This is a genomic window from Nocardia sp. NPDC046763, from assembly GCF_040645495.1.
GTDB lineage: Bacteria > Actinomycetota > Actinomycetes > Mycobacteriales > Mycobacteriaceae > Nocardia.
In genome coordinates, this window is sequence record NZ_JBEYYI010000016.1 from 1 (window position 1) to 205,531 (window position 205,531).

At 66.1% G+C, this 205,531-nt stretch carries 196 protein-coding genes, 3 tRNA genes, 6 pseudogenes and 2 riboswitches; of the genes and pseudogenes, 119 read left to right on the forward strand and 86 right to left on the reverse strand.

Annotated elements, in window-relative coordinates; translation table 11 throughout:
* The first annotated feature begins 158 nt into the window (after positions 1 to 158).
* Positions 159 to 958 (forward strand): IS5 family transposase gene (locus tag ABZ909_RS24730; RefSeq protein WP_357003506.1). Its coding sequence is split into 2 segments (ribosomal slippage): positions 159 to 501 and positions 501 to 958, totalling 801 coding nucleotides; the frame shifts between segments, so codons are not numbered across the junction.
* 17 nt (positions 959 to 975) lie between these two features.
* Here ABZ909_RS24730 and ABZ909_RS24735 read toward each other — a convergent pair.
* The 4 genes from ABZ909_RS24735 to ABZ909_RS24750 all read right to left on the reverse strand — a co-directional run bounded on the left by ABZ909_RS24735 (position 976) and on the right by ABZ909_RS24750 (position 7,243).
* Entirely contained in the window at positions 976 to 4,650 is a 3,675-nt protein-coding gene (locus ABZ909_RS24735; RefSeq protein ID WP_357003508.1) for an AAA domain-containing protein, read from the reverse strand.
* A gap of 23 nt (positions 4,651 to 4,673) precedes the next feature.
* Positions 4,674 to 5,123: a hypothetical protein gene (locus tag ABZ909_RS24740; protein ID WP_357003510.1), complete on the reverse strand. Its 450-nt coding sequence runs from the start codon at positions 5,121 to 5,123 to the stop codon at positions 4,674 to 4,676.
* 519 nt (positions 5,124 to 5,642) lie between these two features.
* On the reverse strand, positions 5,643 to 6,662 hold the full coding sequence (locus tag ABZ909_RS24745) for an exonuclease domain-containing protein (protein WP_357003512.1): 1,020 nt from the start codon (positions 6,660 to 6,662) through the stop codon (positions 5,643 to 5,645).
* The gene (locus tag ABZ909_RS24750) at positions 6,662 to 7,243 is read right to left on the reverse strand and encodes a hypothetical protein (RefSeq protein WP_357003514.1); all 582 of its coding nucleotides are present in this window, start codon (positions 7,241 to 7,243) and stop codon (positions 6,662 to 6,664) included. The genes ABZ909_RS24745 and ABZ909_RS24750 overlap by 1 nt, the downstream gene beginning before the upstream one ends.
* Positions 7,244 to 7,837: 594 nt before the next feature.
* Here ABZ909_RS24750 and ABZ909_RS24755 point away from each other — a divergent pair.
* The 7 genes and pseudogenes from ABZ909_RS24755 (at position 7,838) to ABZ909_RS24785 (ending at position 16,243) form a co-directional block, all read left to right on the forward strand.
* Positions 7,838 to 10,147: an AAA family ATPase gene (locus tag ABZ909_RS24755; protein ID WP_357003516.1), complete on the forward strand. Its 2,310-nt coding sequence runs from the start codon at positions 7,838 to 7,840 to the stop codon at positions 10,145 to 10,147.
* Positions 10,148 to 10,338: 191 nt separating this feature from the next.
* Positions 10,339 to 11,114: pseudogene (locus ABZ909_RS24760) on the forward strand (transposase family protein).
* Positions 11,115 to 11,141: 27 nt separating this feature from the next.
* Positions 11,142 to 11,705, forward strand: a complete 564-nt coding sequence (locus ABZ909_RS24765; RefSeq protein ID WP_357003518.1) for a hypothetical protein — start codon at positions 11,142 to 11,144, stop codon at positions 11,703 to 11,705.
* Positions 11,706 to 12,625: 920 nt separating this feature from the next.
* Positions 12,626 to 12,847: a hypothetical protein gene (locus tag ABZ909_RS24770; RefSeq protein ID WP_357003520.1), complete on the forward strand. Its 222-nt coding sequence runs from the start codon at positions 12,626 to 12,628 to the stop codon at positions 12,845 to 12,847.
* A gap of 303 nt (positions 12,848 to 13,150) precedes the next feature.
* Positions 13,151 to 13,966, forward strand: coding sequence for an SDR family NAD(P)-dependent oxidoreductase (locus ABZ909_RS24775; protein WP_357003522.1), 816 nt, complete (start codon positions 13,151 to 13,153; stop codon positions 13,964 to 13,966).
* 14 nt (positions 13,967 to 13,980) lie between these two features.
* Entirely contained in the window at positions 13,981 to 14,997 is a 1,017-nt protein-coding gene (locus ABZ909_RS24780) for a GAF domain-containing protein (RefSeq protein ID WP_357003524.1), read from the forward strand.
* A gap of 310 nt (positions 14,998 to 15,307) precedes the next feature.
* The gene (locus ABZ909_RS24785; RefSeq protein ID WP_357003526.1) at positions 15,308 to 16,243 is read left to right on the forward strand and encodes a ParB/RepB/Spo0J family partition protein; all 936 of its coding nucleotides are present in this window, start codon (positions 15,308 to 15,310) and stop codon (positions 16,241 to 16,243) included.
* 56 nt (positions 16,244 to 16,299) lie between these two features.
* Here ABZ909_RS24785 and ABZ909_RS24790 read toward each other — a convergent pair whose 3' ends face one another.
* The 3 genes from ABZ909_RS24790 to gabT all read right to left on the reverse strand — a co-directional run bounded on the left by ABZ909_RS24790 (position 16,300) and on the right by gabT (position 20,746).
* A complete protein-coding gene (locus ABZ909_RS24790) occupies positions 16,300 to 17,796 on the reverse strand; it encodes a cytochrome P450 (protein WP_357003528.1) in 1,497 nt (498 codons plus the stop codon).
* Positions 17,797 to 17,913: 117 nt separating this feature from the next.
* Positions 17,914 to 19,368: an NAD-dependent succinate-semialdehyde dehydrogenase gene (locus ABZ909_RS24795; protein ID WP_357003530.1), complete on the reverse strand. Its 1,455-nt coding sequence runs from the start codon at positions 19,366 to 19,368 to the stop codon at positions 17,914 to 17,916.
* Positions 19,369 to 19,402: 34 nt separating this feature from the next.
* Positions 19,403 to 20,746, reverse strand: coding sequence for a 4-aminobutyrate--2-oxoglutarate transaminase (gene gabT, locus ABZ909_RS24800; protein WP_357003532.1), 1,344 nt, complete (start codon positions 20,744 to 20,746; stop codon positions 19,403 to 19,405).
* 123 nt (positions 20,747 to 20,869) lie between these two features.
* On the opposite strand from gabT, the gene ABZ909_RS24805 reads away from it, so the two are divergent.
* Positions 20,870 to 22,372: a PucR family transcriptional regulator ligand-binding domain-containing protein gene (locus ABZ909_RS24805; RefSeq protein ID WP_357003534.1), complete on the forward strand. Its 1,503-nt coding sequence runs from the start codon at positions 20,870 to 20,872 to the stop codon at positions 22,370 to 22,372.
* Positions 22,373 to 22,575: 203 nt separating this feature from the next.
* Here the strand turns inward: ABZ909_RS24805 and ABZ909_RS24810 are convergent, their stop codons facing one another.
* The 8 genes from ABZ909_RS24810 to ABZ909_RS24845 all read right to left on the reverse strand — a co-directional run bounded on the left by ABZ909_RS24810 (position 22,576) and on the right by ABZ909_RS24845 (position 29,174).
* The gene (locus ABZ909_RS24810; RefSeq protein ID WP_357003536.1) at positions 22,576 to 22,839 is read right to left on the reverse strand and encodes a GlsB/YeaQ/YmgE family stress response membrane protein; all 264 of its coding nucleotides are present in this window, start codon (positions 22,837 to 22,839) and stop codon (positions 22,576 to 22,578) included.
* Positions 22,840 to 23,051: 212 nt separating this feature from the next.
* On the reverse strand, positions 23,052 to 24,239 hold the full coding sequence (locus ABZ909_RS24815) for a cytochrome P450 (RefSeq protein ID WP_357003538.1): 1,188 nt from the start codon (positions 24,237 to 24,239) through the stop codon (positions 23,052 to 23,054).
* Positions 24,240 to 24,274: 35 nt separating this feature from the next.
* Positions 24,275 to 25,537, reverse strand: coding sequence for a cytochrome P450 (locus ABZ909_RS24820; RefSeq protein WP_357003540.1), 1,263 nt, complete (start codon positions 25,535 to 25,537; stop codon positions 24,275 to 24,277).
* Positions 25,534 to 26,079 (reverse strand): ATP/GTP-binding protein, encoded by a 546-nt coding sequence (locus ABZ909_RS24825; protein ID WP_357003956.1) that lies wholly within the window; start codon positions 26,077 to 26,079, stop codon positions 25,534 to 25,536. The genes ABZ909_RS24820 and ABZ909_RS24825 overlap by 4 nt, the downstream gene beginning before the upstream one ends.
* Positions 26,080 to 26,155: 76 nt before the next feature.
* Positions 26,156 to 26,509 (reverse strand): DUF742 domain-containing protein, encoded by a 354-nt coding sequence (locus ABZ909_RS24830; protein ID WP_357003542.1) that lies wholly within the window; start codon positions 26,507 to 26,509, stop codon positions 26,156 to 26,158.
* Entirely contained in the window at positions 26,506 to 26,919 is a 414-nt protein-coding gene (locus ABZ909_RS24835) for a roadblock/LC7 domain-containing protein (RefSeq protein WP_357003544.1), read from the reverse strand. Before ABZ909_RS24835 ends, ABZ909_RS24830 begins: the two co-directional genes overlap by 4 nt.
* Positions 26,916 to 28,340 carry an ATP-binding protein gene (locus ABZ909_RS24840; RefSeq protein ID WP_357003546.1) on the reverse strand — a complete coding sequence of 475 codons (1,425 nt, stop codon included), beginning with the start codon at positions 28,338 to 28,340 and terminating at the stop codon, positions 26,916 to 26,918. Before ABZ909_RS24840 ends, ABZ909_RS24835 begins: the two co-directional genes overlap by 4 nt.
* A 201-nt stretch (positions 28,341 to 28,541) precedes the next feature.
* The gene (locus ABZ909_RS24845; RefSeq protein WP_357003548.1) at positions 28,542 to 29,174 is read right to left on the reverse strand and encodes a TMEM175 family protein; all 633 of its coding nucleotides are present in this window, start codon (positions 29,172 to 29,174) and stop codon (positions 28,542 to 28,544) included.
* A 196-nt stretch (positions 29,175 to 29,370) separates the two neighbouring features.
* On the opposite strand from ABZ909_RS24845, the gene ABZ909_RS24850 reads away from it, so the two are divergent.
* The 13 genes and pseudogenes from ABZ909_RS24850 (at position 29,371) to ABZ909_RS24910 (ending at position 43,571) form a co-directional block, all read left to right on the forward strand.
* Positions 29,371 to 30,360 carry a zinc-binding dehydrogenase gene (locus ABZ909_RS24850; protein WP_357003550.1) on the forward strand — a complete coding sequence of 330 codons (990 nt, stop codon included), beginning with the start codon at positions 29,371 to 29,373 and terminating at the stop codon, positions 30,358 to 30,360.
* A gap of 80 nt (positions 30,361 to 30,440) precedes the next feature.
* Complete coding sequence (locus tag ABZ909_RS24855; RefSeq protein WP_357003552.1) at positions 30,441 to 31,172, forward strand: hypothetical protein; 732 nt, start codon at positions 30,441 to 30,443, stop codon at positions 31,170 to 31,172.
* A gap of 99 nt (positions 31,173 to 31,271) precedes the next feature.
* Entirely contained in the window at positions 31,272 to 31,856 is a 585-nt protein-coding gene (locus ABZ909_RS24860) for a TetR/AcrR family transcriptional regulator (protein ID WP_357003554.1), read from the forward strand.
* The gene (locus tag ABZ909_RS24865) at positions 31,853 to 33,277 is read left to right on the forward strand and encodes an MFS transporter (protein WP_357003556.1); all 1,425 of its coding nucleotides are present in this window, start codon (positions 31,853 to 31,855) and stop codon (positions 33,275 to 33,277) included. Before ABZ909_RS24860 ends, ABZ909_RS24865 begins: the two co-directional genes overlap by 4 nt.
* 52 nt (positions 33,278 to 33,329) lie before the next feature.
* Positions 33,330 to 33,428: pseudogene (locus tag ABZ909_RS24870) on the forward strand (undecaprenyl-diphosphatase); the annotation flags it as partial.
* Between the two features lie 313 nt (positions 33,429 to 33,741).
* Entirely contained in the window at positions 33,742 to 34,647 is a 906-nt protein-coding gene (locus tag ABZ909_RS24875; RefSeq protein ID WP_357003558.1) for a DMT family transporter, read from the forward strand.
* 250 nt (positions 34,648 to 34,897) lie between these two features.
* Positions 34,898 to 36,274: an MFS transporter gene (locus tag ABZ909_RS24880; RefSeq protein ID WP_357003560.1), complete on the forward strand. Its 1,377-nt coding sequence runs from the start codon at positions 34,898 to 34,900 to the stop codon at positions 36,272 to 36,274.
* On the forward strand, positions 36,264 to 36,683 hold the full coding sequence (locus ABZ909_RS24885; protein WP_357003562.1) for a MarR family transcriptional regulator: 420 nt from the start codon (positions 36,264 to 36,266) through the stop codon (positions 36,681 to 36,683). The genes ABZ909_RS24880 and ABZ909_RS24885 overlap by 11 nt, the downstream gene beginning before the upstream one ends.
* 37 nt (positions 36,684 to 36,720) lie before the next feature.
* Positions 36,721 to 37,512, forward strand: a complete 792-nt coding sequence (locus ABZ909_RS24890; protein ID WP_357003564.1) for an N-acetylmuramoyl-L-alanine amidase — start codon at positions 36,721 to 36,723, stop codon at positions 37,510 to 37,512.
* Positions 37,513 to 37,726: 214 nt separating this feature from the next.
* Entirely contained in the window at positions 37,727 to 39,592 is a 1,866-nt protein-coding gene (locus ABZ909_RS24895; RefSeq protein ID WP_357003958.1) for an amino acid transporter, read from the forward strand.
* Between the two features lie 174 nt (positions 39,593 to 39,766).
* A complete protein-coding gene (locus ABZ909_RS24900) occupies positions 39,767 to 40,672 on the forward strand; it encodes a metal-dependent hydrolase (protein ID WP_357003566.1) in 906 nt (301 codons plus the stop codon).
* Positions 40,669 to 41,778 (forward strand): PDR/VanB family oxidoreductase, encoded by a 1,110-nt coding sequence (locus tag ABZ909_RS24905; RefSeq protein ID WP_357003568.1) that lies wholly within the window; start codon positions 40,669 to 40,671, stop codon positions 41,776 to 41,778. The genes ABZ909_RS24900 and ABZ909_RS24905 overlap by 4 nt, the downstream gene beginning before the upstream one ends.
* Positions 41,779 to 41,804: 26 nt before the next feature.
* Positions 41,805 to 43,571: an SDR family oxidoreductase gene (locus ABZ909_RS24910; RefSeq protein ID WP_357003570.1), complete on the forward strand. Its 1,767-nt coding sequence runs from the start codon at positions 41,805 to 41,807 to the stop codon at positions 43,569 to 43,571.
* Between the two features lie 424 nt (positions 43,572 to 43,995).
* Here the strand turns inward: ABZ909_RS24910 and ABZ909_RS24915 are convergent, their stop codons facing one another.
* Both ABZ909_RS24915 and ABZ909_RS24920 read right to left on the reverse strand, forming a co-directional pair.
* Entirely contained in the window at positions 43,996 to 45,042 is a 1,047-nt protein-coding gene (locus ABZ909_RS24915; RefSeq protein ID WP_357003572.1) for a TerC/Alx family metal homeostasis membrane protein, read from the reverse strand.
* A 191-nt stretch (positions 45,043 to 45,233) separates the two neighbouring features.
* Positions 45,234 to 45,662 carry a nitroreductase family deazaflavin-dependent oxidoreductase gene (locus ABZ909_RS24920; protein WP_357003574.1) on the reverse strand — a complete coding sequence of 143 codons (429 nt, stop codon included), beginning with the start codon at positions 45,660 to 45,662 and terminating at the stop codon, positions 45,234 to 45,236.
* A gap of 132 nt (positions 45,663 to 45,794) precedes the next feature.
* Here ABZ909_RS24920 and ABZ909_RS24925 point away from each other — a divergent pair, with 132 nt between their 5' ends.
* The 4 genes from ABZ909_RS24925 (at position 45,795) to ABZ909_RS24940 (ending at position 47,807) form a co-directional block, all read left to right on the forward strand.
* Positions 45,795 to 46,214 (forward strand): DUF4234 domain-containing protein, encoded by a 420-nt coding sequence (locus tag ABZ909_RS24925; RefSeq protein ID WP_357003576.1) that lies wholly within the window; start codon positions 45,795 to 45,797, stop codon positions 46,212 to 46,214.
* A gap of 35 nt (positions 46,215 to 46,249) precedes the next feature.
* Positions 46,250 to 46,323: transfer RNA gene (locus ABZ909_RS24930), tRNA-Ile, on the forward strand.
* A gap of 99 nt (positions 46,324 to 46,422) precedes the next feature.
* Complete coding sequence (locus ABZ909_RS24935; RefSeq protein ID WP_357003578.1) at positions 46,423 to 47,364, forward strand: tyrosine-type recombinase/integrase; 942 nt, start codon at positions 46,423 to 46,425, stop codon at positions 47,362 to 47,364.
* 8 nt (positions 47,365 to 47,372) lie between these two features.
* A complete protein-coding gene (locus tag ABZ909_RS24940; protein ID WP_357003580.1) occupies positions 47,373 to 47,807 on the forward strand; it encodes a hypothetical protein in 435 nt (144 codons plus the stop codon).
* A 140-nt stretch (positions 47,808 to 47,947) separates the two neighbouring features.
* On the opposite strand, the gene ABZ909_RS24945 is transcribed toward ABZ909_RS24940, so the two are convergent.
* The 4 genes from ABZ909_RS24945 to ABZ909_RS24960 form a co-directional block, all read right to left on the reverse strand.
* The gene (locus ABZ909_RS24945) at positions 47,948 to 48,853 is read right to left on the reverse strand and encodes a helix-turn-helix domain-containing protein (RefSeq protein WP_357003582.1); all 906 of its coding nucleotides are present in this window, start codon (positions 48,851 to 48,853) and stop codon (positions 47,948 to 47,950) included.
* A gap of 1,143 nt (positions 48,854 to 49,996) precedes the next feature.
* The gene (locus ABZ909_RS24950) at positions 49,997 to 50,209 is read right to left on the reverse strand and encodes a hypothetical protein (protein WP_357003584.1); all 213 of its coding nucleotides are present in this window, start codon (positions 50,207 to 50,209) and stop codon (positions 49,997 to 49,999) included.
* A 1,318-nt stretch (positions 50,210 to 51,527) separates the two neighbouring features.
* Positions 51,528 to 51,836, reverse strand: a complete 309-nt coding sequence (locus ABZ909_RS24955) for a hypothetical protein (protein ID WP_357003586.1) — start codon at positions 51,834 to 51,836, stop codon at positions 51,528 to 51,530.
* A gap of 18 nt (positions 51,837 to 51,854) precedes the next feature.
* Positions 51,855 to 51,992, reverse strand: coding sequence for a hypothetical protein (locus tag ABZ909_RS24960; RefSeq protein ID WP_357003588.1), 138 nt, complete (start codon positions 51,990 to 51,992; stop codon positions 51,855 to 51,857).
* Between the two features lie 122 nt (positions 51,993 to 52,114).
* Between ABZ909_RS24960 and ABZ909_RS24965 the strand changes: the two genes are divergently transcribed.
* The 4 genes from ABZ909_RS24965 to ABZ909_RS24980 all read left to right on the forward strand — a co-directional run bounded on the left by ABZ909_RS24965 (position 52,115) and on the right by ABZ909_RS24980 (position 60,889).
* Entirely contained in the window at positions 52,115 to 52,888 is a 774-nt protein-coding gene (locus ABZ909_RS24965) for a murein transglycosylase (protein WP_357003590.1), read from the forward strand.
* A gap of 358 nt (positions 52,889 to 53,246) precedes the next feature.
* Positions 53,247 to 59,705: a PA14 domain-containing protein gene (locus ABZ909_RS24970; protein ID WP_357003592.1), complete on the forward strand. Its 6,459-nt coding sequence runs from the start codon at positions 53,247 to 53,249 to the stop codon at positions 59,703 to 59,705.
* 35 nt (positions 59,706 to 59,740) lie between these two features.
* A complete protein-coding gene (locus ABZ909_RS24975) occupies positions 59,741 to 59,971 on the forward strand; it encodes a hypothetical protein (protein ID WP_357003594.1) in 231 nt (76 codons plus the stop codon).
* A gap of 612 nt (positions 59,972 to 60,583) precedes the next feature.
* The gene (locus ABZ909_RS24980) at positions 60,584 to 60,889 is read left to right on the forward strand and encodes a hypothetical protein (RefSeq protein ID WP_357003595.1); all 306 of its coding nucleotides are present in this window, start codon (positions 60,584 to 60,586) and stop codon (positions 60,887 to 60,889) included.
* A 153-nt stretch (positions 60,890 to 61,042) separates the two neighbouring features.
* Here ABZ909_RS24980 and ABZ909_RS24985 read toward each other — a convergent pair whose 3' ends face one another.
* Entirely contained in the window at positions 61,043 to 61,591 is a 549-nt protein-coding gene (locus ABZ909_RS24985; protein WP_357003597.1) for a CGNR zinc finger domain-containing protein, read from the reverse strand.
* 88 nt (positions 61,592 to 61,679) lie between these two features.
* On the opposite strand from ABZ909_RS24985, the gene ABZ909_RS24990 reads away from it, so the two are divergent.
* Positions 61,680 to 62,180, forward strand: coding sequence for a hypothetical protein (locus tag ABZ909_RS24990; protein WP_357003599.1), 501 nt, complete (start codon positions 61,680 to 61,682; stop codon positions 62,178 to 62,180).
* A gap of 81 nt (positions 62,181 to 62,261) precedes the next feature.
* Here ABZ909_RS24990 and ABZ909_RS24995 read toward each other — a convergent pair whose 3' ends face one another.
* Entirely contained in the window at positions 62,262 to 62,630 is a 369-nt protein-coding gene (locus ABZ909_RS24995; protein ID WP_357003601.1) for a VOC family protein, read from the reverse strand.
* Positions 62,631 to 62,817: 187 nt separating this feature from the next.
* Positions 62,818 to 64,491 carry a MauE/DoxX family redox-associated membrane protein gene (locus ABZ909_RS25000; RefSeq protein WP_357003603.1) on the reverse strand — a complete coding sequence of 558 codons (1,674 nt, stop codon included), beginning with the start codon at positions 64,489 to 64,491 and terminating at the stop codon, positions 62,818 to 62,820.
* Here ABZ909_RS25000 and ABZ909_RS25005 point away from each other — a divergent pair.
* From ABZ909_RS25005 to ABZ909_RS25030, 6 genes are all read left to right on the forward strand, one after another.
* Positions 64,490 to 64,954: an MXAN_6577-like cysteine-rich protein gene (locus ABZ909_RS25005; RefSeq protein ID WP_357003605.1), complete on the forward strand. Its 465-nt coding sequence runs from the start codon at positions 64,490 to 64,492 to the stop codon at positions 64,952 to 64,954. The genes ABZ909_RS25000 and ABZ909_RS25005 overlap by 2 nt on opposite strands.
* A 377-nt stretch (positions 64,955 to 65,331) precedes the next feature.
* Complete coding sequence (locus ABZ909_RS25010) at positions 65,332 to 65,697, forward strand: hypothetical protein (protein WP_357003607.1); 366 nt, start codon at positions 65,332 to 65,334, stop codon at positions 65,695 to 65,697.
* A 39-nt stretch (positions 65,698 to 65,736) separates the two neighbouring features.
* Positions 65,737 to 66,066 (forward strand): DHCW motif cupin fold protein, encoded by a 330-nt coding sequence (locus ABZ909_RS25015; protein ID WP_357003610.1) that lies wholly within the window; start codon positions 65,737 to 65,739, stop codon positions 66,064 to 66,066.
* Between the two features lie 415 nt (positions 66,067 to 66,481).
* Positions 66,482 to 66,769, forward strand: coding sequence for a DUF1330 domain-containing protein (locus tag ABZ909_RS25020; RefSeq protein WP_357003961.1), 288 nt, complete (start codon positions 66,482 to 66,484; stop codon positions 66,767 to 66,769).
* Between the two features lie 16 nt (positions 66,770 to 66,785).
* Positions 66,786 to 67,088 (forward strand): DUF1330 domain-containing protein, encoded by a 303-nt coding sequence (locus ABZ909_RS25025; protein ID WP_357003613.1) that lies wholly within the window; start codon positions 66,786 to 66,788, stop codon positions 67,086 to 67,088.
* Between the two features lie 69 nt (positions 67,089 to 67,157).
* Entirely contained in the window at positions 67,158 to 67,745 is a 588-nt protein-coding gene (locus ABZ909_RS25030) for a class I SAM-dependent methyltransferase (RefSeq protein WP_357003616.1), read from the forward strand.
* Between the two features lie 272 nt (positions 67,746 to 68,017).
* On the opposite strand, the gene ABZ909_RS25035 is transcribed toward ABZ909_RS25030, so the two are convergent.
* Complete coding sequence (locus tag ABZ909_RS25035) at positions 68,018 to 68,677, reverse strand: SDR family NAD(P)-dependent oxidoreductase (RefSeq protein ID WP_357003619.1); 660 nt, start codon at positions 68,675 to 68,677, stop codon at positions 68,018 to 68,020.
* A 91-nt stretch (positions 68,678 to 68,768) separates the two neighbouring features.
* On the opposite strand from ABZ909_RS25035, the gene ABZ909_RS25040 reads away from it, so the two are divergent.
* Positions 68,769 to 69,149 carry a MerR family transcriptional regulator gene (locus ABZ909_RS25040; RefSeq protein ID WP_357003621.1) on the forward strand — a complete coding sequence of 127 codons (381 nt, stop codon included), beginning with the start codon at positions 68,769 to 68,771 and terminating at the stop codon, positions 69,147 to 69,149.
* Between the two features lie 34 nt (positions 69,150 to 69,183).
* Here ABZ909_RS25040 and ABZ909_RS25045 read toward each other — a convergent pair whose 3' ends face one another.
* Together ABZ909_RS25045 and ABZ909_RS25050 are read right to left on the reverse strand one after the other, a co-directional pair.
* Complete coding sequence (locus tag ABZ909_RS25045) at positions 69,184 to 69,327, reverse strand: hypothetical protein (protein WP_357003624.1); 144 nt, start codon at positions 69,325 to 69,327, stop codon at positions 69,184 to 69,186.
* Between the two features lie 148 nt (positions 69,328 to 69,475).
* Positions 69,476 to 69,757, reverse strand: a complete 282-nt coding sequence (locus ABZ909_RS25050) for a trypco2 family protein (protein ID WP_357003625.1) — start codon at positions 69,755 to 69,757, stop codon at positions 69,476 to 69,478.
* Positions 69,758 to 70,547: 790 nt separating this feature from the next.
* Between ABZ909_RS25050 and ABZ909_RS25055 the strand changes: the two genes are divergently transcribed.
* The 3 genes and pseudogenes from ABZ909_RS25055 to ABZ909_RS25065 form a co-directional block, all read left to right on the forward strand.
* On the forward strand, positions 70,548 to 70,997 hold the full coding sequence (locus ABZ909_RS25055; protein ID WP_357003628.1) for an ester cyclase: 450 nt from the start codon (positions 70,548 to 70,550) through the stop codon (positions 70,995 to 70,997).
* A 218-nt stretch (positions 70,998 to 71,215) separates the two neighbouring features.
* A complete protein-coding gene (locus ABZ909_RS25060; protein ID WP_357003631.1) occupies positions 71,216 to 71,599 on the forward strand; it encodes a limonene-1,2-epoxide hydrolase family protein in 384 nt (127 codons plus the stop codon).
* 185 nt (positions 71,600 to 71,784) lie between these two features.
* A pseudogene (locus ABZ909_RS25065) lies at positions 71,785 to 72,051 on the forward strand (thiamine pyrophosphate-binding protein); the annotation flags it as partial.
* On the opposite strand, the gene ABZ909_RS25070 reads toward ABZ909_RS25065, so the two are convergent.
* The 8 genes from ABZ909_RS25070 to ABZ909_RS25105 all read right to left on the reverse strand — a co-directional run bounded on the left by ABZ909_RS25070 (position 72,051) and on the right by ABZ909_RS25105 (position 78,881).
* Positions 72,051 to 72,929, reverse strand: coding sequence for an SDR family oxidoreductase (locus ABZ909_RS25070; protein ID WP_357003634.1), 879 nt, complete (start codon positions 72,927 to 72,929; stop codon positions 72,051 to 72,053). The pseudogene ABZ909_RS25065 and the gene ABZ909_RS25070 overlap by 1 nt on opposite strands.
* Before the next feature lie 157 nt (positions 72,930 to 73,086).
* Positions 73,087 to 73,809, reverse strand: a complete 723-nt coding sequence (locus tag ABZ909_RS25075) for a hypothetical protein (protein ID WP_357003637.1) — start codon at positions 73,807 to 73,809, stop codon at positions 73,087 to 73,089.
* 11 nt (positions 73,810 to 73,820) lie between these two features.
* Positions 73,821 to 74,267, reverse strand: coding sequence for a nuclear transport factor 2 family protein (locus ABZ909_RS25080; protein WP_357003640.1), 447 nt, complete (start codon positions 74,265 to 74,267; stop codon positions 73,821 to 73,823).
* Positions 74,254 to 75,207 (reverse strand): aromatase/cyclase, encoded by a 954-nt coding sequence (locus ABZ909_RS25085; RefSeq protein WP_357003643.1) that lies wholly within the window; start codon positions 75,205 to 75,207, stop codon positions 74,254 to 74,256. The genes ABZ909_RS25080 and ABZ909_RS25085 overlap by 14 nt, the downstream gene beginning before the upstream one ends.
* Positions 75,208 to 75,234: 27 nt before the next feature.
* Entirely contained in the window at positions 75,235 to 76,008 is a 774-nt protein-coding gene (locus ABZ909_RS25090; RefSeq protein WP_357003645.1) for an SDR family NAD(P)-dependent oxidoreductase, read from the reverse strand.
* Entirely contained in the window at positions 76,005 to 76,373 is a 369-nt protein-coding gene (locus ABZ909_RS25095) for an acyl carrier protein (RefSeq protein WP_357003648.1), read from the reverse strand. Before ABZ909_RS25095 ends, ABZ909_RS25090 begins: the two co-directional genes overlap by 4 nt.
* On the reverse strand, positions 76,363 to 77,589 hold the full coding sequence (locus tag ABZ909_RS25100; protein WP_357003650.1) for a beta-ketoacyl synthase N-terminal-like domain-containing protein: 1,227 nt from the start codon (positions 77,587 to 77,589) through the stop codon (positions 76,363 to 76,365). The genes ABZ909_RS25095 and ABZ909_RS25100 overlap by 11 nt, the downstream gene beginning before the upstream one ends.
* Complete coding sequence (locus ABZ909_RS25105) at positions 77,586 to 78,881, reverse strand: beta-ketoacyl-[acyl-carrier-protein] synthase family protein (RefSeq protein ID WP_357003653.1); 1,296 nt, start codon at positions 78,879 to 78,881, stop codon at positions 77,586 to 77,588. Before ABZ909_RS25105 ends, ABZ909_RS25100 begins: the two co-directional genes overlap by 4 nt.
* Before the next feature lie 191 nt (positions 78,882 to 79,072).
* On the opposite strand from ABZ909_RS25105, the gene ABZ909_RS25110 reads away from it, so the two are divergent.
* Positions 79,073 to 79,819 (forward strand): SDR family oxidoreductase, encoded by a 747-nt coding sequence (locus ABZ909_RS25110; protein WP_357003655.1) that lies wholly within the window; start codon positions 79,073 to 79,075, stop codon positions 79,817 to 79,819.
* Positions 79,820 to 79,825: 6 nt separating this feature from the next.
* On the opposite strand, the gene ABZ909_RS25115 is transcribed toward ABZ909_RS25110, so the two are convergent.
* The gene (locus tag ABZ909_RS25115; RefSeq protein WP_357003657.1) at positions 79,826 to 80,728 is read right to left on the reverse strand and encodes a zinc-binding dehydrogenase; all 903 of its coding nucleotides are present in this window, start codon (positions 80,726 to 80,728) and stop codon (positions 79,826 to 79,828) included.
* 144 nt (positions 80,729 to 80,872) lie between these two features.
* On the opposite strand from ABZ909_RS25115, the gene ABZ909_RS25120 reads away from it, so the two are divergent.
* The 4 genes from ABZ909_RS25120 to ABZ909_RS25135 are packed head-to-tail and all read left to right on the forward strand — an operon-like array spanning position 80,873 to position 85,935.
* Complete coding sequence (locus tag ABZ909_RS25120; protein WP_357003660.1) at positions 80,873 to 82,498, forward strand: ABC transporter substrate-binding protein; 1,626 nt, start codon at positions 80,873 to 80,875, stop codon at positions 82,496 to 82,498.
* Positions 82,486 to 83,448: an ABC transporter permease gene (locus tag ABZ909_RS25125; protein WP_357003663.1), complete on the forward strand. Its 963-nt coding sequence runs from the start codon at positions 82,486 to 82,488 to the stop codon at positions 83,446 to 83,448. Before ABZ909_RS25120 ends, ABZ909_RS25125 begins: the two co-directional genes overlap by 13 nt.
* Complete coding sequence (locus ABZ909_RS25130) at positions 83,445 to 84,272, forward strand: ABC transporter permease (protein ID WP_357003666.1); 828 nt, start codon at positions 83,445 to 83,447, stop codon at positions 84,270 to 84,272. Before ABZ909_RS25125 ends, ABZ909_RS25130 begins: the two co-directional genes overlap by 4 nt.
* Positions 84,250 to 85,935, forward strand: a complete 1,686-nt coding sequence (locus ABZ909_RS25135) for an ABC transporter ATP-binding protein (RefSeq protein ID WP_357003669.1) — start codon at positions 84,250 to 84,252, stop codon at positions 85,933 to 85,935. Before ABZ909_RS25130 ends, ABZ909_RS25135 begins: the two co-directional genes overlap by 23 nt.
* Here ABZ909_RS25135 and ABZ909_RS25140 read toward each other — a convergent pair.
* The 4 genes from ABZ909_RS25140 to ABZ909_RS25155 all read right to left on the reverse strand — a co-directional run bounded on the left by ABZ909_RS25140 (position 85,875) and on the right by ABZ909_RS25155 (position 88,853).
* Complete coding sequence (locus ABZ909_RS25140) at positions 85,875 to 86,732, reverse strand: AfsR/SARP family transcriptional regulator (RefSeq protein ID WP_357003671.1); 858 nt, start codon at positions 86,730 to 86,732, stop codon at positions 85,875 to 85,877. The genes ABZ909_RS25135 and ABZ909_RS25140 overlap by 61 nt on opposite strands.
* Before the next feature lie 47 nt (positions 86,733 to 86,779).
* Positions 86,780 to 87,442 carry a TetR/AcrR family transcriptional regulator gene (locus ABZ909_RS25145; RefSeq protein ID WP_357003674.1) on the reverse strand — a complete coding sequence of 221 codons (663 nt, stop codon included), beginning with the start codon at positions 87,440 to 87,442 and terminating at the stop codon, positions 86,780 to 86,782.
* 173 nt (positions 87,443 to 87,615) lie between these two features.
* On the reverse strand, positions 87,616 to 88,518 hold the full coding sequence (locus tag ABZ909_RS25150; protein ID WP_357003677.1) for an MBL fold metallo-hydrolase: 903 nt from the start codon (positions 88,516 to 88,518) through the stop codon (positions 87,616 to 87,618).
* On the reverse strand, positions 88,515 to 88,853 hold the full coding sequence (locus ABZ909_RS25155; protein WP_357003679.1) for an antibiotic biosynthesis monooxygenase family protein: 339 nt from the start codon (positions 88,851 to 88,853) through the stop codon (positions 88,515 to 88,517). The genes ABZ909_RS25150 and ABZ909_RS25155 overlap by 4 nt, the downstream gene beginning before the upstream one ends.
* A gap of 199 nt (positions 88,854 to 89,052) precedes the next feature.
* Between ABZ909_RS25155 and ABZ909_RS25160 the strand changes: the two genes are divergently transcribed.
* On the forward strand, positions 89,053 to 90,567 hold the full coding sequence (locus ABZ909_RS25160) for an MFS transporter (protein ID WP_357003682.1): 1,515 nt from the start codon (positions 89,053 to 89,055) through the stop codon (positions 90,565 to 90,567).
* A 20-nt stretch (positions 90,568 to 90,587) separates the two neighbouring features.
* Here ABZ909_RS25160 and ABZ909_RS25165 read toward each other — a convergent pair whose 3' ends face one another.
* Positions 90,588 to 91,442, reverse strand: coding sequence for an NAD(P)H-binding protein (locus tag ABZ909_RS25165; protein WP_357003684.1), 855 nt, complete (start codon positions 91,440 to 91,442; stop codon positions 90,588 to 90,590).
* 162 nt (positions 91,443 to 91,604) lie between these two features.
* Here ABZ909_RS25165 and ABZ909_RS25170 point away from each other — a divergent pair, with 162 nt between their 5' ends.
* The 5 genes from ABZ909_RS25170 to ABZ909_RS25190 are packed head-to-tail and all read left to right on the forward strand — an operon-like array spanning position 91,605 to position 96,178.
* A complete protein-coding gene (locus ABZ909_RS25170; RefSeq protein ID WP_357003687.1) occupies positions 91,605 to 92,699 on the forward strand; it encodes a methyltransferase in 1,095 nt (364 codons plus the stop codon).
* Entirely contained in the window at positions 92,674 to 93,711 is a 1,038-nt protein-coding gene (locus ABZ909_RS25175) for a phosphotransferase family protein (protein ID WP_357003690.1), read from the forward strand. Before ABZ909_RS25170 ends, ABZ909_RS25175 begins: the two co-directional genes overlap by 26 nt.
* Positions 93,708 to 94,733 carry an MsnO8 family LLM class oxidoreductase gene (locus tag ABZ909_RS25180; protein ID WP_357003693.1) on the forward strand — a complete coding sequence of 342 codons (1,026 nt, stop codon included), beginning with the start codon at positions 93,708 to 93,710 and terminating at the stop codon, positions 94,731 to 94,733. The genes ABZ909_RS25175 and ABZ909_RS25180 overlap by 4 nt, the downstream gene beginning before the upstream one ends.
* Positions 94,730 to 95,848, forward strand: coding sequence for an LLM class flavin-dependent oxidoreductase (locus ABZ909_RS25185; protein WP_357003696.1), 1,119 nt, complete (start codon positions 94,730 to 94,732; stop codon positions 95,846 to 95,848). The genes ABZ909_RS25180 and ABZ909_RS25185 overlap by 4 nt, the downstream gene beginning before the upstream one ends.
* Before the next feature lie 30 nt (positions 95,849 to 95,878).
* Positions 95,879 to 96,178 (forward strand): muconolactone Delta-isomerase family protein, encoded by a 300-nt coding sequence (locus ABZ909_RS25190; protein ID WP_357003699.1) that lies wholly within the window; start codon positions 95,879 to 95,881, stop codon positions 96,176 to 96,178.
* A 58-nt stretch (positions 96,179 to 96,236) separates the two neighbouring features.
* Here the strand turns inward: ABZ909_RS25190 and ABZ909_RS25195 are convergent, their stop codons facing one another.
* From ABZ909_RS25195 to metE, 5 genes are all read right to left on the reverse strand, one after another.
* Complete coding sequence (locus tag ABZ909_RS25195) at positions 96,237 to 97,109, reverse strand: alpha/beta hydrolase (protein WP_357003702.1); 873 nt, start codon at positions 97,107 to 97,109, stop codon at positions 96,237 to 96,239.
* Between the two features lie 78 nt (positions 97,110 to 97,187).
* Complete coding sequence (locus ABZ909_RS25200) at positions 97,188 to 98,339, reverse strand: bifunctional 2-methylcitrate synthase/citrate synthase (RefSeq protein ID WP_357003963.1); 1,152 nt, start codon at positions 98,337 to 98,339, stop codon at positions 97,188 to 97,190.
* 23 nt (positions 98,340 to 98,362) lie between these two features.
* A complete protein-coding gene (gene prpB / locus ABZ909_RS25205; RefSeq protein ID WP_357003705.1) occupies positions 98,363 to 99,277 on the reverse strand; it encodes a methylisocitrate lyase in 915 nt (304 codons plus the stop codon).
* Entirely contained in the window at positions 99,274 to 100,779 is a 1,506-nt protein-coding gene (gene prpD, locus ABZ909_RS25210) for a 2-methylcitrate dehydratase PrpD (RefSeq protein ID WP_357003708.1), read from the reverse strand. The genes prpB and prpD overlap by 4 nt, the downstream gene beginning before the upstream one ends.
* A 213-nt stretch (positions 100,780 to 100,992) precedes the next feature.
* Positions 100,993 to 103,251 (reverse strand): 5-methyltetrahydropteroyltriglutamate--homocysteine S-methyltransferase, encoded by a 2,259-nt coding sequence (metE, locus tag ABZ909_RS25215; protein WP_357003711.1) that lies wholly within the window; start codon positions 103,249 to 103,251, stop codon positions 100,993 to 100,995.
* Between the two features lie 158 nt (positions 103,252 to 103,409).
* Positions 103,410 to 103,585, reverse strand: a riboswitch (cobalamin riboswitch).
* Positions 103,586 to 103,779: 194 nt separating this feature from the next.
* Positions 103,780 to 103,895: riboswitch (cobalamin riboswitch) on the forward strand.
* Positions 103,896 to 103,933: 38 nt separating this feature from the next.
* Between metE and ABZ909_RS25220 the strand changes: the two genes are divergently transcribed.
* Genes ABZ909_RS25220 through ABZ909_RS25230 form a run of 3 tightly spaced genes read left to right on the forward strand, consistent with a single transcriptional unit; the run spans position 103,934 to position 105,580 of the window.
* A complete protein-coding gene (locus ABZ909_RS25220; RefSeq protein ID WP_357003714.1) occupies positions 103,934 to 104,149 on the forward strand; it encodes a CbtB-domain containing protein in 216 nt (71 codons plus the stop codon).
* A 22-nt stretch (positions 104,150 to 104,171) separates the two neighbouring features.
* The gene (locus ABZ909_RS25225; protein WP_357003717.1) at positions 104,172 to 105,011 is read left to right on the forward strand and encodes a CbtA family protein; all 840 of its coding nucleotides are present in this window, start codon (positions 104,172 to 104,174) and stop codon (positions 105,009 to 105,011) included.
* Positions 105,008 to 105,580, forward strand: coding sequence for a histidine phosphatase family protein (locus tag ABZ909_RS25230; RefSeq protein WP_357003720.1), 573 nt, complete (start codon positions 105,008 to 105,010; stop codon positions 105,578 to 105,580). Before ABZ909_RS25225 ends, ABZ909_RS25230 begins: the two co-directional genes overlap by 4 nt.
* A 229-nt stretch (positions 105,581 to 105,809) precedes the next feature.
* On the opposite strand, the gene ABZ909_RS25235 is transcribed toward ABZ909_RS25230, so the two are convergent.
* Both ABZ909_RS25235 and ABZ909_RS25240 read right to left on the reverse strand, forming a co-directional pair.
* Positions 105,810 to 106,079 carry a hypothetical protein gene (locus ABZ909_RS25235; protein ID WP_357003723.1) on the reverse strand — a complete coding sequence of 90 codons (270 nt, stop codon included), beginning with the start codon at positions 106,077 to 106,079 and terminating at the stop codon, positions 105,810 to 105,812.
* 37 nt (positions 106,080 to 106,116) lie between these two features.
* Complete coding sequence (locus ABZ909_RS25240; protein ID WP_357003726.1) at positions 106,117 to 106,500, reverse strand: hypothetical protein; 384 nt, start codon at positions 106,498 to 106,500, stop codon at positions 106,117 to 106,119.
* Positions 106,501 to 106,682: 182 nt separating this feature from the next.
* Here ABZ909_RS25240 and ABZ909_RS25245 point away from each other — a divergent pair, with 182 nt between their 5' ends.
* The 3 genes from ABZ909_RS25245 to asnB all read left to right on the forward strand — a co-directional run bounded on the left by ABZ909_RS25245 (position 106,683) and on the right by asnB (position 110,093).
* Entirely contained in the window at positions 106,683 to 107,600 is a 918-nt protein-coding gene (locus tag ABZ909_RS25245) for a helix-turn-helix transcriptional regulator (protein WP_357003729.1), read from the forward strand.
* Positions 107,587 to 107,799: a DUF397 domain-containing protein gene (locus ABZ909_RS25250; RefSeq protein ID WP_357003732.1), complete on the forward strand. Its 213-nt coding sequence runs from the start codon at positions 107,587 to 107,589 to the stop codon at positions 107,797 to 107,799. Before ABZ909_RS25245 ends, ABZ909_RS25250 begins: the two co-directional genes overlap by 14 nt.
* 449 nt (positions 107,800 to 108,248) lie before the next feature.
* Positions 108,249 to 110,093, forward strand: coding sequence for an asparagine synthase (glutamine-hydrolyzing) (asnB, locus tag ABZ909_RS25255; RefSeq protein WP_357003735.1), 1,845 nt, complete (start codon positions 108,249 to 108,251; stop codon positions 110,091 to 110,093).
* Between the two features lie 16 nt (positions 110,094 to 110,109).
* On the opposite strand, the gene ABZ909_RS25260 is transcribed toward asnB, so the two are convergent.
* The 4 genes from ABZ909_RS25260 to ABZ909_RS25275 are packed head-to-tail and all read right to left on the reverse strand — an operon-like array spanning position 110,110 to position 114,495.
* Positions 110,110 to 111,036, reverse strand: coding sequence for a short-chain dehydrogenase/reductase (locus ABZ909_RS25260; RefSeq protein ID WP_357003738.1), 927 nt, complete (start codon positions 111,034 to 111,036; stop codon positions 110,110 to 110,112).
* Positions 111,036 to 112,511, reverse strand: coding sequence for an NAD(P)/FAD-dependent oxidoreductase (locus ABZ909_RS25265; protein ID WP_357003741.1), 1,476 nt, complete (start codon positions 112,509 to 112,511; stop codon positions 111,036 to 111,038). Before ABZ909_RS25265 ends, ABZ909_RS25260 begins: the two co-directional genes overlap by 1 nt.
* Positions 112,512 to 112,549: 38 nt before the next feature.
* Positions 112,550 to 113,569: a PDR/VanB family oxidoreductase gene (locus ABZ909_RS25270; protein ID WP_357003743.1), complete on the reverse strand. Its 1,020-nt coding sequence runs from the start codon at positions 113,567 to 113,569 to the stop codon at positions 112,550 to 112,552.
* A gap of 32 nt (positions 113,570 to 113,601) precedes the next feature.
* Positions 113,602 to 114,495 carry a metal-dependent hydrolase gene (locus tag ABZ909_RS25275; RefSeq protein ID WP_357003746.1) on the reverse strand — a complete coding sequence of 298 codons (894 nt, stop codon included), beginning with the start codon at positions 114,493 to 114,495 and terminating at the stop codon, positions 113,602 to 113,604.
* A gap of 98 nt (positions 114,496 to 114,593) precedes the next feature.
* Here ABZ909_RS25275 and ABZ909_RS25280 point away from each other — a divergent pair, with 98 nt between their 5' ends.
* Positions 114,594 to 115,208, forward strand: coding sequence for a helix-turn-helix domain-containing protein (locus ABZ909_RS25280; RefSeq protein ID WP_357003749.1), 615 nt, complete (start codon positions 114,594 to 114,596; stop codon positions 115,206 to 115,208).
* A 19-nt stretch (positions 115,209 to 115,227) separates the two neighbouring features.
* Here ABZ909_RS25280 and ABZ909_RS25285 read toward each other — a convergent pair whose 3' ends face one another.
* Positions 115,228 to 115,644 (reverse strand): PaaI family thioesterase, encoded by a 417-nt coding sequence (locus ABZ909_RS25285; protein WP_357003752.1) that lies wholly within the window; start codon positions 115,642 to 115,644, stop codon positions 115,228 to 115,230.
* 218 nt (positions 115,645 to 115,862) lie between these two features.
* On the opposite strand from ABZ909_RS25285, the gene ABZ909_RS25290 reads away from it, so the two are divergent.
* Positions 115,863 to 119,018 (forward strand): BTAD domain-containing putative transcriptional regulator, encoded by a 3,156-nt coding sequence (locus ABZ909_RS25290; protein ID WP_357003755.1) that lies wholly within the window; start codon positions 115,863 to 115,865, stop codon positions 119,016 to 119,018.
* Between the two features lie 25 nt (positions 119,019 to 119,043).
* Here the strand turns inward: ABZ909_RS25290 and ABZ909_RS25295 are convergent, their stop codons facing one another.
* A complete protein-coding gene (locus ABZ909_RS25295) occupies positions 119,044 to 119,475 on the reverse strand; it encodes a CBS domain-containing protein (RefSeq protein ID WP_357003758.1) in 432 nt (143 codons plus the stop codon).
* 282 nt (positions 119,476 to 119,757) lie between these two features.
* Here ABZ909_RS25295 and ABZ909_RS25300 point away from each other — a divergent pair, with 282 nt between their 5' ends.
* Positions 119,758 to 120,651, forward strand: coding sequence for a class I SAM-dependent methyltransferase (locus ABZ909_RS25300; RefSeq protein ID WP_357003761.1), 894 nt, complete (start codon positions 119,758 to 119,760; stop codon positions 120,649 to 120,651).
* A gap of 321 nt (positions 120,652 to 120,972) precedes the next feature.
* The gene (locus tag ABZ909_RS25305; RefSeq protein WP_357003764.1) at positions 120,973 to 123,426 is read left to right on the forward strand and encodes an FHA domain-containing protein; all 2,454 of its coding nucleotides are present in this window, start codon (positions 120,973 to 120,975) and stop codon (positions 123,424 to 123,426) included.
* A gap of 119 nt (positions 123,427 to 123,545) precedes the next feature.
* On the opposite strand, the gene ABZ909_RS25310 is transcribed toward ABZ909_RS25305, so the two are convergent.
* Entirely contained in the window at positions 123,546 to 124,931 is a 1,386-nt protein-coding gene (locus ABZ909_RS25310; RefSeq protein WP_357003766.1) for a serine hydrolase domain-containing protein, read from the reverse strand.
* A gap of 383 nt (positions 124,932 to 125,314) precedes the next feature.
* Between ABZ909_RS25310 and ABZ909_RS25315 the strand changes: the two genes are divergently transcribed.
* Both ABZ909_RS25315 and ABZ909_RS25320 read left to right on the forward strand, forming a co-directional pair.
* On the forward strand, positions 125,315 to 126,289 hold the full coding sequence (locus ABZ909_RS25315) for an alpha/beta hydrolase family protein (RefSeq protein ID WP_357003965.1): 975 nt from the start codon (positions 125,315 to 125,317) through the stop codon (positions 126,287 to 126,289).
* 314 nt (positions 126,290 to 126,603) lie between these two features.
* Positions 126,604 to 126,771, forward strand: coding sequence for a hypothetical protein (locus ABZ909_RS25320; RefSeq protein WP_357003768.1), 168 nt, complete (start codon positions 126,604 to 126,606; stop codon positions 126,769 to 126,771).
* Here the strand turns inward: ABZ909_RS25320 and ABZ909_RS25325 are convergent.
* On the reverse strand, positions 126,768 to 127,259 hold the full coding sequence (locus ABZ909_RS25325; protein WP_357003770.1) for a DUF4334 domain-containing protein: 492 nt from the start codon (positions 127,257 to 127,259) through the stop codon (positions 126,768 to 126,770). The two genes, ABZ909_RS25320 and ABZ909_RS25325, sit on opposite strands and share 4 nt — an antisense overlap.
* Positions 127,260 to 127,677: 418 nt before the next feature.
* Between ABZ909_RS25325 and ABZ909_RS25330 the strand changes: the two genes are divergently transcribed.
* The 3 genes from ABZ909_RS25330 to ABZ909_RS25340 all read left to right on the forward strand — a co-directional run bounded on the left by ABZ909_RS25330 (position 127,678) and on the right by ABZ909_RS25340 (position 132,118).
* The gene (locus ABZ909_RS25330; protein WP_357003773.1) at positions 127,678 to 128,661 is read left to right on the forward strand and encodes a tetratricopeptide repeat protein; all 984 of its coding nucleotides are present in this window, start codon (positions 127,678 to 127,680) and stop codon (positions 128,659 to 128,661) included.
* A 734-nt stretch (positions 128,662 to 129,395) separates the two neighbouring features.
* A complete protein-coding gene (locus ABZ909_RS25335; RefSeq protein WP_357003776.1) occupies positions 129,396 to 130,580 on the forward strand; it encodes a serine hydrolase in 1,185 nt (394 codons plus the stop codon).
* 11 nt (positions 130,581 to 130,591) lie between these two features.
* The gene (locus ABZ909_RS25340; protein ID WP_357003779.1) at positions 130,592 to 132,118 is read left to right on the forward strand and encodes an alpha/beta hydrolase; all 1,527 of its coding nucleotides are present in this window, start codon (positions 130,592 to 130,594) and stop codon (positions 132,116 to 132,118) included.
* Here the strand turns inward: ABZ909_RS25340 and ABZ909_RS25345 are convergent, their stop codons facing one another.
* Together ABZ909_RS25345 and ABZ909_RS25350 are read right to left on the reverse strand one after the other, a co-directional pair.
* Positions 132,119 to 132,766, reverse strand: coding sequence for a response regulator transcription factor (locus ABZ909_RS25345; RefSeq protein ID WP_357003781.1), 648 nt, complete (start codon positions 132,764 to 132,766; stop codon positions 132,119 to 132,121).
* On the reverse strand, positions 132,754 to 134,082 hold the full coding sequence (locus tag ABZ909_RS25350; RefSeq protein WP_357003784.1) for a sensor domain-containing protein: 1,329 nt from the start codon (positions 134,080 to 134,082) through the stop codon (positions 132,754 to 132,756). The genes ABZ909_RS25345 and ABZ909_RS25350 overlap by 13 nt, the downstream gene beginning before the upstream one ends.
* 95 nt (positions 134,083 to 134,177) lie before the next feature.
* Here ABZ909_RS25350 and ABZ909_RS25355 point away from each other — a divergent pair, with 95 nt between their 5' ends.
* Together ABZ909_RS25355 and ABZ909_RS25360 are read left to right on the forward strand one after the other, a co-directional pair.
* Positions 134,178 to 134,330, forward strand: coding sequence for a hypothetical protein (locus ABZ909_RS25355; protein WP_357003787.1), 153 nt, complete (start codon positions 134,178 to 134,180; stop codon positions 134,328 to 134,330).
* 433 nt (positions 134,331 to 134,763) lie between these two features.
* Positions 134,764 to 135,798, forward strand: coding sequence for an alpha/beta hydrolase family protein (locus ABZ909_RS25360; RefSeq protein ID WP_357003789.1), 1,035 nt, complete (start codon positions 134,764 to 134,766; stop codon positions 135,796 to 135,798).
* Positions 135,799 to 135,861: 63 nt separating this feature from the next.
* On the opposite strand, the gene ABZ909_RS25365 is transcribed toward ABZ909_RS25360, so the two are convergent.
* The 3 genes from ABZ909_RS25365 to ABZ909_RS25375 all read right to left on the reverse strand — a co-directional run bounded on the left by ABZ909_RS25365 (position 135,862) and on the right by ABZ909_RS25375 (position 139,193).
* Positions 135,862 to 137,469 (reverse strand): NAD(P)/FAD-dependent oxidoreductase, encoded by a 1,608-nt coding sequence (locus ABZ909_RS25365; protein ID WP_357003791.1) that lies wholly within the window; start codon positions 137,467 to 137,469, stop codon positions 135,862 to 135,864.
* A gap of 118 nt (positions 137,470 to 137,587) precedes the next feature.
* Positions 137,588 to 137,953: a metalloregulator ArsR/SmtB family transcription factor gene (locus tag ABZ909_RS25370; protein ID WP_357003794.1), complete on the reverse strand. Its 366-nt coding sequence runs from the start codon at positions 137,951 to 137,953 to the stop codon at positions 137,588 to 137,590.
* A gap of 4 nt (positions 137,954 to 137,957) precedes the next feature.
* Entirely contained in the window at positions 137,958 to 139,193 is a 1,236-nt protein-coding gene (locus ABZ909_RS25375; RefSeq protein WP_357003797.1) for an MFS transporter, read from the reverse strand.
* 111 nt (positions 139,194 to 139,304) lie between these two features.
* Here ABZ909_RS25375 and ABZ909_RS25380 point away from each other — a divergent pair, with 111 nt between their 5' ends.
* Positions 139,305 to 140,063, forward strand: a complete 759-nt coding sequence (locus tag ABZ909_RS25380; RefSeq protein WP_357003800.1) for a hypothetical protein — start codon at positions 139,305 to 139,307, stop codon at positions 140,061 to 140,063.
* Positions 140,064 to 140,088: 25 nt separating this feature from the next.
* Here the strand turns inward: ABZ909_RS25380 and ABZ909_RS25385 are convergent, their stop codons facing one another.
* On the reverse strand, positions 140,089 to 140,871 hold the full coding sequence (locus tag ABZ909_RS25385; protein WP_357003803.1) for an SDR family oxidoreductase: 783 nt from the start codon (positions 140,869 to 140,871) through the stop codon (positions 140,089 to 140,091).
* Positions 140,872 to 141,015: 144 nt separating this feature from the next.
* Positions 141,016 to 142,626 carry an HNH endonuclease gene (locus tag ABZ909_RS25390; protein ID WP_357003806.1) on the reverse strand — a complete coding sequence of 537 codons (1,611 nt, stop codon included), beginning with the start codon at positions 142,624 to 142,626 and terminating at the stop codon, positions 141,016 to 141,018.
* An 87-nt stretch (positions 142,627 to 142,713) separates the two neighbouring features.
* On the opposite strand from ABZ909_RS25390, the gene ABZ909_RS25395 reads away from it, so the two are divergent.
* Complete coding sequence (locus ABZ909_RS25395) at positions 142,714 to 143,202, forward strand: hypothetical protein (RefSeq protein WP_357003809.1); 489 nt, start codon at positions 142,714 to 142,716, stop codon at positions 143,200 to 143,202.
* A gap of 28 nt (positions 143,203 to 143,230) precedes the next feature.
* Here ABZ909_RS25395 and pabB read toward each other — a convergent pair whose 3' ends face one another.
* Positions 143,231 to 145,363, reverse strand: coding sequence for an aminodeoxychorismate synthase component I (gene pabB, locus ABZ909_RS25400; RefSeq protein ID WP_357003812.1), 2,133 nt, complete (start codon positions 145,361 to 145,363; stop codon positions 143,231 to 143,233).
* 222 nt (positions 145,364 to 145,585) lie between these two features.
* Here pabB and ABZ909_RS25405 point away from each other — a divergent pair, with 222 nt between their 5' ends.
* Positions 145,586 to 146,650, forward strand: a complete 1,065-nt coding sequence (locus tag ABZ909_RS25405; protein WP_357003967.1) for a phosphotransferase family protein — start codon at positions 145,586 to 145,588, stop codon at positions 146,648 to 146,650.
* A gap of 31 nt (positions 146,651 to 146,681) precedes the next feature.
* On the opposite strand, the gene ABZ909_RS25410 is transcribed toward ABZ909_RS25405, so the two are convergent.
* Complete coding sequence (locus ABZ909_RS25410; protein WP_357003969.1) at positions 146,682 to 147,713, reverse strand: agmatine deiminase family protein; 1,032 nt, start codon at positions 147,711 to 147,713, stop codon at positions 146,682 to 146,684.
* Positions 147,704 to 148,894: a serine hydrolase domain-containing protein gene (locus ABZ909_RS25415; RefSeq protein ID WP_357003814.1), complete on the reverse strand. Its 1,191-nt coding sequence runs from the start codon at positions 148,892 to 148,894 to the stop codon at positions 147,704 to 147,706. Before ABZ909_RS25415 ends, ABZ909_RS25410 begins: the two co-directional genes overlap by 10 nt.
* Before the next feature lie 158 nt (positions 148,895 to 149,052).
* On the opposite strand from ABZ909_RS25415, the gene ABZ909_RS25420 reads away from it, so the two are divergent.
* From ABZ909_RS25420 to ABZ909_RS25435, 4 genes and pseudogenes are all read left to right on the forward strand, one after another.
* Entirely contained in the window at positions 149,053 to 149,865 is an 813-nt protein-coding gene (locus tag ABZ909_RS25420; protein WP_357003817.1) for a serine hydrolase domain-containing protein, read from the forward strand.
* Positions 149,866 to 149,986: 121 nt separating this feature from the next.
* The gene (locus ABZ909_RS25425) at positions 149,987 to 150,520 is read left to right on the forward strand and encodes a DUF3145 domain-containing protein (RefSeq protein WP_357003820.1); all 534 of its coding nucleotides are present in this window, start codon (positions 149,987 to 149,989) and stop codon (positions 150,518 to 150,520) included.
* A 97-nt stretch (positions 150,521 to 150,617) separates the two neighbouring features.
* Positions 150,618 to 151,022 carry a hypothetical protein gene (locus ABZ909_RS25430; protein ID WP_357003823.1) on the forward strand — a complete coding sequence of 135 codons (405 nt, stop codon included), beginning with the start codon at positions 150,618 to 150,620 and terminating at the stop codon, positions 151,020 to 151,022.
* A gap of 190 nt (positions 151,023 to 151,212) precedes the next feature.
* Positions 151,213 to 151,317 (forward strand): annotated as a pseudogene (locus ABZ909_RS25435) (BBE domain-containing protein); the annotation flags it as partial.
* A gap of 99 nt (positions 151,318 to 151,416) precedes the next feature.
* Here the strand turns inward: ABZ909_RS25435 and ABZ909_RS25440 are convergent.
* The 6 genes from ABZ909_RS25440 to aceE form a co-directional block, all read right to left on the reverse strand.
* Entirely contained in the window at positions 151,417 to 152,847 is a 1,431-nt protein-coding gene (locus tag ABZ909_RS25440; RefSeq protein WP_357003826.1) for a carboxyl transferase domain-containing protein, read from the reverse strand.
* A gap of 167 nt (positions 152,848 to 153,014) precedes the next feature.
* On the reverse strand, positions 153,015 to 154,265 hold the full coding sequence (locus ABZ909_RS25445) for a KasA/KasB family beta-ketoacyl-ACP synthase (protein ID WP_357003829.1): 1,251 nt from the start codon (positions 154,263 to 154,265) through the stop codon (positions 153,015 to 153,017).
* An 11-nt stretch (positions 154,266 to 154,276) separates the two neighbouring features.
* Complete coding sequence (acpM, locus tag ABZ909_RS25450) at positions 154,277 to 154,582, reverse strand: meromycolate extension acyl carrier protein AcpM (RefSeq protein ID WP_033086997.1); 306 nt, start codon at positions 154,580 to 154,582, stop codon at positions 154,277 to 154,279.
* Positions 154,583 to 154,681: 99 nt separating this feature from the next.
* Positions 154,682 to 155,596 carry an ACP S-malonyltransferase gene (locus tag ABZ909_RS25455; RefSeq protein ID WP_357003833.1) on the reverse strand — a complete coding sequence of 305 codons (915 nt, stop codon included), beginning with the start codon at positions 155,594 to 155,596 and terminating at the stop codon, positions 154,682 to 154,684.
* Positions 155,597 to 155,723: 127 nt separating this feature from the next.
* A complete protein-coding gene (locus tag ABZ909_RS25460) occupies positions 155,724 to 157,055 on the reverse strand; it encodes a helix-turn-helix domain-containing protein (protein ID WP_357003836.1) in 1,332 nt (443 codons plus the stop codon).
* Between the two features lie 15 nt (positions 157,056 to 157,070).
* Entirely contained in the window at positions 157,071 to 159,938 is a 2,868-nt protein-coding gene (gene aceE, locus ABZ909_RS25465; RefSeq protein ID WP_357003971.1) for a pyruvate dehydrogenase (acetyl-transferring), homodimeric type, read from the reverse strand.
* A gap of 366 nt (positions 159,939 to 160,304) precedes the next feature.
* On the opposite strand from aceE, the gene ABZ909_RS25470 reads away from it, so the two are divergent.
* The 4 genes from ABZ909_RS25470 (at position 160,305) to ABZ909_RS25485 (ending at position 162,028) form a co-directional block, all read left to right on the forward strand.
* Positions 160,305 to 160,739, forward strand: a complete 435-nt coding sequence (locus ABZ909_RS25470) for a hypothetical protein (RefSeq protein WP_357003839.1) — start codon at positions 160,305 to 160,307, stop codon at positions 160,737 to 160,739.
* Positions 160,740 to 160,899: 160 nt separating this feature from the next.
* Complete coding sequence (locus ABZ909_RS25475; RefSeq protein WP_357003973.1) at positions 160,900 to 161,322, forward strand: DUF3052 domain-containing protein; 423 nt, start codon at positions 160,900 to 160,902, stop codon at positions 161,320 to 161,322.
* A gap of 108 nt (positions 161,323 to 161,430) precedes the next feature.
* Positions 161,431 to 161,895: a peroxiredoxin gene (locus ABZ909_RS25480; protein ID WP_357003841.1), complete on the forward strand. Its 465-nt coding sequence runs from the start codon at positions 161,431 to 161,433 to the stop codon at positions 161,893 to 161,895.
* A gap of 61 nt (positions 161,896 to 161,956) precedes the next feature.
* A tRNA-Val gene (locus ABZ909_RS25485) sits at positions 161,957 to 162,028 on the forward strand.
* An 88-nt stretch (positions 162,029 to 162,116) separates the two neighbouring features.
* On the opposite strand, the gene ABZ909_RS25490 is transcribed toward ABZ909_RS25485, so the two are convergent.
* Positions 162,117 to 163,217, reverse strand: coding sequence for a tyrosine-type recombinase/integrase (locus ABZ909_RS25490; protein WP_357003843.1), 1,101 nt, complete (start codon positions 163,215 to 163,217; stop codon positions 162,117 to 162,119).
* An 85-nt stretch (positions 163,218 to 163,302) separates the two neighbouring features.
* Here ABZ909_RS25490 and ABZ909_RS25495 point away from each other — a divergent pair, with 85 nt between their 5' ends.
* Positions 163,303 to 163,869, forward strand: a complete 567-nt coding sequence (locus ABZ909_RS25495; protein ID WP_357003845.1) for an HD domain-containing protein — start codon at positions 163,303 to 163,305, stop codon at positions 163,867 to 163,869.
* On the opposite strand, the gene ABZ909_RS25500 is transcribed toward ABZ909_RS25495, so the two are convergent.
* A complete protein-coding gene (locus ABZ909_RS25500; protein ID WP_357003848.1) occupies positions 163,846 to 164,316 on the reverse strand; it encodes an NUDIX domain-containing protein in 471 nt (156 codons plus the stop codon). The genes ABZ909_RS25495 and ABZ909_RS25500 overlap by 24 nt on opposite strands.
* A gap of 12 nt (positions 164,317 to 164,328) precedes the next feature.
* The gene (locus ABZ909_RS25505; protein ID WP_357003850.1) at positions 164,329 to 165,108 is read right to left on the reverse strand and encodes a DUF5919 domain-containing protein; all 780 of its coding nucleotides are present in this window, start codon (positions 165,106 to 165,108) and stop codon (positions 164,329 to 164,331) included.
* 118 nt (positions 165,109 to 165,226) lie between these two features.
* Between ABZ909_RS25505 and ABZ909_RS25510 the strand changes: the two genes are divergently transcribed.
* The 19 genes from ABZ909_RS25510 (at position 165,227) to ABZ909_RS25600 (ending at position 176,519) form a co-directional block, all read left to right on the forward strand.
* On the forward strand, positions 165,227 to 165,448 hold the full coding sequence (locus ABZ909_RS25510; protein WP_357003851.1) for a DNA-binding protein: 222 nt from the start codon (positions 165,227 to 165,229) through the stop codon (positions 165,446 to 165,448).
* A 160-nt stretch (positions 165,449 to 165,608) separates the two neighbouring features.
* Positions 165,609 to 165,854, forward strand: coding sequence for a hypothetical protein (locus ABZ909_RS25515; protein WP_357003854.1), 246 nt, complete (start codon positions 165,609 to 165,611; stop codon positions 165,852 to 165,854).
* Entirely contained in the window at positions 165,847 to 166,602 is a 756-nt protein-coding gene (locus ABZ909_RS25520) for a hypothetical protein (RefSeq protein ID WP_357003856.1), read from the forward strand. Before ABZ909_RS25515 ends, ABZ909_RS25520 begins: the two co-directional genes overlap by 8 nt.
* Positions 166,603 to 166,604: 2 nt before the next feature.
* On the forward strand, positions 166,605 to 166,853 hold the full coding sequence (locus ABZ909_RS25525) for a hypothetical protein (RefSeq protein WP_357003858.1): 249 nt from the start codon (positions 166,605 to 166,607) through the stop codon (positions 166,851 to 166,853).
* Positions 166,850 to 168,928: a hypothetical protein gene (locus tag ABZ909_RS25530; protein WP_357003860.1), complete on the forward strand. Its 2,079-nt coding sequence runs from the start codon at positions 166,850 to 166,852 to the stop codon at positions 168,926 to 168,928. The genes ABZ909_RS25525 and ABZ909_RS25530 overlap by 4 nt, the downstream gene beginning before the upstream one ends.
* A complete protein-coding gene (locus ABZ909_RS25535) occupies positions 168,925 to 169,101 on the forward strand; it encodes a hypothetical protein (protein WP_357003863.1) in 177 nt (58 codons plus the stop codon). Before ABZ909_RS25530 ends, ABZ909_RS25535 begins: the two co-directional genes overlap by 4 nt.
* Entirely contained in the window at positions 169,098 to 169,997 is a 900-nt protein-coding gene (locus tag ABZ909_RS25540) for a hypothetical protein (protein ID WP_357003866.1), read from the forward strand. The genes ABZ909_RS25535 and ABZ909_RS25540 overlap by 4 nt, the downstream gene beginning before the upstream one ends.
* Positions 169,994 to 170,449, forward strand: a complete 456-nt coding sequence (locus ABZ909_RS25545; protein ID WP_357003868.1) for a hypothetical protein — start codon at positions 169,994 to 169,996, stop codon at positions 170,447 to 170,449. Before ABZ909_RS25540 ends, ABZ909_RS25545 begins: the two co-directional genes overlap by 4 nt.
* A gap of 30 nt (positions 170,450 to 170,479) precedes the next feature.
* Positions 170,480 to 170,866 carry a hypothetical protein gene (locus tag ABZ909_RS25550; protein ID WP_357003869.1) on the forward strand — a complete coding sequence of 129 codons (387 nt, stop codon included), beginning with the start codon at positions 170,480 to 170,482 and terminating at the stop codon, positions 170,864 to 170,866.
* Positions 170,856 to 171,785, forward strand: coding sequence for a hypothetical protein (locus ABZ909_RS25555; protein WP_357003871.1), 930 nt, complete (start codon positions 170,856 to 170,858; stop codon positions 171,783 to 171,785). The genes ABZ909_RS25550 and ABZ909_RS25555 overlap by 11 nt, the downstream gene beginning before the upstream one ends.
* A 170-nt stretch (positions 171,786 to 171,955) precedes the next feature.
* Complete coding sequence (gene ssb, locus ABZ909_RS25560) at positions 171,956 to 172,426, forward strand: single-stranded DNA-binding protein (RefSeq protein WP_357003873.1); 471 nt, start codon at positions 171,956 to 171,958, stop codon at positions 172,424 to 172,426.
* 2 nt (positions 172,427 to 172,428) lie between these two features.
* Positions 172,429 to 172,770 (forward strand): hypothetical protein, encoded by a 342-nt coding sequence (locus ABZ909_RS25565; protein WP_357003876.1) that lies wholly within the window; start codon positions 172,429 to 172,431, stop codon positions 172,768 to 172,770.
* A gap of 58 nt (positions 172,771 to 172,828) precedes the next feature.
* Positions 172,829 to 173,434, forward strand: a complete 606-nt coding sequence (locus tag ABZ909_RS25570; protein WP_357003879.1) for a hypothetical protein — start codon at positions 172,829 to 172,831, stop codon at positions 173,432 to 173,434.
* A complete protein-coding gene (locus ABZ909_RS25575; protein WP_357003881.1) occupies positions 173,434 to 173,832 on the forward strand; it encodes a hypothetical protein in 399 nt (132 codons plus the stop codon). The genes ABZ909_RS25570 and ABZ909_RS25575 overlap by 1 nt, the downstream gene beginning before the upstream one ends.
* Positions 173,832 to 174,032, forward strand: a complete 201-nt coding sequence (locus ABZ909_RS25580) for a hypothetical protein (protein WP_357003882.1) — start codon at positions 173,832 to 173,834, stop codon at positions 174,030 to 174,032. Before ABZ909_RS25575 ends, ABZ909_RS25580 begins: the two co-directional genes overlap by 1 nt.
* A complete protein-coding gene (locus tag ABZ909_RS25585) occupies positions 174,032 to 174,577 on the forward strand; it encodes a hypothetical protein (protein WP_357003884.1) in 546 nt (181 codons plus the stop codon). Before ABZ909_RS25580 ends, ABZ909_RS25585 begins: the two co-directional genes overlap by 1 nt.
* Positions 174,574 to 174,873, forward strand: coding sequence for a hypothetical protein (locus tag ABZ909_RS25590; protein ID WP_357003886.1), 300 nt, complete (start codon positions 174,574 to 174,576; stop codon positions 174,871 to 174,873). The genes ABZ909_RS25585 and ABZ909_RS25590 overlap by 4 nt, the downstream gene beginning before the upstream one ends.
* A 228-nt stretch (positions 174,874 to 175,101) precedes the next feature.
* Positions 175,102 to 175,308 (forward strand): hypothetical protein, encoded by a 207-nt coding sequence (locus ABZ909_RS25595; RefSeq protein WP_357003888.1) that lies wholly within the window; start codon positions 175,102 to 175,104, stop codon positions 175,306 to 175,308.
* 260 nt (positions 175,309 to 175,568) lie between these two features.
* Complete coding sequence (locus tag ABZ909_RS25600) at positions 175,569 to 176,519, forward strand: NaeI family type II restriction endonuclease (protein ID WP_357003889.1); 951 nt, start codon at positions 175,569 to 175,571, stop codon at positions 176,517 to 176,519.
* Here the strand turns inward: ABZ909_RS25600 and ABZ909_RS25605 are convergent.
* Positions 176,516 to 177,664 carry a DNA cytosine methyltransferase gene (locus ABZ909_RS25605; protein ID WP_357003891.1) on the reverse strand — a complete coding sequence of 383 codons (1,149 nt, stop codon included), beginning with the start codon at positions 177,662 to 177,664 and terminating at the stop codon, positions 176,516 to 176,518. The two genes, ABZ909_RS25600 and ABZ909_RS25605, sit on opposite strands and share 4 nt — an antisense overlap.
* A gap of 1,835 nt (positions 177,665 to 179,499) precedes the next feature.
* Between ABZ909_RS25605 and ABZ909_RS25610 the strand changes: the two genes are divergently transcribed.
* From ABZ909_RS25610 to ABZ909_RS25630, 5 genes are all read left to right on the forward strand, one after another.
* A complete protein-coding gene (locus ABZ909_RS25610) occupies positions 179,500 to 180,471 on the forward strand; it encodes a hypothetical protein (protein WP_357003893.1) in 972 nt (323 codons plus the stop codon).
* Entirely contained in the window at positions 180,464 to 181,123 is a 660-nt protein-coding gene (locus ABZ909_RS25615; protein ID WP_357003895.1) for a hypothetical protein, read from the forward strand. Before ABZ909_RS25610 ends, ABZ909_RS25615 begins: the two co-directional genes overlap by 8 nt.
* 359 nt (positions 181,124 to 181,482) lie before the next feature.
* On the forward strand, positions 181,483 to 182,853 hold the full coding sequence (locus ABZ909_RS25620; protein ID WP_357003898.1) for an ATP-binding protein: 1,371 nt from the start codon (positions 181,483 to 181,485) through the stop codon (positions 182,851 to 182,853).
* On the forward strand, positions 182,854 to 183,480 hold the full coding sequence (locus ABZ909_RS25625; protein WP_357003901.1) for an RloB family protein: 627 nt from the start codon (positions 182,854 to 182,856) through the stop codon (positions 183,478 to 183,480).
* 255 nt (positions 183,481 to 183,735) lie between these two features.
* Positions 183,736 to 183,810, forward strand: a tRNA-OTHER gene (locus ABZ909_RS25630).
* 77 nt (positions 183,811 to 183,887) lie between these two features.
* Here ABZ909_RS25630 and ABZ909_RS25635 read toward each other — a convergent pair.
* On the reverse strand, positions 183,888 to 184,262 hold the full coding sequence (locus tag ABZ909_RS25635; RefSeq protein ID WP_357003903.1) for a tyrosine-type recombinase/integrase: 375 nt from the start codon (positions 184,260 to 184,262) through the stop codon (positions 183,888 to 183,890).
* Here ABZ909_RS25635 and ABZ909_RS25640 point away from each other — a divergent pair.
* Complete coding sequence (locus tag ABZ909_RS25640) at positions 184,213 to 184,341, forward strand: hypothetical protein (RefSeq protein WP_357003905.1); 129 nt, start codon at positions 184,213 to 184,215, stop codon at positions 184,339 to 184,341. The genes ABZ909_RS25635 and ABZ909_RS25640 overlap by 50 nt on opposite strands.
* A gap of 588 nt (positions 184,342 to 184,929) precedes the next feature.
* Here ABZ909_RS25640 and ABZ909_RS25645 read toward each other — a convergent pair.
* Complete coding sequence (locus tag ABZ909_RS25645; RefSeq protein ID WP_357003907.1) at positions 184,930 to 186,279, reverse strand: serine hydrolase; 1,350 nt, start codon at positions 186,277 to 186,279, stop codon at positions 184,930 to 184,932.
* A gap of 658 nt (positions 186,280 to 186,937) precedes the next feature.
* Entirely contained in the window at positions 186,938 to 187,810 is an 873-nt protein-coding gene (locus ABZ909_RS25650) for an alpha/beta hydrolase (RefSeq protein WP_357003908.1), read from the reverse strand.
* A 315-nt stretch (positions 187,811 to 188,125) separates the two neighbouring features.
* On the opposite strand from ABZ909_RS25650, the gene ABZ909_RS25655 reads away from it, so the two are divergent.
* Positions 188,126 to 188,437 carry a sulfotransferase gene (locus ABZ909_RS25655; RefSeq protein WP_357003910.1) on the forward strand — a complete coding sequence of 104 codons (312 nt, stop codon included), beginning with the start codon at positions 188,126 to 188,128 and terminating at the stop codon, positions 188,435 to 188,437.
* A gap of 275 nt (positions 188,438 to 188,712) precedes the next feature.
* Here ABZ909_RS25655 and ABZ909_RS25660 read toward each other — a convergent pair whose 3' ends face one another.
* On the reverse strand, positions 188,713 to 189,663 hold the full coding sequence (locus tag ABZ909_RS25660; protein WP_357003913.1) for an AsnC family transcriptional regulator: 951 nt from the start codon (positions 189,661 to 189,663) through the stop codon (positions 188,713 to 188,715).
* Between the two features lie 76 nt (positions 189,664 to 189,739).
* Here ABZ909_RS25660 and ABZ909_RS25665 point away from each other — a divergent pair, with 76 nt between their 5' ends.
* The 3 genes and pseudogenes from ABZ909_RS25665 to ABZ909_RS25675 form a co-directional block, all read left to right on the forward strand.
* Complete coding sequence (locus ABZ909_RS25665; RefSeq protein ID WP_357003916.1) at positions 189,740 to 190,612, forward strand: VOC family protein; 873 nt, start codon at positions 189,740 to 189,742, stop codon at positions 190,610 to 190,612.
* 60 nt (positions 190,613 to 190,672) lie between these two features.
* Complete coding sequence (locus ABZ909_RS25670) at positions 190,673 to 191,068, forward strand: hypothetical protein (RefSeq protein ID WP_357003919.1); 396 nt, start codon at positions 190,673 to 190,675, stop codon at positions 191,066 to 191,068.
* A gap of 77 nt (positions 191,069 to 191,145) precedes the next feature.
* Positions 191,146 to 191,490: pseudogene (locus ABZ909_RS25675) on the forward strand (hypothetical protein); the annotation flags it as partial.
* A gap of 16 nt (positions 191,491 to 191,506) precedes the next feature.
* On the opposite strand, the gene ABZ909_RS25680 reads toward ABZ909_RS25675, so the two are convergent.
* Together ABZ909_RS25680 and ABZ909_RS25685 are read right to left on the reverse strand one after the other, a co-directional pair.
* Positions 191,507 to 192,115 (reverse strand): cutinase family protein, encoded by a 609-nt coding sequence (locus ABZ909_RS25680; RefSeq protein WP_357003922.1) that lies wholly within the window; start codon positions 192,113 to 192,115, stop codon positions 191,507 to 191,509.
* Positions 192,116 to 192,564: 449 nt separating this feature from the next.
* Positions 192,565 to 193,341, reverse strand: coding sequence for a GTP-binding protein (locus ABZ909_RS25685; RefSeq protein ID WP_357003924.1), 777 nt, complete (start codon positions 193,339 to 193,341; stop codon positions 192,565 to 192,567).
* 132 nt (positions 193,342 to 193,473) lie between these two features.
* Here ABZ909_RS25685 and ABZ909_RS25690 point away from each other — a divergent pair, with 132 nt between their 5' ends.
* The 3 genes from ABZ909_RS25690 to ABZ909_RS25700 all read left to right on the forward strand — a co-directional run bounded on the left by ABZ909_RS25690 (position 193,474) and on the right by ABZ909_RS25700 (position 195,768).
* Entirely contained in the window at positions 193,474 to 193,920 is a 447-nt protein-coding gene (locus ABZ909_RS25690; RefSeq protein WP_354838229.1) for an OB-fold domain-containing protein, read from the forward strand.
* On the forward strand, positions 193,913 to 195,115 hold the full coding sequence (locus ABZ909_RS25695) for a lipid-transfer protein (RefSeq protein ID WP_357003926.1): 1,203 nt from the start codon (positions 193,913 to 193,915) through the stop codon (positions 195,113 to 195,115). Before ABZ909_RS25690 ends, ABZ909_RS25695 begins: the two co-directional genes overlap by 8 nt.
* Positions 195,116 to 195,333: 218 nt before the next feature.
* Positions 195,334 to 195,768 carry a nuclear transport factor 2 family protein gene (locus tag ABZ909_RS25700; RefSeq protein ID WP_357003929.1) on the forward strand — a complete coding sequence of 145 codons (435 nt, stop codon included), beginning with the start codon at positions 195,334 to 195,336 and terminating at the stop codon, positions 195,766 to 195,768.
* Between the two features lie 48 nt (positions 195,769 to 195,816).
* On the opposite strand, the gene ABZ909_RS25705 is transcribed toward ABZ909_RS25700, so the two are convergent.
* The 3 genes from ABZ909_RS25705 to ABZ909_RS25715 form a co-directional block, all read right to left on the reverse strand.
* A complete protein-coding gene (locus ABZ909_RS25705; RefSeq protein WP_357003931.1) occupies positions 195,817 to 196,218 on the reverse strand; it encodes a hypothetical protein in 402 nt (133 codons plus the stop codon).
* 26 nt (positions 196,219 to 196,244) lie between these two features.
* Positions 196,245 to 196,817, reverse strand: a complete 573-nt coding sequence (locus tag ABZ909_RS25710; protein ID WP_357003934.1) for a GNAT family N-acetyltransferase — start codon at positions 196,815 to 196,817, stop codon at positions 196,245 to 196,247.
* A 538-nt stretch (positions 196,818 to 197,355) separates the two neighbouring features.
* Positions 197,356 to 197,967 (reverse strand): TetR/AcrR family transcriptional regulator, encoded by a 612-nt coding sequence (locus ABZ909_RS25715; protein ID WP_357003937.1) that lies wholly within the window; start codon positions 197,965 to 197,967, stop codon positions 197,356 to 197,358.
* A gap of 88 nt (positions 197,968 to 198,055) precedes the next feature.
* Here ABZ909_RS25715 and ABZ909_RS25720 point away from each other — a divergent pair, with 88 nt between their 5' ends.
* From ABZ909_RS25720 to ABZ909_RS25730, 3 genes are all read left to right on the forward strand, one after another.
* Entirely contained in the window at positions 198,056 to 199,135 is a 1,080-nt protein-coding gene (locus ABZ909_RS25720) for a Gfo/Idh/MocA family oxidoreductase (protein ID WP_357003939.1), read from the forward strand.
* A gap of 225 nt (positions 199,136 to 199,360) precedes the next feature.
* Positions 199,361 to 200,212 carry an alpha/beta fold hydrolase gene (locus ABZ909_RS25725; protein ID WP_357003942.1) on the forward strand — a complete coding sequence of 284 codons (852 nt, stop codon included), beginning with the start codon at positions 199,361 to 199,363 and terminating at the stop codon, positions 200,210 to 200,212.
* A 350-nt stretch (positions 200,213 to 200,562) separates the two neighbouring features.
* The gene (locus tag ABZ909_RS25730) at positions 200,563 to 201,972 is read left to right on the forward strand and encodes an arylsulfotransferase family protein (protein ID WP_357003945.1); all 1,410 of its coding nucleotides are present in this window, start codon (positions 200,563 to 200,565) and stop codon (positions 201,970 to 201,972) included.
* A 230-nt stretch (positions 201,973 to 202,202) separates the two neighbouring features.
* Here ABZ909_RS25730 and ABZ909_RS25735 read toward each other — a convergent pair whose 3' ends face one another.
* Complete coding sequence (locus ABZ909_RS25735; RefSeq protein ID WP_357003948.1) at positions 202,203 to 202,349, reverse strand: hypothetical protein; 147 nt, start codon at positions 202,347 to 202,349, stop codon at positions 202,203 to 202,205.
* Positions 202,350 to 202,721: 372 nt separating this feature from the next.
* Here ABZ909_RS25735 and ABZ909_RS25740 point away from each other — a divergent pair, with 372 nt between their 5' ends.
* From ABZ909_RS25740 to ABZ909_RS25750, 3 genes and pseudogenes are all read left to right on the forward strand, one after another.
* Positions 202,722 to 203,918 carry a lipase family protein gene (locus ABZ909_RS25740; RefSeq protein ID WP_357003951.1) on the forward strand — a complete coding sequence of 399 codons (1,197 nt, stop codon included), beginning with the start codon at positions 202,722 to 202,724 and terminating at the stop codon, positions 203,916 to 203,918.
* Positions 203,915 to 204,183, forward strand: a pseudogene (locus tag ABZ909_RS25745) (DUF4158 domain-containing protein); the annotation flags it as partial. The gene ABZ909_RS25740 and the pseudogene ABZ909_RS25745, both read left to right, overlap by 4 nt.
* Positions 204,184 to 204,287: 104 nt before the next feature.
* Positions 204,288 to 204,701 (forward strand): DUF732 domain-containing protein, encoded by a 414-nt coding sequence (locus tag ABZ909_RS25750; protein WP_357003954.1) that lies wholly within the window; start codon positions 204,288 to 204,290, stop codon positions 204,699 to 204,701.
* Positions 204,702 to 205,531: the final 830 nt, after the last annotated feature.

Genomic DNA, 205,531 nt, shown 5'->3' on the forward strand with positions numbered 1-205,531 from the left:
TGGGCAGACCAGCGGCTACCTCGCGCCCGAAACCCGCTGGCATGCGCGCCTTCGACACACAGACCAACCCGAAACCGGATCGGTGGATCGAGGCTAAGAGCCTCTAACAGGTTCGGTCAGTTGGTGTCGGGTTCGGTTGCAGTGCAGGATGTTTCGATGTGGCAGCACCATGTATCGTGGACGACGAGTTTTGGGCGGTTATCGAACCGCTACTGCCGGTGAAACCGGCCGGAACACCGGGACCGGCGCAGATGGACAGTCGACGGGTACTGCAGGGGATCTTGTTCGTGCTGATCACCGGGATCGGATGGGAGGACCTGCCCCAGGAGCTGGGGTTCGGATCCGGGATGACCTGTTGGCGCAGAGTACGGGACTGGCAAGCCGCCGGAGCGTTCGAGCAGATCCATCAAGTCGCGCTCGCCCGTGCCCATGCCGCCCGGATGATCGACTTCGACCGGGTCATCGTCGACGGCTCGCACGTGCGGGCGAAAAAAGGCGCGCCGCAACAGGTCCGAGCCCGGTCGACCGCGCCAAGACCGGTTCCAAGCACCACATCCTGACCTGCGGGAACGGATTCCCGCTCGCAGTCGCATTGTCAGCGGCCAATGTCAACGATCACCTGCTGTTGCCCACGCTGCTCGACCGGGTCCGCCCTCTGCGCGGGCGTGCGGGCCAACCCCGTCGCCGGATCACCAACCTGATCGCGGACAAAGGATATGACTACCCCAGTGTGTATTCCGAACTGCGGCAACGCCGTATCACCGGCTACATCGCCCGTCGCGGAACACGCGACAAGGTCACCGCCGGCCGCTGGATCGTCGAGCAAACCTTCGCCCTGCTGCACCGGTACCGGCGGCTGGCCATCCGATGGGAACGACGCACCGACATCCACCACGGATTCCTCGACCTCGCCGCAGCACTGATCTGCTGGCGACGACTCAGCAACCGAACCCGATAGGAGCTCTTATGGTGCTCTCAGGCTGAATTCGTGCTGTCGTACAGCTTCCAGGCGGGCACCCGCAACGCGGTCGTCGCACCGGTTGGGTCGGTGCGTAGCTGTGTCCGACGCAGCATCAGCCGAAGATGGCGCGCGGGCTCGGTTTCCGGTGCCGGCCCGCGGTCGAGCACGTAGGCGGTCTTGCGGCCATCGTCACCGTGTACCACAGCGTCGGTGCGGTGACCGCACACTGCCTCTCCCAGTTCTACTTTTGCGGTTGCTCCGCCGAGCCATTCGAACAGCTTGTGTGCCAGTGGGTCCGGGCCGCGGCCAACGGTGCTTGCGTGTCCGTCGCTGTTGTCAGCGGCGTCGAGGAGGGCGCTCGCGATTCGGCGCTGTCGCCACAGATCCTTGTCGCCGACGACGATCAGGTGTGATTTGGCGCGGGTGATGGCGACGTTCCACAGGTTGAGCTGGTTGTCGATTCGGTTGATCGAACGCCTGGGCATGCCGGGCCCAGCGACCAGGGAGAAGATCATCACGTCGCGTTCGCCACCCTGGAAGGTGTGCACGGTGCCGATATCGTCGTCACCGAGAGAATTGCCGACCGCGGCCCGGATAGCCTCCTTCTGCGCGCGGTACGGCGTTACCACACCAATCGAGGCGTCGGCGGGCAGTCCACCGCGACGTAAGACGAACTCAACGCATTCACGGACTTTCGCGACTTCGGTCGGATTGATCCAGGAGAGGCTGGATCGCGGATGCTCGGCATTCCCGGTGGTGGGGACCCACACGACAGCCGGCCGGGGGAGTGTGGGCCGTCCCCGGACATCGGTCATCACCGTCAGTTGCCCGTCATAGAACAGCTCGTTTGCCAGCGCCGCGATGCGTGGGTGGCATCGGAAGTGCTCGTCGAGCAGCAATGTTCGGCCGACGGCTCGCTCCGCGGCACGGAAGCTGGAGTGACGCCGGTAGGACAGGCGATGGTGTTCGAGCCAGGTCAAGGTGACTCCGGCGGCAGTGTGTGCCTTGGCCTCGTCGTCGGCGGTGATGTCGACGATGTGCTCGAGCTGCATCGGATCTCCGATGACCAGTGCTCTGCGGGCACGGAAGAGCAATGGCAATACCTGCGGGATCGCGCACTGGCTGGCTTCGTCGATCACCACCAGATCGAACAGCGCCGGATCGGGCGGGAAGCGGCGTGCGGATAGCGTCGTCACCGCCCACGCGCGGAGGATCGGCAGCGCGGCCCGCGTGGACTTCCACTCATCTTGAGTATTAAGGCTGCGCAGCAGTTCGGTGATGCGGGTATGCCCTTCACGGGCAAGGGTTTTCACAGTCGTTGAAAACAACGATGTCGACCCCTCGTGCACCTCCAACTCATTCGCGGCGTAGCTTGCCCACGCGTCGTCGTCGGTGGGCAGCTGGCTCAGCTCGTCGAGCCGGTTGATCCATCGGTCGTGGGCGTCGGTGAACCCGGCAAGGGAGTTACAGAGTTCGGCTGTCGAGCGCGTACTCACGGCTATATCGCAGCGGTCGAGCAATCGCCGTCGTCGCCACTCACCGAAGAATCGGGCCTTGCTCAGCTTCAGCGCACGGTCGGCCACCGTGCGCGGCGTCAGCGGCGAAACCTTGTCGATGAGCTCGGGTACCGATGAGCCGATCTCGGCGGCGTGTGTTTCACGATCCTGCCCGGCCTGTAGGAGCGCGGCTTCGCAAGTTGCCTTGCGAGCTAATGTATGCCGCGATGTTGACCAGGCGGCGGCCGCACTGTACAGGTGCATAGCGGTGGTTTCGATATTGGCGGCGGGTGCCGGTGCTTTCGTCAGTTGCTCCAGCGTTTTGACTTCCTCGCTGCGGCTTTCGAAGTTGCCGGTGCGGACGACGCTGCCGGGCACGACCTTGCAGCAGCGTTGCCACACTTCGTTCACTGCCTTGTTATTCGTGGAGGCCACCAGCACCGATTGTCCGTCGGCGACCGCGGTCGCGACGAGGTTCGCGACGAGCTGGCTCTTGCCCGTGCCCGGCGGACCGGTGGCAATGGTGAGACGCCGAGTCATTGCCGAGCGGATCACCGCCTCCTGGGCCTCATTACAGAGCAGTGGTGTCACCAGACGCACGGAGTCGGGGTCGCAGTCGGGCGCAGGTTCGGCACGCTGCACCGGGTCGGGCGAGAGCGCTGCGAGCGCCGTTTGGCCGATTACGTCCGACCGGTCGTCGATGTCGTCGAGATCCTTCAGCAGCTTGTTCGTGGCGCCGGGATGGCGACTGACGCGGAACAGCACCGCAGCGTTGCGGCCGCCGGCCTGGGGCGTGTGGACATCGATGTGGTCGAAGAGTAGGTCGGGTTGTGGCTCCTCGACACAGCCCAGCTCGAATTCCTCAGCGAGCTTGCGGACATCGACGGCCATCCGATCGTGCTGACCGGCATGCCAGCCCGGCCGGAACGTCTCGTTGAACAACGCGGCTTCTTCCTCACCCAGGCACTCGGCGGCCAACGCGGGATGCGCGAAAATAGCGCCGGTGGGCTGCAACCGGCGAACTCGGCCGGTCTCCGCCACTTCGACTCGTCGAATCAGCAACGGCGCGAAGCGATGTGGGGTCCTGTCCTGCCGCTTGCCGCGGGGCGGCGCCACCATAGCTGGATATCCGGCCCACAGTTCGTCGTCGGAGTCCACTGCTTGCGCGACGAGACCGATGGCCTCCAGCGGGACCTCGACGCAATGGTCGTCATCGAGCTCGCCACACAGGATGCGCTCAGTGCCTTGAAGGCAGACGTACGAATCGCCGTGGTCATCGACCGACAGCCACGGCACTTCGTATTGATCGGTCCGCAGGCAACGCCGGTAATACTCCAGAATATTCGACCACGATGGAGGCGCTGCACCGGCCGCCTTGGCCGTCGAAGCAGTCGGAACCGGTCGTGCCGACAGTGGCGCCAAGACCGGGGCCGTGCCCTGTGGACACGAAGCGATGAGGATCCGATCGTCCACGCCGGTGGCGTGCAGCACCGGAACCTGGGTGGTGTGGGCGCGCATGTGCTTGTTGACGTGCTCGAACAACTCCTGCACCGACACTTGACCCGTGCCGTCCTTGCCAACCCTGCCGGTGCGCAGCGCCTCGACGACCACGCCGGTGAACACCGAAGGCTCCGGACCGTCCGGTGTGCCCGCACCCGCTCGCGACACCTCACGCGCACGTGACGACGACAGCACGTACACGCCACGGCTTTCCAGCGGAGAACGACCGCTATCGGGTCGCCCTTTCGCCGTAGGCTGAGCTGGTTCAGGCTCGGCGGTACGGAAGCCGAGTGCGAAGCCGCCGCTGAGGCAGCTGTCGATCATGACAACCTTCTGCGGCGCGACACACAGCTCCAGTTGGTCGTTGACGAACCCTGCGCTAACCGCCGTATCCGCGATCCGGTCGTGATCGGTGTCGGTAGCGACGAAGTGGAACTCGCCACTGGCTTGCACCAGCCGATCACCGTGCCCGGAGACATACAGCAGCGCGAGATCGTCCTCCTCGCAGCCGTCGAGGAACTCGGCGATCTCGGCGCACATCTGCTCAGCGGTGAGATCGACCCGGCGAATCACCTGGGAGAATCGCCCTATCTGCCTGTGCGACAGCACCTGTTCCAACTGCCAGACGTCCGCCTGCACCGACGGCAGCGGATTGAAGAATGGGTCGGCGTAGGTTTCCGTGCCGATCAGCAATGCTCGGCGCCGCCGTGATCGAGTCATCGCGCCTCATCCTCCGAGTCATCGGCAGACTCGACCCCGAGTTGCTCGGTGAACAACTCCACCAGCCGAACCTGGCGATCATCCGGCTTTCCGGTCAGCAACAATGACCGACCCTCGAGCTCCAGTTGGACCGTCCGATGACGATCCTGACCACACCATTCCTTGATCGTGGCGATCAGCACACGCGCCGCGGCATTGACCGTCGTCGCACTCACCCCGGCCCACAGCACCAATTCCGGATCCACGGCCCCTTTGTCGCCCTCGGCGTGCCGCCGATCCCCATCGACGAAGCCGGCATCGACACCGACGACCCTGCACAGAGCCTGGCGCAGATCCCGCGTGAGCCGCTCACGCCGCAGGCCATCGCTGGCTACCACAGTAACCCGCCAGCTGATTGCTGCATCGGTCATGTTGCCCCCCTTATCATTTCGACTGATATGCATCATTATGGCGTGCTGCCCAATAGATTTCGTGCTTCCTCAAGCTTCTGGCACTAATCGTCGCTGTTCCGGCGCGGCTCGACCTTGCCTCCGGACTCCGGCTGAGGGAGCTGCCATGTCTTGGCAATTTGGTCCGGCCATCGCTCGCTATCACGCCGAACTGGCCTGGCTGATCGAGCCGTGTCGACACTGCGGATACTGTGCCGGTCGGTCCTCGGGCATGAGCGTCCGTATGGCCGATGGGCTACGGTATCGATCAGGCAGCTAACGCGGACAGTATGTTCCGGGACCGGAATTTCAGACCCGATCGGCGACGGACAGTCCGTGATCACCACGGCCCAAGTCGTTTTCACCGGTTCGAGAGCGACCCGAGAGTGGCGGTTCGATAAGCTCCTCAGCGCCGAGACTGATCCTGACGAGACGACACTGCTGCTTTATGTCGCGAACCGGCAAAAGGTTTCCGTGTTCCAAAGACCGGAAACCACGACGAAATTCATACCGACGGGCCGGCAGCCGAGCCCGGATTCACGTCGAAACCGTGCTGCCGTTCATGCTCGGAGGTGTGGGAGGTTGGCGATCTGCATCGTTCCCACCAGTCATGGCGATATGGTCGAGCGGTTTTCCGTCTAGGCATCTGAGGAAGTCGTCTTCGGTCATTACCTCGATTTCCTGGCCTTTGTCCTGAAGGTCGAATGCTTTGCGGGCCTTGCCGGTGATGTTCGAACCTGGGCGGAGCACGGCAGGGTTGATGTCGCCGACGACGAGGACGTTCGTCTTCTTCGTGACACCTTTCTCGGTCAGCGCTCCGATCCGGGCGCACTCCTGCCAGGCGATCTGTCGGGGCATGGATATCAGTGTGCCGGTGAAAACGACGACCCTGCCGTAGAGATAGCCGTCGGGGTCTGCGTTCGGGTCGAGTTCGGGCTGTACAAGACGGGATCCGGTAGCTCCGGAAATTGCAACGCTGCCTTTGTAAATACCGCCAGCCATCGTGCCGACGCGCACTCCGACCGAACCGGCCAGCTCGTCGAGATCGACAGCGCTTTGCTCTCGGGCGAGCCCGCGAACCACGTCCACCACGGCTCTGGCGTCCGCGAGGGGATCGTGATGGTTGTCGATCGACCCGCCGAGTGTCTCCAGGACGTACGGGAGTCGGTACGAAGGTAGCGACAGGACACGGCGAGACAGCACCATCGTGCACAGGAGTCGGCGGCTTGGCCACTCGATTTGGTCGACTGCGGAGGCATATCGGATGACACCGATATCGAAGCCCGCATTGTGGGCAACAACGACGTCGTCGCCGATGTAGTCGACGATTGCCGGCAGCGTCAACTCCCAGCTTGGCGCATCCGCGACGGTTTCCTCGCTGATGCCGTGCAGCGCAGTGTTGTAACCGTCGAAGTAGTTGACCGCGTCCGGGGGCCGGATCAGCCACTTGCGTTCGTCCACCCCGACTCCGTCGCGGACACGGACGAGCCCGACCGCACAGGGCGATCCGCGGTAGGAGTTCGCAGTCTCGAAATCAATAGCCGTGTAGTCGAACATCAACCCACAGGCTCTGGCTGCACGCGGTCCACGAACTCAGCGGGGAGGACCGCGATGGTCGGGCCATTCAGCTCCACTGGCATGACCCACGGGCTTTCGCCTGTCTTGGGTGCCACCGTCCGGCGGTGCCGTTGCTCGTCAGTGAACAGCCATGCCGCCCACGCTTGGGCGACGTAGTTGGCCACCGCCAGAGCGCGGTACTGCGGTTCGTCCCCTTGCGGTGGGATGAGCACGGGCGCTGGCAAAAAGCTCGGGATTACAAGGTCTTTGCGGTTGCGTGAGTTGTAGTCGCTGATAGCCTCACAGATGCGGTCCTGGTGGATGGCGGTCCGCTTGATCAGGTCGTCGAACGCGTCGACGTGGACGGCGTGCGAGAAGCTGACGGGCGCTATGGTGCCGGTGGTGAGCACGACCGATCGGTCTGCCGTAAGCGCGCGGACCTTCTTGTCGTAATCAAGATCGCCGTGCGAGATGACTACCGCGTTGGTGTTGTTCACGCTGGTGCTTCCGGTTCGGCTGGTCAGCCAGACAGCGGTGGCGTCGGCGGCCGGTTGCCGATCGACGATTGCGAAGCCGAGCATTGCTCTCCCGTGACAGTCGATGGGTATGTGTGGAGGATCGGAGTGCACATACGGCGGTATTACTGCGGCTGGAACATTCCCGAAATGTCCGTTGGTGCATGCTGCCGGTCGGGGGTCGGAATCCTTCCCACCCTGGTCGATGGATCCCCGGGAGGCGCAGCAGCCTTCTGTGGAAGATGCCCTGCGACCAAGCGCCATCATCGGTTACGGAGAAGATATCGACGACCGATGAGGCGAAGACCGGCTGCTCGCCTTCCAAATTGATTCCTGTCCAGCACTTCACGGCATGATGGCACTTGCTGAGATGTATACCGTCGCAATAACTCCATCGAGGTGGAGGGTACGCGTTGCAGTGCACCTCAGGGGTTTTCACGGTTGCTTGACCGATACGGTGACCGATTCAGGCTCGGATTATTCCGACTCGTGGCGGACTATCGTTAGCTTCAGGATCGCCCCTCTGCTCTACTGCCATTGATATCATGACGAAACATACTGACCTGTACGAATATTCGAGCACTATTTGGGTGTAACCGGCGGGCTAGCGGGAGCGATCAAGTCCGCATCAGGTTCCGTGGGAGGAATTGGGGGCATTGATTGGTTGTTGCAGGTACCGCCGGTCTCACGCTTACCGGTGAGTTCAAGGATGCGCTGTCACGTCTGGAGCGGGGCGAGAATCTCTTCCTCACCGGTCGGGCGGGCACCGGCAAGTCCACACTGATTCGCCGGTTCCTCGCGACTACGGGCCGGAATGTGGTCGTGGCAGCACCCACGGGCATCGCTGCACTCAACGTCGAGGGTTACACGATCCATCGGCTGTTCGGATTTCGACCGGCGACCACTCCCGAGAATGTGCAGTCGGGAGACTACTCTCCGGGGCGGTTCACTCCCATCCTGCGAAAGCTCGACACGTTGATCATCGACGAGGCATCGATGGTGCGGGCCGACCTGTTCGACTGCCTGGCCACCGCATTGGAACGGTTCGGGCCCAGGCCCGGAACCCGCTTCGGTGGGGTCCAGTTGGTGCTGGTCGGCGATCTGTTCCAGCTGCCGCCGGTGGTGACCGAGGGCGAGAAGGACTCCTTCCATGCGAGGTACGTCTCCCCGTACTTCTTTTCCGCTGACAGCTACGGTCCCGAGCACTTCCCTACGGTCGAGCTCACCACGGTCTTCCGCCAGATCGGCGACTCGCGACTCGTCGATATCCTCAATGCTGTGCGTGAGGGAGCTCTGCTGGACGGGGCTCGAGCGGAACTGAACTCGCGAACCGATGAAGCATTCCGGCCCCCTGCCGACGAGTTCTGGCTGACTTTGACTACGACCAATCGGATCGCGGGCGCCCGGAACCGGGAGATGCTCGACCGACTCCCAGGACCTGAGTCGCACCATAGAGCCACGGCGACAGGCGATTTGGTCGGATTCGACAGGCCGGCCGATGACGACCTCGCGTACAAGGTCGGCGCGCAGATCATGCTGCTGACCAATGACTCCAGCGATCGATGGGTGAACGGAACCATCGGGCGGATTACCGGATGCCGCGTCGACCGCGGTGATCCGCTGGTCACAGTCGAACTCCCTGACGGTGGTGAGGTTGAGGTGGCCCCGCACGCCTGGGAGGTCACCCGGCCGGTCTTCGAGGGTGGGGCTCTCCGTCATGAGGTGATCGGAACATATACCCAGTTGCCATTCCGTCTGGCGTGGGCGATCACGATCCACAAGAGTCAGGGCCAGACGCTGGACCGTCTCGTAGTCGACCTCAGTGGAGGGACTTTCGCCGACGGACAGCTGTACGTGGCGCTCAGCCGGTGCACATCAATGAACGGCCTGGTACTACGGCGTGCAGTTCAACCGCGAGACCTCAAGGTGGATCAGCGAATTCGCCGGTTTCTTCAGTCAGGTAGACCCGAAACACGGTCGCGGGGCAATGTGTATCTCGGTATCTGCACCGTTGGCGATGAAGGGCGGGCGTGGAAGCCGCGGCCGGTGGAGATCGCGCTGGTTACCGACGACGGCACCGAGATCACTACCTTGATCAACCCGACTCGTGACCTCGGTGACGCCCGCAGTGCCTACGGCATCACCGCGGGTGATGTGCAGTTCGCGCCCTTGCTGACCGAGGCATGGGCCGCGTTGGCTCCTCACCTGGCCGGACGAACCCCAATCGGCCTCGATATCGACCGGCACCTCGGATACCTCGATTACGAACTCAAACGCAACGGCTACGTCGCCCCGATGCCGGTCGGTATCGAGCTCGACAGCTCGAACCTGTTGGAGTCGGACTGGCGGCGGCTCTATGCCTTTCGGGCTCTCGATCGAGCCCACGCCGTGCGAGATATGTCGAGGCGTTCGACGATGGACATGAGTGTCGCCGACGTCTTTCCCCCGGCGGAACACAGAACCGGCTACCTCCTCTCACGAGGTTTCGGTCCGGACTGCTTTCAGGCTGGCGGCCTTGTCCCCTCCTCCTCGACTCCCGAGCAGGTCCTGACGGAGTATTTGCGCACCAAAGCTCAGCAAGTCCATATGGATGACCGAACCCATGGGCTTCTACGTGAACTCGAGGTCCGGCTCGGACACGCCATCGTCCATCCCGACGTTGATGTCATCGAACGGGACATCAACAGCGTTCTCGTCGCGGGCGTTCGGGTCTGCTTCACCGGAACATGCATCGATGAGGAGGGGAACGAGCGAACCCGAAGCGACATGGAAAACCTCGCCGCAGCCCGCGGACTCATACCGGTGAAGACTGTCACAAAGAGCAAATGCGATGCCCTGATCGCCGCAGAGGCAGGATCTCAGTCGGGAAAGGCCAAGACGGCGATCACCTACGGCAAGCCGATCTTCACGGCGAAACAATTCCTCGGGTGGACTCGGACGGCTGAATCGGCACAGCGACAACAAGATTGAAGAACCGGTAGGTGGAGCCGTCTGGTCGCATTGGACGAACTCCATTGCGGCCATTTATTCAGTGAGCCTTTTTCATCCTGTCTGATACATGATCGTGAGATCTGTTGCTCTGCAGTGTAGTTCGACTGGACGCATGGCGAAGCCCCTGGTAGATCGGTGTTTACCACAACCTCCGAACACCAAGGGCTTCGATGCTTTTCTACCGTGCCACGCTGCCGTTGTCACGTCAGACCCTCGACTACGTCGCCGGCGTGATCCGGCGACACCGCGCCGCAATCGGGTCGGTGTGGCGGCGGCTCGATCCGGGCCGGCAAGCCCTGCTCGTCCTGGCCTACCTGCGCAAAGGTGAAACCTTCGGCGACCTGGGCGCGGGCTTCGAGGTCTCCACCACGACCGCGTGGCGCTACGTCGAGGAAACCATCGAGCTGCTGGCCCAACGATCACCAGGTCTACGAAACGCTGCGCGGCGCGCGAAGACTGACGCACATGCCTACCTGATCGGAGACGGCACGCTGATCCCGATCGACCGGGTCGCTGCCGACCGCCCTACTACTCGGGAAAACACCGCCACCACGGAATGAACGTGCAGGTCATTGCGACTCCCGACGGTGACATCGTGTGGGTGTCGGGTGCGCTGCCCGGCAGTGTGCACGATCTGAAGGCGGCCTGGATCTGGCGGATCCTCTACGAACTCGAGCAGAGTGGGTGGATCACCTTGGCCGACAAAGGATATCAAGGCGCAGACACGCTGCTGACCCCGTACAGGGGCAGGAACAAGCCGGAATCGCAGAAGGTCGCCAACCGTGCTCATGCGAAGCTGCGTGGCTGCGGCGAACGAGCGAACGCCCAGCTCAAAACCTGGCGGGTACTGCGGAAACTCCGCTGCTGCCCCGACAAGGCCGGACGACTCGTCAAGGCGATCCACGTGCTACAGAACCGCGAACTTCAAGCCGCCCGACAAGGATGAAAAAGGCTCAGTGATGGAGAGAGCATAGTGGCCAATTGGCGCGATCTGGATATCAGCCGTCGACGAGACATACAGGGCCTGGTAGCAGCCCTGGAAGACCTCAAGAGCGGTATGCACGCCAGTGCGACGTTCAAGTCCGATGAGTACGGAATCTTTCTGATCGAAGGCACCGCGGTGTCGTCTGTCACCGGAAGCTACCTGGTAGGCGGTCAGCCACTCGACAGCGGAACGCGGCCAGGCGCGCCGCGCAAGCCGGTGGGTGCACTGCGTGCACTTACCCTCGGCATCACCGCCCGCGACACTGACAACACCGCTGTGGTGGACGCGAATGATGTAGTGGCTCATGGGGATCTGATCCGCGCAACATTCGAGCAGTCGCCATACGGCATTTTCGACGTTACCGGCATAGCCGTATGGGCTCCGGCGGGCAACGTGTTCGTCGTCGGCGGATGGTTTCTAACCAGCGAGCCCGGTGAGCAGGCCCTGCGGCTGAAAGCGCTGGCGGTACTGGCTCGCCAGGGGAGTCACGGTCTGCATGTTCCCTCCAGGCTCGTCGCTTGGCCAAGCTCGGATGACACGGAGACGAGCTGAGCATCTCACCAGGCGTTCGTGCGGATGCGGTGATGCGTCGGTGAGGGGCTGGGTCGACAGCAGGTCACCCAACGGCCGGGGAGCACGGGGATAACGCGCTTCCGCCAACGCCTCTGCCTGGTCTTGATGTATACGACAGGGATTTCCCAGTCTTCGAGCGGCCGGTCGACCACCGGCCGGGCTGCATGAGGTACAGCGACACGGCATGATCACCGGCGATGCCTGGGATGGTCGCATCACCACTTCGGTCCTGGGTCTGATGCGACAATCGAAGCCATGACAATCCCCGTGCCCACCCTGGTGGGCTTGTGCTCATTCATGCGGGGAATGCCTCTGCAACGGGTCGCTGGGATCCCGAGCACGGGGTCACTCTCACAGTGTTCGATTCGGAACAGGGCTACCCATTCAAGGAATGGTTCGACGATGGAATCCCGTCGGAGGCGGACGATCGGATCGTGATGACCGCCGAGGGAGAGCGGTTCATGCACGCTTTGGGTGGCCCGCAAGGCAAGTGGGCTACCACCGGATTGTGGACGAAAGCGACGGGGCGCGCTAACCACAGAGCCCGTGAACAGCAGGTATGGCCGTTGTTCCCACGGAAGCAACGAGTACGACGTGCGCAGAACGTTCGCATCGGGTACGTCTTGTTGTCTGGGGAGCAAGTGGGCGCAGGTTCAATCCTGTCAGCCCGATCAAGAAAACCCCTCCCGACCATGGGGTTCAGTGTCCGAGGAACATCCTGATGGTTTGGGCGGGTCGAACGTCTCGACGAAGGCCACCATTCGTTCTGCGGAAGGCAAGAGGTAGGGACGATCTCCGCGACTGAGAAGAGGAATGTCCACGCGTTCAGTCGTTCTCGATCGAGCAGTCGATGATGCTCGAGTCGATCAATCCGGCCTCTGGTGGAGACGGGGGCCATCTTGGATCGCGATCCAGAGAGCGGCTTCGGCGTTGATGTCGCCGACCGCGCCGAGGGGCTTGACGGTGTATCAGTGGCCGGGGCCCTGGAGGATGTTCTTCGCCTGAAGATCGGCGTGCAGTACGTGCGGTCGGGCGGAGGTTTCCAGCAGTGCATCGAGCACTTCCTGGGCTTGCCGGAGGCGGTTCTGGGCAGCGAAGCGCCGCATGTCGTCGGTATGTAGAGGGTCGTCGAAACGTTCAGGCGCCCAGTCCATTCGCATGCCCGCGACGTCGGCCAGGTCCTTCAACGTCGGAGAATCCGAAGATGTCGGCCTGTCGAGGGCGGGTGAGCAGTTCGCCGAATTGGTCGGCGTCATCGGCGTCATCGATGGGCCAGGCGATGGGGGAGCTGAAAACGGCCCCTGACCAATCGTTACGGCGCGACGGGATCGCCCCCTCGCCAGCCTCGCAGTCATTGCGCGATCGAATGGATTGGCGCGGAACATGTCTCGCGGGATGCCGGGAGTCTGTGCAGACTCACGGGTATGGATCGTAGTTTCTATGCGGGTCGGGTTGCTGTGGTTACCGGGGCGGGGGCCGGGATCGGGCGGGAGCTGGCGGTGCGGCTGGGACGGGAGGGGGCGTCGGTGGTGCTGTTGGACATGAACGAAGCGGCGCTGGGGGAGACGGCGGGGATGGTCAAGGGTGGGGATGGGGAGGTGGTGGGGCTGGTGGCCGATGTCGCTGATCCGGAGCGGATGGGGGAGGTCGCGGCCGAGGTGGTCGGGCGGCTCGGGGGTGTGGATGTGTTGATCAACAATGCTGGGAAGCTCTTCTATGGTGGGGTGACCGAGTCCGAGCCGGGCGACTTCGAGGCGGTGATGCGGGCGAATTTCGGTTCGACCGTGGTGAGTACGAGAGCCTTCCTGCCGTATGTGGTGAAGTCGTCCGAGGGGCGGATCGCGAATCTCTCGTCTGCGTACGGGTTGATCGGGCTCGGTGGGGCCGCTCCCTATACAGCGGCCAAGTTCGCGATTCGAGGCTTCACCGAATCGCTGCGGTCGGAATTGCGTGGGCAGCCGAATGTTGCTGTCAGCTGTGTGTTTCCGGGTGGGGTGAAGACCGGGATCGCCTGGTCGGCGTTGGCGGCGGCGGGGGTGGATGCGGAGCGGGCGGCGCAGCGGTTCGACCGGTATGTGGCCCGCACCGATCCCGGCGTTGCGGCGCAGGTGATTCTGCGTGGTGTCGCGCGGGGGAAGAGTCGTGTACTGATAGGACCCGACGCGATCCTTGCCGAAGTCGCCGCCAGGGTGGCGGGCGGGCAGTACGAGAAGCTGATTCGGCTCGTGGTCAGGGGATAAGAGGGGAAGACGCAATGGCCGGTACACGATGGCTGCTGATAGAGACGTTCGGCGGCGGGGAGCCGACCGTCATCGGACTGGGCAGTGTGCCAAGGAAGTTCGTGCCGCTGACGCAGATCTTCCGGCAGCGTGAGACGCTGGCGACGATCCGCGGGGCAGTCGCAGCGACCGCGGAGGCGCTGGCGCCGGTGGAGGTCATGAGCGACGGCGGCCGTCGCCGGACTCTCACCGCGCCGCTGCTGATCACCCCGGAGCGCATGCATGCCGTGCTGGTGTGGTCGGGGCCGGCGGAGGAGACGGTGCCGCCGCGAGATCCGGTGGGGGCGTGGTACTTCAATCTGTCCACCTCGAAGTCGACGCGCTCGGATGATCTGCTGGATCTCTACGGGGTCGCGCCGGAGAATCGGGCGCGCGAGCACTCCATCGCGGGCGTGTTCGCGCGCGTCATCACCAATAGCGACGAGTCCGACGCCCTGGCCAAGGTGGTCCGGTCCGCGCCGGGCACCGAGCATCAGGCGGTGTGGACCGTTCGCCGCGACGACGGCGCTCTGCGGGCGGCGCATTTCTCGTGCCGGATCATCGAAGAGACCGATGCCGCCGGGAATTCCGAGGTGTTCATGCGCGGGGTCACCCATGACATCGGTGATGCCACCGATGTCAGCGCCGCACCGCCACCGGTGATCCTCGAGCACCGGGTGCTCGACGCGGCCGCCGCGGAGGGCGATTTCCGGGCCATTGTCGACCTGCGCACCCTGCGGCTGCTGCGCTGGATGGGTCCGGCCATGCCGGGTATCGCGTGGCAGTCGCTGGCCGGCGAACCGGAGCCGGCGATCCACGCGGACGACATCGAGACGGCGAAGACCATGAGCCGCAACCTCGCTCACTCCCGTACCTCCGGGCGGCTGCGGCTTCGGACGCTCGACGGGGGCTGGAAGTCGGTGCGGGCCCGGGCCGTGCTGATGGCGCTGGACCAGCACACGACGGCCGCGCTGGTCACCGTCCGGGATCCGGATATGCCGGACGTGGACTAGGTCACCCGACCGCCAGCAAACAGACCGGCGGCAATGTTTGTTGTGTAGGTAACACCATCCGAATCGGTCCCGCGCCGCAGCTCCAGGTCAGCGTGTTTCGCCGGTAAATACGCAGGCAGGCATGCGATTTGCTCAATTGATCACACCGTGTACGCGTCGATACACTGCCGCATACACGCACCCGCGTGAGCGGGAATCTTGCCGGTGATCCCCTGTGATGCCGCTTGTCGCGTCGTAGGAAAGCCCTGCCCGGGAACCGCTCGTGGAGTGCTCCGGGAATCGGGGCTGCTCGGCGTTGGGAGGCAGCGCAGTGCTCGGACCGACATACGCGTGGTGGGTGCACCCGCGCGGCCGCATCTGGCAGTGGATCATCACCCGGGCGGTCCGGGTGGGGGAGAGTTGCGCGCGGTCGCGGCTGGACGTGAATTTCCCGCTGCTGGAGCCCAATCCCACGGACATCGTGCGAATTCCGCTGGACCGCTTGCATATCGACACCACGATCAGGCAATCCGGTGAGAACTCCAGGCATGTCACGGCGCTGTCGGAGGTCGCCGCGGCCCTGCCGCCGATCGTCGTGCACCGATCGCGGATGACGGTCATCGACGGCGCCCATCGCGTGCGCGCGGCAATATGCAGCGGGTCCCAATGGATCGACGCGGTCTACTTCGACGGTGACGACGGGCAGGCCCTGCTGCTCGCGGTCCGGCTGAACAGCAGGCACGGACTGCCCCTGTCCGCAGCCGACCGCAAAGCCGCTGCCGAACAGGCGCTCTCGTTCTATCCCGACTGGTCCGACCGCAAGCTGGCCGAGGTGATCGGCCTGCCCGAACGGACCATCGCCGCCGTCCGGAAGCGGTCGGCGGCGCGCCCCGGCCGCCACCTCACCCGGCGCGCACTCGCGGCTCCCGCGCCGCAGCCGCGCCAGTGTCACCCCGAGCGTATCCGCGACGAGCATCCCCAGGCCGGGCCGGGTGCCGCCGCAACAGACCTGTCGTATCCCGCTCGCGCACTGTGGAATCTGCGCTCGGACCCGGCGCTGGCCCGCACCGAATCCGGCAGGCAACTACTACGCCTGTTCGACGCGCTGCCCGCGGACCCCGTCGCCTGGGCCGACCTGGCCGATGATCTCCCGCCGTACTGCGCCGCCCTGGTCGCCGAGCTGGCCTCCCAGCAGGCCCGGCACTGGGCCGCACTGGCCCGATCGGCAAGCCGGACTGCCGCGGCCGAGAAGACCACTGCCGCATGACAGCTCGATCCGGCCGCGTGGATCGTGCGGCCGGGGGCGCTGCCCGCACCCGCTGATCAGTCCCGTGTCACCGCCCGCATGAGCAGCGGCTTGTCCGGCGCGCCGATGAACGAAAGCTGCGGCCGGATGGGCTCGTTGGTGGCGATCCGCAGATCCAGCTGCTGGGCGACGGTGGCAATCGACAGCACCACCTCCATGGTCGCGAAGTTCTGCGCGATGCAGATCCGCTTGCCCGCACCGAACGCCAGCGACGCCTCCCGATGCGGCCGGGTCATGTTCTCCGGCAGATAGCGCGTCGGATCGAACTCGCCCGCCCGATCCCAGACCCGCGGGTTGCCGTGCACCCCGTGCATGCTGATCATGATGGTGGTGCCGGGTTTGATGCGGTAGCCCGCCAGCACATCCTCGCCCAGCGCCACCTTGCTGAAGGCCATGATCGGCGGGTACAGCCGCATCGTCTCCAGGAAGACGGCCTTGGTCCACACCAACTTGTCCACGTCGGCGGCGGTGGGGGCGCGCCCGCCGAGCACGGTGTCGAGCTCCTCGTGGAGGCGCTGCCGGGCCTCGGGATGGTCGGCGAGCAGCTTCCACACCCAGGTCAGCGCGGTGGCCGAGGTTTCCATGCCCGCCCCGATGAATGTCATGAGCTCGTCCCGGATTTCGAGATCGGTGTAGCTGTGCCCGGTCTCGGGATCGGTCGCCGCCATGAGCAGGCCGAGCAGATTGTCCTTGCGGGTGATGCGGCCCTCGCGGTGGTCGGAAATGATTCCGGCCACGGCGTTCTCGATGCCGCGCAGCTCGAACATGATGTGCGGGGCCACCATCCAGGAGGCGGCGCGAATGGCCCGGATCGGAATCCTCGAGCCCGCCTGCTTCTCGGGTTTCTCGGTGCGGCGCACCAGCCACATGGACAGCGGCCGCAGCGTCCGGCTCACATTGGTGACCACGCCCACGCCGAAGAATTTGAGCAGCCGCTTGAGTTTGATCTTCGAGATGGGCCCGTCCAGGTCGGTGCCGAACATGGTGCGCGCCACGATATCCAGCATGAGGCGGGTCATCTCCACGCCCACGTCGACCGGCGCCCCGGCCTCCCGCAGCCGCCGGGTCGTCTCCTGGGCTGCCTCGACCATGGGCACATCGAACTGGTCGACGGCGCTGCGCGCGAAGATCGGCTGCACCAGGCGCTTGTTGCGGTAGTAGAGGCGGTCGTCGCGCTGGGTCACCAGACCCTGGCCGAAAACCACGGCGAGCATGTCGAATTCGGCACCGCGCACATAGTTCTCGTGATTGGCGATCAATACGTGCCGGACCAGTTCCGGACTGCGCACGACGACGTATTTCGCCATCGGCAAGCGGGCGATCAGCACATCGTCCTGACCCGGCAGTTCGGCCGCCAGATACTCCATGATGGTCCGTTCCCGGATCCGCCCGGGCAGTCCCAGCGCCAGCCGCCAGGACTGCCCCCAGGTGACCGGCGTGTTGTGCCAGCGCATGGGTGCGGGCTGCCACCGCGGCGGGTGGAGTTCGGTGCTTCCTGTGGCCGGTGCTGTCATGGGGACCATCCCGTGCGATCGAAAGTCGTTCGCCCCGTGGGGCTTACGCTCGAATGCTACTGGGGAGTAGGCGGTTTGCGCAGGGAATGTCGCCACTTGCCGGGGCGATCCATCGTGCTAGGGGAGGGCGATGTATTTGGTCTCCAGGTACTCCTCGATGCCCTCGACCCCGGCCTCCCGGCCCAGCCCGGACTGCTTCACGCCGCCGAACGGCGCGGCCACATCGGAGATGACGCCCCGGTTCACGCCCACCATCCCCGATTCCAGCGCCTCGGACACCCGCAGCGCACGATCCAGGTCCCGGGTGTAAATGTAGGCGGCCAAACCGAATTCGGTGTCATTGGCAGCGGCGATACCGGCGGCCTCGCCGTCGAATCCGGTAATGGCGGCGACCGGGCCGAACACCTCCTCGCGCAGAATGCGTGCGTCGGCGGGCACCTCGGTGAGCACGGTCGGCTCGTAGAACCAGCCGGGTCCCGGCATCGCCGCGCCGCCGGTGGCGACCCTCGCGCCCTTGGCGACCGCGTCCGCCACCAGCTCGGCGACGGAATCGCGCTGCTTCTCGGTGATCAGCGGCCCGACCTGCACGCCGTCCAGGGTGCCGGGCCCGATCTTCAGCCCGCGCATGCGCTCGGTCAGCCGGGCGGTGAACTCCGCGCGCACCGCGTTGTCGATATGGAATCGATTGGCGGCCGTGCACGCCTCACCGATATTGCGCATCTTGGCGGCCATCGCGCCGTCCACCGCCGCGTCCAGGTCGGCGTCGGCGAACACCACGAAGGGGGCATTGCCGCCCAGCTCCATGGACGTGCGCAGCACCCGCGAAGCCGATTGTGCGAGCAGGACTTTGCCGACCGGGGTGGAACCGGTGAAGGTCACCTTGCGCAGGCGATCGTCCTGGAACATCGGATCGGTAAGGCGGGCGGCCCGGGAGGTCGGGAGGATCGACAGCACGCCCGCGGGCAGCCCGGCTTCCGCGAAGACCTCGCCGAGCAGCAGCATGGTCAGCGGCGTCTCCGCGGCGGGCTTTACCACCATGGTGCAGCCCGCGGCGAAGGCGGGCGCGATCTTGCGGGTGCCCATGGCCAGCGGGAAGTTCCACGGCGTGATGGCCAGCGTCGGCCCGACGGGCTGCTTGGTGACCAGGATGCGGCCGGTCCCGGACGGCGACGGTGTGTAGCGGCCGTTGATCCGCACCGCCTCCTCGCCGAACCAGCGCAGGAATTCGCCGCCGTAGCCGACCTCGCCCTGTGCCTCGGCCAGGGGTTTGCCCATTTCCAGGGTCATGAGCAGTGCGAAGTCGTCGCGCCGCGCCATCACGAGTTCCCAGGCGCGGCGCAGGATCTCGGCCCGCTCCCGGGCCGGGATGGCCGCCCACGACGCCTGTGCCGCCACGGCGGCGTCCAGCGCCCGCGCACCGTCGGCGGGGGTGGCGTCGGCCACCTCGACGAGGATCTCGCCGGTCGCCGGATCGTGCACGGGGAAGGTCGCGCCGTCGCCCGCCGGGACCTGCTCGCCGCCGATCCAGAGTCCGGCCGGCACGACCGCCAGCAGCTCGGTCACATCACGCATTGCGGGTTCTCCTCATACTCAACGGATTTCGAACTCAGCGGGTCAGATCCCGCACCGTCTCGGACAACACCTCGAGACCCTCGGCGAGCAGGTCGTCGCCGATCACCAGCGGGGGCAGCAGCCGGATGACGTTTCCGTAGGTGCCGCAGGTGAGCAGCACCACGCCGCGCGAGAGCGCCTCGGCGGCAATGGCTTTGGTGAGTTCCGGATCGGGGGTATCGGTGCCGGGCCGGACCAGCTCGACGGCGATCATCGCGCCCCGGCCCCGTACGTCACCGATCACGCCGGTCGCGGCGGCCAGCTCGCGCAGCCGCGGCCCGGCGGCCGCCTCGATGGCCCGCGCCCGGGCCGGCAGATCCAGCGACCGCATCACCTCGATGCTGGCCAGCGCCGCCGCGCACGCCACCGGATTGCCGCCGTAGGTGCCGCCCAGCCCGCCCGGATGCACCGCGTCCAGCAGCTCGGCCCGGCCGGTGATGGCCGACAACGGCATGCCGCCGGCAATGCCCTTGGCCATGGTGACGATGTCCGGCTCGACGCCCTCGTGCTCGCTCGCGAACCACGCTCCGGTGCGGGCGAATCCGGTCTGCACCTCGTCGGCGATGAACACCACCCCGTGCTCGCGGGCCCAGTTCGCCAGCGTGGCAAGGAATCCCGGGGCGGGCACGATGAATCCGCCCTCGCCCTGGATCGGCTCGATGACGATCGCGGCCAGCGAATCGGCCCCGATCTGCACCTCGATCCGCGAAATCGCCTGCCGCGCCGCCTGTTCCCCGGTCAGCCCCGGCTCGTCGCGGTACGGGTAGGACGTGGGCATGCGGTGGATGTCCGGTGCGAACGGGCCGAAATGCGCCTTGTACGGCATGGATTTCGCGGTCAGCGCCATGGTCAGGTTGGTGCGGCCGTGATAGGCGTGATCGAACGCGACCACCGCCGGCCGGCCGGTCGCCAGCCGCGCCACCTTGACCGCGTTCTCCACCGCCTCCGCGCCCGAGTTGAACAGCACCGTCCGCTTGTCGAAGGCGCCGGGCGTGAGCGCGGCCAGTTCCTCGGCCACGCGGATGTAGTTCTCGTACGGAGTCACCATGAAGCAGGTGTGGGTGAACCGCGCCGCCTGCTCGGCGACCGCAGCCGCGACCTCCGGATGGGACGCGCCGACGGTGGTGACCGCGATGCCCGAGCCCAGATCGATCAGCGAATTCCCGTCCACGTCGACAATGACCCCGCCGTCGGCGTCGGCCGCGTACACCGGCACCGACGATCCGACCCCGGCCGCCACGGCCGCCGTCCGGCGCGCGGTGAGCGTCCGTGAACGCGGGCCCGGTAACTCCGTGACGAGGTCGCGACGCTGTGGCAGGCGGTAGTCGATCGAGGGCATGCGGAATTCTCCCGGTCGAGGGTCGGTGGCACCTGTCATCAGTCTGCGCCACCGCACCCGCGATCACCCGTGCCGAATTGGGAAACACGCCGGACCGGAATCGCCCATTTGTACACTCGGCCGATGTCCGTTTCCATTGGCTGGGTGCTGGCCCAGCCCGACCTCGCGGTCCGGTTGCGCGGCGGGGCCGCCGGCGTGCGCCGCGAGATCGATCTCGTCGTCACCACCGAACTGGACAACCCGTTCCGTTGGCTCTCCGGCGGCGAACTGGTGCTCACCACCGGCATGCGGCTGCCACCCGACGGACCCGGGCGTGCCGAGTACGTGCGCGGGCTGGATCGGTGCGGGGTCGCGGGCATCGGCTTCGGCATCGGCCTTACCCACGACGAGGTGCCGCCGGAACTGATCGAGGCCGCCGACGAGGTCGGCATCCCCCTGTTCGAAGTGCCCCTCGCGACGGCATTCGCCGCGATCGTGAGGCACGTGTCGGCCCGCATCGCCGAACTCCGCTACGACGCCGTGCTGCGCGCCGGTCGGGTGCAACCGCGCATGACTCGGGCACTCATCCGATCCGGCAGCCGGGTCATGGTGCGGGAACTGGCGAACTCGCTCGGTGCGACCGTGCTGGTGCTCGGCCCCGCCGGGACCGTGATCGATTGCCACCCGGCGCGACCCGCGCCCGCCCTGCTCGCCCGCGTCCGGACCGTGCTGTCCCGCGGCCCGGCCGGCGCCGGGGTGTACACCGACGACTCCGGCGTGATCACCCATCAGCAGATCGGCATCGGCCGCCGCCACCACGGCGATCTTGTCGTGGTGAGCGAGACCCCGCTCGAGCACGTGGACCAGATCCTGCTCGGCCACGCCAATTCCCTGCTGGCCCTGGATTTCGAGCAGCCGGCCCGGCTGCACGAGACGCAGCATCGGCTCAATACTCAAGCGCTGGGCCTGCTGCTGGGCGCGCCCGCCGATCCGGCCCCGGCCTGGGAGCAGCTCGACCATGCTGCCGATGCGCACGGACGCATCAGAGTCCTGGTCGCCGAGTGTGATTCGCTGGACGCCGCCGACTCCGCGCACACGGCCCTCTCCGACGCCGTGCTCGCGGCCGGCCTTCCGCTGTTCCTGCACCAGGATTCGAACCGCGTACTGATCGTGCTGCCCGCCGACACCGCGGTTCCCGCCATCGACCGCCCCGAAACACTGGGCACCGCACGAAAATTCATCCGCCTCGGCCTGTCCGGCCCCCATCCGGTCCGTGACCTCCGCGCCGCCGCCGACTCCGCCCACCTGGCCGCCGCGGCCGCCGAGCGCGGCGCCCCGCCCACCGATGTCACCACCCTGACACTGCTCTCCATCCCCGTCACCCGCGACGCCCTCGCCACCCTGGCCGGCACCCTGCTCACCCCCCTCCGCGACCACGACCGCCACCAGCACACCGCTCTCATCCCCACCCTCCGCGCCTTCCTCGAAGCCAATGGCCACTGGGAATCCGCCGCCGCCACCCTCGGCATCCACCGCCACACCCTCCGCAAACGCATCACCACCGCCGCCACCCTCCTCGACCGCAACCTCGACAACGCCCGGACCCGAGCCGAACTCCTCCTTGTCCTCCTCGCCGAACCCGATTGATGGTCGGGTCGGCGCCTGCTATCTTTCTATGTATCTACTTAGTAGATACATAGAAGAGCTCGGTCCGTGGACCACCTGCGGCTGAGGGCGCCGTGGGGACGGGATTGTGCGGACCCTCATCACGCGCAAGGCTGTCGGCACGCGAGGGGCGGGGCCGCGAATCAGCGGCCCCGCCCCTCGGTCGTATTCGGTTGTGCGGCAGGTCAGACGCGGGCTCTGATCCACTTGTAGACGACCAGCACCACGATGGCGCCGACGATGGCGCCGAGGAAGGTGTGCTGGACCGGGGGATGGACGCTGAACTTGTGGGGGGCGAAGACCAGACTGCCCAGAGTGCCGCCGACGTAACCGCCGATGATGCCGAGGACGGCGGTCCAGATGATGCCGAAATCCTCCTTGCCCGGAACCAGAAGGCGGGCGATCGCGCCCGCGATGAGGCCGATGATGATCATCGTGATGATGCCCATGGCACACTCCTTGCCTCGAGGTGGCGCATTCGAAGGTAGCAGGGCCGACGCCCGAAATGAGCGTGTCGCAATACACCAGCGTGCGCGTTTCGTCCCCGGGGCCGTCTTCAGGAGGTGGACCGAATCCGGCATGCGCCCGTGGCCCGCCCGGGCCGTGGCCATCGGGTCGTGATCGTGCGGTCCGGGCAGCCGTCCGCGCGCCGAATCCCGGCTCAGCTCAGGCGGATCGGCAGGGCGGCGATGTCGTTCTGGGTCATGACCGGCAGGTTGACGATCTCCTCGACCGGGGTGGCCAGCCGCAGATCCGGGAAGCGGTCGAACAGGGCGGGCAGCGCGATAGCCGCTTCGAGACGGGCCAGCGCCGCGCCCGGGCAGATGTGCGGGCCGTATCCGAAGGAGATATTGCGGTGCGCGCTCGGCCGGGTGATGTCGAAATCGTCTGCGTCCTCGCCGAAGACCGCGGTGTCGCGGCCGATGGCACGGTAGGACATGACCACGCCCTCACCCTGCTCGATCACGGTGCCGCCGACGGTGATGTCCTCGGTGGCGAAGCGCATGAGCAGGTGGGTGACCGGGCCGTCCCAGCGCAGCGTCTCCTCGATGACCTGCTTCCACTCCACCTCCTCCGAGCGCACCCGGGCCAGCTGTTCGGGCCGGGTCAGCAAGGCGCGCACCGCGTTCAGGATCAGGCTCACGGTGGTCTCGTGCCCGGCGGCGACCAGTGCCTTCAGATTGCCGACCACCTCCTCCTCGGTGAGCGGCTCGCCGCCCTCGTCGGCCAGGATGAGCGCGCTGGTGAGATCGTCGCCGGGCTCGGCGGTCTTGCGGCGGACCATCTCGGTGAAGTAGACGTCCATGTCCTCGATGATCTGCAGGCGCTCGTCCTGCGGGGTGACCATGGAGAAGAACTTCTTGTACCAGTCCAGCAGCATCGGGTGGTCTGCGCGCGGCACCCCCATGAGCTCGGAGATCACCCGCATGGGCAGCGGATAGGCGACGACCTGCTTGAGATCCACCACCGCGCCGTCCCGGCCGGCCTCGTCCAGATCGTCGAGCAGCTCCTTGGTGAGCCGTTCGATGGTGGGGCGCAAGGCTTCCAGACGGCGCGAGGTCAGCGCCTGGGTGGTCTTGATGCGCAGGCGGCGATGCTCCGGGCCGTCCACGGTGAACATGGAGCGGCCGGCGTCGATCATGCCGATCAGCGGCCACTGCCGGGTGACGACGCCGTCCCGCCACAGCTTCCAGGCATTGATGTCCTTGACCAGCCTGGTGTCGGTGAGCAATTGGCGGGCGATGGTGTGGTCGGTGATCGTCCAGGCGGGGGCGCCGAGCAGATCGATCCGGGTGATCGCCCCGGCGGCGCGCAGGCGGGTGGTCTCGCCGGCCAGATCACCCACCATCGGGTCTATAGAAATCGCATGCGGGCAGGGGGAACTCACTGGAAACCTCCGAGAGCACGAACAGGAGTGAAAACAACAGGAAGGGAAGTCATTCCGCGCAGGAACGGCGACGGCCGTCGCACCAGGTTCTGCGCGGGCACCGCCAGATCGATGTCCGGGAGTCGGTCCAGCAGCACCTCGATTCCGGTGCGCGCCACCACCTCCGCGATCTGCTGCGCCGGGAACGGGCAGCGGTACTCGCCGTGGCTGAACGCGAAGTGCGCATTGTTGCCGGTGTGGGTGGCGGCATCGCCGACCGCCTGGCGCACATGCGGATCGGTGTTCGCGGCGGCCAGCCCGAGCAGCAGCAGGTCGCCCGCGCGAATCGTCCGGTCCGCCAGGCGCGTATCACGCGCGGCCCAGCGGCCGGCCAGGATCGAGGTGGGGGAGTCCTCCCACAGCACCTCGTTCATCGCCTGATCCACACTGCGCCGCCCTCCGCCCAGCGCGGCCGCGAACCGGTCGTCGGTGAGCATCAGGCGCACCGAATTGACCAGCCAGTCCGCGGTCGGCAGGTGTCCCGCGGCCGTCACGGCCATCAGGTCGTTGACGTACTCCTCGTCGGTGAACGGCGCCGGGAAGGCCAGCATGCGTGAGACCAGATCATCGCCCGGCGCGGTCTTCTTCACCGCCAGCAGATGCTGGATGTACTGCATGAACTGCAGGTGCGCCGCCTGCGCGTCCGCGCCGCCGTCGGCCATCACCTTCATGGCCCGCGCCAGCCCGGGACCCTCCGCGTCGGGAATGCCCAGCAGCCAGGCCAGGACGAGCACGGGCAGCGGTTCGGCGAACTCGCCCACCAGATCGGCCTGACCGCGACCACAGAAGGAGTCGATCAGCCGATCGGCCAAACCCTCACAGACCCGGCGCAATTCGAACGGATCCACGGATTCCAGCGCGGGCTCGACCATGGCCAGGTGCCGCCGATGCTCTGCGCCCGCCGTGAAATAGATCGACGGCATGGGCGAGCCGACCATGGGCAGCAGCGGCCAGTCGGGTGGGATATTCGGCCACTGATTCCACAGGCTGACATCGCGGGGGAACAGTTCGGGAGAACTGGTGACCTGGTGCATCTCTCGATACCCCAGCACCAGCCACGCCGGAATCCCGCCGGGCAACTCGACCGCGGCCACCGGCCCGTGGTCGCGGCGCATCTCCCGGTACAGCGAGTGCGGATCGGTGTGGAAGCGGGGGCCGCTCAACGGCACCACGCCGGGCTCGTGGGGCACGGGGCAGGAACCCGGCGCGGGCGAGGTCATGCGGGATTCCTCCAAAGCGCGGTCTCCGGGTGGTAGAGGTATTCGACCAGGGCGATCAGGACGTTCTTGCAGGAGTCGCGGTCGCGCGCGTCGCAGTCGAGCAGCCGGATGTGCGGGTCCAGATCCAGCGCCTCGCGCACCGCGGGCAGGGCCGGTCCGGGTCCGAAGTTGTTGCACGCCACGATGAATGGGGTGCGCTGGTGCTCGAGCCGGTCGATGGCGTACCACGAGTCGGCGATCCGCCGCTGATCCACCAGCACGATGGCGCCCAGCGCGCCCGCGAACAGGCGGTCCCACAGGAACCAGAAGCGTTCCTGGCCGGGCGCGCCGAAGAGGTACAGCACGTGCTCGGTGTCGATGGTGATGCGGCCGAAGTCGAAAGCCACCGTGGTGGTGGTCTTTCCGGGCACGCCCGCGGGATCGTCGACGCCCTGGCCGGCCTGGGTCATGGTGGCCTCGGTGTCCAGGGGACGGATCTCGCTGATCGAGCGGACCATGGTGGTCTTGCCGACGCCGAAGCCGCCCACGATCACGATCTTCAGGCCCTGCCGGGCATCGGCGTGCAGCGGGGCGTCGGCGCGGGCCGGACGCGGGTCTTCGGTGCCGGCGCACCGGATGTCAGAGCTTACGGAGTCCAACGAGCACCTTTTCCAGCATGTCGGTATCGGGCAGCGAATTCCATTGCCGCGCGGCGTGATCCGGGTGCCGCACCGTGATCTTGCCCGCGTGCAGCAGGTCCGACAGCAGGATGACGGTGATGCCGACCGGCAGCCGCAGCTCGGCCGCGATCTCCACCACCGCGGTCGGCGCGCGGCACATGTCGAGGATGGCGGCATGCTCGGACTGCATGCCGCGCACCGGATCGCATTCACTGACCACCAGGGTCACCAGATCGAACGCGTCCGAATCCGGTTGGCTGCGACCACCGGTCAGCGTGTACAGCCGATCCGGATCCTCGTCTGGCCTGGTCACGACACGCTCGCCCCCGGTACCCGCGGTGCGGCGGCCAGATGCTCGCCGAGCTGCTCGACCAGCTCCCGCATCGTGTGGCCGACCAGCCCGGCGTCGGCGTCCTCCGCGGCCACCACCGCGATGTGCGCTCCCACCCCGGCCTCCACGATGAACAGGATCCCCCCGTAGAACTCGGTCATCGACTGGCGCACCCCGCCCCGCCCGTCCCCGAACTCCACCGAGGCCCCGTGTGAAAGACTCTGGATCCCAGCGGCGATCGCCGCGAGTTGATCCGCGCTGTCGTTCTCCAACCCGGCTGTATGACAGATCTTCAACCCGTCGCCCGACAGCAGTAGCGCATGCCGCGCCCGCGGCGTACGCGCCAGCAGTTGCTCGAGCAGCCAACCCAGATGTGCGGCGGAGGGTGTCATCGATCGGTCTCCGAAGGGGTCGTAGGGGCGGAGAATGAGTTCGTCGTGAAGGCGCGTTGGAAGGCGGCCATGGCCGAGGGCGCGGACGGCGCACGCGGGGCCTCGGATCGCGCCGGGCCGGATAGGCCGTCCGGATGGACGGCGGCCAGGGTGCTGCCGCGGCGGCGCTTGGGGAGGCCGCTGGAAGTCGCTGTGTACTGGTCGATTTCGGTCTGGGTCGGGGTGGTGGAGGCGAAGGCGGGCTTCGGCGGCGGGGCCGTTTCGGGCGCGGTGGCGACATCCCTCGCCGGGGTGTCGGGGTGCGGGCGGGTGGTGACCGGGGTGAGGCGGCCGAAGGTGCCGGACTGGCGTTCCAGACGGGCGGTGAGTTCGCGGGGGATGACGACCACCACGGCGGTGCCGCCGATGGCGGAGGGGCGGTAGCTGACGGTGAGGTCGTGTTTGCGGGCCAGGTGGCCGACCACGGCCAGGCCGAGGCGGGTGCCGGAGAGAGCGGAGAGGTCGGAGCCGGCGCGGGGGCCGGAGACGGCGGATTCGGCTCGCCGGAGGGCGGATTCGCTCATGGCGAGGCCGGAGTCCTCGATGGTGATGACCACACCGGCGGGGACCTCGGCGGCGTAGACGTGGACCTCGGTGGTGGGCGGGGAGAAGTTGCAGGCGTTGTCGAGCAACTCGGCCAGGGCATGCATGACGCCCTCGGCGGCGTGGCCCACGATGGCGATCTCGGTGATCGCACGCAGGCGCACGCGCTGGTAGCCCGCGACCCGGCCCATGGCGCCGCGCAGGATCGATTCCATGGCAATGGGTTTCGCCCACCGGCGGCCCGAACGCGCACCGCTGAGCACCGCGATGTTGTCGGCCAGTCGGCCCGCCTGCGCGGTGCGGTGGTCCAGTTCCAGCAGGTCGGCCAGCACCTTCGGGTCGGCGTGCCGGTGTTCCATCTCGCGCAGCTCCGCCAGCATGCTGGTGCTCATGGCCTGCATGCGCCCCGCCGCGCCGGCGAACGCGGCCATGGCGGCGGCGCGGCGACTCTCGCTCTCCTTGGCGGCGTGGGCCGCTGCCGCGACCTCTTCGCCGATGCCGCGAATCCTGGCCTCGGACTCGGTTATTCGTGCCTGAGCGGCGGAAATGGTCGCGGCCACATGGGCATCGGCCTGCACGGAGTAGGTCAGTGCCTCCTGCCGCACCGCCTGCACCCGGCCCCGGTAGTAGGCGGCGGCCGTCACGGCGGCCGTCAGCAACAGCGCAGCCACGCTCGCGCCGATAGCCAGCGGCACCCGGAAATCGGTGGGAGAGTAGAAGACCGCGGCCGCCACCGCGCCCGCGCTGAGAGCCAGGGTTCCGGCCAATGTGGACAGGGGCGGTCGCTGTCGCAGGACGGGTTGCTGCCCCCCGCCCGGCGGATTCACTGATTCCGACACGCTCCGCACTTCCGCACCGATGTCCACCAGGGCGAGTGCCCCGATACCCCCAACCGCACCCGCGTGCGGGATCCGTGCCAAATGCCCGGACCGGCAAGCGGATTCGGATCTGCCGGACGCAGCATAAGCGCACCGGGCGGGCCGCGCCACCCGAGCGAGAACCCCCTGGCAATCACGAGTCCCGGTGAGCGGGACGACGGTTCAGACGCGGGCGAAGACCTGCGGGCGCGTACTCAGGTACCCGTAGCCCAGCACCGCCACCAGATAGAGCAGCAACGCCGCCGCGGGCAGTGCCAGCCCGATGGCCGCGATCAGGTCGAAGCTCACGAACCCGATCACCGCCTGCAGGCTCTCCCGCCGCGCGTACTCGGCATCGTAGCCGGGTTCGAACAGATCGGGGTTGCGGCGCAGGGCAATCCACATCACGAACCAGGCCGCCGCCTGCGCCGCACCCACCACGCCGTAGAAGGCGGTCGCCACCTTGCCATTCCAGCCCCCGTCCTCCAGATGATGGGCCAGCACGGTCGTCGGGAACGGCAGGAACGCCACCGTCAGGAGCAACAGCAGATTGCCGCAGTGCAGCAGCCCGTCCATCCGCCGAACCCGGCCGAAGAAGCGGTGGTGGCACAGCCAGATCACGCCGATGGTGAGAAACGATCCGCCATAGGCGAGGTAGCTCGGCCACAGCCCGGTCAGCTCATGCCACAGCGAGCCGTCATCGGTCTCCGGAATGCGAATCTCGAGCACGAGCAGGGTGATCGCGATGGCCATGACGCCGTCGCTGAAGGCTTCCACGCGGGTGGTGTCGGAAAGCCGCGATTCGGGGTACTGCATGCGGTCATTATCGAGTGCGGGTGGCGGGTTCGATGTTTTCGAGTTCCTGTTTTGCGCACGCCGTCTCGGGATGTCCAGGAATCACCCGTGGTTCGCCCAGAGCGGAATCACGGCCCGCCCGCTTGACCTCAACATAAGTTGAGGTTCGATCCTGGAGTCATCGACACCCCGTCGAAAGCGAGAGGGAGGCAACGAGATGCGTGTAGTGCAGGCCGAGGAGTTCGGTGGACCCGACGTGCTGACCGTGCGGCAGGTCGCGGATCCGGTCGCCGGTCCGGGCGAAGTGGTGGTGCGGGTCGCGGCCGCCGACGTCATGTTCCTGGACACGACAATGCGCAGTGGCCGGGCGCGCGAATTCTTCCCCGTCGAACCTCCGTTCGTGCCCGGCGGCGCGGTCACGGGGACGGTCGAATCGGTCGGGCCCGACGTGGACCCCGCGTGGGTCGGCAAGCGGGTCGCCACCCCGACGGCGGCCAGCGGCATCGGCGGTGGCCTGCCCATCGGCGGTTATGCCGAACTGGCCCTGGCCAAGGCCGGCACCCTGGCCGTCATCCCGGACGAACTGAGCTTCGAGCAGGCCGCCGCCCTCGTGCACGACGGACGCACCGTGCTCGCGGTCGCCGACCGCGCCGCGATCCAACCGGATCAGTGGGTGCTGATCACCGCCGCCGCGGGCGGTCTGGGCACCCTGCTCATCCAGCTGGCCCGCGCGGCCGGCGCGCAGGTCATCGCCGCCGCGCGCGGGGAGGCGAAACTCGCTCTGGCGCAACGGCTCGGCGCGCACGAGGTGGTCGACTACTCGAAACCCGGCTGGGCCGAGCAGGTCCGGGAACGGACCGGCGGCGTGCAGGTGGTCCTCGACGGCGCGGGCGGCGACATCGGCCGCGCCGCCCTGGCCGCCACCGCTCCCGGCGGCCTGCTCATCGCCTACGGCAACTCGGCCGGCGGCTTCGCCGCGATCGACGCGGAATCCGCTGCCGCCCAGGGCATCACCATCGTCTCCCTGTTCGAGATCGCGACCCCCGAGACCGACTGGCTCACCCTGCACGACCGCGCCCAGGCCGAGGTCGCCTCCGGTCGCCTCGAGGTCGTCATCGGCCAGACCTTCCCCCTCGATCAGGCCGCAGCCGCGCACACCGCCATCGGCTCCCGCGCCGCCGTCGGCCGGACCATCCTCACGGTCTGAGAGTCATCGGCGTGTCGTGGATCCCCGCCCGGCTTCGGAGCGCAAGGTGGCATCGGGCGGAACGCGACGCGGAGGTGGTGATGGGTACGAGAGCCGGTGCGGTCGCGGCCGTGGTGGCGGGGGTCTGGATGGCCGTGGTGGGCGCCGCGTGCGCACAGCCGGGCTTCGACCCGGGAATCCCGCAGTACCTCCACGTTCCGCCGCGCACCGCGCTCTCGGTGCGCACGCTGGCGCCGGGCGCGGGCTGGGGCACCGACAACGAGACCGAGGAGCGCGGGGCCCTGTCCATCGCCAAGCTGTTCATGGCGGATTTCGCTCTGCGGCACGGCGACGGCTCGGCCGAGGATCGCGAGCTGGGCGAGCGCATGGTCCGCAAGTCCGACGACGCGGCCGCCGACCGGATCGCGGCGAAGTACCCGTATGCCATCGACGCGATCGCCCAGGAGTACGGCCTGCGCGCCACCCACGGCGCCGGCGGCTGGGCACTGTCGACCACCAGCGTCGCCGACGTGGCCGACTTCCTGGCCGCGAAACTTCGCGACGAACCCGACAGCCCGATCCTGGCCTGGATGGAACAGCCCAGCGATCGGGCGGCCGACGGCACCCGCCAGGACTGGGGCACCGCGCGACTGCCGCAGGTGTACGGAACCAAGTGGGGCTGGTCCGATGTCGGCGCTCCGGAAGTGGCATCGGTGTCCTTCGGTCCCGGATTCACCGTCGCCGCCCACACCTACGGCACCCCCGACCAGCAGACCGAGGATGTGCTCGGCGTGTTGTCTGCCGTGACGGCCCCGGCGACTGCCAAACACTGACCGCCCCAGCTGAGGCGCGACCGGATGTCGACCGCGCCCGCGGAGACGTAGTTCATAGTTAGTAGTTAGTGGTTGGTAACCAGTGATAAATTCGCCGCCATGAAGTCGTCGTCGGTCGAGCGAATGTCGAGACAGCAGCGGCGCGAGCAACTGCTGGGGTTGGCGGCGGAGGAGTTCGCCAGGGCCGGATTACATGGCACCTCGACAGAAGCCCTCGCCCGGCGTGCCGGGATAACCCAGACCTATGTGTTCCGTCTGTTCGGGTCGAAGAAGGCGTTGTTCGTCGAGGTTGTGCGACGGGCATTCGATCGGCTCATCGACGGCATGGACCAAGCGGCGGAACAGAACTCGGGGCGGGACGCGCTCGCGGCGATGGGTGAGTTCTACGACCGCGCACTGACCGACCGGACCGCGCTGCTGGTGCAGTTGCAGGCGTTCGCCGCCTGCGGAGATCCAGAAGTGCGCGAGGTGGTGCGCGAAGAGATGGACCGGATGTGGACCGTCACCGCGGAGCGCACCGGACTGCCGCCGGTCGCGGTGAAGACCTTCTTGGCCTACGGCATGTTGCTCAATTCCTCCGCCGCACTCCAGACCGATGAGGTGGACGCGGACTGGGCGCGTGGCCTCCGGACCCGCATCCGGGCCGGACTGTTCGATCATCTGACCGAGGAGAACAACCAATGAGCTCCACCACCACATCCGAGGTCGATCGCGTCGGCGGCCGGGGCACCGCGCTGGTTGCGTCACTGCTGTTCATCGCGTTGGTGGTGGCGGCCATCGGCAGCCTGGGTGCCCCGCTGATCACCGCGGTCGCTCAGGACTACCGGGTGTCGCTGAGCGCCTCGCAATGGACACTGACGGTCACCCTGCTGTCCGGGGCGGTGGCTACCCCGTTGCTCGGGCGGCTCGGCTCGGGCCGCCGACGGCGGTCGGTGATCCTGGCCACGTTGGCTGTCGTGGTGGCAGGCAGCGCGGCCACCGTGGTGCCCGCACCGTTCGCCGTGCTGATCTTCGGCCGCGCCGCACAGGGGGTCGGTCTGGGACTGACGGCGTTGATGATGGCCATTGCTCGCCAATATCTCGGCGAGCGCGCCCCTTCCACGATCGCGATGCTGTCGGTGGCCTCGACGGTCGGCGTCGGGGTCGGCTATCCGGTGGCAGGACTGTTGACTCAGATCGGCGGGGTCCGGGCCGCCTACCTGCTCGGGCTGATCGTCGCGACAGCGGCACTGATCACGGCGGTCGTGGCGGTGCCGAAGGACGCGCCGGATGCGCCACGCGAGGGGGCGATGGATTGGCCGGGTGCCGCACTCTTGTCGGTCGGTTTGGTCGCGGTGCTGGTGGTCACCAGCGAAACGAGCCTGTGGACCAGCGACCCGGTCGCCGCCACGATGATCCTGTCCGCGGGCATCGCGGTGCTGGCGGGCTGGGTGGCCGTGGAACATCGGGCGCGGCGGCCCCTGGTGGACCTGCGTGCGTTGCGGCACCCGGAGGTCGCCACCGCGAACCTCGTCATGGGTGTGTCCGGCGTCGCCATGTATCTGCTGTTCACCCTGATCACCCGCTATGTGCAGACGCCATCCCAGGCCGGCTACGGTTATGCGCTGACCTCGTTCGAGGCAGGTCTGGTGCTGGTTCCGTTCTCCGCGTTGGGATTCCTTGCGGGTCGTCTGGTCCCGCAGCTGAGCCGGCGCATCGGCCCCTTCCCGTTGCTGGCCGTCAGCGGCGCTGTGGTGGCCGGGGCTTGTCTGCTCTTCGCGGCCACCCGGACCTTCGGGGTTGCCTGGCCCATCGTCGCGATGGGCGTGCTCGGCCTAGGGGTCGGTTCGTTCTCCGCCGCGATGCCCCAAGCCATCCTCGCCGTAACTCCGAGCGAGGAAACCGCTGCCGCGATGAGTATCAACCAGGTTGTCCGCTCAGTCGGGTTCTCCATCGGTAGTGCGCTCAGCGGTCTGATGCTCGCCACCTACACCTCGGATGGATCCTTCGCTCCTTCCGAAACCGGCTACACGACGACTTCGTGGATCGGCGTGGCCGTCGCAGCGTCCAGCATCGCGCTCGCTGTCGGTATCAAGTCCACCCGCCGACACGATCACGCTCGCTGAAACACACACGGTTTGTGGCGCAGCCTCGGCTGCTGGTCGCGGACTGGATCGGGGTAGCTGGAAGCGGGTGACCCTGGGCAGATCCGGCAGGGGCGCAACGTATCTGGCCTTCGTGGTGGCGTCGCATGTGGCCACGGCGGTGGCGTTGCTGGGACGTCACGAGGAGGTCCGCGACGTGGGTGCCCGGTGGGATATCCACGGCGAGAAAGATATTCGCGACGGTGTGAAACCGATGTCCCGGCCGTCGAGGCTGGTGCGGCCTGCTCGCTGCCGCCATGCCCGCGCTCGAGGCCGCACCGGGCCTCGGCGGGTCATCGCCGAATACCACTGAGCCAAGCAATCCGACCGGTAGGCTCGCAATGCCGATTACTTCGCATTCGGCTGTGCGGCGGAACATTTGCCGCTGATCGGGTTGGTGGAAGACCGGGTTCGTCGATGACTCCGGAGGAACCGTGCTCGGTGTGGTGCTCGCGTCGACTATGTGGGGTTTGTCGTCGGTTTTCATGAAGGTGGCGCTGCCGGGGATGCCGCCGTTCGGAATCGCGTTCATTCGCGTGTTGCTTTCCGGATTGGTCCTGACACCGGCCGCACTGCTGCGCGCCCGCGGCCGGACCGTGCCCGTGCCCGGCGGGCGTGAGCGCATGCATCTGGCGGTGCTGGCCGTGACCACCGTGGCGTTGCCGTTCTGCCTGACCGCCTGGGCGCAGCAGCACGTCGAAGCCTCCCTGTCGGCCGTGCTACACGCGACGGTCCCACTGTGGACCCTCGGCTTCGCGGTCCTCATGCTGGGGCACCGCCCCGGCCGGCGGCAGCTCGGGGCCGTCGCGATCGGATTGATCGGCGTCGCCGTGCTGGCGGGACTGGGCTCGCGCGACCTGACCGGCTGCTCATGGGGCGGATGCCTGGCCGTGCTCGCCGCGTCGGCGTGCTACGGATTCGGCTGGACCTACATGCGTCGTAACCTGTCTCACCGGCAGCCGCTCTACATCGCGGCCGTCATCCAGGTCAGCGCGCTCCTGTTGCTGCTACCACTGGCGGCCGCCACCACCGACACCGGCCGCGTCGAGCTGACGCCGGTGCGCATCGCGAGCCTGCTCGCCCTGGGCGTGATCAGCACCGCCGGAGCCGAACTGCTGAACTACCGCAATGTCGCCCGGCTGGGCCCCACCACCGCGGCGCTGACCGCGTATCTGATCCCGGTCGTCGGCGTGTCCGCGGGCATCTGCATCCTCCGCGAGCCATTGACGGCGCGGTTGCTGATCGGTGCGGCGATCGTGCTCGGATCCGTGGGACTCGCGGTGCAGCGACGTGACGATCGGAAGAAGCCGCCGGACCGTCACGACCGCCCGAAACCAGCATGGGCAGAATAGAATTCAGCTCAAATACCGGCGCGGAACAATGGAGAGCGTGGCAGGTGGCCAACCGCCGGCCGACTCTCCAGCAAGAACTCCGCAGCATGGCGCATACCGGTAATCGAACCAGATCGCCGTGTTCATGGCTCCGGCTTCGCGGGTGACAACAACGGTCTGTATGTGACAACCAAAACCTGTCGTCACATGTGATCCGTGCCATCGTTGTGACCCCTTGCGCCCGAAACGGTTGTGTATTCACAATCATTGTGTGCTTACAACTGTCGAGGAGCTGGGCTCGCGCCGGAAGACGATCATCCTGATCACCTGCTGTTTGAGCTTGCTGATCTCGTCCATGGACGCGACCATCGTGAATGTCGCCATCCCCACCATCCGCCACGACCTGGGCGCGCCGCTGTCGCGGCTGCAGTGGATCGTCGACGTGTACACGCTCACCCTCGCCAGCCTGCTCATGCTGTCCGGTGCGGCCGCCGATCGATTCGGGCGCAAGCGCGTGTTCCGCATCGGGCTGTTCACCTTCGCGCTCGGTTCGCTGCTGTGCAGCATCGCGCCCACCATCGAGGTCCTCATCGGCGCGCGGTTCGTACAGGCCGTCGGTGGTTCCATGCTGAATCCTGTTGCCATGTCGATCATTACGACCACCTTCACCGGCCGGGTGGAGCGGGCTCGGGCGGTCGGCGTGTGGGGCGCGGTGGTCGGCATCTCGACGGCATTGGGGCCCATGGTCGGTGGCGTGCTCATCGACAGCCTGGGCTGGCAGTCGGTGTTCTGGATCAACCTGCCCATCGTGGCGGTCGCGCTGGCGCTCACCACCGTCTATGTGCCGGAATCGAAGTCGGCCAAGCCGCGCGGCATGGATTCGATCGGGCAGGCGCTGGCGATCGTGGTGCTGTTCACCCTCGTGTACGGCCTGATCGAACGCGAGCCCGCGGTCTTCGTGGTGTCCGCCCTGGCGCTGGCCGGATTCGTGTGGCACGAGGCGCGGCACCCGTCGCCGTTCATCGACCTGCGCTTCTTCCGTAGCTTCCCGTTCTCCTCTGCCACCGTCATCGCGGTCTGCTCGTTCGCCGCGCTGGGCGCGTTCCTGTTCGACATGTCGCTGTATCTGCAAGGGACCCGACACTTCTCGGCCGTGCACACCGGTCTGCTGTACCTGCCGATGGCGCTGGGCATGCTGTTCTTCTCGCCGCTGTCGGGGCGCTTGGTGGGCCGCTACGGCACCCGTCCGTCACTGCTGGCCTCCGGTGCGCTGATGGCGGTGGCGGCGATCGGCCTCACCCTGCTGCACCCGGACACCCCGATCTGGCAGCTGGTCATCACCTTCGCGCTGTTCGGGATCGGCTTCGGCATGGTGAACGCGCCCATCACCACCACCGCGGTGAGCGGCATGCCGCTCGATCGCGCGGGCGCGGCGGCCGCGGTGGCCTCCACCAGCCGCCAGGTCGGCGTGAGTCTCGGTGTGGCACTGTGTGGTGCGCTCACGGGCGCGGGATTGTGGTGGACCATCGCCGGTTTCGCCGTCGCAGTCACCGCGCTGGGTGCGGCCGCCAATACCGACTGGGCGTACCGTTCGCGAGATCGTGTCGCCCCCCTGCTCGAACAGAAGGTTCCCGCTCATGCCGGATGACACGCCCACGACCGATGAGGTCTGGCGGCAGCTCACCCACCTGGTGATGGACACCCGCGACACCTGGAAGCGCGCGGTGGTGGAGCGAACCGGCATGCCGTTCAGCCGGATTCGCATCCTGCGCCGGCTGCTGCCGGGCCCGCTCACCGCCAAGGAGCTGGCACGGGCGGCCACCATGGACGCCCCCGCCACCACGGTCGCGGTCAACGATCTCGAGGAGCGCGGCCTGGTGATCCGCGAGATCGACCCGACCAATCGGCGCTGCAAGCTCATCTCGCTCACCCGCGCGGGCCAGGAGGTGGTGGCCGAGGCCCTCGCCACGCCGGACCCGGCGCCCGCAGAATTGGCCGCCCTGACCCCCGCCGACCTGCGCAGACTCCACGGACTCCTACGCAAACTCGAACACTGACTTACCCGTTCGTGATTCAACCGTTATCGTTTGTCCCGTGCGACACCGAACCTGGAAGTCCCTCGCGGCCCTCTGCGGCGCCCTGCTGATCGCGGGCACCGGCCAGAGCCTCGCCGCCGCACCGGTTTCGGGGTCGCTCGCGCGCCCGGTGCCGGAAGCTCCTGCCCGCCCGCTGTTTCCGATCGCCGGCCAGACCGTGGTCCTCGATCCCGGACACAACGGCGGCGGCGCGGCCCACGCCGACGAGATCAATACGCAGGTGCCCGACGGCCGCGGCGGCATGAAGCCCTGCAACACCACCGGCACCAGCGGCGACGACGGCTACACCGAGCACGAATTCAATTGGGATGTGGCCCAGCGCGTCCGCGACCTGCTCAGCGCCCGCGGCTACCAGGTGGTCATGAGCCGCGACAGCGACACCGGCGTCGGCCCGTGCGTGAACGACCGCGGCACCCTCGGCAATCGGGTCGGCGCGGCGGCCGTGGTCTCCATCCACGCCGACGGCGCGCCCGCGGGCGCCCACGGCTTCCACGTCGCCTACTCCTCGCCCGCGCTGAACGACGCCCAGTCCGGGCCGTCGGTGCAGCTGGCCACCACCCTGCGCGACACCATGGTCGGCGCGGGCTTCACCACCTCGACCTATGTCGGCTCGGACGGGCTGAACCCGCGGGCCGATCTGGCCGGGCTGAATTTCTCCGAGCGCCCGACCGCCCTCATCGAGTGCGGAAACATGCGAGATCCCGGCGACGCCGCGGTCATCGAATCACCGGATGGTCGCGCGCGATTCGCGCAGGCCATCGCCACTGCCATCGCGGCCTATCTGGGCTAGCACACCGGACGGAACGGCTCATGGCGCGGGCATTGTCTGCGCCCGGTTTGCCGTGAGTACATTCGTCACGTCATTTACGGAATATTTCGGGAAACCGGACGAACAGGGTTCCGGGGAGGACTCCTTGACCACGACCGACGTACAGCAGCGTTCGCGTTTCGCGAACTGGCTACTGGAAGACGCCGGGGAGCATTACTCGCAGATCCCGGGCCCGATGGCCAAGAAGGCCCCCAAGGAACATCAGCATTCCTGGTGGAAGGTGATGTGCCTGACCGGTGTCGACTACTTCTCGACACTCGGCTACCAGCCCGGCATTGCGGCGCTCGCCGCAGGCGTGCTGTCCCCGCTGGCGACCATTGTGCTGGTCGCGCTCACCCTGCTGGGCGCGCTGCCGGTCTACCGCCGGGTGGCCAGGGAAAGTCATGACGGCGGCGGCTCCATCGCCATGTTCGCCAAGTTCATGCCGAACTGGTGGGGCAAGATCTCCATCCTGGTGCTGCTGGGCTTCGCGGCCACCGACTTCACCATCACCATGACGCTGTCGGCGGCGGACGGTGCGGCGCACATCGTCGAGAACCCGTATGTGCCGACGTTCCTGCAAAACCAGAACATGACCATCACGCTGGTCCTGCTGGCGCTGCTGGCCGCGGTGTTCCTCAAGGGATTCAGTGAGGCTATCGGCATCGCGGTCGGACTGGTCGGCGCGTATCTGGCCCTGAATCTGGTTGTCGCCGCGGTCGGCATCGTGAAGGTGCTGCAGGCCCCGCACCTGGTGACCGATTGGTCGCATCTGCTGACGGCCGAGCACGGCAATATCTTCGCCATGATCGGCGTGGCACTGCTGGTCTTCCCGAAGCTGGCGCTGGGTCTGTCCGGGTTCGAGACCGGTGTCGCGGTCATGCCGCAGATCAAGGGCAATCCGGCCGATTCCAAGGAATACCCGCGCACCCGCATCAACGGCACCCGCAAGCTGCTGACGACCGCCGCGATCATCATGAGCGTGTTCCTCATCGTCACCAGCTTCATCACCACCATCCTCATTCCGGAGAAGGAGTTCGAGGAGGGCGGGCAGGCCAACGGCCGCGCGCTGGCCTACCTGGCCCACGAGTACCTGGGCAATGCGTTCGGCACCGTCTACGACGTCAGCACCATCGCCATCCTGTGGTTCGCGGGCGCGTCCGCCATGGCCGGTCTGCTCAATCTGGTGCCGCGCTACCTGCCGCGCTTCGGCATGGCCCCGGAGTGGGCGCGTCAGATCCGGCCGCTCACCCTGGTTTTCGCCCTGGTCTCGTTCGGCATCACCTGGTATTTCGACGCCAATGTCGACGCGCAGGGTGCGGCGTACGCGACCGGTGTGTTGGTGCTGATCACCTCCGCGGCCGTGGCCGTGACCATTTCGGCCTGGCGTAAGAAGCAGTACTCGCGCGTGCTGGGCTTCGGTCTGGTGTCGGTGATCTTCGTGTACACCACGATCGACAACATCATCGAGAAGCCGGCTGGTCTGCATCTGGCCATCCTGTTCGTGGTGGCGATCGTGGTGGTGTCGTTCGCCTCGCGTGTTCGCCGGGCCTTCGAGCTGCGGGCCGTCGAGGTGATCTTCGACGAGAAGGCCTGCCAGATGATCGACCAGCTGGCCGAGCGCGGTGAGATCCGCATCGTCACCCACGACATCACCGACGGGCGATCGCCGGAGGAGTACGCGGAGAAGGAAGCCGACCAGCGCCGCGAGAGCCACATCCCCGAGGACGAGCCGATCCTGTTCCTCGAGGTCATCGTGAAGGACCCGTCGGAGTTCAGCACCGAACTGCATGTGACCGAGGTGGACGTGGAGGACTACCACATCCTCACCGTCGAGGCCGCGGCCGTGCCGAACTGCATCGCGTCGATTCTGATCGCGATCCGCGACCGCACCGGCGAGTGCCCGCACGTGTATTTCGAATGGACCGAGGGCAATCCGCTCACGAACCTGGTGCGTTTCATGTTCTTCGGTGAGGGCGAGGTGGCGCCGGTGACCCGGGAGATCCTGCGCCGCGCCATCCCGCGCCGCTCCCAGCGTCCCCACGTCCACGTCGACAGCTAGCTCCGCACGAGGGAGCTCTCACTGCGGGGAATCGGACGAATTTCCGTAGTGAGAGCTCCCTTGTCGTTTTGTACAGGGGAGGGCTCGCAAGTTTAGGTGTAACTCAGGGTTTCATGCATGCGTAGAATATTGCTACGCTCACGCAGCAAACGCGATACGAGACCAGGAGTACCGATGAAGCTACTTCCGAAGCCGGGCCGCCGACCGGTGACCGAACCCGGAGAGGTAGCCCTCCATGCCCGGAATGTGCAGTTCGATTGGTCGCGGACCGAACCGGTCTGGATGAAGAAGGAACCGATCGCCTCGCACGTCCTCAATGCCCTGAGCATGCTGCTGCCCGAAGGCGAGCGCATGTTCCTGGTGACCTTCGGCGAAGCCCTGGAACTGGTCAAGGACGAGAAGCTGCGCGAGGCCATGATCGGCTTCATCGGGCAGGAGTCCATGCATGCCGAGAGCCACAACGGTGCACTCGAAGCGGTGCTCGCGGCCCACGGCATCGATGTCGCACCGTACGTGCGGCAGGCGGAATTCCTGTTCCGCAAGACCCTGGGCCCGCGGGAGCTGGCCTCCTCGGCGGCGCAGCAGCAGCAACTCGTGGAGCGGCTCGGCGTCATCGCCGCGCTCGAGCATTTCTTCGCGTTCCTCGGCGACTGGGTGATCAATGCCGACCTCGAGCAGTTCGACGCCGACCCGCAGATGCTGGATCTGTTCCGCTGGCACGGGGCCGAAGAGGTCGAGCACCGCATGGTCGCGCACGATGTGGCCGAGTACTTCGAGGTCGGTTACATGCGCCGCGGCGCGCTCATGCTGATCGTCTTCCCGATCTTCATCGCGCTGCTGCTGCGCGGCAGCAAGTTCCTGGTGCACGCCGATCCGTCGCTACCCAACCATCGCTATCCGATGCTGATCGCGCGGATCTTCGCGGCCATGTGGCGCGGTTCGCTGCCCGGAATTCCGTCGCTGCTGATGAGCGCGCTGTCCACGTTCAAGCCGGGCTACAACCCGGAGGGCGTCGGCTCGACCGCGCAGGCGGTGGCCTACCTGGCGCAGTCCCCGGCTGCCCGGGCGCTGGCCTCGTGAGCGCGATCCGTCCCGTCCCGGTCGCGCCCCCGCGCGATCTGTTCGGCAAGCGCCGCGCCGATCGCACCACACAGGTGCTGGACTTCATCGCCGAAAGCCGTTTGCGCTGGAGCACGTTCGTGAACCGGCACGAGCCGGACGTGCGCGTCGACGACTGGCGGATTCCGCTCGTCGTGGCCGAGCGCCGGGGCGAGGCGCACGACACCGATGTGATCAGCCTGCTGATGACCGCGCCCGACGGGCGTGCGCTGCCCGAGTGGCGGCCGGGCGCGCACCTGGATCTCGAATTGCCCTCGGGGAAGGTGCGGCAGTACTCGCTGTGCGGCGACCCGGCCGACCGGCACGCGTATCGCGTTGCGGTGCGGCGCATTCCGGACGGCAACGGCGGCTCGCTCGAGGTGCACGAGGAGCTGGCGGTCGGTACCCCGGTCACCGTGCGGGGGCCGCGCAATGCCTTCCCGTTCGTGCTGCCCGGGTACGGATCCTCCGCTGCGCGAGTGCATTTCGTAGCGGGCGGCATCGGGATCACGCCGATCCTGCCGATGATCCGGATGGCCGACCGGCTGGGTGCGGAGTGGAGCATGGTGTACGCCGGGCGATCCCGCGACACCATTCCGTTCCTGTCGGAGGTGGAGTCCTTCGGTTCGCGGGTGACCGTGCGCACCGATGACGAACACGGCATTCCCACGGCCGACGAGCTGCTGCCGGGCGTCGGTCCCGACACCTCCGTCTACTGCTGCGGGCCGGTCGTGATGACCCAGCTCATCGCCGACGCCGTGCGCGAAATGCCCGGCGTGGAGCTGTATTCCGAGCGTTTCTCGCCGCCGCCCGTGGTGAACGGCACCGCCTTCCAGGTGGAGCTGGCTCGCACCGGCGCGGTCCTCGACGTGCCCGCCGACAAGTCGGTGCTCGAGGAAGTGCTGAAGGCCCGTCCGGACTCGTCGTATTCGTGCCGGCAGGGCTTCTGCCGCACCTGTGTGGTGCGGGTGCGCTCCGGTGAGGTCGACCATCGCGACACCGTGCTCACCGACGCCGAGCGCGCGGCCGGCGACATGCTCATCTGTGTATCCCGTTGCGGCGGGGACCGTTTGGTACTGGACATCTAGCGCCGTCTCTCAACGAGGAGAAGATCGTGATCGATCACCCCATCGTCAACCCCGCCGCCGAACGCCTGGTGCGCAGCGGTGAATTCGACATCGCCGTCTACGAATACGGTGAACCCTCGGCAGAAACCATTGTGTTGGTGCACGGCTGGCCCGACGACAACCATCTGTGGGACCGGGTGGTGCCGCTGCTGGCCGACCGCTTCCACGTGGTCACCTACGACACCCGCGGGCACGGTCGCTCCACCCGCACCGACCGCACCGAGGACTACCGGCTCGAGCACTTCGCGGCCGACTTCTTCGCCGTCGCCGACGCGGTGAGTCCCGATGCGCCCGTGCACATCCTGGCCCACGACTGGGGTTCGGTGGAGATGTGGGAGGCCGTCTGCGAGCCGCAGGCCGCCGGGCGGGTAGCCTCGTTCACCTCGGTGTCCGGACCCAACCTGGACCACCTGGGCGCGTGGGTGCGGTCGAGCCTGTCGCGCGGCAAGGTGTGGGGGCCGTTCACCCAGCTGTTGTCCTCGGCCTACACCGGGCTGTTCATGACGCCGGGCGTGCCGCGGGTGGTGCTCAAGCCGCTGGGCACCGAGAAGATGTGGTCGCGCTTCGTGGGGCTGATGAACGAGACCTCGCCGGCCAACATCAAGCTCGGACCCGAGTTCCGGCGCGACTTCTTCGACGGCATGCGCATCTACCGCGCCAATATCCTGCAGCGCCTGGGCGATCCGCGGGAACGCCGCACCGAGGTGCCGGTACAGCTGATCATCGCGCGCCGCGATGTCGCGGTGCGGCCGGCCGGCTACGACGACACCAAGGACTGGGCGCCCAACCTGTACCGGCGCGAGGTCGGCGGCGGGCACTGGCTGCCGTTCTCCCACCCGGAGCTGCTGGCCACCTCCACCGTCGAGCTCATCGACTCGCTGCGGACGGGGGAGACCCCGCGGACGCTGCGGCGCGCCGAGGTCGGCCGGGAGCAGCGCACCTTCGAGGACCAGCTGCTGGTGATCACCGGCGGCGGCAGCGGCATCGGGCGCGAGACCGCGCTGGCGTTCGCGCGGCGCGGGGCCGAGGTGGTGCTCTCCGACATCAATCTGGACTCGGCCAAGGAGACCGCGGAACTCATTGCGCGCGAAGGCGGTACGGCGCACGCCTACCAGCTGGACGTGTCGTCGGAGGCGGCTGTCACCGAGCACGCGGCGGCGGTCATCGCCGCCCACGGGGTGCCGGACATCCTGATCAACAATGCCGGTGTCGGCGCGGCGGGCGACTTCTTCGAAACCCCCGCAGCCGAATTCGACCGCGTGCTGAACATCAACCTGCACGGTGTCATCAACGGCTGCCGCGCCTTCGGCAAGGCCATGGCCGATCGCGGCCTCGGCGGCCACATCGTCAACCTCTCCTCCATGGCCGCCTACACCCCCCAGCGCGGCTTCGCCGCCTACTCCACCTCCAAGTCCGCGGTCTTCATGTTCTCCGACTGCCTGCGCGCCGAACTGGCGGGCAATGGGATCGGCGTACATACCATCTGTCCCGGCATCGTGCACACCAATATCGTTGCCACCACTCGCTTCTCGGGTGTCTCCGCCGAGGAGGAGGCCGCCAAGCAGCAGCGCTACGACAAGCTCTACGCCGCCCGCCGCTACGGCCCGGAGAAGGTCGCCGCCCAGATCGTCAAGGCCGTCGAGCAGGGCCGTGACGTCGTCCCGGTCACCCCCGAAGCCTGGCTCCAGTACCGCTTCAATCGCTGCGCCCCGGCCGTCGCCCGCTTCTTCGCGGCGCGAGTGAAGCTGACGTAGCAGCGCCCACTGCCGCGGGGGCTCACACCGGCGATGAGCCCCCCGGAAAATGGGTTTGTCGGGCCGATTCTCCCCGGCGTAGCTTTCGGCTATATCTCGCGGTCGGAGGGGCCGTGAGGTGGGGGAGAAGGCCGACGATGGTTGGCCGGATTGATTTGTGTGGCCATTGTGATCGTTCTGGTTGTCGCGACGGCTGTTGCCACCCGCGGCGAGCCTGATCGCCGCCGTGGAAGTCGCAGCCGGAGTTGGGGATACGGCCCCGCGCGGCTGCCACGGACAGGTCTTGAACACCGCCTCCGGAAGTTCCAGCGCGTTGCTCGAGCCGAGGGGCCGGGAACGGCGCAACAGCATGGGTTCACGCTACGTCGATGTCTACGCGGTTCGCGAGTGCTGTTCGCCGGTTCCCGCGCAGCTGCCGCGCGGTTCACTGCACGTCGACCGCGGTCTCCTGGGCCTGGCCCTGGTCGCCGCGGGTGGCGCGGAGGCTGGTGAAGGTCACTGTCGCGAGCACCACCACGATCACCAGTAGTGAGGCGGCCGTTGGGATCTGGGGGACGCCGCTCCAGATGCCGTGCGCCCAGTGCAGGACCAGCTTCACGCCGATGAAGGCGAGGATGGCGGCCAGGCCGTAGGCCAGGTGCACCAGGCGGGAGAGGGCGGCGTGCAGGACGAAATACAGTGCGCGCAAACCGAGTAGCGCGAAGGCGTTGGTGGCGAACACCAGGAACGGGTCGCCGGTGACGCCGTACACCGCGGGCACCGAGTCGACGGCGAAGACGACGTCGGTGGCCATGACCGCGCCGACCACCAGCGCCAGCGGGGTGAGGGCGCGGCGGAACCTACCGGGCTGGGCGGGATCCGCCTCGCGGACCACCATCTTGGTGCCGCGGTAGTCGTCGGTGACGGGCCAGATGCGGCGTAGCAGGCGCACCGACTTCATGTTCGCGACATCGAGTTCCTGCGCGTGCCCGCCGGCCGCGTCGGCCAGCAGCTTCACCGCCGTCACGAGCAGGATCATGCCGAACAACAGAAACGCCCAGTCCAGGGTGGCCAGGGCGGCCGCACCGAGGGCGATGAAGATGCCGCGCAGCACCAGCGCGCCCGCGATGCCGTACAGCAGCACCCGCTGCGCCAGCGCCGCTGGGACCGCGAAGGCGGACAGCAGCAGCATGAAGATGAACAGGTTGTCCACCGACAGTGACTTCTCCAGCAGGTAGCCGGTGAAGAACTCCACCGCAGGGGTGCCGCTGTTGTTGAACCACAGGAACACGCCGAAGGCAATGGGCAGGGCGATGTAGAAGACGGTCCAGGCGATGGCCTCGCGCATGGACACCTCGTGCGGGCGGCGGGTGAGCGCGAAGTCGAGGATCAGCAGCGCCAGCACCGCGGCGATCGTCCCGCCCCACAGCCAGGGCGTACCGACACTGTGGATGGTGGTGGAACTCGCGAGAACGGGCAGGGTAGGACTCATTGGACCTCCTCGGGCAGGGTGAACCAGCCGAGGTCTCCTTCACCTGCGTCTTCGAATGCCACAGCCGCAGGCAACCATCCGGGGGACGCGTCGGCGCGGCCCGTACTGACCGGAGTGATTCTTGGGAAGTACTCCCCTCAAATCACGCAGGATAGTCGACCCTTACCCGCGAAGTCCACCCGGTACGCGTGTCAGCGGGGCGTGAGTACCACCACGGCGATCGGACGCGAGGTCATCGCCTGGTACTGGGTGTAGCGGCCCTGGTTCACCTTGTCGACGAGCTGGAAGCGGCGCGCGTATTCCGGATCGTCCGGATAGGTGGCCTGTGCGGTGACCGGAATCCGCTTGGTGCCGATCTGAATGTCACAGTCCGCCTTGGCCTTCACATTGGCCAGCCAGCCCGGCGGCCTCGGCGACCCGCCATTGGAGGCGGTGACCAGATAGTCCTTGCCGTCCTGCGCGTAGGTGAGCGCATTGGTGCGCGCCTGGCCGGTCTTGCGGCCGACCGTGCGCAGCAGCAGCGTCGGGTTCCCGAACAGCAGCTTGTGCCCGACCAGGCCGTTGCTGTTCTCGTAGATCCACTGATGTGCCTTCAGCACGTTCGCGAACAGACTCGCCATCGTGTTCCTCCCTGCGGTCGTGGATCTCCTCAGATTAACGCTTCACGATCCGGTCACGATCTTGTGGATACGTTTCCCGAGCCGGTTCGCCCGGAATTACGAAAACCTCACGACGACAAAAGGATTCACCGCATGACCACCGCCCTCGCCACGCCGATCAAGCCCCGTAACCCGGTGCTGGTATGGCTGGTCTGGCCCCTCATCACCCTCGGCATCTACTTCTTCGTCTGGTACTACAAGATCCACAAGGAAATGGCCGAACTCCGCCGCGACCCCGAGGCCCCCGTCGCAGGCCCCCTCCTGGTCATGCTCTTCCTCTCCTGGACCGGCATCGCCGCCATCATCAGCTTCTGGCGCACCGGCACCCGAATCCGCCAATCCCAGGAAGCCGCCGGCCTCGAGGGCACCTGCAACCCCATCCTCGGCTTCGTCCTGAACCTGATCTTCGGCCTCGGCATCCTCTACTATCAGCTCGAACTCAACAAGATCGCCGACAGCTACCGTAAGCCGTATAGCGAGTCCAAGTGGGCATCGACCCTCCCGAGGCGGTAGCATCTCGCGAAGCCCGCAGTGATCTGAAGCGGTCGGGGGCGGTAGCTCAGTCGGTTAGAGCCGTGGACTCATAATCCATTGGTCGCGGGTTCGAGCCCCGCCCGCCCCACTTTCGCTACCTGACCTGCTGATATTCGCCGATCTGGAGTCAGATCGATCCAGAACAAAGCTCGTAGACCAATGGATTCCGAGCGTAGAATCAGCGGGCATGGGGGCACTCGACCTGGACGATCTTCGCGAGCTGAAGGAAGATTTCGCCACCGAACTCCGCCGGCGGAACCGGAGCCGGAACACCATTGACGGCTATCTGATGCGGATCGGCTACTTCATCGACTACCTGATCGAGAACAAGTCGCCGACCGTGGCGCCGGACGTCACACGCGAGCACATCGGCGGATTCATCGAGTCCTTGCTCACGCGACCGAATAAGCGCACTGGCGAACCGCTCTCGCCGGAGTACGCGCGCGGTCACTACCGCGCTCTGCAGCAGTTCTTCAAATACCTTGCGGCAGAGGACATCATCGAAGCGGACCCGTTCGACAAGATGACGTTGCCCGCCGCGCCGGAGCGCCTCACACCGGTTCCGTCCGACGACGCGCTACGCGCGCTGCTGTCCGAGTGCTCCGGTGCGGACTTCGATTCGCTACGTGACACGGCAATCATCCGGATGTTCACCGACACCGGTTGTCGCGCGGGTGAACTCGCAGCGCTCGACATCGACGATCTCGACTTCGCGGAGAACACGGCTATGGTCGTCGGCAAGGGAAGACGCCCACGCAGTGCACCATTCGGTGACAAGACCAGAGCGGCGCTTCGTAAGTACATGCGCGCACGAGCCAAACATCCTCAAGCTGGCCACACCTCGAACGAGAACGCCCTGTGGCTTGGCCGTCAGGGACGCATGACCGACAACGGAATCCGCCAGATGCTCGAGCGGCGCGCCGCCGCGGCGGGCATCGACCACATCCACCCCCACCAGTTCCGCCACTGGTTCGCACATACGTGGCTCGCGAACGGTGGCCAGGAACAAGACCTCATGATGCAGGCGGGTTGGCGGTCCCGCCAGATGCTCGACCGCTACGGAAAGTCGGTGGCCGACGAACGCGCGAAGGCAGCGCACCGACGTGCCCGGCTCGGCGACAAGCTGTAGGGAGTGCGATGGCGGTTGACCAGATTTTGGGCAAGACGACCCGCGATGCACTGCTCCGTGCGGCCGATGGGCTCTCACGGGGCGTGGTCGACGTATCCGGATTTCCTGCGGTCGGCAAATCGAGCGTATCGAGGTGGCTGGCATCGCAATTCGGTGCGTTGGTCTTCGACAAGGACTCATTCGCACCGGCTCTTGAACAGGCGGTGATGTCCGAACTGACTGGCAACCCGCATGATCGCGACAGCGCAATCTATCGACGGGTTGTAGGTCCCCATGTCTACGACGCACTGGGGAAGAACGCGTTGCTGGTCGGCCAACACCATCTTGTAGTGATTGATGCTCCGTTCATCGGATACGTCCGGACCGCCGACCGTGAAGGGATGTCGCTGGCGGCGTACATCGAGGTGCAGGCCAACAGCACGACAGGTACCCGAACACCTTGAGCTGATTCGCGATTGGTTCGGGCAGCCGTTGTGGGAGATGCAGCCCGGCGACGCCGACATCTATTTCGGGGAGGCGGGAGGCGAAGCCGTCGACGTCGACAGCTCGGGTCGGATCCGCGAGAGCTGCACCCATCCCGGTTTTACCGAGCCGGTCGGTTGCGCTTGACGATCTGGAGTTGCTCGTAGGGTCGCAGAGGTTGCATGGGGCGCAGGGATCGGCATGTATACAGGTCGACTGTGCCGGTGGCTGGGTTTCGCACGAGGACCGAGTCGTCTTCGGCTTCGGCTTTAGTGAGTTCGGTGGTGAACAGCCGCGTGAAGATTTTCGGTGCCTGCGCGTGGCAGGAGTTGAAGATCTCGTCGAGTCGTTGTTGTGGGACGAGGCCTGGTCCCATCACCCGCAGCATGTGGATGGTACGGGTGGCGACCGCTTGCCAGTTGACGATGTGGTCGCGGGCGGTCTTGGTCATGATCCACTCGACCACATTGGTGGGCCGGGGTGAGTCGGGGTCGGCTGGCACGAGGTCGGGTGCGAGCTTTCGAGCGGCAGTGTTGGCGGCGAGCACGTCCATGTGAGGGAAGCTGAGGTAGTAGGCAGGGCTTGCGATCATCTCCAGATGATCGAGGTCGTCGTCGCTGATGATCAGCGGCAGCGTATTCACTTGGAGGGCGTCCATCCCGTTGAGGACGAGTGAGGTGATCTTGCGCAGCGTCCAGTCCGGTAGGTCCAGTGCGCGGCACCAGACGGTGAGGCTCTCGGTGCTGGGTTTGCGTAGACCGGCTTCCCATTTCCGTAGCGACGACAGGGTCGTCAAGGCTGCGACGGCTACCTCCTCCTGTGTCAGTCCCAGGGCTTCACGGCGTCGGCGCAAGTAAACCCCGACTTCGGGCCGGTCATACCCCCACGATGGCTTCTCAGATCTGCGGCGCTGCCCGGCAGGCCGGACTGGGCTTAGGTGTGCGTGGGGTATAGACCGATGATCAGGGTCCGGGTCGGGAACCGAAGGTGCGGCGATTTGCACAGCGGGCCTTTCTGACAACCTCACGCGCGGCCAGATGCACCTAGGAGTGGTCGATCAAATCATCTGGATTAGGCGACGCCCCCTGGTTGGTGAATTCGCGGCAACGCAATTCAACTACGCAGAAAGAACTATTACGCCATTAATCTGAAACATGCACTGTTATGAACATCACACCTCAAGCAAGGTGCTTCGTGCATTCTTCGAGACGCTCCTTGTTCGCCGGACCAAACTGGTGTAAGCCGAGACGGTCCTGGTCGCCATGCTGATCGATTTCTATGGATCGATCGGCCCGGGTTGTGATGGGGCCGATGGGTCGGTTTATGGCAGTCTGGTTCCCTCTGGCGGAACTGTGACAAGAAGTGTCACCCAGACGTGGGAAATAACCGACTCGGTTCGGTCGTGAGCGGTGCAAAGGACCTGTTGAGGGCTGCTGTTCAGCCGCCCAGTTTCGATGTATCCGGACCGGATCTTCGTGTGGTTGCCGCCTAATCGCTGTGTGCGGGTGGGTGGTTGGTTGCTCGCCTGATGCGAGTCCATCGGGGTCTTCGAACCTTGGTGATCTTGCACCTAATTTGCCTGGAGTAGAACGGGATTCGAACGACGGTGCATGCTGATTGCTATCTCATGGCAAGGGTTGTCGGGTCGGGGGGTGGGTACGAGATCTCGACTTGCGCCGCGTGCGTTTGGCCTGCACAGTCTTGCTCGAACGAGAAACCTGAGGAGCAGCTGAGAAGACGGTGTGAGTCATCGCCGGCCATTGGGCCGGGAAGTTGTTCCATAGGTCGCGGCGGTCGTCCAGGGCAGGGACGGCCGCAGCGAACAATCACGTGCACGCTTTGTCGGGTGCGTGTTGCGAGGAGATTTATGCCGTTCCGCATTTGCGTATGCGGCTGTCCGATCGCGTGTAGTTCGTGATGTCGAACGCGTTCGAGCTGACGACATTTCTGGAGGCTGCCCAGGGGCGTGGTCTATTCCCGGAATAGTCGTGCGCAGCTCAGAACGATTCACTGTGAAAGGTCGTCAATCAATGCTTGTGTTCGGTTCGAACGGTCGTGTCCGTGGTGGGATCGCCGCGATCGCGGTTGCGGGCGCGCTCGCAGCACCCGCCGTGGCAGCTAATGCGCAGCCGCTGGCTGTGACGCCGAGTGCCGGTGATCTTCCTTCGTCTCAGCCGATCGATTCCAACTCCAACGACAGCGGGCAGTCCGGGTCGTCGAGTGGAGGATCATCCACCAGCGGATCCTCGGTGGGAGGTTCATCGTTCACCGGTCCGTCGGTCAGCGGTGGCTCCTCGGGAGGAGGGTCGCTGAGCACGGGTTCGCCGGAGGCCAACAGCGGGTCTGCCGCGAACGTGATCGGTGGATTTGTCGGGAGCTTCATTCACAGTCTGATTCCGGGCTCGTGACAGTCGGTGTAGGAGAAGGCCGCAGCGCAACCGCGTGAAGGCGGCGTTCGTCGGTGATGTCGCGCCGTACTGAGCACTCTCGTCGGCGGACCTAGGAACCAGAGACCAGATCGTCCGTGAGGCCCTCGCTGGCCAAACCGGGTTCATCCTTGCGCGTCGGGGCTACGGATGGGGGTCGTAGTGGAGAAGAAAGCAACACCTGGTGCAAGCATTGGATAGCAACGAACCGAACAACGACGATCCTGGCGCGACTGAAATCCTCGCCGCTCCTGGGAGCAGCCTTCGTGACAGTGACGCGGACCAGTCGGCCGCGATGCCCGAGAGCGGCGTCATCGATCTCGACGAAACCGAGTCGGTTGAGGACTTCGATGACGATGTCATCGATACCGAGGCGACAGAAGTCATCGTCGTCGCCAACCCCGATGTCACAGACGTCGACGACTCTCCCGGAAGCAACAACGCTTCCGGCGGTGACGCATCCGGCGTTGATGACGACGCCGTACTGCCCGCACAGGATGGCACCGATCCGGACCTCACCGACGGAATCGAGAACCCGGGTCCGGTGGTTTCCGCCGTCGGTGCCGGCGAGGTCGCCGTGCTCCCGGATGGTGATCCCAAGGACCTCGACGATTCGTCACTCGTCATCGACGACATCGATGACGAGGCAGAGGGCGACAAGGCTTCTGGGGAGTCAGGCCCAAGTTTGTCGCAATGGCTAGTCGGCAAGATCGCCAGTTCCGCACTGTGGCAGAAGATCTCGGATCGCTTCGAGGGTTCTGACACGTGGCAGCGACTCGCTCGTGCTCTCGAAAAGCGGGGTATCCGGCGTCATCTGCCGAAGGTAGCCGCAGGTGCTGTGGTGCTGAGTCTCACGGTCGGTGTCGTTGCCGCGGCGGAGTCGAGGGGAACCGACCATGCGGGCGCTACCCCGTCGTCGTCGGAGCCAGCTGATACGCAAACCTACGACGACCTGACAACGACCCAAACCGGATCGACAACTCCGGCGATCGGCCTGGCCGACAGCGCGGTGACCCCTACCGACGTTCCGGTTCCCGCTGACACCACCACGCCCGATCCTGCCGGCGGAGCGACGTCAACCGATTCCAGTCCCGCCGACTCGCCCACCGCGACAACCGATCCCAGTCAGCCGACCACCACGACGGACACAACGACCACCCCGCCGCCCACGACAACCGATACCCCGACGACAACGGCGGTACCCAGCGTCTCGATCAGCGCGAGCGCGACTCTCTCCCTCGGCTCTACCCCGCAGCCCGATCCCGGCCAAACCATTCAACCCTCGGTCATCTCCACCCCAGATCCGGTCACCACCGTCACCACCGTCACGGTGACCGCCGGCCCACCGAGCACGACCATCACCGACTCCACGACACCCTCACCAGCGACAACAACACCTCCCTCGACCACGACGCCTCCGCCAACGACCACAACGTTGCCGCCGGCCACGACGCCTCCGCCTGTCACCACAACGCAGCCCCCGGTCACGACCCCGCCGTCGACCACACCTCCGCCAGCCATTACGACGACCCCACCCTCCACATCGTCGCCGACGCCGTCGACCGCGCCGTCCACCTCGCTCACTCCGTCGCCGACGCCATCTCACTGCACTACAGCGCCGACCACGACGGCGAGAAAACCGACACAGCCGCTGTCCTCGCCGACACTCGCGCACCCGCCGACCTCGACTCCGCCGACGTCGACACCGCCACCGCCGCCCTCGACCTCGAAACCACCCACGACCTCCTCTCCATCGACTCCAGCGCCGACCACGACACGTGCCTGCGGCTAGCAGTCGGAAGCGAAAGCACTATCGAGACAGTGAATTTCGAGGAACCATGACCCACCCATACAGCCCCGGAGTGCGACGCCACACAGTGGTCTCGGCTCGGCTGACCCTGCTGCTGTCAGCGGTCGCCATGGCGATCACCGGATGTGGCGAAGGGCCCAGCCGCATTCCCGATCCCGTTGCACCCGGCACCGGTGGACCGATGCCAGTGATCCGCCTCGACGCGGTCGACAACAAACTCGACCAACTCCGTGCCTGGGCGCAACCACGTGCCGACCAACACGGCATCCCCACGCGGGCACTCGAAGCCTACGGATACGCCACGGTCGTGATGGCGAAGGCACAGCCCTCGTGCCACCTCGGATGGACGACACTGGCCGGAATCGCCCGCGTGGAAAGCGACCACGCCCGTTTCGGCGGCGCGACGATCGCCTCGGACGGCACGGTGATACCGCCGATCCGCGGCGTCGCCCTCAACGGAACCGCCGGCAACGCCGTCATCGTCGACCCGCGCGCCACCGGCCGCTCAGGTCGCACCGTGTACGCGCGAGCCATGGGACCGTTCCAATTCATTCCCGACACCTGGAACCGCTGGGGTACACGCGCAAGCGCCGACTACCAGACTCTCGCCAACGCGCTGGTCAACGGTAAACCTATTGCGACCGAGGGCCTTTCGGGTAGCCCCGACAACATCGATGACGCGGCACTTGCTGCGGGCCGTTACCTCTGTGCCTCCGGTGGGGACTTGGCCACCAGCGGCGGCTGGCGACAAGCAATCTTCGCCTACAACCACTCCTCTGCCTACGTGAACCAAGTACACAGTGCCGCAACCGGGTACGACACATGAGCGCGCCGCAGACTGCGCGGCTCTGGCCCCGCGGAGTGCCATGAGTACGCCGCCGATGAACGGCGACCTTGTTGGGGGGAGCCCAGGCTCCTGCCGCTTGGACTGTGTTGGTTCGTTCTCGAGCTGAATTCGAAGTGATCCGTAGCATTCCGAACTAGTGCACGCGGATAGTCCTGCAGGTCAACGGTTCTCGTGAATCTTCTTATTTATAGCCCCGATTTCGGGGCGTGACAGTTTGTAAAGGGATATGTCCTATCGATTGTGGCGACGCGTGTGGTTCTACGCGCGGACGCATACGTGGGTAAAGGTCGCCGCCGCGATCTTAGTTTTTGCGTTAGCGGCGCAAACCGTACATGTCATGGTGACACCGACTGCGGCGAGTAAGTACTCGATCGACGGTGCGCGGCATCTACCGCTACTGAAGCCGGTCGACAGCGCGACACCTTTGAAGGAGCCCGAACAGAAGGATCAGCAGGGTGATTTCACCCCGCTGATAAAAGGCGCCCGTACTGCCTTCGACCCGAAGACGTCGAAGGAATCGGGGCGGTCGAGCAAGTCGATCGAATACGTCAACAAAAATGGCTCGCATTCGGTGGCGTTGTCGCAGACGCCTGTGAGCGTGTCCGACGGGCACGGCGGCTGGGCGGCAATGGACACACGAGTGGTGGACAAGCCGAACGAGAAGGCAGCCGTGGTGCGAGACGGTGCGCACACCCAGTTCGCACCGTACGCCGATGACCCCAAGCTCCTGGAGGTCGATTCGGGTCAGGCACCGGTGTCACTCGCCCTCGACGGGGCCAAGAAGGTCAAGCGGTCCGTCAAGGATTCCACCGTCACCTACTCCGACGTGCTGACAGGCCAGGACCTGACCTATACCGTCGAGCCGGGGGCAGTCAAGGAAGCGGTAGTCGTCAAGAACGCCAAGGCGGTGGGCGACGGCCGGTGGACGTTCACCCTCAAGCTCGGCAACGGACTGACCCCCGAACTCAAGGGCGACAGCGTCGTAATCGCTGATTCAAAGGGCGAGCAGGTGGCGGCGTTCCCGCCGATCCAGGTCTTCGATTCGGCGAACAAGGACAGCAAAGACAGGAAGAAGACCGCCGCGCAAACCGGCGGCAAGTATGCGCTTGCCCACAAGGGTGATGCATGGACGTTGACGGTGTCGGTCGCCAAGGGCTGGCTGACCGACAAGAAGCGTGTCTTCCCGATCACCATAGACCCGACCTACACCTACGGATTCAGCACACAGCCGGCATCGTTTGCGTACTCCTCCGACGGTGCCACCTCATGCCAGAACACCTGCGGTATCGCCGTCGGCAACTCACTGCCGAACGGCCAGAACCTGTTCTGGCGGTCCACCTTCCGCTTCGACTTCACCCCGGTAGCCGGAAAAACAGTGGTGGGTGCACAGCTGGCCTTCCAACAGACCGGCACCGCTGGCACCTCCAACTCGTTCACCTCGGCCGTATCGAAGGCCACCAACCCCCTTGGGTACAACGCGGTCGGTGCCCCGCTTGCATCCGGGCCGATCGGTGCGACCGGCACCATGCAATCGCAGGCACTGACCGACTTCGTCACCGCCGCAGTGGCCAACAATGACCCCAATGCCTGGTTGATGCTGACCGGCAGCGAAACCGGCGACCTGTCCTATAAGCAACTCCAGGTCCAGCTGGTCCTCGACTACGGCACCGCGCCACCGGTCTCGGTACCCGCCACTCCCGTCGATAACGCTGTGGTGGCAACGCTCACCCCGACGTTGCAGACCACCGCGGTGTCGAACCCCTCGGGGGATGCCACACAGTACTGCTTCAAGGTCTCGACCGGCATCGACGGCCGATCGGGCAGTGTCGTGGACTCCGGATGCCTGGACACCCCGTCGTGGACGGTCCCGAAATATGTGCTGCACGATGGTGGCAGCTACACGTGGACCGTGGATACCGCGATCAAGGGCGGGGTGACGGTAACTCCCGCGAATTGGGTGCGCCACTTCCGGTTGGACCAACGGATCGGTGACCCAGGACCGGTACCGACCGATGATGAGGGCCCGGTAAGGGTCAACCTGTTCAACGGTAACGCCCATAGCGAGATCAGCGGCCCCGGATTTGCTGCGGTGGGCGGCAGCGCAGGGGTGAAGTTCGCCTATAACTCGCAGGCTGGTGAACCTCACGGCATGCGGGCGTCGTATTTCAACGATTCCCAGCACAACGGCACTCCCGACAACACGCCGGTGCTCGTGCGCAACGAGTCACAGGTGAACCTGAACTGGTCCAATCCGCTCGGAAATTCCAACGGCAATTTGAATCCAGGCGCGTTGGAATCCCGCACAAGCCCGCCGGCGCTGGCACCGGACTTTTACGTGATCCGTTGGGAAGGCTATTTCCAGGCCACCATTGCGGGCAACTATCAGTTCACTGGTGTAAACATCGATGGCGCACGGATCTGGGTTGGTGGCAACCTGATCTACGATCAGCAAAACCGTTTCAACGCCGACCCGCTCCAGGTCGGATTGAACGGCTGGTCGAATCAGATTGCGCTGCAGCAAAACCAGCGAGTTCCGCTCAAGGTCGAGCTCTACCACAAGACGCTGGACCCTGCGTTGATGCAGCTGTGGGTACAAACTGACCCGGCCCGACCACAATTGGTGACCACCGACTCGCTGTACCCACAAGATGTTTCCCCGCTCCCGTCAGGCTGGACGCTGGCCAACCAGGCCGGAGGCTACACCCACGCCGAACTACTCGACGGTGCTGTGGTGTTGACCGACACGGCTGGCGGTACGCATACGTGGGTGCGCACTCCCGGCGGCTACGCGCCGCCCCCGGACGAGGACGGTGTCCTGGCCTTCGACGCGGCTGGCCAGATCTCGGTGACCGAGGACGGTGTCGTGTCGCTGTTCAACGCAGATGGCACTCTTGCAGCGGTGTCCTCCGTGCTGGACAGTAAGAAACCTGCTTCGCTGCAGTACCTCTACTCGGGTACTCCACCACGGCTGACACAGATCAAAGACCCGGTGTCAGGACGCACGCACACTCTGTACTACAACACCGACAACAGCGACTCCTGCTATGGCGGCGCGTCCAAGCCGGCCGGGGCAACAAGCGCCCCGCAGGGCAAGCTGTGCCGGATCGCTTACTGGGACGGCACCGAAACCCGTCTGTGGTACGACCGCCAGACCCTGCTGCGGATCGAAAACCCGGGTGGGGAGATATCAGACTTCGCGTACCTGAAGATCCTGCAGCAGAAGGTTTGCCACCCCAACCCCGTGAAGGGCCAACCCGACGTCTGCACGACCATCGACCCGGTGGAAGATCGCGACGGTCCCCACGGTCCGCTGGTCACTATCAGATCCCCGCTCGTCAACGATTGGATAGCAGCCCAGTCGGCGTTCTCTGTCACTGCCGGTGTCGAGACCGATGTCACTTACACCCTCAGCGCAGACATCCCGGGTAACGCAGACTCCATGAAGGAGCAGAAGTACCGGGCGACGAGCGTTACGCTGCCGCAGACGGGAACGGGGTTTCAACTACCGGCCCGTGCTCAACACTCCTACGGCTACGACTTCGTCGGCCACGTGGGGTGGGTGCACGTGGCAGGCTTGAGCCCGCAGAGCGGGTTCGTGCGCAAGGTCACGATGGATGATGCTGGCCGCACGCTGGTCGGCACCGACGCCTTGGGTAACACGACGTCGACAGTGTGGGTGCCGGGCAAGGACCTGCGTCAGGCTGTAGTCGACGCTGCAGGTCGACAGGTAACTACGATCTATGACCACGCTGATCGCGCGACGGACACCTACGGTCCTGCACCCGGGGCATGCTTCACTGGGCAGACGCCGACGTTAGCCTGTGCTCCGTCGATGCCTCACAGGCACACCGACTACGACCAAGGCATTCCTGGATTGCAGGCGGCGTTCTATGACAACCCCTACCTGTCAGGGGCCCCGAAGTTGTGGACGACCGGTGTCGGCACCACTGACGGCACCCTGTCGGGGAATTGGACAAACGCGGCGCCGGTGGCTAACAGCGGTGGTTGGTCGGGGCGGTTCTCCGGTGAGATCCAATTCCCGGCGGCCGGCGACTACCCGATCGGACTCACCGCTGTCGACGGGGTCCGGTTGTGGATCGACGATGTTCTGCTGATCGACTCCTGGAACGACAAGGCCGTCACCACCGTCGCTGGCACATACACCAACGGCGTTGCCGGTAGCTGGCATCGGATCCGGGTCGATTACTACAACCATTCCGGTACCTCGGGTGCGCTCAATCTCGCGTGGACCCCACCGGGCTCTTCGACGCCGGTGACGGTACCGGGGCAGAGCCTGGCACCTCGTTACGGGTTGCAGACTGCCACGCTTACAGAGGACACCTCCGGTGGCAGCGTTGAGCGCGCGCCGTCATCGAAAACTGCTACCGGGTTCTCAGATCCTGGCACCGGGATAGATCCAGTATTGGGACTGGCGGTCTCGGTTACCGCGGACCCGGGTGGGATGAACCTCACCGCAAAGCACACTTACGAGACACCCGGAAACGGATATCTCCGAAGCCTCGCGGGCGCACTGCCCGCTGGCGATGTCAGCTCTCCCGGCAATCGGGTAACCAACACCTACTACGGGGACCAAGAGACCCGCGCGAACCCGTGTAATACAGCCGCGCCAGCGGCTATTCAGGCCGGGCTGGTCAAGACCGTCACGGGAGCCACGCCCGCCAACGGTTCGGCCTTGACCACCGAGAAGGTCTACGACACCGCTGGACGCGTCGTGGCCTCCCGGATCGGTACTGGCGATTGGGCATGCGTCAGCTACGACGCCCGCGGCCGCGTGGTCCAACAGACCTACCCTGCCTTCGGTGGCCAACCTGCCCGTACCGTCACCTCCAACTATGCGGTGGGTGGCGATCCGCTGACCTCGAGCATGACCGACGCATCCGGATCGATCACCACAGTGATCGACTTGCTCGGTGAGACGGTGAAATACACCGACGCTTCCGGAGTCGTGTCGGCCCGCGTCTACGACCAGGCCGGGCGCATGACAAACAACACCGTCACCGTCAAGACTGCCACCAGTGTGACCACCTACAGCTGGGATGACGCGTCGCACCTGACATCGGTTGCCCTCGACGGCAATACGATCGCCACTCCCACCTACGCCAACGGTGATGAACTGGCCAGCGTCGCGTACGGCAACGGCTCTCGCCTCGACTCACTGAACCGCAACAGCGCCGGCGTGCCAACCGCACTGACTTGGAAAACGTCGCAGTCCACGGTCACAGACACAGTGATCCGATCCCGCAGTAACCGGATCACCGACGACGCGGTCACCGCGGACGGGAAGGCTGTCGCCAACTACTCCTATACCTACGACGGGGTCGGTCGCCTGGTCGCAGCGGCGGTTCCACACCACCAGCTCGCCTATAGGTTCGACGGTGCCAATGGATGCGGCCCTGCCACCGGAGCCGGTGCGAATACCAACCGCACCTCGTTCACTGATGTCCTCGACGGCGGCACCCCCGCGGTCACGGCCTACTGCTATGACAACGCCGACCGGCTGTTGTCCACCACCGGCGCAATCGCCTTGTCGTTGACCTACGACGCACACGGCGACGCGACCCAGGTCGGCGGGGACCAACTCGGCTACGACGCCACTGATCGTCACGCCTCCACCAAAACCGCTGCCGGAACACTGATTTCCTACGGATATGACCCGGCCAGCCGGTTGATCACCCGTAGCGTGACCGGGGCGACCCAGCAGGCGAACAACACCACCACCCACTACGGGTACGCCTCCACAGCCGATAGCGCCGACGTCATTCTCGACGCCAATGGCACGATGGTGCAGCGAATCCTGAACCTGCCCGGCGGGGTGGTTCTGACAGTGAACTATTCCCAGTCGACACCGGGGGGCGGGTTCACCCTGCCTGGTGGGTCGACACCCCTACCCCCAACGACTTGGTCATATCCGAATCTGCACGGCGATATCCTGTTCACCGCCGACGGGTCCGCTACGCGTTCCGCGCAGATCTATCTCTACGATCCGTACGGTCAGAACATCGATCCGGCGACGGGAGCGATGGGCGACATTCCTGTCCCCGCCACCGCACAGGGCGGTATGGACTTCGGCTGGCTCGGCCAGTACGAACGCCCCATCGAACATCTGGGTGGCGTCCAAGCCATCGAAATGGGAGCACGCACCTACCTTCCGATCCTCGGTCGATTCCTTCAGGTCGATCCAGTACCGGGCGGATCAGCCAATGACTACGACTACGTCAGCGGCGACCCGATCAACCACCAGGATCTGAAGGGCACCGACGAAGTAGCCGATGCAGCCGTAGCGGTCGCGATCGCTGGATGCTTGGGTTCCGGCGCCTGCGAAGCAGTCGGGGCGGGTCTCATGGTCGTGGGTGCTGTGGCGGGCTTGGCCGCCGGAGTGTATTACATGGGTAGGAAACGGCCTGAAAAGAGTGAGTCCACAGAGCCGGAGCCGGTAGTTCAAGATCCCAACAGGCCGACTAAGATTCCAAAGCCTGGACTGCCCGATGACACGGATAAAAGCAAATCAACGGATGCTCCAGACTGGGTGAAGAATTCTAATTACAGGCCATATGCTGGAGAGAGTGGCAAAGATTTTGCAAAACGGATCATGGATGCGATCTATGGGCCGGGGAAGTACAAAACCGGTGCGGCTACTGAATATCAGAAGATTCAGAAGTGGGCAGACAGGAAGTTCGTAGATCCGCCGGGGTACAATAGAGTCCCGGCATATGATCCGAAGGGCTCGGATCAGAACAAGCCGAATCCTTCATACAATAGTCCGGGATCGCCCTAAGTGTGAATGCTCACAATGAGAATTTGAGGATCGGCATGGATGTAGTGTATCTGCTCGAACACTTCGATGAGGATGCGGCCGATGACGAGCAGCCCTATTACATTGGAGTGTACTCGACTGATTTATCTGCACGTCGGGCTGTAGAACGCCTGGCGGGTCTCCCGGAATTTACCAGTCGCGCGGGGGACTTCCTCATATCTCGGATGGTCTTGAATGAAGATTCCTGGGTTAGTGGATTCTTTACCTATGATTACGAAGTTGAATGATCCATGGAAATGAGGCGTTAAGCCTTCGGGCTGCGAGCTTCGAGATCATATAGTGCAAGGAAACGAAAAGGACATGCGAACCGTATTCATGCTAACCCACGAGTATTGTCTCAGTCCGGGGCAAGATGAAGTGAAGCTAATCGGACTATACTCGTCTGAATATGAAGCAAATGAAGCGATAAAACGACTTCGTGGCCAGGCTGGATTCCGTGATTATCCGGATTCGTTTTGCATCCGACGGTATGAGGTTGATAAGGACTACTTGAATCGGAGCTTTGAGGAGGGTGACTCCTAAAACTCCTTTAGTTCTCAGGTGCAAGGGATGAGTCGTTGTTAAGCCCGGTCACCTGTTCGTATCCACACTGGATGCGAACAGGTGACCGGTGGGGAGGGGGCCGGCGAGCCTTGAGGCACCCGGTGGCTTCCGGACAGCGACTCCGTAGGACTATTTCATGCCGCTATCTGCTGATTCAGGAATTCGGCATGGACCTGCAGTGGGGTCTTGTAGCCGAGTCCCGATGAGGAGTGCAATGATTAGTTTATCCTTCTCCACCCCAGAACGATCGGCTACGCCGGGACCGGCCGAGGATCGGTCCCGAAGCCGGTGAGTCGATGTCACTCGACGATCACCGGCAGGCCTTCGCCGCGACCATGGCGGTTCTGCTCTCGGAGTTCAACGCCTATCTCGACCGGCCTGGCGCCGATCCCTACGCCGACAAAATCGGCTACCGGCAAGGCGTCATCTGGCTCAGCGACGAGGAAATCACCGAGGCGGCCGGTGCCTTGCAGAGGGCCCTGGGAAAGATCGCAGAAAATGGTCCCCGCCCCGGTCGCCGCCCCCGCCTCATCAGCCTGATCCAGTTCCCGACCGCGGGCCCGTCCGGCAACTACTGCGATGGGCTGCCGGACCAGGAATAGCAAGCCCGATGGGCCGGTAGCAGCCTGCCTGCCATACAAGTGAGCTGTAATGGCGCATACCGCGCTGACCGAACCGGCCAGTGCGGGCATCGGAAGATCAACTGGCCGTGCCGATCCGAGGCCGGTGGAACGTCCGCAACTGTCGATTGCAGGTCACTCGTCGGCAGGGCGGTTTGTCTGACGTCGCCGGTAATGCGCTGCGGCGGCGGCACGGTCGTTGCAGCCGTCGCAGCAGTATTTGCGGGTGCCTGGGCGGGTGCGATCGACGAACACGCAGTCACACGGGGCCGCCGCGCACACACCCAACCGCCGGATGCCATGCGCGACAAGATGCTCGGCCACCGCGGCAACGATCCGGGCGGCGAGAGCGTCGAACCCGCGTGCGTGCCCGGCGGGGCGGATTCGGACCGAACCGTCACCATCCTGTGATAGCTGAGGGACCGCCGCATACTCGCTCAACATTGCATTGGCCAGAGCTGTTGCCCGGGCACGGTCCTCGCATTCGAAGAGAGGTCGCAGCTGCTCGCGCAGGGTACGCAGCCGATCGAGATCGGTATCGGCGAGCTCGGCGGCCAACTGGATTTCATCACCGCGCCGCAGGAGCGCTCGAAAATACTCGGTTGTCGTCAGCCTGTCGGGCGGATCGGCCAGGAGGTAGACGGTGTTGATCAGCTCTACACCGAGGTCTAGATCGTCGTTCACTCGATCACCGTCCTCCTTGACCGCCTCACGGGATGCACCCTACCCTTCTCAGTAGTTAAATCACTTTAACTACTGAGAAGAGTTTGATGTGAGCGCTACCAACGCCGCACTACCCGCAGCCCTGCACGCAGACGGACCGAATCCCGCATATACCGACCAACTCGCGCTGTTCGGCCGATTCGTCGGATCCTGGCGCATCGACAACCGTCTCCGAAACCACGACGGCGCATGGTCGAACCACCCTGGACGCTGGGATTTCGGCTGGACACTCGACGGCCTGGCCATACAGGACGTCCTCAACTGCCCAACCGCCCCAAATCGCTACCCAGGCACCACCATCCGCTGCTACCACCCCGCGACGAACGCATGGCACGCCGTCTGGCTCGACCCCCACTCGGGCCTGTACGTGACATTGAAGGCCAGCACCGACGGCGCGCAGATCACCCTCGATGGCACCACCCACACCGGGACCAGGGTGCACTGGAAATTCTTCGACGTCGCCACCGCGAGCTTTCGTTGGCAGGGCTATCTCGCCGACGGGGATGGGTCTTTCGAGCTCGCGCAGGAAATGACCGCACATCGAATCTGAGCTGCCCCCAACCCTTTCGGGTATTTGCGCAGGCTGCGCACCGCCGGATGGGTCATGTCGAGACGACGGTGCACAACCCGATCACGGTGACCTTGGCAAACACAAGCAGAAGGGATGACCAGCCGGATCGAGCAGCACCCGGCGCTTGTCGGGTGCGGGCTGATAGTCGCAAAGCCTGGCCCCGAGCCGCACTGCTTCAGCCTGTGCGGCATCGAGATCGGCAACTGAGAGATCGAGATGAATCTGTTTCGGCGGGTTTTGATCCGGCCAGAAAGGTGGCTGATAGTTCGGTATCCGAATGGCCGTGAGGATCACATGCGGAAGCTTGACGCCCACGAACTTCTCGCTGCTGGCTGCGATCACGCCGCCCAGGAGCTCGGCCCAGAAATTCGCGAGGACGGCCGGATCGTCGCAGTCGACGGTGATAGATCCCAGGTACGCTACAGCCACCGCCCGGATCTGGCGCACCAGCCATGCCGAGATGGGTTGGGCGAGTTGGTGTTTGCGTTGGTTGCCTATCGCCGACCGGGGTTCGAGTGGCGGCGTACGGGGTGGGCCTGATCATCTGTGGGCTGTGCCAGACCGTATCTCAAGGCCGCCCCGCGGCAACTGACGTGGTCAGGTCCGAGCTTCGCGGTCAGCTTGTCCGTTTGCCGGAAGCGAGGAGTTCGCGGGCGAGTTCGAATACGGCCTCGGCTCCGGCGGCTGGGTGGGAGGCGATCCGCCCTTGGGCATCGATCATGACGGCGATCGGGGTGCCGTTGATCCCGTAGGCGGGCGCGACGGTGTTGGTCCGATCGCAGAGTACTGGTGCACGCAATCGCATGTCCCGGTTCTGTTCGGTGGTGCCGGTCGAGACGACCAGGAGGTCGGGTGCACCCGGCGGCGGCGTGGTTTCCCAGGCGCGCAGATCCGCGAGCATTCGGGCGCAGAACCCACATTCCGGGTTCCAGAACAGCAGTAACACCCGTTTTCCGCCGAAATCGCGCAACGCTACCGGCCGCTCAGAAGCGGCATCCGGCAGCGTGAAATCGCGCGCTGGCGCCCCGATCGGTGGCGTCGTTGCTGGACCGGAATGATCAGCGGGGGGCTGGACTGCTGTGGTGCCGGCGACAACGGCGGTGATGGCGGGGGCTCCCGCCGCGGTCGGCGAAGCGATCCTTCCCTGCGCATCGACAAGGACCGCAGCGGGTGTGCCGTCGATCCGGTATTGATCCGCGATCTCAGAGTCCTTTTGCAGCAGTACCCTGCGCACCCCGGCAGCGGCCGTCGTTCGGTTCGCGGCGGCATCGCCGCGGCTGATCACCACGATCGTCAAGGAGTCGCGGTGGCGATCCTGCCAGTCCCCGACTTGCGGCATCAACTCCGCACAGGGCCCGCAGCCAGGGTCGGAGAAAATCAGCAGCACAGGCCGATTGTCGGCCCGCAACGCGTGCAATGTCAGTGTTTCCCCGTGCAGGCCCGGCAATTCGAACACCGGTGCAACCGAGCCGACGGGCAATCCCGGCGCCATCGGATCGTGCCGGTCCGCGGCGTGCCACGCTGTTTCCAGCGCCTCTAAGCGCAGCAGAATCCGACCCTGCTGGCGCGCGAGGTTCACCAGCAGCCAGCCTTGCACCGCGAGCGCAACGCCGAGAACGACGACGATCCCGCCGATCAGCCATTGTCCTGGCGCGACGTGACTGGCCCGCTCTAGCAGACCGGGATCGTGACCGCTCGCTGCTCCCCAGACCACGAATCCGGCGAGCGCGGCGAGCACGAGATTGCGGCCCACTGTGGCTGGCCCCACCGGTGCGGAGTGCACTTGCCCGAAACACCGGCAGTCCGGCCGTCGTCCCCGGGCCAGCGCGCCCGTGATCGCGGCAGCAAACACCACCAGCAGACCGATCGCAGCCGCCGCCGACCAGCCCGCCGAGGTCGCCGGGACCAAACCGATCCCGACACCGATTTCGACGAGCGGCACCATCGCCACGACCGTACCGACCAAACGATCCGGAACGCCGAAATCCGCGACCGCTTGCCGCACCCCAAGCCTGTCGTTCAGCTTGGATAAACCAGCCACGGTGAACACAACAGCCAGCAACATCCTGGCCGCCAAAACCGCGTCACCCATCACTGACCTCCCGTAAAATTGAACGCGACCGACGATACGCCGCAGGTCAGGGCGGTGACTGGCATCGGCGTTTGTCGCGACCGGAGACAGACAACATGAGGAGCCGGTCGTGAATGAGGATCGCTTCGAATACCTGACTCGCGAATTGGCGACGGCGACGATGTCCCGGCGCGGCGCGATGGGAATCGTCGGCGGCATGGTCGCCGCGGCAGTGACCGGCACGCTTTTCGGCGCCGGACGAGCGGCCGCTCGTAGCAACCGAACAACGGCCGACTGCTCCTCAGGGACGGCGCTTTGCAACGGCACCTGCGTGGATCTCATGAGCGACGCCAAAAACTGCGGTGGGTGCGGCATGGTGTGCGCGTCCGGCAAGACCTGTCGCAACGCCCAATGCACAACCTGCTCCTCAGGGACCGTGCTATGCAACGGCACCTGCGTGGACCTCATGAGCGACCCCAAAAACTGCGGTGGGTGCGGCGTGCCGTGCGCATCAGGCCAGACCTGTCGCAACGGGCTATGCACTGGATCAATAACCTGTTCCCCAGGGACAGCGCTTTGCAACGGCACTTGCGTGAACCTCGCCAGCGACGCCAAAAACTGCGGTAAGTGCGGCATGGTGTGCGCGGCAGGCCAGATCTGTCGCAACGCCCGATGCGTTTGACAACAATTTCGACTCGCTGCAGCTCCGCTCCGACGGCCATGAGGCGCGCCTCGATCTAACCGGATGATCTTTTTCGGCTCCCTGACCGTTTGCGACGGACTTCCCGTAGGCAGGGAATTCGCCAATGAAGATGGCGCCGTTGTGCCGGAATTCGCGGGCGATGCTGTGGAGGTCGGGGACCATCGGACATGACGGTGGGCCCTTTGAGACGCGGTTGAAGTAGCAATGACCAGCACGATGCCTGGTCGTCGGCGGACATATCCATGAGCCCCTGGATGTCACTGGGCAGCCCGGACAGCGGAGGCTTGGCTGGTTGACTTGCCGTGGCGGTGGGTGCATGTGTAAGGAGTTGCTCACCAGTCCGAGCCAGCGTCCAGATGCTCGACCGCTATGGCGAATCCGTGGCCGACGAACGCGCGAAAGCCGCTCATCGTCGTCCCGACTCGGGGACAAGTTGTAGGGGAGACCGATGGCAGTTGATCCAGGTTTTGGGCGACGCGACTCGCGATGCTCTGCTCCGTGGCGCCGATGGGCTGTCACCAGGCTTAGTCGTTGCATCCGAGTTTGCTGCGGCCGGAAAGTCGAGCGTATCTAGGTGGCTGGCACTGCAATTCGGCGCATTGGTCATGGACAAGGACTCGTTCGCGCCAGCGCTCGAGCAGGCGGTGATGTCCGAGCTGACCGGCAACCCGCAAGGGGCCGGAGTCTTTAGTGGCTTGATTCGGGATCAACCGGGGCTGTGAGACTTCGGGAGGAGTCTGATGGGTGTGTAACGTGATCGCATGAATCTCAGTGGCTTCCCGTTCACCGCGACCGATTGGAACGCCATCCCCGAGGAGAGCAAGCCCGGCGAGAGCGGTGAGGTGCGCAGCCGCGTCCAGCACTTCGGCGAAGCCCGCGTCCGCCGGGTGGAGTACAGCCCCGGCTACGTCGCCGATCACTGGTGCCGCAAAGGCCACGTGCTGTTCGTACTTGGCGGCGAACTGGTGACGACGCTCGAGGACGGCCGGGTCGTCGTCACACGGCAGGGCGGAAGCTACCAGGTGGCCGATGATGCTGAGGCCCATCGGTCCAGCGCGCCGAACGGTGCCAGTCTCCTGATCATCGACTGATCTCGATCCGTTCCGAGCAAGCTCGGCGGCGTCGCGTGGTTCGAATCAAGCTGTGGCGCAACGGCGATCATGCCGACGGACAGCCGTCGGCATGATCGCCGTCGGCGACCGGGCAGCGCGGGAACGGCCGCGTGCGGTCGGCCGGGATACCGAGCCGGATCAGCTGTGGCCGAGCCGGTCGGAGTCGAGCAAACCCGGCGACACGTCGTCCCGCATCGCCTTCGCTGCTATGCCTGCACACTGTGCCGACCTCACCGATCCTTATCCTGCTCTGCCCATCGCCGCTCATTCACCTTCGGCGATCCCAAACCCTGCCGTGCGGGGCAAGGTCAAGCCCAGTGTCAGATATGCTGACACCGAACCGGCCGCACGCCTGTTGCGGGCGCCTGGTCACCTCGGGAAGAAGGAGTATCCGATGGCGGTGTACACCCTGGCTCAGTTCACGATCACCGACCGGGAGTCCTATGGGCGTTATCAGGCTCGGTTCATGGATGTATTGCGCCGGTTCGAGGGCCGGTTGCTCGCTGCCGACGAGCATCCTCACGTGGAGGAGGGTGAATGGGGTTACGACAAGGTGGTTCTGTTGGAGTTCCCTGACGCGGCGGCGTTTCGTCTCTGGGCCGATTCCAGGGACTATCGGGATATCGCCGTGGATAGGAAGGCCGGGTCGTACGGCCCGGTGCTCCTGGTTCGTGGCGTGTAATTGAAGGCGGGTAGCCGTGACTGTTTTGCTGATTCTGAATTACGACGTGACCGATCCACAGCGCTTGGACGTCTACCGGGAGGCTGCGGCGCCGGTGCTGCTGGGTCCCGACAGGGGTGAGCTCCTGGCCAGTACCGGTAGGACGGTTCATCTGGGCGAGGGAGGCGGGTCGGTGGGTGGCACTCACACCGTCGTGCTCCGTTTCCGCGACATCGAGCAGGCGCGTGCGGTCTACGACTCGGCTGACTACCAGGACCTGTTGGACGAGCGGCTTGCCGCTACCGTGCCCTTCGCGGCCATGATCGTCCCCGAACTCTGAGTCGGCATGTTTCCAACGCCGAGATGTCGCCACCGGCAGCAGAACGATCGACTCCAGTAAGGCACGATCATGGACCTTCAGACTCTCAGCTCGTACGACAGCGAAGCCGAGGCGTACGCCGAAGACTGGCACACCCAGCCCACTCCCACTGACCTGCAGACGCTGGTACACAAGTTCTTCCGCCTCGGCCCTACCGCGGACGTCGGTTGCGGTGCCGGGCGTGACGCTGCATGGCTGGCCTCGCAAGGGTTCACGACAGTCGGCTTCGATCCGTCCGAAGGACTGCTGGCCGAGGCGAGAAAGCGGCATCCCAGCGTCACCTTCCGCAACGCCGCTCTTCCCAACCTGGCGGGGGTCGAGGCAGGGAGCTTCACCAACGTGCTCTGCGAAACGGTCATCATGCACCTCGACCCGGCCCTGCTCCGGGCGTCCCTCCAGCGTTTGACGGACGTCCTGGCCCCCGGTGGAACCCTCTACCTGAGCTGGCGCGTCGTCGAGAACAGCCACCGTGACGGAAACGGGCGTCTTTACACCCCGGTAGACCGTGCAGTGGTCCGGCGAGGCCTGGATGGAACCGAGCTGCTACTGGATGAGGAATCGACCAGCGCGTCCTCGGGAAAGACGGTCCACCAACTAGTGGTTCGGAGAGCCGGCTGACCAGCCCCGACCCGTCCCCGCGGCGGGAAGAACCTCCCCGCGTGGACCCGGCGGAGTCCACAGATGGATCTCGCTGAGCGGCGTCTCCCGCGACACGAACCAGGCGTCGGTCGTTTTCGGGTACACCGCAGACTCGCCGCTGCGATCACCGTCGCGATGGGCACCGCGAACACGCCATAGATGAATACGAGCCTCTGCCAGTCACTGTCCCGTACCAGAGGCCGCTCTGCGTTTTTCGGCGGTTGCTACCGGGACGCCTACAGGCCCGCCGTTCAGACCGGGGTCGAGCCTATGTGCACGATCTCCTGCTGCCACCGGTCCTTCGGCTGCTGATGCAACGTCCAGTAGTGCTCGGCGACGAGATCGGGGTCGGAGTCGGTGCCGGGCACCATGTGGCAGTCGACGATGACGGTGGCGACGTGGACCCCGCCCGGCCGGTACTCCTGGTCGAGCAGCGCGGTCAGCGCCCGGAGTCCGGCCTTGCCGAGGGACAGGCTGGCGTAGCGGGCGTCGGGGAGCGGCATGCCGCCGGTGAGGAGGATCGTGCCGCCGCCGTGCCCGGCCATCGCCGGCGCGAGGTGGCTGGCGGCGTCCATCGCGCCGAGCACGTTCACCTCCCAGGCGCGCAGGTGCTGCTCGCGGCTCAGCTCGCCGGGCCGGTCGCGCTGGATGATCGCGGCGTTGTAGACCAGCACGTCCGGCACCCCGTGGGCGTCCACCGCCGCGTCGAGGGCGGCTCGCAGGGCCGGACCGTCGGTGGCGTCGGCGCGCAGGGCCACGGCCTTCCCGCCGTCCGTTTCGATCGCCGCCGCCAGATCCGCCACTCCTGCGCCTCGGGCGATCAGCGCGACCGGCAGGCCCTCGCGAGTGAACCGGCGCGCCACCGCGGCCGCCAGACCCGGACCCGCACCGATGATGACCGCTCCTGACATGGGAATCTCCTTCCGTCGCCCCGTGTTGGACGCCACGACGTTAAGACCTGACATCCGTGTCAGGATCAAGCCGGAGTGACGGAGGCCACACATGCAGATCGGGGAGCTGGCGGCCCGCACGGAGGTCCCGGATCGACTGCTGCGGTACTACGAACAACGGGGGCTGCTGTCGCCTCGGCGTACGTCCGGCGGGCACCGCGTGTTCGAGGACGCCGACGTGATTCGGGTCGGGATCATCCGCGCGCTGCTGGCCGCGGGCCTGAACACCGCGACCATCGCGATCGTGCTGCCGTGCACCGAGTACCGGGCCGGTCAGCTGCACGCGACCTGCCCGGAGATGGCCGGACACCTCGCGCGCGAACGGTCCCGCATGTCGGAGGCGATCAACCGCCTCGAACGATCCCGGCAAGCCCTCGACAGCCTGCTGTCAATCTCTGAAGATCGGTCGGTGTCCGGGACGTTCGACCTCTGAGGACCGGGTAACGGCGAGGGCACGTATCCGACGATCAGCACCGGGAGTTCGCGACGAAGGCCGGGACGTCTGCCAGGGTGACGCGGCCGCTGGTCTGCTTCAGACCGAGGGCCGGGCCGTGACGCTCCAGCAGGAGCTTGGCGGCGCCCTGGAGCCGCGGAGCCTCCGCCCAGACCACTGCCCACCTTCGCCGTCCGATATGACCCATTAAAAGCGGTGAATCTCGGTGAGCGACTCTCAGTTCTCGCTGATCCAGCGACTGCCGGGAGACGGTGAATCGTAGGACATTGTCAGGCTCCCTTGGACTTCACCGGGCCGACGGTCACCTAGGACGGCGACGCACCGGCCTCCTCCGGATCGCCCGCGACGGCGGGCCTGAACTTCGCGCTGACCTTATGCGTCTGCGCTGAGGAGATCCCGCCGCCGATGGTGACGACGTACGCCTTGATGCCCGCATTGCCTTCGTATTTCACGGCGATGTTCAGCTCGATGACGCATTCGTCGAGCGTCAATCCGTCACCCGAGCCCGCTTGGGCCGCGGTCAGCTCGGACTCGAGATAGCGGATCATGTCCGAAAGTTCGATCGTGCCATCGGCTCGAACGGTCATACCACGCTGCCTCTCGCTTGACGGTTCTTCTCGAGCCAGTTCCAGAGTTGAACCCAAGAATATTGGGCCGCTGCCCCGATGTACCTCGAGACGCGCCGGATCCTGGTTGGTTGCGCCAACTCTTCCCTTGCCTTTGCCGCGCCATAAGCGCGGCCGGCGTCTTGATGCTCTCGTCGGGTTGCGGGACCGATTCGCCGAAGGAGCAGACCGACCGCGAACACAGGGCGGCCAGCATGCCAGTGTTCAAGCTGCACATTGAGCATGACCTCTGGTCTCGGGCGAACAGGGGCACGTAAGAAGTTCGGTCTAGTGAGTATCCGACCGAGTTGTCGAGGACGTGCATGTTGGGAGTCGGACCACAAGGGGCGGGCGTAGGTGCGGATGGTCGCGTGACACACGGGGGCATCAAAGATGGACCACAACAGGAGGATCAGCCCGGGGGAGCCGATCGCGGTCGTTGATAGGTAACCATCAACGTATTTGATCTGTACTCGTCAAGCGGTGCGCGCGCTGTGAAAAGTGTTCTTGATCAACAGCATTGATGCGTATTTGTCAAAGGTTGTGTGAACTGTGGTTGTGAAAGCTGCTGGTAGGGAACATAATTCGGACCGGGCCGTGGAACCCGGCAGCCACCAGCTGACACGGAACAGTTCGCCACACTCGCCGGCCCGGATATCCGTCGAGAACCGCAATCTGAACCCGATCAGGCCAGCACGTCACCGGCAGGAAAGGCCGAGGCTAGGATGCTCCCGAGGGTAGGTGAGTCGACTACGTGAGGCGGTGCGAACACATGGTGACCCAGCGCAACGAACACCGATCCCTGTACCTGTCTTATCTCGATTACTGTAATGAGCACGATCTGAATCGAATGGCGTCATTTTATACATCGACCATCAAAGTCAATGACGTCCCGATGGACCCAGCCGCCGTTACGGCGCAATTCTCCCCTCTTATCTCCGCATTTCCTGACTGGCATTGGGAGATGCGCCACCTCGTTGTCGACGGCAACTATATCGCGGTGCATTTCACGGTAACCGGTACCCGCCGGGGGACTTTCCAGGGAATCGAGGCGACCGACCGCCTGGTGACTATTCCGGAGTTCACTCTTTATCACTTCGAAGACGGCAAGTTCGCCGAGGTCTGGGACTACACCGATATGGACGCGTTGATGAGGCAAATCGGGCAAGGCGAGGCGCCGCTGACGGCCCCCGCTGACAAAGCTGGTACCGCAGATAGCTGACTTCGCTCCCTCACGGCGACCAGACCCGGGTGCGACACCCACCCGCCACTTCGAAACACACCCGAGATGGACACAGCCGCGCATATGGCAACGAGTGGGCCTGAAAGGTCCGCCCTTACCGGGGTTCTGGCAGTATGCCGAAAATCCAACGGAGTTCGGGATGTGCCCTGGTAGAGGGCGTGACATGATCATCTGATCATTGCGCAGGAGGGAGCCCGATGGAGAGTCCGATCGAGGTGGTGCGCAGGTTCTGCGCGGCGTGGTCCGATGACGCCGGGGTCGGCGACCTCGCGGCATTCCTCACAGACGACGCTGTCTACCACAACATCCCGTTGGCGCCGGTCACCGGCAGGGAAGCGATCGCCGACAACATCGCCTCGTTCATCCGCCCTGGCCCGCCGGGCATCATGGGCATCGACTTCCGCATCATCAACATCGCAGCCAATGGCCCGGTCGTGATGACCGAGCGGGTGGATGTCTTCACCCTGCCGGACAGGTCCTTCGAGCTCCAGGTCATGGGGACCTTCGAGGTCAGGGACGGCAGGATCAGCGCCTGGCGGGACTACTTCGACCTGAACCAGTTCACCCGCCGGATGGGATGACTCCGGTCGGCTACCGAGTGGGTATTATCTATCCCCGTCATTGTGCTTCCGCCCCGTCGTCGGCAGTCTGTAGTGGATTGTGTGGCATTCGCGGCCGACAAGGTCGTTGGCATTATTCCGTGCCCGTATGGATACAGCACGCTCGATTGCCGGCGCCCACTGGCGAAAGGGGCTGATCGATCATCATGACCACGAAATCTTCCGTGCAGAGCGTCACATACGATTTGCTGAGGTCGCTACGCCTGACAACGATCTTCGGTAATCCGGGTTCGACCGAGGAGACATTTCTCGAGAACTTCCCTGATGATTTCACGTACGTTTTTGGGCTGCAGGAAGCATCTGTCATCGCTATGGCGGACGGCTTCTCCCAGACCACGCGGCGTCCTGCGGTGGTGAATCTGCACTCTTCGGCGGGGCTGGGCAACAGCATCGGCAACCTGGTCGCGGCCTATCACGGACACACGGCTGGCCGGACACGATCTCGTCGTGGTGATCGGGGCCGAGGTCTTCCGTTGCCGCCCTGGAACAGACACCGGGTGTGCCCGGGCTCGACCTTCCCGGTCTCGATATCGCCTCCGTGGCACGGGGATTGGGCTGCCATTCCGTCGATGTCGCCTCCGCCGGAGATCTCGAAAAGGAGTTCCGGCTCGACGTTCGCGACCTCCTCGGGCCGACCGAGCCGACCCAGCAACGTCCGGCCGACCATGGCACCGGTCCACTCGGCATCCGCCAACTGCGCCTCGGTGGCCTTGCTCTCGATCAGGCCGGGCGAGATCGAGTTGACGCGGATCCCATGCTCGCTGCCCTCCAGCGCAAGTTGGCGGGTCATGCCGATGACCGCCGCCTTGTTTGCGGTGTGCGACAGGGACGGGATCTGCTTGAAGCTGAGCGAGCCGTTGAGTGACGCCATGTTCACCACCACCCCGTGGCCGGCCTTCAGCCAGGGCCAGGCCGCGCGAGTGAGGTAGAAGACCAGGTCGACCTCGTCCCGCCGCGCGCTGTCCCAGTCGGCGTCGCTGATGTCTTCGAGGCGGTCGAAGTAGGCCCGACCGGCGAGGTTGAACAGCACATCGATCCCGCCGAATCGGTCCGTCGCGAACTCGACGAGCCGCTCGCATTCGGCGGAATCGCTCAACCGGCACGGCTGCAGCGACACCATCTCGCCACCGGCGGCGCGCACCAGTTCGGCGGTCTCCTCCGCCGCCTCGACCGCCACGTCGCACCCGACGATCAGTGCTCCTTCCCGGGCGAACGTCAGAGCGGTGGCGCGCCCCATGGCTCCGCCCGTGCCTGTGATCACGCAGATCTTTCCCGCGAGCCGATCCGACATCTCGGTGTCCTTCCTCAGCGGTGGCGAGCTTTCGGTTGTCAACTTTCGCAGATCTGCTCGCCGAGCTGGCCAGGGTTCGTGGAGTGGTTGCGGTCGTCGGACACCACCGGGATCGAAGGAGCCACAGGGGGACCTGCGGCTCCTTTGTGGGTTCGGGCTACTTGGCGGCCGGTGGGGTGAAGGGCTGGTTGATGGTGGTGAAGTATTGGGCGGCGGCGAGGATGGCTACCGGGGCGGTGACGAGGAGTAGGCCGGCTACGGTGCCGAGGGGGGCGATGGCGGCTATGCCGCCGATGCAGCCGACGGCGGCGGCGGGGAGGAAGGGTCCGAAGAGTCCGACGATGGTGGCGGAGGCGGCGGCTGCGCCTGCTGCGCCGCCTAGGAGGCAGCCGACGGCGGCGCCGCCCAGGCCGCCTACCAGGGTGCCGATGGCTGCGCCGGTGACGAGGGTGGTGCCGAGGCGGGCCCAGGCGGCTTGTTCGCGGTCGTATTCGTTTTTCCAGGGGGCCTGGTTCTCGTAGGGGAGGGCGACGGGTTGGTAGGCGGCGTGGTCGAGGTCGAAGCGGGGGGTGAGGACGGCGGTGCGGTTCGTGATGTCGGCGGTGATGGGGAAGACGAAATCGTCTACGCGGAAGGACAATTCGGTGCCGGCGAGGGTGGTGCCGTCGGCGGCTTCGATCTTGAAGGTGCCGTGGTCGTTCACCAGGGATCCCGCGTCGGTGGTGATGGTGAGTGCGCTGTCGGTGCGGACGGCGGTGTAGTCGACTCGCCCGGTTGTGCTGGAGTCCGCTTGTGCGGCGCCGGAGTCGGCGTGGGCGGTGGCGGATAGGACGCCCAGGGCGGTGACCGTGAGCAGGGCGAGGCCAATGTTCTTGTGCAAGAGGATGACTTTCAATTCGGGGTGGTGAGGATGGGGTCGTGGGTGATGCTGCGTTCGCGGACCAGCCACGAGGCACCGTCCGGGACGAGGTGATCGCGGATATCGGTGCTCAGGTGCAGCCGCGGGGACTGTCCGGGGCCGGTCTCGACGACCAGGGAGTAGAAGCGGGTGCGGATGGTTCCCGTTGCCGCGCCGTCGTTTTCGATGGTCAGGTTGCCCAGCCAGTGGCGGCGCACGAGGCCCGCGGCGCGGAGTCGCTCCGCGGTGCGGCGCAGCCCGTCGGCGATCTCGGCCCGCCCGGTGTGGGTGGCGGCCCGTTGCGGATGGATCAACAGCCCGTCGGGTTCGAACTCGGCCGCCCATTCGTCGACGCGCCCGTCGTCGAGCAGGCACAGGTGCGCGGCATAGAACTGCTGGAGGTCGACGTAGAGCTGTCGGGTGCGGTCAGCGGCGGACATCGGAGCCCCGTTCGGTGGATTCGGCCCATTTCTTCGCGTTCTCGAGGGTGGACAGGGAATTGCGGCCCAGGGCGTTTCGAATGAAGGCCGTGGCATCGGCGAGGGTCTTGCCCGTGCCGAGGATCGCGGGGATCGCCTCGGTGATGAGGGCGACGGTGTGCTCGGAGGTCGCGAGCGTCCCCCCGTCGCGCGGTATGAAACTCCAGCGACCGCGGTGCAGGGAGAGCAGCGCGGGCAGGAGCGTCTGCTTGTAGACGATGTCGCCGGAGTCGAGGACCACGCGCCACGAGGCGGTGGTGTGGACGTCTCCGTCCGGTGTCCGGGTGTCCAGGCTCAGAAACTGGTGTCCGGGTGCCGGTTCGGTGAGGGTGACGGCGTCGACGTGGGCGAGTCGCTCCGCCCACAGGTCGGCGCGGTCGATGAATTCCCGGACCCATGCCGGTTCGGCGTCGATCCACACCGAGTCCGCGAAGGTGACGGTGGCCTCGGGTTGCCGGGCCAGCGCCTCGGCCGCGGACTTGAGCGATTCGAGCTCCCGGGTCGAGTTGGTGTCGACCGCGGCCTCGATCCATTCCCGGGCTCCCGCGCTGTCGTCGGGAGAGAAGCTGTGCAGCAACAGCACTCGGCTGGTGCCGCGGTCGATCTCCTGCACCACCCATTCCCCGCTCATGGAGGCGACCGGGGGAGCGGAGACCACTTGCCGGAAGGCGATCCGGCGCTGTTCGGGATCGAAGGTGCGGCGCGAGGTCCAGGTCTTCAGCGATTCGTTCGCGGTGGCCCACAGCTGGATGTGGTCGCCGGAAGCGTCGTGCTCGAGGGTCTCGGCGTGAATGGTCGGGGGAAAGATGTTGGGCCAGTTGATGACCGAGCGCAGTGCATCGTGCACCGCCTGGGCGGGCGCCGCGATCGTGATGGCGTGTTCGGTGTGATGGAGGCTCATCCGAGCCACCTCCCATCTCTCGGTGGCTCAGTAGTTGCCCAGTCCGCCACAGACATTGATGGCCTGTGCGGTGATCGGCGCGGCGGCGGGTGTGGTGAGATAGCCGACCAGTCCCGCGACCTCGAGCGGAGTCGAGTACCGCCCCAGTGGGATCTTGGCCTCGAACTTCTCGAGCACGGCGGCCTCGGTGGTGTTCCACACCTCGGCGTAGCCGCGCCGGACCCGTTCGGCCAGTGGGGTTTCGACATATCCGGGGCAGACGGCGTTCACCGTCACGCCGGTCTTGGCCAGTTCCAGTCCGAGCGCCTTGGTGAATCCGATGACGCCGTGCTTCGATGCCGAATAGGGCGCGCCGAGCACCACGCCCTGCTTACCGCCGGTCGAGGCGATATTGATGATGCGCCCGTCCTGGGCGTCCAGAATTCCGCCGTGCGACAACACTTCTCGCGTCACTCGGAAGGTTCCGGTCAGGTTGATGTCGAGCACGTCCTGCCACAGCGAGTCGTCGATGTCCCGGGTGACGCCGCCGCCGTTGCGGCCCGCGTTGTTGACCAGCACCGTGACCGGTCCGAACCGCGCGACCGCCGCCGCGACGAACGTCCGCACGTCGTCGGTCGATCGGACATCGGCGGCGATGCCGTCGATGGTGATGCCTTCGGCGCTCAGGTCCTCGACCGTGCTCTTCACCTTGTCCGCGTCACGCGCGTTGATGAAGATCTGATATCCGGCCAGGCCCAGTGTGCGGGCGATCTCGAGGCCGATTCCGCTGGTGGCTCCGGTGACGATGGCGTGCTTGCTCATGCGAGTGCTCCTGAGGATGGGTCGGAGGCGCCGGCGTCCTGGCCGGCCTGCTCCGCGAGGGTGGTGTTGACGAGCTCGAGGAAATCTCGAACGGTCGCTGCATCGACCACGGAACTGTCGAGAAGCTTTATCCCGTAACGGAGTTCGATCTGGTTGGACAGTTCCAGGACCGCGAGGGAGTCGTATCCCAGGTCCTCGAATGCGCGGTCGGTGATGTCTCCGCTCAGGTCGATGGTCTCGTCTTCGCCGGCGACCCGCTGCAGTACTTCGCGCAGTTGATCGGTGGTCACGGCTGGGTTGGCAGACACCATGTGCTTCCCTTCTCTGTCGGGTGCTGTTGGGGGAGTGGGGTTTTCATCGGACACCGCGCAGGACTACCGCCGAGGTGAACCCGCGCCCGCCACGGGCGAGCACGAGTGCGGCCGGTGTGGTCAGCTCACGCTGCTCCCGGACCAGGTCCAGGTGGGTGGGGTCCGGATAGTGCTCGAGGCCCGGGGTGGGCGGGATGGCGCGGCTGTCCAACGCGAGGGCGGCCGCGGCGATATCGAGTGCGCCGCCGCCCGCGAACAGTCGCCCGGTCCCGGTCTTGGGCGCGGTCACCGGGACCCTGCGCACGCCGAATACCGCGTCGAGCGCGGCGATTTCGCGATCGTCCTGTTCGCGGACCCCGGCCGCGTCGGCGAATACCACCCCGATGTCCTCGGGCGCGAGGCGGGCGTCGGCGAGCGCTGCCCGAATGATCCGGGCCAGCGCTGGTGGCCGTGGTGATCCGGGCCGCGGATCGAATCCGCTTGCATACCCGCTGATGTGGGCGTAGACGCGCGCACCGCGGTCGCGTGCCCGGTCCGGATGTTCGAGGATGGTCAATGCGCCGCCTTCGCCGGGTACGAAGCCCTCGGCGGTGTCGGCGAATGGCTGGTAGGCCCGTCTCCGGTCGGTGCTCGTGCTGACGTTGCCCGCGGCGAGCGTGGCCAGCCAGCCCCACGGCGAGAGCACGGAATCGAAACCGCCGGTGAGCACCAGCGGGGTGCCGGCGCGCACGAGCCGCCGCGCTTTACCGACCGCGTCGAGGCTGCCCGCCTGGTCGGCCACCACGACACTCGAGGGTCCGCGCGCGCCGTGCCTGATCGCGAGCTGCCCGGTGTTCACGGCGTAGAACCAGGCGAAAGACTGATACCCGCTGACATGGCGACTGCCCTGGGCCCATAGCTTCTGCAGCTCCTTCTGCCCGAACTCGAAGCCGCCGCTGGTGCTGGCGGTGACCACTCCGAGTTCGAAGTCGCCCCGGTCGTCCGGGGTGATGCCGGCGTCGCGCAGCGCGGCGTCGGAGGACACCAGGGCGTGCCGGGTGGAAATGTCGGTTTGCGGAAGCAGGCGGCCGGACAGCGGCGAGGGGTCGAAGTCGCGTATCTCGCCGGCCAGGGTGGCGGTGTACGGACTGGGATCGAAGCGGGTGATCCGGTCGATCGCCGAGCGCCCCGCGAGAGTGTTGCGCCAATAGTCCGCCACGGTGACTCCGGTCGGCGCGTGGACGCCGATGCCGGTGACGGCGGGATCCACCGTGGTCGCGAGTCCGGTCATGGCGCGACCAGCACTGCGGCGCTCTGGAATCCGCCGAATCCGCTGCCGACGCTCAGGACGGTGTCGGTGCGCTGGCCGCGTGCGGTCAGCGGCACGTAGTCCAGATCGCAGCCGGGGCCCGGGTTGTGCAGGTTGGCGGTCGGCGGTATGACGTCGGTGTCGATGGCCAGCGCCGAGGCGGCCAGTTCGAGGGAGCCGACGGCGCCGAGCGAATGCCCGATCATGGATTTGATGGAGCTCATCGGTACGAGCCGGGCATGCTCGGCCAGCGCCCTTTTCACCGCGGCGGTCTCGTGCAGATCGTTCTGCTTGGTTCCGGAGCCGTGGGCGTTCACGTAGTCGACCGCAGTCGGGTCCACCCGGGCCTGGGTCAGCGCGGCGCCGATGGCCTCGGCCATCTCCACCCCGTCGGGCCGCAGGCCGGTCATGTGAAAGGCATTGCCGCGCGTGGCGAATCCGGCGAACTCGGCGTAGATGTGCGCGCCCCGGGCGCGTGCCCGGTCCCAGTCCTCGAGGATCAGGGTCGCGGAACCCTCGCCGAGGACGAAACCGTCCCGATCCCGGTCGAACGGGCGCGACGCGTGTTCCGGGTCGTCATTGTTGGGGCTGGTGGCCTTGATGGCATCGAAGCAGGCCACCGTGATCGGTGAGATCGGGGCCTCGCTGGCGCCGGTCACGACGATATCGGCGGCGCCCTCGCGGATCAGATCGGCGCCGTGGCCGACCGCGTCCAGTCCGGACGTGCAACCGGTGGAGACCACCGAGGTGGGGCCTTCGGCGCCGATCGTCCAAGCCAGCTCCGCGGCAATGGAACTGGGCACCAGGTAGTCGAAGAGCTGCGCCACCGCCCAGGCCGGGTCCACCAGCCATTCCCGGCCCTGATCGCTCACCAGGGAGTACTCGCGCTCCAGGCCGGTCGTGCACCCGACCGCACTGCCGATGCTGATGCCGATCCGCGTGGGGTCCACGGTGCCGAGATCGAATCCGCTGTCCCGGAGTGCTTCCCGGGCGGTGGTGACCGCGAACTGGGTGACCCGATCCCAGGCCCGCTCCTCGCGCCGGCTCAATCCGTGGTCGTAGGGCCGGAAGTCGATCTCGCCCGCGATCCGGGACCGGTAGCCGCCGGTGTCGAACGAGCTGATCCGGCGGGTGGCGGTGCGGCCCGCGGTCAGCAGGTCCCAGAACTGGCCGGTGCCGACCGCCCCCGGAGCCAGTACGCCGATTCCCGTGATCGCGACCCGGCGCGGTGCGTTCGCCTCTGTTGTCTTCGATTGTGCCCCAACGTATGCCATGTTCGATCCTTTCGAGTTCGGCGATCGCCACGACTTCGTGTCAGTGGCGTCGAGACTCGCATCGGCTGCTGGAGGCGACGCCGACGAATGCTGGAGGACCACTGGAATCGGCTGCTCCAGCGATCCTGTAGGCGGTCGTCGGGCCGGTGTGGGCACAGTCGAGCGATGACCGTCCACCTGGAGGAGAAGTAATGACAGTGCAGCCGAATGGTCTGGCCGAGCGCCGCATCGTGATCACCGGAGGCGGCCGAGGTTTGGGCCGCGTGGTGGCCGAGGATCTGCTCCGGCACGGCGCGCGCGTGGTGATCGTTGGCAGGAAATCGACTGTGACGCAATGGATTCAGGAGCACCACGCAGGGAGTGCCGTGACGGCGGATGTTACCGACGCCGCCCAGCTCGCGGCGGCGTTCGCCGAGGCCGCCGCCCGGCTCGGCGGCCTCGATGTGGTGTTCGCGAACGCCGGCGTGAGCCGCCCCGGCCCCTTGGCCGTCACTCCGCCCGCGAACTTCACCACGGTGCTCGAAACCAATGTCGTCGGAACATTTCTCACTCTGCAGGCGGCGGTGCCCTACCTGGCCGAGTCCGGGTCCGCCCGGTTCATCGCCCTGTCCTCGGCCCTGGCGCAGCGGATCGCGCCGGGCGCGGGCGCGTACTCGATCAGCAAGGCCGCTATCGAGACCCTGGTCCGCGTCGCGGCGATAGAGCTTGCGCCACAATCCATCTCGGTGAACGCCCTGTCGCCCGGGTTCATCGACGAGGGGATGGGCCGCGATCTCATCGCGAATCCACCGGTGTGGGACCGGTACCTACCGACCATCGCGGCGGGCAGGCCGGGGCGGGCCGAGGAGATCGCCGGTGTCGCCCGGTTCCTCGCGGGTCCGGACTCGGACTACGTCAACGGCCATGTGCTCGAGGTGAACGGCGGCCTCGCGTTCTGAGGTCGGCTACCAGTGCAGGACCGCCTTGCCTTGAAAGGTCCGCTCCCGGAGCGCGGACAGCGTGTCATCGAGCGCGTCGAGCGGGCCGGTCCGATTCACAGTGAGCATCAAATCATTCGCGGCCCAACGTCGTCCGAGCCAGAGCAGATCGTCGGCGGCCCCGGTCCCGGCGTCGAGCTCGTCGAACAGGTTCACGTAGCTCAGGCTCACCCCGGGCCGCCGATGCCCCCAATCGACCGGCAGCTCGAGCGGCGCACGCACGGTATTGCCGAAACTCACCAGCACGCCTCGCGGTTTCAGCAGCTCGAACGCCGCCTGCAGCATCGGTCCGCCGACACTGTCGAACACGACGTCGACCGGCCGCGGCGCGGTCGGGTCGCCCTCTGGAGAGGTGACGTCGAGTTCGGTACCGGTGATCCGGTGCCGAACCGACAGCACCTCGGCCCCGGCAGCGTGCGCGAGTTGCGCCAGCACCCCGCCGACGCCGCCGCTCGTTCCGGTGACGAGCACGGTCCTGCCGATGATGGGCCCGGCCCGCCGAATGGCCGCGAGCGCCGTCAACCCGGCCACGGGAAGCGCGGCGAGATCGACGGCCGCGCCGGGGTCGTCGATGACGGCGACGTCGCGGCGCGGCACGGCGACCCGATCGGCCCACCCGTCACCCCGCGCGAGCGCGACGACGGCCCGCTCGTGCGCCGCCCCGTCCGCGTCGGCCTCCTCGATCGTGCCGAGAATGTCCCAGCCGAGGCGGGAACCCGCCGGAAGGCGCTCCGCCCGGGTCAGCTCACCCCGGTTGATTCCGATGGCCCGTACCCGGACCAGCACCTCACCGGGCCCCGGCGTCGGCTCGTCGACATCGATCAGCCGCGTCGGCGTCTGCCGTTCGCCGGTGGTCACTACCGCTCTCATCGCACACCCGTCCTGTCTCGCGTATTCACGCGATCCAGCAAAACGACTGCCGCGCAACGCTGTCCAGCAAGCACCGGACGCCTTCCAGCGTTTCTCCAGCGGCGCCGGAGTGCGGCTGCATCAGCGGCGACAACACTGCGAACCATGATGGGTAGAACCGTGTGGCCGCTGGCCGCCCTGTTGACCGCTGCCGCGCTGGCCGCGGGCTGCTCGCCGGGTACGGACAGCGTGGGATCGGACGGGCCGCCGGTCGCCGGCGGCACGCTGCGTTTCGCGCTGCCCTCGGAGCCGAGTTGCCTGGACCCGGGGGTGAGCCCCGCCGACGCTACCGCCCTGATCAATCGCGGTGTGGTGGATTCCCTGGTGGCGCAGGGCAATGACAACACCTTCCACCCCTGGCTGGCGAAGAGCTGGACGATCAGCGACGACCTGACGCGATACGTCTTCACCTTGCGCGACGATGTGGTGTTCCATGACGGCACCCGGCTCGACGCCGCCGCGGTCAAGGCGAACTTCGACCGGATCGTCGATCCGAACACCAAATCCCAATGGGCGGCAACGTTGCTGGGACCGTACAGCCGGTCGACCGTGATCGACGAGCACACCGTCGAGGTGGCGTTCACCGAGCCTTTCCAGCCGTTCCTCGCGGCGGCGAGCACCACCGCCCTGGGCATCCAGTCGCCGAAGAACTTCGCCGACAACGCCGGCAAGCTCTGCGATCACGTGGTCGGGTCGGGTCCGTTCACCTTCGCCGGCCATACCGCGCAGCAGCGCGTCACCCTCGCCAAGTTCGCCGGATACGGCTGGGCCCCCGAGACTTCGGCGCATGCGGGGCCCGCGCACCTCGATGGCGTGGAGTTCCGTTTCGTGCCGGAGAACTCGACCCGCATCGGGGCGTTGACCAGCGGCCAGATCGACGGACTGCTGTCGGTGCCCGCGCAGAACGTCAGTGACCTGAAGGCGGATCCCTCGCTCCGATACACCCGCTACGACGCGCAGGGCACCGGCTACGGCGTCTACATCAATACCCGGCGGGGTCCGTGGCAGGACCCACGCGTCCGCCGAGCGCTGCAGCGATCGACCGATGTCGACGCGATCCTGTCCTCGATCTATTTCGGCGTCTACAGCCGGTCCTGGAGCATTCTGACCCCGGCCACCCAGTTCTACGATGCGGCACTGGAGAATTCGTGGAACTACGACACCGGCGAGGCCGACCGGCTGCTCGACGAGGCCGGGTGGAACCACCGCGACGCCGAGGGCTACCGGGTGAAGGACGGCGTCCGGCTCCGCGCGACCTGGACGACCACCAAGGCGCAGGACGAATCGAACTACCGGGGCCTGGTCGGACTGGCCATCGTCGCCTCGGCCAAGCAGGTCGGCATCGAGATCGTCCGCACCAATGTCCAGACCGGTGAGCTGTTCCAGCTCGTCGCGCGCGGCGACTACGACCTGTTCGACACCAGCTGGTCATCCAATTCGCCGGACATCATGCGCAGCTTCCTGCTCTCCACCGCCAAACCGATGTCGGGACAGAATATTTCGTGGGTGAGCGACCCGCAGGTCGACGCGTGGGTCGGCAATGCCGCACGCACGCTCGACGCGGGCGCGCAGCGCGCGGACTATGCCGCCGCCCAGCACTGGGCCATCGATCAGGCGGTGCTCGTTCCGATCTTCGTGCCCGCCAGCCAGGTCGCGACCCGGACCCGGGTGCACGGCATCGCCGCCGCCCCGGCGTCGTACCCGGTTTTCTACGATGCGTGGCTGAACTGATGGCCGCCCTGGTGACCGTCGCCGGTGCGATCCTGCGGCGCGTACTCGGAATCGTCGGAATCCTCACGGGGGTCGCGACCGTGACGTTCCTCGCCATGGCGCTCGTACCGGGCGATCCGGCCTACGCCATGCTCGGGAATGCGCCCGCGACCCCGGCGACCCTGGCCGCCATCCGTGCGCAGATGGGCCTGGACGAGCCGCTGCCGCAGCGGTTCCTGCACTATCTGGGCCGCCTGGCCCGGGGCGATTTCGGCGAATCCTTCCAACGACAGCAGCCGGTCCTGCGCGTGATCAGCGAACAACTCACTCCGACACTGCAACTCGCCGCAGCCGCCATCACCCTGGGCGTCGCGGGTGCGCTCGTCACGGTGGTCGCGACCTCGGGGACACGCCGCGCGCCGCGGGTGCTCGCGCATGCGCTGGAGCTGATCGCGGTGTCCACGCCGACCTTCTGGACCGGCACCCTGCTGCTGGCCGGCCTCTCGTTCCGCCTGCACCTGTTTCCCTCGACCGGGTCCGGTCCGGCGGCCCTGGTCCTGCCCGCGACCACCCTGGCCGTGCCCATCGGCGCGCTGCTCGCCCAGGTGATGCGGGACGGCGTGGACGCGGCCATGCTGTCCCCGTTCGTGCTCAGCGCCCGCGCCCGGGGGCTGGGCGAGCTGGACATCCGAATCCATCACGCGCTGCGGCACACGCTGCTGCCCGCCATCACGGTCAGCGGCTGGCTGGTGGGCGGCCTGCTGAGCGGGGCGGTGCTGGTCGAGACGGTGTTCGCACGCCCGGGTCTGGGCCGAGTCCTGTTGTCGGCGGTCACCACTCACGATTTTCCGGTGGTCATCGCGCTGGTCATGTTCGGCTCGCTGCTGTTCATCGCCGTCAATTCCGCGGTGGACCTGGCCTACCGGGTCATCGATCCGCGCTCGGCGCCGCCGTCGGGGGTGACCTGGTGACCGTGACGCGGAACGCGCGGCTGATCCTGCCCGGCCTCGTCGCCGCCGTGCTGGCGGCCTGTGTCCTCGTGCCCGGCTGGATCGCGACGCGATCGCCCATCGAGGTCGACCTCGCTCAGGCGCTGGCGACGCCCGGCCGCCACCACCTCCTCGGCACTGATCAGCTCGGACGAGACATCTTCGCGCGCATCGTCTTCGGTGCGCGCTATTCGATCCTCGTCGGTCTCACCGCGACCCTGCTGGCCGTGCTCGGCGGCACCCTGATCGGGCTGTGTGCCGCGCTCGGCGGCCGGCTCATCGACACCGTCATCGCGCGGGGGCTGGATATCGTGCTGGCTTTTCCGGGCGTCCTGCTGACGCTGTTGGTGATCGCGATGCTCGGGCAGGGGGCGGGCAGCCTGATCGCGGCGATCGCCATCGCCGAATCCGCCTCGTACGCCAGGCTGGTCAGGTCCCAGGCCCTGGTGGTGTGGAACGCCGACTACGTCCGGGCGTCGATCGCGCTGGGACGCTCGCCCGGATATCGGATCGCCCGCCATATCGTCCCGAACTCGCTGCGCCCGACCGTCGTCCTGGCGACCCTCGGCGTCGGCAGCTCGATCATGATCGGTTCGGCCCTGAGCTTTCTGGGCCTCGGCCCGAAAGAGCCCACCCCCGAATGGGGTTCGATGCTCGCGGCCGGCCGTGAACTGTTGTCCAAATCGTGGTGGGTGGCCGTTCCGCCCGGAGCCGCCATCACCCTCACCGTCGTCACCGTCACCGTGTTCGGCCGGGCACTGCAACAACGTTGGGAGGGCGGCCTTGCCCGTTCTGCACGTCGATGATCTGCACGTTTCCTTCGGCCGGGGCGGTGACGGGGTAGCGGCGGTGCGCGGCATCGGTTTCGAGCTCGCGGCCGGTGAATGTCTGGCGATCGTGGGGGAATCCGGGTCCGGCAAGAGTGTCACCACCCGCGCGCTGCTGGGCCTGACCGGACCGGGCTCGACGGTCGCCGCCCGGTCCCTGCGCCTGGGCGATATCGATCTGGATCGCTTGTCCGCGCGGGAGTGGCGTTCCGTGCGTGGCCGGCAGATCGCGCTGATCCTGCAGGACGCGCTGATCTCACTGGACCCGTTGCGGCCGGTGGCGGCCGAGGTGGGCGACACGCTCCGCGCCCACCGGCTCGCGCGTTCCGCGGCCGACCGCACCCGTCGGGTCGACGAGCTGCTCGGAGCGGTCGGCATCGATGATCCGGAACTGCGCAGAACCATGCGCCCACACCAGCTTTCGGGCGGGCAGCGGCAGCGGGTATTGATCGCGTCCGCCCTCGCGGGCCGGCCGAAGGTGATCATCGCCGACGAGCCGACGACGGCCCTCGACGCCACCGTGCAGGCCCGCATCTTGCAACTGCTGGCCGCCCTGCGTGATGACGGCACCGCTCTGCTACTGGTCAGCCACGATTTGTCGGTGGTCGCCGGAATCGCCGACCGGGTCGCGGTTATGCACGAGGGCCGCATCGTCGAACAGGGCCCGGCCGCACGGGTTCTCGGCGCACCCGAGCACCCCTACACCCGTCGGCTACTGGCGGCGGTCCCCACTCCCGAAAAACGGGGCAGGCCGCTGTCGGGGGACGGCCGGGCCGCCGTGCGATCGGAACCGGTGGTCCGCGCCGACGCCCGGACCGAATCCGCGCCGCCCGCCCTGTCCGTGACGGGGTTGTGCAAATCGTTCCGTGTGGGCCGCGGCCGGTCGGTGGCCGCCGTCACCGAGGTCGGCTTCGAGCTGCCGGTCGGCACCACGCTGGGACTGGTCGGCGAATCCGGCTCCGGCAAGAGCACCACCGCCGCACTGGTTCTGGGTCTGCTGCGGCCGGACGCCGGCACCGTCACCCTCGGCGGCCAACCCTGGAGCGCGTTGCCTGAGCGGGTCCGCCGGGCCCGGCGTCCGGAGGTCGGCGTCGTCTGGCAGGACCCGGCGAGTTCGTTCGATCCCCGCTGGGACGTCACCCGGATCATCGGCGAGGCCCTGCCCGCGCGCGGCCGCAGCGCCGCCGACCGGCGCCGGCGGATCCTGAGCCTGCTCGATTCCGTGGGTCTGCCACGAACTTTCGAACGGCGGCGACCAGGCGAGATGTCCGGCGGGCAACGCCAGCGGGTGGCCATCGCCCGCGCCCTGGCCTCCGACCCCGCCGTCCTGATCTGCGACGAGCCGGTCTCGGCCCTGGACGTCACCATCCAGGCGCAGATCCTGGATCTGCTCGCGGATCTGAAGGCCCAACGGGGACTGTCGATGCTGTTCGTCTCGCACGATCTCGCGGTCGTGCGGCACCTCAGCGATTCGGTGGCGGTGATGTCCGCGGGCCGGATCGTGGAGCAGGGGAGTGTCGACGAGGTCTTCGACACTCCGAGGCACGATGTCACCCGGGCCCTGCTCGCCGCGGTCCGGCTTCAGCCGCAGAGCGAATCCACCTGCGGTCGCAGTCGACCCGCGATGAGCTCGGCCGAATAGCGCGAGGCGGCAACGATTGTCGGCGGAGGAGCGAGCTCCGGGGCGCTGCGCAGCACTTTGTGGTGCAGTTGCTGCAGCGCCGGGGTGGGCTCCAAGCCCAGCTCCTCGGCCAGCCGATGCCGCAACCGCTCGTACACCTGCAGCGCGTGCGCCTGCCGGCCGGAGCGGTAGAGCGCGATGATCAGATGCGCGTGCAGGCTCTCCAGCAGCGGCGAGCGCTGCACCATGCCGCTGAGTTCACCGATCAGTTCGCGATGACGGCCCAGCCGCAGATCCACCTCGATGCGGTGTTCGAGGATCGACAGCCGCACCTCGTTCAGGCTGGTGGCCCACATGGTCAGCACCGGACCGGGTTTGATGTCGGTGAAGACCGGGCCGCGCCACACCGCCAGGGCCGCGCGCAGCGCGCTGTCGGCGCTGTCGTCGTCCTCGGCCGCCAGTGCCAGCCGGGCGAGCCGGACCTTGTCCTCGAAGACGTCGACATCGAATTCCCCGGGGCCCACATGCAGGAGGTAGCCGCGTTCGCGGGTCTCCAGCCGTGATTCGCCCCGATCCAGGTTCGAGCTGTGCTCGCCGAGGCATTTGCGCAGCTGCATGACATAGGTCTGGAGGGTGGAGGACGCCGAGGACGGCGGCGCGGACTCCCACAGTTCCTCGATGCAGTAGTCGGCCGAGATCACCCGGTTCGCGTTCATCAACAGCAGGGCGAGCAGTTGGCGCTGCTTCGGTGCGCTCGGGACTGCTCCGACACCGTCGATGCAGCACTGCAGTGATCCCAATACCCCGAATTTGATCATGTGTAGCTCCCGAGCTGTATGAAGATTTCAGCGCGCCGGAAATCCGGTCACGCTGGTCGTTCGATCGCGTAGGCGCGCAGAATCAGTCGTGCGGCGCGCGCCGAGATCTCCGCGGCCCGGTCCGGCGTGAGCGCGATGGTCCCGAAGGCCGAGGCCTGCTGGCCGTCGTGGGACAGCTGCGCGAAGAACTGGCCCGCCACCTCCGCCGGTTCGGTCGTCTCCAGAATGCCCGCCGCGGCGAGCACTTCGAAGCGGTGGGCAAGCCACCCGGCGATCCGCGGTCCCTGCGCCACGGATTGATCGGCACAGACCTGATGCAGGTCCGGATGCCGCGCCACCTCACCGACGATCAGCCGCCGCACCGCGGACACGCGCTCGGACAGGGTCACCGCGAGGAACAAGCGCCCCACCGTGACCAGATCCTCGAAGACGGTGTCCGGATTCCGCAGCAGGCGCGGATCGAGTTCGTCGGCCGTATCGGCCGCCGCCCGCACCCCGGCGAGTACCACCCGGAACAGGGTCCGTTTGTCGCCGAAGTAGTTGTAGATCGTCTGCTTGGACACGCCGGCCTGCTCGGCGATGGCCTCGACACTGGTTCGCTCGTAACCGAATTCGAGGAACGAGTCCGTGGCGGCATCCACGATCACCGACCGCTTGCTCGCCGCGCGTGATTCCTGCGCGACTGCGGCCCGGGACGAAGCTGACACCATGGGCACACTCCTTCATTCGAAATGCGATCCGATTCCACAGGCTAGCCAGCGTCCGCCGGGTGCGGAATCGTCCCGCTCGCCGTGATCGGAAGGCTTCGTCAGTATTTCATAATCTGTTACGGCACAGCGGAATTGGTGACACGGTCGGCAATCGGCGGGTGGGCGTGCCGAGGTCAGGCGGAGGCCGGGATCGAATGCCCCAGAAAGGCCGCCATATCCGCCAGGACCGGTCCCGAACGGATCGGCGCGGCGGTGCCCGCGATCTCGGCGTACGCACAATGGAGATTAGCCACCAAACGCTCCGGTTCATTCCACGACGACCACGGATGGTGGCGCAGCCGTGTCGGATCGACCTGGCGGGCCGCCTCGAGCGGCGTCGCGCCGGACGGCAGCGCGTCCCGGGCGACCGCGAGCAGCCAGTCGAGATAGTGGCGGGTTTCGGCGAGGACGCGCCGGCCGGCGACCTCGCCGTGGCCGCCGATGATGGTCTCGGTCGCGAGGTCCCGCAGCCGATCGATCCAGTCGAGCATTCCGTGCGCCGAACCCGACAGCAGGAACGGTGTCGTGCCGGGCATGACGAGATCACCCGCGATGAGGACCCGTGCGTGCGGCACCCAGACCGCCAGATCGGCGTCGGTATGGCCGATCCCTCCGGTGAGCAGGTGGATCTCGCGCTCACCGGCATGCAGGACGGCCCGATCGCCCACCCCGACGCCGGGCAGCACCAAAGGCAGTTTCCCCCACTCGATCTCGGGCCACAGGGCCCGCACCGCCCAGCCATTGCGGGCCATCGCCGGCCGGCACCGCTGATGCGCGATGACCGGAGCCGGGGCGAACAGCGCGTTCCCCGCAGTGTGGTCCCCGTGCCAATGGGTGTTGATCACCATCGCCGGTGAGCCCGCCCCGATCCGCGTCAGCGCGGAACGCAAACCGCGGGCCCGGCTTTCGGTGCCCAGCGTGTCCACCAGAACGGATTCGCCCCCGGCGCGGATGAGCGCGGCATTGCTCACGCACCACCCGCCGGGGCGCTCGATATAAGCGAAGACGCCGTCGGCGACCTCGTCGAGTTCACTCACCCGGAATGACCGGCCGATCGAATGATCCGGCACAGCTGCGGATCTCCGGCCGTCACCTCGCCGACCCGGGTGCGGGTGCGGAATTCCGGATTCGAGGTCGCGCGCAGGAATGCCTCGCGGCCGGACCAGCGGGCGATATTGATGTAGACGTCCGGATCGCTCTCGGATTTGAGCAATTCGTAATGCCGGAATCCGGGTTGCCGCGAGAAATAGTCCGCGACATCGGCATAGATCGATTCGAATCGCTCCGCCGGACCCGCCAGGCGCAGGACGTTCACGAAGACGTACTCGGACTGCTGCCCGGCCGCTACCGGGTCGGTCGTTGGATCGGACACCGATCGTCCCCACTCTCATCGATCGAACACGTGTCTCCAGCATGTGCGCGCGATCTGCAGCGCCACTGGAGTCCCGCTGGAGTCTTGCTGGAGTCTCGCTGGAGCCGGATTGACGATGGACTCCCGAGTCCAGATATTGGACCCATGAGTCCATCGGACTCGAATCACCTTTGTGTCCAAGGGAATTGGAGCCAAATCCATGTCCACACCGTCTCCGTCGCTCGACGCCACACGGTCCCGGATCTCCCGTCCGCCGGATTGGGCGGTGCTGAGCCTGCTCTGCCTGGGGCAGCTGATCGTCGTCCTGGACCTCTCGATCGTCAATGTCGCGCTGCCCGCCATCCAGGGTTCGCTCGACTTCTCCGACGCCGGACTGCAATGGGTGGTCAACGGCTACGCCATCACCTTCGCCGGATTTCTGTTGCTCGGCGGCCGGGTCGCCGACCTGATCGGCCGCCGGCGGGTCTTCCTCATCGGCCTCACCATTTTCACGCTCGCCAGCCTGGCCGGTGGCCTGGCCAGGTCGTCGGAATGGCTGGTGATCGCCCGCGTCATCCAGGGTTTCGGCGGCGCGCTGCTCTCACCCGCCACCCTGGCGATCCTGTCGACCACTTTCACCGAGGGCAAGGCGCGGGCCCGCGCCACCGCGGCCTGGGGCGCGATCTCCGGGGCCGGCGCCGCGCTGGGGTCGGTGCTCGGCGGCGTGCTGACCGATATCGCCAGCTGGCAGTGGATCTTCTACGTCAATATCCCGCTCGGTGCCCTGGCCCTGGCGCTGACCTATCCGCTGCTCGGTGAGAGCCGGGGCGCAGCGGGCAAGCGGCTGGACGGGGTCGGTGCGGTGCTCGTCACCACGGCGCTGGTGGCGCTGGTGCTCGGTGCGGTCGACTCCCAGAACCACGGCTGGTCCGCACCCTCGACCTGGGGGCCGATCGTGGGTGCGGCCGTGCTGCTGGTCTGGTTCACCCTGCACGAGGCGAGGGTCGCGGCCGCGCCGCTGATTCCGTTGTACGTCTTGAAGATCCGGTCGGTCGCCTTCGCCAATATCGTCATGTTCTGGATCGGCGCGGCGGTGATCGCGCACTTCTACTTCCTGTCGCTGTACATGCAGAACATCCTGGGCTACAACGCCTTCCGCACCGGCATCGCGTTCCTGCCGGGCGCGGTGGCGATGACCATCGGCGCGTACTCGGGTCCGCCGCTGGTCAAGCGATTCGGGGGCGTCCGCCCGCTGCTGACCGGCGCGCCCGCGTTGAGCGCGCTCGGACTGCTCTGGCTCGCGTTCGTCCCGGATCACGGCTCCTTCGCGCTGCACGTGCTGATCCCCCAGGTTCTGATCACCCTCGGCGCGGGTCTGGTGATGGTGCCGCTGGTCATTGCCGCCACCGGCGGCGTGGCGCCCGCCGAAGCCGGTGTGGCCTCCGGAATCATCAACACCACCAGGCAATTCGGTGGAGCCATCGGACTGGCGGTGCTGGCCACCATCGCTGCCTCCCGGACCGGTTCCGGCAGCGGCGACCACCCGCCGTCGCACCCGGAGCTGCTGTCCGGCTATCACGCCGCGTTCGGTGTCGGGGCGGTCTTCGCGGTGGTGGCGCTGGTGTTCACCTTCGGTCTGCGGACCGTCGCGCCGCCCGCACCGGTGGCGACCCCGGCCGAGCCGGAGACCGATGCCGCGCCGGAGACCGCCGAAAGCAGTCCCGCCCGCCCGTGACCGGTGCCGGGCGAGGCTCCTCACGAGTCGCCGAGGAACCTCGCCCGGTGCCCGCGGACGAACTCCTCATAGCTGATCGGCGGTGTCCCGGTGAGTATTTCGATGTCATCGAAGATCCGGCTCCGGACCGGGCCCGCGACGGCACGTGCGGCGGTGACCGCGTCCGCGACCGCCCCGGGCATCCGATGGGCCAGGCGCTCCCGCTCTTCGTCGATCGAGATCTCCCGCACGGCGATCGGCCGGCCGAGCACCTCGGCGAGGACGGCCACCTGTTCACGCGGGCTCACCGCCCGCGGGCCGCTGAGCCGCAGCACCGGTGCATCGGCGAGGTGGGTCTCCGCGGACAGCACCTGGGCCGCCACCCGCCCGATATCGCGGGGATCGAGGTGGGCCGCCGGCAGATCGGGCAGCGCCACCTCGACCACGCCGGTGCCGAGAATCGAAGGGATCCACGCGAATGTATTGGAATAGAACCCATTCGGCCTCAACACGATCGACGGAATACCGGACTCGACGGCCACTCGCTCCCCCGCGGCATGCCAGCCACCGAGCGCACCGTCCGGATTCTCGTCCACGGCCAGCGACGAGACCGTGACCACCCGCCGCACGCCCGCCGCCGCGGCGGCCGCGACCACGGTGGCGTCCTGCGTCGCCTTCAGGTGGCCGGAGGTCGCGATGAAGACCGAACCCACGCCCTCCAGTAGCGGATCCAGTGTGCGGGGAACATCGAGGTCCCCGGCGACGAATTCCACGCCCGCCACCGGCGCGGTCCGGCCGGGATCCCTGGTCAGGGCGCGGACCTTCGCACCCCGCCGCGATAATTCCCGCACCGTCGCGGTGCCGACGATACCGGTGGCTCCGACCACGAGAATCATTCGAATCATCTCCCTTGCAATGCGATTCACTGCGACGGCGGGAGCGTATCCGGCAATTCGGGCGCACAGTCGAAGGCCGGATCCGCGCTCCAGAGATCCTCCAGGGGCCGTGCAGCAGCGCTTTCTACGGTCGATTCCGACGCCAAACTTCAGGAGGACTCGATGAGTCACGTCTCCACACCGCTGATCCCCGCTCCCGGTGACACCCTCGGCAATACCGATTCCGGTGGATCGCCCGCCCATATTCTCGGCCTGGTCTCCGGGGCCCGCCGCGCCCAGGTGGTGCTGGCCGCGGTGGAGCTCGACCTGTTCACCGCACTGGCCGAAAAGGATCTTCCGGCAGCCGAAATCACCGCGATCACCGGAATTCAACCCGAATGGTCGCGCGATTTCCTGGATGCCGTCGCCACCACCGGACTGCTCATCACCGATCACGGTCGCTACGCGAACAGTCCCGACGCGCACCGCTATCTGGTGCGCGGCCGTCCCCACTATCTCGGCGGCTTCCTATGCTTCCTCGACAAGACCTTGCATCCGGCCTGGACCGGGCTCGCGGCCAGCCTGAAATCCGGGAAGCCCGCCAATTCCGATGCGGCGGACGGTGATCCATACGGCACGTTGTTCACCGATGCCGATGATCGCCGCGGCTTCTTCGAGGCGATGGATGTGCTCAACGCCCCCATCGGCGCGGCACTGTCCCGGCTGGACTGGTCACAGCGCACCACCTTCGCCGATATCGGCGGCGCGCGCGGGAATATCGCCGCGGAACTGGTGCGAGCCCACCCGCACCTCAGCGCGCAGGTCTTCGATCTGCCCGAGGTCGAGCCCGAATTCGACGCCCACATCACCGAACTGGGGCTGACCGACCGGATCGCGTTCCGGCCCGGCGACTTCTTCACCGATCCGCTGCCCAGCGCCGATGTGCTCATCTTCGGGCACGTCCTGCACAACTGGCCCGTCCATCGGCGGCAGCAGCTCATCGCCGCCGCTTACGCGGCGCTGCCGGAGGGTGGCACCATCGCCGTCTACGACCCGGTGCTCGACCCGGTCAGCCCCACCCCGCCGGCCCTGCTCGCCAGCCTGAACATGCTGGTGTGGTCCTCCGGCGGCAGCGAATACACCGTCGCGGAGGCCGAAACCTGGCTGCGCGCGGCGGGATTCGTCGACATCGCCGCTGCCCCGCTCGGTCCGACATCCACGCTCATCACCGGCGAAAGGCCACACCATGGCGGTGCCACTGCAGAGATCGCCGGATAGCACCCGGGATCTGGTGCTGGGCTGGCTGTCCCGCACCCCGGCCGGGTTCGAGATCGATCCGGACAGCGTCGATATCTCGCTGCCGCGCAACGGTTTCTCGGCGGAGACCATTCAGGTGACCGCCCGCGATATCGCGGGCGGCACACACCGTTCGATCATCCGGGTCGGCGCCACCGGCGAGGGGATCTATCCCACCGAATCGATTGTGGCGCAGGCGGATGCGCTGCGGGCCGTCCGTCGGCACAGCGATGTGCCCGTGCCCGAGGTGCTGGCCGTCGAATCCGATGCCACCGTGCTGGGCGCGCCGTTCTTCCTGATGGAGTTCGTCGACGGCCGGGTCCCGCCGGACTTTCCGTCCTACCACCGGTCTGGGTGGGTCGCCGACCTGGTGCCCAGCGAACGCACGGCGGTCTGGTGGGCTGCGCTGACCGCGCTCGAGCGACTGCATTCGATCGCGGCGGACACCGCCGGTCTGCCCGATCTGGGTTCCGCGGGTCCGGCTGCGCAGGTGCGGTATTGGAGCGATGCGCTGGACTTCTATCGCTGTGCGGACGATCCGGTGATCCGGCGGGCCCAGCGGTGGCTGGCGGGCAATATTCCGGTCCACCGGTCGCCGTACGTGTTGCTATGGGGTGACGCCAGGCTCGGCAACATCATCTATCGCGACACCGAGGTCGCCGCCCTCGTCGATTGGGAGATGACCGGATACGGCGAACCCGAGAGCGATCTCGCCTGGTTTCTGTACCTGGACCGGCACCTGAGCCGGGGGATCGGCGCACAGCGGCTCTACGGGCTGCCCGACCGGGACCGAACCGTGGAGGCGTATGCCGCGCTGTCCGGTCGGACCCTCCGGAATCTCACCTTCTACGAGGTGCTGGCCGGTTTCAAATTCGCGCTCATCACCGCGGCGGTGACCCGCCGCGCGGAGCGCACCGGACTGCCCTCGGATACGCCATTTCCCTTGCACCGCAACGCGGTAGCCCTGCTCGACGAAACCCTGGAGGCGCTATGACCATCAGACTGTCCATTCTCGATCAAGCTCCGGTCCCCGAGGGCACGCCCCAGTCGCAGGCTCTGGCCAATTCGCTCGACCTCGCCCGTCACGCCGAACGCTTCGGCTACACCCGCTACTGGGTCGCCGAACATCACGCCATGTACTCGCACGCCATCTCGGCGCCCGAGATTCTGGTGACCGCGATCGCGTCGGCGACCTCGACGCTGCGGGTCGGATCGGGTGGGGTCCTGCTCACGCACTACAGCCCGTTCAAGGTGGCCGAGACGTTCCGGACGCTGACGGCCCTGCATCCGGGCCGTATCGACCTCGGTATCGGACGGTCCACGGGCGCCGACGAGGTCGAGACCCTGGCACTGCGACCGGCGCCCGAGGCCGGACGCGGACCGACGGTCGACGCGAAGGTCGAACAATTGCGCGCGTACCTGGCCGGCTCCCCGGCCGTCGACGGCGCGCGGCGCGCTCCGCTCGCGGTACCGCTCGACGCTCCCGCACCGGATGTCTGGCTGCTGGGCAGCAGCCCCGGGAGCGCCGTGTCGGCGGGCCGGGCCGACATCGACTACGCATTCGCGCATTTCATCAATCCGGGGGCGACCCGGGAGTCCATCGAGGCATACCACCGGCTCGCACCCGCGCGGTCGCCGATCGCCGCCATCACGGCGGTGGTCGCGGACACCGAGGCCGAAGCGGCACGTTTGTACTCGGCCCAGCGCGCGGTGCGTAATCGGTTGTTCCGCAACGATGTCCGGCCCGTTCCGGAGCCGGACACCGCCTTAGCGGAGCTGGCCCGCTACGGCGACATCCTCGAAGGCGAGAACTTCGAATGGCCCCGGTACTTCTGGGGCACGCCCGACCGCGTCGGTGACCGAATCCGTTCGCTCGCCTCGAATCTCGACGTCGAGGAGATCATCGTCGTCACCACGGTGCACGACCATCAGGCGCGGGTGCGCAGCTACGAACTCCTCGCCGCCGAGTTCGCGTTGCCGGCCGCCACCCCTTCACTCCAGGACGTGACGCGATGAAGTTCGGCATCAACCTCTTTCCCACCGTCGGCCCGCACGATCAGGCGCCGGTCGATTACTACGATCACGCGCTTGCGATCGCGATCTACGCCGAAGAGCTCGGATACCACCATGTCAAAACCGTCGAGCACTACTTCTTCGAATACGGCGGCTACAGCCCGGATCCCACCACCTTCCTGACCGCCGTGGCCGCCCGGACCGAACGGATCCGGCTGATCACCGGCGCCGTGGTTCCCGCGTTCGATCATCCGATCAAACTCGCGGCGCGGCTGGCCGTGCTGGACAACATCAGCCATGGACGCCTCGATGTCGGTGTCGCACGCGGATTCCTGCCGGACGAGTTCGCGGCTTTCCAACTGTCCCTGGATGATTCGCGACCGCGGTTCGATGCCACCGTGGCGGCGATCGTCGAGCTGTGGACGGGAACCGATGTGACCATCGACAACGGCTTCCACTCGTTCGGGCCGGTCACCCTGCAGCCGCGTCCGTTGCAGCGTCCGCACCCGCGCATCCTGGTGGCCACGGCGATCACCCCGGAGTCCGCCGAGCGGGCCGGCACCGCCGGGTATGGGCTGTTGCTGGTGCCGTCGATCAACCCGCGGGAGAAGGTGCAGGACATCATCGCCCGGTATCGGGTGGCCCGCGAAGCCGCCGGATTCGACCCCGCCACGGCGGAAGTGCATCTGAGCTACAGCTCGTTTCTCGCCGACGACGCGGACGAGGCGCGCAGCCTCGGCGAGCAGTTCGCGAACACGAACCACCGTGCGCTGGCCCGGGCCGTCTCCGGTTGGTCGACCGCCCGCAGCACCCAGTACGAAGGGTACGAGAAGATCGTCGATCGGGTCGCAGGCGGGACCTTCGCCGCCCAGCTCGCCGCCGACAAAACCATTGTCGGGACGCCGGCCCAGGTCGTCGATCAGATCGCTCGTATCCGAGATGCGTTCGGCGACGTGACGATCAGCCTGCAGACGCCGCCCAGCACCGCGCCCGAGGCCGTCGTGCGGCGCTCGGTGCAACTCTTCGCCGAGGACGTGCTGCCGCACTTCTCGACGCCCGTCGCGGTCGACGGCACAGCTCCCGGCGTCCCGGCGGCGGCCGTCGCGCCGGGCCGATAGAAAACATCCGCACCAGAAGGAGTTTCGAGCATGGCGCTCTTCGCCGTCTTCACCAAGCAGCACCCCATCGGCATCAGCGCCGACGAATTCCGGCACCGGCTGCCCGAGGGATTCGCCCACCACGTCGATCTCGTGAAGCGTGGCATCATCAAGCACAGCTGGATCATTGCCGGACAGTCCGGCGGGCTGAATGTCTACGAGGTGGCCAGCCACGAGGAACTCACCGACGCGCTGTACGGCAACCCGCTGTCCTCGCACCTGGAGTTCGAGGTCTTCCCGCTGTCGGACCCGGGTGGGTTCGATGTCGACGAATTCGCCGCGCGGGATTAGCACGTACGAAAGCGGGGTGGTCACCGATCGGTGACCACCCCGCTTTCGTATGGCCGGACTATCGGCCGCGGGCCAGGAAAGTCTCGACGACGGAGCTGAACTCGGCCGCGTTGTCGACCCACGGATAGTGGCCCGCTCTCGCGATCGACACGTGCGTCGCGGCCGGGAACAGCGCGGTGGCGGCGTTTCCGGCTTCGACACCGGTCAGCGCGTCCGCGGCGCCCGTCACGACCAGGACGGGCGCGGTGACCTGTCCGAACGTCGGCAGGAAGCGTTCGGGCTCGGTGCGATCGCCATTGCCGTGGAAGTGCTTCCACGCCTCGAGCGAGAACTGCTCGCGCTGTGTCGCGGCATGCGCGCGCTGCCGCTCACCCCACCCGCCGTACGCGGCCGGGACATAGCGGTCCAGCAGGTCGAGCACTACCTCGGGCGGATCCTGCGGCCCGGCCGCCGCCAATTCCCCGGCGGCGGTGCGCACCTCGTCGAACCACGGCTCGTCCGCGCGGGCATTCAGCAGGCTCGCGATATCGCCACCCCCGCCGAAGAAGTCCGGTCCCGGCACGACCAGCACCAACCGGGACACCCGATCCGGATGATGCCCGGCGTACACGGCCGCCACCACCGCCCCCGACGAGTGGCCGAGCACATCGATCGTCTCCGCCCCGAGATGAGATCGAAGCGCGTCCACGTCCCGGGCGAGCGACGGATAGGCGTACTTGGCCGGATTGTCCGGGGCCGCGGTGGATCCCGTGCCCCGCGCGTCGTACCGAATCAGGGTCCGGCTCTCGGCGAGCCCCCCGAGGTCCTCGAGATACCGCGAATCCCGCGGTCCCCCCGGCACCACCACCAACGGCGGCCCCGATCCGATCGCCTCGAACGCCAGCTCGGCCCCATCGAACGACACTGCGGTGCCATGAGTCGAAGTAGTCATGGCCCGAACCTACGAACCCCGGGTCCACTCTCCCTACGCCCTCGCTACAGCCCCGCTGGAATGCCCGCGCCAACTCTGTCAGGCGACGACGGAACGCTGTGGGACGCCGACGTATTGGCTCAACGGGCGGATCAGGGCGTTGGACGCGCCCTGTTCGATGATGTGGGCGGTCCAGCCGGTGATGCGGCTCATGACGAAGATCGGGGTGAAGGACTCGATGTCGAAGCCGAGCAGGTAATAAGCGGGGCCGGTGGGGAAGTCGAGGTTCGGTCGGAGGCCGGTGGCCTCGGCCATGGTGTGTTCGAGGGTCTCATATATGCGCACCCAGCGCCGGCCGTCGGTGGCGGCGGCGATGTCGAGGAACGCCTGCTTCATGGTCGGTACCCGCGAGTCGCCGTTCTTGTAGACGCGGTGGCCGAAGCCCATCACCTTTTCCTCGTGGGAGAGCTTGTTGCGCAGCCACTCCGCGGCCAGTGCCGGGTCGCCGATCTCGAGCATGTCGTGCATGACCGCCTCGTTGGCGCCGCCGTGCAGCGGGCCCTTGAGCGCGCCGATGGCGGCGGTGACCGCGCTGTAGATATCCGAGAGCGTCGAGGTGACCACGCGGGCGGCGAAGGTGGAGGCGTTGAAGCTGTGCTCCGCGTACAGGATCAGCGAGATCTCGAACGCCCTCACCAGTTCCGGTGTGGGCACCTTGCCGAAGCACATGTTCAGGAAGTTCTCGGCGAAGCCCAGATGTGAATGCGGCGCAATGGGATCCAGGCCGTGGCGGCGGCGATGATCGGCGGCCACGATGGTCGGCAGGACCGCCATCATGCGCAGGGCTTTGGCCTGGTTGGCCTGTGGCGAACTGTCGTCCTCGGCCGGATCCTCCGCACCCAGGTAGCTGATGGCCGTGCGGACGACATCCATCGGATGACAGTTCTCCGGGAGCTTGGCAACCAGTGAGAGCAGCGACCGATCCACCCGGCGTGCGGCCCGTTCCTGCTGGAGGAACCGCTCCAGCTGTGCGTCACCGGGCAGTTCGCCGTGCCACAGCAGGTAGGCGACCTGCTCGAAGCTGCAGTGTGCCGCCAGATCCTGCACCGGGTAGCCGCGGTAGGTCAGGGAGTTGGTTTCCGGCACCACCTTGGAGATCGCGGTGGTGTCGACGACGACGCCTGCGAGGCCCTTGTAAATGATCGGAATCGCGATCTCCGGCCCACCCGTCGCCCGGCCATCACCCCTCATCGAATCGCTGCGCGATGCGGCCATCACTGGTTCCCTCCCAGGGTGAAATTGAAGATGTCGGAATCGAATTCGTTGTATCGCTCGTATTGCAGGAGCTCGTAGAGGCGGCTGCGGTGTTGCATGCGATCCAGCAGCCCGGACTGGGTTCCGGTCGCCGCGATCTCGCGTAGCCCGATTTCGGCGGCGAACATCGCCAGACGCAGCGTGGTGACCGGGTAGATGACGGCGTTGTAGCCGATCGACTCGAGCGTTCGCGCGGGAATCAGTGCGGACTTGCCGAACTCGGTCATGTTGGCCAGCAACGGAATCGGGACCGCCGCGCGAAACCTCTCGAAATCGGCCTCGGTGTACAGCGCCTCGGTGAAGATCAGGTCCGCACCGGCGTCGGCGTACGCCTCGGCCCGCTCGATGGCGGCGTCGATGCCCTCGATCCCCGCGGCGTCGGTGCGCGCGCAGATCACGAAGTTCGGATCTCGGCGGGCCGAAACCGCCGCGCGCAGGCGGCGCACCATATCAGCGGTGGGCACCACGGCCTTGCCGTCGAGGTGGCCGCAGCGCTTGGGATTGACCTGATCCTCGAGGTGCAGGCCGGCGATCCCGGCGTCCTCCATTATCGTGACCGTGCGGGCGGCGCTCATGGGTTCGCCGAATCCGGTGTCGGCGTCGATGAGCACCGGCAGGTCGGTGACCCGGGCGATCTGCTGCCCGCGCCCGGACACCTCGGTCAGGGTGGTGAGGCCGATGTCGGGCAGGCCGAGATCAGCGGAGAGTACCGCGCCTGAGACGTAGACGCCCTCGAAGCCGATCTCCTGAATCAGCTTGGCCACCAATGGATTGAAGGCACCCGGGAACCGCTGGATCTTGCCGGAGTTCAGACCCGCCTTGAACGTGGCGCGTTTGTCGGCGGCGGAGGTGGCGGCGGCGAGCAGGCCGGTCATCGGAACAGTCCCTTCGGCGACTTGGGCGCGCGGGCGAGCACATCCGGCGGCACGGTGAAGGTGAGCTCCGACAGCTCGTTCGCGGACAGCCCGCCCGCGCGCTGGACCACCTCGAGGAAGCGGTCCTGTTCGACGGGCTCGATGACGCCCTCGGCGAGGGTGCGGAACTTGGCGATGTATTGATCCCGGGCGAACGGGCGCGCGCCCAGCGGGTGGGCGTCGGCCACGGCCAGCTCGTCGACGATGACTTCGCCACTCTTCAAGGTGATTTCGGCGCGGGCGCCGAAGGCCTGCTCGTTCGGATCGGTCGAGTGGTAGCGCCGCGTCCACTCCGGGTCCTCGGCGGTGGAGATCTTCTTCCACAGCTCGACGGTGTCGGGCCGCTGCGCGCGTTCGGGAGCGTACGAGCGCTCGTGATGCCAGGTGCCGTCCTGCAGCGCGACCGCGAAGATGTACATGACCGAGTGGTCCAAGGTTTCGCGAGAAGCCTCGGGGTCGAACTTCTGCGGATCGTTCGACCCGGTGCCGATCACGTAGTGGGTGTGGTGACTGGTGTGCAGCACGATCGACGCGATCTGATCCAGGTCACCGATCCGCTCCCGCATCCGCCGCGCCAGATCGATCGGGGCCTGGCTCTGGTATTCGGCCGAATGCTCCTTGGTGTAGGTGTCGAGGATGCCGCGCTTGGGCTCGCCGGAACCCGGTAGCGGGACAGAGTATTCGGCGTTCGGGCCGCCGAGCAGCCAGGCGATCACACCGTCCTCGCCCTCCCAGATCGGTGCGGGCGCGCCCTCGCCGCGCATGGCGCGATCCACGGCCTCGACGGCCATCTTCCCGGCGAAGGCCGGTGCGTAGGCCTTCCAGCTCGAGATCTCACCCTTGCGGGACTGACGGGTCGCGGTGGTGGTGTGCAGGGCCTGACCGACGGCCTGGTAGATGGTCTCGGTATCCAGGCCGAGCAGCGTGCCGATCCCGGCTGCGGCCGACGGGCCCAGGTGGGCGACATGGTCGATCTTGTGCTCGTGCAGGCAGATCGCGCGCACCAGGTCGACCTGGATCTCGTAACCCGTTGCCAGACCGCGGATCAGGTCGCGGCCGCTGCGTCCGGTGTGCTGCGCGACGGCCAGGATCGGCGGGATGTTGTCACCCGGGTGCGAGTACTCGGCGGCCAGGAAGGTGTCGTGGAAGTCGAGTTCGCGCACCGCGACCCCGTTGGCCCACGCCGCCCACTCCGGGGAGTACGAGCCCGCGACCCCGAACACGGTGGCGCCCGGCCGGTAGGGGTGGGCCAACGCCTGGGCACGGGCATTGGCGACCGGGCGGCGGGCGATCGAGGCCGCCGCGACCGCGGCGTTGTCGATGATCCGGTTGACGATCATCGCCTCCACCTCCGGAGCGACCTCCACGGCATCCGCGGCGACCTCGGCGATCCGCCAGGCGAGGTGTTCCGCGCGGGGAAAGGGCTCGGCGGAGCGGTGGGTGTGGACGAGATGGTGCTTCACGGTCGGGTCCTCCCAGACGTCGATTTCACCGGTACATTCCGGACGCTACCGAGCGCAGTCTTCGGCTTGAATCCCTCGCAATTGCCTACTTTTGCGGACCCGACCCTGCAAATCTGTGAAAGTTGCGGTGACACCGCGTGTCGGCCGCGCCTTCAGCCGGGCCGTGGAAACGACGCCGGGACGCCCCGTGGCACGGAGCGCCCCGGCGCACGGTCAGCGCAGCGCCTGTGCCGCCGCGACCAGGTTGCGCAGCGAGGCGGTCACCTCATCGGTGCGACGCGTCTTGAGCCCGCAGTCCGGATTGATCCAGAGCCGGTCGGCCGGAACGGCTTTCAACGCCAGACTCAGCGACTTCTCGATCTCCTCCGGACTCGGCACGCGCGGCGAGTGGATGTCGTACACGCCCGGTCCCACACCCAGGTCGAAGCCCGCGGCAGTGAGGTCGTCGAGCACCCCCATGTGGGAGCGCGCGGCCTCGATCGAGGTGACGTCGGCATCCAATCCCGCTATCGCGCCGATGATCTCGCCGAACTCCGAGTAGCACAGGTGCGTGTGGATCTGCGTGGCGTCCGCGACACCGGAGGTCGCCAGCCGGAACGCCTCCACCGCCCAGTCGAGGTAGGCGGCCTGGTCGGCGCGGCGCAGCGGCAGCAGTTCCCGCAGCGCTGGCTCGTCCACCTGGATGATGCCGATACCCGCCGCCTCGAGATCCACCGTCTCGTCCCTGATCGCCAGCGCTATCTGGCGTGCGGTGTCCGCGACCGGCTGATCGTCGCGGATGTAGGACCACGCCAGGATGGTGACCGGCCCGGTGAGCATGCCCTTGACCGGCTTGGCGGTCAGCGACTGCGCATAGCTGCTCCAGTCGACCGTCATGGCCGCCGGACGCACTACGTCGCCGAACAGGATCGGGGGCCGGACGCATCGAGTGCCGTAAGACTGGACCCAGCCGTGCACGGTGGCGGCGAATCCGTCGAGCTGCTCGGCGAAGTACTGCACCATGTCATTGCGCTCCGGCTCGCCGTGCACCAGCACGTCCAGGCCGATTTCTTCCTGCAGCGCAACGACTTCGGCGATCTCGGCCCGCATCCGCGCGTCGTACTCGGCCCGATCGATCTCCCCGCGCGACAGTTCCGCGCGCGCTACCCGAATCCGGCCGGTCTGTGGAAACGAGCCGATCGTCGTGGTCGGCAACAGCGGCAGGTGCAGTCGTTGCTGCTGGAGGGTCCGCCGCTCTTCAGCCGGGGCGCGCCGGGCGCCGATTGCCCCGGCCAGGCGGGCCCGCACCGTCGCGTTGTGCAGCCGGGCATCGGATCGCCTGTCCCGCACCGCCGTTCGCGCGATCTCCAGTTGCTCGCCGACCGCGTCCTGCCCCTCATGTAGGGCGCTCGCGAGCATCCGGATCTCCGCGATCTTCTCCGCGCCGAAGGCCAGCCACGAGCTCAGCCGCGGTTCCAGCGTCGTCTCGGCGTCCAGGGCATACGGAACATGCAGCAGCGAGCAGGAACTCGAGACGGCGACCGATGCGCCACCGTCGCGTAGGGCGGCCAGACGGGGCAGCGCGCGATCGGGATCGACGCGCCACACGTTGTAGCCGTCGACGATGCCGGCCACGACGACGACGTCCCGAAGCGACTGCGCCGCAACCACATCCGCGTAGCCGCCTGCGACCAGATCGACGGCGATTCCCTCGACACCGGTCGCCGCCAGCATCGGCAGCGCCGCACCCAAACGGCCGAAATACGAGGCCACCAGCAGTGCGGGCCGGGCGGACACGTCGGCCAGCCGACGATAGACGGTGTGCACCAGCGCCAGTTCGGTCTCGCTCAGGTCGGTGACCAGTACCGGTTCGTCGAGCTGCACCCAGCGTGCGCCCGCCTCGGCCAGCAGGCCCAGCAGCCGCTCGTACAGCGGCAGCAGATCCGGCAGCCGGTCCAGCAGGTCGCTGCCGTCCATCGACTTGGCCAGTTTCAGGAACGTGATCGGTCCGACGATCACCGGGCGCGCCGGAATGCCCAGGGCCAGAGCATCTTTCAGCTCGGCGAGCGGCTTGTCCGGGTGCAGCGAGAACTCGGTCATGGCCGAGAGCTCCGGCACGAGGTAGTGGTAGTTGGTGTCGAACCACTTGGTCATCTCCAAGGGCGCGACCTCGGCGGTCCCGCGTGCGGCGGCGAAGTACCGATCCAGCTCGTCCTCGATGCCGCGCACCCGATCGGGTAGCGCACCCAGCAGCACCGCGGTGTCGAGCACCTGGTCGTAGTACGAGAACGTCCCCACCGGAACCGAATCCAGCCCGGCGTCCCGCACCCGCACGAGCTGTGCGGCACGCAGTCCCGCCGCGATGTCGTGCAGGGTCGCGGCGTCGATCCGCCCGGCCCAGTACGACTCGATCGCCCGCTTGAGCTCCCGGTTCGGCCCGATGCGGGGCAATCCGAGCACCGTGGCGGTGAAAGTGTTGTCAGGGTTCAACATTGATGAACTCCATGGTCAGCAGCCGATGGCCGCCGCCTACACAGAGCGCACGCTGATGGAGCCCGCAAAGCATCGATCCCGTGCCCGGGTCCCACTCGGCGTACCGCCCAATCCACGAGGCGACGACCGCCGGATACGGCGTATCCGGCACAACGGGCAGGTCTTCGGACTCGTGGGCATCGACCCGGGAAGGGTCGGCCCCGGCGCTCGGGGCCGGGGCTGGTCCTACTGGCCGTCGCTTCCCAGGCATCACTTCATGCGCCCAGTGCGAATGACGGCTGTCGTTCCCACTCACCGCTGCGGGACAGTCCCGGATTCTCACCGGGTTCCCTCTCACCCGCGCGGCGCGTCGACGCACCGCCGGGCTTCGACGCCATCGGATGGATCAGGGGCTCCTCGACTCCACCTCCGGCGAACCAGCTGCGATGGCGAATATAGCGAAGGTTGCCGCCACCTCGCGCACGGCCGGTCCTATCCCAATGGGTGGACGGCCGGATGCACCCGGATTGACCAGCGCGGACGGGCTTTCGTATGGTAATTCGACGATGTCTCGAGGAATCCGGTGCAATTCCGGAACGGTCGCGCCACTGTGAACACCCCTGACGGGTGTGAGTCAGACCCTCGCATCGTGGTTTCGATCAACTGCGGGGACGCGAAAATCCCCCCGACTCGAGGAGTCATCGTGGCTACGTCCTACGCTCCTCGTTCCGGTCTCGGCACCGGCGCTCTCGCCCTCCCCACCACCGCTCTGTGGCTGGTCGGCACCACCGTTCTCGCGCTGCTGGCGATCTACTTCATCGGCATCGACCAGGGCGCGGTGTCGATCTTCGGCAGTGACATGCACGTCCACGAGTTCGTGCACGACGGACGACATTTCCTCGGGTTCCCCTGCCACTAGTCGCGGGAATCGAGTCACCACAATGGAAAAGCGAATCATCGGCCGAGGAGTCCTGCTGGGCGCACTCGGCGGATTGCTGGCGTTCGTCTTCGCCCGGATCCTGGCCGAGCCCATCATCAACCGGGCCATCGACTACGAATCCGGCCGCGACGACGTGCAGATGGCCCTCGACAAGGCCGCCGGAAAGCCCATGGCCGACATGGGTCCCGACATCTTCACCCGCACCCAGCAGGAGAACATCGGTCTGGGCTTCGGCCTGATCGTGTTCGGCGCTGCGCTCGGTGCGCTGTTCGCGGTCGTCTACTTCCTGGCGCTGCGCAAGGCCGGCAAGCTCGCCCCCCGCAATCTGGCGCTGCTGGTGTCGGGCGGCATGTTCCTGGTGCTGTACGCGGTGCCGTTCCTGAAATACCCGGCCAACCCGCCCTCGATCGGGCATCCGGAGACCATCAAGGAACGTACGGCGCTGTTCGTGGGGATGATCGTGATCAGTGCGGTCGTGTTGCTCGCTGTCATCTGGCTGGGCCGCAAACTGGCGGCACGCCTGGGCAGTTGGACCGCGACCATCGCGGCCTCCGCGGCCTTCGTGGTGGTCATGGGCGCGGTCATGGCATTGCTCCCCTCCCTCGGGAAGCTCTCGGCCAACCGGGAGTACGGCGACTTCACCACCGAAACCCCGCAGCCGCTGAAGGATCCGTCCGGAACGATCGTGTACCCCGGCTTCCCCGCCGACGATCTCTATCACTTCCGGCTGTATTCCTTTGCCGCCCAGCTGATCCTGTGGGCGGTCATCGGCGTCGGCTTCGCCTGGCTCGCCCCGCGCCTGCTCGGCGACCGCTCGACCGCCACCGAAGTAGCGGGATGAGCGCGGTCGCCCGCCTCACCCTGGTGACGCACGCGATCACCGACGCCGTGCAGGCCGCCCGCTTCCCGGCCGATGAACCGCTCAACCCGCTCGGGTCGCGGTCGGTCGAGAAGGCGGGTGGCCTCCCCGGCCTCGAACCCGCCGTCGTCTACCACGCCCCGGAAATCCGTACGGCCCAAACAACTTACGGTCTGAACTTGACCGGAACTCCCGAGCCGGCCCTCCGGGATATCGACCACGGCACCTGGAGCGGCCGGTCGATGGACACACTCCCGCCCGATCACCTGATGGCCTGGCTCACCGATCCTGCCTACCACGCCCACGGCGGCGAATCCATCATCGGACTCCTCGACCGCGTCGGCTCGTGGCTGACATCCCTGACCGGCCGCGGCGACCGCATCGTCGCGATCACTCACCCCGCCGTGGTCCGAGCTGCGGTGTTGCTCGCCTTGAACGCCCCGGCGGAGTCCTTCTGGCGCATCGACATCCCGCCGTTGACGGCCACCGCTCTCCACCATCGCACCCCCGCGTGGACGCTGCGCAGCACCGCCCACCACCTCGTCCCCTGACACGGGCGCCGACGTCCAGGGCGGCGATCTTGCCGGCCACGGCGGTGCGGGCGGACAGCACGATGATGGCGACCGCATCATGCGGTTCATGCCTGCGATGCCGATTAGGGAGCGCGGAAACGAGATTTCGCCGAATGCCTGGGGATAGTGCGTGATTCTGACGTCTGCACCGGCCGGAGGCCGTACCCACTCCCCATTGAACCTCGAGAGCGTGGGGAGTTTTGCGAGGTCAATTCATGTTCGCGGTGTGGCGTCGGATGACGTTGTCGACCGGGCTCGGCGTCGGACCGGAATCCGGGGGATCGGCACCATCGAGGATGATGTCGAGGATGGCGGCCCGGTCGAGAGTGGCCGGGACTCGGTGTGATTCACGCGCGCTGACGATGACCGCATGCAAGATGGTTGCGTAGATCTGGGAGCGGGGCACGGTCAGTCGCCATCCGCACCGCTCGTGGTCGCGCAAGCGGACCTCGACGATATCGAGAACATCCTGGATCACTTGGATCTCGACTCGGTCGTAATCATCCCGGTCGCAGTCATCGCAGGGCATGGCGACCGCCGAGAAACACAGCACCCCAACCGGACAGCGCGTCGCGCAGCAAGGTGAGCGGCGATCTCCGGGCTTCCCTGGTGCGCGTGGCACGCGGGTCCAGCACCATGCGTCCGGCCGCGACCAGCGCGGTGCGTGCCCGCCACCGCACCCGGCAGGTATCAACGCCGCACCCGAGATGCAATTGCATGGCCGTATGCGCTTGCGCGGCAGTGAGTTCGCTGGGATCCGAGTAGCACGACCACAACCCGCGGATCGCATACCCGCCGCGGATACGTTCGGCACCCATGGGGTTGGAGTCGGCAACCTTCCGCTCACCTTCGATGCGGTCGATGATCGCCTGCACCGACCACTGGTTGTCGCTCGACATCTCGCTGTCTCCCTGCTGTCGTTGTGGTTCCAGCACACCACCGGCGATGCAGCGGATACAGTGATATTGGGTACCCGGTCCGAAGTCGTCCAAAGCTCCATGAGCCGATCCGTAAATCCTGTGGACCGTACCCGATTTCGTGCTCCGATCGACCCGATTTCACGTAGTGATGGGACGTCGACATGACCAGTGCGTACGACGACGACACCGGGAACACTCCGAGTTCGACGCTGCCGAGGCGGCAATTAGGTCGGTTTCTACGCGAATGGCGCGAAGCCAACGGCTTTACCATCGCGGCCGCCGCGAAACTGGTCGATTTGTCCGCGTCGGCTCTGCAGCGTATCGAGGCAGGCCAGACCCAGAAGGTGCGCAAGCAAGACGTGCGTGCACTGTGTGAGATCTACGGGGTCGCCTCCGGCGATGCCGCTGCCGCAGCCGATTTGGCGGCAGTGGCCAGGATGCAAGGCTGGTATCACGCATATGGCGGGCTGTATTCGGAGGCGTTCAACATGTATGTGGGACTCGAAGCAGCTGCGCGGCGACTGATCACCTACCACGAGCACATTCCAGGTCTCCTGCAGACGGCTGACTATGCCCGCGCCATCATCGGCGCGTATCCGGGATTTGTCGATTCCGCCGACATCGACCGCCGAGTCGAACATCGGCTGAAGCGACAGGCGATTGTTACTCGCAAGACCAATCCTGTTGTCCTGGAGGTGTTGCTGCACGAGTCGGCATTACACCGGATGATCGGCAACCGGCAGACCATGGCCGCCCAGTTGCGCCACCTGGCCGAAGTATCGAAGCTGGACAACCTCACGGTGCGCATTCACCCGTTCGCGGCGGGGATGACCTGGGGAATGCCACGAGGGTCGTTCACGGTCTTGGAGTTCGACGCTGACTCCAGGCATGAGCCAGTAGAACCGCCCATCGTGTATATCGAGGGCGGGCCGACTCAGGACGTGTACCTGGAAAAACCCGACGAAGTGCGACTCTATAGTGAGCTTGCGTCAGCGATTCGAAGCTCGGCACTGGACGAAGGACCCACCCGGGAGTTGGTACGCCGGGTGACGAAGGAGTATGAGCGTGAGCAGCATTGATCCCTCCGAGCCCAAGTGGTTCAAAAGTAGCTTCAGTGGCAGTCAAGGTGATTGCGTCGAGGTCGCGCATCTGGACGGTGGCATGGTCGGTGTCCGGGACTCCAAGAATCCGACCGGTCCGGCTCTAGTCTTCGGGCCGGGTGAGTGGGATGCCTTCACCTCTGGTGTGGTCGACGGGAAGTTCGGTCATCCGGCCTGACCTGGATCGCTCTGATGCTGAGGTGACACGCTAGGTAGATCATCGGGTTTCGGCCCGAAGGGCTATTAGCTGAGGGATTGGTACCGCAGCGACACCGATGTGGGTGGGTGGCCATGCGTGATGTCGGTGGTGCGGATCATGGTGTGGCGGAGCTGGATTCGTTGATAATCTGAGGTCGCGTTCGAAGGTCCCGCCCGTTCGCTGTCGGAGCCGCGGCCAGCAGCAGCGCGCCCACGCCCGCGACCGCCGTCACGACGAGTTTCGCGCGGCGCACTCAGGGAAGTTTCGTGGTCGATCCAGAACTTCGGGCGCGAGCTTGATCAAAGCTATTGCGTGGCAACATGTCTCGATTGCGGCAGGTTTCTCTGGACCACTGTCTGATGCTGGTTCCGATGTGTTACAACGGAATTACAGATAGTTCACGTTGCTAACAATCTGGAGGTCCCCGAATGTGTGGGATTGCAGGGTGGGTGTCGTTCGAGGCGGATCTGACGCGGCGGCAGGGGGTGGTGGACGGGATGACGGAGACCATGGCGTGCCGGGGGCCGGATGCGCGGGGGACGTTCGTGTGCGAGCATGTGGCGCTGGGGCACCGGCGGCTGGCGGTGATCGATCTGCCGGGTGGGACGCAGCCCATGGTGGCCGAGACCGGTGGGGGACAGGTAGCCATCGTGTATTCGGGGGAGGTCTACAACTATCGCGAATTGCGATCTCGGCTCAGGGGATTGGGGCATGCCTTCCGGACCGATAGTGATACCGAGGTGGTGCTGCGGGGGTATCTGGAGTGGGGCGAGGGGGTGGTGGAGCGGCTGAACGGCATGTACGCGTTCGCGATCTGGGATCAGCAGGGCGAGAAGCTGGTGCTGGTACGGGATCGGATGGGGATCAAGCCGCTGTACATCCACCCGACGCCGGACGGAGTGATATTCGGATCGGAGCCGAAGGCGATCCTGGCCAATCCGCTCGTCCGCACGGCCGTCGACATCGACGGGATGCGGGAACTGTTCGCGTTCACCAAGGCTCCCGACTGGGCGCTGTGGCGGGGAATGACCGAGCTCCTACCCGGCACGGTGATGACGGTGGACCGCAGGGGAATCCGCCGGCGCCCCTACTGGCGGCTCACCGCCCGCGAGCACTGCGACGACACCGGCCGGACGGTGGAGAAGGTGCGCGACCTGCTCACCGACATCATCGATCGGCAACTCGTGTCCGACGTGCCGCGCTGTGTCCTGCTGTCGGGCGGCCTGGATTCCAGCGCCATCACCGGCCTCGCCGCCCGGCAGCTGGCCCGCCGTGGCGAGCGGCTGCGCACCTTCTCGGTGGACTTCGTGAACCAGGAGGCGAACTTCGTCCCGGACGAGATGCGCGACACCCCGGATTCCCCGTTCGTCCGCGATGTCGCCCACCTGGTGGGCTCCGAGCACCGCGATGTGGTGCTGAATCCGGCCGAGCTCTCCGATCTTTCGGTGCGCCGGGCGGTGATCGGCGCCCGCGACCTGCCGCTCGGCCTCGGCGATCTGGACAGCTCCCTGTACCTGCTGTTCCGCGCGATCCGGGAGCAGTCGACCGTGGCGCTGTCCGGCGAATCCGCCGACGAGGTATTCGGCGGCTACCGCTGGTTCCACGACGGCGTGGCCCTGAAGGCCGACACCTTCCCATGGCTCGCCTTCAACACGGCCTTCACCCTCGAATCCCGCTGGGACATCATTCACCCCGACCTGCGCGGCCGCCTGCGCCTCCCCGAATACGTGGCCGACCAGTACGCCACGGCCGTCGCCGAGGTCGATCACCTCCCGGGTGAATCCGACCTCGAACACCGTATGCGCACGGTCTGCCACCTGCATCTGACCCGCTTCGTCCGCCAGCTGCTGGACCGCAAGGACCGCATGTCCATGGCGGTGGGACTCGAAGTGCGCGTGCCGTTCTGCGATCACCGGCTCGTCGAGTACGTGTACAACACGCCCTGGGAACTAAAGACCTTCGACGGCCGCGAGAAGAGCCTGCTGCGGGCGGCAGCGAAACACGTGCTGCCGCAATCGGTCGCGGACCGCGTCAAGAGCCCGTACCCGTCCACCCAGGACCCCGGGTACGCCGCCAATCTGCAGCAGCACGTGAAAGAACGCCTGATGGAACATGATTCGCCACTGTTCGACCTCCTCGACCGTGAGTGGCTACTGCGGGCCGTGGAACAGGACCCGGCCCGCATGGCCCCGCAGGTCCGCGTCGGTCTCGACCGGGCCATCGATATCGGCACCTGGCTGGATCTGTACTCGCCGGAGCTGCAATGGAATTGATCGCGGCGATGTGAGATCAGGAAAGCGCCTCCGCGCGCGCCCTGTCGACGGGTGCTTCCGCTGGTGCGGGCGGCTTTTCGAGACTGCGGCGCTCGACTTCCCGCAGCAGCGCGTGCACCCGCGGATCGCGGGCCAGGCGGGAATCGAGCACCGTATTGATCACGCCGCGCAACAGCGAGTAGGGCGTCCAGGCCAGCGGCGAAATAGCCTGCGGTACCCGGTGTTCGATGGCGTCGGCAATGGTGCGCGCGGCCTGCTCGGCGGTGATCCGGGTGCTCAGCGGCCACGGCAGCAGCGCCTCGATGCGGCGGCCGAGCTCGTCCCGGTCGAGGGTCGAGTGGGTCATCTCGGTGTCGACGATCCCGAAATAGGCGATGCCCGCGGACGCCCCGTGCGGCGCCAGCTCGACCCGCAGCGCCCGGCCGAGCTGCTCGACCGCCGCCTTGCTGATCATGTACGGCGCGCCGCCCATCCCCGGAGCGAAAGCGGCGCACGAGGACACGACCTCGACATGCCCCCGCGCGGTGATGATGTGGTCCAGCGCCGGGTGCACGGTATTGAACACCCCCGTGAGGTTGATGCCGATGACCCGGTCGAACTCGGCGGGCTCCATGGTCCGCAGCGTCGCCGGCGGCGGCACCACGCCCGCGTTCGCCACCACGATGTCGAGATGCCCGAAGTAGGCGACCACCTGCGGAATCGCCTCGGCCATGGCGGCCCGGTCGGAGACATCCGCGATCACCGGCAGCGCCCGATCACCCAGTGCGGCGGCCAGCGAGGTGGCGGCCCGGGCATCGACATCGACGATGGCCACCGACGCACCCCGCCGGTACAGCATCCCGGCGAGTTCGCGCCCGATACCCTGACCGGCCCCGGTGATCAGGGCGACCCGCCCCGCGGGACGGAAGGGGCCGGGACCGGGGAGGCAACGCGGAGTGGACATCAGCGGCTCATTTCGTAGGAGTCGGAGTCGAAACGCCGAGTGCGCCGGCGGTATTCGAAGCTCCAGTTGGGGTACAGGCCGGCATTGCGGCCGTCTGCGGTGGTGTAGTAGCTCTGGCAGCCGCCGGTCAGCCACACGGTGTCGGCGCTGCGACGGTCCATCTCGTCGAGGAAGTCGTCCTGCACCTCGGGACGCAGCTCGATACGGTCGATTCCCCTGTCGCGCATGGCCTTCACCGCATCCACGATGTAGGCGATCTGGGATTCGATCATGTAGACGGCGGATTGGTTCCCGGCCGCGCCGAACGGCCCCAGCGTGCAGAAGAAATTGGGGAAGCCGGCGACGGCCGCCCCGAGATAGCTCTGCGGCTCGTGGTGATACAGGTCCGCGAGAGACTGCCCGTGCCGCCCGATATAGCGGTGATACGCCGACGGAATCGAGGTGAAGCCGGTGCCGAAGATGATGGTGTCGACCGCGTGCTCGGTGCCGTCGCGCAGCACTATCGAATGCGGGCGCACCTCGGCGATGCCGTCGGTGACGACCTCGACATTCGGCTGATCCAGCGCGGGCAGGTAGGCATCGGAGAAGATGGCGCGTTTGCATCCGATGACGTAGTCCGGGGTCAGGGTCTTGCGCAGCGCCGGATCGCGTACCTGCCGTAGCAGCTGCAACCGGCCCAGTGCCTCGTACGGATGCCGGAACCGCTTGTCCACCAGCGAGATCAGCCCGAAGCCCTCGATGGCCGCATACCAGCCGCCGCGGATCGCCTTCCGGGCGAGAGGAATCCGCCGCAGCAACGTTCGTTCCAGCCGCAGCGTGCGCCGGTCCATCCGCGGCACGATCCACGGTGCGGAGCGTTGGAACAGCAGCAGCCGGTCGACAATCGGCTGGATCTCCGGCACGAACTGCACCGCCGACGCGCCCGTCCCGATCACGGCCACCAGCTCGCCGGTCAGATCATGGTCGTGATCCCAGTGCAGCGAATGGAAAGCCTTGCCCGCGAACCGATCCAGACCGGGCAGCTCGGGATATCTGGCCTCCGCGAAGATGCCCGCCGCGGAGATCAGGACATCGGCGGTGAGCGCACCCCGACTGGTCTCCACCCGCCACCGCGAGTGCTCCTCGTCCCAGCGGGCATCCAGCAGTTCGGCGCCGAATCGGATGTGCCGCACCACATCGTGGTCCACGGCGACCCGGCGCAGATACTCCAGGATCTCCGCCTGCCGCCCATAGGTCCGCGACCAGTCCGGGTTCGGGGCGAACGAATAGCTGTAGAGCTGCGAGGGCACATCGCAGGCGCACCCGGGATAGGTGTTGGCCCGCCAGGTCCCGCCCAGATCCTCGGCCCGCTCGAGAATCACCAGGTCCTCGAACCCGGCCTCGCGTAGTTTGATCGCCAGGCCGATGCCCCCGAATCCCGCCCCGACGACGGCGATCCCGACATGCTCGGTCTCGCCCGAGTCAGGTTCGGCCACGGCTGTTTCCGTATCAATCGACATGAGTTTCCCCGCGTTCAGAGATCGAGCACGAGCGCGTCGCCGCAGGCGCGGGACACGCAGAGCAGCATCCGGTTCTCCCGCTCGGCCGCGGTGAGCAGCCGGTCGCGGTGGTCCACGTCGCCCGCGCGGACCCCGACCTTGCAGGTGCCGCAGAAGCCTTGGCGGCAGGAGTAGTTCACATCGGGCTGCACCCGCCGCACCGCCGTCAACGCCGTCTCGTCCGCGCCGACCCGGACCGTCCGGCCGCTACGCGCCAGGGTGATGTCGAAGGCTCGCCCGTCGACCACGGGCGGCGCCGAAAAGCGTTCCGTGTGCAGCGATCCCGTCGGATCCAGTGCGAACCGGCAGCGCTGCGCCGCCGCCAGCATGGCGGGCGGACCGCACACGTAGACGGCCGCACCGGGTGCCGCGCTCGCGATGATGGCGGCGACATCGGGCGGTCCGACCTCGTCATCGGGCCGTATTTCCGCGTCGGGCAGCTCGTTCAGGAACGGCATCGTCGCCCGCGACCGTCCCGCGTACACCAGTCGCCCGCGCGATCCTGCGGCCCGCACCATCGGCAGAATCGGGGTGATGCCGATCCCGCCCGCCAGGAACAGATACGATGGCGCGTCCACCAGCGTGAAAGCATTGCGCGGCCCGCGAATTCGCATGCGGTCCCCGACCCACAGCGACTCGTGCAGCTCGCGCGACCCGCCCTCGCCGTCGGGGATCAGCCGGACCGCGATCCGGTACCGGGTCCGATCCCGCGGATCCCCGCACAGCGAGTACTGCCGCTGCCGCCCCGACGGCAGGAACACATCCACGTGCGCCCCGGGCCGCCAGCTCGGCAGCTCCCGCCCGTCCGGGGCCCGCAGCGTCACCGCGAGCACATCGGGTGCGGGCCGCTCCAGCCGTTCCACGACGGTGGCCAGCTCGAAACCGCTGCGGCGCACCGGATTCGCCGGCGACAGTACCGATGCGGCGCGCCCGCTCACGAACACCCGCTTGTAGGCGTCCATCACTCCGCCCAGCACCCGCAGGGTCGCGGGCATCGCCTGCGTTGAAACGGGCGCTGCCCCCGCGCTCATTCGGCCGCCGCCCGCGCCGCCGGGGAATGCGCCAGATACCGCAGCGCCACATCCATCGGACCCAGTTGCGACGGATGGAAGCCCGGCCGCAGATACCGCGGAATCTCGGTGAAGAACACCGTCCAGCTGGGAATCACGCCGCGCCGCGTCGCACTCAGGAACTGCCGAGCCCAGAACCGCCCCTTTCGCGGCGACGGATCCTTCCGATACAGATACCCGGCCGACACGATGAACAGCGGCAGCAGCGTCGCGCTGGCCAGCACCGCGGTACGCGCCTTCCGCAGATACCCGCCGTCGAGATACATGTAGGCGTCGTAGACCACGCTACGGTGCTCGACCTCCTCGGCCCCGTGCCAGCGCACCAGGTCCAGCATGGCCGGATGCATGCCCTCGGCCTCCAGAATGTCGGCATTGAGCAGCCATTCGCCGATGACGGCCGTGTAGTGCTCCATCCCGGCGAACAGGCCGAGCCGCTCCTTGAGCCACTCCTCCCGGGCCCGGCCGCTCAGCCCGTGATCGCCGAGAATCCGATCGACCAGCCAGGCAATGGCATCGACATAGGAGTCCACGTCCAGCCCGAGGGACTGCAGGTGCCGGCGCGCCGCCTCGTGACTGCTGGCATGCATGGACTCCTGCCCGATGAACCCGGTCACCTCCTCACGCAACCGCTCGTCGTGGATGTGGGGGAGGGCCTCCGACAGCGTCTGCGCCATGGCCCGTTCGCCCTCCGGCAGCACCAGGTGCATGACGTCGACAATGTGGGTTGCCAGGACTTCGCCCGGAATGTAGTGCAGCGGAACGGAATCGAAATCGAACCGCACGTCGCGGGCGGAGATGGCGTGCGCCTCGTCGCGGTAGTGGCGCTGCGTCGCGCCAGCCTTGTCAGCCATGACCGAACCGTACAGCGCAACAAATCCTATTGCAATGTTGCAGCCACAAATTGTCCGAGATTGTTGCATCGGGGGTGGTGCCTGCTAGCGTGGATCCCGTGACGACCGCGTCGAAAAACCCGCTGACCCGCACGGATGCCGCCGATGACATCGAGACGCGCATCCTCGACGCGGCGCTCGTGCAGTTCCAGAAGGTCGGGGTCAAGAAGACGACGATCGAGGATGTCGCCAAGCAGGCCGGGGTCGACCGGGTGACCGTCTACCGCCGGCTCGGCTCCCGCGACGACCTGGTGCAGGCAGTCGTCAGCCGCGAGGTCGGCAACCTGCTGGCCGAGCTGTCGAGCATGCCGGACCGGCACGACGACCTGCCCGGACTGGTCGCCGACATCTTCGTCACCGTCATCACCAGCTGGCGGGCCCATCCGCTGGTGCAACGGCTGCTCGCGGTCGAGCCGGACCGAATCCTGGTGAAACTCACCGTCGAAGGTGCGACCACCTTCGCCGTGTCCGTCGCGGCGACCATCCAGATCCTGGAGCGGGCTGCCGCGCGGGGCCTGTTCGAGGCCCCGGCCGATCTGGCCGCGCGCACCGAAATCAGCTGCCGCATAGTGCATTCGCTGATACTCGTGGACGGCGGCGCGGCCGCGCTGGAAACCCCGGACGAGCTGGCGGAATTCGCGCGCACGTATCTGGTGCCGATCCTCGTCGGGTAGTCGGACGCCGGTGGCCCGACTACAGCACCGCCTGGGTCTGGGTCACCTTGGCGACGAGTTTGCCCGCGTCGTCGCGGATTTCGGTCTCCACCACGATGAAGCTGCGCCCGGCGTGCAGCGGACGGGCCGTGGCGGTGGCGTGCCCCGAGCGCAGGGCCCGCAGGAAATTCGTCTTCGACTCCACCGTGGTCGTCCCCTGCTTGCCCGCCGGCAGATTCAGGAAGGCGCACACCGCGGCGGTGGCGTCGGCCAGCGACATGAGCGCGCCGCCGTGCATCGATCCGCCCAGGGTGCACAGGTTCTCGCGCCACTCCAGGCGGCTGCGCACCAGCTCCGGGCCGCACTCCAGGACCTGGACGCCGAGGCCCTCGGTGAACGGCATGGTGGCGAACAGCTGTGCGCCCGTCGGGGCGGTGGCGATCTCGATGTCGGTCATGAGATCGACTGTGCCCGACGCCGAGCCGTGAGTCGATTACCTTACGGGTAATCGGATTTGCGTATGCCAGCGCGACAGCTGAAGTCGTGACGGTTGGGGTAACTCACCGGGTACGTCCAGAATTGGTTCGGCGCCCAACCGGCGGCACGGGTGCGCGACAGATAGCGGCTCTCAGCTGTCCGCTGAAGGCTCGGAGAGGCGGAGGAGTGCAGGTTGGTGTGCTGGGGCCCGTTCGGGTCCATGCCGAGGACGGGACGCCGGTCGAGATCCCCGGCGTCCGGGTGCGGATGCTGTTGGCGCGGCTGGCTCTGGAATCGGGGCGGGACGTGCCGGTGACAGCGCTCATCGACGGACTCTGGGGTGAGGAGCCGCCGGCCGAGGCGGCCGGCGCATTGCAGGCCGCGGTGTCCCGGCTGCGGAAGGCATTGCGCGGCGTGGGCACGGTCGAATTCGGGACCGGCGGCTACCGGCTGCCCGGGGTGGCGGTGGACGCCGACCGGTTCGAGGACCTGGTGCGACAGGGCCGTCAGGAGCTGGCCGCCGGGCGGGCAGAGGCGGCCACCCGCCGGCTGGGCGAGGCCCTCGCGCTGTGGCGCGGACCCGCGCTCGGCGATGTGCAGGACGCCCCGTTCGCTCGAGCCGCCGCGACCAGGTTGGACGATCTGCAGGCCGCGGCGGTCGAGGATCGATTCGAGGCCGAGCTGCGGCTGGGCCGGTACGCCGATGTGCTCACCGATCTCGAGATCGCCGGAGCGGACAATCCGCTCAGCGAGCGGCTGGCCGCGCTGCGCATGCGGGCGTTGGCGGCGGCGGGACGACAGTCGGAGGCGCTGGCCGTCTACGAGGAGATGCGGGAGCGGCTGGACGAGGAACTCGGCATCGACCCGGGGGCCACCCTGCGGGACACGCATCTCGCACTGCTGCGGGGCGAGCTCGAAATCCCCCCTCCGCGTTGGGAACCCGTGACCAGGACGCTGCCGGTGCGGCTGACCGGATTCATCGGGCGCGAGGCGGAACTCACGGAACTGGCCGGGCTGCTGGCGGATTCGCGGCTGGTCACGATTGTCGGACCCGGCGGAGCGGGCAAGACCCGGCTCGCGCTGGAAGCCATGGAACAGCAGTCGACGGGGGCGGTGTTCTTCGTGCCGCTGGCCGAACTGGGCGCACCCGACCAGCTCGCGGACGCGGTGGCCGGGGCGCTCGACAGCGACTCCGCCGAGCGGCCGGACAAGACCGCCCGGCTGACCGAACTACTGGACGTCGGGCCCGCGGTACTGGTGCTCGACAACTGCGAGCATGTCATCGCGGCCGCCGCGGCCCTCGCCGAACAACTGCTGGATCGACTGCCGCGGCTGCGCGTACTGGCCACCAGCCGGGAACCCTTGGCCATCACCGGCGAGGCGCTGTGCCACCTGGGACCGCTCGGCATTCCGGTCGAGACTGCGGATCCCGTTGTGGCCCAGAGCGCGCCGGCCGTGCGGCTGTTCGCGGACCGCGCCGCCGCCATCCGACCCGGCTTCGCCGTCGATAACGCCACCGTCGCCCCCGTGGTGGAGATCTGCCGCCAACTCGACGGCCTCCCACTGGCTCTGGAACTCGCCGCCGCCAAACTGCGCGCCATGAGTGTCGACCAGGTCGCCCGGCGGCTCGGCGACCGCTTCCGGCTGCTCACCTCCGGCAGTCGCACCGCCCTACCCCGGCAGCGCACCCTGCTCGCGCTGGTGGAATGGAGCTGGGACCTGCTCGACGAACCCGAAAAGATCCTGGCCCGAAGGCTTTCCGCCTTCCCGGGCGGCGCCACCGCCGAGGCCGTGGAAGCCATCTGCGCCGACGGCGACCTCCCCGCCGCGGACATCCTCTACCTCCTCGACGCCCTGGTCGAGAAGTCCCTCGTCACCGTCACCCCCGACGACCCGCCGCGCTACCGCATGCTGGAAACCATCCGCGCCTACGCCGCCGGCCAGCTCACCCGCTCACCCGACGACCTGACCCCGCTCTTCACCGACTACTACCTCACCCTCGCCGAACAGGCCGAACCCCACCTCCGCGGTACCGAACAGCTCACCGCCATAGCCCTTTTCGATGCGGAACACGCCAACCTCGCGGCCGCCCTGCGCATCGCCCTCGGCACCGTCCCGGATACTGCGGTGCGGCTGGTGCGGGCCATGTTCTGGTACTGGGGAATCCGGGGAATGAGCACCCAGTTCGAGAGTTCGCTCGAAGCCGTTCTGCGGTTCGGGGACGAGCTCCCGGCGGCCGCGCGGGCCGCCCTCCGGGTGATCGCGCTGATGGCCGGCTCGCCGCCCGCCGGGAGCTCGCTGACCGGGCTCATCGAGGACTGCGTACGGGCCGGAGGGCTGGAATTCCATGCGGCCGTACCACTCTGGACGGCGCTCCTGGCGGCGCGCGCCGACGACGAGAAGCTGGCCGAACGACAGCTCGAACAGGCGATGACCTGGCCGGACCCCTGGGTGCGGGCCAGCGCGCAGCTCGCTCGCGACATTGCCCTGACCGGGCAGGGACGCCTGCACGAGGGGGCGGCCGCGCGCCGGGAAGCCCTGCGCGGCTTCGAAATCGTCGGCGACCGCTGGGGCCTGGGCATGGCGCTGCTCGCCGTCGGCCGCGCCCACTCGTTGCAGGGCGACCACGACCAGGCCCGCGCGGCCTACGCCCGCGCCGTCACCCTCGCCTCCGAACTCGGCACCGAGGACGACATCGTCGCCGCCCGCACCGCCCTCGCTGACGAACGCATGCGCAGCGGCGAACTCGCCGAAGCCGCCCGCGACATCGACGCCGCCCAGCGTCTGGCCGCCGACCAGAGCTTCCCCCGCCTCTCCGCCGTCATCCTGCTCACCAGCGCCGAATTACACCGCCGCACCGGCGATATCACCCGCTCGGACCAAGACCTCGACGAACTCGGGCATCGCCTCCGCCACCTGCCCTATCCAGCAGCCATGGCCGCCAATCACATAACGGTCGCCCGCCTCCGCAACCGCCTCACCGAAGGATCACCCGTCGCGGCCCGCGCCCTCCTACCCCGCGCCATCGAAGGCGCTTTCACCTACGGCGACTCCGCCGCCACCGCCCAGGCTCAAGCCCACACCGCCGAACTCCTCGCGAAACTCCTTCTCCTGGAAGCCAACCCGTCCGCCGCCGCCACTGCCCTCGGCCTCGGCCAAGTCATCCGCGGCACCGCCGACCATGGCGAGCCCGAACTCACCACCCTGACCGCCGCCCTTACAAACCGCCTGGGCGACACCGAATATCAGCGCGCCTACCACCTCGGCGCAGACCTCCCCAGACCAGAGGCCCTGGCCCGCCTCGCAACAGAGGCCGGTGGTCTCAACGGGTCTGCGTGTGCGCCGACCCGTTGAGACCACACCGAATTGTCGGCATTCGTCAGCGCTGCCCCGGGGCCTGTGAGTAGATGAATCCGGCAAATTCGGCGAGTTGACTGTCAGGTAGATGCCTGGCCAGATCTGCCTCACTGATCATGCCGACCATCCTCTTGTTCTCGATCACGGGCAGCCGCCGGATCCGATGGCTTTCCATCTCGTGCAGGACATCCTTCACGTCGGCATCGGCATCGATCCAACGCGGCGTACCCTCGCACAGTTCGGCGCAAGAGAGCTTCGCCGGATCACGCCCGTCGGCAGTGCATTTCACGACAATGTCGCGATCGGTGATGATTCCGATCATTCGCTCGTTCTTGTCGCCGACCGGCAGGGCTCCAACGCCTAGTTTGCGCATTGTCTGCGCAGCGCGCTGGACAGTATCCGTGCTGGTCATCCAGTGCGCGCCCGGGTGCATGATGTCGCGAGCGGTAGTCATGGGTCACCTCCAGATAGGGAGCTATGGACCTCTCCAACGGTAACGACGTCATGGTCGGCGGCGCAGCAGAATCGGGCTTGCCGAAACATTGCTGTGTTCACGAACTGGCCGCGGGTTGGCGGCGTGGCGGAGAAATCAGGCTGATACATCCCCCGCGCCGGAGCGATAACCGGTCGGTTGCCATGGGGTTCTTCATGGGAGCAGAATCGACCGGGTTGGATGCGGGGCGTTGGCTCCGCTCGAGATAGCTCAGACGATCGCTGACACCATGGGGTGACCTTGATGCGGACCGAAGGGGACAGCTGGGACATCGTGACGAGCGTGGGGCTGACCGCCTTGGGCGTTGCCACGTTTCGCGCACTCGAGACGATCGATCCCGAGCCGATGATCCACGACGATTACGCGGCGTGGTTCGTCGAGGCGGCGGGTGAACCGCACTTCACGCAGATGCTGGACGACCCGGCGTCCGTGGGCAAGATGAGGCGGTTCGGGCGGTTCATGGGTGTGCGGACGAGGTTCTTCGATGAGTTCTTCGCCGCGGCGTGGCAGCAGGGCGTGCGGCAGGCGGTGATCCTGGCATCCGGTCTGGATGCGCGGGCGTACCGACTGGATTGGCCCGCGGGCACGGTCGTCTTCGAGATCGATCAGCCCCGGGTGCTGGAGTTCAAGGACCGGGTTCTCGCCGAGCGCGGTGCCGTGGCCAAGGCCGATCGGCGCGTGGTGGCGGTCGATCTACGCGACGATTGGCCCGCCGCGCTCACCGCCGCGGGATTCGATCCGGAGCGGCCGACGGCGTGGTCGGCCGAGGGGCTGTTGCCGTTCCTCCCGGGTTCGGCACACGACGCATTGTTCGAACGCATCGACGCCCTGTCCTCGCCCGGGAGCAGCGTGGCCACCGATGATTTCGGCCGCGGCTTGGACCCGCAACGCTTCGCCGATACGGAGGAAAAGTTCTTCGGCAGCAATCCCTTCGGCAACCTGGACGTGAGCGACCTCTGGTACGACGACGCCCGCGCTGTTCCCGGCGACTGGCTGGCACGGCACGGCTGGTCGGTCCACAGCACCACCCCTGTCGACCTCGCCGCCGGCTACGCCCAGCCGATCACCGACATGCCCGCCGAACTGCTCGACCTCATGCAGCAGGCGCGCTATGTGAGCGCCGAAAAGCGCCGGTGAACCCGCATATGGGATGTAACAAAATTCGGTATACGAAACAAATTGAGAAATATTCGGTGTCGATCTTGTGTCAGGTTCTATCGGATTAGTATTTCAAAATCCCATCGGCATTCTTCGTCCGGGCTCGGTCGTGTGGCCGCCGAGCGGCTTCGCTATGGATTCCGTGAGATCGAATGGGATTATCTATCCGCTCGTCAGGCGGAATTTGTGCTGGTCAGGCTGGTGTTGCCCAGGGTGCGAACTGGGCAAAGTGGACATTACGAGAGGATGGTTGTGGCCGATTATCGCCGCGACAGTTAAGCGCGGTCGTATACTTCCGTTATGGCGGATGAGCGGTCCTCCACCGAATTCTCCGAATCGCCGGTTCTTGTGGTGCAGACCCGAGAACACGTCTATCGACTACGCGCCGGGGGTGCGTACAACATCGGCCGCGATCCGGCCGCCGACATTGTTGTCACCGATCCGCGTGTTTCGGCCTTGCATGCCGTGCTGGAGCGGGGATCGCACGGTTGGGAAATCGAGGACGCGCACAGCCTGAACGGCACCTTTTTCGACGGTCGCCGCGTCGAGCGGATGCTGATCGACCACGACGAGACCTTCCAGCTAGGGCATGCCAAAGACGGTGCGCGGTTGTCCTGCTCGCTGGAAACATCACCCAAATCCGAGCCCGATGCCGATATCGGTGAGGACACGATGGTCGTCCCGAATCCTGGCTATGACTTGGAAGATGAAGTCACGGTCACCAAGTTCGAGCCGGGCCTGCCCCGGCGAGTGTCGCGGTCGTCGCGTCCGGCCGCCCGCCCCACTGCGGCAGTACGGATCGTCTCGGGCACGCTCCGCATCGGGCGCGCCGCCGACAACGACATCGTGGTGCCCGACCTCATGGTCTCTCGCCATCACGCCGAACTGCAGGTGATCGCGGACGGCAGGTATCGAGTCGTCGACCTCGACAGCCACAACGGCACCTATGTCAACGGCCATCGGATCGATGCCGCGGACTTGTCCGAGTCCGACTTGATCGGCATGGGACACACCACCTACCGGCTCGTCGGCAACGAACTGCGCGAGTCCGTCGACACCGGTGACATCTCGGTCTCGGTACAGAACCTCATAGTGCGGACACCGGAAGGCAAAGTGCTGCTCGACGAGGTGAGCTTCCCCATCGCGCAGCGCTCACTCGTCGGGGTTATCGGACCCAGCGGCGCGGGCAAGTCGACGCTGTTGGGCGCGGTCACCGGGCTGCGGCCCGCGACCGAGGGAACCGTCCGCTACGACGGACGTGACCTGTACACCGATTACGACGAGCTGAGACACCGGATCGGGTTGGTTCCGCAGGAGGACATCCTGCACAACCAGCTCGCGACGCGACGCGCCCTGCTCTACGCGGCCGAGCTGCGCTTCCCCGGTGACACACGCAGCGAGGAGCGCGAGCAGCGAGTCGACGAAGTCCTCGACGAACTCGGCTTGTCGCGGCATGCCGACACCCGCATCGACCGGCTCTCCGGCGGGCAGCGCAAACGGGTGAGCGTCGCATTGGAATTGCTGACCAAACCGTCCCTGCTGTTCCTCGACGAACCGACCTCGGGCCTGGACCCCGGCCTGGACAAGACGGTCATGGAAATGCTGTCCGAACTCGCCCACGACGGGCGGACCGTCATCGTCGTGACCCACAGCGTGGCGAATCTCGATTCCTGTGACCGCCTTCTGGTGTTGGTGCCCGGCGGCAAGCTGGCCTATTACGGACCGCCCGCAGAGGGGTTACAAGAGTTCGGGCAGCGCACCTGGGCCGAGGTGTTCCAGGCATTCGACCGGGAGGAGGACCGCGACTGGGCTGGTGAGTTCCGGGACTCCCCGCGCTTCGAGAACTACGTCGCTGTCGGGCTGACCAATGATGTCGGACCGGCGGAAGTGCACACACCGGCGCCGCCGCCCGCGCCGCAGTCCAAGCTCAGCCAGCTCAGCACACTGTGCCGGCGGTATCTGGCGGTGATCGCCTCGGACCGCAGTTATCTGGCGTTGCTCGGCGCGATGCCGCTGCTGCTGGGCGGTTTGATCGCTGCGGTGCCGTCGGGCGAGGGGTTCACCGGGGCGCCGGGAACCAACACCGATGCCGGGACCAAGCTCATGATCTTGATATTCGGTGCATGCTTCGTCGGCACCGGCAACGCGATTCGCGAGATCGTCAAGGAACAGACGATCTACCGCAGAGAACGCGCGGCAGGACTGTCGTCGGGAGTCTATTTGATGTCGAAACTGCTGGTCCTGGGCGTGATCACGGTCCTTCAGACAGCGGTGTTGTTCTTGATCGGCACTATCGGTGAGAGTTTCCCGCCGACAGGGATATTCACCTCGGTCCAGCTGGAGTTGATCTTGGCGATGGCGATTCTGGGCATCGCGTCGCTGGCGCTGGGCTTGCTGGTGTCGGCCTCGGTGAACACCTCGGAAAAGACACTGCCGCTGTTGATCGTGCTGTCGATGGCGCAACTGGTGCTCACCGGCGGGCTGGTGCGGCTTCCCGGCACGCCCGTTCTGCAACAGCTGTCCTACCTGTCGCCGTCCCGTTGGGGCTACGGCGCTGCCGCGGCCAGTCTCGACCTCGACACCCTCTCGCCGCACAATGGTGGGCCCGACCCGCTGTGGAAACACACCATCGGCGCGTGGCTGCTCGATATGGGAGTCGTCGCCGGTCTGGCGGCGATCTTCCTCGCGCTGGCCTGGTATCGCCTGCACCAGATGCGGCCCCGGCGGCGTGGTGCCCGCCCTGCGCAGATCTGAGCAGAGCCGCACTCGACGACCAGCAGCGTCCGTTGTCTCTCGACGCACCAATGAGAGGACGCCTGCCCGGGTATCGGGGGCGCCCTCTCGTTCGAAGGTGTCAGGAGCATTCAGAGGTGTCAGGAGAGTCGGGTGAAGACGCGGCCCGCCAGGTCGATGGCGATGATGTCGCCGTTGGTGTTGCGGGTGAAGTACCCGCGCTGGCCCTGGAAAGAGCCGTCGGTGACGACGTATTCATCGCCGCCGGGCAGGAGGCCGAACGGGAAGGGCGGGTGGTCCTGGGGGATCTCGGCGCCGGCGGCGGCGCGGATCTCGGGCTTGACCCTGCAGTCGAGGTAGAGCTGGTCGCCGTCGGCGTAGCAGGTCATGGTCATGGCGTCGATGTCGTAGACGCCGAACAGTTCCGGGGCGCGCTCGGCGTCGAAGGGGGCCGGCTCGGGGTCCTTGTCGACGACGCCCAGGTAGTGCTCGAGAGCCCAGCGGATGATGGCCTGGTTGGCGGGGATGCCGTCGGGGCTGGCGTTGGAGAGCACGACCACCGCGAAATCGCGTTCGGGAACCAGCTGGAAATTGGCGAACTGGCCGAAGCCGGAACCATCGTGGCCGACCGTGCGGACCCCGTCCACATCGCGCAGCATCCAGCACAGGCCGAAGGCGTCGGCGAGGGTGCTGGCCCGCAGCTCGACGGTCGGCTGCTGCATCCGGTGCATCAGCTCGGCCGGCAGCACCGTCGCGCCGCTCTCGGTGCGGCCGTCACCGAGGTGGAATCGGCCCCAGCGCAACAGATCCGACACCGTGGAGCCGAGCCCGCCGCCAGGGTTGTTGGCGCGACTGCCCTTCCAGGCCCGCGACACCTCGAGCCCACCGTCCTGCTGCCGCTCGTGCCCGGCGGCGAAGCGGCGGGTCATGACATCGCCCTGGAAGTAGAAGCTCTCGTCCAGCCCCACCGGCTCCAGAACCGTGTCGGCGACGACCTTTTCGAACGACTCCCCGGTCACCTTCTCGATGACGCGGCCCAGCAGATTGAAGCCCGCCTGGCTGTAGGACGCCCGCTCGCCGGGCGCGCCGATCAGCGGCAGTTCGGCCAGTGTCGCCACGAAGGCGGCCAGCCCGTCCGCGCCGTCGCCGGTGTTGTTGATGACGTTCCACTCCAGCCCGGCGGTGTGGTTGAGCAACTGCCGCACAGTGATCGTCGCCGCGGACTCCTCGTCGATCAGCTCCAGCTCGGGCACATAGGTGCGCACCGGCGCGTCGAGATCGACCCGGCCCGCCGCGACCAGCTGCATCAGGGCGGTGGTGGTGAAGGTCTTGCTGGTCGAGCCGATCGCGAAGATCGTGTGCTCGGTAATCGGCACCGGGTTCTCGGTGCTGGTCACACCGACATTGGCGTGGATCTCCCGCCCGTCGACCCAGACGCCGACGGCGATGCCGGGCATCCCGTACTCGGCGGCGGTGGCCGCGACGAAATCGGTCAGGGCGGAATCGATGTGCGCGTTCTCGGACATTGCGGCGCCTTTCGGTGATGGCTGTTCGTGGGTGTCCATGACGATGCCGACCCGCGCTGACAGCTCACCGACAGTGCACTGACCATGACCGACAGGGCACCGACCGCCCTCCTCAGTGGTGCGGATCCCGGTCGGCTGCGGCCGTGAGTGAGCTCACCCGAACCGATTTCCGCCTCCGACCGGCGGTCCCTCCACCCTCTCAGGCGCAGCTCAGCTTCGAGTCAGCAATTGCTAAGAGCCCGTGTGCAACGTGGGGGGCTGATTCGTGACACCTGCATAAAAGACTCGTAACACCAGAGAAAACTGCCGAAGGAGAAGGCGTGCGTTCAACGAAGATCTGGGGCAGCGCGGTATTGGCATTGACCGCAACCGTTCTGCTACCGGTGGCCGCGGGCGCCGCCTCCGTTGACCCGGGGACCTCGCCGGCCTCCGCGGGCACCTCCGCCGACGGCTCCCGCATCGCCTCCAGCAAGGTCACCGACGCGCGCACCCTGACGCTGCAGGTCTATTCGGCCGCCATGGACAAGAACATCGAGGTCGATGTGCAGCGCGCCGCCGACACCTCGGCGCCCACCCCGGTGCTGTACCTGCTCAACGGCGCGGGCGGCGGCACCGACTCCGCCACCTGGCAGAAGCAGACCGACGTCCTGAACTTCCTGTCCGACAAGAACGTCAATGTGGTGCAGCCGATCGGCGGCGGATTCAGCTACTACACCGACTGGCGCGCGCCGGATCCCGTTCTGGGCGTGAACAAGTGGAAGACGTTCCTCACCGAGGAACTGCCGCCGCTCATCGACCGGGCGCTGAACACCAACGGCCGCAATGCCATTGCCGGTCTGTCCATGGCGGGCACCTCGGTGCTGCAGCTGCCCATCGCCGCGCCCGGCCTCTACCAGTCGGTGGCCGCCTACAGCGGTTGCGCCCAGATCAGCGACCCGCTCGGCTACAACTTCGTCAATACCGTGGTCGCCGCGGGCGGTGGCGACAGCGCGAACATGTACGGCCCGCAGGGCGATCCCATGTGGGCCGCCAACGATCCCTACGTGCACGCCGACCAGCTACGCGGCCTGAACCTGTTCATTTCCAGCGGTTCCGGCCTGCCAGGCCAGTGGGACGCCCTCGGCGGCCCGCACACCCTGCCCGGCGCGGGCGGCTGGGCGAACCAGGTGGCCCTGGGCGGCACGCTCGAGGTCGCCACCAACTACTGCACCCACAACCTGAAGGCCAAGCTCGACGGCCTCGGCATCGCGGCCACCTACGACTTCACGCCCACCGGCACCCACTCGTGGGGGTACTGGCAGGACGCGCTGAAGAAGTCGTGGCCCGTCCTGGCTACCGGTCTGGGCCTGCCGGCCTGACCGGTGAACGACGAAACCGGCACGCCTTCAGGGGAAGCGAGCCGGTTTCGTCTTGTGTACAAGTGTGGTAACGAGGGTGGGAATCGGGGCGTGGCCGGAGAGCTACCTCGACGTCCACAGCTGGGTGGCCCATGACGGCGACCGCCCGGTCGCGTTCCTCTTCGCGGAGCTTCTGTCGAGATGGCGCCCGCCGGAGGTGTTCTTCCCCGTGGAGTCGGATGTCGACATTCCGGGTCCAACGATGTCGTTCACCACGCTGGTCGATCCCGAACTCTGGGGTCGTGGGTACTCGGCGGCCGCGAAAATGATGGCCTGTGACCATCCGGGCTGCAGCGCGCGCGGTCACCTTCCATGTCTGCATCCGCGTCGACAACGAGCGCAGTCTGAAAGCGATCTCCAAGATTCCCGGCGTCGTGTTGATAGGCACGGCCGTGGAAGACGGCCACCAATGGCGGCACTTCCGGTGGAATCGACGGTCCTAGACCCGCTCGAGATAGAAATATGCGTACCGGCCGCTGTCGAGGGCGTTCTTGCCGTCCATGATGCCCATCACGGCGTCGTCGTCGATCTTCTTGAAATGGTCGTGAACGGGCTGCCCGTCGAACACCATCGTCGCGGTGACCTCGCCACGGAACTCCTCCATCCAGAGGCTGCCTTCGCCGTTCTCGGTGTTCGAATACCTGTTGCCGTCGGCGTCCACGCAGACCAGAGGTTGCACGTCGGTGGCCGAATAGAAGGTCTTGCCGAACCAGTTGATCAGGGCCAGCGTTCCGTTTTCGCGATGGCCGGTGTCGAACTCGCCACCCTCCCATTCACCGATCATGAAGTCGACGGTCGCGGGCTCCAGCGTGGCCCAGAACTCGTCGAGGTCGGCGTCGGGGATGAGGAAACGCCGTGGTCCGGTCACCAGACGCTGTCCGGCGCGCTTCTTGAGCTCGGAGAATTTCTTGCGGGCCGGATTGTCGCTCACCGTGCTCTCCAATCCAACGGCGGAGGCTCGCATACACGATACCGCTATGCGCCGGAGCAACCTACTGGCAAACTCATGGCCTGGCCGAAGCGAAGTCGGGCATGCGGCGTTGCCGTTGACGCCGGTTCGGGCTCATGGAGCGAATTTTGCCTGGAGCGCAACAAGATCGGGCACCCTTCCAGTCTGCTGTGACGAGCCCACCCGTTGGCGTGATCGACATAGAGGATCTCGGGAATCCTCGGCAACCTTTACAGATTCGGTGGGATCCGACCTGCGGGAATCCCCGGAGGCCCAAAGTGTCTCGCGAACGAACGTATCCGGACACTGTCAGGGTGGGTGTTGCGGGGTCGCCGAGCGGGTACACATTCCGGTACGCCCGGGCCTTCCTGGCGTCCGGCCCGGAAGAAGCGGTGGGGGCATGTCGAAGATCCGGGTGCAGAAGAACTTTCGAGCGATACGCGACTATATCCGGCTGCTGCGCGGCCAGTTGGCCGATGATCCCGAGGCTTGGGTAGCTGCCGGCTTTCTACTGTTGCGCAGCAAGTACCCATGGCAGCGGCGCCTGGCCGAAGATTCGTTCCGGTGGGCCGCCGAGAAGGGTAACCCGGTCGGGATGGCCATGTTGGCGGAGATTCTCCTCGACCGCGGCGACGACACCGCGGCCGAGGACTGGTATCGCGAGGCCGCCGCGGCAGGATTGCCCGTTGCCATGCATAACCTTGGCGTGCTGGCGTATCGGCGAGGAACACGCGAGGATGCGATCCGATGGTTCCGGATGGGAGATGAGGCCGGCAACCCGAATTCGCCGGTAGCTCTGGCCGAGATCCTCGGTGATACTGCGGAGGCCGTCACGCTGCTGCGTCGCACAGCCGACGCCGGGCATCCGGTTGCCATGAACAATCTGGGTGCGCAGTTGCAGAGATCCGGCGACCACGTGGAAGCCGAGTTCTGGTTCCGCCGCGCCGAGGAGACCCGGTCCGACCCGCTGAGCCAGTGCAATATCGGTGATTGCTGCGCGCGACGAGGCGATCACGCGGCCGCGGAACACTGGTACCGCAAGGCGGCCATGGGCTGGCGCATGGCCGCCTTGACAGGGGATGTCGATGCCATGTTCGATCTCGCGGTCGCCTGCGACGAGCATGGGAGCATGGCCGAGGCCGAATACTGGTATCGCGAGGCTGCTACGGCAGGTGACCCTCGTGCCATGAACAACCTGGCAATCCTGCTTGCCGAACGCAACGGTGATGACGCCGAGTCGGAGTCCTGGTTACACGATGCCGCTGCAGCAGGTTATATCCGCGCCATGCGGAACCTGGCCGCCCGATACCAACGCCGCGGCGACGATCACCAGGCACAGTACTGGTCGCATCAGGCTGCCACAGCCGACAAGAACCCCAGCTGAAAGATCCAGACCGTAGCCGACGCCCGGACCACAGACCTCACCGACCAACGAATAGGATCTGCTGGCGAGTGCCCTGGAAGCGAGCTACACCCAAAACCGCTCGGTGACAACCATTTCGCCTTTGTGACAACTACCGTGCTTCGGCTCACACTGCCTGAACGGGCCTGAATCAGCGCCACCTGATGGTGCGAGAACACCGCCACCGATCGCTGCGAGTCACAGCGCGGGATGCCCGGACCAAGGACCGTCGGCGTATGGGAACCATCGTTTTCTGAACAGCGCCAATCTCGGCACGAGGGAGGGCCCCTCGGAGGGCGAGATCACCGGCCTGCTCAGACCGCGCCCCCTCGCGGTCGCTATGAATCACGGTCCAAAGAAGCGGCTGACGCTGTTCGTACCGGCCGACAGAGTCACTTTCTTCTGGTACCAGTGGCGCCAGCCGTCGGTTCCCGCGTTGTGTGTCCTCGAACAAGGTCGTCGGCGCGAATACCAGCCGGATGGCGTTGAGCCGCGCCAGCTTTGGGGTGAAGTCGGCAGGGCGGAAGCTCTCGCATCTCGGACAGTAGGCGAGAGTTACCTATATGCAACAAGGTGCATATAGGTGGCGCTGGCGCTACCTCCTCCCAGGTAGCGCGCGCGACCGTGATTCGGGCGTGCGGGGCATGGGCCGCGCGGATCCGGATTCCTACGCTCGAACTGGCCGAAAACCCGAACTGAACAGGAGGAATGTCTTCATGAGCGCAATGCGGCGACATCGCCGAAGGGTCGCGCTGGCCGGTGTCGGGCTGCTGGGCGCGCTCGTATTCCCAGCGTGCGGCACCGACATCGGCGGCGAACCGACCCGCAAGGAGATGTATCGGACCGTCACACAGGCCCTCGACACGCTGGTCCGCAGCGGCTTCCCGGGCGCGCAGGTCACCATCGACGGCCCGGACGGTCACCGGGTGCTGACCGCCGGCGCGGGCGACCTGGCCACCGGAGAGCCCATCGCCGACGATGCCCGAGTCCGGATCGGCAGCAATACCAAGACCTTCGTCGCCACTGTCGTGCTGCAACTGGTCGCCGAGGGCAAGGTCGATCTCGAGGCCCCGATCGAGCGCTCGTTACCGGGCATCGTGCAGGGCAATGGCAATGACGGCAACCGCATCACGGTCCGCCAACTGCTCCAGCACACCAGCGGCCTGCCGGACTACCTGGGCGGCGGCGATCCGGATCTGACGGCTGCCGCGAACACCCCGCAGCTGAGGCCCGATGCCGACGAAATCCGGTGGGCCCATTACGAACCCGCGGACCTGGTGCGCATTGCCCTGTCCATGCCGCCCCGATTCGAACCGGGTGCGCGTTCGGTCTACACGAACACCAATTACATCCTGCTCGGCATGCTGATCGAGAAGGTCACCGGCCGCTCGGCCGAGGCCGAGATCGCTGGCCGCATCCTGGAACCGCTGGGCTTGCGCGACACCTACTTCCCAGACGCGCACGAGATCGGCATCCGGGGGCCGCATCCGCGCGGATATCAGGAAACCGGCGGCCGGCGCATCGATTTCACCGATCTGGACCCGTCCTGGGCCGACACCGCAGGCGCGATGGTCGCCACCCCCGACGACCTGAACCGTTTCTTCACCGCCCTGCTCGCCGGGAAGCTGCTGCCCGCAGCGCAATTGGCCGAGATGAAACAGACCCTCCCCTGGGACCGCGGCGAACCCGTTTCCGGTTACGGACTCGGCCTGATTCACCACCCGGTCTCCTGTGGCAAGGACGTGTGGGGCCACGGCGGCAGCATCCCCGGCTTCGAAACCCGCAATGGCGTGGGGTCCGACGGCACCGCCGTCGTGGTGACCGTCAATCAGCTCCCGGTCGATACGGCCGCCTCGGACGCGGTATCGAAGCTGTTCGATGCCGCCGTCTGCGCACGATGAGGAGAATATTCGTGTTTCGACACAAGCTCGCTTGGGCACTGAGTGTTCCGGCAGCGTTCGCGGTCACCGGACTCGTCGGCGCGGTGGCGTTCACGACGACCGCCGTCACCGATCGCGCCGGTGCGGCCGAGCCCTTGGACCGCTACTACCACCAGCCGCTTACCTGGAAGTCCTGCGATGCACCGGGCCTGGACGGCATGGGCGCGCAGTGTGCCGATGTCACGGTGCCCCTGAATTACGCCGAGCCGCAGGGCCGCACGATTACGGTCGCCATCTCGCGCATCCCCGCCACCGACCCGGCCCAGCGGCGCGGCGTCATCCTGTCCAACCCGGGCGGTCCGGGCGGTGCGGGCCTGGACTACTTCGTGGACACGAGCCAGGCCCTGACCCCCGAGGTCCGCGCCCGCTACGACCTGATCGGGATGGACCCACGCGGTGTCGGACGCTCCTCGGCGGTGAACTGCCACTGGCCGCACGGCTTCGGCCTGCAGTTCGCCGGTATCGATGCCAAGGGGTTCGCCGAATCCGTTGCCGACCAAGCCGATCTGGCGGCGCGCTGCGCCACGGCAGAAGGAGATCGCCTACCGCACTTCACCACTCGCAATACCGCTCGGGACATGGACGTGATCCGTACGGTGCTCGGCGAAACCAAGATCAGTTATCTGGGCACCTCCTATGGCACCTATCTGGGTGCGGTGTACATGCAGATGTTCCCGGACCGTTCCGGCCGCATGGTGCTGGACGGCAGCGTGGACCCGGACCGCTACGGCGCGGTCGGCATGTTGCAGGACATGGGCTCACCCAACGAGGCCGTGCTCGACGCCTGGGCGGCCTGGACCGCACAGCGCGACGACGAATATCACCTCGGCACCACCGGTGCGGCCGTTCGCGGTCTGGTCGTGCGGCTGATCGAACACGCCGCCGCCCAGCCGATCCGGATCGGCGACTACGACCTCGACGCGCATTCCCTGCCATTGGTGCTGTACATCCCCTTCGATTCACCGCACGGCTACGGTCTTGCCGCACAACAGATCCGGGAGCTGGCCGACGCCGCCGACGGGAAACCGGTACGGCCGGACGAGGATCTGGCGGGCAAGCTGGCCATGATCCTGCGCGCGCAGCCGCGCGACATGTCACCCCAGATGGCCATCCTCTGCGGAGATGTCGGCGCACCCCGAGACCCCGACTGGTACCGGCGCAATATCGAAGCCTCCCGCGCCACCCAGCCGGTCTTCGGCGCGATGGCGAACAACATCACGCCGTGTGCGTTCTGGGCCCCGCCCGCCGAATCCCCCACCGCGATCGGCAATTCGGTGCCCAACCTGATCATCCAGGCCACCGGCGACACCCGCACCAACTACGGCGGAGCACTCGCCATGCACCGGGCGCTCACCGGCTCTCGCATGGTCACGTTGCAGGACGTCGCCATCCACTCGATCCTCGGCCGCTACCCGAATTCCTGCGTGTACGACGCCGTGAACACCTACCTGGCCGACGGCACCCTGCCCGCCGCCGACCTCACCTGTCGCGACGACTGATCATCCGGCATTCAGATAGGCGAGGACGGCCAGCACCCGCCGGTGTCCCACCTCGTCGGCGAACAACCCCAGCTTGGCGAAGATGCTCCGAATGTGTTTGAGCACAGCACCTTCGGTGACCACGAGGCGCTCGGCAATGGTCGCATTGTCGAGCCCCTCGGCCATGAGCGCCAGCACCTCGCGCTCGCGCGGGGTCAGCGCGGCCAGCGGATCGTCGGTCTTGCGCCGCACCAGCAGCTGCGAGATCACTTCCGGATCCATGGCGGTCCCACCCTCGGCGACCCGCCGCAGCGAATCCAGGAACCGATCCACCTTCCCGACCCGCTCCTTGAGCAGGTATCCGATCCCGCCCGCCCCATCGCCGAGCAGTTCGGCGGCATAGCTGTCCTCGACCCAGGCCGAGAGCACCAGCACCGGCAGGCCGGGGTGAATCTCGCGGGCCCGCACCGCGGCTCGCAATCCGTCATCGGTGAAGGTGGGCGGCAGACGCACATCCACGACCACGGCATCGGGCCGGTCGGCGGTCACCACCGTGAGAAAGTCCTCCGCATTGTCGACCGCGGCGACCACCTCGATCCCCGCCGTCTGCAACAGCAGCGCCAGCCCCTCCCGCAACAGGGCATCGTCCTCGGCGATCACGACCCGCATGGCAGCTCCACTCGCACCACGGTAGGCCCACCCGCCGGACTGCTGAGCAGCATCCGCCCGTCCAGAGCCTCGGCCCGTCGCCGGATCCCGGCCAGCCCGCCGCCCTCGGTCTCCCGAGCCCCGCCCACCCCGTCGTCCAAGACCTCGACGGTCAGCAGCCCGGCATCGCCTCCGAGGGATACCCGAAGATGTTCGGCCCCGGAATGTTTGGTCGCGTTGGTGATCGCCTCGGAGATGACGAAATACGCGGCCGCTTCGACAGCCGCGGGCCACCGTGGTCCCGATCTGCTCGAATCCGCTACCTCGACCGTGTCCCGGCGCGGCCCGACAGTGTCGCCGAGAGCGAGTTCGACGGGAATCGGGGAGCGCGCGGCCAACGCCGAAATCGCGCTCGCCAGACCACGATCCGCGAGCACCGGCGGATACACCGTCCGCACCACATCCCGAAGTTCGGCCAGCGCGGCCTCGGCCGTGTCCTGCGCCTTGCGTACCAGATCGGACGATGCGGCCGGATCCCGTTCGCGCAATTGATCGGCCAGCCCGAGCTGCATGATGACCGCCGCGATCCGCGCCTGCGCGCCATCGTGCAGATCCCGTTCGATGCGTCGCAGTTCCGCCCCGTGCGCATCGAGCGCGGCGGCCCGGGTGGCGGTCAACTCCGCCACCCGCACCGCGAGCTCGGCGCCCGGCGCCGGACCGAGCAGCGTCCGCGCCAGCAGCGCCTGCCAGCGGGCCACCGTGGGCAGCCGGAGCACCAGGGCCGCCAGGGGAATCGCGATGAGGGCGCTGAGCCCGGCCAGCGGCCAGGAATCGACCACGAAGCCGAAGCTGTCGACGGTGCCCGGTGGCACGATCTGCCAATACACCGGAATCGCCAGCTGATTCAGCACACCCGACGGCAGTCCGATCGAGAACAACGCCACCACCATGCCGGGCACCCCGTGCACGAACAGCCACGCGATATCCCGGCCGTTCGCCGGATCCCGGAAGGCGCTCGCCAGCCGTTGGCGCAGCCCGCCGGTCATCGGCTGATACGCCACCACGATCGGCGCACCCAACCGCTTGCCCGCCCGCCGCCGTTCGAACTCGGTCAGCGGCCGGATCAACCGCAGGTACTCGGGAATCGCCGGAATGCCCACCCCACCGAGGCTGGTGGCCGCCACCACGAACAAACCAACCGTGGCGACCGTGGCCGCCACGCCGGTAGCACCGCCAACCAGCAAATAGCCGATGCTTCCCGGCAGTGCCCGCAGCCGACCCGCGACAGACCGCCGCACGGCCACGGGACCGCGCTCCTGCATCGGGTCGGCGCTCATCCCACCAACCTACTGACCGCGGGATCGGCCCGGTCGCGGAGATCCGCCGGGCGGTCAGCGCCGCTTGCCGGCACCCCGACACCGACCCCACCGAGGTGGCGCGGCATCTGCTGGCGCCCTACCACCGCACCGGCGTCGCGCGCCCGGCCAGCCAGCCCTTGGGCACGCTCACCACCCGTGACCGGTTCAGGCTGTTCGGCATCACCCGCCCCACGATCTACCGGCACCTCAACAAGATGACCCCGTAGCCTCGGACCCCCCGACTACCTGCGGATACGTCATATCCGTTGTTTTTTCGGCGATTACGGCGATTACTACTGGGACCCCAATCGGCGACAGCCGTAGCATCCGCGCGAAAACAACGAAGTTCGCTTGACCTGCACCGATATTGGGCCGCGCCGATATCCGCTCGACTTTCGGCGGATGCTGCGCCGCCCGGTGTGTCACTGGACCTGTGGCCGGCCGCCCGCTCCGGTTCGTGTCACCAGGTGCAAGACGGCCGCCATAGGGCTTACCGCGACTTTTCGCGGATCCGGACCTCGCACCCCGAATCGCGCCCTGACCCTACGGCCGGAAACGTACTCTCGGAGTCAGTTCAGTTCCGGGCCAGCATTTTCCGAAGCCGCTCGGCACGCTGAAGTGCTGACTCGTGACAACCGGGAACCTGCCGGAGGAGACAGCGTGCGTTCCACAATTACCTTGGGCAGCGCGGTATCGGCCTTGACCGCAACCATTCTGGTGTCGATGGCCGCGGGCACGGCCTCCGCTCAACCGGACACCCCGGTGACCTACACCGGCACCTCCGCAGACGGCTCGCGCATCGTCTCCAGCATGACCGCCGACACCCGTCTCGTGACTCTGCAGGTCTATTCGGCCGCAATGGACAAGAGCATTCAGGTCGATGTGCACCGTCCGCCCGGCACCTCCCAGCCCGCCCCGGTGCTGTACCTGCTCGGTGGCGCGGGCGCCGCCGACGCCGTTACCTGGCAGACACAGACCGATGTGCTGGACTTTCTGGCCGAGAAGAACGTCGATGTGGTGCAGCCGATCGGCGGGGATTTCACCTACTACACCGATTGGCGGGCCCCGGATCCCGCTCTGGGCGTGAACAAGTGGAAGACCTTCCTGACCGAGGAACTGCCACCGCTCGTCGACGAGGCGCTGAATGCCGACGGGCGCAACGCGATCGCGGGTCTGTCGATGGCGGGCACCTCGGCGCTGCAGCTGGCCATCGCCGCGCCCGGGTTGTATCGGTCGGTTGCGGTCTACAGCGGCTGTGCCCAGATCAGTGACCCCATCGGATATCACTTCGCCAATGACGTGGTCACGAAGGGCGGCGGGAACAGCGCGAACATGTATGGCCCCGAGGGCGATCGCGAGTGGGCCGTCAACGATCCCTATGTGCACGCCGACCAGCTGCGCGGCCTGAATCTGTTCATCTCCAGTGGTTCCGGGCTGCCGGGCCGGTGGGACGCCCCCGGCGGCCCGCACACCCTGCCGGGCACAGACGGCTGGCTCCAGCAGTTGACCATCGGTGGCGGGATCGAGGCCGCCACCGACTTCTGCAGCCACAATCTGAAGGCCAAGCTCGACGGCCTCGGCATCGCGGCCACCTATGACTTCACGCCGACAGGCACCCACTCGTGGGGTTATTGGGAGGACGCGATGAAGCGGTCGTGGCCCGTCCTGGCGACCGGCCTGGGTCTGCCCGCCTGAGCGGAGACGAAAAGACCGGCACGCCTCCAGGGGGCGGGCCGGTCTCGTCGTGTCAGCGGGTGACTACGCGGTGAGCTCGAAGTTCGGGTACCCGTTGTCGCGCTCGTCATCGCAGTAGCGGCGGTAGTTGCCGAAACCGCCGATGTAGGGCATGAATACGCGCTTCTTGCCCTCGATGTTCGCGCCCATGTACCAGGAGTTGGCCTTCACGAACAGCGTGCCCTCGGCGACCTCGAGCAGGTGATCGGTCCACTTGACCGCCGCCTCCGCGCGAGCCTCGGCCTTGCGGATCCCGTTGGCGCGGCAGTGCTCCACCAGCGCCAGCACCCAGTCCAGCTGCTGCTCGGAGTGCAGCACCATGTTCGCCATCACCGACGGGGTGCCGACACTGTTGATGCTGAACATGTTCGGGAAACCGGGGATGCCGAAGCCCAGGTAGGTGACCGGCCCATCGGCCCACAGGTCACCGAGGCGGGTATCGCGCGCGCCGTGCATGTCGATGCGCAGCAGCGCACCGGTCATGGCGTCGAAACCCGTTGCGTAGACCAGGGTGTCGAGTTCGATGAACTTGTCGGCGGTGCGGATGCCGGTCGGGGTGACCTCCTCGATGGTCTCGCGGCGCAGGTTCACCAGCGACACGTTCGGCCGGTTGAACATCTCGTAGTAGCCGGAGTCGGTGCAGATGCGCTTGGTGCCGATGGGGTGGTCGTAGGGGATGAGGTCGTCGGCCACCGCCTGGTCGTCCACCTTGGCGCGGATCTTGGCGACCGCGAACTCGCGTACCAGCTCATTGGCGGCCAGATCGCTGTTCTGATCGGGGAAGACCTTGTTGAACAGCACGCCGCCGCCGTCCCAGCGGTCCTGCATCGCCTGCTCGCGCTCCTCGGCGGTCAGGTCCAGGGCCTTGATCTCCAGCGAGCGGTGCGGGGTGGCTGCCGGTGCATAGTAGGAGTTCTCGCGCCGCTGCCGGTAGGTGGCGCGGATCTCGCCCTGCTCCTCGTCGGTCCACGGCCGGTTGGGCACCGGGACACTGAAGTTGGCCGAACGCTGGAAGACGGTGAGCGCCTCCGCTTCTCGCGCGATGATCGGCGTGACCTGGATGCCCGAGGAGCCGGTGCCGATGACGCCGACCCGCTTGCCCTCGAAGGACACACCCTGCTCCGGCCACTGTGCGGTGAAAAGCTCCTCGCCCGCGAAGGTTTCGATGCCGGGGATGTTCGGCTTGATCGGCGCGGACAGGCAGCCGGTGGCGAAAACCACGAACTGCGAGCGGAATTCGTCGCCGGCCTCGGTGCGCAGCGTCCAGACGGCGGCCTCGTCGTCGAAGCGGGCGCCGACGACGCGCTGACCGAACCGATAGCGCTGTTTCAACTCGAAGTGGTCCGCCACGTGGTTGAGGTAGGCCAGGATCTCCGGCTGGGCGGCGAAACGCTCGGTCCAGGTCCAGCTCTGCTGCAGGTTCTCGTCGAACGAGTAGGAGTAGTCGACGCTCTCCACGTCGCAGCGCGCACCCGGGTAGCGGTTCCAGAACCAGGTGCCGCCGACACCGTCGCCCGCCTCCAGGCCGCGCACGTTCAATCCGGCCTTCGCCGCCTGGTGGACGCCGTAGAGTCCGGCGAATCCGGCACCGATGATGATCACATCGAATGGGCTGCCCTGCTCGGGATGCATGCGCGACCTCTCACTATTCGTCTCGAGATATTTCGAATAGGCATATCGTCACGGCGCATGCGGGCACTCGGCGATACCACGTCCCACTGACCAGGAGCCGAGTCCCGGGAAATGCTCGCTATTCGTGGGAGGGTTCGCCGGTCACGATGTGATCGGCATGGTTCAAGCCCTCGCGGACCAGGCGGGCCAGGTGGCCGTCGCGGATGCGGTAGATGATGCGGCGGCCCTCGCGGCGGGTGTCGACCAGGCCGCTGAAGCGGAGTTTGGCCAGGTGCTGGCTGACCGCGGTGCGCGAGGCGCCGCAGGCCTCGGTGAGGGCGGTGACATCGGCCTCGTCGGAGGCGAGGATCCAGAGGATGTGCAGGCGGGTCGGATCCGACAGCATGCGGAAGGTGGCGGTGGCCACGTCCAGGTGGGGCTGATCCGGATGGACCGGGTGGATGAGGCTGGGTGCGGCGGGTGCCGGTTCGGTCTCCTCGCTCACCAGTTCACCTTCCTGCCGCCACCACCTCGGGGCCTGCCGGCACGTGTGCGGGCCAAGCGCGGGCCGCCGTCGTAGCTGCCAGTGTAGCGAGGGCGGCCAGCGCGATCGCCGTGATCGGCAGGCCCGCCAGCGCGCCCAGCTTGCCCGCGACCGGGTAGGTCACCAGGAAGCACGCGTGCGAGAGGGAGAATTGCGCGGTGAAAACTGCTGTGCGGGTGTCGGGTTCGGACTGAGCGCGCAGCAGGCGGGCGGACGGAGTGTTGATCATCGAGGTACCCGCGCCCAGCAGCACCCAGGTCACCGCCAGCACGAGCGCACCGGCCCCGCGGGGGAGCAGGGTCGGCAGCGACGCCGCGATCAGGCCCAGCGGCAGCAGGACACAGCCGGTCATCATGAACCGGCGATCGGACACCCGCGTCAGCAACCGCGGGGTCGACAGTGCCACCGCCATGGAACCGAATCCGAAGCAGCCCAGCGCCAATGCCACTGCTGTATTGGAGCCGCCCAGCTGATCCCGCACGTACACAACGGTATTCACGATCACCAGGGCGGTGGCCGCGGCCACCACCATGTTCATGGCCAGCAGCCCGCGCAGCACCGGCCGGTTCATCATGATCCGGGCGCCCTCGGTGATGCGCCGCAATAGCGGGGCGGACCGCTCGGGCGCGGCGAGCCGGGGCAGCCGAGTGGTCACCACCAGCAGCGCCGAGGCCACGAAACCGGCCGCGGTGCCCACGAACAGCGAGTGATAGCTGATGACCGTCAGTAGCGCGGCCGCGAGGACCGGGCTCAGCAGCGACTCCATGTCGTAGGCCAGCCGTGACAGCGACAGCCCGCGAGTGTAGTCCTCCTCGTCGACCAGGATCGAGGGGATCAGCGACTGGAACGCCGGAGTGAAGGTGGCCGAGGCCGACTGCAGCACCGCGATCAGCACATAGATCTGCCAGGTGTGCGTGACGAACGGCAGCATGAGCGCGATCCCCGCGCGCACCGCGTCCGCCGACACCAGCACCAGCCGCCGGGGCAGCCGCAGGGTGAGCGCCGAGATCACCGGCGCGACGGCCACATACGCCACCATCTTGATGGCCAGGGCGGTGCCCAGCACCGCGCCCGCCTGGCCCCCGGCCACCTCGTAGGCGAGCAGGCCCAGGGCGACGGTGAGCAGTCCGGTGCCGACCAGGGCGACGACCTGGGCGGTGAACAGCTTGCGGAACTGAGGATGGCGGAGCACGTCGAGCACACAGCCACTATAAACCTATATGTGCGCAGTTGTGCACATGATGTCGGATATATGTGTGCCGTCGGCCTCGCTTGGTCCGATTGCTGCACATTCGTCGCTATCCTCGCTTCCATGGGGAGGAATCTCGTGGCCGGCGTCCTGGCTGCCGCCACACTCACGCTGGCCGCGTGCGCACAACACCCCGCTACCGCACCCATGGCCGGCGACCTCTCCCCGCATACCAGCGATCACGTGGTCCCCGGTCCGGTCACCCCCGTCTCCGCCCTCCCGCCCTGCGGCGATATCGCCTCCGCCGCCACGCCTCCCGACTGCTACCTGCAATCCCACGACGCCGCCGGGCTGACCTTCGAAGTGCGGCACCGCGGTACGGGACAGCAGGGGTCGGTCGCCATCACCGTGCTGGACCCCGTCGGCGCACAGTTGCAGACCCTCACCGAACAGGCCGTCGGCACCACCGAGCCACGGCTGCGCGACCTCGACAACGACGGCCGCGACGAACTGATCATCCCGATCATGCTGGCCAGCGCCAATACTCGCTACGTCATCTACCACGCGGCCGGCGACGGGCAGTTCCAGCGCGCGGGCGAACTCGCGGGCATCGGCATCGACACCTCCGCGGCCGGTTACACCGTGGTCACCGCGCGCGACAGCTACGAACTCTGGAACATCGAATTCTGGACCTTCGACGCCGAGAAGCTGCAACCCCTGGTCACCGCCGAGGTCCGGCTCCTCGACGACGGCACCGGGCACGTCGGCGGCAGCGACTGCACGGTGATCGACAGCGGCGGGCTGAACCGCACCGGACTCACCCTGGATCAGGCCACCGGCCAGTTCTGCGCCGAACCAACCGTGCTGCGTGTGAGGCGCTGACGCGCGGGCAGGTCGCCGGTGGGGGTCAGCTCACCGGCTTCGAATACCGCCGGCGCAGCCACTCGGCATAGTCGTACGACACGGTCTCGCCATCGGCGTCGAGGCACAGCGCAGCGTCGCGCAACCGTCGCACGATCCGGCCGACCGGCGGCACCGGCAGCGGCAGCAGCGCCTGGCCGAGAGCGTGGCGGCGGAGCTCGGCCAGTTCGCCCAGGGTCTGCACGACCGGACCGCCCAGATCGCGGATCCGCCCGGACGGGCCCGCCTCGACCGCGTCGGCCAGCCGGCCCGCCACCGCGACCACGTCGACCGGCTGGAACCGCATGCCGGTGCGCGGCGCGACACGGAACTTCGCGGCCGCGCCGGCCATTTCGTCGATGAGCTCGTGGAACTGCGTGGCGCGCAACAGGGTCCACGGCACCGGACCCTGGGTGACCACCCGCTCCTGGGCGACCTTGGTGCGGTAGTAGCTGAACGGCACCTGCTCACAACCGACGATCGAGATCTCCACATGGTGGCCGACCCGGGCGCGCTGCTCGGCGGCCAGCAGGGTCCGCACACCCTCGACCATCACCCGCGCGCTGCGCAGTCCGCGATGGGAGGCCGCGTCCACCACCGCGTACACACCCTCCAGCGCCTCGTCCATCCCCGCACCGGTGACCAGATCCACCGCGTGATGCGTGGTCCCCGGCACCTTCTCGGCGGGCGCGGACCGGCTCAGCACCCGCACCGTATGCCCGCGCGCCACCAGATCCCGCACCACCGGCGTACCCAGCGTCCCGGTACCGCCCACAACCGCCACCTGCATGTCGGATCCCTTCCTCGACCGGCCTTCCTCGGACGCTAGAACCACACCGTTTGCCGCTCAACATGATTCATCGCATGCCGTCGGATTCCCCACATTCGCCCGTGCCCCGCGCGTCGATGGGGTTGGATGCGCGGCTTCGCGGGGTCAGATGTGCGCGCCCTTGGTGCGGTTGCAGGCGCGGCAGAGGATCTGCAGATTGGCGGGGCTGGTCGCGCCGCCGCGGCTGATCGGGATGATGTGGTCGAACTCCAGGTAGTGGCTGTCGCCGCATTCGACGCATTTGCCGCCGTCGCGCTGCCAGACCACGGCCTTGACATCCGGTGGGATGGAGCGGGTGTCGCGGCGGCCCGGGGTGAGGGCCAGGCGCTTGGCGATGCGCAGCGCGCCCTCCATGGCGGCGGCCACGAAGTCGGGATCGGCGACCTCGAGGATCGCGCCGCCGCGCGAGGAAGTGGCCGACACCTCGACCAGACCATCGGCTGCGGTCACCGAAACCACTCGGGACCAAGGCATTTCGGTGCCGGTGTCCGGGCCGGTGAAGCGCAGCTTGCGGTTGCTGACGATCAGACGGCCCTGGGTGCGCTTGGGGCCGCGGGCCAGCTGCCGGATGTGTACGGCGGGGAGGTTCAAATGGACCCGCTCGTCGGGATCCAGGTGCAGGCCCGTCGTGGGCTGCTGTGGCAGCTCGCCGGACCGTAGGCGGGTCAGCAGGCGGCCGCGCTGCAGGCGGCGGCGCAGGTCCTCGATGACCGGGCCCGACAGGGACAGCTCCGCGACGGTGTCCTCGAAGTCGTCCACGTCGGACTCGTCCACCACGCCGTCGGCGAAGGTGAAGGCCACCAGACGTTCCAGCTGATCGAGGGCGAGCGGGCGCAGCAGATCCAGGGCGGCGGCGCGGTCGACGCGCTGGAAGCGCAACGCGGCCCAGAGCGTCTCCCAGTCATCGTGCGGGGAGAGGCCACGCAGGGCGCGCTCGGCGCGGGGACGCCAGGTGCGCAGGTATTCGGCTGTCTCGGTGGCACATTCGCGGCACAGCGGCGTGGCACCGAACAGCGCCGCGCCGAACACGCGGCGGCGCGGCGCACCGCAGCGCGGGCAGTGGCGGGAATCCTGCGGCGGGGCCGGGCGTGCCGACGCCGTCCATGTCGTGCCGTCCCACCAGCGCAGGCGGGCCCGATCGCGGGGATCCGGATGCCATTCCGCCCGTTCGGGATCCGGGGGCGGCGGCGTGCGACGCGGCTCGGGCTCGAAGCTGTGCGCGGGATCGATCCGCACCCCGAACTCGCGTACCAGCCCCGCCAGGCTGACCCCGGCGTCGGCCAGCGCCCGGAACTCCCAGCCCTCCGCGGCGCGGGTGAATTCACCCAGCACCAGGGCCGGGACCGGGTCCGGCGTGTCCACGTCGTACCAGGCGACCGGGTGGTCGTGGTCGAACACGGTCAGCCGCAGGCCCGCGACATCGGCGAAACCGCCTGGCACCGAACCGATGACCACGATCCCCGCCACCTCCGGCCCGGTGCGCGGGAGCGAGACCGACAGCCGTCCCGTCCCCGGCGCGGGCTCACGATCCAGCGTCACCGCCTGCGAGACGTGCCGGGGCGCGTCGAACCAGACGAAATCCCGATCCGACCGGGCCCGCCCGTGCTCGGCCACCAGCACGGCCTGCGCCCGGACCGCATGCTCAGACCGCCACGAAAGCACAACCGTCAGAAGCGATGTCGGGACCGTCGTATGGCCACCCATGGTCAGTTTCATCGTGGTCGAACTATGCCACGACCCTCCGACAAAACCGCATGCCCGGCCCTGCGGGCCAATCTGAAAATCGTGCGGCACAGTAGAGGTATGACCAACCCCAAGGGGAGTGACCGTCAGCCCGCCAAACCCTCGACCTCGCGCGTTCCCACCGCCGGGGACATCCTGGCGGCGGCCCAGGCCGCGGTCGAAGCCGCCCAGAGCGCGGCCGGTCAGGCCCTGGATTCCGCCCAGGTGACCGCGTCGACCGCCTTCGACACCGCCGTCCGCCTTCCGCCCGCCTCCATCCAGCTCGCCGCCCAGCTGCCCGACCTGATCCAGAGCCTCACCATCGCCGTCGAACGCCTCAACTCCACCATCGACCGCCTCGACCGCACCCTCGCCCTGGCCGAACCCGCCTTCGTCGCCTACGACAAAATCCTCACCCGCCTCGAGGCGGCCACCGCCCTCGGCGAGGAGGTCTTCACCCGCCTCGACAAACTCCCCGGCGTCTCCCTGCTCGGCCGCCTCACCGGAACCCGCGGGAACCCGGAACCCGAACCGCCCGAAGGCAAGTCCCGCCGCTCCCGCCGCAAGTGACACCGCAGCACCCCGGCGCCGGGCCGGACTACCCGGCCGAGGGAATGCGGTCGCGGGGCGGGACGCCCAGGCCGGGGAGGGCGCGCAGCGCGGCGGCGGCCTTCCAGACCATCTCGTGGTACTCGTCGGCCGGGTCGGAGTCGAGGACGACCGCGCCGCCGGCGCCGACTCGCCAGCGATTGTCGTGGCGGACGGCGGTGCGGATGACGATGTTCAGGTCGGCGGTGCCGCCGAGGCCGAGGAAGCCGATGGTGCCGGAATAGATGCCGCGGGCCTCGGTTTCGAGGGAGTCGATGATTTCGAGGGTGCGGAGTTTGGGGGCGCCGGTCATGGAACCGCCGGGGAAACAGGCTCGGAGACAGTCGATGACGTCCAGGTCCGGGCGGAGGGTGCCGCGCACGGTCGATACCAGCTGGTGCAGAGTCGTGTAGGTCTCGACGGCCATGAGCTTGGGCACGTGCACCGAGCCGATCTCGCAGACCCGGCCCAGGTCGTTGCGGAGCAGATCCACGATCATGAGGTTCTCGGCGCGGGTCTTGGGGCTGCGGGCCAGCTCGGCTTTCAGCTCGGCGTCCTCGGCGGCGGTGCCCCCGCGCGGAGCGGTGCCCTTGATCGGCTTGCTCTCCACCGTGCGGGCGCGATCCACCTTGAGGAAGCGCTCGGGCGAGGAACACGCCACCTCCAGCCCGGCGAAGCGCAGGAAGGCGGCGTAGGGAGCCGGATTGCACCGGCGCAGTGTGCGATACACGGAGAGGCCGTCGGCGTCGCCCGGGGGATGAGCGCTGTCGGTGATGCAGATTTCGTACGACTCGCCCGCGAGCAGCTGCTCCCGGCAGGCCGCCACATCGGCGAGATAGCGCTCCCGGCCGCGCGTGAGGAACGGCGCGACCATGCCCTCGTCGGCGCGCAGTGCGAGGTCCGGCGGATTCTCCCAGGTCGGAAGGGTTTCCACCACGGCCCGGGTGGCGGCGAGCCAATCCTGTGCGGCGGCAGCGGCATCCGGCTCGGCCAGCGCCAGCAGATGGGTGCGGCCCGCCTCGTGGTCGACCACGATCAGCCGGTCCGCGAAGATCCACTGGGCGTCGGGTGTGGCCGCGCGATGCACCGCCTCGGCACCGCAGTCGGCCTTCATCTCGTAGCCGAGATAGCCGACATAGCCACCGGCGAAATCGAAAGGCACATCCGGGAATTCGATCTCCCGGCGGCGCAGCTCGGCGGATAGATAATCGAGCACCCCGCCCGGCGCCGTGCACGGTCCCGCCGCCGACTCGATCTCGACCCGGCCGCTGCCGACCCGATACCGCACCACCTCCGCCAGCGGCCCGGACGCATCACCCAGGAACGAGAAGCGATCCAGTCCCGGCTCCACATGCTCGCTGTCGAGCCAGAAGGCATGCGGGGAACCGGCATACAGCGCGTCGAAGACCGCCTCGGTATCGACGGCCCGCTCCACGACCGTCTGCTCGACCCGATAGCGGACGGGCGCGCCGACGGTGGGCGGTCTCGAAGTCTCGGCTCCGGTCCGGCCGCGCGTCGCTGCTGTCGGCGTGGATCGTCGGGATATGCCCTCCCGTCGTTGATATTCAGCGGTCAGCGCGGAGAAATTGCGCAGCAACCGTTTCCCGTGCTCGCTGGAAATCGACTCGGGATGGAACTGCACCCCCCACTGCGGCCGGGTGCGGTGCCGCACGCCCATGATCACTCCGTCCGGCGTGGTCGCGGTGACTTCGAGATCCTCCGGCAGTGGTCGCGCCCCACACAGCGAGTGGTAGCGCACCGCCGAGAAGCCCTGCGGCACACCGGCGAACAGGTCCTGCCCGTCATGGCCGATCAGATCCGGGTAGCCGTGCCGGGCCTGCGGCGCGGCGACCACCTGCCCACCCGCCGCGATCACGATGCCCTGATGCCCCAGGCACACGCCCAGCAACGGCAGCTCGGCTCCGGCGATCAACGCCGCCGAGATGCCGAAATCGCGCGGGACATCCGGCCGGCCGGGCCCGGGGGAGATGACGATGTTGTCGAACTCCCCGAGCCCGAGCTCCTCGATCGAGGTCGCCTCGTCATTGCGCACGACCACGGGTTCGACCCCGTTCACCTCGCTGATCAGCTGATACAGGTTGTAGGTGAACGAGTCGTAGTTGTCGATCAACAGGGTGCGCATTTGACCACGCACATTACGCTCTGCGCTGTTTGCCCTCCGCTTCGCTCCGGGCGGGGTTCGCGGCCCCAATGCCTCGATTCTTCCCTCCCTCCGCTCCTCCGCTTCGTTCCGTCGCTCCAAGCGCGGGGAGGCGGAGCGCGGTCCAGAATCTAGGCGGCCGCGAACTTTCAGTGGGGCTTCTGCTGGCGACTGCCTTCAGTTGGTGTGGACCGCTACGGCAGAATGGGCGGCATGTCTGTTGCGCAGCCGGTCGAAGTGGATCGTGACGTCGTCGATTTCGCCATCGTCGGAAAGTGGATGGAAGAGCAGGGCTTGCCCGGCGGGGAGTTCGAGGAGGTGAAGCCGCTCGGCGGCGGCACCCAGAACATCATGCTCCGCTTCCGCCGCGGCGGCCGTGAGTACGTACTCCGACGCGGACCCAAGCATCTGCGGGCCGCCAGCAACACCGTCATCCAGCGCGAATCCCGCATCCTCGGCGCCCTCGGCGACACCGAGATCCGCGCCCCCAAGGTGATCGCCGCCTGCCCCGACGAATCCGTACTCGGCGCGTCCTTCTACCTCATGGAGCCGATCGTCGGCTTCAACCCGCAGAACGAACTGCCCGAACCGCACGCTTCCGATCCCGAGGTGCGCCGGCAGATGGGCCTGTCCGCGGTCGAGGCCATCGCCCGCCTCGGCTCGCTCGACCACGAGGCGCTCGGCCTGGCCGACTACGGCAAGCCGGAGGGCTTCCTGGAACGCCAGGTGCCGCGCTGGCTCAAGGAACTCGACTCCTACAGCGTCAACGACGGCTACCCCGGCCCGGAGATCCCCGGCGTCGCACAGGTCGGCGACTGGCTCGACCGCAACCGCCCCGCCCAGCCGAAAGCCGGCATCCTGCACGGCGACTGCCACCTCGCCAACATGATGTTCTCCTACGACGGTCCCGAGGTGGTGGCCATGGTCGACTGGGAGATGTCCACCATCGGCGACCCGCTGCTGGACCTGGGCTGGCAGATCGCCACCCGCCCGGTCCCCGGCACCACCGGCGCGGCGCTGGTCGGCTCCCTCGGCGCGGTGGGCGGCCTGCCCGCACCCGAGGAGATGATCGCCCACTACGCGAAGTTCTCCGACCGCGACCTGACCCACGTCACCTGGTACACCGTGCTCGCCTGCTTCAAGCTGGGCATCGTGCTCGAGGGCACGCACGCCCGAGCCTGTGCGGGCAAGGCGCCCAAGCAGGTCGGTGATTTCCTGCACGCCATCACCCTCGAACTGTTCGAGAAGGCGCACAAGCTGATGGAGTGACGGCACGGCACGTTGGTCCGACCGGGCCGCACTACGCCGGCTCCTGTTGGGTCGTGCAGTGGATGCCGCCGCCGCCCGCGGCGACCGCGTCGATATCGATCTGCACCACCTGGCGGCCCGGAAACACCCGCGCCAGTGTGGCTTCGGCGAAGGCGTCGGCCTCCGGATCCCCGAACTCGGGGGCCACGACGCCGCCGTTGCAGACATAGAAGTTCATGTAACCGGCCGCGAACTCGTCGCGGGCGAACTCGTCGCGCACCCGCGCCGGGCCCGGAATCACCTCCACCCGCAGCGGGCCGCCCCGGGCGTCGGCGGAGTCCTGGAGGATGGCGAGATGGCGGCGGGTGACGTCGTAGTCGTAGCAGCCCACATCGTCCTCGCGACCGGCCACCACCACGCCCGGGCCCGCGAACCGCGCATAGAAATCGGTGTGTCCGTCGGTGACGTCGTAACCGGCGATGCCGGGCAGCCAGATGACCTTCGAAATCCCCAGCAGCCGAGCCAGTTCCGCCTCCACGTCCTCGCGCTGCCAGCCAGGATTGCGATTGTCGTTGAGCACGCAGCTCTCGGTGACGATGGCGGTGCCCGCGCCGTCGACCTCGATGCCGCCGCCCTCCAGCACCAGCTCGGTCGCCAGCAGTTCCGCCCCGGTGCGCTCGGCGACCAGCCCGGCCAGCTGCGCGTCCTCCCGATACTCCTGCTTGTCGCCCCAGGCATTGAAGTTGAAATCGACGGCTGCCATGGCGCCCTCGCCGCCGACGAAGACCGGGCCGCTGTCGCGCAGCCACAGATCGTCCATCTCCGCGGGCACCAGCGCCACCTCCGGACCGGCCAGCGCGCGGGCCAGATCGAATTCCTCCGGCCGCACCAGCATCGACACCGGCTCGAATCGCGCGACGGTGCGGGCGATCCGGGCCACATCCTCGCGAATGCGGGGGAGCAGCTCGGCCGTCCACACCCGCTCATCGGCCCCGAAGGCCATCCAGGTCCGCCGATGTGGCTGTCCTTCGTCGGGCATCACCCACGGTTGCGGCATGGACCTATTCCTTTCGGTCAGCGACAGCGGAGCAGGGCCTCACGGAGATTGCGCGAACGGACATCGTCGAGCACCGCCATACCCAGACGGTTCATCACATAGCCGAACCCCAGACCCGTTGCCGGATCGGCGAATCCGAACGAGCCGCCGTAGCCGGTGGTGCCGTAGGCGCGTTCGTCGGAGCCGAACCGGAAACCGCCGCGCGACCGGCGGAAGCCGAGGTGATAGCGGCTCGGGGTGAGCAGCACCAGGTCCTCGGCCGGAACGTCGTCGGCGGTGTCGGGGGAGGCCAGGCGGTCCAGCAGGCTCGGCTCGATGGGCAGCTCACCGGTCCGCCCCGCCGCCGCGCCGTACACCCGCGCCAGCGCTCGCGCGGTGCCGACACCGCCGGCGGCCGGGCTCTCCACCGCCAGGAATTCGCGCCGGGCGGCCCGGGCGGGCGCACCGACCTGCGGGCTGTTCAGCGCTCGGAAGGACAGGCCGCGCTTGCTGTAGAGCTGAATGCCGATGCGCACCGGCAGATCTCGCTCATAGCGCAGAATGTCGAGGCCCTCGGTCGCCGACAGCGTGGCCACCCGATCCAGCGAAACCTCGTCCGGCAGGCCGATATAGAACTCCGCACCCAGCGGTCCGGCAATATCCTCGGCGAAGATGCGGCCCAGCGTGCGATGCTCCGGATCGACCCGCCGCAGCAGCTCGCCCTGATACAGCCCGGCCGTGATCGGGTGGTAGCCGTGCCGGGTTCCCGGCCGCCACAACGGTTTCTGCTCGGCCAGCACCACCGCCATCCGATCCAGATCGGCCATATCCGTGAGCCGGATCGGCCGATCCAGCGCCGCCAGTCCGGCCTGATGGTCCAGCAGCTGCCGCACGGTGATGGACTCCTTGCCGTGCGCGGCGAACTCCGGCCAGTGCAGTGCCACCGGATCCTCGTAGTCCAGCAGCCCCCGTGACACCACCGACGCCACCGCGAACGCGGTCATGCCCTTGGTCGAGGACCACACCGGGGCCATGGTGTCGCGCTCCCACATCACCCGGCGCTTGCGATCACGATGCCCCGCCCACAGATCCACCACGGGACGATCCCCGTCGTAGACCGCCACCGCCGCACCGATCTCCCCGTGCCTGGTGAAGTTGCGGCGGAACGCGTCGGCGACCGGGCCGAAACCAGCGTCCACCTCGCCGTGGATCGTGACCTGCTCACTCATGATGGGTTCGATCGTAACCGGGCATACGGTCTGCGCGGGGTCTCGTTGGAGCGGGAGAGCGAAGCGAAGGAGCGGAGGAGGAAAGAATCGAGACCTCGGTGCCGCGAACCCGACCGGAGCGAAGCGGAGGGCAAAATCGAACACAGTAGGCTCGATACGTGCGAGCGCTGGAGCAGATTCGACGGTGGCCGGTCCGGAACGCCGCGGCGGGTGTCGTCGTCCGCGGCAAGGGTGTGGTGGACACCGAGGGTGACACCGCGCACGTTTTCCCGCTCGCCTCGGTGACAAAACCCCTTGTGGCATACGGGGTTCTGGTGGCCGTCGAGGAGGGCGCGATCGAGCTGGACCAGTCCGCCGGGCCGCCCGGATCGACGGTGCGGCACCTGCTCGCGCACACCTCCGGCCTGGCCTTCGACACCACCGTCGTGCTGGCCCAGCCCGGCGCGAAGCGGATCTACTCCAGCGCCGGGTTCGAGGTACTCGCGGATTTCGTTGCGGCGCAGACCGGTATCCCGTTCGATCAGTACCTGCACGAGGCCGTCTTCGAGCCGCTGGGCATGAACTCCTCGGCGCTGGTCGGTTCGGCCGGACATGCCGGCCGGTCCACGGTCGCAGATCTCCTGCGATTCGCCGAGGAATTGCTGGAGCCAGCCGTCGTGAGTGCCGAATTGGTTTCCGAAGCAAGCACAGTGCAATTCCCGGGGTGCAATGGTGTCCTTCCCGGTTACGGGTCACAGCGCCCCAACGACTGGGGTTTGGGTTTCGAAATCCGCGACCACAAATCGCCGCATTGGACCGGTGGTGCGAACTCGCCGCGGACCTTCGGGCACTTCGGGCAGTCCGGCACATTCCTCTGGGTGGATCCGGAAGTCGGTATGGCGTGTCTCGCGCTGGCGGACGAAAATTTCGGGGACTGGGCCCGGGCGGTGTGGCCGACCCTCAGTGACGCTGTAATCGCGGAGTTTGCGTAGAGACCGACACGGGCATCAAGTAACACACGCAACACCGGGCACTCCAGTAAACTCGGGCAACGCCGAGCTCGGACAGGGGCCGTTGGGGAAGACGTCCCTCGTCGAGCCGGAGGTGTCAGTGGTGCACGCGTCTAGTCAGTTCGCGGAGGCGACGTCTGGAGTCGTCTACATCCATTCGTCGCCGGCCGCGCTGTGCCCGCATGTCGAATGGGCTCTCACCTCCACTCTCAAGGCCCCCGCGAAACTGCGCTGGACCGCGCAGCCGGCCGATCCCGGACATCTGCGCGCCACCACCGATTGGTGCGGCCCGGTTGGCACCGGCGGTAAATTAGCCAGAGCATTGCGGGATTGGCCCGTACTGTATTTCGAAGTCACCGAGAACCCCAGCGAGGGCGTCGACGGCGCCCGCTTCAGTTTCGTCCCCGGCCTCGGCCTCTGGAGCGGCTCCACCGGCGCCGGCGGCGACGTCATGGTCGGCGAGATGCGCCTGCGCGCCATCGTCGCCGAGGCCCGCGCCCACGGCCGCGGCTCCGCCGCCGAGATCGCCGCCGATATCGACCGCGCCCTCGGCGCCGCCTGGGACGACATCCTCGAGCCCTACCGCCTCGGCGGCGAGGGCGCGGAAGTCACCTGGCTGCGCCGCGACGTCGGCTGATCCAGCGGCACGGCCGCCGAACCCAGCGAGCCAGCCCTCCCGAACGCCCCAAACCGGGCACAATGCCCAGGGAAGGGGTAGCCGACGAGGAGGATTCGTGCGGACCACAGCGATCGCGGGTGCGGCCCTGGCCATGGCGACGGCCTTCGCCCTCACCGCCTGTAACGACAACACCCCCACCGTCGCCTCCGGCCCCTCGGCCCACCCCGCCACCTCCGCCGCCGCCTTCCCGGCCGCGGGCCACGAGGCCGTCCAGTGCGGCGCCGGCCCCTGGGGCCTGACGGTGGTGGTCTCCACCGCCAAGGGCACCGGGTTCTGCCCCACCGCGCTCTCCGTCGTCACCGCCTATGCCGACGAGCGCGCCAAACAATCCACCGGCGACATCGCCGTCATCGTCGGCACCGTCCGGTGGGTCTGCGGCGAACACCCCTCCGCTCCCAACCCCTATCAGGAATGTTCGAGCCAGAACGAGTCCGCCGACAAGGTCCGCCTCCAGTCCTGACGTCGGCTCCCGGTCGGGATCGGCGATGAACCTGGGGGCATCAGCAGCACCGGCATCGGCGAGCTGACCCTCCGCGGTGGCACGGGCTGGCTCACCATGCCCGCCGGATTGACCTGCGACAGTGTGGCTTCCGCCGAGGTGGTCACCGCCGACGGCTGTGTCGTGACCGCCGCTCCGGACGAGAATCCCGATCTGCGACGACCGCCATCGGGTCCGGGAATCCCACGGCGACAAGCATTCCCGCCTCGTCGCCCACAAATCCGCCTGGGACCCCGACAACGTCTTCCACCACAACGCCAACATCCCCCGGCCTGACAGCGAAACCCGTTCCGGGCCAACGAAAAGCGGGCGGCCTCCGAGGAGACCGCCCGCTATCGCGTTGCCGTGTAACCGATTACAGCGGAATGTTCTTGTTGTGCTGCGGCCGCGCCGGGGCGGCGGCCAGAGCGGCGGCGATGGTGGAGCGGGTCTTGGCGGGCTCGATGACCTCGTCCACGACGCCGATCGAGATGGCGCGCTGGACGCCGCCGGCGATGCGCTCGTGCTCCTCGGTCAGACGCTCCAGCAGGGCCTCGCGCTCCTCCTCCGGGGTGGCCGCGAGAGCCTTCTTGTGCAGGATGCCGACCGCGGCCTTGGCGCCCATGACCGCGACTTCCGAACCGGGCCAGGCGTACACGGCGGTGGCGCCCAGCGAGCGGGCGTTCATCGCGATGTAGGCGCCGCCGTAGATCTTGCGGGTGACCAGGGTGACGCGGGGGACACGGGCCTCGGCGAAGGCGTGCAGCAGCTTGGCGCCGCGGCGCACCACGCCGTCGAACTCCTGCGAGACGCCCGGCAGGTAGCCCGGCACGTCGGTGACGACGATCAGTGGGATACCGAAGGCGTTGCACAGGCGCACGAAACGCGAAGCCTTCTCGGCACTTTCGGAGTTGAGGCAGCCACCCAGGCGGATCGGGTTGTTGGCCAGCACACCGACGGTGCGGCCGCCGAGCCGGCCCAGACCGACCACCATGGAGCGGGCGTAGCCGCCCTGCAGCTCCTCGAAGGTGCTCTCGCCGTCGACGTTGTCGAGCAGCTCGTTGATGATCGGCTTGACGTCGTAGGCGCGCTTGGCCGACTCCGGCATCATGGCCTTGAGATCCACATCGCCGTGCGCGGCCGCGGCCAGATCGAACTCGCCCTGCTCGGCGAACATCGACACCAGGCGGCGGGCACGGTGCATGGCATCGGACTCGTCCTCGGCGACGATGTGGCAGACGCCGGACTTCTTGCCGTGGGTGATCGGGCCACCCAGGGTCGCCATGTCGACGCTCTCACCGGTCACCGTCTTCACGATGTCCGGGCCGGTCACGAAGACGCGGCCTTCGGGAGCCATGATGACGATGTCGGTCAGCGCGGGGCCGTAGGCGGCGCCGCCGGCGGCGAAGCCGAGCACCACGGAAATCTGGGGGACCTGGCCGGACGCGCGAACCATGGCCTCGAAGACCAGGCCGACGGCGTGCAGGGCCTCGACGCCCTCGGCCAGCCGGGCGCCACCCGAATGCCACAGGCCCACAACGGGAACCTTGGAATCGATGGCGGTGTCGATCGCGTCGACGATGTGCTTGCAACCCTCCACGCCCATGGCGCCGCCCATCACGGTGGCATCGGAGCAGTAGGCGACGGTGCGAACGCCGTCGACCTCACCGATGGCGGCGAGCACACCGGACTTGTCGCGGGGGTGTAGCGGGAGAACGGTTCCGGGATCGAAGAAGCGCTGCAACCGACCCAGCGGGTCACGGGGATCGGTCGTGGTGTCCGCATGCGCGGGAGCCATGATGGTCATCGCAAACTCTCCTCAAAGGGGGAAGTGCGGTCGCTGAGAGCGGCTGCGAATGTCGAAGTCCCGGCAGGGATTTCGGGGGGTCTCCATCCGAAACCCATGCCGGGACCGCTTGTCTTACCGACCGGTAAAGCTGAGCCGGATTTCCGGTTTACCGGGATGAATCCGTGTCAGTACCGGCCGAAGGCGAGCGCGACATTGTGCCCACCGAAACCGAAGGAGTTGTTGATCGCGAACTCGATGTCCTGACGGCGAGCCTCGCCGTGCACGACATCCAGATCGATCGCCGGATCCTGGTTCTCCAGGTTCAGCGTCGGGGGGACGATGCCATCCCGGATGCTGAGCACCGTGAGTATCGACTCGAGGGCGCCGACGGCACCGATCGAGTGGCCCAGGGCCGACTTGGGGGCGTAGACCGAGGCGTGCTTGACACCGGCCTTGTGAATCGCGTTCGCTTCCGCGGTGTCACCGACGGGGGTGGCAGTCGCGTGAGCATTGATGTGGGTGATGTCCTTGGGGGACAACCCGGCGGTCTGCATCGCGCGCTGCATGGCGCGAGCCGCACCGCTGCCCTCCGGATCGGGAGCCACCAGGTGGAACCCGTCGGAGGTGATACCCGCGCCCATCAGCCGGGCGTGGATGGTGGCGCCGCGAGCCTTGGCGTGCTCCTCGGTCTCGATGACCATGAGCGCGCCCGCTTCGCCGAAGACGAAGCCGTCGCGATCCTTGTCGAAGGGGCGCGAGGCCGCCTTCGGATCGTCGTTGCGGGTCGACATGGCCCGCATCATGGAGAACGCGGCGATCGGCACCGAGTCGATGAAGCCCTCGACGCCGCCGGTGACGACCATGTCGGCGTCACCCATGACGATCATCCGCCACGCGTTGGCGATGGCCTCCGAACCCGACGAGCATGCCGAGACCGGAGTGACCACTCCCGCCCGGGCCTTGAGCTCGAGACCGACCACGGCGGACGGGCCATTCGGCATGACCATCTGAACAGCCAGCGGCGAGATCTTGCGATAGCCGCCGTTCTTCAGCTTGTCCACCGAATCGATCAGCGCGTCGCCGCCGCCGAGACCGGTGCCGATGGCCACACCCAGCCGCAGCGGGTCGACCTCGGGAGAGCCGGTGTTCTTCCACACCTCGCGACCGAGCACGGTCGCCAGTCGCTCGACGTACGCCATGCGACGAATCTCGACCCGATCGAGCAGCGTGTCCGGCGACACCTTCAGGTGGCCGCCGATTCGAACCGGAAGGTCGTACTCCGCAATGAAGTCGTCCTCGAGAGTGTCGATGCCGCTCTCGCCATTGAGGAGGCCCTTCCACGTCGCATCGACGTCACCGGCGATCGACGTGGTCGCCGCCATGCTCGTTACGACGACGTTGGGAAAGTTCCCGTTCAAGGTGGAAGGAGTGGTCACGGTGTCGGTTCCTACTCGCCCTCGGCGCCGAACTTGGCCTTCAGCTCAGCGGCCGCGTCGGAGTTCTCGGCCTCGAGCTTCTGGATGTACGCCACCGCGTCGCCGACGGTCTTCAGGCTCGCCAGGTCCTCGTCGGGGATCTTGACGCCGTACTTGTCCTCGGTCTGGACGGCGATCTCGACCATCGACAGCGAGTCGATGTCCAGGTCGTCGACGAAGGACTTCTCGATGGTCACCTCGGAGGGCTCGATACCGGTCACCTCTTCGATGATCTTCCCGAGCTCTTCGACGATCTGTTCCTGGGTCAGAGCGGCCACTGTGGTGGCTCCCTTCTTATTTCTTGTAGAGGGTGGATTTTCAATTGTTTGCGACCCCGTTGCTCCATCGCCGTTGATAGGAGCGGGCCGCGAGCCAAGCTAGCTTGCCGCGGTGAGTTCGGCGAGCGCGGGGAGGTCCGTGGGTGTCTTCAGCGCCAGATTCGGGGTGCCCTTGAGCTCCCGCTTGGCGATGCCGACCAGGGTGCCCGCCGGCGGCAACTCTGCCACCGCGGAAACCCCTGCCGCACGAATCGTTTCAGTGCACAGATCCCAGCGCACGGGGCGCGTGACCTGGGCAGCGAGCTTGTCGACCGCGTCCTGGCCGGAGCTGACCGGCTGCCCGTCGAAGTTCGACAGCAGGGTCCTGACCGGCGCGCTGGGCGCGATCTTGGCGATGGCCTCCGCGACCGCGTCCTGGGCGGGAGCCATGAACGCGGTGTGGAAGGCGCCGGCGACCGGCAGTGCACGGACGCGGACCTTTTCGGGCGGGTTCGCGGCAAGGGCTTCGAGCGCCTCGAGCTTACCCGCGGCCACGATCTGACCCACCGCATTGCGGTTGGCCGGAATCAGGCCGAGTTCGTCGAGACGAGCGAGCACCTCCGCTTCGTCACCACCGAGCACCGCGGACATACCGGTCGGCTCGAGTGCGCAAGCTTTGGCCATTTCCGCTCCGCGGATGGCGGCCAGGACCACCGCGTCATCGGCGGAGATGACTCCGGCGACGGCAGCGGCGGCGAATTCGCCGACCGAGTGTCCGGCGACGACTGTATCCGCGGGAAGCGAATCCTGCGGGATTTCCGCGAAAGCCATGAGGGCAGCCGCGACGACGAGCGGCTGGGTGACAGCCGTGTCGACGATTTCTTCGGCGGTCGCAGTCGTGCCCAACCGCAGCAGGTCCAGCCCCGAGGCCTTCGACCACAGCGCGATGCGGTCCGCAGCGCCGGGAAGTTCGAGCCAAGGGGTGAGCATGCCGGGAGTCTGAGAGCCCTGTCCAGGGGCGAGCAATGCGATCACGACTCAAGAAAACACTGTGAAGCCGCTCTCACGAGATGTCGGCGCGAATGAAGCTTGCTTGGCAGTTTTGTGAGGAGTCCACAAAAGACCAAGTGGGCTGTCCGGATCGCCCGATCCTCGAATCTCGTTACACCCTATCCTTCGGATCTGTGATGGGAGTCACATCTGTGGCAGGAGTGGGTGATTCGTTACGAGTTCGTGTCAGCCGACCTACTGTGGCCGCGATACGTAACACATAGGCATCACGCGGATTCATCGGATCCCGGCCCGTGATGTCGGCGATTCGCTTGAGGCGATAGCGCACCGTATTTGGATGAACGAACAGCTGGCGGGCGCAGGTCTCGACGGCTCCACCGCAATCCAGATACGCGTCCAGCGTGTCCGACAGATCGGCGCTGGCGGCGGCCAACGGTAGCACGAGGTGCTCGTTCAGGGCGTCTATGGCCGCGCGGTCGCCGAGCAGGGCGCGTTCGGGCAGGAGTTCGGAGGCGTGCACCGGGCGTGGCGCACCCCGCCAGCCCACCACGGCCTCCATGCCGGCCATCGCCTCCACCGAACTGACATGCGCGGCGGACAGCGCCCGCATGGTCGGGCCGATCACCACCGGACCCTCGGAGAAGGCCTCGGCGAGCAGGTCCGCCAGGAACTGCGACGGATACATCGGGTCACCGAGATGTCCGCTGACTACCATTACCAGCCGCGAACCCTGCACCACGGCGAGCGCGTTGCGGCCGTGCCGCCCGGCCACACTATGTACGGAACTGACAACAGCCACCTGGTCCTTGGGGGGAGTGCCCACAAGAACCGTCGCGGGGGCGGTCGCATCCCAATTGAGAGTGGCCGCACGGGAGAGCATTTCGGGGCCGTTGTCGCCGCGCACCACGGCATCGACGACCAGGGCCTCCAATCGGGTGTCCCACGCGCCGCGCGACTCCGCGGCCGAGGCGTACACCGAGGCGGCGGCGAAACCGAGCTCCCGCCCGTACCGCAGCACCGCCTCGGTGAGCGCCACCAGCTGACGGTCGTTGCGCGCCAGGGCCGGCAGCCACTGCTCGAAGAACTCCATGGCCACCCGGACCATGTCGACGGTCTGGCGCAGCGTCAGCCGCCGTGCCAGATCGTCCGGAATCACTTGGAAGGCATCGAGACTGAAGCGGATATCCGATTCCGGGTCCTGTAGCCACTCCAGGAAGTTCACCACCGCCGTCTGCACCAGCATCTGGACGCCGGCCCGCTGGGCGGCGTCCAGATTGTCGAAGAACGGCAACCGATCCTGCATCGAGGCCACGGCCTCGGTGGACAGGCGACCGGAGAACTGCTTGACCCGTTTCAGGAGGGTGTCCGGAAGCGGGTCGCGCGTCTGCCGATTCGGGGAGAGCGCGCCGGTCGGGAGATAGACCTCATGGGAGGAGGTGCCCTCCTCGTTGATCCGGCGCGGCCTCGGCGGTTTACGTTCCACAGTATTTATGTTCGGTTATGCGTCGCCGCCTTCGGTACCGGGTGCCGCCTTCGGCGCGGCGTTCACGTCGTCGATTGCGTAGCGGCGTGCCGCCTCGGCCACCGTGGCGGGTGAAATCCGGCCCTGAGCAGCGAGACCCTGCAGTGCGGCGACCACGATGGACGCGGCATCCACATTGAAGACGCGGCGCGCGGCCGGGCGGGTGTCGGAGAAACCGAAACCATCCGTACCGAGGGTGATGTATTCGGTCGGCACCCACTGGCGGATCTGGTCGGGCACCGCGCGCATCCAGTCGGAGGCGGCGACGACCGGACCCTGCGCCTTGGACAGCACCTCGGTGATGTAGGGCAGGCCCGGATCCTGGTCGGGGTGACGGAGTTTGGCGATCTCCTTCGCGAGCGCCTCCTTGCGGAGCTCGCCCCACGAAGTCACCGAGTAGACATCGGCCTGCACACCCCACTCCTGGGCCAGCATCTCCTGCGCGCGCATGCCGTCGGGCATGGTGACGCCCGCGACCAGGATATTGGCGCGCAGGTCGCCGGCGCCGCCGGGTCGGTACAGATAGATGCCCTTGAGCAGGCCCGCCACGTCCAGGTTCTCCGGCTCGGCCGGTTGGACGTAGGGCTCGTTGTAGAGGGTGATGTAGTAGAAGATGTCCTCGCCGCCGAATTCGTGGTGCACCGAATGCGATTCGGGATCGGTGCCGGGCAGCGCCTCCTGATAGCCCTGGGCCAGGCCGCCGCCGTACATGCGGCGCATGCCGTCGCGCACGATGTGGGCGATCTCGAAGGAGAAGGCCGGATCGTAGGCGACACAGGCCGGGTTGGTGGACGCCAGCAGCAGCGAGTGACCGTCGTTGTGCTGCAGGCCCTCACCGGTGAGCGTGGTTCGCCCGGCGGTAGCTCCGAGCACGAAGCCGCGGGCCATCTGATCCGCTGCCGCCCAGAGGCCGTCGCCCGTGCGCTGGAAGCCGAACATCGAATAGAAGATGTACAGCGGGATCATCGGCTCGCCGTGGGTGGCGTAGGAGGTGCCGACCGCGGTGAAGCTCGCGGTGGAACCGGCCTCGTTGATGCCCTCGTGCAGAATCTGGCCGATGCTCGACTCTTTGTAGGCAAGCATCAAATCCGCGTCGACCGACGTGTACAACTGGCCGTTGCGGTTGTAGATCTTCAACGAGGGGAACCATGAGTCCATACCGAAGGTGCGGGCCTCGTCGGGGATGATCGGGACGATGCGCTTGCCGATCTCCTTGTCGCGCAACAGCTCTTTCATCAGGCGCACGAAGGCCATGGTGGTGGCCACCGCCTGCTTGCCCGAACCCTTGCGAACCGAGCGGTAGGCTTCGTCGCCAGGAAGTTGCAGCGGCTTTGCCAGCGTGCGGCGCTCGGGGACGAAACCGCCCAGCTGCTTGCGGCGATCCATCATGTACTGGATCTCGGGCGCGTCCTGGCCGGGGTGGTAGTACGGCGGCAGGTACGGGTTGGCCTCGAGCTCGGCGTCGGTGATCGGAATGCGCTGCACGTCGCGGAACGCCTTCAGATCGTCGAGGGTCATCTTCTTCATCTGGTGCGTGGCATTGCGGGCCTCGAAGTGCTTGCCCAGGCCGTAGCCCTTGATGGTCTTGGCCAGGATGACCGTCGGCTGACCCTGGTGTGCCATGGCCGCGGCGTAGGCGGCGTAGATCTTGCGGTAGTCGTGGCCACCACGCTTGAGGTTCCAGACCTCGGCGTCCGACAGCCCCTTGACCAGTTCCTTGGTGCGCGGGTCGCGGCCGAAGAAGTGCTCGCGCACGTACGCACCGTCATTGGCCTTGTAGGTCTGGTAATCGCCGTCGGGCGTGGAGTTCATCAGGTTCACCAGCGCGCCGTCGCGGTCGGCCTGCAGCAGGGCGTCCCACTCACGGCCCCAGACCACCTTGATGACATTCCAGCCGGCGCCGCGGAAGAACGACTCCAGCTCCTGAATGATCTTGCCGTTGCCGCGGACCGGGCCGTCGAGGCGCTGCAGGTTGCAGTTGATGACGAAGGTCAGGTTGTCCAGGCCCTCGTTGGCGGCCACCTGGATCAGGCCGCGCGACTCCGGCTCGTCCATCTCGCCGTCGCCGAGGAACGCCCAGACATGCTGGTCCGAGGTGTCCTTGAGGCCGCGGTCGTGCAGGTAGTGGTTGAAGCGGGCCTGGTAGATGGCGTTCATCGGGCCCAAACCCATTGACACCGTGGGGAATTCCCAGAAGTCCGGCATCAGCCGCGGGTGCGGGTACGAGGACAGGCCGTGGCCCGGACCGCCGTGGCTGTACTCCTGGCGGAAGCCGTCCATCTGGTCCGTGGTGAGGCGGCCTTCGAGGAAGGCGCGGGCATAGATGCCGGGGGAGGCGTGGCCCTGGATGAACACCTGGTCGCCGCCGCCCGCGTGATCCTTGCCGCGGAAGAAGTGGTTGAAACCGACCTCGTAGAGCGCCGCCGAGGACGCGTAGGTCGAAATGTGGCCGCCCACACCGATTCCCGGCCGCTGGGCGCGGTGCACCATGACCGCGGCGTTCCAGCGGATGTAGGCGCGGAAGCGGCGCTCCACCTCCTCGTCGCCGGGGAACCACGGCTCGTTCTCGGTGGGAATGGTGTTGACGTAGTCGGTGGAGGTCAGCGCGGGGATGGCGACATGGCGCTCACCGGCGCGTTCGAGCAGGCGCAGCATGAGGTAGCGGGCGCGGCCGGGGCCCTCGCGGGTGAGCATTTCATCGAAGGAGTCGAGCCATTCACTGGTCTCCTCCGGGTCGATGTCCGGCAGGTATGACGCCACCCCCTCGCGAATCACTCGAACCCGGCCTCCCGCCGGGGATTTGCGTGCCGATCCATTGGTGGAATTCGACGAAGTCGGGTGCATCAAGTCGGTCAAGACGTTTGCTCCTCGTACACATGGGGTGGGACATCTGGTGTGGCGTCAATACCCCGGGTATCCGCTGGTGGGCGGCATACCCGCAACGATTGGTCTGGGGCGCATCTCACATCCTTGCCGATGATGCGGCCCAGGTCATCATGTCAGCCGGAAATCCAGTACGGTTGCGCAGGGAACCGCGCCGCTCGCGACGCCATCCAACACCGCCGGGCTGGATCGGGGAGGAACCAAGTGAAGCTGCTGAACCCGCGGGGGTTCGGACTGGTGTGCGCGTCCGCGGCGGTGGCGGGAGGAATGGTTCTAGCCGGGTGCGCGAACACCGTCGAGGGTACTCCGACGGCGAATCAGGTTCAGGTGACGTCGTACAAGGCCGAGGCCGCGTCGTCCTCGGCCGCCGCCGCCTCGTCGAAGGCGGCGGCGGCGACCGCCAAGGCGACCTCCGACAACTGCGATCCGTTCCGCAAGATCACCGGGACCGCTGTCGATCGCTACAACGAGTTCGTCGATGCGCACGACGGGAACACGGCCGACCAGATCGCCAAGCGCGACGCGGCGGCGTCCGCGCTCGAGGACGCCGCGAAGACGGTCGAGACTCAGGTGGGTGCGTCGGGTGCCGACCTGCAGGCGGATCTGGGGCAGAAGTTCACCGACTATGTGACCGCGGCGCGGTCGCTGGCCGCGGAGGTGCGGAAGATGACGACCAGCTCGTCGGTGTCGCCGCTGAACGACGCGAGTCACAAGGTCAACGATGCTCTGAGCGCGGTCCGGAACGCCTGCCCGGCCAAGTGAATCGGACCGTTCCCATGGTGTGAAACCGGCTTGTCCAATGGATCTCACCGGTCTCAGATACGACATTTAGGGTGCGATTTCGGCCGATCGGCTTGCGCTGGGGGCATTTACCATGTTCGCTTGCAACTACCTATTGTCGGGAGTTGAGGAGGACACCACCGTGGTCGCCGCGGCGGACGCGCAGAACTACGCTCAGAAGCTTGGCATTTCACACGACATGGTGGTTCAGGAACTGGGCTGGGACGAAGATACCGACGACGCGCTTCGCGCCGAGATCGAGGAAGCCACCGGTTCCGAGCTGCTCGACGAAGACACCGACGAGGTGGTCGACGTTGTGCTGCTGTGGTGGCGTGAGGGTGACGGTGACCTGGTGGATGAGCTACTGAACGTGATCACCCCGCTCGCCGACGACGGCGTCGTCTGGGTGCTCACCCCCAAGACCGGTCAACTCGGCCATGTCGATCCGAGCGAAATCGGCGAGTCGGCGACCCCCGCCGGTCTCACCGCGACCACCCCGGTCTCCCTGGGGACCTGGACGGGTACCAAACTCACCCAACCCAAGACACCTTCCAAGCAGCGCTGAGGCCTCCACTAAGGTTTCAGGTAGGCCGAGTGACAACGGTGGATTTCGTGTGTCTCCACGCCGCGTCGCTCGGTGCTGCGCTCAGGACATGAGGATGGAGGGGAAGGTATGCCGCTCGAGGTCGGTTCGGTCGCACCGGACTTCACGCTGAAGGACCAGAACAATCAGGAAGTCACGCTGTCGAGCTTCCGCGGCGAGAAGAACGTCCTGATCGTCTTCTACCCCCTGGCCTTCACCGGTATCTGCCAGGGCGAACTCTGCAAGGTTCGGGACGAACTCCCCAAGTTCCAGAACGACAACGCCGAGATTCTCGCCATCTCCGTAGGCCCGCCGCCCACCCACAAGATCTGGGCAGCCGAACAGGGCTACACCTTCCCCCTTCTCTCCGACTTCTGGCCGCACGGCGCCGTGGCCCAGAACTACGGCGTCTTCAACGAGAAGTCCGGCTACCCCAACCGCGGCACCTTCGTCGTCGACAAGGACGGCATCGTCCGCTTCGCCGAAATGAACAGCCCCGGCGAGCCCCGTGACCAGCACGCTTGGGAAAAAGCCCTCGCCACACTAGATTCATAAACCGTTGCCCGGACGTCCGCGTCCGGCACACCAATCCACCCCGGGCCCGCCCGGGCGATCGGGGCGTATAGCTCAGCGGTAGAGCACTGGTTTTACACACCAGCGGTCGGGGGTTCGATCCCCTCTGCGCCCACGCTAGAAAAAGCAGGTCACAGCCTGTATTTCATGGGGCAACTTTGACCTTGCGGCTATTTCGTGGGGCAAACGTGGGGCAGTCATCGCTAGCCAAGAACTAGCCGGACCAGGGACCACTGACTTTCACCAAGACTTGCGTACCTCTGTGTTGTTCTGATCGAGGCATGGCCGAGTAGCTTTTGGACCTGTTGAAGTGGAATGCCTGCCCGGACCAATCGGCCGGCGTAGGTGTGGCGTAGATCGTGCGGACGTACCTTCCCGAGCCGACGCCTGTCGTTGTCTTCGCCAACCCAAGCGACGCGTGTCGCTGCATCGAAGCGCTTCTTGAAGTTGTCCTGATCGAACGGACGCTGATCGACATGAGCCAGCAGCAGACCGCTACGAACCTTCCGACCGTCATCGACGTAGGGAACAGATGCGGGAGTCCCGAGTCCGTCTCGCTTGATCACAGCGGTAAGGGTCTTCGTCAGCGCCTCACCGATCGGGATAACCCGCCGCTCGGCGTCCTTGGGAGCCTTCATTCGCTTACCGGCCTTGTCCCATGCCCATTCGATACTGATCGTCTTGCGCTTGAGGTCGATGTGCTCCTTGTGCAGGCCCTGCGCCTCACCTACTCGCATGCCGGTGCCGAGGAGAACATCGACGATCAGTTGGTCGAACATGTCGAGAGGTGCACGGAGCGCGGCGATTTCGTCGTCCTCTAGATGCCGCTCCGGCGAGGGACCGGGCTTCGGTAGGACGATATCTACGCATGGGCTTTTGTCGATCAGGTTGGCCTTACGTGCGGCCGTCATGGAGTTGCTGAGCAGGCGGTAGCACTTTTCGACCGATGTCGGCGCCAGCTCCGCGTGTAGCTCGGAGATCCAATCCTGGACGTCCGATTGAGTGATGTCAGTCAGTATGTAGTTGCCCCACTTGGGCTTCAGGTGCCGGATGATGCGATGGTGATCGGCTTTCCGAGTGCTCTCTTCGATCATCCGTCGCATCTCCCAGCGTGGTTGCCATTCGGACCAAGTCATGGCCGGCGCCTCCCGGTAGATCGACTCGCGCTCGTTGTCCTCCTTGGCTGTAGCCTTGCGTCGCGCAAGGTCTTTGGTCGGGAAGATGCCCGCGCTTCTCTTGACTCCGCGCCTATCGCGGTAGACAGCCCGGTATCGACCGCTGGGTAACTTTTCGGCCCACCCCATGGTTCAAACCTCCATCCGATCCTGACCGCCGCTGAGAACGCCGCTTCGTGTCGACAGGCCTGAATGTCCAGGTAACGTGAGGTTGGTGAGTGAGCTCGTGAGCGACGCCCGGAACCTTGCGGAGGTTCATCTCGGTACGGCATTGCCGCGGCGATGGCGACATGTCAACGGCGTTGCCCGCCAGGGTACTTGGATCGCATCAGCCTTCGGGGTCGAAGCAGACACACTCGTCGCGGCGTGCTGGCTTCATGATGTCGGATACGCACCGCCGTTGGCTAGCACGGGTTTTCATCCACTGGATGGGGCTACGTTCCTGCGCGATCACGGTTGGGATGAGCGCATATGTGCACTTGTAGCCCACCACTCCTGCGCGATCCGCGAAGCGAGATTGCGCGGCTTGGAGAACGAATTGCTGACCTTTGAGGACGAAAATTCGCCTCTGCGAGATGCTCTGTGGTTTTGCGACATGACCACCAGCCCGGACGGGGATTTGGTCGGTGTGGAGCAAAGATTGTCCGAAATCTTGTCACGCTACGGTGAGGGGAGCATCGTGTACGACTTCATCCAGGCGGCCCGCGATGATCTGCTTGCTGCTGTAGAGCGAACCGAAACTCGAATAGTCTGCGGATCAGCCGATGTAAGGCTCGGCTAGCCGAGCGTATCCATGGTCTATCCGGAGCCGTACGGACGGATGAATATTCAAACCGTCCAGCTCGGTCTGTGAGACCCATCGAACACTTGGAGATTCAGGACTTGTATGAAGCTGGCCGCCAACCGGCTTCGCACGGAAGCAGATTGAGAACTGCTGTCGAACTTCGCCATCCGAATATGCCATCACATGATTCGGATTGGAGTAGACGCCGACCAGGCCGGTAACTTCGATCTCAATCCCGGTCTCTTCGCGAGTCTCTCGTATGGCCGTGTCTGCTAGGTACTCGCCGAAGTCCTGTCCGCCGCCGGGGATCGCCCACCGCCCGTTGTCGCTGCGCTGAATGAGCAGCACGCGATTTCGATCGTCCAGAACGAACGCGGTAGCCGCGACAACGATGTTGTTGGCCTTGGGTGCGCTTGGGTCATTGTAGTACTCGATACGTGCCACAGTGCTCCTCGGCTAGTGAGTCGACGGGTACGGCTCGGAGCTCTCCCATATGCTATCGAAGCTCTCGGAGTAGAGCTCGAACAAGCTTCCCTCGAAGAGTCGGCGAAGGTGCATGGCCGGAGACTGCGGTGCCATCCGCCCGTGGACATGCATGTTGATCAGCATCTGATCATCAAATCGGAAAATCGAATTGTAGAGAGTCGTGTCGTGGAGGCGGAACTCGATCCCTGCCTCTCCTGTGACGGGTTCGAAGAACGCCAGTACGTTCCGGATCTTGGCTGCGATCGCGCCCTCGCCGATTCGTTCCTCAGCGGTTCGCTGTCGAACGGTATCGCCCTCCGGATTCCCTAGGAGCAGACGAATTTTCGCGCCGTTCTGCCCCTTTCTTTTCAGCTTCTTCAGAAGCGCTGTGTCATCGGTCAAGAACATTCCGGCGTAGACGAGGATGTCGAGCTGGTTCTCGACCCCGTCGAACAGTTTCAACCATAGATCGCGCGGAACCTCGTGCCGGTGTGGATATACGGTAACCACCTCCGACGCGGCGACCTCTGCTGCGCGTTCGGGCGAAAGCGCGTCCGGCCAGATGAACTGCTCGGATTCCTTCAGCAATGCCGCGAGCTCGAAGCGGTGCTTCGGATAAGGCATTGTCTCGTTTCTGATCCATCGATCAACCGTCTTTGTGCTGACACCGAGTTCGCAGGCCACGCGTTCAGGTGTGAGGCCATGGCGAAGAAGCGCGTCCCGCAACCGATCATTCGGCATGCCAATCCCCTTCAGGACATCTATGGACATCGTAGTTGTCCATCAGACGTCCGGACAAGGCTTTCCGCGGGCTGATGTTGTCCTTCCTGCTCCAGCGAATCTGGCTGTGCCCCAACGAATCAGGGCAAGTAGAGCAAAGGAGGAACGCATGGCAAGGAGACGGACGGTCGATCTGGATAGCCCACTTCCGGAGGACCTGATCACGTTACGGAGTGCCGCACAACTCGCAGGTGGCGTGCACCCCAAGACGATTCGACGCTGGATTGATCTCGAACTCTTGACCGGCTATCGGCAAGGACCGCGGCTGCTGTTCGTCAGCCGACGCGAGGTACTGACATTGGCACAGCCCCTGACGGGTGGTGCGGCATGATCAGCCTTTCGCTTGTGCTGCTCATTGTTGTTCTAGCACTTGGGCTTTTCCTCCCTCAGCTCGGGGTCCTTCTCCTGATCGCAGTGCTTCTGCTGGGTGCGGCCGGTCTGATCTGGAGCTGCTCCAGCCCCTTCAGCCGTCGTCGACGGGGTGGTCGGCGATGAACGACTACTTGATGTTCGGCTACCACGATCGTGACCGGGCGGGCATTCCGGTCTCGCCGATGGCTCTGGCGGTGCTGATGTTGCTCGGGTTCGTGTTCGCCGCGGGCTTGTACCTGGGTGTGCTGCTGTTCGGCACCCGGGAGGCGTTGCCGTCCACCGTGGTGACGTGCCCTGCGCCCGGCATGCAGCAGGTGGCGGTGTGGCCGAAGGGCTGCCCGCGTGAGGCGGTGAGTCATGAGTGAGCCGGGGATTCGGTTGCAGGCGTGGGAGACTCGGCTCTCGGAGTTCACGGCTCAGCAGTACGCGCTGTCGTTCGACACGCTGATCAAAGCCATCGGCAAGAGACCGCGGGACGCGTACCGGTTTTCGTCCCGGTTGAAGAAGCTCGGGCACGCGGAGGTGGCCCGGGTCGATTACGGGTCGCCGGGGCCGTGGCGGAACTCATCGACCTTCGACGAGTCGGAGACCGTCCCGCACGGTCCTCTGTGGCTGTCGCTGACCCGTGAAACCAATTGGGGTTACCTGGAATTCGATCCGGGGGACTGGCGGCCGAAGCCGTCGACGGCGGCGCATCTGACCGCGGTCACGGAATTGCGGCTTGCGCTGACCGGCCTGGAGACCGATCCGCAGGCGTGGACGAGTGAGCGGCTGTTGCGACGCTGGCTCAAGACCGACACCGGACGCCCCGATGTCCACATTCACGATGCCTGGTTCCGGGACTTCACCGACCCGGACAAGGTGTGGGCGATCGAGGTCGAGCTGTCGCGCAAGTTCGGCGACGGCCGCCTCCAGCGCACGATGACCGCCGCACTGGATATCGCCGAACGTAATGACTTGGCCGGCGTCCTCTACTTCGTCCGCGGGGACAGCGTGCGCAAGGCCGTGAAGGGCGTCGCCACTCGGATCGCGCATCAGCGCAACCTCGATCACCTCCCGAATCTCGAAATCCATGACCTCGACGCCACTTTGGCGCGCAAAGGAGTGCAGTAACCATGCCCCAACCCAGGAAAAACCGTCCGCTACTGATCCTCATCGACGAGATGGGCGGCGCATCGGATACCGATCTCACACGCCAGATGCGAAGGGCCTTCGCCCGGCTGGGGATTCCCCCCGAGCACGTTGGTCTGTGGCCGAACATTCCGTGCCCGGATCTGTGGGCGATGCCCGCGAAGGACATCCGCAAGGAGTTGGAGCGGCTCCTCGATCAGTCACACCTGCCGGGTGGGGAGGTGCAGTCATGACCGGATGTGTCCCGTTGATCACCTCGCAGGACTGCGGCACCACCCCCGCCGTACCGCCCGCGCCGACCCCGGTCGCCCCGGTGCCCGATCCGCCGCCGTCGTCGCCGGAGGTCGTGGTGAATTCGGTTGCCCCGCAGACACCTTCGCCGGACCGGTTCGAGAACTCCTCGCTGCCCAATGGCTGGCATGCCCCGAACTGGCACCTGCACATCTCCAGCGTGACCGACGTGATCGCCTGGCTGGGCACGCTGCTGCTCGGGCTCGGGTTCCTGGTCGGGCTGGCGGTGGCGATGGTGTGGTTGGCGCACTGGCGGCGCTGGGATGCCCGGCAGGTCCGCAACTACGCCCTCGGCGCGCTGGTACTGCCGCTCGGGGCCATGGCCATCGCGAACTCCTGGTTCGCAGCCCCGTCCCTGTGGTGGCAGGGCACTCAGGTCTTCGCGCATTCGGGTCCCGGGTCCGGGGCCTTGGTGGCGATGACCGCGGGCTGTCTGCCGCTGGCGTGGGGTGCCGCAGCGGTGTATCGATCGCGGTTCCTGTCCCGGCTCGGTACCGAGGGCGTGGACTCACCGTGGAAGACCCGGCGGCTGCTGCGCCGTCAGCAGCACGGACAGGCCGATGCTGCACGCCGTGCCGCGAAGTATGGTGCGCCGCTGACCACGGGGTGGCTGAAGAACCGTGTCGTGCTGGGGCCGCTGTCGGAGAAGACCGACGCGACGCAGCCGACCACGATCACGCAACTGGCCCAGAAGCGGTCGGCGAAGTTGGAGATCCCGATCGAGAACCTCGGGCACATGATCGTGCTGGGTAAGTCGCAGATGGCTGGCAAGACCACCATGCAAGTCCGTCTCGGCACCGCCCTGTACGAGGCGTACTGGCACCGCTACGTGCGGACCGGCGAGAAGCGCCCATTGCTGATCTATCTGGATTGCAAGGGCGGCAAGGCCGGATTGGCGACGGGCCGCCAGGTGGTCAAGATCGCGCACCGTCAAGGGACCCAGCCACAGCGGATTGCGTTGTGGCCCATCACGAGCCGGTTCGACATCTGGGACATGAACGAGGACGACCAGACCGCCACCCTCGAAACGATGATCAACCCGGTGCAAGCCACCGACGCGGGCGCAGAGCACTTCAAACAGAACCGCATCCGGGTCGTGCAGCTGGCAGTGAAAGCCCCGGGCGGGAAACCCAAGAGCAGAGACGACTTCCTGCAAAGGCTTTCGCTGGACTGGCTCACCAATGCCTGGGCAGGCCACAAGGCGATCCTGGCGGAGATCGCGGATCTTCAGCAGAACAAGCCGCCCGCGATCGGGGATGTGGCGGGCAAGTTCCGCAACATCTTCAACGCGATCGGCGAGGGCTTCGACGGCGGCCGACCCCTCGACTCCTTCGACGTCATCTACGCCACCGTGCCCGGCACCGTCCGCGGCGAGTATGCCCGCGCCCAGGTCGCCGCGATCACGACTCTGATCTCTCAGTTCGCATGCAGTGATCATGACCGGCAGATCATTTTGATCATCGACGAGATGTCGGCGGTGTCGGACAAGACCGGCGGTATCAACCAATTCACCATCGCCGAACGTCTGCTGGGCATGGGCGTGATCGGGATCTTCTCCGCCCAGAACCAATACGGGCTCGGCCAAACCCAGGACGAACGCCGCCGCCTGATGGAGGCATGCCCCTCCGGGGCGCTGCTGATGAATCTCGAAGGCGCAGGCAAGGTCTCGGAAGTCTTCGGCACCCGCCCGGTCACCGAGAACTCCCGGCACTCCAAGGGCGGCAAGGTCGGCGACGAAGGCACCCTGGGCAACCGGGAAACCTTCTTCATCGACCCGAACCGGCTCGCCGAATTCGGCCGCGGGGACGTGGTGTGGGTGCACGCCCTCAAAGCCCAATGGGGGCACGTGGTCCCGGTCGAGCTGGACGAGATCACCGAACTCCCTGCCGACCCTTACCCGGAGCGCTGGGCCACCACACAGCCGCGGGTCCCGCTGCGGGCGGTGCGGGATCTGGATTCCGGGCGTGCCCGCCGCGCCGACTTCGGTGCCGACGGCGAAGGCGGTGAGGTCGCATGACCGACTACCTGCGCCCCATGACCGCCTACGTGGCCACCCAGACCGGCCACCACCACCCCAGTGATGACCACCCCGGACAGGCCACGGCGGACCGCGTGACCGCCCAGGACAGCCGGGCGGACACCACCGAAGACACCCCGGACAACGAGGCGGACAGGGGGTGGACACGATGACCAAGCACACCGACAAACCCCGCGGCCACCGGGTCGCTCAGGCCGGGTTCGTGTTCGGGTCGCTGACCTCAGTGGCCACCAATGTCCTGCACACCTATCTCCCCACTGTCCACATGCCCTCCGGGGTGGCGCTGGTGATCGCGGCCCGCATCGGGTCCGCCGCCTGGCCGCTCGGGCTGCTGCTCAGCATCGAGGTACTGGCGCGGGTGGCGTGGCGGCGTGGCCGTGGCTGGGCATTGGCTCGCTTCGGCGGGGCGGGCACGGTCGCGCTCGGGTCGGCGGTGATTTCCTACAGCCACGTCCGGGACGTGCTGTTGGCCTGGGGATATGGTCATCCGGCCGCCGAGTTCGGGCCGCTGACCCTGGATGGGCTGATGGTGGTGTGCGGGTTCGCGCTGCTGTCACTCACCCCCACCGAGGCAGACGCCCCGACGATCCCAGTTCGACCGAGTGCCGATCAGGCACGCCCGGAATCCCTTGCCGTGCGGGAGATTCCCTTGGCGGCCCAGATCGAAGCGATGGGCGAGCCTGTCCGCTCGGCTCCCGAAGCCGTGGCCATGGTGTCCGGACACGCGGACACGACCGGTGCCGGGGCGGACAGCACCGAGGACAGCGAGGCGGATACCCGCCGCCAGCTGGCACGGGAATTGCACGCCCAGAACTGGAGTCATGGCCGCATCGCCGCTGAACTCGGGGTCAGCAAGCGCACCATCCGCCGCTACGTGTCCCCCGGGGCGGACACCGATCCGGCCACCAGTGGCCACGCGGACACCAGCGAGGACATCCGGGCGGATGCCCCGGTTCCGGCGGACACCAGCGCGAGCGTGCTGCCCGCGGAATGGCTGCGCGGCATCGACACCAACCACCACGACAACCACGAAGGAGTCCTGGCATGAGCACCAACAACAACGGCAAGGGCATCGATTGGGACGGTGAGCTGCAAATGCTCATGGAGTCCTCGGGCATCAAACTCACCGAACTCGTCCGCCCGAAATGGACCACACGAGCCCGCCGCCGAATTCTCGGAGCCCGCGCCTTCATGGCCACGGTCGTGATCACGGGGCCGCTGATGTGGGTCACCGCGGAGTCGGGGGCACCCGAGGCAGCTGTGCTCCCGGTGGTGGTGTGGCTGACGGGCTGGATCGGGTACGGCGCGTGGATCAGTCTGGGCCGCCCGGACTGGAGCATCTCCGCCCATACCGCCCGCGATCTCGGTACCGCCGGATTCGAGGCCGCTTCGCGGTTCTACTTCGCCCATTCCCGTCCCCTGCGCGCCCGCTGGCGGGCTTGGCGGGCCGCCCGTGACCGAGATCGTACCGAGGTCGTCTCGGTGCCGACCATCGCCTGATTCACCACCACTTGAAGGGAACCAATCATTATGTCCAGCAACTTCTTTGATCCGAAGTTCACCGCCGAGTTGTGGGCCATGAACGGCCAGGCCATGGCCAGTGAGTTCGCGGAGATGTTCGACGAACACACTCGTGGCCTTGCCGGGCAGTACTTCGCGGATGCCCGTGCCTTCGTGCTCAACCTGGCCTGCACCGCCCCGGATACCAGCCCGCCGCGGTCGATGCCGGAATTGATCGAGCGAATCAACCCGGTCTGGTTAACCACCGCATGGGCCAGCGATCCGGAGGTCGCCGCCGAGGTCGCGGTGATGCAGTCGGCCAAACCGCCAATCGTGACCGAGCTGGCCCTGATGCTGCAGGGCCTGGCCGCCGACATGAACGCCGCCGGGACGGGAGCCGATTCCGATGTCCGGTAACGAAGCCGACGAAGCCGCCCGCAACTGGCCACAGCTCATGGCGCTGCTGATGCAGCTGCTACAGCGCATCCAGCACGCCAGCGCCGATGGCTCGATCCGCCTGTCCCGCACCGACTACAAACAGTTCGTCACCGAGTTGCGCGACGCCCAGAAGACCCTCAACCACGAGATCACCACGACCCGCGCGTGGTATCAGGCCCGCACCGAGGACTACCAGCGTGAATCGGCCGCCGCCAAGGCCCGCGCTGCGGCCGGCGCATCCCCGGAGGAGCAGACCAAGGCGACCGCGTACCTGTCCGGGTTACGCGCCAGCATCGAGCACACCGTCCACGACACCGTGCTCACCACCGAACAGCGCGGCCAAGTCGTGCAGGCCCTCGATGCCGTCGACAACGACCCCGCGAAGCCATTGGCACGCAACGTATTCGAACCCATCAGCGGGAAGGCTGCGGTGCAGGCCCGGTATGCGGCGGGGGCCAGTGAGCAGGAGGTGGTCCAGCATCGCGAACAGCTCATCCAGACCGCGACTGCCGCCGTCCAACCGGCGAACTCGGAGATCACGAAACTGCGGCAGGACAACACGCGCCGGTTCGACGATCTCGCCGGACGCCTGGACGCACTCGAAGAGCGCCTCAACACCCTGATCCCTCAGCAGACCGCGAACACCGAGGCCACCAACGGCCACGGTCCGGCCCGCAACAACCACAAGGCCCGCCAGCATGCCCGTCAGCAGGCCGAAGCCCATAACGGCGACGGCGCAGCCCAGCAGGCCGAAGCCGTAACGCACGGCGGCCCTGCCGCGCAGGCCGAGGCCGATCCCGAGCAGCGGAGCGAGGAGCAGCGGCCCGCGGCCGAGCGAATCGCCGAAGCGTGGGTGAAGCCCGAGGCCGAAGCCGCGCAGATGCAGGCCGAGGCATGACCGAAATGGCTGTGCCCCATGGTTTTTCAACAACAACACAGAAAGGAGCAACCAATACGACAGCTGAACGCCCGTGATGTCTTGGCATCACATTCCTGAGGCTTGGACAACCTCACCGAGACCAAGTCTCGGAAACCGAATTATTTCAACAACTTTCAGGAGTATCTGAAATGTCTGGAGAGACGACTCTCACCATCATCGGCAACCTGACCGCCGACCCGACCATCCGTTTCATGAACGACACGGGTGACGCGGTGGTCAACTTCACGGTCGCTTCCACCCCGCGGGTCTTCGATCAGAAGTCCAAGCAGTGGAAGGACGGTCCGGCGCTGTTCCTGCGCTGCACCCAGTGGCGCGAGCCCGGTCAGAACGTCGCCGATTCCCTCATCAAGGGATCGCGCGTCGTCGTGGTCGGCAAACTGCAACAGCGGGAGTACACCGACCGCGAAGGCATCAAGCGCCAGGTCATGGAGTTAGTGGCCGACGAGGTGGGAGTGTCCCTGAAATACGCCGTGGCCAAACCCGTCCGATCCAAGAGCCGCAGTGGCGGTGGTCGACCGAATCCCAAGGCTGACAACAACTCCGGGGCCAGCGATGACCCGTGGGCCAGTGTCCAGCCGAACGAGGATGAGGTGGCCTGATCATGGCGTGTGTCCTGAGCCGGGCCGAGGAACCCAACGGCAGCGGCAAGAAGATAACGACCCACTGGCACGAACTGACCACCAACCTCCTGCTGGAGCTGGGGCAGGCCGAGCCGTCGATCGCCATCACCTGGCAGCCCGACCCCGAGACCGGAGTACAGGCGTACCTCAGTCTCGCCGAGGCTGCCGCATTGGCTGAGGCGCTGGTCACGGCACTGGAGCACTGCGAATCGTTCACCACGAGCGACGGCCAGGACTCCATGCCCGATTGGGTACGAGATCCGTTCCCGGACGGTATCCCGCCCTACTTCGGTCCCAACGCGCGGCCACTGGAGGAGTTCTGAAGAACACCTTCCAGTGCCACAACGCCATTCACACCCACATCCAGAAAGGAATCTGATCATGGCGTACCTGGGAACCGATGCTCACGGGAGGTCGAATGGTGAGTATGGCCGCGGCGGTTGCGGCGAGATCGAATTGCATTGGCACAACATGCCCGATGCCACGGTCGAGCTGTTGCCGGTCAACGACATCCGCGGCGCCATCGAGATCCGCTGGCGGCTCCAGCCCACCTTCGAGGGAATGTTCGCCGATCTCTCGGTCGCAGAAGCCCGCGCCCTGCGGGACAACCTGGCCGCGGCGATCGCGAGCCTCGAACCCACCACCATCGGCGTCATCGACAACGAGGTCAGCGACGCGGTACTCGTCAACGTGGACGGCACCGTACTGACGCCGAAGGACGAACTGGTGCACTGCCGCCGCTGCGGTGGCCGGATCGTGCTGGTGTTCAACGGGACCGATTACTGGTGGACCCACGAACCGTTCTCCATCAACGATCACGAGCCAGTCCAGGCTCAAGCGATCCCGTGCGGGCGATGCAGTGGCGCGATCGAGTTGCTGGACAACGGGATCGATATCTGGTGGGTTCATGACACCCATCCGGTCGATGGCCACGAGGCCACGCCGGTTCGGGCCGCGGTCGTCCCGATGATCGGGGAGGTGGCGTGATGAACACCAGTCAGATGATCATAAGGTCCGAGCGGCTCGGGCGGCTGCTGATCGCGATGGAGCCGGGCGCGAAGTTCCGGTTCACGTTCCTCTACTCGATGGGCGGGCAGTACCGGTCGGTGTCGGCCGAGCTGACTCGTCCCGGGACTGCGGATCTGTTGCAGGCCATCACCACTGCCCTTCAGGACGGGGCTCCGGTCATCGACGGCGAGCCAGTCGTAGCTGACACGAAGGCCCACGGGGTGTGGGTGGCCGAGCTGATCAAGGAACGCGACGAGCTGAGAGACGAGTGCAAGGAACTGCTCGATCAGGTGCAGTGCCTGCAATGGGATCTCGGTGCGCTCCAAGCCCAGCACGAGCTGTGCCCGCAGTCACGACCAGCAGTCGGGAGGGCCTGATGGATCCCAACGTCACCCTGCGTGAAATCCGCAGACTCGTTCACGGGTACGTCGAGCTTCGCGAGGATGCGCCGGACCGCTACATCAAGGTCAACGGGTTGCTGTTCTGCCTGACAGAGTCAGTGACCGACCTCGATCGGTGGCTACGCCGCGGCGGGGTCCTGCCCCAGGACTGGGCGACCAGTACAGGGAGGGCGTGATGGACCCGAACGAGGTACTGCGAATCATCCGCGAGTTGATTACCGAGTTCGATGAGCTGCGGGACGTGCAAGACCGTGGTGACTCGGAACTGGTGATCGACAAGCAGGCCCTGCTGTTGCTCCGGTTCATCGGGAACTTCGAGGATCTGGATAAGTGGCTGCGTCGGGGTGGATTCCTGCCCGGAGCGTGGTCGCAGAACCGGGCGTCGGCCGAGGAGCCTGAGCAGTGGATCGCCGAGCGGGATTACCTGGTCGGCAACCACAACTCTGCGGTCGAGGCACTCGCCGAGCTGACAGACGAGTGTGATCAGCTTGCGCATGATCTCCACCACGCTGAGTACGAGCGGGACGAATTGCGTTCCGAGCGTGACGGTGTGCGGTGGGAGCGTGACCAACTCGAAAGTGATCTGACCCAACTGCGGTGGGATCACGACGATTTGGAGCGTGATCATGCAGCGTTGACTCGGGAGCGTGACGAGCTGCATCGCCAGCTGGCCTACGTGGAGTCTCAGCTGCCGCGCTTCCAGCACGGAGGGGCGTGGTGACCATGCTGGCCGAGGTTCACGTCATCGACCGATCGGCGCTGTATGCGGTGATCGGGACCGCGCTGCAGGACCTGCGGGAAGTCGGGGTGATCGTCGGTGACATCGATGTCGCGGACGAACAGATCGTATCGGCGATCCAGGCGAGGTGGACAGTGTTCACCGACAGCCACGAGGTTCCGCATGACCGAATATCTCGACGAAATGTGTTGTGGGCAACCGATGGTGAAGATACCGGCTCGCCCGGTGGATGCGCCGTTCGAGTACCTCATGCACTGCTACGAGTGTGGTCACTATGAACCGTGGGATGTCGACGAGGACCCCACGACTGGTGACAGCCAACCCGCGGGAGGACCGGCCGTGCGCGGCTCGGGATACCAGTGGTGCGGCTGCCGGGACTGCTTCGACACCGTGGTCGGAACAGCCAACACACTGACTCTGTGCGATGACTGCGCAAAGGCAGGGTGCGAGATCCAGGACGGCGAGTGCCAGCGAGAAGACGCCTACGGAAACGGAGGTGTCCGATCATGGCCAAGGCCAAGAAACCGATGAGTCAGCGAACACAGCTGAGACTCGGGCGGGAGATCCAGGAACAGTACGACGATGGGGCCAGCTGGGCCGTGATCGCCGTGGACTTCGATCTATCGGAGTACAAGGTGAAGCAGCTCGCGAAGCTCTACCGGCAAGACTGTGATCGGAGAGCCCACCAGCACCAGTTGACCTTGTTCAGCTGATCTCTCCACACAACTGAATATTGATCTAGCGGAGTCCGTGCCTGTTGACGCCAGGCACGGGCTCCGCCCCTTTTTCTACCAGGCCACTGGCCGCTTCGGTCAGCCCGTTATGGCCGGGTAGGCCGGGCGCATTACTGCCCGGCCCCCCTCAGAACCGGACGTGCACACTTTCTATGCATCCAGCTCAAGCAAGCTCCACGGGTTGTCGCCAGGCTCGGCAAAGGGAGGATGCTCGACCAGACTCGAGCTAGATTCGTCCCGTGAACGATTTGGGGGACACCTTGTTTGACCTGTCCGAACCAACCGGGCCCCAGGGGTCCGATGAGGGCGTCGCTGACGTGCTGGGATGGTTTCGCCAGCAGAAGGATGTTGAGAAGCGCTTCGGTGACGGTCTGCGTCAGTCGATCGATGAAGTCTTGGATGGGCAGCGCACAGGCCGGTTCGATCCTCACCATAAGGACCAGCTCGACAAGACCGAGAAGACCTACCTCGGTACGAAGGTGGAGATCGTCGTCCGAGCCGAGTTCGAACTGCCTCGAGGCGATCGGATGGATTACAAAGTCGCAGGACACGATGTCGACGCCAAGTGGACCATTGGAAGCAACTGGACCATCCCTCGCGAAGCGATGGGGCACATCTGCCTGCTTATGCGTGCTAATGACTACAAGCAGGTCTTCGACGTCGGTGTACTCCGGATCCAGCCCAACCTGTTGAACAACGGATCGAACCAAGATGGGAAGAAGACCATCAACGAGCTGGGCCGACTAGAGATCGCATGGTTGTTTCGCAATGCTGCACTGCCCCCGAATTTTGTCCTCTCTCTGTCGCCGTCGATCAGGGACAAGGTGTTGGGCGGCAAGACAGGACAGCAGCGAATCACGGAGCTTTTCCGGCACGTGCGTTGTGTGCTGATCGGCCGGGTTACGACTCAGACCGTTGCTAGGCAGCTAGACCCGATGAAGCGGGTTCGCGATGCCCGAATCAAGCTGAAGGACGAGGGCATCGCCATCTTGGGGCACCAAAACGAAGGCAGGAGAATCGCTTCGGCACTGGGGCTTCCGCTTCCAAACAAGGGCGAACTGCTGTCGGTACGGCTGGTGCAGGTGCCGGAGGGCGGCGCGATGGGGCCGACCGTCGAAATCGGTGGCCGATGTTTCGCAGTCAGCGACAGCGACGAACCCACCGCGCCGCTCCCACCAATCAGCAACTAGCGGGCCTCGCAAAGCCGGCAATGCACTTTGTTGGCTGGGCGTGCCGTGCCGGCCGTACCTTTCAGATAGGGCTTGAGATGGCGAGCGATCGCTTCGGCCAGCATCGGTGGCACCGCGTTACCAATCTGACGGGCGACCTCGATCTTGCTGCCGCACCAGCCGAAGGAGTCCGGGAAGCTCTGCAGCCGAGCCGCTTCATAGTGGGTGATCGGTCGGTCCACACTGTTAGCAGGGTTATCGCGCTCCCACTGCGGGTGCAGGTACTGGCCCTTTTCCGGCTTGTAGAACTCGGTGCGGATGGTCAGAGATGGCATATCCCATCGCATCCGACCCATCACATCGGTGGTGCCGGTCTTCTTCTCTCGCCAGCACCGCGACAGCAGATGATCCGGTAGATCGAACCGGCCACCGCCGGGAGGGATATGGCGGTACCTGTCAAGCGAAAGCTGGGTCGGGTTCCGTCCGATGTGCAGTTCCGGGGTCTTGAAGACCCCGCGCACTCGCTCGCCGAATACTGAGATCCAGGAGTCGGGGAACTCCTTGGTCGCGGGAACAGCTGGCAGGCCCTCCAGCACAGAACGCGTGCCGTGCCAGGCGGGAGAGTCACCCATGGCGCCCGCCGGCGCGTGGGTGGGAGTGGGCAGTGGGATCCTGCCGATCCGAGAACCGATCACGATGGTGCGCTTGCGGCGTTGGGGGACACCGAAATCCGCGGCCAGTAGAAAGCCGGCCTCTAGGTGGTACTCCTCCAACAGGCCACCCGGACGAGCCTCCGACTTGAGAAGAGCGAACTCGCTGGATGAGAAGAATCTGTCGACGTTCTCAATCACGAAGACCTGAGGCCGAGCATGCCGAACGAAACGGATGTACTCCTTCCACAGCTTGTTGCGTGGGTCATCAACGTTTTTCGAGCCGAGGTTGGAAAAGCCCTGGCACGGTGGACCGCCGATGATCACGTCTGCGTCCGGGATGTCTCCATCTGGGATGTCTGCAATGTCGGCGAACCTAGTGTGCGATTCCCCGAAGTTAGCCGCGTACGTGGCGGCAGCTTCGAAGTTGAACTCTACGGCCATCACTGGCTTGTAGTCCTTTGCGGCCACGAAGCCTGAGGTCATGCCACCGCAACCTGCGAACAGGTCGATCATTTTCAACGTCCGTGAGCTCACACCGTCAGACACTAGCCGACCCCTCCGACGAACTGTCGTATCTCATGGTTCGACCTACCGCGGTGTGGTGCAACCTCAGATCTCCCACGTCGGTAGGTGGATATCCACCTCAAGGGTAGTGAACCTATCGGTGGATATCCACCTGTGGCATGGTGGTGTCATGCCCAGCCAGCACCGCTACCCGGCAGCCATTTACCGTGCCAACCCCGAGCTGCGGCTACGTGCACGGCGAGCGATTGAGCAAGTGGACTCCAACGTCAACAGCCACATCGTTGAATTCTTCCGGTGGCTGGTGCACGACACCGATGAGCTCCCACCTCGCCCGGCCGAACCGATCCCGCCATCTAGCGCCGCACACAGTTGACTTGGAACGGGCGGGTTGGGCACCGCCCGTCATCACGCAGAGGGAAGGGTCGCCTGCCTCGGCCGCAGGCTCGGTCATCGGCTACTTACAGGATGTTCGCCGAGGGGTGGGGTGGGGGCGTGTGAACAGGACGGGCAGGCCCCGCCTGCCCGGCACCACTGCCCGGCTCGGTGCCGCGGTTCCGTCGTGTCAAGCACGGCTTCCCGATCCCCGAGCCGTCACTGAGGTCGCCGGGCCGCCGCGCGGGAAGCCGTGCTTGACAGGGCGGCGGCACCGTTAAAATCGCGCGCCCCCAGCCCGCCCCGGACGGGAGGGACTTCGAACACAGGGCCATGTGCCGGAGTGGTTCTCAACGTGTGACAGGCGAAAACTGGTGTTGATCAAGCTGATTCGGGGCGTAAAAGCCGAGTCAAATGGGTGTAAAGGTCGTCTCCCGGTGGAGAAAATCTATGCCCAGCGTGGTATGTCGAGGTAAAACGTGCACAAAACCTAGACAGATCACCTACATAGTTTTGTCGGCGTTTTGTGTCCGCCCTGCCTCCTGGCCAGCGGTGATGTGCTCCCCTCGAAAGGATCACCATATACACACATCAATGTGTATATGGTGATCCTTTCGAGGGGAGCAGTTGAGTAGAAGAGGAGGCGGGACGGGGGTAATTGGTAGGTAGGTAAAGGGTTTCGGTGGGTAAGCAGTAAGTGGTTACGTTGGGTAATGAGCGTTGCTGTTGGGTAGGTGGTTGCGTCGGGTGACGTGGGGTGCGTACGTGACGGTGGCGTAAGTGGTCAGGTCCGGAGCGCTGGCGCGGTGGTGTCGTCCGGTGCGAGGAGTTGCGTCGAGGTGGCCGAGTCCGGCGTGAATGGTCGCGGTTGCCAGTCCGGTGCTGGGTGTAGCCCGGAAGCACTGTGCGGGTAGTGGATTCCGTGGGCGCGCGCCGCATGGTAGCCGCACCGCCCCTCCGCGCCCTAGGACGATTTTCCGACCGGCGGACTGGTATCTGCCTAGCGGTGGGGCGACCGGAAATTCGTCCTAGGCCGGGAGCCTCTGCGGTGCGGCGGGCAGGCGGTGGGGGCAGGCCGCGGGCCTGCCCCGGACAGAGCGCGACGCGCGCCCAGGGACTCCACGCTCTATCCGGGCCTCCCATTCCCATTGACACGTACGTGTCAAAACCGTTGGGCCGCCGGTTGACACGTACGTGTCAAGCCCTCAGGAGGGCACGATGCATCGCATTCGATCGATGCCGACAAGCGGGGGAAGACGATGAAGTTCTTCCTGGGCACCCACCAGCCGAGTTGGCTCACCCGCACCACCGAACCACTGTTCATCAGCGACACGCGCCTACGAGACCGAAAAACCTTCCCGCGCGCTCACGGCGAATGGGCCTTGGACAGTGGAGGATTCACTCAACTCCAGAAGCACGGCAGCTGGGACTCGGTCACCCCACGCCAATACGTGGACCGGGTCCGCCGTTACCACGACGAAATCGGCAATCTGTCCTGGGCGGCTCCACAAGACTGGATGTGTGAGCCGATCATCATCCACGGCGGCCGGATCGGGAAAACCGTCTTCGCAGGAACCCACCTGTCGGTACCCGAACACCTGCACCGCAGCGTCGCCAACCTGATCGATCTGCGCTCGCTGGCACCGGACCTACCGATCATCCCTACCGTTCAGGGATTCCAGCGCGCCGACTACGAACTATGCCTGGATCTCTACGCCAAGGCCGGCATAAACCTGGCCACAGAACCGATCGTCGCTATAGGCAGTGTCTGTCGTCGTCAGAACACCAGCGAGGCCGCCGAGATCATCACCACCATCACCGAAGCCGTTCCAGGTATTCGACTGCACGGGTTCGGGATCAAGACCGACGGCTTGGCCGCGTACGGTTCACTGCTGGCGTCCTCCGACAGTCTGGCCTGGTCCGACACCGCCCGCTGGGAACAGATCCTGCTGCCCGGCTGTACCGGACATAAGAACTGCGCCAACTGCATCCGGTGGGCATTCCAATGGCGCGAGAAGGTCCTCGCCTCACTTGCCGGGCATGCGACCCGAACACAGCCCTGTGCCAGTCCTTCTCGGCGCTCACCGTCCAGAAAACTGGACAGGATAACCCGCACTTCACACCGGCTGGCCTTGTCTGGGTTTCGGACCGACGCTGCCCGCCTGGAACGTGACACCAGCATCCGGTGGGCCCACCGCGATGGACTGACCATCCGTCAGATCGCCGCTCTCGTTGATCTCAGCCCAGCCCGGATCGGCCAGATTCTCACCGAACCCGACCACGGACCTCTGATCGACGAACTCCGTGCCCTGCGCCAGAAATGGGGCGTCGATGCCGACCCCGCCATACGCGCGGCAGCTGACCACATCATCGCCACTCTCACTGCTGCGGAACTCGCCGAGAGGCTGGGCGAAGTTGACTGACTCCGACACCATCACCGGCCTGCTCGTCACCGCTCTGGAAAACACCTGGGCCGCAATCCGATCCCACCACCCCGCCGTTCCGAACGTCGTGCTGACCGTAGGCGCCGGATCAACCGGCGGCAGTGAACTATCTCTCGGACACTTCGCGCCGAACCGATGGGTACGCGGCGAGTACGAGCTACACGAGCTGTTTGTGGGCGGGGAAGGGCTTCAGCGCGGCGTGGTCGATGTGCTCGGCACCCTGCTGCACGAGGCCGCTCACGGTGTCGCGGTGACGCGCGGGATCAAGGACACCAGCCGCCAAGGCCGTTGGCACAATGAGCGATACCGCGCCCTTGGTGAAGAACTCGGGCTCACACTGGCGCATCATGACAAGATCGGCTGGTCGATCACCACGGTGCCGGATCAGACTCGCGAACTTTTTCGGGAGGAGCTGGGCGAGTTGGCGTTTGCTCTGGTTGCCTATCGTCGACGTGAGCCGGAGCGGCGCGGCGGTCGAAAGTCCAGCAACAACGGGTTGGTTGCTAGATGCCGCTGTGATCGCAAGATTCGGGTGTCACGCAGTGTCTACGATGCTGGACCCATTGAGTGCGGTGTTTGCGGGCTTCCCTTCATGGTGTCTGCTGACGAGTGTGAGGCGTCAACTTCGTGATCAGCCTTCGGGCCTGCCGGAGTACTCAACGTGCGGACTATAGAAGTCGGCTGTTCAAGCTCAACTCGAAGGTGGCTTCAGTCATGTTGAGTGCATCGAACCACGCTGGCAGCTGGACGTACTCGCACGTTGAAGGTCGTGAGCTGTGAGGACTCTCACTGATCGTCAAAGTTCTCGGCCGGCGCTTGGGCTCCGGCAGATGGCTCGCGCTGCGCCCTGAACAGGGCATATCGGGCATCGTCGTGTCGTGAGTGAAGCTCTCGCTAACCTTGTGTCCCAAGGTGCGCAAAACGCCATCTGATGTCACGATTGTGCTGCTTACACGCGAAAAATCGTCAGATACTGGTAAGAAGTGGTCTATGACCGACAAGACGAGCCGACCTGCCAACACCATGCTGGTGGCCTTTCGCGCTGAGAACGTTCGGTCCTTCCGGGATCGAGTCGAGTTCTCTATGGAGGCAACTGCGCTCTCCGAGCGGGGTGTTGCCCGCAAGATCCCATGGCGTCAAGATCGAGAGAGTTACAAAGAAATTCTTCCGGTCGCAGCTGTATTTGGAGCTAACGCATCCGGAAAGACCAACTTGTTGCGAGCCATGGACGATATGCAACGTGTCGTTTTGGCTTCGTTTCGAAACAAACGGCGATCGGTTCGGCCGCGAAGGCTCTTTCGGCGGCCGTTTCTCCTCGACCCGGCATACCAAGATAAGCCAACTTGGTTTGAGATCGAGCTAATTATTGGCGGCGTTCTCTATGAGTACGGTTTCGAGCTAAACGATCGAACAATTGTCTCCGAGTGGGCCATATATCATCCGAAGGGGCGGCCTGCCAATCTTTTTCGTCGCCAGAAGGGTGGAATAGTCTTTGGTGAGCATTTGAAGGCGAGCTCACATGCCAAATTGCTTCGAAACATGGTCAGGGCCGACTCGTTGTTCTTATCTGTTGTCGGGGCGATAGATCTGTCTGAGTTGAGTGCACTCAACTCGCTATACAATTGGTTCGATCGCAATTTTAATCTCTGTGCTGCGAGTAGCAGGGAATCGCGTTGGGCCTACACTACTCATTTGCTTGAGCATGAGAACAGGCGAGATCAAGTACTTGAGCTTCTGCAAATTGCAGATCTAGGAATCACCGACGCTCAGGCGCGTCAGGCTGATCCGGAGGTGCTTGAGAAATTTCGTACCATCTTTGAATCCATGCAGGAAGTGCAAGATGATCCGAACTTGACAATTGACGCCGAGGCGATCGTTGGATTTTCCTTGAGTCATCAAGGAGTCGGTGGCACTTACGAGCTTGACGCATCCGACGAATCGCTTGGAACGCTTGTTTGGCTCGGACTGATCGGACCTCTGCTGGATTCCCTTATTGAAGGTACTGTTTTGCTTGCCGATGAGCTAGAGTCGAGCCTCCATCCTGCTTTGGTGACTGAGATCGTTCGGATGTTCCAGAATCCGAAGTCGAACCCCCAAGGCGCCCAACTGATCTTCAATTCTCACGAAGCTCGCCTGCTTGGAAATTCGAGCGAAGATCGCGTAATCGGTCGTGATCAGGCTTGGTTTGCTGAGAAGTCGAATGATGGAGCAAGTGCGATATATCCATTGTCGATCTTGGGTCCACGCAAGTCGGAGTCCATCGCACGTCGATACCTTGAGGGACGCTACGGAGCTACGCCGATTCTGAGCCATTCCGAGTTTGGTCACTTTGCTTCGCGTATTGCATCGGGCAGTGAATAAGTGAGCCAATCAAAGAAGCTCTCAAGTCAGGTTAAGATCGCGGCTAAGGCTAAAAATAAGCAAGTTCGTGTGTATTGTGAAGGTGAGGCAACTGAAAACAACTACCTAATTCACTGGTATCGAAGATACCGGGATAGAATTATCGTCAGCATTGCTGAACATGGGGAGACGTCTCCATTGCAGATTGTCCAAAGAGCAGCCCGTGAAAAGAAGCGAGACGAAAAGGAACAATCAAGAGGGAAAGGCGATGCTTTTGACGAGTACTGGTGTGTGTTCGATGTTGATGAACATCCGTTCGTGCCTGAAGCACTGCAGACGGCAAGGGATAATGGGATTCATATAGCTCTATCGAACCCTTGTCTTGAGCTGTGGTTCATGCTTCACTTCGACAATCAGCAGGCATGGATTCATCGACATGATGCTCAAAAGTGCTCTGAAGGGCATCTAGGATGCAAAAAGAGGCTGACTCCGGCTGCTTTGACCGCGTTGGATGAGAAGATTGAGCACGCAAAGAAGCGTGCCATTGAACTCGACAAAAAGCATCTGCTTGATGGAACGACGCTTCCTGCGAATCCGAGCACTGGGATGTGGAAGCTGATCGACGAAATACGAGGCGTTTCGCAGTAGTGCTTGTAATGAAGCGAGCTTGGTGCAGAACGTCGCAGCGAGGGTGGTGCGGGGATCAACCTTCGAGCAAGGCTCGTTAGTGCCCTGTCAGGGAAGCCTTCAGCGGTTCATGGGGCAGCGTCGGGGGTCACGTGGGGCACTTATGGGGCAGACAGGTGTCCATGCATAGGTTGTTGTGTTCGCTCATGCACCTTCGGCGGGTGTGGTGAACGTTGCTGAGCTGTACGGATGTCTTCTCAGGTAAGCCCAGGTCCGGGGCGTAATGCTTGGACAGTTCCACTCACTGGTTTTACACACCAGCGGTCGGGGGTTCGATCCCCTCTGCGCCCACGCTAGAAAAAGCAGGTCACGGCCCGTATTTCATGGGGCAACTTTGACCTTGTGGTTATTTCGTGGGGCAGTCATCGCTAGCCAAGAACTAGCCGGACCAGGGACCACTGACATTCACCATGGCTTGCGTATCTCTGTGTTGTTCTGATCGAGGCATGGCCGAGTAGCTTCTGGACCTGTTGGAGTGGAATGCTGGCCCGGACCAATCGGCCGGCGTAGGTCATGCGGACGAACTTTCCCGAGCCGACGCTGGTCGTCGCCTTCGCCAACCCATGCGACGCGTGTCGCTGATCGAAGCGCTTCTTGAAGTTGTCCTGATCGAACGGACGTTGATCGACATGAGCCAGCAGCAGACCGCTACGAAACTTCCGAATCACCAACAAGAGTAGCGATTCGGTGTCGGTGATCGACTCGGCCGCCCACACGGTTACCGCCACCATCCCGGTCGGCAAGGGGCCGGTCGGTGTGGCGGTCGACCGGGGCCGCACACCGTCTATACCGCCAACTACAACCAGAATTCGGTGTCGGTGATCGAGCCGCGGCGCTGACTCGGGTGCAGGTGCGCACAGACCAGCGACCTGACGACAGAAACCCGGAACACATCGACGCCTCTCACGTCACTATCGCCGTTTCGGTTGCGCGGCATGATGTCCGGCCGTGGTCGATGAGTTGTCGCGCCAGCTGGTGCTGGGCCGTGGGTTCGATCGCTTGCTCACCCGCCGGTCGCTACCGGCAGCGAGTCTGCCCGATCGACCGACCCGCTACATCTCATTGGGGGGCGATCTGACCGGACCGAATCCGGGTCGATCGCGGCAAATCCGGCTCGAAGTTTGAGGGAATGGGGACCATGAAAGCGGGTTGGGTAGGTGGTTGCGTCAGGGGCGGATGTTGCGGTCGGGAGTGCGCCACCTCTGGTGGCGTGTTCGTGCGGGAGGGCGCGCTCAGTGAGGGAGGCAAGTCAGGTGCGACCGCGGCGGTTTCGAGCACGCGAGTTTCAGCACCAGACGGATGCGCAGCGCGGCACCGCCAGTGTGTCGAGGTTGGGGACCACAACAGTGGGTGACCATTTCTTCGCGCACGATGCGAAGGAAGGTGATATCCCTTTCTTGGGCATGTGATTCAGCGGATGCCGGGCGTGCGCGGGTCCGGACCGAGGCAGGCTTGAATGACGCAGCCCGGCGGGGTATCCGCGAACGGCGGTGCCAACGGGTAGTTCAGGCAGCTGAAGACATTGCAGCCTGGATATGCCGCGGGCCCGATGCCGAGGACCGCGAGCAGCAGATTCGTATCCGCGTACTGGCCCGGATCCGCGCGTAGCGGTGGTTCGACATACGGACCGGGATCGGGCACCAGAGGGTCTTGGAATGCCGCGAACAATCTGCGGAAGAATTTGTGCGGCAGCTCCGTGGTGTCCTCCAGGGCCCCCTCAATGCTCTGGTTGCTGACATTTCCGAAGGCTCCGGTCCACATCACCGTCAAATCCAGACTCGGCACGATGAAGACGTTCTGCATGCCGAGTCCGACCATGAAATACACGTCGGCGGGCTGGAAGTCGTGGGACTCTTCGCATCCGAGGCCGATCCAGAGCAGGTAGCCAAAGCACTTGTAGGCTGGGGATGGCTGGCGTGCCATGCGCAGATAGGTCTCGGAGACGAGTTGCTGTGTGCCCCAGCGCCCGTTATTGCTCACCAGCAGACCGAGCTTCGCGAAATCGTTCGGCGGGATCATCAGATGGGCATACCCGTAGGTGTGCCCGGCGCGATCGCGCGCCCAGTAATAATCACTGCGTTCGATGCCGAGCGGATCGAAAAGCTCACGCTGCGCGAACTGCTGCAATGGCTCGCCGATGGCCAACTCGATGACATAGGCGAGCAGATCGACATCGCGCTCGCTGTAGCTGAATACCGCACCCGGCGGACTGCTCAACGGCACCCCGAGCGCCTGCACGGCACTATTCGGATCGATTTGAATCACCCCGGTAATACCCTCGGTAACTATGCTCGCCGCCAGGCCGGACGATTCGGTCAGCAGATTCTCCACGGTGATCGACCGATGCTGCTCATCACCGAGTCCGGGCGGCAGATACCGATCGATCGGCGCCTCGAGGTCGAGTTTCCCCTGATCCCAGGCTATTCCGGCGAGCAGGGAGACAACGCTCTTCGTCGCACTCCAGATATTCCACGGGACATTGCCGGTCTCGTCGTTCGTCGGCCCCTCACCGATCAGGCAGTTGTGCCGGAACACCTGCACATTCAACCGATTATGCTCACTGGCGAACGCCAAGGCATCCGCGAGCAGTCCCGCATCCAGTCCAACCTGTTCCGGAGCCGCCCGTTCCGGGTCCCGCCCGGACGACACCTCACACGACAGCTGCTCGGCGGGCGCGGCCTGCGCACCCCCGGCGAAAACGCTCACAGCGACCATCGATATCGCAGCAGTTCCGGCTAGGAATCTGTAGATGCGACCCATAGCTCGAGGCTATCGCGCCCGATAGCGCCAGAGCGGACAACAGGCTGAATAAGGTTCAGCCGAATGCAAACCGGGCGTGCCGCTCAACGTCGAATATTCCAAGATTCCTCTTGGAGGACATCGGCGGTGTGTCCGTACTGCGAACCATCCAGTGCCGGAGGCGAGGGTCGTGAGTCCGGTCAGTACCGACGCTGTGGGCGGTGACGATCCGATGACCGCGCACCCCGCGGTGCCGCCTGGGGTACCAGGGCGTGTTCGTACCGCGAATTATCCATGCGCCCATGGCATAGATCGCGAGTCAGGTCAGCGCTGATGCTGTGACGACCGCGCACCCCGGGGCGCTGCCGGGGACATCGGGCGTGTGCGTACCGTGAACCATCCGGTGCCCATAGGAATGGGTCGTCAGTGCGGCGCGAAGGTTACTTCTTAGGCTCGGTGAGAGTCCCGAAACGAGCCTGCTCAGTTCCTTGGCGAACTCCCGATCTTGACCGCTCATCGTGCGAAACGTGGACAGATCGGTGACCCGGTTCGACCCGGGTTTCGCACCCCCGACACGCAGATGTCGGTGTCCGTCATCGACCGGTAGCGCTGTGGGACGCGGTGTTTGGTCAGTAGTTCGAGGATCGCGCTCTTGAACGCGTGGTATCGCCGGGCGAGTTCAGGAGCGCAGCGACTCGAAGATGTCGCGGTAGTACAGGTGGGCCAGGAAGTGCCCGCCTGCTTGCAGGTGCAACGTTGCGCCCGGTATGCGGCGGGCGAGTTCGCCCGGCCAAGACGGGTCGATGAGTTGGTCATCCGTCCCCGCCCATATGTCCACCGGCACTCGGATGTCCTCGGGCGCGAAGCCCCACGGGCGCACCATGGCGCGATACTCTTCGACGACGCCGTGTGGTTGCCGTAGTGCCTCTTGTGACATATGTGCGAACGTCGTGAAACCGTAGGCCCTCAGTACCGCGCCATCCGCCGGTCCGAGATCGCGCGCGGCAAGCCAACCGTAGAGTCGCGGGGCGCATGCGGCGGCGAGCCCCATGGCGCGAAAGCACATCCGCGCGCCCCACGGTGCGTGGCGTGACATGCGGATGTATGTGCGATCGATCGTGGGCAGACCATCGAATGCGCCAGGTTCGGTCAGCGGTAGCGCCCCAGCAATGATGGCGGTCCGCGCTACCCGCTGCGGCAGCGCGCAACTGACTGCCGCGGCGTACTGCCCACCAAGAGACCAGCCCATCACGGCAAACCGGTCGACATCGAGCCGGTCGAGCAGCTCGGTGACGTCGTGGGCCCAGTCCAGGATGGTCCGGCCCGGTTGCGGGTCCGAACGGCCGACGCCCGGTCGATCGGGGGAGATGAGCCGGACCCTGCACAGCTCGGCGGCTGGCGCGGCGGCGGCCACATCGAGACGACAGGCCAGCCCACCGTGCGCGTTGAGTATCGCGAAACCGTCCGGGTCGCCGTATTGCGCGTAACTCAGCCGCCGCCCATCCCGCAATCGAACCACTTGGTAGTCCTCATCGGCGACGTATTCGGGCATGACCGACCTTTGCGGTTGATGACCAGTGGATTCGGTACCCCGTCATCGTGCCACCGATTTGTGATGACGAGCGGTAGCTGGCCATTGTGCGCAGGTGGACTGTCTGGTCGGCAGGCATCGAGGAGCGAGCCGACCGCGAGTTCCGGATGTGGCGCACGCACAAGATACTCCGGGTCGGCCGGGTACTGACAAGGGCCGCGGCAGCAATCCCATACCCCGCTACAACGCTCTCTACCAATAGGAGGCGATCCCGCTGGCCCCGTTCACGCCACCGCAGACCTTCTGCTGCCGGCCGGCCGCGACGCCGCCCGCGGAATGATTGTGGAGGCTTCAGCCAACCGGCTGCTGTTGCGAGAGGGCGAGCGACGTCACCCGCAGATCACCGAGATCCCCATCGCCCAACCGGTTTTCGTGTTAGGGCTACTTCGCTGCGGTACCACTTTCCTGCACAACCTCCTTGCACTGCACCCGCAATCAATCGAGCTCGGGATCGTGCGCAGGCACCATGAAACAGCCTATGACGGTGAGGTTCTCACCGATACGGTGGGCTTGCACCCAGTTCGCCGCCGCGCCTTTTCGGTCAGGTCCTCCCACTGCCGCAGTATGTCGGCATCGGCGGGGACATGAGCCGCTGCTCCATCCGTCGGCACTCGTGCGCACCCGTCGTCGCCGACGCCCTCGGCTTCTCCGCCAACCGCATGAACCGGGTCTGGGTCGAGGTCGGCGGAAGCTGGACCACCTACGCCACTCGGAACAGCAGGAAACGTCCGGAGTGAACCAGGAATACAGATCACTCGAATCCGAGCCGCTGCCGTGTTTCGGGTCCGCCTCGCGGTCGTGGCCGGCCACTATCGCGTGCTGAAAAGTGTCATCGGCGGTCGGAGGAAGGGCCACGACCGCGGCTACCTGGTCGGCGCGGATCGTTTGGTGTAGGCGGTGATCGGGACGGTTTCCACGTGGTCGATACCGTCGACTGTGCCCAGCCGGTGAGTGAGGTAGTCCAGCAGGTCGGTCGCATCGCGGCAGACCACGACGGTGAAGAGATTGCAGTCGCCGGTCGTGGCACCTACGAATGCGGTCTGCGGATCGGCGGCAAGTGTTTCGGCGACGTGGAGCAGCCGGGCGGGGGTGACGGTGAGCCGCAGCAGGCACTGCATGGTGTAGCCGAGTCGTGTCGCGTCGACCTCCACATCGAAGCGAAGTACCGCCGATCGTCGCAGATCTTCGACGCGCCGGCGTATCGACGACTCCGACCAGGCGGTGCGGCGCGCGAGTTCGGGGTAGCCGGCGCGGCCGTCCATCGCCAACCAGGGGAGTAGCCGCCGATCCAGCTCGGTGAGCGTGACGGGTCGGCTGTCCACGGGATCGGATGGCAGTAGCGCGGCCACTTGGTCGGCGCCGAGGGCGGAAGTCCTGCCCGCCCAGCGGCGATGGGTCAGATGCTGCAACATCTGTTGCGCGGTCACGTCGAGTATCTGGGGACGGCGAGCGAGATCCGCCAGCGGGGCAGGGCCGCCGGCTGGGATCCGGAACAGGCACATGATCTCGGTGCCGCTGGACAGGATGCTCACCCAGGAGGTGTCGGGGCGTCTCGCCAGCGCCTGGGCGAGGCCGAGGGCACCGTCTGGGCATACGCGGACGCGCACAAGCCATTCGGCATATCCGAGCTGGTGGGTGTCGACGACACCGGTCACCCGGACCAGCCCGTGGGTTTTCAGACGTGCGAACCGGCGCGCCACCGTCCGGTCGGAGACGCCGAGGACCTCGCCGATTCTGCTGAACGGTGCACGACCGTCGATCTGCAAGGCATGCATCAACCCGAGATCGATCTCGTCCAGTCCGACCGAATCCACCACGAAAGTGTATGCCCGTGTCGGATACCGCAGCGTTGCAGGGAACTTGTCGACGGCCGGGCCCGGCCCTTCCAGGATGGGTGTCGTGACAAACGATATTCTCGGCTTCCATCACGCCGGTATCCTCACCCGGGATCTCGACGGGCTCGAACAGCGATACGACTCTTTCGGTTTCACGCTGAGCCCGCGTTCACGGCATGCGATGAACAGCCTGCCCGGGGAACCATTGGTACTGGGGTGCACCGCCAATCTGTGTGCCCTGTTCGGCGACTCCTATATCGAGCTGCTCGGAATCGTGGACGAGTCCGCCCCGGATCCCTGGCACACAAAGGAGATGGCCAGCGGGTTCCGGCTACTGAATCTCGAGACAGCCGATACCGCGGCCACGAATGCCCGCCTCACCGCGGCCGGACTGCGGACGTCCGGAGTGCTGGATCTGCAGCGTGAGGTCGATACCGTCGACGGTCCCCGCATCATGCGTGCGAGCGCGGTACACATCGACCCGTCGGTGACGCCCGGGGTGAATCTCGGGCTCGCCCAGCATCTCACCCGCGCATACGTGCATCAGCCGCGGTATCTCGATCACCCCAACGGTGCGCGGGGAATCCATTCGGTGCTGATCGTCGCCGACGCCGCCGAGCTGGCGGCGATCGTCGCGCACTATGCGCTCATCGTGGACCGCGCTGCCCGTGTCGAAGGTCCACTGACCGTGGTCGAAATGCCCTCGGGACGGCTGGAATTCGTCACTGTTTGCGACGCTGCCGAGGTCTTGCCCGACGAGCCCACGGCCAGCGGTTCGCGCAGCGCGGCGATCACGATCCGTGTCGCCGATATCGTGAAGGCGCGCGCGGTAGTCGATGCCGGCGGTACGGCGACCCACACCACCAGCGGCGGCTTCTACGTGTCAGCCACCGACGCGCACGGTGCCGGATTGTTCTTCATCGACTGAGGTGACGCACTACCGACCACGTGACGACCGAAAGACCAACCGCCGAAAGAGGATTCGACAATGCCTGTACTGCCATGGATCGCGGGAACCCATCAACCGTCCGAACAGGATTCGCTGCACGTGTTCACGTCCCGGCTGCCCCTGCGCCGCTACCGTGATGTACCGCGTTTTCTGGTATGGACCTGGCGGATCGGCGATCAGCTCCGGAAAACCGATGGCTGCGTCGGCTTCACGCTCGACGCGCACCTGTTCTCGAAGACGTTCGCAACCCTGTCCGCCTGGTCGGATCCGGACACCATGAACCACTTCGTCCGCAGCGGAGCCCACGCCGCCATGCTCGCCGACATGGCGGGCCGGATGGGCCGACCGACCTTCGTCGGCTCCGCGGCCACCGCCGGCGATATTCCGCTGGACTGGACCGCCGCCCGCGCCCGCCTCGCCGAACACGAAGAATGACACCTCGATGTGATTTGTCAGTGGTCTCGGCGTAAGTCGGCACGTGGACTGAACCGAAGTCCTGGCACCCGCTTCCTGGCTGCGAACACGTCGACGTTGTCGAAACCTTCGCCCGTGACCGCGCCCAGGAGCTCTCCGGCGCCGAATTCGCCAATGTCCAACCGCATTCGGATGCCCAATCCGATGCCGCGGTGCTGATGGCGCTGATGAATCCGGGCGAGCGGCTGCTCGGGCTGGACCTGGCCCACGGCGGCCACCTCGCCGTGGGCACGGAATTCGCCGACCGGCAAGCGCGCACGCTGTCGGGTGCCGAGATTCTCGCCGAACGGCTCACCGGCACGCCGATGGCCGCTGAAATCAATTCAATTTGCGGTATAGCCACTTTCGTTCCATATAAGCGCCCTGGATTCTTTCGATTCTGATCCCGCGAATCATCGACTATCGGTACCAGACGCCGGAATTCCAATCGCCGTAGTCCCAGACGTTGAAATCGTAGCGATCATGCGCACCCGCGAACACGTAGCCCCACCAACTAGCCGATGTGTCACAGATCGGATCGTCGTGGTTGCACACGGTGAGCACCGGGATGTTGCCGAACCAATCGTCGACTCCGGCCAGCGGATAACCGATGAGCCAATTCCCGGGAGTCGAGGACAGCCCACCCGAACCGGGTCCCGGAGCGCGCTTGGGATCCGATAGCAGAATGGCGTTCGCATTGTCGGCATCCTGGTGGGCGGTGACCCAGGCATGCAGAATGCCCGCACCCTCACTGTGCCCGATCAACCGGACATGATCGCGCGGACATTCAGTGCGGTGTGACCAGAAGAGCCGGTCGAGTTCGTTCAACGCCGACATCGGATCGACGGGGTCGTACCCGACGGACTGGTCGACGTACGGAGCGAACACCGACGGGTCGCCTGATCCGCCGATTCCGATGGCCCAGTCGCCGGTGCAGCCATCGGCCCGAGCCGCCGGGTTCGTCGCGTAGGTGATGGAAAAGAGGATGGCCAACAGTAATGCGGCGAAGAGCGCCGTTGCTCTACGCATGATCGTACTTTCTTCTTTGTTCTTGCTTCCGGGTTCGGCCCGGCCCGAGCAGGATGAAACCAGAAACTACTGGCGTTCTCGCCTGCTGGCGAAACAATTACCTGGGCCAGGTTCACCTGGGCCGTAATGAAACATCGGAGGCCATGCTTCTTTCACCTCGATGCGAGTAGTTTCCGGTCGCCGCGTGACCAGTACGGCGCGTCCGCTTTCAGCTTACGCGATATTTCGTTTCAACCGATTGAGCATCTGTAAAGCACTTGTACCCGGTTGTCGGCGAAATGCGTTGTCCAGTCACGGTGGGATCGGAGCTGAATTCCGCCGGGGTTGTCTCTTGAAATCGCGTGTCTGCCACGGTTTTTCGTGGGGCAATCTTCAGGCCGATACCGCTGCACGGGGTCAGCGGGTCCAGCGGAGGACGTCGAGGGCTGCGCCGGCGAGGGCGGCGTCGGTCAGTAGTCGAGGGCGTGTTCTGGCTGGCAGACATCCAATGGGGACGGGAGGTATCGGACTATGGCGTCCAGGAGTGGGGTGGGGGCTTCGGAGCCGCAGAGGATGGGGATGGTGTCGCCTATGCGGGTTGCGCGGCGGATTCGGTGATGTAGTTGGTCTCGGGGGAGTTCTGGCTGGGTGGTGGGGGTAGCGGGACCGACGCGTTGGGCTGTCACTGTCGTCGCGAGATTGCGGTGCCAGGATTCGGCGAGTTTCCAGTGATTGCCATAGATTTCGGCGGCCAGGGGTTCGAGGGACCAGAGGGCGATCAGGTCGATGAGGCCCTCGAGGTGGGGGCCGGGGGTGATGGGGATCTGGAGGGGGAGGGGGGCTGCGCCGCGGGTGTCGGCGATGGCGTGGACACAGCGGTCGAAGTCGGCGTCGGGATGATCCAGGCCGGTGATGAGGCAGAGGCGGGCGACCTGGTGGTCGTCGGCTACGCGGAGCGTGGTTTCGAGGCGGGGGGCGAGGTTTGTGGCGGCGTCGACCACCGCGATCATGCCGTCGGCTACTCGGATGGAGCGCTGCAGGGCTGCGATGGGCGCTCGGGTCGATAGTTCGGTGAGCCGGATCGTGTGCTCGATGCCGTCTGTTGCCCAGTGGAGCGTGGTGGCCGGGCTGGAGGTGGGGTGGCCGGAACCGCGGAGCAGGTGGTGGGCCACTCGGGCCGTATCGGCGGGGTCGCCGAGGAGGGTGACGTTGCGGATCGACTGCGGGTCAATGGCTTTGGTGCCCATCGCGTTGTGGTACTCCAGATCGACTCGAGGGTGTCGGGGCATCCTCAATCTGGAGTCACCGTACCTCCGGGTGTGGATTCGCGGAGTGGAATTCGGCCCCAAAGTAGAACGTGTTCCTATACCGTCGGGGTTGTGCAGAAAGAACAACGCCCCGCTGTGGCTGACTGGTTCACTGCGGACGACGGTGTGGTGCGGCTCAAGGGGAGCCGGTGCAAGGATTGCGGCACACCGTATTTCCCGCGGAACACGCTGGCCTGTCGCAACCCGCGCTGTGCGGGTGCGAAGGACGGCTCCGAGCTGGCCGAATACCTGTTTTCCACGCGTGGCCGGATCTGGTCGTACGCGGACGCCCGGTACAAGCCGCCCGCGCCCTATGTCTCGGCGGATCCGTTCGAGCCGTATGTCGTTGCGGCGGTGGAGCTCGAGGTCGAGCAGATGGTGATTCTCGGACAGGTGGTGCGCGGGTTCACCGTGGACGACCTGGCCGTGGGCATGCCGGTGGAATTGGCCGTGGGCACGCTGTACGAGGACGACGAGGCAGAGCACACGGTGTGGATGTGGAGGCCGGTCAATGACTGACACGAACGATCGGGACATCGCCGTCCTCGGTGCGGGCATGCACCCGTGGGGCAAGTGGGGGCGGAACTTCGTCGAGTACGGGCTGGTCGCGGCGCGTGCGGCGCTGGCCGATGCCGGGGTGGACCACCTCGATGTCGGGTACATCGCCGGCGCGGACACCATCCGCAACGGGTACCCCGGCTTCGTCGCGGGCGCGACTTTCGCTCAGGCGCTGGGCTGGTCGGGTGCGCGGATCTCGAGCAGTTACGCCGCCTGTGCCTCGGGCGCACAGGCCATTGCCAACGCGCGTGCTCAGATCCTGGCCGGGTTGACCGATGTGGCGCTGGTGATCGGTGCCGACACCACCCCGAAGGGCTTCTTCCAGCCGGTCGGTGGTGAGCGCCGCGATGATCCGGATTGGCTGCGCTTCCATCTGCTCGGCGCGACCAATCCCATCTACTTCGCGCTCTATGCCCGCCGCCGGATGGCGCTGCACGGTGCCACGCTCGAGGATTTCGCCGCGGTCAAGGTGAAGAACGCCCGCCACGGCCTGAACAACCCGTATGCCCGGTATCGCAAGGAGGTGGCGGCCGAGGAGGTCGCGGCCTCGGCGATCGTGTCGGATCCCTTGCGGCTGCTCGACATTTGCGCGACCAGCGACGGCGGCGCCGCGCTGGTGCTGACGTCGATGGAGTACGCGCGCCGGCGCGGCATCGCCGACCCGGTCCGCATCCGGGCGCTGTCCACGGTCACGCCGACGTTCCCGAAGACCGTCATCGATCTGCCGGATTTCGCAACCGATTCCGCGGTGGCCGTCCAGGCCCCACCGCACGCGTTCCGTTCCGCCATCGCGCAGGCCGCGTACGAGGAGGCCGGGCTCGGGCCCGACGAGCTGTCCTTCGCGGAGGTCTACGACCTGTCCACCGCGCTGGAGCTGGACTGGTACGAGGACATCGGGCTCTGCGAAACGGGCGGTGCGGAGGAGCTGTTGCGCAGTGGCGCAACCACATTGGGTGGACGGGTGCCGGTGAACCCGAGTGGTGGCCTGGCCTGTTTCGGTGAGGCCATCCCCGCACAGGCGATCGCGCAGATCTGCGAGCTCACGTGGCAGTTGCGCGGCCAGGCCGACGGGCGGCAGGTGGAGAACGCGCGCGCGGGTATCGCGGTGAACCAGGGTCTCTTCGGTCACGGCTCGGCGATCATCGCCACTCGCTGACCCCGGAGTCGCCCGGGTCCGCTCGTCGAACCCGACGCTGAACCGGCAGGTACCGCACCGGCGTGGGCGGCGGAACAACCGCCGCCCACCGCCAGGGCAGTTCCGGAGGGTGGTCGACTGGGTAGTGACGTGGGCGTCCGACGTTGTCGACCACTGCCAGCGTTCTGTCAGCGACCTGACGCAGACTGCGGATTCCCCTCTTCGAAAGGAATCACGCGGTGACACAGCAGGACCCGAAGATCCAGGCGATCAGCGACTTCTTCGAGGCGTATGCGCGCTACGACTTGGATGGCATGAGGGCGGTACTGGCCGACGACATCGCATGGACTATTCCCGGGCACCATGCGCTCTCGGGAACCAAGCACGGACTCGACGAGGTCCTGGCCTTCTTCGCCCAGCTGGCCAAGGCAGGCATGAAGGCCGAGACGTTCTTCCTCGAAGCCAACGAGGAATACGTCGTCGATATCCACCGCGGCTACTCGACCGAAGGAGAGGGCCGGGTCGACACCCTGTGGGCGCTGGTGTGGCACTTCAATTCCGACGGCAAAGTGGACCGCGTCGACAACCTGACCCTGGACCAGCACCAGATGGACACCTACATTTGGAAGAACTTCTCTCTCGCTCCGCTGCCCACCCGCCTCGCTACTGACTGAGGTACGGCGTTCTGCCCCAAGACCATTGGGCACGAGCGTAGCGGTGGATCAGTCGTCCCAAAGCTCCTGCCACCGGATCGGGAGCAGCTCCGCGAGTGTGACGAGCGCGCCGTCGAGGACCACGACGGCGCGCAGGTTCTCATGGTGCAGCTGGAACAGCATCTCCCGGCACCTCCCGCACGGGGGCATCAACCGGTGGTCATTGCTCACGGTTGCGAGGGCGGTGATCTGGGCAGTGCCGGATTTCAGCATCGCCAGTACGGCACCGACTTCGGCGCAGAACGCCACTCCGCAGTTTCCGGTGAGGCTCCTGCCCGTGTACACCCGGCCGTCGACCGCCCGCAGGGCAGCGCCCGCGTATCCCGCGGTCACCTGCCGGGTGAGGGGCTGTGGCACGGACAAGGCCGCGGCCTGATCGATCAGCAGTCGGTAGTCGTCGGTTGTGGCCATCCGTGACCTGACATGGGTTGACCTCTTCAGTTCGTGGGGCCGGTCAGAGACTTGGCGTAGATGACCGACAGATGAGTGCCGCCGCACGCGGCCAGGGCTGCGGCCTTGGCGTCGGGGTCGCGCCCGCTGGTCGAGGCGATGTTCACCAACGAGAAATCGCCGCACACACGAACTCTCGTGACATCCACACCGCCCGGCCCGTTCACGTCGACCGCGCAGGGCACCGTCACACAGTACTCGACCGGCCGATACCCGTTCTTCTCGTAGAAATGCTCGACGTATCCGCCCGCCGAACCGACCGTCACCTCGGTGAACCCCGTGGCCCGGGCCGCGACCTCCCATGCGGACAACAGCTTCGAACCGATTCCACGGCCCGCGAAGCTCCCGTCAACCGCGATGCCGTCCACCACGATCCCGGTTCCGGAGCCTGGAGACGCGAAACACACGCCGACCACCCGCTCGCCCAAAAGCGCCGACAGCACCAGGTCTGGACGCCAGGACCAGCATCGGTCGACCCCCTCGGCGCCGAACAGATACTCGACGGCCAGTCGCCTGGCAGCGTCCAAGCCCACCTCTGCGAGCTGCCCACAGACAATCATGATCACCTCCCCGCGGAGTGTTCTCGATGCGGATCGAGATGTCCTGTCGGCAAAGGATATTCGGCTACGGCACGACTCCACCTCCGATTTTCGCTCACTGACGTTCCCAAGCGGGACGTGACCACCGATCAGACCCGAATACCTGCACATCGGCAATTCCGCACGTTGATCCGCCGCGGTCGGATGAGTTCTGAACCACGGCATCCGATGTCACACGGAGATCGCGATCAAGGTGCGTTGCCGACGGCTGGGCTACGCCGCGAGATGGGGACTTCCGGGCTGCGGTGTGGCCGCTTCGAACCGCGCGGGTTGCGGCATGTCGTGACACTCCATGCGCGCCCACTCGCGACCAAAGCTGATGTTAGCCAATAATTTACCTCGCGTGGTGCACGTCTACTGCACACCCACCCAGCGACGGAAAGCGCGAACCCGCATCCGCGCCCACCGCACACCCACCGTCACCGCCCCGCTCACCCTCGTGTCTGCTGCGTTCGAGGCGGAGCCGCCCTTCCATCTGGCTGATTCATGGCGGCGCGGTCTATGTGCCTTCGTTCAGGAGGGCGCGCAGCGCCGAGTTGCCGATCTGCCGCAGCTCGTCGCGGCTGCGCCCGGTTGCGGCCTGGACGGCGATGCCGTCGGAGATCGTATGGACGAGTGCGGCCAGGGCGGCCGGTTCGTGGCCGGCCGGCAGGTCGATGGCCTGCTCGAGCCGCCTGCGGAGCGCGGCCTCGCCGGCTTTTCGCACGGCGGCGGCATCCTGGCGTGCGGCGTGTGCGTCGGATCCGCAGGCTTGAACGGTCTTGACGCACAGGCAACCAGGGGGCGTGTTCTCACCTGCGGTCAGGTCGACGGCCCCCTGGATCAGCCGCTCGAGGACCTCGCGGCAGGTGGTCGCGTTCAGCGCGTCGGCGGCGTAGGCGCCGGGACCGTCGAGGTAGCGGGAGAGAACCTTGCCGAACAGTTCCTCTTTGTTGCCGAAGGCGGCGTAGAGACTGGGCTTGTTGATGCCCATCGCGGCGGTCAGGTCGGCCAGCGAGGTGCCCTCGTAACCGTGCCGCCAGAACACCTCGAGCGCGCGGTCGAGTGCGGTGTCTGTGTCGAATGCGCGCGGGCGTCCGCCGGGCATGCCATCCTCCGAGCTCTCTCCCATGTTTTTTACCTATCGGTACATTACCGCTTGCGCCTGCGTGCTGCGCCATTTAGTTTCTTACCGAAAGGTACATAACTAAGGAGTGGGCATGATCCGAGTCGGGGTTGTCGGGGCCAGCGGATGGGCGGACACCTCACACCTACCCGCGCTCACAGCGCTCGAGGGGTTCGACGTGACCGCGGTCGCGACTACCGACCAGGCCAGCGCGGACCGGGCGGCTGCCGCCCACGGCGCACGGCACGCCTTCGCCGACGCACGTGAACTCGTCGCGCACCCCGAGGTCGACTTGGTCGTCGTCTCGGTGAAGGCCTCCGGGCATGCCGCCGTGATCAGGGCGGCACTCGCGGCCGGCAAGCACGTCGTGTCCGAGTGGCCACTGGGCGTCGACGCCGACGAAGCGGGCGAGTTGACCGAGGCCGCCACCGCGGCCGGCGTCGTTCACGCGGTCGTCCTACAGGGCCACCACTCCCCGAGCGCCCGTTTCGCCGCAGATCTGTTGGCAGACGGCCGGATCGGCACGCTCGAATCGGTCGCGCTGCTGGCGGAAGGGGCTCCCTTCGGTGGCAGTCGAATATGGCCGAATCTGGTGTTCGGCCTGGACCCTTCGACGGGAACCAACATCGTGACCATCATGGCCGGTCATTTCCTGGCCGCACTCGAACGGGTCGCGGGCCCGCTGATCGAGGTCACCGCACGACTCCCTCGCACGCACGACCGCGTTCTCATCGCGGGGACGGAGCAGACCGTGCCCAACGCCACGCCCAGCCACGTCCTGCTACACGGACTGCTGGCCGGCGGCGCCACTGCCTCCGTCACCGTGCACGGCGGCAACGGGCCCGCCCGGGACGGGTTCCACCTCAGGCTCGTCGGCAGCGACGGCACGTTGACCGCCACCCCGGCCCAGCCCGGGACATTCATCCACTGGGGCGACTGGAACATCCGGATCGACGACGAAGCCTTGCCCGTGCCCGACACCTATCGCACCGTCCCCGCCAGCGTCCAGTCCGGCCCACCGGCCAACATCGCAGCCCTCTACCAAGAAGTCGCCCGCGCCATAGCCGAATCCCGGCAACCGCATCCCAGCTTCGAGGCAGCCCTGCGCCACCACCGGCTCCTCGCCGCCATCGAACAGTCCGCGGCCGATGGATTTGTCCGGACCATCTCGTAGCCGACACGGCACGGAATCGTCATCTTCGCCGATGGTGGTTCGGAAGTGGCTGCGCTCGGCGACCACCACTGGCGGTAGCCCGGACCTGCCGACCTGGTCCGCATGGCAACAGCTGGACATCCTCAATTCGGTGCACACCAATCAATGGGTCAGAGCAACGAAATCCTGTGGATCCCTTACTGATTGCACATGTTGACCTTAGGAACACGTTCTAGTTTCGAGGTCATGGAGACAGCCTTTGAAACCACGAAGCGCGAATTGGTCACGGACACGGGCGTTCTGCGCTACCACGAGGCCGGCGACGGGCCGCCGCTGTTGATGCTGCACGGTTCCGGGATCGGGGTGAGCGGTTGGCGGAACTACCGCGGCAGCCTGGCAGCGTTCGCGAAGCAGTACCACTGCTACGTTCTGGAGTTCCCTGGATTCGGGGTCAGTGACCCGGTTCCGGGCAATCCGGTGTGGACTGCGATGGATTCGGTGGTCCGCTTCATGGACGCGCTGGGCATCGAATCCGCCGCCGTCATCGGGAATTCGCTGGGCGGGGTGGTCGGGCTGAACCTGGCGATCCACCACCCGGGCCGCGTCGACAAGCTCGTCTGCCTCGGCGGGGTGGGACCGAGCCTCTTCACCCAGCCCCTCAGTGAGGGGTCGCAGATCCTGCAGGATTTCACGGAGCAGCCGACGCGGGAGAACCTGATCCGCTGGATACGGTGCATGTCCTACAGCCCGGAGCTCGTCACCGAAGAGTTGATCGAGGAGCGCTGGCAGACCGCGCTGGATCCGGATGCGCTGGCGTCGATCAAATCCATGTACGGCGCAGCGGCTTTCGAGGCGCGTCGGCGAGCGCTGGCCGACGCTGAGACGCCACCGTATTGGGCGATGATGCACAAGGTCGTGTGCCCGACGTTGCTGGCCTGGGGACGCGATGATCGCCAGACTCCACTCGATATGGCCTTGCTGCCGATGCGCAGCATCCCGAACGCCGAGCTGCACGTGTTCCCGAACTGCGGGCACTGGGTGATGCTCGAGGCCAAGGACGCGTTCGAACGCACCGCCCTGGAGTTCCTGCAACGCTAGATGATCTATTCCAAGGTTCGGTGTTGCGCGACTACGCCGCGCAACACCGAACCGCAGCATTCGTGCCCACCGACACCGACCACGACGAGATCCCGCCCGGGCGAGAAGGGCCTCGACCGGACCCACCGGGACGGGCTGCGTAGTGCTGAGGGCCGTCAGGCATCGCACGCGAAGACACGCCTCACAGTGAGATTGCCATAAAGTAGCTAGCGGTTACTGTGTCGGCTATGAGGCTAGGGTCGCGTAAGGCAGTTGCTGCTTTTGCTGTAGCTGCGCTGACTCCCGCTGGCGCAGCGGCCGATGTCGTGTTGCCGCCGCAGTCGCCGTTCGGGACGCCTGGGCAGTATGCCGTGATCAACGATCAGCCCGACCCTTTCTCGGGCTTCTACATCTTCACCGTCACGGGCGGCGCGGTGGCGTTCTTGCCCGCAGCCGGATTGCCGCTGGAGACGACCGCCGTGATCCAGGACAAGGCGGGCCGTGAGATCTACCGTATGGACGCGCCACCGGGATTGACCATCAACAACTTCCGTGCGCAGGAATACCGAGGCAAACCGGTGTTGACCTGGTGGGAGGGGACCGCAGCCGGAGCGCAGACCACAGCGGCTCTCGATGCGGGGGTGTGCAAGGTCGCCGACGAGCACTACCAGGTGATCGCGACTCTGCGGCCCAGCACCGGCGTCGGGGCGGACGCGCACGAATGTCGGTTGACCCCGGACGGGCGGGCGCTGATCACCTCGATCGCCTCGGTTCCCTACGACCTCAGCGCGATCGGTGGTCCCCGCGATGGGTGGGCGCAGGATTGGTACGCCAATGTGCTCGACGTGGAGACCGGCGAAACCCTGTTCTCCTGGGACTCCATGGCGCATGTGCCCATCACCGACGGTTACCACGATCGCTGGGATCCGGTGTCGGCCTTCATCATGGGTGGTGAGTCGTGGATGACCTGGCACATCAACTCCATCGCTCTGGATTCCAATGGCAACCTGCTCATTTCGATGCGGCAGATGTCGACGGTCTACGACGTCGATATCCACACCGGTGAAATCCTCTGGCAGGTCGGCGGTAAACACTCCAGCTTCGCCATGGGACCCGGTACCGAGTTCGCCTTCCAGCACGACCCGGAGATGACCGGCAATGTGCTGCACCTGTTCAATAACAACTCCGACGGCTCGATGTACCTCGGGGACACCAGCATGATGTGGCTCGACCTGGATATGGAGTCGATGACCGCCAACCTGGCGGGCAAGATCGGATCACCTGGCAACGCGGTGACCGTCGCCATGGGCAACATCCAAACCTTGCCCGGCGGCTATTCATTCGGTTCATGGGGAACCGTGCCTCGCCTCACCGAATACGGTCCGCGAGGCGAGCAGATCTACGAGGCCGCGCCGCAAACGGGCCCCTACCGCTCCACCCTGCAACCCTGGAACGGCACGCCCTCGACAGCCCCGGCGCTGCTGTACCGACAGGAGAACCACGAGAGCCCGGCCCGGGGGATCCGCGCTACGACAGGCGCCATCCACCCTGCGGCACACGCGATCTGGAACGGAGCTACACAGGTGCACAGGTGGCGAGTCCTGCACGGCGCCACCGCTTCCACCCTCACCCCGTTGACCACAGTCGACTGGAACGGCCGCGACACCGAAATCCCGCTGACCGACCCGACCGGCCTCTATGAGTTACAGGCGCTCGACACGGCCGGCGATATCATCGGCCAGACCGACCCCGCGCCATTGACACTATCAACCGCCGATTGACGTTGTTCGGCTCCGGAACTTGACTCGGCCTGGACCGGCTCGCACCCTGTCTATCGCGGAGTCCGCTGAAGTCTTTGTGCAACAATGTATTTCACTGCCGGATCGGTATGCGGGGTACCTGTGTAAGCGACTGGCGGTGCACGACTTCGGCGGAGCTCGACAGCTTTCGGGTCATCTCCGTTTCTCCTTCTTCGGCCCGAGGTGTCGATTCGCGTGTATAGGGTCGCTGGTCAACGTGCCGTTCGGAGTGTCTGCGGGGCCGAGCTGGTTTCGGGGTGCATCACGCTGTGCCACCAGGAGGCCAAGGGGCTGGGGTCGGGCCAGACTACCGAGTCCCGGACGCGGCCGATGGCGGGCTGGGCGGTGGTGTCGCTCATGCGATTCTCCTGATGTGCACGAACATTCCGGAAGTGGCAGCGACTACGCTGGCGCTGCCTGATCCAAGATCGCCCGCAACGCTGGCTCACCACAGGGGCCGAAAGTCAGCTGTCGGGGTCCCGAAGGGCACATCACTGTTGCCACAACCGAGCCGTCGGTCCTGGATGCGGTGCACAACTGTTGGTGGCCAAGGCAAATCGGGAGGAGCCTTTCGGCCCTGCCGTGGCCTCGGCGCACACTGCAGCCTGGTACCCAGGGTCGGCGCTCCCTGCCGAAAATCGCTGGGAGTGGGGGCATGCCGGGGATTCTCGGGGCTGCCACGATGTGGTACATCGACGTACCGTGGGGGCAAGATCGCGAGAGGAGTTCGGATGTCGGCTCGACAACGCTGGCGCACACTGGTTTTCGCCACGCTCGCCGCAGCACTGCCCCTGGCCACGACCGCAACCCCGGCACGAGCGGACACCACGGTGACACTGCCGACCGCGGACCCGTTCTACACCGGCCCGGACGGCTGGGAGCAGACCGCGCCCGGGGCCGTATTGCACACGCGCACCGTGCAATTGGCACCGACCTCGGTGCCGCTGCCGCTCGCGGCCACCCAGGTGCTGTACCGCACCTCCGGGCAATTCGGGGAACCCGGCGTCACCGTCGCGACGGTGATCCGCCCTCCCGGCGCATCCGGTCCACTGCGGCTGGTCTCCTACCAATCCGCCTACGACTCCCTCGGCGCCGGCTGCGATCCGTCGTACGCGCTGCGCGGGGGAGGGGCCGGCACGCCGCAGGACGCCCTGATCATCGCGGGCTATCTGGCGGCCGGGCTCACCGTGGTCGTCTCCGACTACGAGGGCACCGATCTCGCCTACGGCGCAGGACGCCTCTCCGGCAACGCCACTCTGGACGGCATCCGCGCCGCCCTGCACACTCTCGACGCCCCCGCCGGCACCCCGGTGGGCATGTCCGGCTTCTCCGGCGGATCCATCGCCACCGAATTCGCCGCCGAACTCGCGCCGGCCTACGCACCCGAACTGAACATCGTCGGCGCGGCCGCCGGCGGCATGCCCGTCGACATGGCCGCCACCATCGGCTACGTCGACGGCAGCCCCCAGTGGGCCCTGGTCCTGCCCTACGTGATGCAGGGCGCCGCACGCGGTTTCGGCCTCGACCTGACGCTGTACCTGTCGGACTACGGCAAGGACATGATGGCCCAGATCGCCGACCACTGCGTCTCCGACGGCCCCCAATTCCCCGGCCTGCGCCTCGCCCAGCTCCTGCGCCCCGAATACCGGGACTACCGCACCATCCCCGGCTTCGACCCCATCCTCACCCAGAACCGCATGGGCGCCACCGGAACCCCGAACATGCCCCTCCTCTTCGGCGCGGGCAATGCCGACCACACCGGCGACGGCGTCATCGTCGCCGCGGGCGCACGCGACCTCACCGCCGACTACCGCAGCCGCGGTGTCACCGTCGACTACATCGAATACCCCGGCAGCAACCACCTCCTGGCCGGCGCCCAATTCGCCCCCGCCGCCCAAGCCTTCCTCATGTCCCGCTTCGCCTCCTGAAAGGGCCGGAGCCCCCGGGCCGAATCGGCCGGGAGGAGTTGTTCCGGTACTTCACCCTCAGCCCAGCAGATTTGGCGTTTGTCGCGCCGCAGGGTCGCGGGGCGAGTGTGCGCCTGGGTTGGCCGTGATCCTGTGCAGTCTGCCGTGGCTCGGATTCGTACCGGACAAGGTCACTGCCGCGCCGCTGGCGGCGGTGGCACGGTTGGCCGAACAGTCGAATGTCGATGCGGCGCAGCTTCGTTCGTACGGACGCCGTGCCCAGACGGGGGTTGAGACTGGTAAGGGCCAGTAGCGATAAAAGTCGCGCTTACTGTAGCGGTTATCCGCGCATGACGTGATCGTGATGTGCCCGTATGTATGGTCCGGGCCATGCACAAGATTGCGGTGGGGATTGCCTTTCTGATCCTGATCTCGGGTTGCGACAGATCCGATGATGCGCAGAATCTGCCGGTGACGACATCCCATAAACCCATCAAGCCGGTCATCCCCACCGTTGTCGATTTTCTTCCGGACGGCCCCGAATCAGAGAATCTCTATACATCCACCCTGCAAAAAGACGGAATCCAGTTCCGGGACAGAACCAAAACGGTGTCCATGGGCAGAATGGTATGCGCCGCACTGCAAACGAATACGGTCCTGGGCGTGACCGCCGACCCGCGATCGCTGGATCACATTTCCGATCGAATCATGAAGGGCGCGGATTACACGCTCGACCAGACTGCCCACATTATCGGCGCATCCATCGGCGCATTCTGCCCGGAGTTCTCCTATCTGGGGAATTAGCGCCTTTCCCGACGATTACAGTAGCGCCGGATTTCACTCATCTGGCCCTCAGGGCCTTGCCCTGACCCGGTCGAAGAGATGTGCGGATCCGGCGTCCGGCGAAGAAGGAGGACCACCTGAATACGGACTCTTACCAGTCTCGCGGACCGTGTCTCGAACCTATTCCCGCGCGAATTGCGACGGAGCCGGTTTGGAGTGATCGGCATTGATCCGATAATCAGCTGGACCGACACACCGAATGACGGCACGGTGACGCCAGGCGGTGTGGGTACCAGCTTGAATTGCTTCATGAGCCGATACCGAACCCGGCATATCGTTTCCTGGATCGTCGTTGCCGCTGGCCTGGCGGCTGGCATGCTCACTCAGCCAGTCGCTTCGGCGCAGCCCGTATCCGCACTTCACGCGACACCCCCCGGCCGGGCGAACTCGCCATGGGTGGCACGCACGGCCGCTCCCCAGGGCGGGGATGCCTGGTGGACGGGCTGTCAAGACCGCAGCTGGGCGGTTAGGGGCTGCGGTCAGTACGGCCAGCAACAACTCGGCACGGTGTGGTGTTCTCCGAACGGCGATAGATTCCTGTGTGGACCGTATAGCCAGAATTCCGGCAACTAGTGTGCCGCGCCTGAAATGCCCACTTAAGAATGACTTCGCTCGTGCCGGCATCGGAATCGGTCACGCTGTGGTGGGTGTGATTCAGTCTCACCAGAATGCCTGAGTCTGCGAAATCCGGCGCTGCTAAGACCGTGTCTCACATGGGTGGTTTCGCTTTCGCGAGCTTCTTGTAGCAGGTGAGCGCCGCGGCCAGTGTGAGGAACCCGAGGAAGTGAGTT

Bases quoted from the DNA above. Each gene is read 5' to 3' on its own strand.
- ABZ909_RS25605 (WP_357003891.1), bottom strand. From the start codon at position 177,664: ATGATCGACCTGTTCGCAGGTTGCGGTGGCATGACCTCAGGCTTCGTG.
- ABZ909_RS25580 (WP_357003882.1), top strand. From the start codon at position 173,832: ATGGATCCCAACGTCACCCTGCGTGAAATCCGCAGACTCGTTCACGGG.
- ABZ909_RS25440 (WP_357003826.1), bottom strand. From the start codon at position 152,847: ATGACCATCATGGCTCCCGCGCATGCGGACACCACGACCGATCCCCGT.
- ABZ909_RS25575 (WP_357003881.1), top strand. From the start codon at position 173,434: ATGAACACCAGTCAGATGATCATAAGGTCCGAGCGGCTCGGGCGGCTG.
- ABZ909_RS25550 (WP_357003869.1), top strand. From the start codon at position 170,480: ATGTCCAGCAACTTCTTTGATCCGAAGTTCACCGCCGAGTTGTGGGCC.
- ABZ909_RS25185 (WP_357003696.1), top strand. From the start codon at position 94,730: ATGAAGTTCGGCATCAACCTCTTTCCCACCGTCGGCCCGCACGATCAG.
- ABZ909_RS24980 (WP_357003595.1), top strand. From the start codon at position 60,584: ATGTCACTCGACGATCACCGGCAGGCCTTCGCCGCGACCATGGCGGTT.
- ABZ909_RS25535 (WP_357003863.1), top strand. From the start codon at position 168,925: ATGACCGACTACCTGCGCCCCATGACCGCCTACGTGGCCACCCAGACC.
- ABZ909_RS25310 (WP_357003766.1), bottom strand. From the start codon at position 124,931: ATGTCCGAGAACGCGCACATCGATTCCGCCCTGACCGATTTCGTCGCG.
- prpB (WP_357003705.1), bottom strand. From the start codon at position 99,277: ATGACCGGCCTGCTCGCCGCCGCCACCTCCGCCGCCGACAAACGCGCC.
- ABZ909_RS24855 (WP_357003552.1), top strand. From the start codon at position 30,441: ATGGGTACGAGAGCCGGTGCGGTCGCGGCCGTGGTGGCGGGGGTCTGG.
- ABZ909_RS25060 (WP_357003631.1), top strand. From the start codon at position 71,216: ATGGAGAGTCCGATCGAGGTGGTGCGCAGGTTCTGCGCGGCGTGGTCC.
- ABZ909_RS24950 (WP_357003584.1), bottom strand. From the start codon at position 50,209: ATGAAGCTCCCGACAAATCCACCGATCACGTTCGCGGCAGACCCGCTG.
- ABZ909_RS25100 (WP_357003650.1), bottom strand. From the start codon at position 77,589: ATGACCGGACTCGCGACCACGGTGGATCCCGCCGTCACCGGCATCGGC.
- ABZ909_RS25735 (WP_357003948.1), bottom strand. From the start codon at position 202,349: ATGAGCGACACCACCGCCCAGCCCGCCATCGGCCGCGTCCGGGACTCG.
- ABZ909_RS24865 (WP_357003556.1), top strand. From the start codon at position 31,853: ATGAGCTCCACCACCACATCCGAGGTCGATCGCGTCGGCGGCCGGGGC.
- ABZ909_RS25545 (WP_357003868.1), top strand. From the start codon at position 169,994: ATGAGCACCAACAACAACGGCAAGGGCATCGATTGGGACGGTGAGCTG.
- ABZ909_RS25260 (WP_357003738.1), bottom strand. From the start codon at position 111,036: ATGTCCACTCCGCGTTGCCTCCCCGGTCCCGGCCCCTTCCGTCCCGCG.
- ABZ909_RS25525 (WP_357003858.1), top strand. From the start codon at position 166,605: ATGCCCCAACCCAGGAAAAACCGTCCGCTACTGATCCTCATCGACGAG.
- ABZ909_RS25270 (WP_357003743.1), bottom strand. From the start codon at position 113,569: ATGCCCGCGACCCTGCGGGTGCTGGGCGGAGTGATGGACGCCTACAAG.
- ABZ909_RS24835 (WP_357003544.1), bottom strand. From the start codon at position 26,919: ATGACACCCTCCGCCGCACATCTGGGTTGGCTGCTCGAGCAACTGCTG.
- ABZ909_RS25300 (WP_357003761.1), top strand. From the start codon at position 119,758: ATGCGGACCGAAGGGGACAGCTGGGACATCGTGACGAGCGTGGGGCTG.
- ABZ909_RS25655 (WP_357003910.1), top strand. From the start codon at position 188,126: ATGATTGTGGAGGCTTCAGCCAACCGGCTGCTGTTGCGAGAGGGCGAG.
- ABZ909_RS25000 (WP_357003603.1), bottom strand. From the start codon at position 64,491: ATGCCGCCGACGATTCCCATCGCGCCGCGCCGGGACATCGTCGCCGTC.
- pabB (WP_357003812.1), bottom strand. From the start codon at position 145,363: ATGCGCACCCTGTTGATCGACAACTACGACTCGTTCACCTACAACCTG.
- ABZ909_RS25225 (WP_357003717.1), top strand. From the start codon at position 104,172: ATGGAAAAGCGAATCATCGGCCGAGGAGTCCTGCTGGGCGCACTCGGC.
- ABZ909_RS24810 (WP_357003536.1), bottom strand. From the start codon at position 22,839: ATGGGCATCATCACGATGATCATCATCGGCCTCATCGCGGGCGCGATC.
- ABZ909_RS25695 (WP_357003926.1), top strand. From the start codon at position 193,913: ATGACTGACACGAACGATCGGGACATCGCCGTCCTCGGTGCGGGCATG.
- ABZ909_RS24850 (WP_357003550.1), top strand. From the start codon at position 29,371: ATGCGTGTAGTGCAGGCCGAGGAGTTCGGTGGACCCGACGTGCTGACC.
- ABZ909_RS25720 (WP_357003939.1), top strand. From the start codon at position 198,056: ATGATCCGAGTCGGGGTTGTCGGGGCCAGCGGATGGGCGGACACCTCA.
- ABZ909_RS25345 (WP_357003781.1), bottom strand. From the start codon at position 132,766: ATGCGGGTCGTGATCGCCGAGGACGATGCCCTGTTGCGGGAGGGGCTG.
- ABZ909_RS25120 (WP_357003660.1), top strand. From the start codon at position 80,873: ATGATGGGTAGAACCGTGTGGCCGCTGGCCGCCCTGTTGACCGCTGCC.
- ABZ909_RS25080 (WP_357003640.1), bottom strand. From the start codon at position 74,267: ATGTCCGCCGCTGACCGCACCCGACAGCTCTACGTCGACCTCCAGCAG.
- ABZ909_RS25295 (WP_357003758.1), bottom strand. From the start codon at position 119,475: ATGACTACCGCTCGCGACATCATGCACCCGGGCGCGCACTGGATGACC.
- ABZ909_RS25275 (WP_357003746.1), bottom strand. From the start codon at position 114,495: ATGGCTGACAAGGCTGGCGCGACGCAGCGCCACTACCGCGACGAGGCG.
- ABZ909_RS24920 (WP_357003574.1), bottom strand. From the start codon at position 45,662: ATGGCGAGTCTGTTCGCGAACGTGCTGAAGGCACATCAGTGGATCTAC.
- gabT (WP_357003532.1), bottom strand. From the start codon at position 20,746: ATGCCCTCGATCGACTACCGCCTGCCACAGCGTCGCGACCTCGTCACG.
- ABZ909_RS25520 (WP_357003856.1), top strand. From the start codon at position 165,847: ATGAGTGAGCCGGGGATTCGGTTGCAGGCGTGGGAGACTCGGCTCTCG.
- ABZ909_RS25105 (WP_357003653.1), bottom strand. From the start codon at position 78,881: ATGGCATACGTTGGGGCACAATCGAAGACAACAGAGGCGAACGCACCG.
- ABZ909_RS25415 (WP_357003814.1), bottom strand. From the start codon at position 148,894: ATGAGTGAGCAGGTCACGATCCACGGCGAGGTGGACGCTGGTTTCGGC.
- ABZ909_RS25480 (WP_357003841.1), top strand. From the start codon at position 161,431: ATGCCGCTCGAGGTCGGTTCGGTCGCACCGGACTTCACGCTGAAGGAC.
- ABZ909_RS25715 (WP_357003937.1), bottom strand. From the start codon at position 197,967: ATGGGAGAGAGCTCGGAGGATGGCATGCCCGGCGGACGCCCGCGCGCA.
- ABZ909_RS25040 (WP_357003621.1), top strand. From the start codon at position 68,769: ATGCAGATCGGGGAGCTGGCGGCCCGCACGGAGGTCCCGGATCGACTG.
- ABZ909_RS25015 (WP_357003610.1), top strand. From the start codon at position 65,737: ATGAATCTCAGTGGCTTCCCGTTCACCGCGACCGATTGGAACGCCATC.
- ABZ909_RS24975 (WP_357003594.1), top strand. From the start codon at position 59,741: ATGGATGTAGTGTATCTGCTCGAACACTTCGATGAGGATGCGGCCGAT.
- ABZ909_RS25305 (WP_357003764.1), top strand. From the start codon at position 120,973: ATGGCGGATGAGCGGTCCTCCACCGAATTCTCCGAATCGCCGGTTCTT.
- ABZ909_RS24790 (WP_357003528.1), bottom strand. From the start codon at position 17,796: ATGACAGCACCGGCCACAGGAAGCACCGAACTCCACCCGCCGCGGTGG.
- ABZ909_RS25145 (WP_357003674.1), bottom strand. From the start codon at position 87,442: ATGGTGTCAGCTTCGTCCCGGGCCGCAGTCGCGCAGGAATCACGCGCG.
- ABZ909_RS25160 (WP_357003682.1), top strand. From the start codon at position 89,053: ATGTCCACACCGTCTCCGTCGCTCGACGCCACACGGTCCCGGATCTCC.
- ABZ909_RS24775 (WP_357003522.1), top strand. From the start codon at position 13,151: ATGGATCGTAGTTTCTATGCGGGTCGGGTTGCTGTGGTTACCGGGGCG.
- ABZ909_RS24860 (WP_357003554.1), top strand. From the start codon at position 31,272: ATGAAGTCGTCGTCGGTCGAGCGAATGTCGAGACAGCAGCGGCGCGAG.
- ABZ909_RS25240 (WP_357003726.1), bottom strand. From the start codon at position 106,500: ATGTCGAGCGACAACCAGTGGTCGGTGCAGGCGATCATCGACCGCATC.
- ABZ909_RS25195 (WP_357003702.1), bottom strand. From the start codon at position 97,109: ATGACTACTTCGACTCATGGCACCGCAGTGTCGTTCGATGGGGCCGAG.
- ABZ909_RS25020 (WP_357003961.1), top strand. From the start codon at position 66,482: ATGGCGGTGTACACCCTGGCTCAGTTCACGATCACCGACCGGGAGTCC.
- ABZ909_RS24820 (WP_357003540.1), bottom strand. From the start codon at position 25,537: ATGACCTCGCCCGCGCCGGGTTCCTGCCCCGTGCCCCACGAGCCCGGC.
- ABZ909_RS24805 (WP_357003534.1), top strand. From the start codon at position 20,870: ATGTCCGTTTCCATTGGCTGGGTGCTGGCCCAGCCCGACCTCGCGGTC.
- ssb (WP_357003873.1), top strand. From the start codon at position 171,956: ATGTCTGGAGAGACGACTCTCACCATCATCGGCAACCTGACCGCCGAC.
- ABZ909_RS24815 (WP_357003538.1), bottom strand. From the start codon at position 24,239: ATGGTGGGTGATCTGGCCGGCGAGACCACCCGCCTGCGCGCCGCCGGG.
- ABZ909_RS25650 (WP_357003908.1), bottom strand. From the start codon at position 187,810: ATGCCCGAATACGTCGCCGATGAGGACTACCAAGTGGTTCGATTGCGG.
- ABZ909_RS25200 (WP_357003963.1), bottom strand. From the start codon at position 98,339: ATGAGGGGTGATGGCCGGGCGACGGGTGGGCCGGAGATCGCGATTCCG.
- ABZ909_RS25190 (WP_357003699.1), top strand. From the start codon at position 95,879: ATGGCGCTCTTCGCCGTCTTCACCAAGCAGCACCCCATCGGCATCAGC.
- ABZ909_RS25555 (WP_357003871.1), top strand. From the start codon at position 170,856: ATGTCCGGTAACGAAGCCGACGAAGCCGCCCGCAACTGGCCACAGCTC.
- ABZ909_RS25090 (WP_357003645.1), bottom strand. From the start codon at position 76,008: ATGAGCAAGCACGCCATCGTCACCGGAGCCACCAGCGGAATCGGCCTC.
- ABZ909_RS25490 (WP_357003843.1), bottom strand. From the start codon at position 163,217: ATGGGGTGGGCCGAAAAGTTACCCAGCGGTCGATACCGGGCTGTCTAC.
- ABZ909_RS24740 (WP_357003510.1), bottom strand. From the start codon at position 5,123: ATGATGCATATCAGTCGAAATGATAAGGGGGGCAACATGACCGATGCA.
- ABZ909_RS25230 (WP_357003720.1), top strand. From the start codon at position 105,008: ATGAGCGCGGTCGCCCGCCTCACCCTGGTGACGCACGCGATCACCGAC.
- ABZ909_RS25540 (WP_357003866.1), top strand. From the start codon at position 169,098: ATGACCAAGCACACCGACAAACCCCGCGGCCACCGGGTCGCTCAGGCC.
- ABZ909_RS25335 (WP_357003776.1), top strand. From the start codon at position 129,396: ATGAGCGCAATGCGGCGACATCGCCGAAGGGTCGCGCTGGCCGGTGTC.
- ABZ909_RS24940 (WP_357003580.1), top strand. From the start codon at position 47,373: ATGGCGGTTGACCAGATTTTGGGCAAGACGACCCGCGATGCACTGCTC.
- ABZ909_RS25565 (WP_357003876.1), top strand. From the start codon at position 172,429: ATGGCGTGTGTCCTGAGCCGGGCCGAGGAACCCAACGGCAGCGGCAAG.
- ABZ909_RS24845 (WP_357003548.1), bottom strand. From the start codon at position 29,174: ATGCAGTACCCCGAATCGCGGCTTTCCGACACCACCCGCGTGGAAGCC.
- ABZ909_RS25515 (WP_357003854.1), top strand. From the start codon at position 165,609: ATGAACGACTACTTGATGTTCGGCTACCACGATCGTGACCGGGCGGGC.
- ABZ909_RS25350 (WP_357003784.1), bottom strand. From the start codon at position 134,082: ATGAGCGCCGACCCGATGCAGGAGCGCGGTCCCGTGGCCGTGCGGCGG.
- aceE (WP_357003971.1), bottom strand. From the start codon at position 159,938: ATGCACCCGACTTCGTCGAATTCCACCAATGGATCGGCACGCAAATCC.
- ABZ909_RS25050 (WP_357003625.1), bottom strand. From the start codon at position 69,757: ATGACCGTTCGAGCCGATGGCACGATCGAACTTTCGGACATGATCCGC.
- ABZ909_RS25705 (WP_357003931.1), bottom strand. From the start codon at position 196,218: ATGGCCACAACCGACGACTACCGACTGCTGATCGATCAGGCCGCGGCC.
- ABZ909_RS25665 (WP_357003916.1), top strand. From the start codon at position 189,740: ATGGGTGTCGTGACAAACGATATTCTCGGCTTCCATCACGCCGGTATC.
- ABZ909_RS25365 (WP_357003791.1), bottom strand. From the start codon at position 137,469: ATGCATCCCGAGCAGGGCAGCCCATTCGATGTGATCATCATCGGTGCC.
- ABZ909_RS25725 (WP_357003942.1), top strand. From the start codon at position 199,361: ATGGAGACAGCCTTTGAAACCACGAAGCGCGAATTGGTCACGGACACG.
- ABZ909_RS25645 (WP_357003907.1), bottom strand. From the start codon at position 186,279: ATGGGTCGCATCTACAGATTCCTAGCCGGAACTGCTGCGATATCGATG.
- ABZ909_RS25380 (WP_357003800.1), top strand. From the start codon at position 139,305: ATGGGGAGGAATCTCGTGGCCGGCGTCCTGGCTGCCGCCACACTCACG.
- ABZ909_RS25530 (WP_357003860.1), top strand. From the start codon at position 166,850: ATGACCGGATGTGTCCCGTTGATCACCTCGCAGGACTGCGGCACCACC.
- ABZ909_RS24750 (WP_357003514.1), bottom strand. From the start codon at position 7,243: ATGCTCGGCTTCGCAATCGTCGATCGGCAACCGGCCGCCGACGCCACC.
- asnB (WP_357003735.1), top strand. From the start codon at position 108,249: ATGTGTGGGATTGCAGGGTGGGTGTCGTTCGAGGCGGATCTGACGCGG.
- ABZ909_RS24925 (WP_357003576.1), top strand. From the start codon at position 45,795: ATGACCACCGCCCTCGCCACGCCGATCAAGCCCCGTAACCCGGTGCTG.
- ABZ909_RS25585 (WP_357003884.1), top strand. From the start codon at position 174,032: ATGGACCCGAACGAGGTACTGCGAATCATCCGCGAGTTGATTACCGAG.
- ABZ909_RS25030 (WP_357003616.1), top strand. From the start codon at position 67,158: ATGGACCTTCAGACTCTCAGCTCGTACGACAGCGAAGCCGAGGCGTAC.
- ABZ909_RS25740 (WP_357003951.1), top strand. From the start codon at position 202,722: ATGTCGGCTCGACAACGCTGGCGCACACTGGTTTTCGCCACGCTCGCC.
- ABZ909_RS25035 (WP_357003619.1), bottom strand. From the start codon at position 68,677: ATGTCAGGAGCGGTCATCATCGGTGCGGGTCCGGGTCTGGCGGCCGCG.
- ABZ909_RS25395 (WP_357003809.1), top strand. From the start codon at position 142,714: ATGACCAACCCCAAGGGGAGTGACCGTCAGCCCGCCAAACCCTCGACC.
- ABZ909_RS25180 (WP_357003693.1), top strand. From the start codon at position 93,708: ATGACCATCAGACTGTCCATTCTCGATCAAGCTCCGGTCCCCGAGGGC.
- ABZ909_RS25110 (WP_357003655.1), top strand. From the start codon at position 79,073: ATGACAGTGCAGCCGAATGGTCTGGCCGAGCGCCGCATCGTGATCACC.
- ABZ909_RS24745 (WP_357003512.1), bottom strand. From the start codon at position 6,662: ATGTTCGACTACACGGCTATTGATTTCGAGACTGCGAACTCCTACCGC.
- ABZ909_RS25005 (WP_357003605.1), top strand. From the start codon at position 64,490: ATGGTCGCCGCGGCAGTGACCGGCACGCTTTTCGGCGCCGGACGAGCG.
- ABZ909_RS24895 (WP_357003958.1), top strand. From the start codon at position 37,727: ATGGCCAAGAAGGCCCCCAAGGAACATCAGCATTCCTGGTGGAAGGTG.
- ABZ909_RS25510 (WP_357003851.1), top strand. From the start codon at position 165,227: ATGGCAAGGAGACGGACGGTCGATCTGGATAGCCCACTTCCGGAGGAC.
- ABZ909_RS25505 (WP_357003850.1), bottom strand. From the start codon at position 165,108: ATGTCCATAGATGTCCTGAAGGGGATTGGCATGCCGAATGATCGGTTG.
- ABZ909_RS25685 (WP_357003924.1), bottom strand. From the start codon at position 193,341: ATGGGCACCAAAGCCATTGACCCGCAGTCGATCCGCAACGTCACCCTC.
- ABZ909_RS25070 (WP_357003634.1), bottom strand. From the start codon at position 72,929: ATGTCGGATCGGCTCGCGGGAAAGATCTGCGTGATCACAGGCACGGGC.
- ABZ909_RS24780 (WP_357003524.1), top strand. From the start codon at position 13,981: ATGGCCGGTACACGATGGCTGCTGATAGAGACGTTCGGCGGCGGGGAG.
- ABZ909_RS24885 (WP_357003562.1), top strand. From the start codon at position 36,264: ATGCCGGATGACACGCCCACGACCGATGAGGTCTGGCGGCAGCTCACC.
- ABZ909_RS25405 (WP_357003967.1), top strand. From the start codon at position 145,586: ATGGGCGGCATGTCTGTTGCGCAGCCGGTCGAAGTGGATCGTGACGTC.
- ABZ909_RS25170 (WP_357003687.1), top strand. From the start codon at position 91,605: ATGAGTCACGTCTCCACACCGCTGATCCCCGCTCCCGGTGACACCCTC.
- ABZ909_RS25055 (WP_357003628.1), top strand. From the start codon at position 70,548: ATGGTGACCCAGCGCAACGAACACCGATCCCTGTACCTGTCTTATCTC.
- ABZ909_RS25385 (WP_357003803.1), bottom strand. From the start codon at position 140,871: ATGCAGGTGGCGGTTGTGGGCGGTACCGGGACGCTGGGTACGCCGGTG.
- ABZ909_RS25010 (WP_357003607.1), top strand. From the start codon at position 65,332: ATGCTCGACCGCTATGGCGAATCCGTGGCCGACGAACGCGCGAAAGCC.
- ABZ909_RS25750 (WP_357003954.1), top strand. From the start codon at position 204,288: ATGCACAAGATTGCGGTGGGGATTGCCTTTCTGATCCTGATCTCGGGT.
- ABZ909_RS25680 (WP_357003922.1), bottom strand. From the start codon at position 192,115: ATGCGTAGAGCAACGGCGCTCTTCGCCGCATTACTGTTGGCCATCCTC.
- ABZ909_RS24795 (WP_357003530.1), bottom strand. From the start codon at position 19,368: ATGCGTGATGTGACCGAGCTGCTGGCGGTCGTGCCGGCCGGACTCTGG.
- ABZ909_RS24970 (WP_357003592.1), top strand. From the start codon at position 53,247: ATGGTGACACCGACTGCGGCGAGTAAGTACTCGATCGACGGTGCGCGG.
- ABZ909_RS25570 (WP_357003879.1), top strand. From the start codon at position 172,829: ATGGCGTACCTGGGAACCGATGCTCACGGGAGGTCGAATGGTGAGTAT.
- metE (WP_357003711.1), bottom strand. From the start codon at position 103,251: ATGTTGAACCCTGACAACACTTTCACCGCCACGGTGCTCGGATTGCCC.
- ABZ909_RS25670 (WP_357003919.1), top strand. From the start codon at position 190,673: ATGCCTGTACTGCCATGGATCGCGGGAACCCATCAACCGTCCGAACAG.
- ABZ909_RS25085 (WP_357003643.1), bottom strand. From the start codon at position 75,207: ATGAGCCTCCATCACACCGAACACGCCATCACGATCGCGGCGCCCGCC.
- ABZ909_RS25140 (WP_357003671.1), bottom strand. From the start codon at position 86,732: ATGATCAAATTCGGGGTATTGGGATCACTGCAGTGCTGCATCGACGGT.
- ABZ909_RS24900 (WP_357003566.1), top strand. From the start codon at position 39,767: ATGAAGCTACTTCCGAAGCCGGGCCGCCGACCGGTGACCGAACCCGGA.
- ABZ909_RS25710 (WP_357003934.1), bottom strand. From the start codon at position 196,817: ATGATTGTCTGTGGGCAGCTCGCAGAGGTGGGCTTGGACGCTGCCAGG.
- ABZ909_RS24935 (WP_357003578.1), top strand. From the start codon at position 46,423: ATGGGGGCACTCGACCTGGACGATCTTCGCGAGCTGAAGGAAGATTTC.
- ABZ909_RS25285 (WP_357003752.1), bottom strand. From the start codon at position 115,644: ATGACCGACATCGAGATCGCCACCGCCCCGACGGGCGCACAGCTGTTC.
- ABZ909_RS25115 (WP_357003657.1), bottom strand. From the start codon at position 80,728: ATGAGAGCGGTAGTGACCACCGGCGAACGGCAGACGCCGACGCGGCTG.
- ABZ909_RS25390 (WP_357003806.1), bottom strand. From the start codon at position 142,626: ATGAAACTGACCATGGGTGGCCATACGACGGTCCCGACATCGCTTCTG.
- ABZ909_RS25330 (WP_357003773.1), top strand. From the start codon at position 127,678: ATGTCGAAGATCCGGGTGCAGAAGAACTTTCGAGCGATACGCGACTAT.
- ABZ909_RS25620 (WP_357003898.1), top strand. From the start codon at position 181,483: ATGACCGACAAGACGAGCCGACCTGCCAACACCATGCTGGTGGCCTTT.
- ABZ909_RS25165 (WP_357003684.1), bottom strand. From the start codon at position 91,442: ATGATTCTCGTGGTCGGAGCCACCGGTATCGTCGGCACCGCGACGGTG.
- ABZ909_RS25595 (WP_357003888.1), top strand. From the start codon at position 175,102: ATGGCCAAGGCCAAGAAACCGATGAGTCAGCGAACACAGCTGAGACTC.
- ABZ909_RS24915 (WP_357003572.1), bottom strand. From the start codon at position 45,042: ATGAGTCCTACCCTGCCCGTTCTCGCGAGTTCCACCACCATCCACAGT.
- ABZ909_RS25245 (WP_357003729.1), top strand. From the start codon at position 106,683: ATGACCAGTGCGTACGACGACGACACCGGGAACACTCCGAGTTCGACG.